The organism is Mucilaginibacter tolerans, from assembly GCF_030519375.1.
Taxonomy (GTDB): domain Bacteria; phylum Bacteroidota; class Bacteroidia; order Sphingobacteriales; family Sphingobacteriaceae; genus Mucilaginibacter.
The window spans coordinates 57,672-288,357 of record NZ_JAUMKB010000003.1 but is presented as its reverse complement, the minus strand read 5'-3'; the positions used below and the strand labels follow the sequence as shown (position 1 = coordinate 288,357).

Genomic DNA, 230,686 nt, shown 5'->3' with positions numbered 1-230,686 from the left:
TACCGGAGGTTCGGCATCCAGTTGGTCCATAAGTTCACCACTGCCTTCAGGACTATCTTTTAATACCAGCACAGGGGCTATATCTGGTACGCCAACAGCTGCATCAACATCAAAAACATATACTATTACCGCAACCAACGTTTCGGGCAGTGCAACTACGACAGTTACTATAACTGTTAACAGCCTTGCACCGTCAATCACTTATTCGCCATCGACAGTTACTTATTCTGTTGGTTCAACAATCACTCCTGCGACACCTACTAATATCGGCGGTGCGGCATCAAGTTTTTCAATAACCAGCGGTACTCTACCTACGGGTTTATCATTTGATACCAGTACAGGAACAATTTCCGGTACGCCAACAGTAACTTTCGCAACCACTACATTTACCATAAAAGCTACGAATGCACAAGGATCGTCAAGCACATCCCTGATTATCACCGTTAGCCCGCATGCACCTGTGATTAGCTACAGCCCATCAACAAATGCATATCCGTTGAACCAGACTATCACGTCGTTAACACCAAATAATACCGGCGGTGCAGTTACTGGGTATTCTTATTCATCAACAGGCACCTCATTAACCGGCGCTACATTAAGTGGCCCAAGTTTGATGGCAATCGATGCATCGGGGAATATTTATGTGTGTAACTATAATAACGGTACGATCAGCGAATATAACTCCAGTGGTACATACATTGGCAAATTTGCATCGGGCTTTGGTTTTAATAACCCCTGCGGTATTGTATTCGATTCATCGGGAAACGCTTACGTGATGGATACCGGTAACGGGGCAATATACAAATTTAGTTCAAGTGGCACTTCCCTGGGTACTATTGCTTCCGGCCTTGGTCACCCGCTTGGCATTGCTATCGACGCATCTAACAATATTTATATAGCTACATATAATACCGGCACAAACGTAAGTTCAGTTACGAAATACAGTTCCAGCGGGTCCCTCTTGCTTACTTTGCCCACTACCGGCATGAACCAAGCTGATGGTGTAGCCATTGACGCATCGGGAAACATTTATGTTTTGAATCGTGCTACCAATTTTTCCACACCAAATAGTTTGGGTAACGTAACTGAGTATAGCCCGACAGGTTCTTATATTGGTGTATTTAGTAGTGGATACAATGATCCGCTGGCCATCTCAATTGATGGATCGGGTAACGTGTTTGTGGCCGATTCACACAATAATCAAGTTAGAATATATAGTTCAGGAGGTGTTTTGTTGAACACGATCACCGGGCTTACCGATGTGGAAGGTTTTGTGGCCGATGCGAATGGAAACCTGTTTATATCGGATTATACCAATAACACAGTTAAAAAATATGCAGCATCTGGCGGTTATCATATAAGCTCCCCATTACCCGCCGGCTTATCATTTAATATCAGTACAGGTGTCATATCAGGAACTCCAACCGTTACCTTTTCACCTACCACGTATACTATTACTGCTTACAACATTACGGGCAGCGGAAGTACTACCGTTACATTATCGTGCTATAGTTCATTCGACTGGCTTGGTACAACAAGCTCCAACTGGAATACCGGCTCCAACTGGTTGTCTGGTACAGTTCCTTCAAGTACTGACCAGGCGTTAATCGGTGTGAACAAATCATTTACTAATTTTCCAAATATATTAGCTTCGGCAGGCACAGTAAATGTGGGCTCTATACAGTTTGGTAATACCGGGGGACAGGCAGCAGGTGTAGTTGTAAATAGTGGAAGTATTTTAAACGTGTCAGGCGCGATAACTTATCAGAGCGACGCTAACTCGGGCTCAGCTTATACAACTACATTATCAGGCGCCGGTACCATAAATGCAGGCAGCATCAGCGTTATCTCTAATACTACACTGGCCAGTTCGTATACCAGCACTTTATCTTCATCAGTTACCAATTTAAATGTATCAGGAAATATTTCGTTGACCTCATCAAACTCGGGATCGGCTTTATTTAATTCAACATTTAAATTAACAGCAGGTACAGCCGCGGTTACAGGTGCTATTCAAACCACCAACACAGCAGGCACCACCTCAAGTTTCCTGGTTGTGCCTTCAACTACTGCTACTTTACAGCTTGCCAATACAACTGCCTTGTCGGGTCTCTCATCTACCGGTACAAATGTGGTTACATTTAATAATACGGGTACTACAATACAATATTCAGGGGCAGCGCAAACAGTTTATACCTCGGCAAGCATTACAGGATTATCTTCGGGTATAAGTTATCAGAATATCTCGTTTTCAGGAACAGGTATAAAGACTGCATTATCAGGTAACCTAAATATAGCCGGCGATTTTACCAATACAATGGCCAATGATGGCTCAAATTATTTATCCTTAAGCAGTCCGACTGTGAATTTTAATGGAACTACCCAAAGTTTAGCGGGAGGATCGGGTAATGGAACGACATTCTACTATGTCACATTTAGTGGCGCGGGAACCAAAACAATGACCAGCGGTGGCTTTAATGTTGCCAGTTCGGGTGTCCTAACTATGAGCGGAAGCAACGCAGCGACTATTTTGGCAGCAAACGGTAATCTGACAATAAACTCAGACGCTACTGGCTCAGGTTCTGTAGCCGCTATATCAGGTCCGAGCATTACTGGTAATGTTAACGTGCAACGTTATTTAACCGGGGGCTCGGGTTATCGCGGTTATCGTGTAGGTTCTTCACCAGTATATACAGCTACCGTTAGTTCGAATAATGTTTTCAGTTTAAACTATTTGCAAAACAGTATGTATCTGACAGGTGCTGCCGGCGGTGGCTTCGATAAAGTCGGGAACCCTACAATTTATTTGTTCCGGGAAGATATCACCCCGTCAAGAACCTCGTTTACCAGTGGAAACTTTTTGGGAATTAATGCTATAAATAACACGCCTTCTTACAATTATCTGCTGACTGGTTCAGTTGGTTCGGGAACATACTCAATACCTGTTGGTAATGGTTTTCTTTTCTTCTTTAGAGGTAACAGAGCATCGGCTTCAGTAGCTACTGAAACTGTGGCCAGTTATGTTCCTGTAACAGTTACCATGACTGCGACCGGAACATTAAATCAGGGGCAGGTCGTTGTACACGATTGGTATACGCCATCGTCGGCTTATTTAAACTATACGGGTTCCGGTACAGGAACGAACTACCTTGTTCGTGGTTTTACCTTGGTAGGTAATCCCTATGCAAGTTCAATTGATTGGGAGCAGTTTAACGCTTCTTCAACCACCAGCGGGATATATGGATATAATGTAGGTACAACGATATATGAGTTTAATCCGGCTACTCAAAATTATGATAGTTATCAGAAAGGCGGGGCTTATACAAATCACGGCCGCAGAACAATAGTTAGTGGTCAGGGCTTTTTTGTGGTGGCTAACAATTCCAGCAATCCACAGCTGATATTTAATGAATCAGCAAAAACGGTAAACCAAAGTACGGGTTTAAATCTGTTTATGGATACGCAGGCTGGTTTAAATGCAGCTCAAATTCCGGTGGACGAACACCTGCGTTTACAAATGGCCGTTGCACAGGATAGTATCAATACTGATGATATTTATGTCGGCTTCAGTGCCTCTTACAAACCTCAATTTATTGACAATGAAGACGCAGAATACAAAGCAGGTAACGGAAAAGTAAGTTTGGCCAGCTATACAAGCGATAGTGTGCGGGTAAGCATAAATAAAATGCCTTTGCCAGGATTAAACCAGAGGGTAATTCCATTGTACGCATCAGCGCGTACTGCGGGAAACTACACCTTGCAGCTAACTGAACTCGAAGGGGTGGCACCTGTTTATGAAATATGGTTGATTGATAAATATAATAAGGATTCTGTGGATATGCGGAAAACTCCGCTGTATTCTTTCGCTATTAGCTCAGATACCAATAGCTTTGGGAAAGACCGCTTCCAATTGTTGATCAGGCAAAATGATTCATTACAAGTTAAGTTGGCAAATTTTACAGGTAATAAATCGTCAAATGGATCACAGCTGCAATGGACTACAACAAACGAGCAAAACTATACCCATTTTACGCTGGAAAGAAGCACAGATGGTGGAGCAAATTATAGTATCATCTATAGTAATACCTCCAATGCACAAGGCAGCTATAGCTTCCTCGACAGGTCTTATTCAATTGGTGAAAATATATACCGCTTGAAGATCGAAGACCTGAACGGAAATATTAGCTATTCAAATGCAGTTGCATTGGTGTATACAGGCGGCCTGAATGGTAATCTGACCGTTTATCCCAACCCAACCAATGGCACGCTTAACCTGATCATTTCAAAGATTAAAAATACAAGTTCAGCAGGTAGCCAATTGATAAGTTCATCATTTACTACACCGCCAACAGTGACTAATAGTTATTCCGTTAAAATTGTGAGTACATCGGGTGTTGTGATAAAAACGTTGTCTACTACTAATCCAAACTGGCAAACAGATGTTAGCAGCCTGATGCCGGGTTCCTATATTGTTCAGGTGTTGAATCAGAGTGATAACAGCCTGGTTGGGCAAGCCACCTTCGTGAAACTTTAACAAAACTTTATATCGTCTCTACTTTGTTGCAAGAACCCTGGTGTAATCGCCGGGGTTTTATTGTAAAGGTCGACCGCTTATTGTATTTTGCCTTGATTAAGGCAGCCAATAAATAGTGATTAATCCGGTCAATAACACGCGTATTGCGCCCACACCCAGCGGATTTTTGCATATCGGCAATATCTTGTCGTTTGCTATTACTTCCGCTTTGGCAAGGAAAAACAAAGCCAAAGTATTGTTAAGGATAGACGATCTGGATCAGGCAAGAATTAATAACCGTTATCTAGAGGATATATTCGATACACTTAATTATTTAGAGATACCATGGGATAATGGCCCGCAAAATGTTCAGGAATTCCAGAATAGCTGGTCTCAAATGCATAGAATGAGGTTATACCATGCTGCTGTCGGCACATTATGCGAGAAGGGGATTGTATATGCCTGTACCTGCTCCCGGCAGCAAATGCGTACAGCGGCATCCTGTACCTGCCAGGCGAAACAGATTCCTTTAGACGCTGAAAATGCTAGTTTGCGGTTGATTACAACAGGCAGGGCGTTAGAAATCAGAACTTATAGCGGGGAAATAGTACGCGCCGAGTTACCTGCCGAAATGCACAACTTTATTATCCGAAGAAGAGATGGGATACCCTCATATCAGCTTGCTTCGGTAGTTGATGATCTTCATTACAATATTGATTTGATCGTCAGGGGGGAAGATTTGTGGCCGTCAACAATTGCGCAACATGAATTGGCTTTAGCATTGGGCGAAAACAAGTTTAACCAAATAAGATTTTATCATCATCAATTGCTGACGGAGGCTTCGGGCAAAAAACTTTCAAAATCAGCCGGCTCAACCTCAATTAAATATTTGCGCGAGAATGGTAAAAAACCATCAGACATTTACACTATGATTGGACGGATGCTTGGTGTTGACCGCCGTATTGATAGCTGGGAAGAGCTGGCAGGTGTCATAAGCTCAGACTTATAACTTTAACTTTATCATGAACAAAAAATAAGGCCCTCTCTCCAAAGGGCCATTGTTGTTAATAATAACCGAACTTGCTATAAAGAACTAATGAAGAATTCAGCCTATAACGTATTCAGAACCTGGTAGCTATTTCTTTTTGGTACCACCACCAAAGAACGCGCCTATTTTAAAAGCGAAATAATCGGCGCCTTTTCCCATGGCGTCATAATCAGCCGAAACGCGAAGATGCCCATATTCAAAACCAAGCTCGGGGAATGCACCAAAGCGGCCCCCTCCAGAAACCAGACCATTGTATCCGCTTCCCGCCTGTGCCGATTCCTGGTTAACCAGACCGCCGCCTGCACCTATGAATGGCCGGAAGCCACTGTGCACCAGGTAGTATTCTGCTGTGAAAAAATAAGAGGTAAGCAGGTAAACTTTCGTATCGGTACTCACCGTTTTGTTCACATAACCAATAGCCGCTGCCTCAAATCGCAGCCCAAGGGCAAAATCGTCGGTAACACGATAATGCGGCTGTATAGTAACAGTTGCTCCTGCTTTTGTGCCTCCGCTGCCACTGCTGCCACTTGGTATAGCATAGCCTACTTGTAAATCTACTTTAAACGCATGATAATCTGTCGATTGCGCATTTGCCATCAATGAGAAGGCAAATAACAGGGGTAGTAGTAATAATTTTTTCATTTTGAGTGGGTTTTATGATAATTTTCAGATGATTGTTCACCAAATAAAAATGCTGTAATTGCCGTGCCGGATTTTGTCCTGAAGCGCGACACCTTCAGCCTAAAAGATAATTTTAATCAGTATAATAAAGTGCTATAAGTAATTCATATCGAATTGCTTATATAAATATGAATGAAATATTAATGTGGAAATTTTAAACTATACAAGCGTGCTGGTTTACTATGCGACTGTACAGAAATACTACACCAATGGCTGTGGGAATAACTGCCGGAATTGTATACGTGAGATTGAATTTGCGGTAAAGTTCGTATTAGGCTTTGAAGAGACCTCTGGCATTTTTACTCCATCGCCCATCCCATCCCCTTGCCAGTCATATAAACAAACGCCTCTGCTGCTTTTACGCCTAGCTCCCTGCCGCGAAAATCTTCCATAGCCGTGTGCCCGCAGGCGTAAATGCCCGGCGGGTCCTGGCTTTTGTGGCAATAAACTGCCTGGCGTTTTTGCTCCTGGGTATCGGTGATATCTACGTAGTCCGTCGGGCGGAATATCATTGTTTGTTCGCCGGTGCAAACCTCAAAAAAATATAACGGGAACTTCTTACCTGAGCGGACCCATGTTTGAATCATCAGTAAACTGGCTATCTGGTGATCTTTATGACTATCTACAGGCCAGTGAGTAAATACCAGGTCGGGTTTTTCATCGGCGATGAGTTTCTGTACCTTCAGCAGCCATGTATTATCCAGTATAGTATCTCCATCAATCTGTCCTACAAACACATATTTTGTTTTTAATATTGCACAGGCATTAATGGCCTCTTGCTTACGGATGGCTGCCGCTTCACCGTGGTTTTTCCCCTCGATTCCGGCTTCGCCGGTGGTGAGGTAAATAATCGTCACATCGTGGCCTTTAGCAACCAATTTAGCCAGCGTACCACCGCAGCCGCTTTCCGGGTCGTCGGGATGCCCGCCAAAACAAACTACTTTCTTTTTTGAAGATGTTTCAGCCGGATTGGCATGTAATAGTTGCGGAAGGGTGAGTAATCCTAATCCGGCGGCTGTGGTTTTTACAAAATTGCGGCGGCTGTTTGATGTGCTTTCCATGAAATAATATTATAGATATTTAATGGAAATGCAAAGCGTGATTATACCTGAAACGAATAGCCCACCCAGTGATCGTGATGCGCTAAAGAAATGGGTACGAGAATTTCAATATCGTTTTTTAAGATAACCGGGCAAGAATGATTGTTTTTGTCGATTTGCAATTCGGAATCCGGGAAAAGAGTATTTAGCATAGCTAATGCAAAAGTCCGTACTGCTTTTGATTGATCATCAGCATCCGTTGAGCCGATTTTTTTAATCCCCCACATCACCTTTTCAAAATTATTAGTGTGGCTAACTACTGAAAAGATAAAATCATCCGTGATAATTGTCCGCGAATAAAAAGTATGGGGGCTGTAATCAATTATACCCTCATAAACGGTTTTTTTGTTAAAATCCCTGCCCTCAAAGTGAGATACCCTCTGAGAAGAAGGAGGTTCAAGTTTACTGATCTTAATTTTAGAGGGAGAAAAGATTAATTCAGGATTTAACCGTTGCAGGTATTTAAAAACAGATTCCTTTACTGACCATGCAAGCCAGACAAAATACTCAAAAGGAAGCCTTTCCGAAAACTGCCCTTCGTACAGGGCTTTTTCAGAGCCGGTAATGATCTTATTGTAAAACTTTTGCTGTTTAGTTCGGGCAACATTGATAGCCTTGAGCGCTACAATATCGTTGCCCGTGCTGATCATTTTATTTTTGATTGATTTTTTCTGTGATCACATCAAGACAGCTACCTACATTGGTCATCTTGTCTGCCGAATCGTAATCGATCTCGATATCGTATTTTGCTTCTGCGTCAATGATAATATCAACCAAATTGGCCGAATTAATTTTTAAATCTCTTATCAGGTCAGTCTGGTCATTAATGCCGGCCAGCATCTCCTTATTAACAGTATAAGGGGCAATTACCTTTTTAAGCTCATTTAAAGTCTCTTCTCTGGTCATTAGTTGTTAAATTTTGAAAAAATTAAGCAGGAATTAACGTCGCCAAAACCAAAATTCGCCTTCGCTACAATGTTAATCTCCTTTTTTATCATACTAGTCGGCAAGCTATCAACACTTACCATGTTTATTATCTCCTGATTTGGATCCTCTAAGTTAATATTTGGATGCACAAATTGATGAAATATTTGCAATACGCATGCCACAGATTCAATTGAACCCGCCGCACTAAGGCTGTGGCCGATCATGGATTTAATTGAATTAGTCAGTGGAAAATCCTTGCCACTCCGTCTCAATACCTGGCTCCAGTTCTGTATCTCCTGCCTGTCCGCCATTGTGGCCGTCAGGTGCCCGCTAATAAGGTCGATATCATTGGGATGAATGCCCGAATTGCTTATAGAATCCTCAATACACCGGATCACGCCGGTAGAATTAGCTGCCGTCATTGACCCCCCACCACGTTGACCACCAGAATTGGACGACCCGCCCAATACCTCGGCATATATTTTAGCACCACGCTCTAACGCAAAATCAAGGTCTTCCAGTATAAGTGCTGCTGCGCCCGATCCGGGAACAAACCCACCTGCAGTCGCACTCATTGGTCGTGACGCCCTTTCAGGCTGATCGTTAAACTTACGCGATAATACTCGCATAGAATCAAAGGTCCCGAAAACATAAGGGTCGATATGTTCGGCGCTGCCCACTACCATCCGTTTGGCATAGCCGTGCTTAATATATTCGTAGCCCATCAATACCGCCTGTGTCCCTGTTGCACATGCCGATGAGTTGGTCACAATTTTATTCCCCAAACCCAAACGGCCTGATATATAAGAAGTAACACCGCTATTCATGGTTTGTTCTACCACGCGGGAGCCTAATTTTTTAGACTCTTTATTATCGACGCGTGTAATGACGTTTTTCATGGCCTGGGTATCAGGTGTGCTGTTCCCAAAAACGCAACCTGTTTCCCACCTGGGCTCGTCGGTATCGAACACCATGCCCGAATCGGTCCAGGCATCAAGGGCAGCGGTAATACCATAGCCAATATTGGTGCCTTTCAGGCCATAAAAAGTAACTTCTGAAATGTAATTCCGCAGGCTTTCCCACTCAAAAGCAGGCTGCCCAGCCACCTGGCAGCTCATATGGAGCTCATGGTACAGCGGCACAAATTTTATCCCCGAAATTCCATGCTGTATAGCATTTAAAAAAGCTGGTATTCCTATTCCGTTAGGCGCCACAATGCCTAACCCGGTTACCACAACACGCCTGTTCATCTTTTAATATCCACCTTTTTTACAATGCCCGAAAACATTCCTTTAGCAATTAAATCATTAGAACTGTCCCACATCTCGACATAGCATTTTAACTTGCCGAAACGAAAATATTGTTTTTTTGAAACAACTGTCACTTTCTCACCCGGCAAAACCATTTTGTGGAATGAGATATCGGTTGAGGTGAACAACGGTAACGCTGTTTCACTACTGCCCGACACTATATCCTTTGATAACAAAAATATACCCAGTATCACCAACCCTATCTGTGCCATTATTTCAGTGATGATCACCCCCGGTGTAACCGGGTTGCCTACAAAATGATCCTCATAAAAAAAAGAATCAGGCCGCAATGTATAATCGCCTGTTACCCCGTCCTCATCCAGCGCAGTGATATGATCCACAAAGCGGAAGGATGATTTATAGGGTAGTTGGTCGAGTATATCTTTGTACATGTATATTAATATATAAATGTGCTTTTACAATGTGCAGATGTGCAAATATGCTGATGTGCAGATGAAAAATGCATGATAGTTAGATTATGAAACTTAAAAAAGTAAATTCCTTATATAAATAAATTTAATAAATCAATTTGCATATCGACTCCCTTTGCACTTGCTACCTGCAATGCTCACCTCCATCAACATGAATTAATGCACCGTTTATCCAGAGAGCCTCATTACTACATAATAGTGAGATCACTTTTGCTACATCTTCGGGTTGGGTCATTCGGCCCATCGGGTTACGGTTTGTGCCTATCTCCAGCAGCTTTTCACTGCCTGGTATCATTTTTAATGATGAGGTGGCGGTAATGCCTGCCTGTATCAAATTTGTTTTTAATCCGAAGGGGGCAAATTCCACAGCCATATATTTCGCCAGGCTCTCCAACGATGCTTTGGCGATGGAAACTGCCGCGTAGCCATCCCAATGTTTGTGGGCACCCTCACTGGTAAGACCTATAATGCGGGCATCCTGATGAAAAAGCTCCTCATCCAATATAGCACGGGTCCAGTCTAATAAGCTATTCGACATAGCGTAGCTGGTAAACTGAATGTCTTCGGTTGAAAGCTCGTCTGCTGAATCTTTAACACCTGCCAATGGCTTCAAATTTCCGCGGGCAATAGAATGCAGCAGGAGTTTTACCTTATGTTTTGAGACGCTACCCTCCGCTGTAAATCTTACAAGAAAGTTTTCACGGCCTTCTGTACTTAAAGCATTAATGTTATATGGCAGAATGGTGATATTATTTTCGGCCGCGATTTTTTCAAATTTTCCGAACAATGCTTTTTCAGTAACTGACGTCTCCCGGTAAAGTGCCGCAATGTTCATCCCGTTTTGCGCCAGTTTTTCGACAGCGGCGAAACCAAAGCCACTCGATCCTCCTAAAATTATAGCCCATAAACCGGACAACGGCGCGTTCTTACTCACTTCAGAATTTTTAAACTTTTATATGCTTAGCTTGTCTTAACAGGGGACTTAATCAGCTATAAACTTATTGCTTCTAAAAATGCAGCCTCAAAGTAAGCAAAAGTTAATTAGTTTTTAAGCATAATGTTGCAATATAAGGCACTTTTTGCGTTTAATATTGAATTTATAAGTGTTAGTATAACATCTAATAAGGTTGCCCCGCCATATATTATTTATTATGTTTGGTATTGCTTTATATGAAAATAAGATTGAAATCAGGTTTTATGATAATGCTTTTATTGTTGATCGTATCAGTAAAAGTAAATGCGCATCCGCAGAAATTTGAGAAAGCTGAGCTTTATGAAGTAATGAAATCAGGTTCGCTGGACGCAATAAATAATGAGCTGGAGATAGTAAGATCAGCACCTGAAAAAGAGCGCGATGGTTATGAGGGGGCATTACTGATGAGAAAGGCAGGCTTACTAAAAAAGCCCAAGGATAGATTAAGTACGTTTAAGCAGGGCCGGATTAAACTGGAGACAGCATTGCTGGCTGATCCGGAAAATGCCGAATTGCATTTTTTGAGGTTGATCATTGAGGAGCATGCACCAAAAATTGTAAAATATCATTCGGATATTGAAAAAGATAGGGCTCAAATCATAAAAGATTTTAAGAGTCTGTCTGCTGCGGTGCGTCATGCGATTTTGGATTACTGCGAAAAATCAAAAGTGTTGCATAAGGAAGATTTCTAACTTTGCCGCAAAATGGAAAAAAAAGTATTGGCTATTTATTATACGCAGTCGGGACAGATGGGCGATATCATCAGCTCATTCACAGCTCCGATAGCCGGGACCGGTGCAACAGTGGAGAAGGTACAAGTGAAGCCAGTTATTGAGTATAAGTTTCCATGGAAAGGCAATCACTTTTTTTCGGTAATGCCTGATTGTGTGCTGAGCGTAGCTACTGAACTGCAGCCATTCGAGTTGAAGGAGAATTCGTATGATTTGGTAATACTTGGTTATCAGCCATGGTTTTTATCACCAAGTATACCGTCAAATTCTATCATAAATAGCCCGGAATTTAAGAGCGTATCAAAAGATACCCCAATAATTACTATTAGTGCCGGGCGTAATATGTGGCTCAATGCTTATGACAGGATACGGAATTCGCTGAAGGATACCGGAGGTAAATTAGTAGGAAATATTGCCCTGGTTGATAAACATTCCAATCCGATAAGCTTTATCACCATTTTTTACTGGATGCTTACCGGCAAAAAAGAACGTTACCTGAATATTTTTCCAAAGCCGGGTGTATCTGATGAAGATATAAAAAACACATCCGTTTTTGGCGAGCTTGTCGCAAGGCACTTAGAGACAGGCGAATGGAGCAATCTGCAACAAGAACTATTGGTTGAAAAAGCTGTTGTAGTAAAATACCCGCTGATGTTTATTGAAGGGAAGGCAAAAATTATTTTTGCCGCCTGGGCCAAATTTATTGCGAAAAGGAAGAACAAAGCGCCATGGATATCGGCGTTTAAGTATTATCTTTTTGTTGCGCTGTTTTTAGGTGCGCCAGTTCTTCTTACATTAGATGCAATATTTATTAAACCATTTTCGGCTAAACGAATTAAAGCTAAAAAACAAAACTATTTACAAGTAATATAAAAATATGTCTAACCAGGTTTATATAAACGCTACTTCTGCATATTTCCCGAACGGGCCGGTGTCGAACGATGAGATGGAGGAATATCTGGGTTATATCGATGGCCGTCCATCCAAATCAAAAAAGATTGTATTGCGCAATAATGGTATTACCAACCGTTACTATGCGCTGGATAAGAGCGGCAAATCGACCCATACCAATGCGCAGATGACCGCCCTGGCTGTGAAAGAATTGTTTAAGGATAACCCTGAGAAAATAAAAGAAGTTGAACTGCTTTCGTGCGGTACCTCATCGCCCGACCAGGTAATGCCGAGTCACGGTGTAATGGCTCACGGCTGGCTGCCTGAAATGGAGTCGATCGAAGTGGTATCGCCGTCGGGCGTTTGCTGCGCCGGTATGCATGCCGTCAAATTTGCTTACCTGGCTATTAAATCAGGAGAGACTAAACTGGCTGTAGCAACAGGCTCTGAAAGGTTTTCAGGACTGTTGGTCTCCGATGTATTTGAAGAAGAAGCACAGAAGCTGAAAGAGATGGAGGAAAACCCTTTCATCGCTTTTCAGAAGGACTTTTTGCGCTGGATGCTTTCGGATGGTGCATCGGCATTTTTGATGTCGGATAAACCCAATGAAAACGGGTTAAGCCTGCGTGTCGACTGGATTGAAGGTGCATCATATGCCAACGAGATGGATACTTGTATGTATATGGGTGGCGAAAAGATGGAGGACGGTTCACTAAAGGGCTTTATGGATTATACACCTGAAGAGATCATGAACAAGTCTATCTTCAGTGTGAAACAGGATATTACTTTGCTCAGTGATAATATTGTTCACCTGGGCGGTAAGAAAATAAAAGAGATAATGGACAAAAGAGGCCTTGGAGCTGCCGATATAGATTACTTCCTGCCTCACATCTCCAGCGACTTCTTCAGAAGCAGGATATATGACATGGTGGAGATCTATGGAGGTGGCATTCCTTACGAAAAATGGTTCATCAATTTATATACGGTAGGCAATGTGGGAGCAGCATCAATCTTCCTGATGATTAATGAACTGTTTAACAGCGGTAAATTGAAGAAGGGAAACAGGTTATTGCTGTTAGTGCCGGAGAGCGCCCGCTTCTCGTATATGTATGCTATGCTTACTGTCGTATAGTTGATTGAGTTGAATGGGTTGATTAAGTTGAATTGGTTATCGGGATAATCCTTAAAATCACTCAATCGTGTCGTTTGTTATCTTTGTAAATCTATGAAATCATAGAATTGTATACCATGAAGAAGGAAAATGTGCCACAGGATATGGGTGCGCTTGGGAAGATCACCAAAGAGGTTTGTTATGCTACCGATAACACCGGCAAATACGTGACTGAACTGAGCAGCGGATGGGATGTAAAGTCAGGCGCATTGGATGTGGCCTGGAAAGATGTGGAAGAACGCGTTGCCAGAGCAAAACGAAGAGTATTGAACGGAGAAGTCAGCCCGCTGCTATTTTTTATGGAATACCGGTTGATGGATATTGAAATACTGGCAGGCTATTCCGGTTTCTGGAAATGGCAGGTAAAAAGACATTTAAAACCCGACGTGTTTAAAAAACTATCTGATAAAAAACTTCAAAAATATGCCGACGCCTTTAACGTTAAGGTGGAGGATCTAAAAACCATGACCGTGCATGAAGCTTGATTTTGAACACCACCAGTCGGCACATTGCGAGTCAGGGGTTACAAGCAGTTTATTACGCGAAAGCTCATCCAATAAGATAACCGAACCACTGGCCTTTGGCATCGGGGCAGGCTTGTTTTTCTGTTATATACCGTTGATCAAAATAAATAATGGTCCGGCGATAGCTTTCCGCACTTTTCCGGGACTGATATTTAAACGGACCTGCAATGCGTTGGGTATTCCGGTTATCCGCAAGAAATTCAGCTCGAAAGGGCAAGCGGAAAGCTATTTGATTGAACGATTGAAGGAGGGGCACCCTGTTGGCTGCCAGGTAGGGGTATACTACCTTTCCTATTTCCCTCGCGAATACCGTTTTCATTTCAACGCACATAACCTGATCGTTTTTGGTAAGGAGGATGATAACTACCTCATCAGCGACCCGGTGATGGAAACGCCGACCAAACTCACCAGTTATGAGTTGGAGCGCGTTCGTTTTGCGAAAGGGGCTTTAGCTCCTAAAGGGCAGTTATACTATCCTAAGAGCAAAGCAATAATTACCGATGAGCAGATCAGGAAAGCCATCATCAGCGGCATAAAAACAAATGTGAACCAAATGCTGCGCATTCCCGGAAACTTTGCCGGGGTAAGTGGAATTAAATACACAGGTAAAAAAATAAAAAACTGGCGCAATAAATTAGGCGTTGAAAAAGCCGGCTCGTACCTGGCGCAATTGGTGCGCATGCAAGAAGAGATAGGCACCGGCGGTGGTGGTTTCCGTTATATTTATGGAGCCTTTTTGCAGCAAGCACAGGCTTATACACATAACGACCAACTGTCCGAAATCTCAAAAATATTTACCCAGGCAGGCGACCTTTGGCGAACGGCAGCCGTACATGCAGCTGGGATATACAAGGGACGATTGGGCAGCCAGGAAGATTTTAACCAGATGGGCGATTACCTGATCGAGATAGCAGAACTGGAGAAGAATGCTTTTCTTGCTTTAAAGAATATTAAATGGTAGCAGACAGCGAACTGGCGGTAAATATCGAGAACCTGGGGTTTCACTATCCCGGCAACGATGGCGTGATCTTCTCCGGCCTGAATTTGAAGGTGCGGAAAGGGGAGCGCTTTGGCTTGTTCGGTCCCAATGGAGCTGGTAAGACTACGCTGCTAAGTTTGATAACCGGTTTGCTCTCCGCTGATTCAGGTACGATTACTTTACTGGGAAATGATGTTCGCAAGAAAAATAATGATGTCAACAAAATGATCGGTTTTGTGCCGCAGGATTTTTCTTATTATCAGGAATTGAGCCCAGTTGAGAACCTGGAGTTTTTTGGGGCATGGTCGGGGTTGAGCAAGCAGCAGATCAGAACAAGAACCGATGAATTGCTTGATATACTTGGCCTCCAAAACGTACGCAATAAGCAGGTAGATAAATTCTCAGGCGGGATGAAGCGCCGTGTAAACCTGGCTATCGGGGTGATTCATAATCCTGCTATCCTGATATTGGATGAGCCGACAGTAGGAGTGGATGTACAAACGCGCCACGCCATCATCAATTATTTGATGGAATTAAACAAAAACGGAACAACACTCATCTACACCTCGCACCAGTTAAGCGAGGCCGAGGGTTTGTGCGAGCAGGTCGCATTGATCGATGTCGGCAGAATTATCACACAAGACAGTCTGACCAATTTATTAAAAGAGCATAAACAGGAAAGCCTGGAGGAGCTCTTCCTCAACCTGACGGGAAAGGAGTATCGCAATGATATTTAAACTGTGGGCAACGATAAAGAAAGACTGTCGGGTGCTCATACGTGATGGCATAGGGCTTTCGCTCATGTTCATCATGCCCATTGTGCTGGTTGTTGTGGTAACGGATATCCAGAACAGCACTTTCCAGCTCATCAATAAAAATAAAATGGCCATCCTGGTTTGTAACCGGGATACCGGCGAATCAGGAAAACAGCTGATCGATGCGATCAATAAGATCGGTTTATTCAAGGTATATAATCTGCCTAAACGTCAGGATGTCAAGACCATCGTCGACTCAATGAAGGAGAAGGACGCTTTATTAAGTGTAATTATTCCCGGAGATTTTACCCGGAGGGTAAAAGCTAAAGCTAAAAGTGTTTCCAATAAAGCAATGGTCAGTTTTGGCTTGCAGGCTGACTCTGTCCAAAAATATGTGGGTGATGTGAGTCCGCTTACTTTATATTATAACCCGGTTATACAGCAACAATTGCGGTTTTCGGTAAAGGGCGGTTTGCAAAGTGCCTTGCAGATTGTGGAAAGCCGGGAGACCTTACGCACACTTTACTTTGCCATCAACGAGAAACCGTTGCCGGAAAAGCTGGAAAACGAAATGCTAAGTAATAAGGCGGCGATCAACGAAATTCCCGTGTCTAAAAATGGTACTTTACGCGCACCAAATGCTGCTCAGCATAATGTGCCGGCGTGGACTATCTTCGCCATGTTTTTTGTGATCATGTCATTAGGTGGAAGTGTGGTTCGTGAAAAAGTGAGCGGGAGTTTTGTGCGTCTTAAAACCCTGCCTACCAGTTATGCCGTAGGCTTATTATCCAAACAAATCACCTATGTAGCGGTTACTGTGATTCAGGCGGTTGTAATATTCGCTTTGGGTATCTGGGGTTTCCCGCTTATGGGTTTACCTGGATTAAATATTCCACTGGATGTATTCGGCCTGTTGGTCGTAACCGTGATCTGCGGATGGTGTGCAGTTAGTTATGCGATTTGCGTGGGCGTATTTGCCGAGTCGCACCAGCAAAGCAACGGTTTTGGGGCGATTTCCATAGTGATACTGGCGGCCATCGGCGGTTTAATGGTGCCGAGCTTCGCAATGGATACTTCTCTGAAAGCTGTAGCCAATCTTTCGCCAATGCATTGGTGCCTTCAGGCTTATTATGGACTATTTTTGGAAGGCAGCAAACTAACTGATGTGATGGAATACCTTATACCGTTGGTGTTAATCACCCTCGTGTTGCAACTGATAACCTTTTTAGGATTGAAACAAAAAAATTTAATATAATTACGGAATGGAACAGACTACAGAGCTGAAAGAAAAACTGAAAAGCCAGATCATATTATTTCTAAACTTAACTGACCTTACCCCCGCCGATATTAAGGACGATGAGCCTTTATTTGGCGACGGATTGGGTTTGGATTCTATAGATTCATTAGAACTGATCGTATTGTTGAAAAGAGAATACGGCATTAATATTCAGGACCCTAAAGTGGGACGCAAAGTGTTGGTAGACATTAATACGATGGCGGCTTATATTGAAGAGCACGGGAAGAAGTAAAATGCATAAACTTCAACCTTTATGGTCGCATCGAGACCATACATAATTTACAGTTTACCAAAAAGTAGGACCACACAGGCTTTGAAAGGTGGGAAAATTGAAAAAGTTTGGGATAATATAAAGCTATTCTTAATAAACTGCACAACAGCGGATATTCAGATTCCCAATAGTACCTATTTGCAAGGGTTCTCTGCTGATGAAGAACATGATGAATCTTCGATTTTAGCTGGTAAAGTTCTTCAAAATACCCAAGAAGTTTTCGGCATTGGAAGAATCTCTTCGGTGGCATATCATTACCCTAGTAATATCCCCACTAAACAAATAAAAATACAATGGGATTTAACGGCTAATGAATTATCAAAAGCCATAAATTATATGATAGAAGGGCAACCTTGGCCGAAATATAATCTTGGACCTGTTGAACTAATTTTGTCTTATGATTTCAAACTAATTGACCCAGCTACAAAAATTGAATTACCAAACCAACAGTTCACCTCAAGTATTTTGTTTTGGTTGACAAAAAGTAATTGCATATGTCCAAGTTTATGTTTTCCGTATGAAGAACCAAATGAAGAATTTTGGGAGTATATTGACAGCATAGAACCATTTTTACCATTCAAATTTGATCGCAAATATTTAAGCTTAGGCGTTCAAATAAAAAAGGCACTTCGAATACATTTTCTAGGCTTTAGAATATTTAAAGCGGTGTGATATTGTTTGCGGGGTTTAAGTAGCTGAAACAATCATTAACGAATGATACTTATACAAGTAATGATTATAGATCAGCACTTTCTTTAGCGGCCTGCTGTTAACCCGCGGTTCGGCAACTGTCTGCGGAATGATGCCTTTCTTAACGACATTCGCTGCCAGCCATAAAGCAAAAGACGATGAAGTAGCATACTCACCGCACAAATGTTTATAGTTTGCTATTCCGGCATTTTGGAAAATTGAAGACGCTAACTGCTTATAAATCGCATCATTCCGTACATCGCCGTTTTTCCCGGTAATTACCAGGTCAATATCTTCAGCTTTCAGCTCGTTTTCAGCAAGGAATTTAGTAATACCAGCTTCTACATCGCTGGTATTATAAAGTGTTTTAACCGATGAAAGTTCAGCCAGGTTATCGTCGGAAGCTTTGTCGGAAAGTAAGAAGAACGCCGCACCTTCTCCGCCCATTGTCCCTTTTGCCTCAGATGAAAGCAAGTGCAGGTTTGAGGTCGGCTGACGTCTGTATAATCCTAATCGTGTCAGCACTTTAAAGCTGGTATCTACCATTTCTTCCGTTCCGCCAACTAGTATGTTATGGGCTTCCTGTTCGCGCAAAAGCATGTTGGCATCTATCAGCGCACTTTCAAAAGAGATGCCCTTATGCACAAATGTGTTATTGTAGCCATGGCATTTGAGCATTAGGGCCACCTGCGCGGCAACGGTGTTATGCGTAGATTGTATAAAGGCAGTAGGAGGAAGCAGTTCTTCGTTTTGCTCCACCATGCGGGTCAAAAAGGTGACCGTGTCTTCCATACAGCCAAATGCGGTGCCTGTTATGATAGCCTCCGGCATTTCTATTCCGGCTTGATTAAGGCAATCCTTTGCTGTAGCTACGCCCATCTTGATGATATGGCTCATACGGCGTATCAGCTTTGGGTCGATAAACTCTTTATAATCAGGTTCAATGGTCCTGAGCCGTGTTCCGTTGTATTCAACAATGTTATCCAGAAAAACTTCACTTCTGAAGGTTTTTTGGGGCGATATGCAGGCGGCGGAACGAATGTAGGTTTTCATATCAGGCCCTCGAGAAGATTAAAGATGTACAATTACCACCAAAACCAAATGAATTTGACATTACATGATTCAGTTGTCGCCCTTTGATGAATTTTGTTTCCGGTTTAAAAGGCAATTCACTCATCTGCGTTTCAAATCTCAGGTTCGGGTATATGATGCCATTTTTGATCGCTAATACCGAAAATACTGCTTCGATACTACCACTCGCCCCCAAAGTATGCCCGGTATAGGATTTTGTTGAGCTCATCGGCGGATAATGCGGATCGAACAAGCGTTTTACGGCGGCGCCCTCTGCGCTGTCGTTATTCGGCGTACCGGTTCCGTGCAGATTGATGTAATCGATATCAGATGGTTTTAAACCGCTTTTGTCCAGCGCACCTTTCATAGCCAGATAAGAACCTGTACCATCCGGAGATGATGCAGTCTGATGATAGGCATCATTGCTATTGTTGTAGCCGCTTAGTTTGCAGTACACGGGTTTGCTTAAAGTTCGCGCCACTTTCTCAGATACCAACACCAAATATCCGGAGCCTTCACCCAGGTTAAGGCCTTCCCGGTGCTCATCAAAAGGTTTGCAGAATTCTTTATCCAGTATCATCAGTGTATTGAACCCATTCAGCGTGAATTTAGTTAGCGCATCAGTTCCACCGGCTATAACTACATCCAGCAGGTCGTTTTTGATCAGTCGTGCAGCATAGAAGATTGCATTGGCTGATGATGAGCAAGCGGTGCTGATCGTCGTCATGTAATCAGTAATGCCTAACTGGTCAGCTACGATCTCTGTTTTACTGCCGCACTCATGGTCGAACACATTCCTTAGCTTGCCTCTGTTATTGTTAGCCAGGAAATCGACAAAAAAGTCCTCGCTCTTATCCATGCCGCCTACGGTATTGGCGGAGACAAAACCTGTGCGTAATGACTCAAAATTAGGGATTGCGGCATCCTGTAATGCTTCCCGCGCAGCAACTAAACTTAATAACGCCGTGCGGCTGGTCTGCGGCGGCAGGCCAGTTATGGCAATTAATTCACCATTACTCAATTTTACCTCAGCTACCGGCAACTTACCCTTGTGAATAGTGTCCAGCAATGTAATCTCACCCATGCCGGCCTTCCCATTCTCAAAGGAACTAAGGTGCTCCGTTACATTTTTACCGATGGCTGAGATCACGCCAACACCTGCTATATGCACTGATGAACTCATATTATTGCGCTATGCAATTTTAATTTGTTTCGAATATATTATTGATATTTTTTGCTGAAAATGGCACAGAGCTGTCCGTTTGCCTCTTTTCCACCAAAAATAATGCTGCTTTGTAATACTGGTCCAATACATCCACCCAGCCGCAAATACAAGCTTTCAGGATATTGTTATCTAAAAGATAGTTTACTTGTACTATAACAAAATCAGCGTCAAATGTTTCCTGTATATAAAAACCATGTTCGCCTTTAAAGTTATTTCTGATACAGATTTCACCGATAACAATATTTGGCAGGGTATAAACAAACAACGAAGGACTGGCAATTTCTTTAGCCGATTCAAAATATTTAATATCATTATCTAAGCTTGAATTCCGGTTAGCTAAAACTATCCCAACTTCCTCGGGTTGATATTGGTCTTTTTGATAATTATCCATCAGCAATACCTCCGACGCCAGCCAACCCAGCTTACTCAGATTATCCATTTTATAATATTTAGGATAATTCAGCTGAAAATGCTGATATATTGATAAAAGGAAACCTGTAAGGTCAGCACTTTTATTCTGAAATAGCAGCCTCCCATTTTTGAAGACATCGCCCCCCTCAATTACGCAACTGCTTATGATATGATTTTCTGCCAGCAATGTTTATCCTTACCTTATTCTTCCAAAACTACCCATTATTTGCCAAAAATAACGGCGGCATTGCAACCACCAAATCCTGATGCAGTTTTTAAAAAACGCTTTGCTTTTACGGACAGAGGTTCAGCAATCACATTAACGGGCTTAGTCACTCCCATTTTCTTAAAACCTGGAGTGGGTAAAACTAAGTCTTGTTGTAACGATTGAATAGATATGATCGATTCAATCAATCCAGCCGCGCCAAGTGTATGCCCGTAATAACCTTTCAGACTGTTTAATGGCGCCGATTGCAGCCCCGATAAATTGATAGCATTCGCTTCCATTTCATCATTATACGGGGTGGCTGTGCCATGAGCTGAAATGAAATCAATTTCATTGGGCGATAATCCGGCTTCCTTTAAAGATTGATCGATAGCAAAGCTCAACTCTTTCCCCGTGCGTGATGGCCCGGAGATATGATTGGCATCATTGCTTACAGCGCCTCCCAGTACTTTTATATTTCCCGTATATTTTTTATTGGCTGATAAAATGATCGTACCTGCACCTTCTCCCAAATTTAAACCATCCCGTGATTTATCAAATGGACGGCATACCTGAGGACTTAATGCCTGGAAGGATTCGAATCCTGATAAGATAAAAGATGAAATCACATCGGCACCTGCAATTATTGCATTTTCATATTGACCGGTTTGCAACAATCGCGCTCCGGTAATGATACCCATCACGCCCGATATACAAGCATTAGAAATGATAATAGGCGTATTGCTGAAACCAAAATGATGGGCCACCAGCTTAGCCGAAGTCGATAAAGCTATCCGTTTTTGTAATTCAGGAGTATTTTTTTCTGTTTCCAGCAGACTGATATTTCCCTTGGTAGAGGATATGATCAGTATTGTTTTTTTATCCGTTACAGCTATGCCGGTGTTCTTTAAAGCGTCGGTAATAGAAGCGATCAATAGTTGCTCGAATTTGGTAAAGCCGGTTTGGTTGCCTTCTATAAAAGCTTCACTTTTATCAAATATCGATGCATAAAAGGGCCTGGATGAGATGGCCGGATCATCATGTTCCATAACACCGGAAACATTACCACTAAGACGGTCAAAATTCTCGGCTGTGGTTTTACCGATGGGCGACAATATATTATCAGCAACTACAAATACATCCTGTTCCATTGTTCAATTATGCTGATAGATAACCTTTTATCTCATGGCATTTCTTAAAAAGCAGATATGTGATCCGAAGCCACCAGGAAGTCTTTCACACGTGCCATTTCTTTATAACGTGGCTGGTCCTCAATAAATTTCGGGGAAATAGCGCGCACCTTATCATACAACGACATGGATGCGGATGATAACCTGTCGTGACATTCCAGGTAGTCTATAGCCTGCAGTATGGTAATTAAATGAATGGCCAGTACCTCGAACGAATTGTCAATCACCCTTTTGGTCATCAATGCTGCGTTGCAGCCCATGCTTACAATGTCCTGGTTATCATTATTATTAGGGATGCTGTGTACATACATCGGGAACGACAGTGTTTGATTTTCCGCTACTGTTGATGTAGCCGTAAACTGCATGCCCTGTATACCGAAGTTTAGTCCTAAAACACCCAGATTAACAAAAGGCGGGAATTTCTGGTTCAGTTTGTTGTTCAGCAAGTAATTCAATTGGCGTTCAGCAAGCATGGAGAGCTTAGTAATGGCGATCTTCAGCTTATCCATCTCCAGGGAGACGTAATCGCCGTGGAAATTGCCGCCATGAAAAATGTTGTGGTTTTCATGATCGATCACCGGGTTGTCGTTAACCGAGTTGATCTCATTCACCACAACATTCTCAGCCTGGTTGATGGTATCATAAATAGGCCCCAAAACCTGGGTGACACAACGTAACGAGTAATATTCCTGTACTTTATCTTCAAATACTTCCTGATCAAGATTGTCTGGATTGTATAAATGCTCCGAACGGTCGCGGATCATTTTGCTGTCTTTCAGAATATCGCGCATCAATGAAGCAATTTTGTTTTGCCCTTTGTGATGTTTTACAATATTCAGTTCATAGGAATAATGATCATCAAAGGCCTCAACGATCTCATTAATCATTGCAGAAAACAATACCGACCAGCTTAGCAGCTTTCGCGCATAAAGGATATTTATCATCCCAATGCCCGTCATTGCCGAAGTACCGTTTAAAATAGCCAAGCCTTCGCGTATGTGAATGGAGAGTGGCTTGATATTGAATTTATTAAATATCTCAATAGTCGGATGAACTGCATCTTCAAAAATCACTTCGCCTTCACCTATCAGAACTAATCCCAGATGGGCCAATTGTACCAGGTCGCCGCTTGCGCCAACGCCACCATGTTCATATATGCACGGACAAATGTCGTTGTTGATCATTTCTTTTAACAGCTCGACCACTTCAGTATGCACACCCGAATAAGCCTGCATAAAGCTATTTAACCGCGCTATCATCAACGCTTTTGACAATTGGGCCGGAATCAGTTTACCGCTGCCGGACGAGTGGCTGCGGATAAGGTTATATTGAAGTTGTAAAATATTTTCTTCGCTTACCTTGTATTGCGCCATCGGCCCAAAACCGGTATTGATGCCATAGATCAGTTTGTGCGAGGAGAACTTTTTAAGGAATTCAAAATTGGTGTTTACCTTGTTTAAGGCTGCTGTATCCAAAGCCACTTCTTCGTTTTTAAATATCAGCTCAGCAAAATCATCTAAAGAAAGTGTGCTTTGTCCAATATGTATCATGGGCAAAATGTATGTTTTTCGGGTTTTTAAATTAATTGGCTAAGGTATGAATAAAGTCCGTAAGTCGGCAAGTCAGAAAGTTGGCAAGATGTTTCTTTTATGATGTTTTCCAGACTTCCCAACTGATACGGACTTCCGGACTACAATCTTCTGTCAATAAATTTGACTGGCTTCCGGTTAGCCTCATTAAACTGCATTTTTTGGATCTCTTCTGCAGTGATGTATTTAATATGAGGACTCACCCTTAGCCTGGCCTGCAAATAAGAACGGATGCGGTGGTCGCATTCTTCGCTATCGTCTGCGGGGACGACATAAAGTGTTACCTGGTCAAGGTCAATATCGTTTGACGATACCTCCACTACATAATCCAGTATTTCTTCGCGTTCGTTAAGCAGATCAAACAACGCAGGTGGATATAGGGTCGTCCCTTTGAATTTGATCATCTGTTTTTTTCGGCCAAGGATGGGCGAAAGGCGTAAGCTTGTTCTGCCGCAAGCGCAGGGTTCGTCAAAATACATGCAGATGTCGCCGGTTTTATAGCGCAGCAATGGCATCCCTTCTACGCCTAAAGTTGTAATGGTCACTTCTCCGGGAGCATAAGGTTCTACTGGTTGATTATTGTCGTCTAATAATTCTACGATCACCAATTCGGGTTGATAGTGTCCACCTTTGCCTTCGCCACATTCCGTAAAGGCCGTTTGCATTTCGGTGGAGGCATAAGTTGAATATAGTTTGATGTTCCAGGCTTCGGTAATCTTTTTGCCAAGCATATTCAGCGAGAAATCTGTATTGCGGATGTTTTCTCCTATGCAGATCGCTTTTTTAACTGATGTGTTATTGATATCAATTCCGGCTTCTTTGGCAAAATTGATCAGCTTTAATATAAATGATGGTACCGCAACGATAGCAGTTGGTTTCAATCTCTGGATGGTTTCCCATTGTAATGCGGGCACGCCCGGGCCAAGCCTGATGATGCCCGCCCCTAATTTGCGGATGCCTGAATAATAAGCGATACCTGCCATAAACTGGCGGTCGAGTGTCAGCATCAGCTGGTAAATATCTTCCTTTGAGCCATCAGCGCATGAGAATGAGTTATACTCGTTGTAAGCTAGGCGGTTCAGGTCATTTTCTGTTAGGGCAATGGTAACCGGCCCGCCTAACGTGCCTGAGGTTGAAGTATATTCTATCACCTGTTGGGCAGGTACACAAAGAAAGTCGTTGTTGCGCTGTTGTAAGTCTTCCTTATAAGTTGGTGGTATTTGTGCCAGGTCAGCGATTGTTTTGACCGTGTTAATATCGATTTGATGCTTTGCAAATAGTTCCTTATAAAATGGCGAATATTGTGAAACATATTGCAAAAGTTGCTGCAATTTTTGTTCCTGCATCTTTGTTTCTTCTCCTGCCAATTGTTTATCCCGTTCCTCTAAAATCGACATTAGTTTCCAGTTTTTACTTCCCCCAAATGTAATAAAAATGCCTAAAGTGAGTTCTTTTGAAGCATAGTAATAAACATTATTACTATATTTAGGTTATCCGTTTAATTTTAACATTAACCAATTTACATGAAGTACAGTAGATTTTTGATCATTACGATTGTAACAGTTTTTAGCTTTGGTTTTGCAAAAGAAACAAAAGCAGAGCCATTGGCTGGTCCGGTTACTTTATTACAGCGAAGACCGCCTCCGCCACCACCGCCGCCCGGTGCTCCAAGGTTACACAGGCGTCACAGGCATTACCGGCATCATCGCGGAAGCCTGAATATCAGATTGCCAAAACCACCGCCGCATCCAAATGGCCCACTGCCTCCACCGCCGCCGCGTCCGCCACGCCCATAGAATAAAAATGCCTCTCAGATTCGGAGAGGCATTTTTTACATATATAAACATGTAGAGACGCTAGGCATTGCGTCTCTACAAAGGCGTAAATTTATTTGCTCAGATACATCACATTATAATATTCATCAGCCATACGTCCGGAATCAAATGCTGGTGAAACATCGGCAGCTGCTTTTCTGATCATAGATACCCATTTTTTCTGATCTTTATAATACATCGGACGGATCGTATTATTCAAAATATCCATCAGGCTTTTCGCTTCCAGCATATCCCTGTCGTGCTGGGGTAAACTGTCATCACCGGGGGGAATAACAAAGCAATTCTCTTTATCCTTTGCAAATTCGGGTACCCAGCCATCAGGAAGCGAGAAGTTGACGCTGCCATTCATCGCTGCCGTCATTCCGCTGGTGCCGGATGCTTCGCGGTACATTTTTGGGTTATTCAACCAAACGTCTGATCCTTTTTTGAGTAATGCAGACAGCCCGAGCTCGTATCCAGTAAGTACCGCACAGTTGGCAAAAGGCCACATTTTATGGATGATCTGGTTAAACTGGTCTATCGCGCCATAATCTTCAGGATACGGTTTTCCGGCCCAAATTAATTGTACAGGCATTTCGCTGCTGTATATCAATTTTATAAAGCGCTCCCAGTCGTAAGTCATCAGGTCGGCGCGTTTATAACCGGCGAAACGGCGGGCCCATACAACTGTCAGTACATTTTCGTCAAATATCTTACCGCATTGATCGGCCACTACTTTAAACAAATGCCTTTTCATTTCTTTTTTGCGACTAATGATCGCTTCATCACTCTTTCCGGCTAAAGCATTTTCAAACTGATCGTCTTTCCAATAGGTTTTGTTTTGTGCATTGGTAATGGAAGTGATCTCGCAAATACCAGGATTGTGATCCCACATTTCGCGGGAAACTTCACCATGGAGCTTGGATACACCATTGGCTTTTTTAGCGAATTTAAGGGCGGCCAATGTATAATTCAAACCATAATGGTCGATATCGAGCAGCTTTTTTACCTCTTCGATTTGCAAGCCATAAAAGAATGACATCTTTTTGAGCAGATCATAACTGTGCTCTTCATTACCGGCAGCCTCGGGGGTATGAGTTGTAAATACTACTCTCTTTTTTACCTCTTTTAAGCTCTGGTATTTAGAATACAGGTAAAAATTAAGCGGTAACGAGTGTCCCTCGTTCATATGATAAATGTCGATATTCAAACCAAGTTTATCGATCAGCATCGCGCCACCAATACCCAGTATGATAGATTGTGCAATGCGGGTTGCCTCGTTTGAATCGTAAAGCTTATAACTGATGGAGCGCGATTGCTCGTCATTCTCATTCAGATTAGTTGTTAGTAAAAAAATCGGGGCAGAGCCAAATGTTTGCGGCTTAAGTAGGAAAGCCCTTACATATACTGGGGTATCATGTACGGGCACAGTAAACATAATGCCGGTATCATGAATAAAAGAATAGCCCTTTTCAACAAACATCGGCTTCATGCTAGCATTGATTTCACGCTGCTGGTCATAATACCCGTATTTCCAGAGCATGCCGATGCCTATTACATTTTGCTTCAATTCATAAGCGCTGCGCATATGCGAGCCGGCAAGAAAGCCTAAGCCACCGCTATAAATTTTTAATGCCTGGTCGATGGCAAACTCCATCGAGAAGTAGGCAACTGCCTTTTTATATTTAGGATCGGGTTGATAACCGAATATTTCGTCTCTTGATAACATAGTTAATTGTGAAATTTATTGTCGGCAATAATAAAAAACATCACCCTATTTTGAGCAGTAGTTTTTATCCACAAAAGGTAACTTCAACCCTGTATTAAGCAGTCATGGCTTTAACGCTGCCCAGAATATGGCGTTGGTAAATAGCTTTTTATAAGCGTCGTTGTCGAACAAGTTGGGGGAGTGGCCCATAAAAATATAGACATTGCGCGCTTTCACATGCTCATTGCTCCATATTACGGGATGATCGCCCATTATGACTTCAGATTTGGGGATATAAGAATTTTCATCAACGCTGGCTATCACGTGGACATTCGGGCGCGGACTTTTATCATAGGTATAGAACTCTTCCGTTTTTATCCAGAACGATGACGGAACACCCTTCATCACCGGGTGTTGCTGATCTTCTACATTTACCTTACCCTGCACAAAAGTGGCAATATAATTTTTCCAGCGAATGCCACCCATAAAGGTGGAGAACCATTGCCACATCGGGTAACCATCAAATTCACCCAAAAGCGTGGCATGGTGAAAGCCGATCCATCCGCCGCGCCCTTCTTCAATATATTTTTCGAACGCTTTAACAGCATCAGGTTTCCAGGCGTAAGGGGCATAATCCAATTGGATGAAGAGTTGGTAATGGCTCAAAAATTCTTCATTTATTTTATCTGTGTTCTGGATATAATCAATACTGAAATTACTATCGGTTGCCAGTTTATCGAGCCATATCCTGGCCGCTTTGGAGTATTCTACATGGTGCCCGCCATTTTCGTAAAGAGCGATAACTCTGAAGCGAGGAGCTGTCTGTTGCGCAAATGACTGAGAAAAAGTGAAGAAAAAGATAAAGAGTACCAGTAAATTCTTTCTCATCAGGGTAGATTTTATCCAAATATAGAATACTTAGCGAGTGTCACTGGCAAATCCCGCTAAAAACAATATTTTTATCAGCTAACATGTCCTCGTCACCCGCCATAAAAAAGATTCGCCCGCTGCAGTTGGTTGCCGTGATCTTTTTTACCGTTTCCGGCGGCCCTTACGGGCTTGAACCGCTTTTGTCCTACGCGGGTGAACATGGCGCTTTGTTGTTGTTAATGCTCACGCCAATCGTTTGGGATGTACCCGCCATTTTCACTGTACTGGAGTTAAACAGCATGATGCCTATTGAAGGCGGTTATTACCGCTGGGTGAAATATGCGTTAGGAACGCGCTGGGGATTTTATGAAGGTTGGTGGACATGGCTATACACTTTCGTCGACCTGGCTATTTACCCGGTGCTGTTTGTGCAGTATGCATCTTTTTTTTACCCTGAACTTGCTGCTTACAAAATACCGGTATGCCTATGCATCATCTGGGCCTCTGCCGGGTTAAACATTTTAGGGATTGTGCCGGTAGGACGTGTGTCTCTGATATTAGGCGTAGGTGTGCTGACACCGTTTTTAGTACTGATCCTGGCCTTCTTTTATCATCACACGGGCGGATTAAATATCCCTTCGCCTTCGTTGAAAGGCATTACTTACCCTTCTATGGGGATGGCTTTGTACACTGTGATGTGGAACTGCCTGGGATGGGATAACGTGACCACTTATGCCGAGGAAGTGGAGAAGCCTGTGCGGTCATATCTTGTTTCGGTTTTTACGGCATTTATACTGGTGCTGGTTGTTTATTTCTTCGCTATCCTCGTAGCCCAGCAATCGCATATTGGTTTTATTACTTTAACCGATAGGGGCTTCCCTGAATTAGGGGTATTAATTAGCGGCAGATGGCTTGGCATAATGATCGCAGCCGGAGGTATGGCCAGCACGTTAGGGATCTATGCAGCAGTATTACTCTCCGTATCACGTGTGCCAAAAGTAATGGCCGATGATGGCCTGCTGCCCAAATGGCTGAACAAACTGCACTCCAAATTCGGCACCCCATACGTGTCTATTATCATCTGTTCTCTAGTAGTAAGCCTCATGGTGCTCTGGACCTTCGCCGATCTGCTCATTATAGATGTTACGGTTTACGGCGCAGGATTATTTTTAGAATATATCTCATTAATCCGTCTTCGCCTAAGCGAACCTGATAGGCCCCGACCCTTTAAAATACCGCTCAATATCGCCGGGCTTTGCCTGATGGCTTTGTTGCCGCTGGTAGTGTATGCTGTGGCTCTGTCAGGCGCTTTAGTATCAACCGGGAAGGGTATTATCCCTGCTGTTTTTGCTGTTTGCGCCCTGCTTACCGCTGAGTTAGTTTGGTGGATAATCAAATGGACGAAATTGCCGCAGGTGTAGGGACCTGACGTACCGGTCTTTGGGAAAAACGTCAATCTGCAAAACCTAAGCCGTTTATTTGTAGTTATATTAGTGTAAAACAATTGGCTATGAGATCGATATGGAAAGGTTCGATAGGCTTCGGACTGGTTAATATTCCCATCAAATTGTATTCGGCGGTGCAAAGCAGTTCTCTTGATCTGGATATGCTCGACAGCCGTGATCACTCACGCATCAGGTATCAACGTGTTAATGAGCATACGCATAAAGAGGTGCCGTACGATAAGATTGTAAAAGGGTATAAGCTTAATGATGATTATGTAATACTGGAAGACCACGATTTTGAAGATGCGGCGCCTGAAAAAAGCAAAGTGATCGAAATAGAAAGCTTTGTGGATATATCGGAGGTTAATCCGATGTACTATGAAACCTCCTACTATACCGAACCGGATACTAAGAACAATAAGGCCTATGCACTGCTGATAGAGGCATTGAAAAAGACAGGCAAAGCCGGACTAGCACGATTTGTTTTAAGAAGCACCGAAAGTTTGTGCATTGTTCACCCGGTTGAGCATGTGCTGGTGGTTACACGCATCCGTTTTGCACAGGAAATTCGTAGTACAGAAGATCTGAATATTGATGATGATGTGGCGGTCGGCAAGAAAGAATTGGATGTAGGTATTGCTTTGATCAAACAATACGAAGAAAAATTCGATGTGTCGAAATTTAAGGATGATTATCACCAGGAATTGCTGAAGATAATCGAAGCGAAGGCAAAAGGGAAACGTCCTACCATCAAGAAACTAAAACCACATAAGACTACCAATAATGATCTTTATGATCAACTGATGCAGAGTTTGAACGCAAGAAAAGGAGCATAATATGGGGCTGGCGGAGTACATAAAAAAGCGTGTCTTCAATAAGACTACCGAGCCGAAGGGGGGCAAGAGCGATAACAAACATCTGGCTTTTGTTGTTCAGCGGCACCATGCGTCGCACCTGCATTATGATTTCAGGCTCGAGCTCGATGGTGTGCTAAAAAGCTGGGCAGTACCCAAAGGGCCATCGATGAACCCGGGTGACAAACGCCTGGCTATGATGGTAGAAGATCATCCTTTTGATTACCGCAAATTTGAGGGGATCATTCCGCAAGGAAACTATGGCGCGGGAGTAGTGATGATATGGGATAAAGGCACCTATACCTCGTTGTCCGAAAAGCGGGCGGATGATGTAAAAAATTTACGGGCCGGTTTAAAAGCTGGTAATTTGAAATTCAAACTCAATGGTGAAAAATTAAAGGGTGAGTTTGCCCTTGTAAAACTGCACAGCGGCGAAGATAATTCATGGCTGCTGATTAAGCATAAAGATCAGTTTGCGGTCACAAAAAAATATGACAGCGAAAGCCTTGTTCCGGCTGACGTGAAAAAGCTCGGCAATAATAAGAACGGTAATGTTGAAGCTTTATCGAATCGTAGAAAGACTCAGCCCGAAGAAACTAAAGAAGAGGCGGATGACGAGCCTGCAGGTGAGAAAGCTTACACACCTATGATGGCCAAATTAGAGGCCAAAGTATTTGATGATTCTGACTGGATCTACGAGAAAAAACTGGACGGCTACCGGGCAATCGGCTATACGGGTAAAAAGGCAAAACTGATTTCGCGAAATAACATCGATTTTAGCAAGGATTATAAACCGATTATTGATGAACTCAAGGTTATCGGACAGGATGCTATTCTGGACGGTGAATTGGTAATTGAAGATAAAGAGGGTAAAAGCAAGTTTCAGCATATCCAGAACTATAAAAATGATACGACTGCCGGAACGCTGAAGTATTACGTGTTCGATTTGTTAAAACTAAACGGTCACGACCTGCGGGGGATGGAACTAATCAAGCGCAAGGAACTGCTCAAAACGCTGGTCAAATCCCTGAAAAGCACGCGAATCATATATAACGACCATATAACGGGCAAAGGAACCGAGCTATTCGCGAAAGCAAAAAAAGAAGGCTGGGAGGGCATTATCGGCAAAGACATGCACAGCATTTATGCAAGCAGCAAGCGGTCGGACCGGTGGCAAAAGTTTAAGCTCCAAAATTCGCAGGAAGCCATTATTTGCGGGTATACTGCTCCGACGGGATCGAGGAAACATTTTGGTGCATTGGTGCTGGGCATCAACGAGGGAAAGAAGATTAGGTATATCGGCAATTGCGGGACAGGCTTCAATGAAACCTCGATCCGCGAGCTTTATGAGAAAATGCAACCTTTGGAAACTGACAAAAAGCCTTTTGAACAGAAAGTGCACCAACGCACAAAAGTCACCTGGACAAAACCGAAATTAGTATGTGAGGTTTGGTACGCCGAATGGACGGCAGACGGACATTTACGGCAACCGGTTTATAAGGGGCTACGCATAGATAAAAACGAAGAAAACGTTGTAATGGAAACACCCAACAAGCAAGTGGCCGACGAGGAAGTATTCACCTTTGGCCGCGACCAGGTTAAAGGAACACATCTGAGTAAGGTTTTTTGGAAAGACGAAGGAATTACCAAAGGCGAGCTGATCCATTACTATAAGGATATGGCCGACTATATTATTCCTTACCTGAAGGACAAGCCCATCTCCATGCGCCGGCAGCCCAACGGCATTGTAGACGAGGGCTTTTTTCAGAAAGATGTGGATGCCAGTCACCTGCCATCCTATATAAAAACGGAGCCTGTTTACTCCGAAAGCAACGATAAAAATATCAATTACATTATTGGCAAGGATGCCGCGACTTTACTTTATATGGTGAACTTGGGCTGTATAGAGATAAACCCCTGGCTCAGTTCCTACAAAAAGCCGGAGAACCCCGATTTTGTGGTGATCGATATTGATCCGCACGATGTGCCATTTACCGAAGCTGTAGAAGTGGCTCTGAAAACCAAAGAGGTCTTCGACCGCATGAAATTGGACGTGTTTGTAAAAACGTCAGGCTCCAAAGGGCTGCATATTTACTGCTACCTGGGCGCCAAATATGATTACGATTTCACTAAAATGTTTGCCGAATATACCGCTAATATAATTCATGATGAGTTGCCCGATATCACCAGTGTGGAACGCAATCCTGCAAAGCGGAGAAATAAAACTTATATCGATTTCCTGCAAAACCGGAGGGGGCAAACTATAGCGTGCCCTTATTCCGTGAGGCCAAAACCCGGCGCAACGGTTTCTGCTCCGTTGCATTGGAATGAAGTTGATAATCATCTGAAGCTATCCGATTACACAATTAACACGATGCGTGAGCGTGTAAAAAATACCGACGATCCCTGGAAAGATCTGACCAAAAGCAAAGCTGATCTAAAAAGTGCACTCGAATTGCTAAAATCGTAATAATTAATCAATGTATATTTTTAATTAATATTATTTCAAAATAATAAAACTTAAGTGATTGCCATATGTAGTTTAAATACAAACAATTAAAAAGGATCTACATTATGTCGACTATCAAAACAACAGCGAACCACGCAGAAATGGCCTCGGGCGTGAACGAATCAGCATTGAATGAATTATTCATTGATGAGTTAAAAGATATTTATTGGGCTGAAAAACATTTAACAACGGCTTTACCAAAAATGGCCAAAGCAGCTACCAGTGAGCAACTGCGTTCTGCAATTCAAAATCATTTGGCTGAAACGGAAAATCATGTAAGTCGTTTAGAACGAGCTTTTGAATCAATAGGCGAAAAAGTTGTCGCTAAAAAATGTGAAGCAATGGCAGGCCTGATAAAAGAAGGCGATGAAATTGTTGCCGACACTAAAACAGGAAGCATTACACGCGATGCAGGAATTATTTCAGCGGGACAGAAAATAGAACATTATGAAATTGCTTCTTACGGCACTTTAAAAACACTGGCAGGCGTTTTAGGGTACGATGAAGCAGCAGAGTTACTTGAAGCAACCTTGCAGGAGGAAAAAAATGCCGATATCAAACTTACGGAGGTAGCCGAAAACAGCATAAATCAATCGGCAAGTAAAGAAAAGAAATGATGTTATTGAAAATGAATTAAAAGGCTGCCATTGGCGGCCTTTTTTATGGATAAATTCTTAACTTTAATAGCGATCTTCATCCAATGGAGTTTTATCCCAAAGTATACCTGTACCGGCGCATAGTTAAAGCCAAATTGTTTATTGACGATAACTACGCCAATGCGATTGAGCTTGACCATATTGCCGATGAGGCTTTCTTCTCCAAATTTCATTTCATCCGCCTTTTCAAAAAAACTTACGGCAAAACGCCCCACCAGTACCTGACTTATGTTCGGATAGAAAACTCGAAATTGTTTTTGAAAAAGCAAATGCCGGTTTCTGAAGTATGTTATTCAGTGGGGTTTGACAGCGTCAGCTCGTTTACAGGTTTATTTAAGCGCATGGTTGGACAAACACCTTCCGCGTATCTGCAAGAATATATCGGCAAGCAGCTAGAGATAAAAACCATCCCTCTCAAACATGTTCCCAATTGCTTTGCCGAAATGAACGGCTGGACCCAAAAGAGCAATTTTCAAGAAGTCTAAATGTGCTGTATCATAGATATTTGAGTAAATCAATTACTTAAAATTATGATCACCCGATTAAATCATGTGAGCATTTTTGTGCTCAACCAGGACAGCGCATACGATTTTTATGTGAATAAACTGGGTTTTAAAGTACATACCGATGCGCCTATGGGGCCGGGCGCCCGCTGGCTCACGGTTAACCCGCCAGAACAGACTGACCTTGAAATCGCCCTGATGGCGATAAGCGAAGGGATGATGTTCACCAGGGAATCAGCAGAAGCTATGCGCAAACTGGTAGCAGGCGGAACATTTGGGTTCGGTGTATTTCAATGCAATGACTTATTAGCAACTTATGAAGAATTGAAGGCCAAGGGCGTGGAGTTTACCAAAGCACCGACGCAGGAGTTTTATGGTTTCGAAGCATTGTTTAAAGACGATTCGGGAAATTGGTTCTCACTTGGTCAGAAGTAAATAAAAAAAGCCGTGTTAGCGGCCTTTTTTTTACGTTTCATATTATTTATATAGTCGTTGGTCGTCGCAGCAATCCTAAAATGATGGCGATGATCGCAATAACCAATAGTACGTGTATCAGCCCTGCGGCTGAATAAACAAATACGCCCAGTGCCCATCCTATGATGAGTATAACGGCGATGATATACAATAATGAATTCATGGTAGATAGTTTTAGTTAGATGATGTTTTTCATTAATATAAGTCTCCCGGAGCTAAAATGTTTTGATAAAACAACAAAGCTGCCCATACTATTTATATAGACAGCTTCGTAATAAGCTAATGATTAGATGAAATCTGAGGCAGTTAGGCAGTTACCTGAAGTCGTTCAGCAAATTCTTTTGCAAACTCTTCCAGCTTTATTTTACCTGAAATCACGCCGCCACTGGCGTCAAAATCTTTCCATAAAATGGCGCTTCGTATGGCGGTCCCCATTTCTGTAAAATTTCGGGCAATTTCCGGGGGCAAACCGCCTTGAAGCATTCCCTCGTAGGCTTGCTCATCGGTAAATTCAATCCATTTCAAATCAGGTTTATCGATAGCTGCTCCTAAAATTTTCGCTGCCTCACCCAAAGTGCGTTCGTCGCTCACCGCATAACGTACGCTCTTGCCTGTGAAAGTATTTTGCAATTCTTCCGCCACAATATTGGCAATATCCAATGGGTGGGTCATAACCAGGCGTGTTTGTGCACTATAGTTTGATCCAAGGAAGCCCTGATTAATCATCGGGATATTGTTATAAAAATTGGTGTAAAAGAAACCAGCGCGAACGTGTTTAATGGCAACGCCCTCCAATTTGTTTAACCCGGTCTCGGCATCATGTACACCTGATATCGGACCTGTGCCGCCGTCAATGTCAGCACCGATACTGCTCAAGTTTACGATTCTTTTAATACCCGCTTTTTTGACAGCCTCTGCATAGGTTTTGCCTGAGTCGCCAACATATTTACGGTAATTGGCTGCTGCGAAGTTTGGCGGTATCATGGTATACACTACGTCTGCACCAGTGAATGTTTGAGCCAGGAAGTCGACATCGGCGATTGAACCTATGGCTGCTTTAGCACCCAAAGCTTCGATGTCATTTACTTTGTTTGTATCCGAGCTAATGACGTTCACATCGTGACCGTTTGCTACCAGTTGTTTGGCGAGAGGTTTACTAATGTTCCCCAATGAGCCTGTTACTATAATTTTCATGATCTTTTTAATTTGATTTTGTTGGGAACAAAGTTATTTTTGTACTTACTTTTTTACAAGTACTTACCCTAAAGTATGTATCATGACACTGGTAAAAGAAAGCTCAACCATACAGGAAAATAAGAAGTTCGCACTTAGTGAATGCCCGGTAACTTATGTTATGGAAAAGATAGGTGGTTACTGGAAGCCGATTATTTTATATCACTTGCTCACAGGAGATAAGCGTTACAGCGAACTGCGTAAAGCTATTCCGGCTATTACCGAAAAAATGCTGATTCAGAACCTGAAACAACTGGAAGTTGATAACCTGGTGATCAGGGAGTCAAAACCCGTAGTGCCGCCTTACGTAATTTACAGCCTGACCTCTGCGGGTAAGAAATTACACCCCGTACTGTTTGCAATGGCTAACTGGGCTATAGAAGATACCGGGCTACAGGAAACCTATGCCAATAAAGCCATGGAAAGCTTCCCGCAGCAAAGCTAATTTAAAGAGACTACAGCCTTAGCCACTTTTTACGCACTTCCAGTTGCTGCGCGCTTGGCGAATCGACACTGACGATACTGTACTTTACCTGCGTCCTTTTAAGCAGAGTAACAGGAAGGGTTACAGGTAAACCATCTCTCAATACCGATACACTGATCTTATCTCCTGGTTTTTTACCATTTAAGGCAGTGCTCATATCCGTGATTTTATTGCCATCAATATCAGTTATTTCGTCTCCCACATTAATGCCGTCAATCCAGGCAGCCGAATTGCGGACAACATTGGTTACAGTGATTTTGTTATTAGCCGATGCTGTGACAACACCTAGTGAAGGGTCATTATTCCCACCAAGCTCGTCTTTTAACTGGTAACCCGCGTAAGCCAGGTATTTCCCATAATCGATATCATCCAACCCGTTGATGTATTTTTTATAAAACTCATCCAGATTTTTACCACTAAATTTTTCCAGTGCGGCTTTAAACTCGATATCGGTGTAGCCACGCTTGTGGGTTTTATAATAAGTATCGTACATGTATTTCATCACATCATCCAAGCAAGATTTGCCATGCGTAACGTTGATGATCTCCAGGTCGAAGATCAGCGCTATAATGGAGCCTTTGTTGTAGTAAGAAATATTAGTGTTCAAAGAGTTCTCATTCGGGCGGTAATACTTTACCCATGCGTCATAACTAGACTCTGAAAGGGTCTGCACTTTATTGCCCTCCTGGTTCTCTACATAATTAATATCTCCAGCCAAAGCTGCCAGGTATGTTTCAGGTGGATAAATATTGGTACGACGTACGATGATGTTCTGGTAATAAGTAGTAAAGCCTTCAGCTATCCACAGATCCGTTGTGTAGTTTTCATTGTCATAATCGAATGGCCCCAGCGCAATTGGCCTAAGGCGCTTCACGTTCCATAGGTGGAAATGCTCATGGGCCACCAGGGTCAAAAAGCCGCGGTAACCGGCATCGGTAGCATAATTATCACGCGACATGCCCAATACGGTCGAACTTAAATGCTCCAATCCGCCGCCGCCTTTTGAGGTATTGTGTACGATAAATACATAACGTTTATTAGGGTCCTCACCAAAAACCGCAGCTTCCTGCTCAATGATCTTTGACATGTCTTTCTTCAGCTTCTCCTTATCGTAATTACCGCCGCCACACATAGCAACCTCATATTTTACGCCCGCTACGTCAAAACTAAATACGTCCTGCGTGCCTACTTCAATCGGCGAATCAAATAAAATATCGTAGTCTGGCGAATGCAGGGTAAAAGGATCATTACTTACCATATCCAGGCTGGTTGAAACAGTTGTCCAGCCTTTATGAGGCACGATATGAATAGTCGAGGGGTGATGCAGCATCCCGTCAGGATACATGAACACTCCGCTGGTTGCCAGGAACGCATGAGAAACATCGATCAAACTGGTACGTACCGATAATTCGAACGCATACAGCTTATATTTTACTTTAACAGCAGATACATTAGCCGTCTGGATTTGCCAGATATTCTTGCGGATCTTTTTTGAATCTATTGATTTGCCATTGGCTTCGGCGCTGAATGATTCTACATTTTTGGAGAACTCGCGAACAAGGTATGAGCCAGGCGTCCATACTGGCATTTTCAGGTCGAGGGTGTTTTGTTTCAGGCCCGAAATGTTCATTTCTATTTCGGCATAATGAGCCTGCGCTTCAGGAAAAGTAACGGTATAAGATATCTGGACGTTGTCGGCGGCTTTGCTGGTAGAATGGTTCATGGCAAGCAATATTAACGAAAAAAGGGCTGTTAAATGTGATAATTTCATCCGGGCAAGATATAAAAAAACCCGGTAATGAATTGTAATATCTCTATTAAGGTGTTGATAAACAGGACGGATGTTTGGGAAAATAAAAAATCAAACACATTCTTTTTTATTTTTATAAAAGCTATTTTTGGAGTGGATGTCAAATTATAAAACCTGTTTACTGATAGACGACAATTACATTGATAATTTTGTCACGCGCAAAATATTAGAAAGCGGCGAGTTTGCCGAGAAGGTGATCGTCAGCCAATCGGCCAGCGATGCGATTGATTCTTTGCGCTCCGGGGCAATAAAACCCGATGTGATTTTTTTGGATATCCGTATGCCGATGATGGGTGGCTTTGAGTTTTTGCAGGAGTATGATAAGCTGGATATTGCAAACAAGCAGACGATAAAGATATTCATGTTATCTTCCTCGCTCGATCCAACCGATTTGAAAAAATCGACTAACAATAAATATATCACATCATTTATTCATAAACCACTCACCCAAAAATCACTCGACGATATTTGTAAATGATCCTTGTTGCTGATAGCGGTTCATCAAAAACAGACTGGTTGCTTGCTGTACCCGAAAAGGAACCATTAGAGTTTAAAACCGGGGGACTAAATCCATATTTTCTTACCGAAAGAGAAATGGTGAAGATACTGCAGGATCAGGGTGCTGGTATGGTAGCTTATGCTGCCGACGTTACAGAAATCTATTTTTTTGGTGCAGGCTGCTCAAGCCCTGACAGGCACGAGATTGTTACCAATGCATTAAGTCAGTTATTCCCCAAAGCTTACATCAGTGCAGATAGCGATCTGTTAGGTAGTGCCTATGCCACTTGCGGTCACGAGAAAGGGCTTTGCTGTGTATTGGGAACGGGGTCTAACATTTCTTTTTTTGATGGAGAAGAAGTACACTCAGGAAAACATGGTTTAGGTTATGCTTTGGGCGATGAGGGGTCGGGCACATGGTTTGGTAAAGCTTTAATCACCGATTTTTTATATGGGAATATGCCTGCGGACATACACGCTCAGTTTGATGAGCAATATCACCTCACCAAAGAAAGTGTGATACGGGATGTGTATCAGAAACCGGCAGCTAATACTTTTCTGGCTTCATTCTCAAGATTTTTAAACACCATCCGCCAAACTGATTATTGCCAGGCGTTACTTGCCAGAGGTTTCCAGGAGTTTATCGATTCCGATATTAAATCGTTCCCACAATATCATCGTTATAAATGCCATTTTGTTGGATCAATCGCTTTTGTTTTTGCTGACGAACTTAAGGCTCTTTGCGAGAAGAACGAGATTCATCTGGGTAAGGTTATCCGCCAACCTATTTTCGACCTGATGCAGTTTATTGTAAGCCGGGAGGGGTAGTTCCGATGAGGGTGTCATGCTGAGGCGCTCGAATTAGGGTGCGTAAAGGCCTGCCCGCATAGTCTTTGACGGACTCAGATTGACAGCGCTCGTTTCTTTCTCCTATCTTTTACCGTTCCGACGAGAATCCATATAATTCCAGCGATTGCAATCATACTTCCTGTTTTTGGGATGTAATCGCCATATAAAGTATAAAAGGTCAGATCGGAATTGAGGTTGATATCCTGTTTAATGGCCGTGCGTGTCCACCATTTGGTTTGCTGAACAACATCACCACGCTGATTAATAAAGGCTGAAATACCCGTATTGGCCGACCTGCATACCCAGCGACGGGTCTCGATAGCACGTAGTTTGGCATAATCCAGGTGCTGGTCTTTTCCCGATGTGTTTTCCCACCAGCCATCGTTAGTGATGATAGCTATAAATTGTGCACCCTTATGAACGGATTGCGCTATCCATTCGCCATAGATGGATTCGTAACAGATTGCAGGAGTAACACCTATCCCGCTTTGTGAATAAAATACACCCGGTTCTTCCTGTCCGGCTACACTACCCGTTGCGCCGCCTAAGTGCTCAAATACAGGCTTCAGGAATGACAGGGTATTTCCAAAAGGTAGTGACTCTACACCAGGTACTAGTTTAGATTTATGATAAAACTGCACCTCGGGTGAGTTCTCAATATTCAAAGCAGCATTAAACTCATCATAAAACTCGTTGCCCTGGGGATCGAATGGAGTGGCCGTTGCTGTTTTTCTTGAGTTGTAGAATTTGATATCTTCTGAACCGGTAAGCACGTTGCCATTTCCATATTTATGCAGAAAATGCTGTATTTGCTCAAAGTATGGGCTACTGCGAACAAGGTCCTCATTTAGTCCACGCGGATCATAGATGGCAGTTTCGGGCCAAATAAAAAACTCTGTATTTTTTTGAGCGATCGAATCAGAAAGATGAGTCAAAATAGTAATCTGCTGAGTTGCCGGTATACTTTCTATCTTTTCGTATGGATCAATATTTGGCTGGGCAACTACAATATTTGATGGATTGGTTTGTTCATGATAATTATTGTACCGATACAATGACCACGCGATCGGCAATGAGATCACCAGACCAAACGCAAGGATCAAAGTAGTCTTCTTTTTAATACGATCTGATTGCTTAAGAATTTGATAAACGAGAAAACTCAATATATTGGCTAGCCAAATCCATATCGTGCCACCATAAACACCTGTATATTCGTACCATTGAATCCATTTTTGGCTTACTGCAAAACCGTTTCCCAGGGTCATCCAGGGGAAATTAAGCTCCCAGGTTTGGTGCAGGTATTCGTAAGCTATCCAGAAAAAAATCAATCCGATCAGGCCTATCTCTTGTTTGGTTACACGCCTTAGACGATAATAAAGCCAGCATGCAGAAGCCATTAATAATGGTCCAAGCGAATAGGGAATAAGCGAAATTGGCACGGCAATAACCGCCCCGATAGTTTTGATCGAGTTATATACCCAGTAAATGGATAGGGTGTTCCAGATAAAGAAGCCGAGAAAGCTTGCCCAGAATATCTTTTTGCCCTTTTTGGTGAAGTTGCTGTTAATGATATTTTCGATAGCGATGAGCACCGGCACAAAACCGATGAAAAGAAAGAAAGAGGTGTACGGCGTAGGCGGCCAGGCGATCCAAAGCAATAAGCCTGAAAGAACGGATAGGAGGATGTTTTTTTTCATTTAAGCTAATAATACATTATCACCCGTCATTGCGAGGAACGAAGCAATCTCTACATAGGACATTCAATGGAACGTGATTTTTTTAGTTAACGTTCTTTGACAAACTCTTCCTCCTTGATTTGCATAGTATAGAGATTGCTTCGTTCCTCAATGACGAGTTTATATTTTCTTTTTTAACCCTTTCCCGCCACACATATTACAAATTCTCCCTTTGCCGGATGTGTCTCAAAATATTCCTTCACTTCACTAATAGCTCCACGAACAGTCTCCTCGAACATTTTAGTCAGCTCGCGGGATACCGATATCTGCCTATCACCACCAAAATAAGTTGCCATCTCATCCAAAGTCTTTAAAAAACGGTGGGGTGATTCATACAGAATAATGGTACGCTCCTCTTCAGCTAATTGCTTATACCGCGTTTGACGCCCTTTTTTCAAGGGCAAAAACCCTTCATAACAAAAGCGGTCGGTTGGGAATCCGGAGTTAACCAAAGCGGGCACAAAAGCTGTTGCTCCCGGAAGGCACTCTACCTCGATATCGTTTTTTAATGCTTCTCGAACCAGGTAAAAACCGGGATCCGATATGGCAGGTGTGCCGGCATCGGATATTAGGGCGATGTTTTTTCCCTCCTTCAAAAACTTTACGATCTCGCCGGAAGACTGGTGTTCATTATGCTGATGATGTGCATAAACCTTCTTCTGAATATCAAAATGTTTTAACAACGGTGCCGATGTGCGGGTGTCCTCAGCCAAAATCAGGTCAACCTCTTTTAAAATGCGTATGGCCCTGAAGGTCATATCTTCCAGGTTTCCTATCGGGGTGGGGACTAAGTAGAGTTTACCGGGCATTTTTCAGTTTGCAGTTAATAGTTGGCAGTGGGCATGAAACTGTATTTTGATTATTATGCAAACAAAAACCTACAAACTGCACACTGCAAACTGCCAACTGATTATATTTGCCAAAAAATAAAATAATGCTGCAAGTTAGTTATATCCGCGATAACAGAGAAAAAGTTTTGGAACGTTTGGCTGTGAAAAATTTCAAACAGCCCGAACTGGTTGATGAGATTATTCAGATGGATAATGATCGCCGTCAGACCCAGAACCGTTTGGACAATATCTCGGCCGAAGCTAATTCGGCAGCAAAGCAAATCGGTGAGCTGATGCGCAAAGGCAAAAAAGATGAAGCCGAAGCCATTAAAGCAAAAACAGGTGCCTGGAAAGAAGAAATAAAAACTTTGGGAGATGCGCTCAATACTTTGGAAAATAATTTGAACCAAAAGGTGGTATTGCTGCCTAATTTACCACACGCATCTGTGCCAAAAGGGTTAACACCAGAGGACAATGAAGTAGTATTAGAAAATGGAGTAAAGCCCAATCTGCCTGCTGATGCTATTCCGCATTGGGAACTGGCCGCAAAATATAATCTGATCGATTTTGAACTGGGTGTAAAAATAACTGGTGCAGGTTTCCCCGTTTATAAAAATAAAGGAGCCAAACTGCAACGGGCGCTGATCAATTACTTTATTGATGAAGCGGAGAAAGCAGGGTACAAAGAAGTGAGCGTACCACTAATGGTGAATGAGGCATCTGGTTTTGGTACATCACAATTGCCAGACAAGGAAGGCCAGATGTATTTCGTAGGATTGGATAATTTATATCTTATTCCTACTGCGGAAGTGCCCATTACCAACTTATACCGCGATGTAATTCTGAAAGCGGATGAACTGCCAATAAGAAATTGCGGCCATACACCTTGTTTTCGTCGTGAAGCTGGTTCTTACGGGGCGCACGTGCGCGGGCTTAACCGTCTCCACCAGTTTGATAAGGTAGAGATCGTAACCATAGCTCACCCCGATGAATCTTACGATATACTTGAAAAGATGAGTGCACACGTGCAAGGCTTGTTGCAAAAATTAGGTTTGCCTTATCGCGTATTACGTTTGTGTGGCGGCGACATGGGTTTTGGCTCTGCTTTAACTTATGATATGGAAACCTGGAGCGCTGCCCAGCAACGCTGGCTGGAAGTTTCTTCAGTATCTAACTTTGAAACTTTCCAAAGCAACCGTTTAAAACTCCGTTTCCGTAATGCTGAAGGGAAAACGCAATTGGCGCATACACTAAACGGAAGTGCATTAGCTTTACCACGTATTGTAGCAACTTTGCTGGAAAATAATCAGACTGAAAGAGGTATCAAAATTCCAGAGGTGCTGGTGCCATACACCAAATTTGAGTGGATTGATTAAGTAAAAGCTGGGCAGTTTATTTATGCTCGCTCACGTATTTATCAAATTGCTCCTTCAGTAAGGAGATTTCTTGCGCCAACTTTTTATTGTTATTGTGGAGTTTTGACGCGACCACACTTAAATGCAGCAGGTAAATCAATATAGCGAAGATAAAGCCAGTGAAAACCATGTTGGAGGCGAGTACAACACCTGTTAGACGGCTTAAAAGTTCGAGGCCTTCGGTCCAGAATGAAAATATCACCAGAAATACCGTACAAATAACCCACACAATAGCATACTCCTCGCGCAGTTTGCCTTTTATAATAAGCCGCGCAATGTACAGGAGGAACAAAATGTTCACGATAATGGCAATGATCTGTATCCTTTGCATAATGATCAGGGTTTACGAATGAATGAAAAAAACATGGCCAGGCTTACTTTGATACAATAGTATAGCGATCCGAAGCTACGAATAGACGATTGTCCGCCGCGCCGCGCGCTCATAATCACCGGCACCTCTGCGATTTTTAAGCCTGCTTTGGAGAATAGTACCAGCGATTCGGGCTCAGGATATTCATCAGGGTAATTTGCTGCCGCGATCTCAATTGCCGCCCTGTCAAACAGTCTGAAGCCAGAGGTGCTGTCATAAATATGCTTGCCGGTCATTACCCGGTTTACCCAATGGAAATAACTGATTCCTAAGCGGCGGAGAAATGAGGACTGAAAACCTTCTTTCTCCAAAAAACGTGAACCGATGACAACATTAGCGCCCGACTCTATATGATGACCAACCAGCTTATCCAATTCTTTTGGCGGGTGCTGACCGTCGCCGTCCAGCTGTATAGCGATGTCGAAATCATTATCGCGGGCATATCGGATACCGGTTTGCACTGCACCGCCAATGCCTAAATTTACGGGCAGATCGAGCACGGTGGCTTTATGTTTCCGGGCCACAGCAACAGTATTGTCTTTGGAGCAATCGTTGATCACCACTACCTCCATCTGGTAGCCGCCGGGTAAGGTTGTTTGATGAAGCTCGTCCAGAACTGAGGGCAGCGAGGCCTCTTCATTATAGCATGGGATTACAATTAGAACTTTACCGGGCATTAACGGGTATTGTATAGTTTAAATGTGCTAATTTTTAGTGGTGAAATTAAAGGTTTTTTGGAAAATACTGCAATAAATCAACTCAACACCTCTTCCAATATTTCATGCGAATGTATATTGCCAAAACCCTCGATATGCAGGGCATAATATTCCAGTAACTTTTGCACCAGGTAGCGGCGTTCATCATTGCTAAACTTCAGCTGATCGATATGCTCAAAACTGCATTGCAGCAGGCTGTAAAAATTCTGTGTATGTGGTGGCGACAAATAAGAAAATCCTTCAGGTTTGTATTTGCTGAACACACCATTTTTCATATCGAAATAATCTGCGTTAATGGCCTGATCGGGGTGAAAACCGAGATAACGGGTCAATCTTGACAAAAAAAGGAGATGAAAATTGGTTACGCCTTCGGTTTGGTTATCCAGCCATTCTATCGCATTAAAAACAAAATCAAACAGGTTTTCATCCGCCGACTGTTGCCTTACTGCCTTATACAAAACCTCATTCAGAAATAAAACAATACTGCTTTTTATGACATCATAGGGAATGCTTTGCAAAACAGGTGAGTTCCGCAACTCTGAAATACGCTGAACCTGTCCGGTATTTTTGTGATAAACCACTAAATCGAGCAGATGCAATGGCTGCAGCATGTTCCGGCTGAGCTTCGCTCGCGGCTTTTTTACGCCATTAATGATGTAAGATTGCAAGCCGAATTTCTCTGTAAATATTTGCACAATAACGCTGCTCTCGCCATAGTCGGTAGTCTTGAAAACGATGCCCCGGGTTTTATGCAGCATGATGGATAAGCACTAATACTTTAGGTATAAAGATCACCAGGCCGATGGTTAATGCAGCTATTGCAGTGATCAATACGGCTCCGGCAGCCATATCTTTAACCAATCCGGCTTTTTTATTATACTCAGGTGAAACCAGGTCGGTGAGAAACTCGATGGCCGTATTGAACAACTCGGCAACCAATACCATGCCGATACAAAAGATGATCCACAGCCATTCGCCGCTTGAAATATGCAAAGCATAGCCTGCGTATACAGCAAGTAACGTCGATACCAAATGCACCCTGAAATTCAGCTGTGTAACGGCAGCGTGCCAAATGCCATTGATTGCATAACCAAAGCCGCGGAAAAATTTGTTCATCGATTCAAAAATAGTTTAAATACTTGCATAGTTATATTGCTTGCCGTAAGTTTAGGCTGCACATGACCTTTATGATCAAAAAATTGATCCTGTTTATTCCGTTTTTATTTATTTCCGCGGCATATTCCTATGCACAGGGAATAAACCGGGTAAGCATTCCACTGGTGAAGGAAAATGCGAAGATCGACGCCCTGCTGGATAAATATGTAAAACTAGGTGATCCGGCAAGATCTTGCTTTGTGTTGTATGCCGATCCGATCGGCGGGCTCTATGGCTTGACTGTAAAGGGGATAAAAACAGATACCTCGGTATTGAACGTCAATGTCTTTAAATATAAAGCACCTTTCGGATATTTCAAGTACAGGAAATTTTTGGTTTTTGTAGTGAACACTTATGACCTGTTCAACTTTTTTGAGCCAACAACTCATAGCAAAACATTCAAGTACAGGCTGAATGCTATAGGAGGCGATAAATACTTCTGTTCGGCTGATTATAACTATCCTATCGGGCAGTTTGATAAGATGCCTTTCAGCGACCCAATCCCCGCGGCAACAATAAGGGCGATCCTCATTACGGAAGATAAAAAGATCGACTCGCTGCTGGATAAATACATAGGTTTGAACCATCCGGGAAAATCATGCTTTTTGATCAGCTCGTACCTGGTAAACAAGGAATATTCTATATCTCTTAACGGACTGCGAACTGATACCAACACACTGAACATGAATGTATTTTCGCAGAAGACCAGTCTTGGTTACTTCAGATACAAGGGTTACTTAGTAATCGTCAAACTCTATGCTGATCCTTATCATTTCTTTAACATGCAAGGCTCCTCAAAAATATTCCGGTTTGAGTGGAATGAACGCAAATCGGAGGACAAAGAGTTAAACCCGTTGGGGCAATCTTTTTGTTACAACAATTATTACAGGGATAAAAACGGTAATTTTAACTCATCAGTAATATTTGACATGGTTCCGCTAAAGGATCATTAAAGCATAGTTCTACCCATCATGGATCTCAAAATAAAAGATAAAATAGCTATTGTTTTAGCTGCAAGCAAGGGGCTGGGAAAGGCATCAGCTTTAGCCTTATCTGCCGAAGGCGCAAAGTTGGTAATCAGCTCACGCAATGCGGATGAACTGAATAGAACTGCCGAAGAAATCCGTCAACAGACAGGGAACGAGGTGATTGCCATTGCTGCAGATGTATCTGACGCAGGGCAAATGAAAGCGCTAATAAAAAAAACAGGCGATGCTTTTGGCAGTATAGATATTTTAGTGAACAACGGCGGTGGCCCCCCATTCGATAAGTTCGAAACCTTTGATGATGAAACCTGGCAAAAAGCGTTCGAACTAACTATCCTTTCCTTTGCACGTAACAGTCGCGAAGTGCTCCCTTATATGAAGAAAGCCGGCAGCGGCCGTATCATCAATATCATCAGCGGATCGGTAAAATCGGTACTGAACAATGCTGTACTGTCCACCTCCATGCGCATGGGCGTAGTGGGTATGGCAAAACTGATGGCCGATGAGTTTGGGCCTTATCATATCACCGTTAACAACATTGCTCCGGGACTAATCCTCACCGAACGCATTAAAGAAACATTCCCTAAAGGCATGGATACCGAACAGGCGCAACTAGAAAAAACAAAAACTATCCCCGCAGGTCGTATCGGTAAGCCAGAAGAATTGGGCGCATTAGTAGCTTTCCTCGCGTCAGAACAGGCGGCATATATCAGCGGAACGACGATTCAGATTGATGGCGGGGGGAATCGGGGGATATTTTAATTATGGTTTCTTGCTTGGCCGAACCAGTAGTATGATCAGCCAAACTATTGAAATAGCCTGCACCATAAACATACTCCCGGTGATGAGCCAACCGCCGGGCCAATGCAAAACTTTAAACATCAGACCAATAGCCAGCACCGCAAAGCTTGTCAAAAGCAATACAACCGGGTAACAAAAATTGGCCATAACTAAGTCCTGGCTGTTTCTTTCTGCTCCTTTTTGTAGAGGTTATAGAAATGTATAGTAGCAATCAATGTACCGGTGCCTACACCGCCTGAGAAGCCCTGAAGAAAATTGCCGAATTTATATTCTCTTAACCATGGGATAAAAGTGGTGGCTAAAAACACGACCAAAGCCAGTAAAGTTGCTAATAATGCACGTATAAACTTTATTTTCATGACGGCAATTTAACTTTTTAATAGTAAAATTCCGTATTTTTGCAACCTCTAAAAATTGACGTGGAACATATTGATGTACAAGGAATATAAGCAGTTAAATTTATCATTGATCGGTAAAGATGTTTTAGACTTCTGGAAGCAGAACAACATCTTCGAAAAAAGCATTACCAGTCGGCCGGAAAACAATCCCTACACCTTTTATGAGGGACCGCCGTCGGCAAATGGTATGCCGGGTATCCACCACGTAATGGCCCGTTCTATTAAAGATATTTTTTGTCGCTATAAAACTTTAAAAGGCTACCAGGTAAAACGTAAAGGCGGCTGGGATACACACGGCCTTCCAATTGAATTGGGCGTTGAAAAAACTTTGGGCATTACCAAAGAAGACATCGGCAAAAAGATCTCTATTGAAGCTTACAATGCCGCCTGCCGCAAAGAGGTGATGAAATATACTGATGTTTGGAACGACCTGACTGAGAAGATGGGTTATTGGGTTGACCTGAATGATCCATACATCACTTATAAAAATGAGTACATCGAAACCCTTTGGTGGATACTAAAGGAGCTTTATAGCAAAGGTATGCTGTATAAAGGTTATACCGTACAGCCTTATTCACCAAAGTCGGGTACCGGTTTAAGTTCGCATGAGTTGAACCAACCAGGTACTTATAAAATGGTGAAGGACACTACCGTTGTTGCACAGTTCCACTTAAAGAAAGATCAAAAGCATCCGTTTATCAAAACGTTGTTTGAAAGCGCTGACGAGGATACTGTAATACTGGCCTGGACGACTACTCCATGGACCTTGCCATCAAACTGTGCCCTGGCGGTTGGAGAGAATATCGATTACGTTAAAGTTAGCACATTCAATCCATACACTTATCAGCCGGTAAGCGTTGTTTTGGCGAAGGACCTGGTAAGCAAATATTTTAAATCTGAAGGCGAAAACGCTTCGTTCGAAGATTATAAGGACGGCGATAAAGTGATTCCATGGAAAATCAAAACTCAATTCAAAGGTTCTGATCTGGTTGATATCCGTTATCATCAACTAATGCCTTATGTAACCAATGCTGATTTAGAAAAAAATGCTTTCCGTGTAATACCTGCTGATTTTGTGACCACTGAAGATGGTACCGGTATCGTACACACCGCTTCTGTGTTTGGCGCGGACGACTTTCGGGCTTGTAAAGAGAATGGCGTTCCATCGGTATTGGTGCTGGATGAAACAGGCAAGGAAGTACCATTGGTTGACAAACAGGGCCGCTTTGTAAAGGAAGTGACCGATTATGCCGGTCTGTACGTTAAGGAAGAATACTATACCAAAGAAGAACGCGAAGCACCCGGCTTTAAGGCGACCGACGTAATGATCGCCATCAAGCTGAAGGAAGACAATAAAGCTTTTGACGTTCGCAAATATGAGCACAGCTACCCGCATTCGTGGCGTACTGATGAGCCGATTTTATATTATCCATTGGATAGCTGGTTCATCCGCACCACAGCGGTAAAAGATAAATTGGTTGAATTGAATAAGACCATCAACTGGAAACCGGAATCGACCGGTACGGGCCGCTTTGGCAACTGGCTGGAGAACCTGGTAGACTGGAACCTGTCGCGCTCACGTTACTGGGGAACTCCGTTGCCCATTTGGCGCGAAGAGAATGGTTCTGAAGAAAAGTGTATCGGTTCTATCGCCGAGATGGAGCAGGAAATAGAAAAATCTATCGCAGCGGGGTTTATGCCGAAAGGCTTTAAGTTGACTGATATGCACCGTCCTTTTGTTGATGACGTGATACTAACTTCGTCAGCAGGCAAAAGAATGGTGCGTGAGGCTGATCTGATCGACGTGTGGTTCGACTCAGGCGCGATGCCTTATGCGCAATGGCATTTCCCGTTCGAGAATAAAGACCAATTTAAAAAAGCTTACCCGGCTGATTTTATCGCCGAAGGTGTTGACCAAACCCGCGGATGGTTCTTTACCTTGCATGCAATCGCTGTCATGCTGAGTGAATGCAGCGACGAGATCAAAGCCGTTAACAAAGAGGTTGGTAATAAAGGCATCTCGTTTAAAAATGTCGTATCCAACGGATTGGTGCTGGACAAAAACGGTAACAAGATGTCCAAACGTTTGGGCAACGCCGTTGATCCGTTCTCGACTATCGAGCAATATGGCGCCGATACTGCCCGCTGGTACATGATCAGCAATGCATCGCCATGGGATAACCTGAAATTTAATATGGAAGGGCTGGACGAAGTTCGCAGGAAATTCTTCGGCACACTTTATAATACTTATAACTTCTTTGCGCTGTATGCCAATATCGATGGTTTCAAATACAGCGAATCAGAGATTGAACTAAGCAAACGCCCTGAAATCGACCAGTGGATCATTTCGCTGCTGAATACACTAAGCAAAGAGGTGGATGCATTTTATGCAGATTTTGAGCCTACCAAATCCGCTCGTGCCATCCAGGATTTTGTGGACGAACACCTGAGCAACTGGTACGTTCGCCTAAGCCGCCGCCGTTTCTGGAAATCAGACGACTCAGAAGATAAACTATCGGCTTATCAAACTTTATATACCTGTTTGGCGACGATCGCCAAACTGATGTCACCTATTGCGCCATTTTTCGCAGACAGATTATATACCGACCTGAATAAGGTTACCAAAAAAGAAAAGTTTGAGTCGGTACATTTAGCTGATTTTCCGGTATATCATAAAGAACTGGTGAATAAGGCTCTTGAAGAAAGAATGCAACTGGCCCAGGATATATCTTCGTTGACGTTGTCGCTGCGCAAAAAAGTAGGCATCAACGTACGTCAGCCTTTAGGCAGAACGTTATTGCCTATTCTGAATAAAAATTTCAGGCACCAGGTGGAATTGGTAAGGGATCTAATCCTTTCTGAAACCAACATCAAGGATATTGAGTACATTACCGACGCATCCGGTTTTATAAAGAAGAAAGTAAAACCAAACTTTAAGGCATTAGGCCCGAAAGTCGGCAAGGATATGAAAGCCGTAGCAGAGGCTATAACCAATATGAGCCAGGATGCGTTAAACAAGTTTGAAGAGTCGGGCAGCACAAAATTCGAAATTGGAAATTCGACATTCGAAATTGCCTTGAGCGATGTGGAGATCATTGCGGAAGATGTTCCGGGATGGCAGGTTGCAAATTTGGGAAAACTAACCGTCGCTTTAGATGTTAACATCACCAACGAGTTAAAACAGGAAGGAATTTCCCGTGAATTCATCAATCGTGTACAGAACCTGCGAAAGGAGAAAGGATTTGAAGTTACCGACAAGATAAACGTTCGCTACCATACTGATTCACTTTTAATTAGCGAAGCTGTACAAAATAATTTATCCTATATTTGCGCCGAAATTTTAGCAGACGCTGTGAACCCCGACAGTCAGCTAAGTGATGGCGATACTGTATTAATTGACGACAACGAAGTATTGATCTTTATAACAAGAATATAAATGAAACCAGAAACAGAAAAAACCAGGTACTCTGATGCAGAGCTGCAGGAATTTAAGGAATTGATATTGGACAAGCTGAGAATTGCAAAAGAGGAATTAAACTCACTGGCGTCTTCACTAAGTACCCCAAACGCAAATGGTACTGATGACACGGCCGGTACTTATAAAACACTGGAAGACGGATCGGCTACGCTTGAAAAAGAGTCTATCAACCAATTGGCTGCCCGTCAGAAAAAGTTTATAGAGCAATTGGAAGCTGCCCTGGTACGTATTGAGAACAAAACCTACGGCGTTTGCCGCGAAACAGGTAAATTGATACAAAAGGAACGCTTGCGCGCTGTGCCTCATACTACATTGAGCATGGAAGCCAAACTGAAGCAATATTAATGAAGGCTGCTTATACAAAACCCTTTCTTGTTGCTTTTCTTATTATTATTGCCGACCAGATTATCAAAATATGGGTGCGGCAGCATATGTATTTAGGTGAAGAGATTCACTTCCTCGGCAGCCGGGGCATGCTCCACTATACCGAAAATAATGGCATGGCTTTCGGGATGGAATTTGGTGGCGAAATGGGTAAGCTAGCGTTAACTTTATTTCGTATCGGAGCTGTAGTAGGTATCGGCTGGGGACTGATCTACTTGATCAAACATAAATACCACCGCGGACTGATCCTGAATGTGGCATTGATATTTGCGGGTGCGCTGGGTAATATTATCGACTCAACATTTTATGGCATCATTTACCATTATGCATCACTTTTTCACGGTCGCGTGGTAGATATGTTCTATTTCCCGCTGATCTCGGGCAATTTTCCATCATGGTTACCGGTGTGGGGGGGGCAGGATTTTATATTTTTCCGCCCTGTATTTAACCTTGCCGATGCGTCTATTTCGGTTGGTGTCATTCTGATACTTATTTACCAGAAACATTACTTTAAGCACCAAACGCCCGAGATAAGCACCCCCAACAGTGAAGTTGTTGAAGAATAAAAATTAAATTTATACAAAATAATTTTGGAGCCGCTTTGATAGCGGCTCTTTTTGTGAACTAACTTTTTTGGCCCCCCTAATTGCTGCCCGGGGAACCCTCAAAAACCTGCTATGAAAATTATTTTTAACTATTGATTAAAAATGAAAATTAAAAAGTGCTCTGACGCCATCAAAAACGTTATTTGGTTTTTTTCGTGGATCTTAAAATACCGTGAAAACACGGGTTGCGGTTGAGGAGTTTAATGCGGTACTTTGTGATGCTTAGTCCTTATTACTACCCCTTAAAAAGGACAACTGTATAAATTGCGGTTGTCCTTTGATTTTTTATGCATATTGCCTCAAAACAAACCATCCATTCGTCATTTTTAAAATTGAGTGTTGCGAATTAACCTTTAACTTCGTCTATAGTCAATATCTTAAATATTATAATAACTATGAAAAAACTATTGATCATTGTGGCGCTTGGCTTATGCAGCTATGGTGCTTTTGCACAGAATGTGGACCTGAGAAGAAAGATTGAAGTAACCGGAATCGCAGAAAAAGAGGTAACTCCAGACATTATAAATGTAACTATTTCGTTACAGGAATATCTTGACGGGAAGAAGAAGACCACTATTAACCAACTGGAAAATCAGCTTGAAAGTGCTGTAAAATCAGCAGGTATAGCGAAAGAAGATTTCACAATAAGCAATGTTTCGGCATGGAATAATACGCTGCAGAAAAAGAAGAATCCCGACTTCCTGGCAAGCAAACAATACAGCATTCGGTTCCATGATCTGAATAAATTTAATGCAATACTTAGCCAGGTTGACCCTAAAGGGATACAATCCACATACGTGGAAAGTTACGACTACTCTAAGATGCCTCAGTTAAAGCAAGAGCTTAAAATACAGGCACTTCTCGCTGCAAAAGAGAAGGCAACTTATCTGCTCAACAGTATCAATGAAAAGGTTGGCAGACCTATAGATATTACTGAAAATGACAACAGCAGCTTCCCATCCCCTCGTCCGATGTATATGGCTAAAGCAGTCAATTTGAACGCCGCTCCGGATGACTCCGACATTGATATTAAGCCTATAAAATTGAGCTTCCAGGTGCAGGCAATATTCGAAATTGCACAATAAAATATTCTAAAATAATATTGTAACATTTGCATGGCCCTTCCGTAAAAAGATTCGGAAGGGCCTGCTTTTTTAACGACCCATCAGCCAATTTGCTTCTTACTGATTGACAGATACTTGACAATATAGAAACTAGGTATTAACTTTAAATATCCGTAAAAAATTGAGCATGATACATTTTAGGACTGAAAGAGTCCTGCTAGTCGCCCCTAACATTTTTTCTGTACAGCTTTTAGCTAATAATAAGCAAATAAAGCATGTCACAGAAGTTGATCGTGTTTTCCCAGCAATTTATGAGCTTGCCCCTCATTTAATCATATTTGATTACGATTATATGGATAAGGATATGGAAAAAATATTGCGCCGTATCCGCACCAACGCCTATTATAATAAGATCAAGATATGTTGCTTTAAAAGTACCGCGAACCGCAAAATAGACTCATTTTTGAAGGTTCTCGGTGTAAATCATGTGATCTACAAAAATGAATTGTATAGCACTGCCAAGGAATCCGTAAATCATGTGAAGTCAATACTTGATCCGGCTGTAACCAGTTTGTTGGTTAGTGCTTCTTTCTGATACTCTTTTTGCTTCGCCGATTCGTGCGCGATAGTCTATTTTTGCATTAGACCCAGAGACTTATACCCATGTTCTCGCCGGGAATATATTTAACTATTTCTTAAAACTCGCTTACCAATTGCTTTCAATAACCGCTGTTCAAGCGCACCACACCTAAACATGATTTTATAAGCTTTTACGCTTGTTTCAGCACAGTTTTTTTTCCAGCGAAACAGAAACATTACTTAATATCTATTAGTTATTAGTTAAATAATTCTAGTTACTATGAAAAAGATAATTTTACTAATACTGGCAGGGATAGGTGTGTTTGCCAGCTGTAAAAAAGAACATTCAGTAAACATCAACCCAACGGGAAATCGTAAGCTTGATACGCTGCAGGGTTCAATCACTAAAGACATGACGCTCGACCCCTCTAAAAATTATTTGCTTAAGGGACAGGTGTATGTAAAGAATAATGCGACGCTTACCATTCCGGCAGGAGTGACAATTTATGCACAGGCAAATGCAGAGCGATCGGCTAAGAGCCTGCTGGTGATCACTCAGAATTCTAAATTAAATATTAATGGCACAATCGATAAACCCGTTGTCTTTACCTCGGCGGCAACAACAAAAGCGCCGGGCGACTGGGGAGCGATCATTTTATTGGGCAATGCCCCGGCAAATGTAGGTGTAGGGCATGTGGCTGGTTTACCTGTTACCGCTGATACCCAGTATGGCGGTCAGGCTGCGAACGACAACTCCGGGACAGTTACTTATCTCAGGCTCGAGTATACAGGTGGGATTAATCCACCGGCCGAAGATGAATGGGCAGTAGATAAAGCAAGCGGCCTTGTTTTAGCAGGTGTAGGCTCAGGTACTCATATTGATAATGTGATGGTGAAATATTCAAATGACGACAGTTTTCAGTTTGTGGGTGGTACAGTAAATGCTGCCCACCTGATCAGTTATAATTGCGGTGATGATGACTTTGATTTTGACCTGGGGTATGAAGGCAAACTGCAATTCTTGATCGGATACCGGACACATGCTTCGTCGCAGGCATTAAGGGCTAATGGGTTCGAAAGTTATAACGACTCTGTTCCTACCAGCAATACACCCTACACCCGGCCCGTTGTTTCAAATATGACCATTATAGGTCCGCAGGGGATCGACGCCACAAAAACAAATATCAATCAGGGCGTATACATGCGCAAGGGGACACGGTTGGCTGTAAGGAATTCCATTGTGGCTGAATACTCAGAAGGCGCATTTATGGTTTGCCCACGAACCCGGCCTCTTATCCTGAACGATGATAATGCCGAATTCAGAAGCAACCTGGTGGAGGCTGACACACTTGCCCGGACATTTTGCTGGGATCAGGACATAAAAGGTGTATTTGCCGACCCTGTATTGACGGTATTTGAAACCAACGCTGTCAATAAAAATGTGGTTATTGCAACATCTGCTGATATGAAACTGATGATGATGTATAACACTATGGGAGCGCCCGACCTGCGCCCTGCAAGCAACTCGCCGGCTTTAACAGGAGCTGATTTTTCTGGGACATATTTTTCGGATGCATTTTTCACTCAGGTAAGTTACCGCGGCGCGCTGAGCGACAATTGGGCAGCGCAAAGTAGTTGGGCCGATTGGCGATGAGGTCTCGTGTTAATTATGCGATTTAGGTTGTAAGGCGAATAAAACAAAAAAAGCCACCGATATGGTGGCTTTTGTGGGAGTTTGTGTCGTCAGAGGCAGCATATTCCCGGAAGTATCTGTTAAAAAAGGGGTATGATGTGCTTGTTGAAATGGAAATGAAACCAGGTGCATTGGAAGCCATTGAAGAGAACGCCGTTTATCATAGAACAATCGAGGCCGCGAAAGGCTGGGCGTCACGCGGGAAATTTATGTGGAAATACGAAGACCCGGCATGGAATTTGGGAACCCAACAAAATGTCGATATGTTTAATCCCTGGATAAAAAGTGTAAAAATAATACCATGATGTTTGACATCGATAAATATTATAAGGGATTGTTAGAAACGATTGACGATGCCAGAAATTTTAAAGATCTTAATCTTTACATCGCACAATTTCCGAAAGGTGTGCCCAAAAAATATACGCCCAATATCCTTCATTAATTGGAAGAATACATAAAGAACAAGGACAAAAAGGGTTGCAGAGTACTCTAACCCTTATAACACTAGATGGCGCAGATAAAGACTACGCTGATATACTATTGCCGTTGCTGGATGAAAAATGGCATATCTCGGACGAAAATATTGTAAGTATGTTAGAGGAGATTCCGCGTCCTGAATATGTTGATAAGCTATACAAAACAGCCATCAATGTCCCCGACGATGACGAGACGCGGGCTCTGGCCAAAAAATGTACGTGGGTACTAAGCGCAATCGGTACTCCAGAAGCGATTGAAAAATTGATTTTGCTAAAGAACTCCGATGATGAAATAATAAGTGAAAATGCCGCTTTTCATCTATCGAATATAGCTAACGAGCGCTAATTTTTGCGGCTAATTTTTCAGGCAGGGGATAAGGCTTTTCACATGGCAATAAATCCCTTGCCTTGTCTACTTCATCGTTGGCGACCATCTGAGAAATTTTTTTGCATGATCAGTTACATCGACTATTTCGATAATCCAGTCATTTAAATAGTGGCTCACTGCAACCCAGGATAATCCGACTTGAATAGAGCGATAAGACAGCTGGCGCAGAAAAATATCTCTTTCCGGGTCCCCTTGAATTCTTACCGGCGATTCAATTAGCAGATTTTTCCATGCTTCATAAGTACGAAATTAAGCAGGATGTATTTATGGCAAAGTATTTTGACGCTGAAGGCTTAATTAGGAATTTGCACCTGTTAAATTTTCAATGGATAATCGAAAAAAAATCGTTTATGTATCTAAAATATTGCATTCTATAATTAGTATGTAAATTAATGGATAGATAATCGGAATATTTCCGATTATCGCATTAAAATATTACATTTGAATATGGACTTAAATCAAACGATCCAAACTTATTCATCACAGCCATTAACGCATCAATTATTGATGTCTTTTCTAAAGGACTATAAACGTCCAAACGATAAGTTAAAAGCACTTAAAGCTGAAGGCGTAATTGAGTCAATTAAAAAGGGATTATATATCACAGGTCCCAAAATTAGTTCATCAAAACCGGAAAGCGTTGTATTGGCAAATCAGATATATGGCCCAAGCTATGTGTCGCTTGAAACGGCGTTATCTTACCATGGCCTGATTCCTGAGCGGGTATATGAAACAGCTTCGATGACTACGAAGGCCAGTAAAGAATTTAATACGCCTGTCGGTTTATTTACTTATACGCATCTTCCCTTACCCTATTATGCATTCGGATTAAACCTGGTAAAGCTTTCATCTGATCAGTGCGCAATCATTGCATCACCCGAAAAGGCATTATGTGACAAGATCGTCGGTACGTCAGGTATATTGTTAAGAAGTACAACCCAGGCAAAAGACTTCTTATTGGAAAACCTGAGGATCGAGGAATCGTCTCTCAAAAAGTTGGATCTTAAAAATATTCTAAGCTGGCTTACTGATGCCCCGAAAAAGGACAGCCTGGGAACGCTAATCAAAACCATCGAAAGCCTATGATAAAGGAATGGATTGAAGAATATAAGCCGGTCAACCAGCAGGAAGCAAAAGACGCTCTTAGAGAAGTGATGCAGGAAATTGCACTGGCGGGACTATCCCGTGCCGGCTTTTTTGAAAAGGCTGCATTTTATGGCGGCACCGCATTAAGAATATTTTACGGCCTTGACCGGTTCTCAGAAGACCTCGATTTTTCGCTCTTAGCGGTCGAGCCTGAATTTTCATTAAACAAATATCAGGATGCGATTATAAATGAGTTCAGTTCTTTAGGAATGCAGGTAGTTGTCAAAGAAAAACAGAAATCGAAGCATAGCAATATAGATTCTGCCTTTTTGAAGTCAGAAACGATTTGGAAGGAACTGGTATTGGAAAGTATTATTCCCCAAAGCGGCCTGAATCAGGTAGCCAATATCACGATCAAAATTGAAGTAGACCGAGAACCGCCCCTGGCATTTGATACGGAAGAAAAACTATTATTGAAACCGGTATCTTTTTATGTCAAGTGCCTTACACTTCCTAATCTTTTTGCAGGTAAGATGCATGCTTTATTATTTCGTAAGTGGGGTACAAATGTAAAGGGCAGAGACTGGTATGATATGGAATGGTACATCAGAAAAGGCATACCACTAAATTTAGCGCACTTTGTTATCCGGGCAAAAGATAGCGGAGACTGGAATAAAGAAGAAATTACTGAATCGAAATTTCGAGAGTTATTGAAACAGAAGATAGATACTGTAAAAATGGACTATGTAATAAACGACATCAGGCGTTTTATTAAAGACCCTAAAGCGCTGGATATTTGGTCGCCCCAGTATTTCCACGACCTTGTGGCTAAATTGAAAATTATTACGTAGCGTATTTTTGCCAGTAGCTAACGGAAGTAAATTTGAATTGTAAATGCAGTGCGTTCACAATTCAAAAAGATTAAGCAGGCATAGCTAAACAATATGTTAGAAGAAAAAGACTATTTCAAAATATTATATAATTACGGATTATTTTCCGAAGTTAATAAATCGATTGATGGTAGTTCTATATACTATGGCGTTGCCTGCTTGGTTTATCGACAACATATCTGTAACTAGCTGATCTGCGAATAATTTGAAAATATATGATTTGATTGTTGTTGGTTTAGACCGCTGACCGTTAAGGATTTCTTTAAGGTTTTCGAAACGAAAATCATTCTCGGATTCTAGTCCTATTACAGCCTTCTGAACCTTTAAGTAGCACTCCGTTATAGTTTTATTCAACAATGCTGCATTTGGATGATTTGTACCGACTAGACTCCTTTCTGAAATCCAAAGTTCTTCTTTTACAAAAACCCCTGAATTGAAGGTAGTTGATCTTCGGTCATAAGTGATTCGGATTGTGACTGCGTAAGTTCCGTCTGATTTGGGACGACGAGTATCTAGTAAAATCTTATAGGTAACCATAAATAAGTTTGTTATGGTCATCTGTTTGTGCAAACTATGTGCAAACAATAGATACGAAATAGGGCTCTTTACCTAGCCTTCGGAAAGCTTTAGGCAATAAAAAAACCCGACATTCCTGTCGGGTTTGTGGGAGTTACTGGGTTCGAACCAGTGACCCTCTGCTTGTAAGGCAGATGCTCTGAACCAGCTGAGCTAAACTCCCTTTGTTTTGGGACTGCAAATATAGGATGTGTGATCAATTAGTCAAAAAATAATTTACATTTTTTTAAAATGCGCTGATTGTGAGCCTGATTGGTTTAAAATAAGCGTCCCACGCAGCGTTTAAATACATATTTTACAATGTAACAACACACGGCATTAAACTTTTGGGGTAATATATTCGTTTAAGTATATATTATATGGAATATCATGAGATCGATTACTGTGCTGCAGAAGCGGGCTAACAGGCTTCAAGAAGATATAAAATCTTTACTAATGGACAATTATCGCTACGACGAGGAATTAACCACCCGTCTGAATATTATATCAAAAGTTTCCACCCTGCGTGCTGAACTGGCAACCGTTCAGCGTGAAATAAGAGAAAGACAGGCGGCCTGAACGAAATGAGCCGTTAAATACTTATTATTCTTTTCTATTTCTCCCCATCTCTGGTGGAGATAGCTAATATACTTTATAAACTTTTCCTGCGTTTTATTGTATTAGTTTAACTACTTATTGCTGAAGCTGTATGAAATCGTTGATAGAGCTTTACAAGGAGTCGACCGACACAAAACTGGAGATCAATATTCTGATAGCAGAAACCAACAACCCTGCTAATGCACTTGAACTGCGCCTTTCGATCTTAAATCAAATTACACAGCTTCACCAAAAATTAAACCATATTATGCACGAAATAAAGGAGAGAAGGGCAGGAAAGCTTGTTTAACATAGATTTTTATTATTGCAGATTATAACTTGTATCAATCTGCGTGCCTCCGGTAATAGTTTGATATACTACGCAGTATCTCTCTGTAAGTTTAGCCAGGCTCGCCATTTGCTCCTCGCTCGCATCTGTGTCCAGATAAAACCCAAGCCGAATCTGCTTAAAGCCTACCGAAGCTTCTTTTGATACACCCAGTGTTCCGCGAAAATCCAGGTCGCCCTCTGCTTTTACCGTACCGCTTTTTATGTCGACGCCTATGGCAGTAGCCACAGCGCTTAATGTAACGCCGGCACATGCCACCAACGCTTCCAGCAGCATATCACCTGAGCAGGCCAGCATACCATCGCCACCAGTGGCCGGGTGGAGGCCGGCTTCAACCAATGCCTTGCCGGTTTCTATCTTACACGATATGCCTTCTCCCAGATGGCCCTCGGCCCTTAATGTAATTAACGCGGCTTCGGGTTGCACTTTATATTTTTCTTTTAGGGGGCTCTGCAAATTCTTTAAGTCGGTAGCGTCCATACAATTGGATTTATATCTCAAATGTACCTTACCTGAATCAAAAGTATAGTATACGGAAAGTAAAAGTATTGTTATTCAGTAGTTACCGCTCAACTGTCAACCGCAGGTCACCGGTTAACCAATCACTCACTCCTCAAACTTTTTATCGGGTTAACCAATGCTGCTTTCGCCGATTGGATACTGACTGTTGCCAGGGCGATCAATATGATAATACTGCCAGCCAGGGCAAATGTCCACCAGTGCATCGGTTCGTGATAAGCAAAGTTTCGCAGCCAAATATCCATCGCATACCATGCCACTGGTGTTGCAATTACTAAGGCAATAATAACTAATACCAGAAACTCTGATGACAGTAAAGCAAACAGTGAACCTACGCTTGCACCCAATACCTTGCGGATCCCAATTTCCTTGAGACGTTGTTCAGCAGTAAACATCGCCAACCCCAACAACCCAAGGCAGGAAATAAATATCGCCAGGAAGGCAAAGCCGTCGGATAGCTTGCTTACGATCTGTTCATTGTTATACAACTTTCTGTAGGCATCATCTGAAAAGGTATAGGTGAACTGGAAATCGGGGTTCAATTGTTTAGTTATAGTCTCCAGGCTGGCTATTGCTTCTTTTGTTTTGCCAGGCATGGTCCTTATCACCGCAAAACCGTAATCTGCATTTTCGCCATAACGAATGATCAGCGGTTTGATCTGGTCATGCAGCGAGCTGAAATGAAAATCCTTTACTACACCGATGATTTTGCCCTTTACGCCCCACATGGTTATTGATTTTCCGATTGGATCAGCATAACCAAATCTTTTCACCGCAGTCTCGTTAACAATATAGGCGCTGGTATCTGTAGCAAAGCCCTTTTCAAAATCGCGCCCTTCTTTCATTTTTAGCTTTATTGTTTTAATAAAATCATACCCGACAGCGATATTGGTAAATGATATGCTCGTATTAGGGGTTTTGCCGTCCCAGTCGACACCTATTGTTGAAGATGCTATTTGCGTAGGCTGACTGGTGCTTTGCGTCACAGACTGTATGCCCGGCATCCTTAAAGCTTCATCTTTTAATACTTCATATTTCTTAATCAGATTACCTTCAAGTGGTACATAAATCATGTTTTCCCTATCGAACCCAAGATTGATAGACTGGATGTAGGATACCTGCCGTGAAATAATGAGGGTTCCGATGATCAATACAACGGAAAGAACAAATTGAAATACGACCAGCCCCTTGCGGAATAATGTGGTACCAGAATCAAGTTTTAAAGTCCCTTTTAGTACTTTAACAGGGTTAAATGAGGAAAGGAATAAAGCAGGGTAACTGCCCGAAACTACGCCTGTAACAAATGTGATTAATAATAATTCGGCCCAGAACTTCACATCCTGAAAAGGCAGCTCAATTTGTTTCTGGGTAATCTGGTTGAACAATGGCAGACCAGCAGCTACAATAACCAGAGAAAACCATACTGCGATAGCAGTAAGCAGCAATGATTCGCTGATAAATTGTTTAATCAGAACACTTCTTATAGCACCAACGGCTTTTCTTACGCCAATTTCTTTAGCCCGTTTTACTGAACGTGCTGTGGTCAGGTTCATAAAATTAATACAGGCTATCAGCAAAATAAATATTGCCACAATGCCGAACAGATGCACATATTCTATCCGGCCGCCATCAATTTTCCCTTCCTTGAAATTGCTGTGCAGATAAACCTGGTCAAACCGCTGCAATGCAAGTTCCTGGGTAAAGGTGCCTGGTTTTTCATCCTTATCCAATTTTTCTAAAATATGCCTGATCTTTTGATCCACCAAACTGGGGTTAGCATCCGGGCGTAATTGAATATAAGTGTAAGGTGTATTATTACCCCATTCTTTGGCCCACGGATTATCTTCCAAAAATGATGTCCAATTAATCAGATAATCAAATTTTAAAGATGAATTTGCGCCGACGTTTTCAAATACCGAGGTAACAAGAAAACTCTTGCGGTTATCGATGCGTACGGTTTTACCCATTGCCGCCTTAGCACTTCCAAAGAATTCCTCAGCCATTTTTTGGGATATGGAGATGTCAGATACTGTAAGTAAAGAATTCTTAACGTTACCCTGTAATAGCGGGTAGCTGAACATCTGAAAGAAATCAGCATCAGCCGAACCGCCCGTTAGTTTGATGATCTTATCACCAACCTTGAAATTGTGCTCATCATAAAAAACTGCATTTGCAGCATATTGCACTTCAGGAATTACGCGCTTCAATTCGGCAGCGAGAACGCCGGGTGTATAATATTGCCCGTTTACCTTATTGTCATAATGTTGCTGCTCATAAACCTGGTACAAATACTTCCCGTTCTTATGAAAAGCATCCATATCGGCCTCATTCTGTACCCATAACAGGATCAGCAGACTGCAAGCCAGCCCAACGGATAGCCCGGCCATATTGATGAATGTATGAGTCCTGTTCTTTACCAGGTTGCGCCAGGCAACTTTTAAATAGTTCTTTATCATGATTGTAAAATTCTAAATCCTTATTTCTAAATTCTAATAATTCACTAATGACCAATGACTAGTGACTGCTCACTCGGAACGCAGGCTCTTTACCGGGTTCATCATTGCTGCTTTAATACTTTGGAAGCTCACCGTTATTAGCGTGATCAGAATGGCTGCTACTGCTGTTGCTGCAAAAACCCACCAGGATAGTTGCGTATGATATTCATACCCCTGCAGCCAGTGGTGCATGAAATAATATGCCGCCGGAATAGCTACCAGTAACGAGACGAATACCAAAGCCACAAAATCTTTCGACATTAATTGCCAAAGGCTGAATACCGATGCACCCAATACCTTACGCACACCTATCTCCTTTGTGCGTTGTTCTGCAACGTATGCGGCTAAACCAAACAAACCTAAGCACGAAATAAAAATGGCCAGCGTTGCAAAAATGCCCGATAGTTTTCCGACCAGCTCTTCCAGTTGAAATTTTTTGTTGTAATCCTCATCCGCAAACCGGTAAGAGTAAGGGAACGAAGGCGCATATTTATTAAATATTTTGGTGAGCTTTTCTATAGCCGTATGCGTCTCCACATTAGGTGACAGGCGATAGATGAGGTAGGTCCACCACCGTGGCTCATAATAATACAGGGTTGGATTGACTGAGGAAAAAGCTGAACCCATTAACGAATTCTTTACGACTGCCTTAACACGGATGCGCTGCTTATCAAAAGTGAAAACCTGATTCAAGGGGCCCTTCAAATGCAGGCGTTTAACGGCAGCTTCATTCAATATCATGGCTGCAGAATCAGCCGCCTTGTCAAACTCCATTCCTTCATTAATTCCAATGCCAAGTGTATGGAAATAATTTTCAGAAATGCCAATATAGGCTACCTGGGCCGTTTCGCCGGGTTGTTTACCGGGCCAGTTGTCGAGCGTGCCCGTTCCATAGTGTTCGGTTGCCCGGCTATTTGAGGTGGTAACACTTTGAACAAGTCCGCTTTGCAGCAATTCGTTTCTTAGGGCTACATAGTTGGTATGCAGGTCGGTATTAAAATCAGTAAGCAACAAACGATCGATGTCATACCCTTTCGGCCTGTTTTTGGCGAATTGTATCTGTTTGTAAATTACTACCGTACTGATGATAAGTGCGATAGAGCATCCAAACTGCGTTACCACCAATATCTTCCGCGACCATTCCGACGAACGATTAACTGACACTTTGCCTTTCAAAACCTCAACCGGGTTGAAAGACGAAAGATAAAATGCCGGTCTGCTGCCTGCAAGTATTGCGGTAAAGAAGACACAACCAATTGCAATCAGCCAGAATTTAACGCTGAAAAAAGGTATGGCAATAGTAGTACCCGTAAGCGCATTAAAAGGCGACAGGGCCAACTGTACAAAACAAAGACATAATGCAAAAGCGATCACTGTAAATAGAAAAGATTCCGTTAAAAATTGCAGAACCAGTTGATGCCTTTGCGAACCGATAGCTTTTCGTACACCAACCTCGCGGGCGCGTTTTTGCGAGCGGGCTGTAGAAAGGTTTACGAAATTGATGCAGGCAATTACCAGTACCAATACGCCAATAATACTAAACAATCGCACATACTCTATAAAGCCCCCTGCTTCCTTTCCGTTCTTATAATCTGAATACAGATGCGCGCGTGATATGGGCTGCATAAGTACCTGCGCATATTTTTTATTCGGATTCTCCTTTTGAATATCTCTGATCTTGGGTTCAACCTGCTCATAGGTAACACCCGGACTAAGCTTAACCACCAACAAAAAATTATTGCCGTCAAAACCCGCCTTTCTGCCTTCCAGGATCCAGCCTTCGGTAATGTCGGTATAACTGGTGGGAATCAGGAAGTTAAATTTCAATGACGAGTTTTCAGGCACATCCTTTACTATCCCCGTAACTTTTACATTATTCCGGTTATCCAGGTTTACCACTTTACCTATTGGATCATCATTACCAAATAAGGCCTTTGCAGTTGATTGGTCTAATACGACGGAATACGGATCCTTAAAAATGGTATTTACATCACCCTTTACCAGCTGATAATTCAGTGTTTTTAAAAAATCGTTATCAACAATTGCACCCTGCATGAATACTTTTCTGTCGCCGTTCCTCAATCCATGCTTATCAAAGTGTGCCACACCTACTTGCTTGATCTCAGGTATACGGTCCCGTAACACCTGTGCCAGTTTTAGTGAGGCGTCATTATCGGTAAGAATTTCCGTCCCGGTATTATAGTTTAATCTTACTTGATACACCTGCTGATAATCGGGCAAAAACCTGTCAAACGAATATTGATAGCTTACCCACAGCCCTATTAGCAGGGCAACAGCCATTCCGGCTGCAAGGCCAAAAACGTTAATGCCACTATAAACCAAATTATTCAGTGCATTTCTCCAGGCAATTTTCAAGAATGTTATTACCATACTGCTGCGGTTAGTTAAATAAGTGACCAGGCTGCCTTTTTGCTTTTTTTCAGACTCAGAGCGTAATTCTTTATTGTTTTCTACAGATACATGATTAGCATTAATCCGTTCCATAATCTTTTGAAAACGGAAATAGCCATTAGCTTCAATATTTTGCGCATTATCGCTTTGCCACCACTCCGTCATCAACTTTATCTTATCATGAATATCCGGGTGTTGCCGTAATAACTCATCTAACTCATATAACTCTTGCTCTGAGGCAGCATTTGCAAGCTTTTTTGTTACCAGGGCTAAAATATGATCTTCAATGTTCATGTTCTCAATGGTCTAGATGTTTCATTCAAATAGCATTACAAGGCTTTAATTAGCAAATAAATCACGTGCCATAAATTCAATTAACTTATTATCAGTACTTTAAAACAAATAACAAGGGTGGCGACTGTTCGAATATGAACGATGTGTTCGTTTTTAAGCGGACAGTCCACTTTTTTAATCAAAATTTACCGCGTATAAAAAAGGTGATTGTAACATATTTTGCCCGAACGGCGTCATGGTCTTTTAAATAAAAACTTTATAATTTAGCATAAACGTTAACTGGTTAACTCATGCGTAACTTTTCCCTTCTTGTTCTTTTGCTTGTGGCTTCATCTGCCTTTGCTCAAAAAACCTATATACAATGTGGCAAACTAATCGACGGGATATCTGGCAAGGCACAATCAGAAATGACGATCGTAGTTAATGGGAAAACGATAACTGATATTCAAAAAGGCTACATGACGGGTGGAGCAGGGGATAAAGTCATTGACCTGAAAAACAAAACCGTAATGCCCGGGCTGATTGATTGCCATGTTCATTTAGAGGAACAGCATAGCAAAACCAGCATGCTCAACGCATTTACGCTTACCGATGCTGATATAGCATACCACGCGCAGGTATACGCTAAACGTACTTTAATGGCGGGCTTTACCACTGTTCGCGATTTAGGAGGTTCGGGGGTAAATATCAGTTTGCGTAAAGCTGTTGCTCAGGGCCTGGTTGATGGCCCGCGGATTATTACTGCCGGCAGGTCAATTTCAGCAAGCGGTGGCCATATGGATAACTCGGTTGGTTTCAGGGATGATGTGTTTGACCATAAAATGGGGCCGGATGACGGTGTAGCCGATGGGAGGGAGGAATTGATAAAAGCCGTCCGTTTGCAAATAAAAAGAGGCTCGGATGTAATTAAAATAGCCTCAACCGGCGGTGTGCTTGATCTGAGTGAAAATTCTTCAGGGGCCGAATTCAGCATAGATGAGATAAAAGCTGTTGTTGAGACAGCGAAAGATTACGGTTTGCGTGTTGCTTGCCATGCACATGGGGCAGAGGGTATCAAACGAGCCATATTAGGCGGGGTTAACTCAATTGAGCATGGTACTTTTATGAATGATCAGGACAGGGAACTGGCAAAAAAATACGGCACTTACCTGGTGCCAACGATCATAGCAGGGAAATCGGTATCAGACTCGGCAAAAGTTCCGGGATATTTCCCTCCTGTAATTGCGCGCAAAGCAGTTGAGGTGGGTACCCAGATACAGGATAACTTCGGCAAATCCTACAAAGCAGGTGTAAAAATAGCTTTTGGTACCGACGCCGGTGTTTACCCGCATGGTAAAAACTATATGGAGTTTCAATATATGGTTGAGGTGGGCATGCCACCGATGGAAGCCATTAAAGCAGCGACAGTAAATGCTGCGGACCTGCTGGGCATTAGCGATAAAACAGGTAGTATAGTTAAAGGAAAATTCGCCGATATTGTGGCCGTTGACGGTGATCCGCTGGCCGATATTAAAACAATGAAAAATATGGCCTTCGTGATGAAAGAAGGTAAAATTTATACAAATCAATAATTAAAACTGAATATGATGAATCTGAAGACGCTTTCTGCTATAGCTCTTTCCGGAGTTTTGGCTGCAAGCCTGAACAACTCCTTTGCGCAGCAAGCTACTGCAAAAGCCGATGACCCGGCGATGAAAATCTACCGGGAAACCCCGCCAAAAATAAACGACCTGATACACACCAAGCTGGATGTGCGGTTCGATTATAAAAAACGCTATATGTATGGCAAAGAATGGGTAACGCTCCACCCGCATTTCTATCCAACCGATACTTTGAGACTGGATGCTAAGGGAATGGACATCAAAAATATCTCTATCGTTAAAAATGGTAAAAATATCCCGCTGAAATATAAATATGACGACAGCCTGAGTCTTGCCATCAATCTGGACAAGGTGTATCACAACAACGAATCATATACCATTTATATTGATTATACATCAAAACCAAACCAACTAAAGGCAAAAGGCAGCGCTGCTATTAATGACGCAAAAGGCTTGTACTTCATCAATCCGGATGGTACTGAAAAAGATAAGCCAACGCAGATATGGACACAGGGAGAAACCGAAAGTTCATCAGCCTGGTTTCCGACAATAGACAAGTCTGAACAGAAGACTACGGACGAGATCAGTATGACGGTCCCTGCCAAATACGTCACACTGTCGAATGGTCGTCTGGCTTCACAAAAAAATAATGGTGACGGTACCCGCACCGACACATGGAAAATGGAACTGCCGCACTCACCATACCTGTTTATGATGGCTGTTGGCGATTTTAAGATTTATCACGATAAATGGCGCAACAAAGAGGTAAACTATTACCTGGAGCCAAAGTATGCGCCATATGCTAAAGAGATTTTCGGCATGACACCTGAATTGATTGAGTTTTACTCTAAGACTTTAGGGGTAGACTATCCATGGAACAAATACTCACAAATAGTAGTACGCGATTATGTGAGCGGTGCAATGGAGAATACTACGGCTACCTTGCATGGTGAATATGTTCAGGGTACACATCGTGAGCTGATCGACCGTTATTATGATGCAGGACGCAGCACCATCGCTCACGAATTGTTCCACCAGTGGTTTGGCGATTATGTAACCTGCGAAAGCTGGAGCAACCTGACCGTGAACGAATCTTTCGCTGATTTTAGCGAAACCATTTGGGCCGAACATAAATATGGTAAGGATGCAGCAGATGAGCACAATTATGAGGCAATGCAAAACTACCTGGAAAATCCGGAGGCTTCTGCTAAAAACCTGGTACGTTTCCATTACGATGACAAGGAAGATGTATTTGATGTGGTGACTTATCAAAAAGGTGGTCGTATTTTAAATATGCTCCGCAATTACCTGGGTGATGCGGCTTTCTTTAAAGGGCTTGGCATCTATCTGAAAACAAACGCCTTTAAAAATGGTGAAGCACAGCAACTACGCCTGGCTTTGGAAGAAGCAAGCGGCCGCGACCTGAACTGGTATTTTAATCAATGGTATTATGGTGCGGGTCACCCGGTATTAGATATCAGTTATAAATGGGATGATGCCACAAAAACTGAGACCGTTTACCTTGCACAAAAACAGGACGGACAGACTTTCAAACTGCCGTTTGCTGTAGATATTTATGCAGGCGGTAAAAAAGCGCGTCACAAGGTTTGGATGAACGACAAAATGGATACACTGACTTTCCACTCAGACGTAAAACCCGAACTGGTAAATGTGGACGGTGACAAGATATTGCTGGCCTTGAAAACCGATAATAAAACTTTGGGCGAATATGCCTTCCAGTATTTCAATGCCCCTTTATACCTTGACCGTTACGAGGCTATTGAGGCTGCCCAAAACAAACAGACAGAAAAAGATGCCCAGAAGATCATCATTGCGGCTTTGAAGGATAAATATTATGGTTTGCGTATAAAAGCCATTCGCGCTTTGAATATGAAGAACGATGATATTCATAATACTGCTTTGCCGGTATTGACGTCATTAGCACAAAGCGATGAAAATACACTGGTTCGCGCAGCAGCTATGAATGTACTGGCTAAACTGAAATTAAAGGATAACATGGCCATGTTTAAACAGGGACTAAAAAGCGAATCGTATGCTGTACAAGGAGCTGCTTTAAATGGTATTGATCAGCTCGATCCGGCGCAGGCGTTAGAGCTGGCTAAGAGCTTCGAGAAAGATAACCGTGGCGCCTTAACCCAGGCTATCGTAGGTGTTTATGCTGAAAGCGGTAAATCAGCTCAATGGCCTTTTGTTTATAAGCAATTTACTGATGGCGATATAAATGGCAAGTTTATGCTTGTACGAAAATTTGCACAGATGACGGGAAGTGTTGACAGCCCGGCTGATGCGCAACAAGGGATAACCGCCATAAAAGAAATGGGGATTAAATACAAGATATATAATGGTGTAGCTCCATTTATTGCAGGTTTGCTGAATAACATCAAGGATCAACGTACCAAACTGAAGGATGATGCTTCTGCAAAAGCAGCTGAAGAGGCTGCGAAAGCGGTTAATGACGCAAAAGGGAAAGAGTAAATCCAACAATTTGATATAAGAAAGGCTGCCTGGCAGCCTTTCTTATTTTTTGACTATCATTTTTTCATTGGGACAAAAATGCAATGATTTTATCTCTTTCCTTAGCGGTAAGCTGAGCCCTTGTCTGCATATGCAAGCCGATGGTCACCCATTGTTCATGAGAGAATGATGCCGGAGAAGGTGTGTTATGACAACGTTGACAGTTCTCGGCCCAAAGTTGCGCTCCACCTTTAGAGGCAACTTTCTGACTTTCAACACAACCAGTTATTACAATTGCAATAAATGTGCTGAATATGGCTATGATAGCCCAGGTTTTGTTATGTATTTTGATCTTTTTCATGGCTATCTTTTTTAAAATTCAATTGAAAATTGCAAATAAATACTGTTTACATTGGTAGTGCCGCCTACACCTCCTGCTGGAATGTTTGCGGTGCTCAAAGCATGAGAGTGTGCATAGGTGAATTTCAGAACAGTTCTCCAGGTGATCCAGTAATCAAGCCCGAAATCGTGTTCATAAGAATTCTGTCCCCAGGTGGAACTGTTGGGAGTTGTATAATTTGAGTACCGGTATGCCAGTTCAAAATTCTTAAGAATTTTGTTGTCGACACCAACCGGCCTTATTGAAAATTGCGCAAATGAGGCTGATGTTTTATTATCGAATGAATAAGTTAATGTGGTATCAGCCTGACTGACATAATTCTGTTTGTTAACCACAATGCGGTTATACTGGCCTTTAATATTGATCAAAAATGGATTGAAAGTTTTTACAAAGTTGATATCGGCACCATACATTTTAACATTGGCGGTGGTGAAGTTAGATCCGACATCACCAGCGCTGCTATATAGCCCGGATACGCCGATTTCAAGGCAAGAGTTTGAGAGTGGAAGCAGTGAGAACCTGCCGCTTACCATTTTTCCTTTATTGTTGTCTACAATTCCGGCGTTTTGTAATTCCCCGTCGGGTAAAAGTTGCAGTCCATTAGTGAGACTCACGTCATAACCCCATTTCATGTCGCCTAATGGAAAGCCCCCGCTAAGCCCTATGCCAAAATCGGTTCCTGGCATGTCAAGTCCGTTAGGGTCGCCGGCGAGTTTGTCTATCCACCCTGCTGCAAGCTTCTTGTTATAAATACCAAACGGCACTACAAAATAACCTGCATGGATAATCAGCCCCGGAGCGGCGAAGTAAGATATATTTGCCCAGTTTACGCCTATAGAGCTCCCATCAAAAGATGGCTCAAATTCAACCAGGAAATTGTTGCTATGCCTCCAGATCAGCATCGGACTCAACTCATAATGATCGGCATCGCCAAAACTATTAGTCTTTACAGAAACGCCCGGCCCGCCTGGGGACAGAAAAGTTGTTTTGCTTTTAACAAAGCCAAATGTGGCTAAACCAGCCACCATAAAATGACTTTCGCCAGGTTTTTGATCTGCCACTTGTTGCTCTAGGGCGCTTATCCTGTCCAGCAGGGCGGAGTCAACCGTAGTTTTCTGCGCCCATGCAACATTTATAGTTAACGGCACTACCAATGCGAGTACCAGTACCTTTAAAATTTTATTTGTGATTGTCATAAGATTAAGTTTTAAATCAAGTGATACTATTTTTTAGATGTTTTTGAAAGCGTGCGGATATAGTTGATCAACTCCCACCTTTGTTGTTCTGTCAGTATTTTTCCATAAGCAGGCATTGGGTTTCTCCCTTCTGAAAGCTTCCAGAATAACGCACCGTCTGTTTCGTTTTGAATAGCTGCAGAAGAATGATCTGCCGGTTTTGGATTTAGAGCCTGTGCTGCCGGCCCATCACCACGGCCTTTATCGCCATGGCATGGGGCACAATTGGTTACATACAATTTTTTACCTTCGGCCAAAGCAGCGGCATTGCCTGCAAGAGGGTTTTTTATTATCTGTGCTTCTTTTGGGGTGGCCCATGGTTTTTGTTGGGCAAATGTCTTTGTAAAAACCGCATTGAATATTATCACGAATACAGCGGTTAAAATGATGGTCCTATTCCATTTAGGGAAAGAGCAACCGGGGTTTATTACACTTTTCATCTTATTCATGGTTTAATTTGTAGTATAAAGCTATGGCTAATTAAGCCCAGGATAAGTGATTGTGGTATCGGCCAAATGTGATATTCATCACATTTTCAATTAATTACGGGTGGGGTGAAGGCTGAATGGAGACTTTAACAGTTACGTTTCAAAAAATAACACTATTTAACAGTTCGTTTATTTATATTAGAAGGACATAAGCCAGCCATGAAAAAATTATTGTTAATACTGATTGTTATTGCAGGCGCCACCCAATTAAAGGCGCAGCAGTCTGCCACAAAACCTTTTGATCAAAATTTGTTTAAGACACCTAAGGATCAGAACCTGCTTCAGTTTAAGCCGGACGATAGTACACTGTTTAAGAATTTTTCGACTATACCTAACAAGCAATTATTGGCGTTATCACCAAATAAATTGTCGGAAAATCTATCCTTGCAAAATCCGTCTGTGAATATTGACCGTATGCCGATAGCAAAAATGAACGGCAATATCGACCATATGCCGATTGCAAAACCAAGCGGTAATATGGAAAAGATGCCGGTGACGAAGGTAGCGCCGTTGGGTTTGCCGAAACCGGTTACCCCTTGATCTTTTCTAACGCAGTATCATGGAATAATTTACCTTGCTCCCGTTTTTCAATCACCTCATCAAACGACTTTTCATATTCAGGGTGATTGGTTTTCATCAGCCTGTCCCAGATATTAAAGTAAAGCCCATAATTGCATCTGGTCAGTCTGTGATGCATGTTATGGTGGGTAGAAGTATTGTGCCACTTAAACAGCCGATGACTGGCAAATCCTTTCGGGAAGATCTCAAAACCAAGATGCCCAATTACGTTTAGCAAAAGAGAATATATGGTAAATATCATCAGCGCAATAGGATGATATGGCATCACCAACGCAATAAGCGGAATAATCCCGACTTCGATAACGGCCTCTATCGGGTGAAAAGCATAAGCCGCAAAAGGAGTGGGGTTGATGGAAAGATGGTGTGTTTTGTGCGCTATTCTGAACAAGGGCTTCCAGTGCATTAAACGGTGCGTCCAGTAGAAATAGGTATCGTGCAGAAAGATCATCACAATAATGCTAAAAAAGAAATAGAAATAGCCGTACAGTCCGATGTCCTTATAAACCCTTGTATAACCCTTTTGTCCTGCAACGATGGTAAGAATAATGATTACCCCGAAGATCAATACACTCAGCATGGAATAGCCGATCTCTCTTAGAATATGTTTATTTTCAGGATACCGCTGCTGAATTTTGGCGTACCAGAATTTGTGGTTCTTCCAGATATAAAAGATGAAGTAAAATACACCGGCGAGCAAAAAATACCGCACTACTATACTGAACAGCACACGTGCTATTTCACCTGCTTTGGCCAATGTTATTTCGGCGATCATATTGGTATGACGATCAAACCCTTAAAACATTTTAATATGTTGATAATTAATTTATTGATCAAAAATCCTTGTTTAGCAATTTTTCCAGTTCAGCAAAGCTGATGTTCATTTTTACCCGACCCTGTTTGGCATAAGATATTTCGCCGGTCTCTTCGGATACGATGATTGCTGTTGCCTCGTTGGTTTCAGTTACCCCGATACCTGCCCGGTGACGCAAGCCAAATTGTAAAGGCAGGTCGGTTTTGTCGGTCAAGGGAAGGATACAGCTGGCGGCTTTGATCTTATTCTCCGATATCACCACGGCACCGTCATGCAGGGGGCTGCTTTTTTGAAATATACTCTCCAGTAAGCGTTTGGAAATTTTTGAGTCAAGCACCTCGCAGCTGTTCTGATAGAACTGTTCGTCATAGAATTTGGCGAATACAATAAGCGCGCCAGTGCGGCTTTGCTTCATGCTTTTGCAGGCGTCTACGATTGGTTTAATACGGGCGTAGTTGTTCTTTTCGTCTTCACGTTTGCCAAAGAAATAGGCCCACCAGGCTTTGTTTCGCTGCAAGGAGGCGTTTTTGCCTACCAGCAGCAGAAATCGCCGTATCTCCTGCTGAAAGACGACAATGACTGCTATAATACCGACATTGACAAAGTTTTGCAGTATGGCTGTAAGCAAACTCATATGCAAGGCCCGCACCACGAAGAACAGCACATAGATAAGTGCGAGCCCGATAAAAATATTTGCTGCTATAGTACCCCTGATCAGGCTGTAGAGCTGATAAATGATAAAAGCCACCAGCAAAATATCCAGTATATCAAAAAAGGTTACCTTCAGATGGCTCAGATCAAATAAATGCATATGGCTAAGTTAGTATTTTCCCTTATTAGATGTGAGAAGTGAGATATGAGATTTGAGATAAATGTTCAAAGTGGTAGAATCAAATGACTTTAAATAGCGAAATATTCACCTGCTTCGCATCGCATATTTCACTTTTCAAATCTATCCTGAATATGGCCCTCCGGGAACGCCCCAACCCCAAACGGGCATAGGTACATCAGGGCTTTCGGTAATTTCGTCAGCATTAGAATTAATTACGGCTATGCGGGTACCCCACTCGAGGTAAGCCATAAATGCAGAACGGAATTCAGGATCATCTGGTAGCTTTAATTCATCGGCAGTCTGAAGCAGGAGATCGATCCAACGTTTGCGTTGTTCGTTAGTGAGGTGCTTCGACAAATGTTTTTGGATCATCTTAAAATGACTGCCTTCTGATTCACTGTAAAGGTTTGGTCCGCCAAATACTTCAGCAACAAAATGCGCTACAAGCAGGCGGTGTTCGGGCGACATATGATTAAAAATCGGGAGCAAAAGCTCATCAGTTAAAACCTTATCGTAGAATTTTTGAAAAAGAGCTTCGAATGCAGACATGCCGCCAGCCCATTCATAAAGCGTCGGTACGGGTTTGCCGTTGTTTTCCATAAGATGATCGTGGTAAGATAAATACGATCAGGACCGGTCAATTAGTGTGCCGCTTCTTTTTTAGGGAATATAAGCGAAGCCACGATACTTATTGTCAGTATGCCGAGGATAATAAGCAGCGAATTACCAGTTGTTAAACCAATCTCGTCTGCATAATTGGCAGCCAGCATTTTCAGACCGATGAATGAAAGTAATATGGATAAGCCAACTTTCAGATAATGGAACTTCTCGATAATGTTCACCAGCAGGAAAAACATCGACCGTAAGCCCATGATGGCAAAAATGTTCGAGAAAAATACGATATACGGGTCTTTGGTAATGGAAAATATGGCAGGGATAGAATCGACCGCAAAGATCAGGTCTGTCACCTCAATAATCATCAGCACCAGGAACAGCGGGGTGATCAGCTTTTTGCGGTCGATCCTTATAAAGAATTTTCCGCCTTCAAATTTGGGATGAACGGCAAAGTATTTGGATGCGAATTTTACCACCCTATGATTCTCCGGGTCAATTTCATCTTCCTGATTACGGTTGATGAACATCATTACCCCTGTATACACCAGGAATGCACCGAACAGGTATAATATCCAGTGAAACTGGCTGATCAGGGTTGCACCCACAAAAATGAACAGGAACCGCATTACAATAGCACCGATAATACCCCATAGCAATACCTTATGATAATACTTCGGGTTGACGGAGAACGCAGTAAAGATGAGCACCATCACAAAGATGTTATCCACCGACAGTGCATATTCCACCACGTAACCTGTGATAAACTCAAGCGACAGGTTCTTCCGGTATAAACTCAAACTCTCCTGGAAATCATTCGGGTTCAGTTTAAGATTGTGAAAATTTTTGATATTGATATTCTGCAGTGCTGCAAAGTTGTCGATATGATGCAGCAAGTCACCGTAACGGGCGATCAGCACATAAAAGATCAGCGCCAGCGATACCCAAACGCCACTCATAATGCCGGCTTGTTTCAGACTTACGGGCTTGTCGCTTTTTCCAAACAATCCCAGGTCGATGGACATCATCAGGAAAATGAATAGGATGAAGCCACCTATAAATATCAGTTCGCTCGGCATTATTTATTCCTTTCGGTGGTAAACCGCACTAATTGTTCCAAACTCTCCCGCGAGTCGCTCTTCGGGAATGTATTTAATATTTCAAATGCCTCTTCCTGGTATTTTTTCATTTGTGTTTCGGCGTATTGTAAGCCCCCGGTTTCTTTAACAAAACGGATGATCTGTTCGATCTTCTTCGGATCGTCGTTGTGATTTTTGACCAGGTTGATGATCCGCTTCCTTTCGGATGAAGCGGTATTATTTAATGAGTAGATCAGCGGCAACGTCACTTTTTTTTCTTTAATGTCGATGCCCAATGGCTTGCCTACATCGTCGGTCCCGAAATCGAACATATCGTCTTTGATCTGGAACGCTATGCCGATCTTCTCGCCAAATAACCGCATTTTTTCAATCGTCGCCTCATCGGCTCCCGCAGAGGCCGCCCCGCAGGCACAGCACGACGCAATAAGGGAAGCTGTTTTCTGGCGGATCACCTCGTAATAAATAGGCTCATCCACATCCATGCGGCGCACTTTTTCGACCTGTAAAAGCTCGCCCTCGCTCATTTGCTTTACTGCTTCGGATACGATCTGCAATAATTTAAAATCATGGTTTTCTATCGATAGCAGCAACCCTTTAGATAAAAGGAAATCGCCCACTAAAACAGCAATTTTATTTTTCCAGAGAGCATTGATCGAGAAGAAGCCACGGCGCTGGTAAGAGTTATCGACAACATCGTCGTGAACAAGGGTAGCAGTATGCAGCAGCTCCACCAAAGCCGCCCCGCGATGAGTGGCATCGGTAATACCGCCGCAAATGCTGGCCGAAAAGAATACGAACATCGGCCTGATCTGTTTACCTTTTCGCTTAACGATGTAATGGGTAATACGGTCGAGCAGGGGAACGGAGCTTTGCATCGAGGACTTAAACCTTTCCTCAAAAGCATCTATATCGGCGGCAATAGGTTTTTTGATCTCGTCGATGCTCAACATGGGCAATTACACAAGCGTTTATTTCTGTTACTGCGGGTTTTGCAATATGCAGCAAACATAAGATTTTTTAGTTGATTAAGTGGATAGTTGATCAAGTTGGGTTAAGTAAGTGATTGATTGAGCTATACAGGAAAAATTTCTGCGGCTGTCAAACTCAATCAACTATTTCACAAACCAATTAAACCTATTCACGGAAATACAATCTATTATTAAAACAGCGAATGATCGTGTGAGTGGATAAATTTGATAAGTAGTGATTGATTGTGGCGTCCCGGAGTGTGACCGGGGCGCTTTTTTGTGTTAATATTGAACACCGAATATCGAATGAAGCATGATAAAGTTCGAGGTAATGGTTTTTCTGCGAGAGCCTGAAGATCTTAAATATTCGACGCAGCGGCCATTTTAGGGATATTTGCTCCTTTAAAAAGTAACCAAAAGCCGAGCGCGATCTCATCAATAACTATAGGCCCAAAACAGGCAGGTATGATTGTTTTCTCGACATCGGGATAAATGATGATAGCGAATTGGCTTAGAAGCAATACCAATGAAGCAAATATACCCCACAAGGCCAGCCACCGCGGAATATATCCTGATTTGAAAAACAGGTAGTTAAAGATTGTTGATCCCGACCCTAAAAATATGGCTACAACATTAAAGGTTAAAGCATAGTTATAGTGCATAACCGACAAGGCCTGTAACTGTCCCTGATTGAATACCTGTAGATGATCGGCGTCAGTAACAAACTGCATGGCAACATAGTAATTAACAATGGCCACACAAGCCATCGTCGTTTCTACCAGCCGGAAGAACACCGCAAGCAAGGCCAGACTACGATTTACTGTCCGCAACAATACATAGAGCGCCCAAATCAATACTACATCGATAGCAAACGTGATAATATTATTGGCTATGCCGATACGATACAGCCGCTCATTAGCCAAAATATTGCTTGCTGTTTTTGCTGCCTCACCTCTTACGATAAGGCCCGATGGAAAGTGCACATAAAATTCAGCGAAAAGCCCTGTTGCCATGGCAACCAGGAACAGCAGACCTGCAAGTCTTGCAGCTTTGGATAGAGACACTGAATAGATCTGATTTTCCATGGTTTCAATCATAACCAGGTTTAATTTTGCAAGCGGCCGGCTATCAATCAGTTAGACCGACTTTACATCCATTAGTTACACGGTTAACAGAGAATAGAGAATAGTTAAGTGGTTAGGTAGTTGAACAGACTATTTGATACTCATTCATTCAACATAATCAACCGTTCAACGGCTAGACACAATCGACCTGTTTTGATTAACATTGAGCACGCTTGAACAGGCTGGTGCCAGATAGCGAAGAAAATCAAAACAAAACCTTCTCAAATAAACTTTACTAGTTACTATAATGCCGTAAAATAATAATTTACTGATTATAAGAAATTTGTTAGTATATTTAATCATTCTGTTTATACTTTCCTTTTAACGCTATTCTTTTTCTAAAGAATTTACATCCTACCTCAGATCTTTATTCTATATCATGCTTACAATAGAACCCCATCATATTATTGCCATTGGCGCATCTGCTGGCGGAATGGAAGAGATCAATTCGTTTTTTGACCATACACCATTAGACGGTGTTTCTTACATTATCATTCAGCACTTATCCTCTGATTTTAAAAGCCGGATGGTTGAGTTGCTGGCCAGACATAGTAAGCTTACGGTTAAAGAAGCTGAAAATGAGATGGTTGTTAAATGCAATGAGGTGTACCTTATCCCCCACGATAAATTCATGAGCATAGCTGACGGTACCCTGTATTTAGCTGATAAGGAAAATGTCAAAGCGCCTCATTTAACGATCAACACATTTTTTAATTCACTTGCGGCAGACTATGGGAGGAAGGCAATTGGGATCATCCTTTCCGGTTTAGGCAGCGACGGTACTGAAGGGATCAGGGCCATCAAAAAAGCCGGTGGTATGGTGATCGTAAGGGATCCCGCAACAACAGCATTTCCGGGTATGCCTTTAAGCGCTGTTGCTACAGGCCTTGTGGACTTTATTTTAGAACCCGCATTGATGCCTGGCACCATTGAAGATTATGTAAAAAACGAGGGTGCGTTGGTAACTGATGACCAGAATGACGAAAAGAACCTTACGATGATCATTGATCTGATCAAAGAAAACTCGCCCCTCGATTTTTCAGATTATAAACAAACTACCATATTAAGAAGAACCAAAAGAAGGGCGTCCTATGGAAACTTCACTTCGTTAACCAATTATTTAAACTTTCTCAGAGTGACCCCGGAAGAGGTTGATGCCCTTGCAAAGGAATTCCTTATTAGTGTGACTTCTTTTTTCAGGGACAATGAAGCTTTTGAATTTATACGGTACCGGGTATTGCCCGAAATTTTTAAAAGCCTAGCCCCGGGTGAGGAACTAAAGTTATGGGTGGCCGGTTGCGCAACAGGAGAAGAAGTTTATTCAATGGCTATACTGATAGCTGAACAACTGACGGGTGACTTTGAAGATACTGTAGTTAAAATTTTCGCTACTGATATTGACAATGCTGCTTTAGCTCATGCGGGTAAGGGCTTTTATAATGAACGGATCACAAAAGATGTTTCTCCTGAAAGGTTAGAGAAATATTTTTTAAAAGAGAATGATGGTTACCGTGTTAACGCTGTTATCCGCAAGATGGTCATTTTTGCGCAGCACGACCTTGTTAAGAACCCGCCCTACTGCAATATGCATTTTATCAGCTGTCGTAACCTGTTGATTTACATGACATCTGTTCTGCAAAAGAAAATATTTAGCATGCTGCTCTTCGGGCTTAAAAAGGATGGGTATTTGTTTTTAGGATCCAGTGAAAACCCCATGCCCATCATTAAGAGCCTGGAAGTGGTCAATAAAAAATGGAAGATCTATAAAAACCTTGAGACCAAACGGGGGGTAAACTTTGATGCATTCTCATTGCCAGACCTATTGGATATAAAACATACTACTTCACGGTTTGCTGCAGACGATACCTCCAAAAGCGCCAGTTCTGCTTTGGCCGAAGCGATGAGTTTAAGTTTGGCCAATGAAATGGATTATCTGATTGTTTGCATTAATGAAAATAACCGGGTTATAAAATCTTACGGAGATACTACAAAGTATTTACTCCAAAAACACTTTACCTCAGATCTTGCTGAGCTATTACCCAAGCCGCTTGCCATAGCATTAAATACGCTAAGTAAGAGTGCTTTGAAAAACAATCAAAAAGTTATAGTGCGCGGTGTAAAAGTCAAGTGGGGGCAAGATATTGTCAAAGTTAATTTATCGGTTAGCCCATTGAAAGTTAAGGGGGAACAAAATCTATTGATGGTGACTTTTAGTCAGGACAATACTATTACCCCCGTATCCCAGGATATCATATTCGATGAAAGTGTATATCTGAACCAGTATACAAAAAACCTGGAAGATGATATAAGAGAATTAAAGGAGAAGCTTCATTCCTCTTATGAAAGACTTGATGCTTCCAATGAAAATATGCAATCGTTTAATGAGGAGCTGATCTCGGCCAATGAAGAAATGCAAAGTACCAACGAGGAAATGCAATCTGTAAACGAAGAGTTGCATACCATTAATGCTGACTACCAGTTGAAAAACAAAGAGCTACTGGAAATCAATGATGACCTGAATAATTATTTCAGAAGCAATGTTAACGGGCAGCTTTTTATTGATAACGATTTGAAATTAATGAAGTTTTCGCCCGCTGCCGTCAACCAGATAAACCTTTTGGAAACCGATATCGGCAGGCCACTCAGTAACATCTCCACCAATATCAAATTTGAAACCATCACCGAGGATGCCAAACGGGTGCTCCTGGAGGGGGGCGTTATCAGCAGAGAAATCGAAACAAACAACGGGAAATGGTACCAGATGATGATCATGCCCTACGTTCAGCAGATAGATAACCAAAACAATGGCGCAATCATCACTTTTAATGATATTACCGAATTGAAAAGATCACAGTTCGAGATCGAAAAAAAGAATAAAACGCTGCAGCGTATCAATGCAGACCTTGACCATTTTGTTCATGCAGCATCACACGACCTGTTAGCACCGCTCGCTAATATTGAGACGAGTATTGATATAATGAACAAGATAGCATTGTCGCAGGAAAAATTGAATGATTTTCTGAATATTATCAACTCTTCAATAAAAAAATTTCGTGTACTTATTACCGACATTTCAACAATAGCCAAAATAGAAAATGATATGGTTACAATGGAAATGGTTGCAATAGATGAGATCATTAACAATGTAGAATGGAGCCTGGAAAATAAGATTCAGGATTCAGGTGCAATTATTAAAAGGAAACTTGAAGTAAAACAGGTACTCTTTTCAAAAAAGAATCTCAGGAGTATTGTATATAACCTGATCTCAAATGCAATAAAATTTAAACGGGATGAAAGTCCTGTCATTATTATTCATACCCGCAAAGAAGGGGAAAATGTAGTCTTATCAGTTCAGGATAACGGAAAGGGCATACCTGAAGAGGGCATAGACCTTATTTTTAACATGTATGGCAGGTTACACCAGGACGTTGAAGGGCATGGTATAGGTTTGTACCTGGCAAAAAAAATAGTGAATGCGGCCGGTGGAAATATTGTTGTAGAGAGCGAGTTGGGTAAAGGAACTACATTTAAGGTCTATCTGAAAATTGAAGCGGAACATCCTGTTGTTTCTGAATTTTTAAATTAATATGAGTTAATTTATACGTGTTTGTGCAGGCCTCTCGAAGAACGCTCGGTTAACCCACCGACAGTATAAAGCGATAACTTTTGTACGAATGTACGGCGGTGGTACAACCGCTTATGTGCATGATCATTATCGAGTAGTGTAGTTTATTAAAGGTTAATTTTGTTAACTATTATGGGTGTTACCTGTTACATGTAACACCCTGACTCGTTGTCCCGCCCTGGAAAAAGTTCTGTCTCGGCAGCACATCTTGCAATTTTTTCTACGCCTGCTGATAAGCTGCCTCGATATCCTTAATAATGATCTTTTTCATTTTCATCATAGTCTGCATCACTGCCGACGATTTTTTAGGATCAGGATCATTAATATACCGTATCAATACTTCGGGTGCCACCTGCCATGATACGCCGTATTTATCTTTCAGCCAACCGCATGGACCTTCCTCACCACCGGCAGTCAGGGAGTTCCAAAAATGGTCGACCTCCTCCTGGGTTTCCGGTTCAATCGCAAAGGAGATAGATTCAGTATATTTGGCTTCCTGACCCCAGTTTAAGGCGGTCATCGTCATCCCTAGAATTTCAAAGGTGGCTGTCAGCACAGCACCTGGCATCGGACTGTTCTCCGGGTAACGTTGTACATGCAATAGCTTTCCGTTAAATACGGATGCATAAAAACGGGCTGCTGCTTCAGCTTCAGTATTGAACAGCAGGAAAGGAGTGATTTTTGCTTTCATAAGTTCTTCAATTTGTGTGCAACCAAGTTTTAAGCTCCCATAACACCTGTCTCGACTTCTCCGGCCCGTTTGTAATTGGCCAAAATAACTCCTTTTGGCGTAGTAGTACTTTCCACTAATGTAAATGATCTTGGCATCGCGTCATCGCCGAATAGTTTTTTGCCTTTGCCCAGAATCACCGGATGAATGTTAAGCCAAAACTCGTCCACCAGGTCATGCTTCAGTAACAGTTGAACAAGCTTGCTGCTACCCCAAATTTTAAGATCAGGGCCTTCGGAGTTTTTGAGCTTTTTGATTTCTTCCACGCTTTTGATAATAACGGAGTTTTTCCACCTGGTAACTATCGGGTCAGAATCTGTTAACGTATTGGACAAGGCATATTTGGCGACATCGATAACACCCGGCCAATAGTCTGCATGCTCGGGCCAGTAATTGGCAAAGATCTCAAATGTTTTCCTGCCCAGCAGAAGATCGGCTGGTTCCATTTGCTTTTGCATCACCTTACCGGCAGCTTCGTCATCAAAAGGGGCACTCCAGCCACCATATTTGAAATCCTCCGAAGGGTCCTCTTCCGGTCCGCCCGGTGCCTGCATTACTCCGTCTAGTGTAATGAATGATAGAACAATTATTTTTCTCATGATGATTTGTCCTCCTTAATTGGTTTTTGTTATAATACAAATCTCGTGAACAATTTGATACCGTTGGGTATTGTGAATACGGCAAAACGAAGGGCTGAATGCGACAGAATTGATAGGGTACAGATGAGTTCGATGTGCTAATTCAGAATTGATGATTCGATATTCAATCAATTATTTACCTTTGCAATCCATTTCCCGGAGAGATGTCTGAGTGGTCGAAAGAGCACGCCTGGAAAGTGTGTATACCTCAAAAGGGTATCGAGGGTTCGAATCCCTCTCTCTCCGCCAAAAAAGTCAATGCCTCGCTGTCGCGGGGTATTTTTGTTTCAACAGATAAATAGAACCGTAAACTATTACGCTGTTTTTATAACAGTCAGATCGCCGTCATCAAAATTGGCAGTTACCACGCGGCCGGCAAAAAGTAAGCGCCCCGGCTCGTCTTTGGCTAATTGCTTGAGTGTGTCAATTACCAGCTCCAGCACTTTCGCACGTTTTAATCCAGTGGTTGCGTCAGGCGGGAGGGTCAGGTATTTGTTTGCCCTGATGGGTTGATAATCTATTTCGCCGGCCCAGTCATCGTCATCCGCATCATAAATTTCAGCGCCGGTTATATAAACCATATAATTTTTACCCGACTGGAGCATACCGAAATTAATGGCGACAATATCCTGAGCGGGAGGGTTTTCTTTTTCAACCTTTTTTATCCAATCTGAAAAAAGTTCTGTAAGGTTCATATGTTATAAGCTGTGTGATAAGAGATCAGCTTTATAAATATACAAAATCGCAGGTGTTATTACGATAATAAAAGAATTCAAACGGGCTATTTTATTTACTGTTGAAAGACGCCTGCCGGAGAAATGAAATATTTTTCCCAAACAAAAATGGCGTGCATTGTGTTATTGCAGCACATTCTCTTCCGTATTACAGGCCTTCTGCGCAGGACCTTTTCTAATTAGTTAACAGATTTTTGGAAAGCATAACCTTCTGTATAAAAGGGCTTTGTTTTATCCATTTTATTTATAACTTTTATAAAATTTTTATTTATGAAAACGACCATTATCACCTACTGTATAATTGCTTTCCTTTTCCTTATATCTTGTCAGAAATCAGCTGTCAACCCGGTATCAGAAAAACCGACTCCTGTATTAACATCGAGGAGTTTAGCCTCTTTTAATACGGCTGCGCCTTATAACGTCCAACAGGACTTTGATGTTTCTACGCTGGGCATACAGGCTACCAGCTGTAGCGGCGAGCCACTGCAGGCAGTAAGCGGAATTTATCATCTCGACCTGCATGGCGTGATCAACGGCAATAATTTGACAGCAATAGAGCATGTAAATGCGCAAGCTTTTAAGCTCGTTGGCATGGCGACAGGTACAACTTATACAGGCTCGGTTACTTATAAACAATCCTTCAACGTTTCATCTACCGACGGAAAATTTGTAACAAAAGAAACCCAATCGATCCTGTTGACGACGGCTGGCGGCAAAAACAATTTGATGGTAAAGATAGATGTTCATGTAACTATCAACTCCCAGGGCCAGCTGACCGCTTATCTTGACAATTTCCGGACTGACGATTGCAAGTGAACCTGGTCTTCTGCTTTTCCCGCTGATGTCTAAAGACAATCCATGTCGGACTTGTTAATGGTGTCTGGATATATTTGGATTATGTAACTATCTTAAGATGGCCTTATAGATGCAACAAACCGCCTTTCATCGGCCGTTATGAGAATCAAATTAAAATTTGTTTCTTTATCCTACCAATTAACCTTTTTTCACAGTTATGCATTTCAAAAATCTCCTCAAACTAAGCTGTCTGATCACCTTATGTTTATTCGTTATGCCGGCCATGGCACAAAATGTAATTGTTACAGGTAGAGTAGCAGACTCACATGACGGCACACCACTTCGGGGCGTTTGCGTCTTAGCCAAAGGCACATCGGCAAATACTGTTACCGACAATAACGGGGCCTTTAAATTATCGGTGCCGTCTTCGGTAACCACCCTTGTAATCGGCAATATTGATTACATTCAAAAAGAAATAGCAATCACCGGTTCACCACTAAGCGTTTCGCTTGAGTCTTCGAGCGCCTGGCCCACCAGGGCAGCAGGCATAAGTTTTGGTTACGGGTTACAGCGTAAAAGGGATGTTTCAAGTGCAACGGCTGCTTTAACAACCGAAAACTTTAACCAGGGTGCTATTTTTAACCCTGTAGATCAATTGGCTGGTAAAATTTCGGGTTTAACAATAACTGAACCTGGTGGCGACCCTAACCAAACCGCAGAGGTACACTTACGCGGTCAGTCAGTTCTTATGGGCAGTTTATCCCCCCTTTTTGTAGTGGACGGGGTAATCTTAGACGACGCGGCTCAATTTCAAAGTATTCCGCCGGATGATATTGATTCTTATGAAGTTTTAAAAGATGCTTCGGCAACAGCTATTTATGGTGTGCGTGGCGCAAACGGCGTAATTATTGTCACCACGAAAAAAGGAGTGGCTGGGCGTACTGCAATATCTTATAATGGTTTGCTAGGCGCAAGTGTTCAGAGCAAATATTATGACCTGCTGACGCCAAATGAATACCGTGCAGCAATCGCCTCTTTAAATCCAGCTACCTACGACAAGGGTGGTAATACTGACTGGCAAAAGGCAGTCAGCCGGACTGCATATCAACAAAGGCACTATGTTTCGATTTCTCAGGGTACCAGTACGTTTAACTACCTCGCCTCGGCAGATTATCAAAATCAACAGGGTATTATTCTGAATAGCGGTAAGGAACAAATGGGATTGCATTTAAATGCTGAGCTGAAAACATTAGCTAATAAGCTGGATATAAAGGCTGGTATACACAATATAACCACTACACGAAAGTTTACAGATTATTCTGTCTTTAGTTTTATCCCTAATTCTCCTCCAACATACCCTGTTAAAAACTCTGATGGGTCATACTTTACCTACACCGATTTTGATGAGGCCAATCCCGTTGAACATTTTACCCAGGAGGTTCTTGGCGATAAAGAATACCTTACGCTGATCAACGCTTCGGCCGATTATTCAATCATTAAGGACTTAAAGATCGGTATACTAGGTTCATTTGATCGGAATAAAATAGAATCTTCCGGATTTATTCCCACTTTCCCGCTTGAAGGAAATACAAACCAGACGGCAAATGGAGAAGGAAATACGCATTCTTACAGAGGGAATATTCACATTGCGTACCATAAAATTTTCGGAAAGAGTGTATTGGATTTACTGGGTGCTTATGAATATTACGACTATTCTAACAATATTGGCTATACAAGCACATCTTCCAATTACTCTTCTAAAGAAAAGTATAAATTAAAATCATTTATTGCACGCGCGGCTTACAGTTATGACGAACGTTTTTATGCAACAGCTTCTTTGCGCAAAGAAAACCAGATTATAATCGTGGGGAACAACAATCCCAATGAGTATTTTCCTGCATTTAGCTTAGCCTATAGATTTAAGGAAGACCTGCTGGCAAATGTTGATTGGATATCCGACATGAAGCTAAAAGGAGGATACGGTATTACAGCGACCGCTACTAGTCAATTTGTTCTTCCATTTATCGAATCTGGAGAGAAGCAAGGACGTAATGTAGGGCTGGATTTTGCATTATTCAACGGCCGTTTATCAGGTGATTTGAACTACTTCAACGACGAGACGAAAAATCTATTATTTAATTATCCGGTACCCACGCCACCGTTTATCACGCCAGATATGCTGATTAACTCAGGCACGATGACGAATAAAGGATTTGAAGTGCACCTGTCCGGGAAGATCATTTCAGGTCATAAATTAAATTGGACAGCTAATGGTCAAATCACATTTATAACAACAAGAATTAATGATCTGACCGCTCAATTTACTGCCAACGGGCAAACTTACACATTGCACCCACCACAAGTTCCGCTAGGCTATGCACAAGGACGTGGTTTAAGCTCTAACCCAATTGAGTTTGTGAAAGAAGGTTTCAGCCCTTATGTATTTTACCTGCCACATTATACAGGTGTTGATGCTAGTGGTAACCAAACTTTTGATGGTCAAACCATCGCTCAAAATCCAAACCCTGCTGGACACTATATTGATCCGGCTCCGAAATTTAACTATGGTTTCTCCAATAGCTTCGATTATGGCAACTGGAACCTGAACTTTACTTTAAGAGGTGTCGATGGACAAAAAGTCTTTAATAATACATTACTAGATCTACAAACAGTTACCCGCTTGCCAGGAAATAATGTAACTAAGGAGGCTTTGACAGATGGAGTTAAAGATTTTCCAGTAGCGTCTGATAGGTGGCTTGAAGGAGCGTCTTTCTTACGTATGGATAATATAACTTTGGCGTACTCATTCAGGAATGTCAGTTTTGCTAATGCGTTGCGTGTATTTGTTTCGGGGAATAACTTATTTGTAATAACCGGGTATAAAGGTCTTGACCCTGAAGTGAAAACAGAAAATGCATCTGGCGGAAATATATTGTTTGGCGGCAACCTGAATGGTTCAACTAACCAGGCATATATTGATAATAATTATGGGGGCCAGGCTTACTACCCCAGAGTCAGAACACTTTCATTGGGCGTAAATGTCACATTGAAATAATAGTTTAGAGCCCGGAGTGTAACTTTGGTGCCATTGCCCCCATTCCGGCGGAGTCCCTTGCGGGGACCCATTCTCGCATGATAGAGAATATCCTTTGAAACTTTATCACGATCAAAACCTCTTGATATCCATGGAATTAATGGGTGTGACCAGGAAGTATCCTACCTTCCGGCAGAACTCATATTTTTTACAACAATACCGAACGTTACCTGTTAACTGATTATCGATGAATAAAACCGAGAACTACCCTGTGGCAACTGCCAACTTGCTTATCGCACAAAAGAATGCGATTCTGGCGTCGATCATCGCGAACTCAGATGATACGATCATCAGCAAAACACTAAATGGGATCATCACGAGCTGGAACCCGGCTGCGGAAAGGATGTTTGGTTACTGCGAAGCCGAAGCTTTGGGTCGGCATATTTCCCTGATCATCCCCGAGGAACGGCTGGACGAAGAAGTTTTTATCATTAGCCAGATCAGGCAGGGCAAAAAGGTTGATCATTTTGAAACGGTGCGGAAAGCCAAAGACGGGAGGCTGGTTCCGATATCACTTTCGGTATCGCCGATTACCAACCGTGATGGGATTATCGTCGGTGCCTCTAAGATCGCCCGGGATATCAGCGAACGGAAACGTGCAGACGAGAAACAGGCTGTACTGGCGGCTATTGTCGCCACCTCTGACGATGCCATTATCAGTAAAACACTGAAAGGGATTATCACCAGTTGGAATAAAGCGGCAACGCAAATGTTCGGTTATACCGAAGCAGAGGCTTTGGGTCGGCATATTTCCCTGATCATACCGCATGACCGTTTGCCTGAAGAAGACCATATTATCAGTGCGATTGTCAAAGGCAACAAGATTAACCATTTTCATACATTTCGCCAGGCTAAGGACGGCCACCTTGTCCCGCTCTCTTTATCTATATCCCCTATAATAGACACCGAGGGTAAGGTCGTAGGTGCTTCCAAGATCGCTCGGGATATTAGTGAACAACAATTGTTGCAGGCAGAAAAGGCACGCCTTTATGAACAGGTGAGGATATTAAATGATAAAAAAGATGAATTCATAGGGCTGGCCAGTCATGAACTAAGAACGCCGCTTACCAGTATAAGCGGTTACCTGCAGATACTCGGCCGGATGATCAGCAACGAAAAGGGGCAACAATTCCTGGCGAAGACGAGACTGCAGGTCAAAAAGCTTGGTGCACTTGTTGACGACCTGCTGGATGTTTCCAAGATTGAAGCGGGTAAGCTGCCGCTATCAACGGAAGCTTTCGATATCCGAAAGGTGGTTGATGATACCCTTGAATTGCTGAGTTATTCGAATACGCAATTTAAGTTTACGCTTCATACAACGATCAGCGAACTGATCATCAGCGGCGACTCCCACCGTATCGAACAGGTGATAATTAACTTACTGAGTAATGCGATTCGTTACGCACCAGGGACCGACCGCGTTGAGCTATTCCTGGCCCACGACGCAGAAAATATGACCATTGGCATAAAAGACTTTGGCGTGGGCATTGCAGCAGATAAGCTCAAAGACATTTTCTCGCGTTTTTACAGGATAGACGATGTCAACCCGGTTACTTCCGGTTTGGGGATCGGTCTTTATCTCTCGCATGAGATCATTAGCCGGCATGGGGGCAAGATATGGGTAGAAAGCGAACTGGGCAAGGGAAGTACCTTTTGGTTCAGTTTGCCTCTGCATCCGGCTCATCCTTTGCAAATATCCAACTAAGATCAGGATAAAAAGGAACAGGCACTTCTGCACCGATGAAGATCATAGTCTCGATTAGTGTAACTTTATCGTAATTGTTCCGGCTTGATACAATTTTTGGTCAAAATGTTTTGGAACTTAGCCCGGAAGAACGCACTGCCAAAATGGAACAAAAAACAGCTCTTTTAGTAATGGACATGCAGTCCGGAATTTTGTCGCACCTGCCGGATGCAACCACTGTGCTGAGTAAGGCAACTAAGGCTATTGCTGTGGCACGGCAGAAGGAGATTCCGATCATATACGTTGTTGTCGGTTTCAGAAAGGGAGCGCCAGAGATCAATCTTAATAACAAGATCTTCGCAGAAGCAAAAAATCGGTTCTCCACTGTTAATATGCAGGAATATATGGCCATTCATCCTGATCTTGCACCACAAGCCGGAGAGATAATAGTTGTCAAACGTCGCATAAGCGCCTTTGCTGGTAGTGACCTGGAAGTGTTGTTGCGATCGTTAGGCATCAGTCACATGGTATTAACTGGCATAGCCACCAGCGGGGTAGTGTTATCAACCTTGCGTGAAGCGGCAGATAAAGATTATCAATTGACAGTTTTAGCCGATGCCTGTGGCGATGCCGATGAAGAAGTGCACCGCGTGCTGACTACCAAAGTTTTCCCGCGTCAGGCTGATGTGCTGACAGTTGATGAGTGGAAGGATAAAGACTAATCAAAAAGCGATATCAATCACAGTTTTTCCTTTGACTTTATTGTTTTCGATATCGTTATAAGCATCTTCAATAGTAGCGGGCGTGTAATGTTCCGAATTGAGGAATGGAACAAGCTTGCCCGTTTCTGAAAGTATTGTGGCCTCCCGCATGATTTCGCCATGATGCTTCCGCCCTTTTCCTGAAATCAACGGATACAAAGTAAAAACCCCTGAATAAGTTGCTCCTTTGAAAGATAATGTTGCAAGGCTGTGAGCGCCCCAACCCAATATGCTGATCACATGGCCCGTATATTGTTTAACGGATTTAAATGAGCCATCCAGCGTAGTTCCGCCTAAGGTATCCAATACGATATCAAAGCCTTCGCCATTAGTATATTTCAAAACGTATTCTTCAGCTGTCAAACTGGTATAGTCAATTGGTGTTGCGCCGTAACTTTCCATAAGTTTATTTTTAGCCGGATCAACTGTGCTAAAAACCGTCGCTCCTTTGGCTTTGGCTATTTGAATAGCGATATGCCCCACACCTCCGGCGCCTCCATGTACCAGCACTGTTTTCCCTGCCGAAACATTTGCCCGGTCAACCAAGCCCTCCCAGGCAGTGATAAATATTAAAGGAATTGCCGCGGCTTCACGCATACTTAGATTTTTGGGTTTAATAGCAAGCAAATTGGCGTCAACAGCGGCATATTCAGCTAATGAACCAGCCACTCCCCCCACACCACCAGTCATGCCATATACTTCGTCTCCGGGTTTAAATGTGGTTAGATCCTCGCCAACGCCTTCCACTACTCCGGCCATATCGATTCCTAGTATAGCGGGCAATGTGACTTTTGCGTGTGCTGCCTGACCCTTTTTGATCTTCATATCGAGCGGATTGACGCCGCTGGCTTTAATTTTTACCAACACCTGGCCTCTTCCTGCTACTGGTTTATCAATTTCTCTTATTTGATAAGGAGTATTGAAGCTTTCTAATACGAGCGCTTTCATTTTTGCAATTTTTTTAAGGTGATCAGCAATATCCCGTGCGGTGGAATTTTACAGGGCAGGCTTTTCAATTGTTTGCCTAAATTCTTTTTATACCAAAGATCGCGTGCATAGTAACTGGAATCTGCACCGATAGACGAAAATTGGAAATCGAAGTTTTGTGCTGTGTCGGTTGCGTTGAGCAGCCCTATAGCTATCCGCCCATCATATAACTCTTTGGTCCAGACTTCCACTTTATTATCCAGCGTAAGCTTAAGATTAGCCGCCTTGCCTAAGGCATCCTGGTCAACGGCGATGACCTCGTTATTGGTTAGGAGCGATAAAGTAAACGGATCAATATGCTCCACATTAGCTCCAATAAATAATGGTGCACTCAGCAGGCACCACATGCTCATTACTGTACGTTGCTCCTCTTTGGTGAGGTGATTGCTGTTGCCTTCCCGGCTTTCAGCGCCTACAGCGCCTATTTGTAAGATATCGGGGTCGTTCCATCTGCCCGGCTGCACATATTCTGATTTGTCAGCCAGTTTCTTAAATGCTGCGTATACTGATGCCCAGTTATCCCGTACGTCATCACCCGTGCGCCATAGCTGACCGCCGGTTTTATGACCCCATTTCCAAACATCACCCATGCCATATTGGCAAAGCGAAAAGATGATATCTCTCGGCTGTTCCTTTAATGCATTGCCCATGAGCAGGTAGGGCTTCATTAGCTCTTCTTCAGAATTATCTTTGGCATATACACCGTAGCTGCACCAGTCGTATTTCAGGTAATCAAAGCCCACTTTGGCAAAATATTGAGCATCCTGCAATTCATGGCCATAGCTTCCGGCAACTCCACCACAGGTAAGCGGCCCCGGCGAACTGTAAATACCCACCTTAAAACCGAGCTCATGTATTTGTTTTACGGTCTGCTCAATGTTTTTATAATGCTGATTGGGCAGCAATTCCCCATTGCCATCACGCAAAATTCCTTTCCGGTCAGGTAGATTATTTGGTCCTTCGTGATATTGATAAACATCCTTGTTTAATTTGTTATTCAACTGCTTCCAAACCGGGTCTTTATCGTCAGGCTGGTTAGTCCATGGATCATCAATTTCCAGTATGCTCCAACCGTATTGATCAAGCCCATACTTCTTCATTAATTGAGCAGTCTTTAAAATATCGGCTTCTTTTGCCTTTCGGCCATAGCTGTACCAACTGCTCCAACCCATAGGTGGTGTCAGGGCCAATTGGTCGCCTGCCGCGATTGTAAAATATTTCTTTGCTAAACCGTTTTTATTTGAAGCGGTTATTTCAATCCTGTATTTGCCTTTCTCTGCAATGCTACCTGAAATAATTCCTTTCTTTTTATCATAGTTTACACCCTTAGGTAGGTTTTTTGCTTCTATCGCCATTGGTCTCGATCCGTTTATGGGGATGGCATAGAAGAAATGCTTCCCTGTCCGCACACCAAAAAACTCCGGGCTGTTAATCTGCGGTTTTTGCTGGGCAATGGTGAGCGTATGGGTAAGAATCATGCATAGCATGAGTACAAAAGGTTTTATTGGGCGAAATGTTGACATAGACGGGTTGAAAGAGAGAAATGCTCAATTCAAATCTAATTTATTTATTGCAGGATGCATCAATCACACCAATAAGTTAGGCACAAAAAAAGCTGCTCATTTTTCATGGGCAGCTTAGAACTCTTTTCTTTCTCAGACGAACATGCCACCCATTAGCGGATCGGTATAACTGCTTTGCCCTGTTTCCACATGGCCGGCATAACGTTTTTCGAATCCGTTGTGACCGTTTATTTTCACGCTGAAATCATACCAGTGATGGCTTTTATCCAGGTTTAAAATGATCAAAGCCTTGCCTGATACAGGTACCACTACGCGCTGATGATTGTTTAGATTATAAGCGTTATCCTTAACCTCAATAGTTTGTGGTTTGTCAGTTTGATTGCTGATCTCAACAATCACATTGCCGGTCAATTTTTTACCATCGAGTTGTGCATGTTGATAACTAAAACCGATGTGTACAGATGGATCTCCGGCATTACCTTTAAACTCGCGGTAGAAGCCATTTGGACCGTATACTCTTAAATGATAATTCTTGTCCTCAAAATCTTCTATTGGCCAGCTGTCGGCTAAAGTATCGCCTGCGGTTAAGCCATAAGCCCAGGTGCGCAGGTTTTCGAATTTACCATTAGTTTGTTTGTAGCTTCCGGGAGCGTATACATTAAAAGGGGCACCCACGGCTTTCTCGCCCCAGATTTTGTTGGCAGCAGTAAATTCAATATCAAATGATTTTTTGTCAGCACTTAACTTGCCATCCACATGCAACTCATACGGGATGGCACATGCCGGACGTGTGCCTTTTTCCTGTTTCGGCAAATAAGGCGAATTATGCGGTGCATGGTTAGCCTGTGCAATTTCCTCTTTGGTTAAAAGCTTGTAATCGTTTGGCAGTTTTTTGAATTGTGCTTTGTGAATGCCTTCAACAAATGGGTCTCGCTTTACAAATTCGGGGTTTTTAATCACATCACTATGATAAGGCCGGAAAACAGAGGTTAGGTCGCCGCAAACAGTTCTGCGCCAATCGCTGATGTTGGTTTCCGTTATTTTCTTGCCTGTTTTTTTGGATAAGAAATGCTCCAAAAATTGCAGAGTAGAAGTATGATCGAACACCTCCGAGTTCACATACCCACCTTTGCTCCAAGGGGATGCAATTACCAGCGGCACGCGGAACCCAAGACCGATAGAGCATTCGCGGTCAAATGGCTCAGGAAACCCCTTGCGCTCTTTTTCCTGTTCAAGTGTTACATATTCAACTCTGGTATCCAAACCTTTTGAAACCTTGCCCGTTTCAGGTCTTCGGGAGTGCGGAGCAGTAAACGGCGGCACATGATCGAAATAACCATCATTTTCATCGTAGGCCAGGATGAAGATGGTCTTCTTCCATACTTCGGGGTTTTGTGTCAGGATGTCCAATACTTCCGATACGTACCAGGCACCATACCATGCCGAGCTAGGGTGGTCGCTGAAACGTTCAGGCGCAGTAACCCATGCCACCGTTGGCAATTTGCCATTTTTGACATCATCCCTGAATTGGTACAACACGTCGCCTTTTGGAACCTGCATTTCACGTTCGGTGCCGTTGTCGTTATATTTTAAAGTGATCAGCTCGCGATGATCAGGATCATTAGCGTTAGTAGCAAAGGCTTTTTTATGTAAAGCTTTTTTATGATCTGATAAAGCCTCAAACTGACCCGCTTTGTATAATTCTTTTTCTCTGGTTACGCTGGTCAGATAGTTCTGCAGATCTTTCAGCTCATGTTTCAGGTGATCGATGTGGGCATCACCTGCAGGCAGCGAAGCGATCTTTTTCTGAAGCTCGTCGATTTTTTGCGGTAACCGGGCCGATCTTTTTTCCAGCGCTTCAATGTGCTTCCGATGCAGATGGATATTATATTGTCCGAAAAACTCTAGTGGGTTATCCTGAAAATTCGATAACCACGGGTCTTCATCGCCTTCAAAACCGGTATCGATGGCTACTTCATTCTGGTAGCATTTCCACGAGATGCCATTCTCTTCCAGGCGTTCAGGAAAAGTCTTCCATCTTAAAGTGCCGTAATCCATATCATCGTTCCATACATGCGCCCTTGAGTTTTCGTGCTGTTCAGGGCGTATGGTACCGGTCCAAAAATAAAGCCTGTTGGGGTTTGTACCTGTTAGTGATGAACAAAAATTCTGGTCGCAAACAGTAAACGCATCGGCCAGTGCATAATAAAATGGGATATCTTCACGGTTGTGGAAGCCCATTGTGAGTGGTATGTGACTGTATTCCTTAATGCCGTTCTTTTTCACATTCAGCCATTGGTCATATCTGCCATCATTGCGGGCGTTTACCTGGTTGGCCCAAGAGTGCGGCAGCGAGCTCATCCAGGTAGCTTTTGTATTTTTTATATCCAGGTGAAAAGGTGCATAGGTTTCACCTTCGGCGTTCGATTGTAACCATACTTTGTTTTTGTTAGGCAAATCAATAGCACGTGGGTCATTATAGCCACGGACACCCTGCAGTGTACCATAAGTATGATCGAAAGAGCGGTTTTCCTGCATCAGTATCACGATATGTTCGGCGTCCATATAAGTGCTTCCTTCGGGAGCATTGATGGCCATTGCTTTTTGAATGGAAACGGGGATGATATTAGCCAATCCGGTTGCCCCAGCTAGTAAAGCTGCTTTTTTTAGAAAATCTCTTCTTGAGTCGCTCATTTCCTATGTTTGTTTTAAAGGTTGTAGATGCTGTATTGGTTATAAACGTTGTAGAAACGAGGTTATAATTTACAAGATTATTTCAAATGCTTTACATTTACAACCTTTTTAACTCTTACAACTTTTGCAACTAACGAGAAGCAAAAAACTGCTCGCAAAGCCCGAAGGATAAGGTCATGCCGTTACCCCCTAGCCCGTTGATCACGGTCACCCCCGGTTCTGTTTCAACGATCAGCTCGGTTTGGCCATTCATCATTTTGGGATAAATGCCATGCCACGACTGCATCAGTTGCCAGTCCTTAAAATTGGCGAATGTATGTAAGTAATCGGTTATCAGGTTATTAATAAATGTTTTATCGAATGGATCGTGCACCAGGCCATATTCATGCGAATCGCCGATAGTAAGTTCGCCACCGCCATTTTGAGAAACCATTACGTGGATGCCCCATTTCAGATATTCGCCATATTGCTCTTCGTATCTTTTGCGTAGCGCCGGCAGTGACGGTGCGATCTGGAAACCAGGATAGTGGATCATGGATAAACCACCACATAACGACGGGCCAATACGCCAGCCGTCGGGTTGAGCTACCAAACGCATCATTTGCAGTTTGCATTTGGTAATCTTTGTCTCCAAAAACAAGGCCGGGTATAAAGACTCAAAATCCGCGCCGCTGCAAACGAATATTTCATCTGCCCGCCAGCTGCGTTCGCCCGAAAATACTGAAGGGTATTCTATTTTATTGATAGCTGTGTTCCAGTGAAAATCTACGCCATGTTTTTCGGCCAAATAAGCTGCAATTTGTCCAACCGCAACCCTCGACTCGATGATCATTTCTTCGCCGCTCCATAAAGCGCCTTTTAAACCATCAGGGTTAACGGCAGGCGATTTGTCCAAAGCCTGCTTGGGTGTGAGTAAAGCGCAATCGCGGTATTGCTTATTCGCCTCAACATATTCGGCTATTACCTGTAGCTCGTCGTTGTGATAAGCCAAGTGTAACGAACCTACCTCATTGTGCCAGATGTTAGCTTCAGTACATATTGCTTTATAAATGCTTCGCGTCAGCATAGCTCGCTCAAACATCGGACCTGTTTGCTGACCGATGGGCCACACCATCCCAAAGTTGCGGATAGATGCGCCAACAGCACGTTCGTTGCGTTCAAAAACGGTGACACGGTAGCCTCTTATAGCTAATGCGCGGGCAGTAGCGAGGCCCACGATTCCGGCGCCAATAACTATGGCCGAAGAGTTTTTCATCGGAATGATTTGTTTTTTTAATGGTGATGAAAGCGATCAGGAGCCGTTTTGTTGTTCACTTCGTGCGGGGCGGCTCATGATGGTCCTCATACAGGTAAAATATTCAGTTGTCCTTGCTGATCCAGTTTATCTTTCCGGGCGCTTCGCATAAAGTATAATAACGATAATGTTGCGCATATACCGCCTATAACCGCTACCGCCAGCACGCTGTCTTTAAAAAATACGCCCCAGCTTACACTTGGTTGCCCCAGCTCTTTTACTAAAAGCACGCTCACGCTGCCCAAATATCCCATGGAATCAGCTACATAAATTAAAAAGCCCACATTGCCTTTGTAATGGAAGGATGCCAATAAGCGTTCGAAGAAGACGGCGTTATAGGGCACATATCCCATGTAAAGCCCCAGCCCTGCAAGAGTCATCCAAACCATAGGACTGATCAGGTTAAAAGTAAACAAGACGGTCCCTATACCAATAAGCACACAGCCGGAAATGATCATGATGTGGATCAAACTGAATGCTTTCAGGTTTCTCTTAATCAAAATGAGTAAGCTCATCGCGATCAGTACAATTACTGATATGATGGTATCAATTTTGGTATAGATCGTGTTGTCCTTTATGCCCATGCTGTTCCATATTTCGACTTCAAAACTGTCGCGAACATCGCGCATGATAGTGAGCAGCACATAAATGATAAGCGTAAGGATAATGCCCGGCAAAAATCTCTGCAAAAAGCTTTTACGTTCGGCTGCATCCATCGGCAAGCGTTTGGTGCGCAGGCGGATATCCTCTGGCGTTGGAGGGGGCATCAATTCAAGCATGAAAACAAACAGCAGCAAGGGGATTACGAATAAAGCTCCTGTAATGAAGGGCATGCTGTATTCGCTGATGTGAAATGAACTTATCAGCATCCGGGCAACGGTCTTCACAAAACCTGAGGCAAATATTAAACTGATAGATAAAACTGCTGCCATAAACTCAGTTGATTTACGCCCTTCCAGGTAGCCGAATACCAATCCCCATATCAATCCAAGCGGAAACCCATTAATAAATAGACAAATTATATTATATGGTGCTGGAACTATAGAGAAAAACAATAAGGCTGCCCAGGCTATGCCGATCAGCATCAAAATGTATTTTGCTCTTTGTCCCGGTTTTAATTCGGAAATGAATTTGACGCCGTAGAATTTACTTAAGGTGTAGCCAATAACCTGAGTGATCACCAGCCATACTTTATAATCGATATGAAGATATTGAAGACCGCTGAACGTGCCGGCGGCAAATGCCTTACGGAAAGCATACATACAAGTATATGCTCCGAAAGACGAGATAGCAGCCATTACCGACAACAGCCCATAAGGCCATTTGGCTACTTTTTGTCTGCACTGATCAATCAATTTCATGCTTATTGTTTGATGATATCCAGTACTTCAGCGATGTTGTCGATAATATGAGTTGGGTGGTATCCTGCCAGTTCTTCTCTTGTAAATATACCGGTTGTAACGCCGATAACATATTTGCAACCCACACTTTGGCCTTCACGAACATCAACTTCGGTATCGCCGACCTTTGCCACTTCAAGCGGATCAGTAATGGCACTTTCTTGCATTATTTTCTGTATCATGAACGGATGAGGGCGGCCAAGCGCTACTTCATCAGAACCGATTAGGTAATCGATCAGGCCTTTCTCGCGCCATTGCAGGCGATTCACTACCGTTTCGGCAATGTCTTTTGAGAAGCCCGTATTTATACCTACCAGAACACCGGCGTCATGCAAAGCAGCAAAGGTTTCTTCAACATTTGGGAGTGGCTCAATACCCGGCTCAAATTTGTAAAAGTGGATCATTTGCTTTACAAACTCGCGGTGTATTTCATTGACCAATTCGGGAGTGATCTTTGATGTGTCCGGCTCATGCAAATGAAGCATTTGGGTAATAGCCAGATTTTTCTCATACCCCATTAGCGGGTTGATCAATTCCAGCGGAACATCATAGTTATATTTTGCCAGCGCAGCTTTAAAGGCCTTGCTTACATTGTGATCATCCTTAACAGTAGTGCCGGCTATATCAAAAACAACTAATTTAATGGACATATAGTAGGATATAAAAGTTCAGCAATACTAAACTTAGTTTATTAATATCGAACTAATTTAGTGTTAAGGTTTGATTAATTGTCTTTTTAAAGATTAAAGATTAGTTGACTAGAGATTGGGAAAAATCGCCGCGTGGTTACTGATCTCTAATCTTTAACCTCTAATCTCTAACCTACTTCTCCTCAAAAAAATAGACAACCAGCATACTGGCTGTTTCATCGCTCATGTTGACTGGGGTATGGGGTATGCGCCCGTCGAACAGTAAAGAATCACCTGGGCCTAAAAGTATTCTATCTCCGTTTATCTGGTATTCTATCTGGCCGGATATGATGTACTTGTATTCGAAAGCATCAGTTTCAACCAGCGGCCGTGTTGCGTTTGGCGCCAGCTCAAGGATCACAATATCTACAGTAGAATGATCAATGAACCTGGTGAATATCCGTTTGTAATGAAATCCAATGGCATACTCTTTTTCAAAATGGTCATACTCGTCCTTCCGTTTTATCAACACAGGCGATGCATTGGTTTTTGTCCGCATATCTTTAAAGAACTCATTCAGGTCAATATTCAGCGCCCTGATTATATCGATCAGCACCATCAAAGATGGTATGGTGCGGCTATTTTCAATCTGGGAAATTAGGCCCTTACTTACATTTGCCTGGCTGGCCAGCTCTTGTACAGTAATATTTTGTTCGCGCCTGCGCTCCTTTATCCGGTTACTAATTTGGATCAGTATATCATCTTCCATAGAAACAAGTAAACGTTGGTATATTTATAATGGTATTCCAAAATAGAACTTTAAAAATTGGTTTGCAATAAAAGGCAATTTAATCGGGATAGGTGAATCAATCATGAAAATTTAATAATTTAATAATATCTGATACTTTTATTTGTGTCATAACCTATATGTCTATGAACCGCGCCGCAACTACACCTGAAGATATTGTTGAAGAAGTGTTCGCTCTGTATGAAAAGCATGGCGACGAAGATTATATAGGCGAACCGGTGTCCCAATTAGAGCACATGTCGCAAGCGGCTGTATTGGCTGAGGAAGAAGGTTTTGATGACGAAGTTATTTTAGCCGCATTTTTTCATGACATCGGCCATTTATGTGCCGAACAGGCCGAAGCCGAGAGCATGGATGGTTTTGGAAATGTTGACCATGAGAAATTAGGCGCTGACTATTTGCGGGAGCGAGGCTTCTCTGAACGGCTTGCCACTTTGGTCGAAAGCCATGTTATCGCCAAAAGATACCTTACTTATAAATACCCTGAATATTATAATAAATTGTCCGATGCCAGTAAGGCTACCCTTGAATTCCAGGGAGGACGCATGACTGATGAGGAAGCGATCGAATTTGAAAATCACCCTGATGCTGAGTTGTTTATCAAGCTACGTTATTGGGACGATCAGGCTAAAGAAATGAATGTTCCAGTTCAGGATCTGGAACATCTGAAATCGTTGGCGTTAAACCATCTTTATGATAATAACTAATTCGGTGCCTCTGCCGAATATTAAATAATTGTAAGTCGATTGTAACTCAGCTGTTACATAAACTACCCTCCTTAACGTGTTTAAGACATAATCTTAAGCTTTCCTTAATATTAACTTAGTTTACAAATAATAAACTAAGTTTAGTATTGCTGCATGAAAAATATCCTTCTCACCTAATTAATTCACAGATGAAGCAGCTTTACATTCACTTAAGGACAATGATAACGATGACGTTATTATTCCTTGCCCCGGTACTCTCATTCGGGCAAACCAAAATCGCCGGTGTGGTAACCGATGAAAACCAGCAGCCTATGATGGGAGTCAGTGTCCTTGTCAAAGGTACCGCAGTCGGCGCCGTTACAGATGTCAATGGGCATTATTCTATTAATGCCAGTAAAGGGCAAGTCCTTATTTTTAAATATGTAGGTTATTCACAACAGGTAGTAACTGTAGGTGATGAAACCACATACAATGTCAACTTCAAAGCCGAAAGCAAAGTGCTTAACGAGGTTGTTGTAACCGCGCTTGGTATCAAAAAAGAAACTAAACGGCTTGGATATTCTGTACAGGAGATCAAAGGTGCAGAACTCATCAAGGCGCGTGAAGCAGATCCGATTAACGGTCTAACCGGTAAAATTGCCGGCTTAAACGTAGGCATAAACCAGGAATTGCTCGCGTCTCCGGTTGTGCTATTGCGCGGTTCTCCAATTAACTTTTATGTCGTTGATGGTATTCCTATTAATTCTGATACGCACAATATTAATCCCGATGATATCGATAGCTATACCATACTAAAGGGGCCTACAGCAGCAGCCCTATATGGCAGTAGAGGTATTAATGGAGCTATATTGATTACAACAAAAAGAGGTAAAGCCGAAAAAAGGGGATTTACCGTTGAATTAAACTCCAGCACACAGTTCAACAAAGGGTTTATTGCCATACCTAAAGTACAAAATAATTATGGCGGTGGTGATAATGACAAATACGCTTTTGGGGACGGAGCAGGTGGTGGCGTAAATGATGGCGACTATGATGTTTGGGGCCCACGTTTAAACGCAGGTTTGTTACTTCCGCAATATGACGGCGTGAATGATCCTACTAAAACCTATACCACTACATTTTTGGATGGATCAACATTTACAGGACATATAAAACCTACGCCATGGGTTGCGCGTGGTGTAAATAACCTGGAAGGCTTTTTACAAACAGGTGTATTAACCAGCAATAACATAGCCATTTCGTCTACATCAGAAAAGTCAAATGTTCGTATGTCGGTTACACACGGTTATCAGCGCGGTATTACGCCTAATACAGGGGTAAATACTGTTAACTTTAATATTCTGGCAGGATATAATTTTAGTAAAAAGTTTAAAGTTGAGGGTAACCTTAACTATAACCGCCAATTCACTGACAATATTCCTGACGTAACTTATGGGCCCAACAGTATAATCTACAACGTTGACATTTGGACAGGTGCTGACTGGAATATAAACCAGGTGCGCAATTACTGGCAGCCAGGAAAAGAAGGTATCCAATCATTATTTGTGGAATACAAACGTTATCATAACCCTTGGTTCCAGAGCTATGAATGGTTACATGGCCACTACAAAAATGATATTTATGGTTGGGGTGCATTTACCTACAGCCCTAATAAAGACTTTGATATTACATTGCGCTCAAACATTACTACTTATGATGTTTTAAGGACGGAAAAAGAGCCATTCTCAGCGCACCCTTATGGCGACGAACACAACCATGGTAATTATCGTGAAGACAGAAGGGACCTGTTTGAAAATAATACCGACCTGTTGTTAAAGTATAATTTTAATAACATAGTGAACAGTGGGGTTACTATTAACGCCCTTGCCGGCGGTACTTTGCGCACTCTGAAATATACATCAAGCTTTGTATCGACAGATGAGTTATTGATCCATGATGTTTACACTTTCCAAAACACAATTAATCCGCTAAGAGCCTATAATTTTGATTCAGACCTGATAACGACCAGTGTTTACGGATCAGCGGACATTTCTTATAAAAACTATTTTACAATCGCGGCAACGGCGCGTTCAGAGAAATCTTCGGCTCTGCAAAACCAGTCGTTTTTTTATCCGTCAGTAAGTATCAGTACCCCAATCTCTGATTATATCAAGCTTCCCGACGCAATATCGTTCTTTAAATTGAGAGCGAGTTATGCAAATGTTAAAGATGGGGGGACCTCTCCATACATAGGTCCTGCAGGTTATCCAGTTGGCTATGGTACTCCTTATCAAACCACTTATGGTGGGCCTAACTATACAACTTCGCAGCCAGCTTATGTGTTAGGGAAATCTTATGGGAACATTACTGCAGCATCAGCCCCTACCAACTCTGTAGATCCAAAGTTAAAACCTAGCACACGTAGTAACTACGAAGGTGGTTTTGAGATGAGGTTTTTAAGGGACAGATTAGGTTTGAGCGGTACCTATTTTGTTTACAAGGATGGTCCTCAGATTTTCTCTCAACAATTATCAGAGACCAATGGCAGTGACCAGTCATTTTTAACGAACGGGTTCGCGACAAAAAGAACCGGTTATGAAATCTCTATTAATGGCACTCCAATAACATCTCAGGACTTTAAATGGGATGTTTTACTAAATGTGAGCACTTACAAAGAGGTGTATGACGCTTTCCCTCCGGGATTAACTGTATACAATCAATTTTTCCATATTGGCGACCGTGTTGATAAACTCTATGGCGCCATGGAAGCCCAAACACCTGATGGTAAAGTCATACATGATGCATCAGGCCTGCCGAGGTACCTCCCAGTTGCGCAATATTTAGGTAATGCTGACCCTGATTTTAGCTGGGCAATTAACAACAAGTTCAGGTACAAAAGCTTTACACTGTCTTTCCAATTTGACGGTATGGTGGGTGGCAAAATCCAGGATCGTGTGTACCGGAAGCTTGTTGAAGGCGGCCGCGGACAGGTAACTGATGAAGGTGTGATAGGAGCAGCCCGTTTGTATGAATCACAACATTGGGGTGATCCAGGATTCAAAGGAGCGGTCTATTCTGACGGAACGCCGATGTTGGGGCATGATGGTGTGACGGTTGCTGCGGGAAGTCCGGATATACAATTCGATCCCATCACTGGCGTGATTACTAATTACAGCCAGGTAAAATTTTCGCCAAATGTTACCCCGGTAAAATATGTGCAGGATTATGTAAATAATTTTTATAACGACCCGCAGCATACGGTGATCAGCAAAACCTATGCAAAACTCAGAGAAGTGGTGATTGGTTATGCCCTTCCAAAGGAATTTGTAAATAAATTATCATTACAAAAAGTTGAATTTTCTGTGGTGGGACGCAACTTGTTATACTTCTTTAAAAAGGGGTATAAAGATATTGATGTTGATCAGTATCCTGGCCGTGATATTAATGGAAATGCAAACAGGGAATATAATCTGCAGACACCCACTACCAGAAGTTATGGGATTAACTTAAATGTTGTTTTCTAAGCGAAAATATTTAGTAACGACTATTAAAAAATTGAAAATGAAATCATTAAAATTAAAGATACTGGCTTCCTTAGCTATCCTGATCACGGCATCAGGTTGTAAAAAGGAATTTGACGAAGCGGTCAAAAATAAGAACTTGCCAATAACAGGCCTTTCTCCGGCGCTATTGCTGCCTAATATTGAAACTGATATGTATAGTGCTCCTTTCAGCCAGGTTGAAAGGCAAAATCAGTTTACAGCTTGTAATTACACTTATTACGACAACAACAGGTATTGGACCGGTAGCGCTAGCTTAGACTACAACACCCTTAACAATGTTGTGGCAATGGAGGCTGAATCAAATAAACTAAGCCCAACTTTAGCAAAACCTTATCTGGCTTTGGCGAAGTTTTTCAGGGCTTACTTTTTTGTGGATATGACACTGAAGGTTGGGGATGTGCCCATGACGCAGGCATTACAGGGATTGAAGAATCCAACTCCTGCTTATGACACCCAAAAACAAATATTCATAAACTGTTTGGCTTTGCTTGAAGATGCGAATAAAGACCTGGGTGAAATGAATGCGGTAAATAAAATCACCCAAGGAACGTATGTGGTTGACAGCAAATATGATTTCTATTTTAACGGCGACCTTACCAAATGGCAAAAGGTTGTTAATGCTTTTCATTTACGGGTACTTATCGTTTTGAGCAAAAAAACTGCAGATGCTGATTTGAATGTTGCAGGACAGTTTTCAGCAATTATGGCCGATCCGGTTAAATATCCTCTATTAACTTCAATGAGCGACAATTTACAATATGTGTATGATGGGGTGTTCAGTATTTATCCAAATAGCCCGCGTAATTTTGGTAATGACGCGACCCGTTATAATACAGCGGCAACTTATATTAATACCTTGTCATCATTAAATGATTTGCGCGTAATGATGGTTGCTGAACCGGCGCGTGGGTTGGGGTTTGCGGATACTTCTTACAAATCATTTGTGGGGGGGCTGTCAGGCCAGGACCAAAGTACTATGACTAACCTGATACAAGCGGGTAAGTTGTCGCTTATCGGCCGCCACCGTTATTACGAAACGCTTACAGGCGAAAACACATTTATTATTGGCTACCCCGAAATGTGTTTTAATATTGCAGAAGCAATTAACCTTGGTTGGGTAGGCGGTAACGCTGAAACCTGGTATCAAAACGGAATATATACTGATTTGGGCTTTTACGGTGTTAACGATGGTGCAAATACAGTAACGTTCCAAAAAAGCGGTGGCTTATTAGGTGACGATATCTCATACCAGGTTAATTTTAGCTATAGTAGCTACTATAACCAGGCAGCTGTTAAATACGCGGGTAATAACGCAAGTGGTCGCAATCAAATTTTGACTCAAAAATATTTGGCTTTCGCCCGTAATTCCGGACTGGAAGCCTATTACCAGTGGCGCCGTACTGGCGTGCCTGCATTCAGTGCCGGCCCGGGTAATACTAATGATGCACAATTTACTATTCCCCTTAGATATCAATATCCTGTGAATGAGCGGAGCGCAAATAAGGCAAATTATGACGCAGCAGTTCAAAGCCAATTTGGCGGCAAGGATGATATCTATCAAGTGATGTGGATCCTAAAATAACCGTGGGTAATAATTATTAACAACTGATAAATTACCAACAACTATTAAATTAAATTTCAATAAAGGTGGGCTTAATATCCCGCCTTTATTTTTGCAGCATTAATAGGGTTTATTACTTTTTTTTGTTCTTACCTGCTAAAAAACAATTGTTTATGAAGAAGCTTGGTTTGGTGTTCATAGCTCTTTTAATTGTTCCGGAACTTTTTGCACAGAACCACCGGACACAGAATATAGTGGTAGTTACGTTAGATGGGTTTCGCTGGCAGGAGTTGTATCGTGGTGCCGACTCTGCCCTCACCAACTCAAAATATACGGATACAAAAGCTGATATACGCAAAAAATTCTGGGCCGAAACACCTGAAGAACGTCGCAAACTATTAATGCCTTTCATGTGGTCGACAATGGCAAACGAAGGACAGTTATACGGCGATCGTGACCTGGGAAATTGCGATGAAGTAGCCAATCAGTATCATTTCTCGTATCCGGGCTATAACGAAATATTTACCGGTTTTCCTGACGTCAGAGTGAACAGTAATAATCCGGTACCAAACCCTAATACAAGCATTTTTGAATACCTTGATAAGCAAAAAGGATTTGAAAGTAAAGTGGCGGTTTTTGCTTCGTGGGAGGCATTCCCAGCAATATTTAATGTGAACCGTTCGGGGTTGAAGGTTAATGCAGGCTATACAAATTTCGAGGATGCAAAAGCAGACGACCGATTAAAATATCTGAACGAAATGCAGCATAAAGCGCCACATTATTTAGGTGACACGCGAATAGACTTTATGACCTACGAGTTTGGTAAAGAATACCTTAAGGAATATAAACCACGTGTGCTTTACCTGGCTTTTGATGAAACTGATGACATGGCACATGCCGGTAATTATAAAATGTACCTCACTCAGGCTCATCAGGAAGATGCTTATCTGAAGGAATTGTGGGAATACATACAATCTGATCCAACTTATAAAAACAAAACTACATTGATCATTACTTGTGATCATGGCCGGGGAGATACAAATATCGATGCATGGAGAAATCATGGTGCAGGAGTAAAAAACTCGGAACAAACATGGTTTGCAGTGATCGGTCCGGATACGCCGCATGATGGTATCATAAAAACGCAGACTATCACTTACCATAAACAATTGGCCCAAACAATTGCACAGTTGCTGGGTTACGATTTTAAGGGCTCAGCAAACCATGAAGTAGGCGACGCCATTTCGTCTGTGATGATCAAAGACAAACCTGTTTTGGGTAAATAATTAAATGAGAAGATTTTTAATATTGTTAATCGCCTGCCTTGCCTGGGTCGATTCAAATGCGCAACCTAATCCTGCACCAAAAGCCCGCCATAAATTTATAGTGATCTGCCATCGGGGAGATCATGTAATATATCCTGAAAATACATTAGCTGCTTATGCCGAGGCAATAAAAAACGGTGCGGATTATGTGGAGATTGATCTTCGCACCACAAAAGATAGCGCTTTGGTAAGTATGCATGACGGCACCGTTAACCGGATGACGAGCACCAAAGGTGTTATTAAGGATATGACTTTATCTGAGATTGAACAGCTACAGGTTAAAAACCGCGACAGTCTAGATAAGACCGTTTATCGTGTGCCCACTTTTGAAGAAATCCTGAAACTTTGTAAGGATAAGATCTACATCTACATCGATTTCAAAAACGCGTCGGTATCGGCTACTTATGCTATGCTTAAAAAGTATGGTATGGAAAAGCAGGTGTTGGTTTATATCAACGGCATCCAGCAGTTTATAGATTGGAGACACCTTGCCCCTGATATGCCCTTAATGTTCAGCATGCCAAATAGCGTAAAAGACGTGGAAGGGATGAAAACCTTCATCAACCAGGTAAAACCCGATATTTTGGATGGAGGTTGGAAGGAATATACCAAAGAGATGCTACAATATGCCATAGATCAGAATATACCCGTATGGCCGGATATCCAAAGTAAAGATGAAGACAAGAATTGGGATACGGCTATTGCGTTAGGTTTTAAGGGCCTGCAAACAGATCATCCGGCTGCTTTGATCAAATATCTGGAAGGGAAAGGGCTGAGATAAGAGTGCCGCTTTCATCAAGCGGCACTTTTCCTATATCAGGATAATGTTAGAATATTATCTTCCCGGCTGAGGTTACCAATGATGCTATTCTCACCGCATCAAAAATACGTTCTTCGGTGGTCCCCATTTTTATTAATGAGTCTTCGTGAGCATTCACACACATTTCGCAGCCGTTGATGGCAGAAATGGCCAGGCTCATCAGTTCAAAAAACTCCTTTCCGGTTACCGGCTTCATCATAATCTGCATGCGGATACGTGCCGGTATCTGGCTGTATTTTTCCTTTTGCGTAAAGTGACGGAAACGATAAAATATATTATTTGATGCCAATAATGATGCACACCCCGTTGCTTCAGCGGTTTCGGCAGTGGTAGCGCCCTGCTCTTCAGCATAGCGGGTAAAGAATTGTGTTAATACTTTGTTGTTATTGTTTATGGCAGATGAGAGGCCGATCAAAGCGCATTCTTTTGTACTCAAGTGCTCCGAAGTAAGTGTGCTGGTTAAGTTCAGTTTCAGGTCACGCAAATAACGTGATTCTCCTTTTTCAAGTAATTCAAGACTTTCGGTACGGTAATCGTTATCGATACCTAAGGCTTCTAATATTTCGTTGGTTATTTCTGTTGTTTCGCTCATGATTTTGAGAATAGAAGGAATAAAAAATCCCCGCAAAAAGTGATGCGGGGACTCATTAGTTAAATTAATTAGACAGATAAAGTCTCTTCGCCTTTAACCCAGTTGCAAGGGCAAAGCTCGTCTGTTTGTAAAGCATCCAGTACGCGTATAACTTCTTTCACATTGCGGCCTACGCTCAGATCATTTACTGATACCCAACGGATAATACCAGTAGGGTCAATAATGAAAGTAGCGCGGTAAGCAATTTTTTCGTTTGGTTCCAGGATACCCAATTCTTCGGCCAATGATTTTGAAGTATCAGCTAGCATCGGGAATTTCAGGTCGCGCAAGTCGTCATGGTTTCTTCTCCACGCAGCATGAACAAATTCAGTATCAGTTGAAGCGCCGATCAAGCGGGTGTCACGGTCGCGGAACTCGCTGTAATTGTTATTGAATTCAGCTATCTCTGTAGGGCATACAAAGGTGAAATCTTTTGGCCACCAGAACATTACTGTCCACACGTTATCTTCATTTGCAAGATATTCTGAGGTGATTGTTTCGAACTCTTTGCCTTTTTCAATGCTTACAACTGCTGTTTTAGAAAATTCAGGAAATTTTTGACCTATAGTTATCATATTATTATTTAAGAAGTTTATTGTCGCAAATATACCTGTTTTTGACTGCCCATTTTATAAAAATAATTTATGATATATAGATGTTATCTATATTAATGCGTTAATGGAATTGATTTTAATGATATTTTAAATTGCGGTCTATTGCATACACCATAATTGTAATAATTTGAAAGATGTGGGGTTATTTTTTCTAAAATAGAAATCAGGATGTTAATTCCTGGCAGTATTCGTCATATTGCCATAAACTAAGTACTCCGAGGAGTTTAATGTATAATCTTTGCTGGGGTTCAGTACTTTAACGTTTACTGAGTGCTTTTTATTGGCCAATCGGTATTTCCAGCATATTTCCTGCCGGCGGGTAGTATAATTGGTAGGCAGTTTTGCAGTCTCGGCTTTTTCGCCATCAATCATTACTTCTACCTCGAAAGTGTAGTCTGGTGAATCTCCGTTTTTCTTCTCAGTTTCGCCTTTCAATACAAAGCCAGTCCCGGTAAAATCAAAGCTTAGTTCGCCGGCATTGATATCATGAGAAAGTTCGGTCTTTTCCAATGGCTTCATCTTGGTGAATCCCTGTTCAAATTTTACAGTCTTTGACTTCTGAACGGTTATAGTAATCTTATCGCCGTCAACCTTACCGCTATTCCGTTTGATATTTTCAAGGGCGTGTTTGTAGCCTATTTCGTAAACTTTGTTCAATGACATGGTGGTATATTTGAAGTCGATAGATTCAGCTTCTTTTAATCCCATTTTCCAATAAACAGGAATCTTTTCATAACCAAGCATCGCACCCAGAATACCGCCCACTGTAGATGGGTTACAATCTGCATCCTGCCCGCAGCGTGTCGCTATCTTCAATGTTTTGGTATAGTCGCCATTTCCGTAAAGGAGAGCCAGCACCACGTAAGCTGAGTTCAATTTGGCATCAATATCAAATGCCTTGAATACTCCATCTGGACAACTATTCTCTGATGACCATTTCTTTTGTAACTCGAACCAGGTTTGATGCCAGTCGCTGGGATATTGTTTGTGCCAGTTGATCACATCATGGATGCATTGGTAGTAAGTGCTTTTTGCGGGTATAGTCTTTAAGGCTTCATTCACAATATGTTGAATGTCATTCGAAATAAATGCCTGTGTATACATCGCCCCTACAAATACACCACCATACCAGCCATCGCCATAGTTCATAATATGGCCGACCTTGTCACTTATTCTGGAAGCAGTATTAGGCATTCCAGGACTCATCAGTCCTGCAAAATCTGATTCGATCTGGTAATCGATATCATCTGCATGCGGGTTGTTGATCCAATAACCGGATTGAGGCGCCTTGATGCCGTTCAGTAAATTGTATCGGGCTGCCTGGTTGGCGTGCCATAACATATAGCCCGCATGGGCAAAGGCATTGGCGAAAGAATCTACGGGTGCATCGAGGCCATATTTTTCAAATACATCTACAAAAGTCAGGTCCATATACAGATCATCATATAGGCCCGGGTTTTCAATCATTGTTTTCTTCAGATACCCATCGTACCAAACCAGGGGCTGGTAATCCTGTATAAATGTCCCGTTGAAACGAAACTCGTATGGCCCGCCAAAAGTAACCGCAATGGTTTGCCCGGCCCATCCGCCCATGATCTTATCCTTTAACTGTTCCTTCGTAAAAGTGATCTGTTGAGGAGTTTGCGCAGACGCTGATAGAATTATAAAAAACAGCGGGACAAATATTAATTTCTTCATCTTTAGTTAGAATGATATCAATAATAGCATAATAAAGAAGGCAGGATGCCTGCCTTTTATTAAAGATAAAAAGAAATCGAAAATAATCTGATTAGGCTATAAACAATTTAAGTATTGATCTGACTGCCTGCAGTCTTGCCCACTAATCGTTTATCCAAGGCTAATTGTTTTTTCCGCGCAAGCTCTGGAAGATAATATAGTTCGTTAAATTGTTTTTTATTATCCTTATAGCTTTTTACTGCGCCTAAGCGGTTCATTAGCCGGATATATTGCCAGGCCAGGTCAAGTTGCATCGGTTTAAAGCCGCTTCTAGCGCTTTTTGGGAAAAGGTGGTGATTATTATGCCATTCACCGGCCACAAAACCCGGCCATAGCTGATTAACAGATTTATCTTTATCGTTAAAATCTATCCCTTCGCGCTGTACCCCAGAACCTTTTCCATGGCCCTCGTAGTTAAATGTCCGCACACCAACACCCCAAAAACCGGCGGCACCAAACAACGTACAAGCCAACGCGTGGCCGCCAATAAGAAAGAAAATGATATACCAGAATGACCAGTTTAAAAGCCACGACATCACAGCCCGGCCCGGGTTTACATACGATCCCCACTTTTGATACTGGGCATAGGTATTGGCCTTAACCCCGGTATGCTGCATCAGTAATTTTACCCGGCTGTAATCCGCCTCGCTCAGATTCTTTGCAATAGGCTGATGATTCACGTCGGCCAGGAAACAATATAAAAATCCGCCGTATGCATTGTACGGGTCACCCGGCTGATCGGATTTGGAATGATGAACATGATGCGAGATCACATATATTTCTTCGGGGATGACACTTATAGTCAGATTTTGTGTGAAAAAGCGCCAGAATGCATTTCTGAACTTATAGGCCCCGTGTGTGCAATACCGGTGATGCCACACAGTGCCATGGGTCCCCATAATAATCATGCTGTAGAGGAACGCCGCCACGAGCAGGTACCATGTAAAAAAATGGAAAATGAACAACAGGAGAAACGGCGTCAGACACAAAATTTTGAACCAGCCAAAAAAGGGCAGCCAGTTTTTGCGGTTTTTAAAGATGTTTAGCCTTGCGAAAAATTCTTTAAAGATTTGCCCGGATGTGGGTTTAATGAGGTCTCCGTTTGTATCCTTCCAGCCGTAAGCGGGAACTTGCAATACATGGTCTAAAAATGCCATTACTTAAATTTTAGTATAAAAGAAATTATAGAACGGGCATAAAAAAATACCCGAATTATTTGAATTTGTGCAGTTAAAATAAGGGAAGGAATAACGGGCATTTGCTTTTGATATATCTGATTCAGTATAAGCTTAAATATTACCCGGATCAGATGGCAATGCCTAAGTTTGAAATTGTTATTAGGTTCGTCTTGCTAAAGATATGTAATTTAAATGTAAAAAATACACTAACCGTAAACAATTAATCTTTTTATCTATAACGTTCAAAAGAACAATAAGTTGCACTTATTGTAAAATAAAGACTGGTTTGAATGGCCATCTTTCTACCGTAAGTGAAATATCAATTACTTAATTCAAATGATTTCTGCAAACGGATATCGTCAGATGCACTGCCGATCATGATCTGGAAGGTACCTGGTTGAGTAACACGTTCCAGTTTATCATTATAAAATGCCAGCTCGTCGCGCTTGATGGTGAAAGTCACGCGCCTGATCTCGCCGGGTTGAAGCATGATCTTTTTAAAGTCTTTCAGCTCTTTTATTGGCCGAACCGGTTGCGAAACCATTTCGCGGATATATAACTGTACCACTTCTTCGCCAGCGCGTTTGCCGATATTCTTGACCATAAATGAAACCTGTATGGGCTTAAGGCCTTTTACGGTCGGTTTAAATTTGCCCATCTCCATATTTTGGTACTCAAATGTTGTGTAGCTCAAACCATGACCAAATGCATATTGCGGAGAGTTGCGCAGATCGTTATAAGCTGAAACATAAAACAAGTCGGTATCACTTTTCGCAGGGCGTCCCGTATTATAGTGGTTGTAATAAATAGGAATTTGTCCCTCAGAGCGCGGAAAGGTGATCGGTAATTTGCCCGATGGGTTGTAATCTCCGTACAATACATCTGCCATGGCATTACCGCCCTGTGTACCTAACCACCAGGCATATACAATGGATGCTACATTATCAGCCGTCCAGTTAAATACCATGGGCCGACCGGCCATTAATAGCACTACGACTGGTTTCCCTGTCGCTATTACCGCTTTTATCAAATCTTCCTGCACACCGGGCAGGTGAATGTTCGACCGGCTTTTTGCTTCGCCGGTCATATCCGGAGCTTCGCCCATTGCCATTATCACCACATTTGCTTTTTTAGCTGCGGCTACTGCATCGGCAAAACCATCATGTGATGTGCCGGTAATGCTGCAGCCTTCCGCATAAACAAATTTGGTATCCGGAGCATGGTTTTTCATTCCCTCCATTAGCGAAATGATGCCTTTATTTTGGTCAACATCCAGCGACCAGAAGCCTTTTAACTCTTTCTCAGCTTTTACAAGCGGACCGATCAGCGCAACCGTTTTTAAGTTTTTTGATATAGGCAGCAGATTATTGTCATTCTTAAGCAGAACCATACTTTTTCGTGCCATATCTCTCGCTGCCTCCAGGTTTTCAGGCCGGTTTAATGCAATTTTTTCCTTGTCAGGATTGATGAATTTGTAAGGATCATCAAACAAGCCCAGCTCGAACTTTTTTCTTAAAATACGGCGTACAGCATCATCGATCAGACCTACAGACACTTTTTTATCAGCTACCAATTTTGCCAGGTTGTTGATGTAACTGCGGCTTTCCATATCCATGTCGCTTCCTGCCGTGATGGCTTCTTCAGCGGCTTCGTAATTATCTTTTGCATAACCATGATTGATCATCTCGCCGATTGACCCCCAGTCGCTCACTACAAAACCCTTGAATTTCCACGCACTTTTCAGAATATCACGCTGCAGATAGCTATTTCCGGTTGCCGGTGTGCCATTCAGGTCGTTAAATGAGTTCATGAAGGTTGCTACCCCCGCATCTTTTGCTGCTTTAAAGGGGGTAAGATAAATTTCCCAAAGCGTGCGCAAGCTCATGTCCACACTGTTGTAATCGCGTCCGCCGATAGCAGCACCATAAGCTGCAAAGTGCTTGGCACAGGCCATTACGGCATCCGGGCTGCCGATCCCATTTCCCTGGAACCCTTTTACTCGTGCTGTTGCAATCTGCGCACCAAGGTATGGGTCCTCTCCGGCACCCTCCATTACTCGGCCCCATCTCGGGTCGCGGGCAATATCTACCATCGGCGCAAATGTCCAGTTAATACCCGATGCAGAAGCTTCGACAGCCGCTATGCGTTCGGCCTTTTCAATGGCGGCCATATCCCAACTTGCTGCCTCAGCCAATGGGATAGGAAAAGTAATACTGTAACCATGTATCACATCCTGCCCAAAAAGCAGCGGAATTTTTAGTCTCGATTTCATCGCAGCATCCTGGAAGGTTTTGCAATGATCGGTACCCATAATATTCAGCACAGCGCCAACGCGACCTCGCTTTATCTCGTCCAGCTTATTGCCTACATCTTTAGTAACCGGTCCGGTTGCTTCCCAATCGCCATTATATTGGTTTAGCTGACCGATTTTTTCATCCAACGTCATTTTAGCGAGTAAGGCTTCCACTTTTTGATCAATGGTTTCTTTTTGCGCGAATGAGTGGTTGGCTATAAAACACAGCACGAGCAGTAGACAGATTAGTTTCAGGCTGATCTTCATTGTTTAAATCGGATTGATTTAGCAGGGTATTTAAATATAGTTATAAATTCCCTTTTTTGATCTCGTCAGCAGCATAATTTGCCGCGCGTGCAGTTAAGGCCATGTATAAGATGGACGGGCTCTGATTCCCGGTGCTGGTCATGCAGGCACCATCGGTCACAAATACATTCTTACACAGATGCAATTGATTCCACTTGTTCAGTAAGGATGTTCTTGGATCCTTACCCATGCGGCAGCCCCCCATTTCGTGGATATCCAAACCGGGCGCTTGCCTGTTTTGGTGTGTTTGCACGTTTTTGCAACCTGCTTTTTCCAGCATCTCTTTGGTTTCCTTCAGGAAATCATCGATCATACGCTGGTCATTATCGTCATATTCTACCGATGTGACCAATAACGGTATTCCCCATTGATCCTTGTGTTCCCTACTTAAACGCACATGGTTGGTTATTTTGGGAACCGTTTCGCCCTGCAAGTACATATATACTTTCCACGGCCCCGGTTCGGTAAGTGAATCTTTATACTCGGCACCGACCTTACCTTGTTCCGTAGCTGGCCTTGACTCCCTGAATGCACCCATGAAAGTGGTGTATCCGCCGTGATAATCCGTTTCCTGCTTATGCAGATTTTTATAATTCGCCAGGATCAGTTCTGTTGGGTTTCGCCCGAAATAATATTTATCGAGGAAGCCGTCCATATCAGCAGTCACCGATGCCCGGTAATTTTGAAAAGCGATGTATTTACCCAGCAAACCATTATCATTTCCCAAACCATTAGGGAAACGTTTGGAGGTTGAGTTCAATAGCACCAGATTAGTATTCAAGGCGGAAGCATTCATGAATATCACCTTCGCTTTAAACTGCATCAGTTCTTTAGTATTGGTGTCGATCACTCTTACGCCCGACGCCTTGCCCAATTTTTCATCATAAATGATAGAATGAACTACGGAGAACGGCCTAATGGTTAAGTTCCCTGTTTTTTTTGCCCAGGGGAGGGTAGAGCTGTTCGAACTGAAATACCCACCAAAAGGACAACCACGCATACACATATTACGAGCCTGGCATTTCACTCGGCCCTGATCGATATGAATCTGATTCGGCTTGGTCAGATGCGCCCATCGCGCATGTACCAGGTGGCGGTCTTTATAATTCTCGCTGATCTTTTTGCTGATTACTTCCTGAACGCAATTCATCTCGAATGGCGGTAAAAATTCACCATCGGGCATCGATTCCAAACCATCCTTATTACCGCATACGCCAATGAACGTTTCTACATGGGAGTACCACGGAGCTACATCATCATAACCGATGGGCCATGCAATACCATAACCGAATTTTTCAGGATTCTCAAATTCATACTTACTCCAGCGTTGGCAGGCTCGTCCCCAGGTAAGCGATTTGCCCCCAACCTGGTAGCCACGTATCCAGTCGAACGGTTTTTCCTGTATGTAAGGGTGATCTTTATCCTTTACAAAAAAGTGCGCATTATCCTCGCCATAGCCCGCCGCTTTGCTGATCAGTGGGTTTTCTTTCAGGAACTCGGTGGTCATTCTGAGCCGGTGCTTAAATTGCCACGGCGGTGTTGTTGCTGTCGGATAATCTTTGATATGTTCCACATTCCGGCCGCGTTCCAGAACCAAAGTTTTCAATCCCCTTTCGCACAATTCTTTCGCCGCCCATCCGCCGCTGATACCTGAGCCGATCACAATCGCATCATAGGTGGTCTGAATTTCCGGGGCCTTGGTATTTGTCGAATCCATCGGTATTATAATTGGTTTTGCCGAAAAAAGCAGGCGCTTTTTGGGCTTTTAAAGTTAATGTTTTCTGAATAAAGCAGCTATAATTTTATCGTTTGCGATGATGGGAAACTTCTTTCTATATTTAGTCGTCTAATAAGCAAACCCTATATGAGCAAAGCCTTATTGTGTCTCTTACTCGCTGTTGCAATAACGCAAACAGCCTGTGGCCAGCAAATCCATTATGGCAATAACCCGGCCGCCGGGAAATATTATGATGTACGCGGTATAAAATTATATGCCGAGACTTATGGCCAGGGTAAGCCTTTGTTACTGATACATGGCAATGGAGGTAGTATCAACGCATTTAAGCAAACCATTCCATACTTTTCAAAGAAGTATAAGGTAATCGCGGTTGATAGCCGGGCGCATGGGAAGTCCGTCGATAAAAAGGACTCCCTCAGTTTCGAAATGATGGCCGACGATTTTGCCGCACTGCTGGATAAAATGCACATCGATTCAGCATATGTGATCGGATGGAGCGATGGCGGTATCAACGCAATCCTCATGGCAATGCGTCATTCGGATAAGGTGATCAAGTTTGCCGCTACAGGAGCCAACCTGACACCGGATTCGTTGGGACTTACCCAATCAACATGGGATGATATGGTAAAACAATACCGGCGTGATAAAGATAAACCCCGCGTTACGGACAAAGAAAAAAATGACTGGAAGATATTTATGCTGGATTATGTGCAGCCGAATATTCCGTTTTCCGCATTAAAGGTGATCAAATGCCCTTCGTTGATCATTTGCGGCGACCATGATGTGATACCGATTGAACATACGACCAAAATTTATCAGGCCATTCCAAAGGCTTATCTATGGGTGGTGCCCAATTCTGGTCACCCTACATTAATTGAGCATCGCGATGAATTCAATATGGTAGTAAACGACTTTTTTGAGAAACCCTACCATAAGTTTTAAACCAGTTGCAGACGCTTTAAATATTCGATATTCACTTTAGCACTTTGCAGTGGCGTTTCATGATAAAAGCGGCTTTGCTCAACAAAGAAGTATTTCATGCCATCATTGAGTGCCGTCGACAGCAGGTGAGGATAATTAATAATCCCCTGACCAAGATCGCATGCTGATTCTTCGTCGCTGCTTTTTGGTAAACGCTGTTTTAATACATCACGCATGTGGCAAAGCTTAAAACGGTGAGGATGCTTTTTGATGTACCTTTCCGGATTTTGGCCTTCAGTGACCGTGTAGTAATAGTCCATCTGGAAGTCGACTAATTCTTTATCCGTATTGGCCAACAATACGTCGATGGGTAATTGTCCATCTACCTTTTTATAAGGATAATCATGCGGATGATAACCAAAGCGCATCCCATGCTTTTTGCAAATATCGCCATTGCGATTAAACTCGTCGGCAAAGCGTTTAAAATTATCGATCGATTTCTGCGGCCCTTTCCACGGACAGATCAGATATTTCATGCCAATTTCCGCAGCAAGTTCTACCTGTTTCTCAAAGCCCACGGGATCGTCGTCGTAATGACTGGATATTAACGTCAGACCGTAACCGCCTGCAATCTTTTTGAACTCCCGGTTACTACATCCCCAAAATATACCACCGGGTCCAGCGTAGCTCTCAATCTGGGTATACCCCATATTACCCAGTTTTTTTAAAGTACCTTTTGGATCTTTCTGCATATTCTCCTTTACCATATATAATTGGATACCCAATGCCGGGAGCTTCTGAGGCGAAGCAAAAAGGTCATTCTTAAACAAAGGAAGGCTCAAAGCCAAAAGGCTGGTATTCTTTATAAAATTTCTTCTGTTAGGCATGTTAATCATTTAAAAAGGTGTCATGCTGAGGCACTCGAAGCATAGTGGGCGAAGGCCTTTAAGCACTACACTTCGAGTGCCTCAGTGTGACACCCTGCCCGTTAAATATTTCCTCGTTTCATCTCCTCCACAGCGTGATTTGCAGCCCTTGCTGCAAACGCCATGTATAAAATCGACGGACTCTGGTTCCCTGTACTGGTCATACAGGCGCCATCGGTGACGTAGACATTATTACACTGATGCATCTGGTTCCATTTGTTAAGGAGTGATGTTTTTGGATCATGGCCCATGCGGCATCCGCCCATTTCGTGAATATCCAGTCCCGGAGCCTGGTGGGTATCATACTTGGTGATATCTTTCACACCGGCTATCTCCAGCATTTCGGCGCTTTGTTCAAGGAAATCTTTGATCAGCTTCTCATCATTATCATCATAACCGACCGAGGTGATCAGTTGAGGAATACCCCAGGGGTCCTTTTGATCTTTGCTTAGCCGGACATGATTGGCTTCTTTCGGTATTGTTTCTCCCTGAATATACATGCCCGCATGCCAAGGCCCAGGTTCTGATACTGCATTTTTAAGATCGGCGCCAATGCCCTCATCCCAACGATTTCTGCCGCGATTAGAGTAGACAAAAGTCATAAAGCCACCTATATAATCAGTGTCCTGTTTGTGCAAATTGCGATAATTGGGAATCATTGGGTTAGTCGGGTTTCGGCCAAAATAATAATGATCCTCAAAGCCTTCATAACGACCGTGCACACTTGCCCGGTAATTCTGGAAAGCCATGAATTTGCCCAATAACCCACTGTCGTTTCCCAACCCATTTGGAAAGCGTGAAGAAGTTGAGTTAAGCAATATCAGATTGGTATTCAGGCAGGCTGCATTCATAAAGATCACTTTTGCATAAAACTCAGTCTCTGCTTTGGTATTAGTATCGATTACCCGCACTCCGGTAGCCTTACCTTTTTTCTCGTCATAAATAATGGAATGCACTACAGAGAATGGCCTGATGGTTAAGTTGCCCGTCTTTTTAGCCCAAGGCAGGGTAGACGAAACAGAGCTGAAATATCCGCCAAACGGACAACCCCTGGTACATAGATCACGTGCCTGGCATTGGCCGCGACCCTGTTGTACATGGATTGGTTCGGGTTTTGTAAGGTGTGCCCAGCGTGTTTTGATCATCCGGCGGTCTTCGTAATGCGCATTTATCTGTTTGGCCATTGCATCCTCCACGCAACTCATCTCGAACGGCGGCAGGTAATCGCCATCGGGCATTGATTCCATACCATCCTTATCACCGCAAATGCCCGAAAAGCGTTCTACATGCGAGTACCAGGGCGCTATATCTTCATAACGTATAGGCCAGTCCACTGCATACCCATAGCGCATCGGCGCTGAAAACTCAAAGTTGCTCCAACGCTGGCAGGCTCGCCCCCACATAATGGATTTGCCGCCTACCTGGTAGCCGCGTATCCAGTCAAAAGGCTTTTCCTGTATGTAAGGATGTTCCTTATCCTTCACAAAGAAGTGATGTGTGTCCTCGCCATAAGCATAACATTTGCTGATCACCGGGTTATCTTTTTTAACCTGCAAGGGCTCCTCCATGCGATGCGGAAACTCCCATGGGCCTTTGGTCGCGGTAGGATAATCCTTAATATGCTCGATGTTGCGACCGCGCTCTAATACCAGTGTTTTTACGCCAAGATCACACAACTCTTTGGCGGCCCATCCGCCGCTGATGCCTGATCCTACTACAATCGCGTCATACGTATGCTGTTCGGTTCCTTTACTCATAGTTCACCGTCATTATTTAAGTTCGAATAAAACCAGGTTGATCTCTTTTTTACTCGTTGTGGTCAGGTAAAAAGAAGTACCCGGCTCTATATAGGTCTCTTTGCCTGGCTTTATATTGATGGATCTGTGATTTTTTGTGTCGTGAAGAATGACGTCATCTCCTGCCACCAGCCCGGCAATCATCGGCCCGCGGTTACTGATCGTTTGTTTATTTATCGATGAATCAGTTACGCGATAGGCAAATGCCCTATCGCTGTCAAATAAAACCGTAAATGGCAATGGTTTGCGGCTGGAGTTTGGCTCATATGTCGAAAGAAGCTCAATATCTGTAACATGATAAGGTGCCGTGTCCCAATTGCTCACTTTATGGATCACCGTGTCTTTTGCAAAATCGCGGTAAAAGGCACTTCCTGCTACACTTTGGCTTTTCACCCAAGCCTGTCCTTTCAGTTGCTGGGCTGTGACGGTATTAGTAAATAGCAAAATAACCGAAGGGGTGGAATGAATATGTTGCAGGGTGGTGTCGTGCGGCGGAATATTCACATCCAGTACCCTGAAGTATTTGTTTTCAAAAACGTTTTTATGTCTTGGTTCGTTGCGTACCTGCACCTGGGCCTGAGCTCCGAAAGCGGCCATTAACAAGATTGAAAGAAAAGACAATCTGTAGCTCATCTTCTTGATTTTCAATTATCATTATCACAATAAAAACATTGGGCATTAGCGTGCAGCCACAGGAAAGAAGCCGGTAACTGCGTGCTTATTTTTCGCTCCATCAGCTTTTGCATAATGGCATTTTTGTGTGAGCCATTTACCAGCAGAATTATTTTCTTAGATTGTAAAATATCCGTCATACCCAGCGTCATACCATATTTAATCGGTTCACCGGTGCTTTTTATCATCGTGTGTTCCAATGATGTTGAACTCAGCGGCGATAAATGAGCACGCGGCTGCAGGATGTCCGCAGGTTCATTAAAAGCGATATGACCGTTTTTACCCAGCCCTAAAATGCATAGGTCGATCGGGCCATGTTCATCCAGGTAATTGTCAACATTCTGAAGTTCTTTCTCTGGGCGGGTTGTTTTACCATTAAATGCTATGTATTGACTGTTGGAAATGCCAAGAGGGTTAAATAAATGTTCATGTAAATATTTCTCGCATGAACCCTCATCATTAATACCTAAGCCGTACCACTCATCTAATTTAATGAACCGGAGGCCAGATGTATTAATGTTTTCCTTCTTTTCGGTCAGCTTTTTATATACGCCCGTAGGTGAATTGCCCGTAGCTGCACAAACTAACGATTTCGGATTGTGCTGAAGCTCATGAATTATTGTTTCGGAAGCCAGTTCGTTCAGTTCAGAAAGTGTATTGCAGCGGGTGATCAGCATAAAAAAGGAAGTTTTATAATAGGTTGTTTCTTACCAAATATAAAACTTCCCGGGGCAAACAATCGTGCTATTATTGGTCTAAAAATGGCTTGAATTAATCAAACTGGTCATTTGGTAAACCTTGCAATCAGATCGGGTGCGTTAGCCGGCATCTTTATTTTGTACCGGTACATACCATTAAACGAATCCTCTTCTTTCAGAAACTCATGATTCTTTTTGCTAATCCAGTAGGTTTCGGAATAATGGGTGCCTTTGTAGTCGCCTTCGGTAGCTAATTTCCAGCAATCTGCTTTTTCGTTGCTGATAGTTTGAATTACCTCGCTGCCAATTACTTTATAATTCACATAGGCAGGTGGATCGAGCCCGGCGTCATAAAAATTAATAGCGAATGTTTTACCCTCGGCCAACGGCAGCATCTCAAATGTTTCAATATCCAGGTTCCAATTGAAGTTAGGCAGTTTGAAATTAAGCGAGAAATCTTTTTGCATATTTTGCGCAACGCTGTCGGCCCCGGTTATTTTATCAGTCCCCCAATTGTATGCTTTCGTTTTTGTGCCGATCGTTTCCGAATGATAAATGGGTGCAAAGTCAGATGCCTTATTAATAGAATAGATATAACGATAGCTTGTTGAATCGCTACCAAACCAATGCTGGGCAATAGTGAATATCTTCTGGCCATTACGATCCTGTAATTGGATATCCCTGAGCCAAAGAGAAAACCGCAACGTTGTTTTCTTTTTGGGATCCTGGAAGTAGACGAGGTATTGGTTCAGACCCGGTTTTAAAACCGAAGTATTAATGCGTTTATCCTTTAACCGTATAGTATCAACCTGGGCATTCGCCGAAATACTGATAACACAGCAGAGCAGGATTATAAAAGATGAATATTTAAACATTTTCATTGGTAATGTAAACAGGTGTTAGTGAATTCTTTTTGCTGGTTTGCCTTTCATAATAATAGATCAGTAACAGCAGCGAAAGGTTGATGAGCTGAATAATGGCCTCATACGAATCAGAAAATGGATCATGATTATGCAAATGAGTGTAAACTGCACCGAGCATGACAACAATAAGCCCTAAAGTAGCCAACGGACCTGTCTTCAGTTTAGAATGAAAGAGTATGCCAATGGCGCCTAATGGCTCGGCGCCCATAACAAAATACAGGAACCACACCGCATAACAGGACTGTCTGAAAAACGCCAGCATATATGGCATATTGAGTGATTTGCCCAGTGTTACCACCATAAATGTGTTGGCAATTGCGATGGAAACAGCACGTAATGTTTTGCGGATAATTTTTTGCAAAGCTGCATCCTGGGACTGTTCAGTCAGCTCCTGGAAATTTAAGGCAATGTAGGCCGCCAGGTACCCAAGCGTGCCATACATGATTAAACTAATAATCTGTAAAAATACACTGAGTACCTTCTGCAGGTCGGCGTCGTTAATTCCGATAAACAGGTGTATCCAGGTATAAATAATGGATACCCATGCAATAAAAATGTAGATACCCGAAACACGTATCACTGTTTTGGTATCAACCTCTTTTAGGAAGTTGATCAGGCCGCCCAATAGCAGCACTCCTGTGAAGATCATGATATCCATACTCAAAATTTTTTATGAAGCAGGTATATTAACCGGGATCATCAAAATACCCGGGGCTTTGTCCTGCGAGTAATAAAGCATTTTACCGTCAGGCGACACATAAGGATCGAAGTTGCCTTTACCGTTGTTTACTTCCGGCCCAAGTTTTTCTCCTTGTGTCCAATTATTGCCTTTTCGATAACTAATGTAGAGTTCGCCGTTACTTACAAATATGATGTAGCGTTCATCAGTGGCAATAAACGGGTCGTATATTTCGCTGTCGCCGTTCAAAGCAAGCAGTTCTGGTTTTTGGTAGTGACCATTAACAAGGCGGGCAGCATAACCACCCATGCCTTTGTGCCCCTCGCGGTTGCGTGAGCAGAAACAAACAGTGCCTTTGCTGCTGATAGAAGGACCGTAGTCGTTAAAACCGTACATATTGATAGGCGCATCGAAGTGTTTTGGCTCTGTCCACTTATCTCCCGAAATGCGGTCGACATACCAGAGCTGGTTGTTCTTTTGAGGTTTGGTTTGATCAGCCGCTGTATCAACAGGGCGGTTCGAGACAAATATCAGGCGTTTGCCATCAGGCCTCAATGCAGGATCCCAATCTTTCCAATGCCCAGAGAATGGTGCGAGCACAGGCTTCGTCCATTTGCCATTCACTTTTTTTGTAAAATAAATGGTCGTCCCGTCAGCCAGGTAAGCAGTTTTGCCATCAGGCATCAGGGCAGCTACAGATTGGTTATTGGTTGAATCGACACCTTGCTGGGTAAACACTTCAGGCTTTGCACCAGCAGGAACAATGTTTTGGCCAAATGCAGTCGGTCTCAACCCTAATACAATCAGCGAACAGACGGTGATTTTTTTTAACAAGGTATACATAAGTAAATTGATAGGTAAATGATTGGCCGGTCGCCCGGGAAAGAGCGCCGGCCTAATCGGAAATTTAGTTTATATCTTGCCCATCTTGCAGCTTCTTGACCATCGTATTCAGGATATTCTTGTTGGGCTGGTCAGGTGCCTGTGCCTGCGCCTTCAGCGCAAATGTTAACGCTTTCTTATAGTCGCCAACTGCCGAATACCCCCTTGCCATACCTGCATTAGTCAAAAACTCATTAGGGTGTTTATCATAATTTATTTTGAACACTTCAAATGCCTGCTGACCTTTTTTCTGACGTGTCAGGTTGCGGCCATAGATGTATAACTCATTCAAGCTGCCATAAGGGTAGGCTTTTTTCATCACATCTGCGGCCTCTGGTGTTTTACCCATTGCGTCCAGCACCATTGCCTTTGTGCTCCGGGCAGTAAAGCTCCTATCGCCACCAAAATTGACACTGGTGGCAGTATCAGCCCACATCAATGCCTCATCCAAATTGGTTTTATTTTGGGCGCAGTATTGAGCGGCCTGGTTCCATGATTCCCAATTGAACCCTTTTTCACTTCTTAATTCCCTGCGGAAGGATGCCAGCTGTGTACCCACTACATCCACATCAATTTTAAAAGGGATCACCATTTTTTCCCATTGCAATGCTACTACGGCGCTGGTCGGTGTCTGGTCGGTAAACTCATATTTTAGCCATTCAACGCTTTTATCTGCAGGCACAGGTTTTATTTTTACTTTCAATACATCTTCATCAGGCTTGTAAAAGAAACTGCCCCAAGAGGAGTTGTTTTTGGAGAAGATCAGCGTGCATTCGTTTGGATCGTAAGCAATAAAGAACCCGTATTTACCTGCTGCCAGCGCCTGACCTTCAATTTTTACGTCCGTAGAAAATTCAATAGTAGTATTTTCATTAGCTCCGGCGCGCCAGGGGGCTGATTTTGAAGTCCCAAATCCCTGGTCCACATAGCCTGCTGGGATCAATTCTCCCCAAATGTGTCCTTCTCTTTTCTTCACAGCAGGGCGGTTGTAATTGATCGTAATATTAGTAATGCCTATCCCTTCGCTAACAGTGGCTCTTCTGTTGCCACCATCTGGTAATGAGGTAAGCTGGGCATGCGCAAACGGTATAAAAACGATGTGGATAATAGCCAGTAGTAAACCGGCGCTGAATAATTTTTTCATGGGAGTTTTTTTAATTAATGATCGGGTTAACGTAATATCTCTTATTTCCAGACAGCAACTACACCTGGCAAATCAATAGTCTGCATTTGTTTTACCACATTCTTTGAATGCGACAGCAGTAATAAAATTGCCGCTATTATCGGCGCCAGTTTTTCTGCTATGGGATGTAGTTTCATGTCCAGTAAAGAAGGTTTATAATTGATTTTACATCATAAAGCTCATCTTTATCTTCCAATCTGAAAAGTATATTCAACCTCAACTTGTTAATTTTTAATTGTTTAGCCGAAATCCTCAATCGAGGGGAATATTGAGACAATTTGGGTATTGAGCGGTACCTGTTGAGATTAGAGCGGGAATGATTGAGTAACTCTGCCTATTTATTGAAAACGGCAGTACATAACCGAAAACCTTTGTATTTTTAAAAATGAATCTTTTGAAAGGGAAGGCAACAATTGCCCAGCTTCAGTGGCTGGTGTGGGTGGCAGTTTATTTAATTATTTTTTTTTCGTTCCTGCCCGAGGATGGCCCGTACCAGGCGGGCATATTCAGTGGAATCAATGTTATTTTTTATGTGTCAGTAATCTACGGAAACATCAGGTTTTTGTATCCTAAGCTTTATCAAAAAGGGCATGTGGCGTTGTATGTGATACTGGTAGTGATATTATTGCCGGCAGCAGGTCTGGGCAGGGGCTTTCTGGTTATGTTTATATACAATAAATACTTTGCGGAACATGCCGAAAAAATGTCGGTGGGCAGTATTGCGCAGTTTTTAGTTGCGGGCCTGCTTACTTATATGCTGAGCTTTATCTTTCGCATCGCGATAGCGTATTTCAAACTAAAACAGCAGGCAGAGGAAATCATGCTGCAAAAAAGCCAGGCTGAATTAAATCTGCTCAAATCACAGGTGCAGCCGCATTTTTTGTTCAATACGCTGAATAATATTTACTACGAGGCCTACCGCGAGGCGCCGCGTACGGCGGGACTGATAGAACGTCTTTCGGATATTATGCGCTATTTTGTAGATGAAAGTCCGAAAGATGAGGTGTCGTTACAGACCGAAGTGCAGTTTATCGAGAACTATATTGCATTAGAAAAGATCCGCATTCGTCACGATACGGAGATAAATTTCGTCAAAGAGTATAACCCGGATGCTCGCATACCGCCCATGCTGCTGATGACTTTTGTAGAGAACATTTTTAAGCACGGCGTGGATAAATCGAGCAGGAAGAATAAAATCGACCTGTCGCTTATTCACCAGGAGGGTTATTTGCTGTTTCAGACGTCAAACAAAAAAATACCACAGTCGCAGGGGACATCGCATGGTTTTGGGATTGAGAATCTGAGAAAGCGTCTTGGCTTGTTATATGGAACCGCCTTTGAGTTGAATGTAGATTGCTCGGGCGATCAGTTTACTGCCTTTTTAAAAGTGCCGCTATCATGAATTTGAGCTGTATTATTATCGATGATGAACCCAACGCCGTAAATCTGCTGGAGATACTGATCCACCAGACGACACAATGGGACTTAAAGGCCAAATGCTATGATGCATTGGAGGCGATGGCATTTTTGAAAAAGAACAAGGTCGATTTTCTCTTTTTAGACATCAATATGCCGCAGCTAACCGGAATGGAGCTTGCTGCTATCCTACCCAAAGAAACCAAGATCGTTTTCACTACAGCTTATTCCGAATATGCTGCCGAGAGCTATACTTTTCAGACCATTGATTACCTGCTGAAGCCAATCACACTAAAACGTTTCATTTCATCCACACAAAAAATCGAAGCTTACTTTGGCAACAAGGAAGTAACCGAAAAGCCGGTTCATTTACCTGAAAAGGAATATTTCTTTGTGAAGTCAGGTAAGACATTAAGCAAGATCAGATTGGAGGATATACTCTATTTTGAAGGTGAAAAGGAGTACGTGCGCCTGGTTACCAATACCGGGCAATTACTAATTTATCGTCGTTTGAAAGAGATTGAAGAGCAATTACCGCTGCCTTTTGTGCGGGTACATAATTCCTATATCGTAAATACCAAGCAACTGGAAAAATTCCAGGATAACCACATCTACATCGCCGGCAAGCAAATACCAGTAAGCGAAAAATTCAAGGGCGATTTTATGGCAGTGATACAGCAGAGGATATTTTAGCCTTGCTTCGCAAACAACTGCCCTATATCCTTAAAAGCCTTAAATTCTAATGCGTTCCCGGAAGGATCAAGGAAAAACATAGTAGCCTGTTCACCTGGCAAGCCCTTAAACCGGATGTATGGTTCAATAACGAATTTTACACCACGTGCATTTAACCGCCCCGCGAGCTTTTCAAATTCGTCCCATTCCAATACGACGCCATAATGTGGCACTGGTACATCGTGCCCGTCAACAGGATTAGTATGATGCGCCTCTATATTTTTAGGTCTGGGTTTATAATGAATAACAAACTGGTGACCATATAAATTAAAGTCTGTCCAAAGTTCATCGGTGCGGCCTTCACTGCAGCCTAAAACTTCCCGGTAAAATTTACGAGCTTCCTCTAGGTCGTATACCGGCACTGCAACGTGGAAGGGTGTTATTTTATCCATAAATCCGTATCTTCATTAGAATACAATTATAATCATCAATTGTAAATTGGCGTTCATAAATTATTCAGCTTAATATTGTCATATTTGTCGGTTATGAATCGCATCTGTTTAATTGAAGACGAGCAAAAAGTAGCTGCCTTTATCACCAAGGGCTTAGAAGAACAGGGATATAGCGTGAAAACTGCGGGCGATGGAGCAAGTGCCAACAAGTTGCTGCAGCAGGAACAATTCGATCTTTTGATAATGGATGTGATGCTGCCCGATACCAATGGCATCGACCTATGTCGTAGTGTCCGCCAGAAGGATACTAATACACCCATACTCATGCTTACGGCACTGAACCAGGTTCATGATAAAGTATCAGGGTTAAAAGCGGGTGCGGATGATTACCTGGTAAAGCCTTTCCACTTCAGTGAATTACTGGCACGTATGGAGGCCCTGATGCGACGGAACAAAAGTGCAGAAGAAAATCATGTGCTCACTTTTGATGACCTGACGCTGGATACCTGGAGTAAAACGGCTGAACGCGCTGGTAAAAAGATTACTCTGACAGCGAAGGAGTATACCTTGCTGGAATTGTTTATGCAGAATCCCAATAAGATATTATCGCGCGAGTACATAGCAGAAAAAGTTTGGGAAATAGGCTTTGATACCGGGACCAATTTTATTGATGTGTATGTAAACTATCTGCGCAAAAAAATAGAAAGAGATTTCAAAAACAAGCTGATACACACGGTGATAGGGATGGGGTATATCTTGAAACAATCGGGTAAATAATGAAGATCAGGAATCGCCTCGCCTTATATTTTACAATCATCAGCGCGGTGATCCTGCTTATAGCTCTCACTGTCATTTTCATTACCTTTAATTCATTTGCTAAAGCCGATTTTTATAGCCGTTTGGTCGATCGGGCCAAGGTAGCAGCTCAATTATATTTGGAAGCAGACGAGATATCTCCGGATTCATTAAACCGTGTCCGCGAGCGCTATTTGAAGCAACTTCCAGGTGAAGTGACCCGCATTTATAATGATAAGAATGCCGCTTCATTTATCAGGGATAAACAGCAGTACTGGCCGAGTAATGTGATTGACCAGGTGAGAAGGCGACAGGATATAGAATTTACCGAAGGAACCAGGCAAACTGTTGGCATTTACTACAATGATAACCAGGGAAACTTTGTGATCCTAACATCGGCGGTAGACATACAGGGGCATCGCCGTATCGACGACCTTATCGAGATTATGGCGGCAATGTTTGTCTTGGTAATTACCGGGTTGTTTTTTATAGGTCGCTGGTTCGCCAAAAAGGCTCTTGAACCACTGGATGATGTGGTAGGACAGATGCAATTGGTACACGCAGGGAATCTCAGTTTCAGGGTAGACGAGGGTAACGGAAGGGATGAGATAAGCGTACTCGCCCAAAACTTTAACCGGCTCTTGAAACATCTCGAAAACGCCTTTGAAATGCAGCAAACCTATGTTACTAATGCATCGCACGAATTAAAGACTCCCGTAACCAGCATCATAGGCGAAATAGAGGTAGCACTCCATAAGGCGCGTTCTAATGAAGAGTATGAACGGGTTTTAAGATCAGTATTGATCGATGCCGAGGATCTGAATGAAACCATTTCCGGGTTAATGGAACTGGCACAGGTGGATATGGGTTATACCCAGGCTGCCCTCGACCCGGTTGCTATTGATGAACTGATATGGGAATTGGCTGATTATTGGACAAATAAGCTGGGCAAGGGTCTTTTTGCCGTGAGTGTCAAACATTTACCTGCCGATCCCGAACGATTGCAAATTCCTGCTAATAAAGCGCTGCTTACAATTGCTTTCAATAATATCATAGGGAATGCTTATAAGTTTTCTGATAACCAACGGGTTCAATGCGATTTGTATGCCGATAGCAGTCAGATAACTGTCACAGTCATCGACTCCGGCATCGGCATTCCGGCTGAGGAACTGGAGCGGATATTTGAATCTTTTTACAGGGGAACCAATGTTAAAGATCACCCCGGTAGCGGGATAGGGTTATATATTACAGGAAAGATTATCCAGTTATACAACGGCCATATCAGTATTAAATCGGAATCAGGAAAAGGAACTATAGTTGCCATTACATTTGAAACAGGTAATGGAATCGGGGAGGTAATTTAGATTTACGATTTTAGATTTACGATTTTATAACATCTACAATCGTAAATCTGCTTGTGAATCATAACCAAATCTGAAATAATAACCCCAAACCTAAAATCAGCTTATGCATTACGATACTTCTAAAATCGTAATTCCCACTATTGCGGCGGATTTAAATTCTAATCCCATTCTAATGTGGCTTTAATTGTCCTCTAACACCTCCCGGATATTTTTGCACAAATAATAATTTATGCTTTTAAAATATATCCGGACTATCGTATTGCTGCAAATAGCATGTGTTGCTGCCGGGGTCCCTGTGTTTGCGTTTGCACAAACCCCGGCTAGCGATACCTTAAAGCTAACAGTACGGCAGGTCGAGGATCAATTCATAAAAAATAACCTGAGCCTGATCATTTCGCGATACAATATCGACAATGCCAGTGCACAGGTCATGACCGCCCGCCTGTTTCAAAATCCCGATTTCAGTTTTGCTAATGGTATTCATGCCACAGGTGTGCCTAATGCTTTCAGCGAGCAATCAATGAGCGTCTCGCAGCTTTTCTATACCGCCGGAAAAAGGAACAAAAATATCCAATTAGCCAAAATCGGTGTTGAGCAAGCCAAATATCAGTTTTTTGACCTGCTGCGTACGTTGAAGTTCACGCTCCGGAATGATTTCTACACCATTTATTATAACGAACAATCGGCTAAAGTTTATAATGAGGAGATCGCTTCTTTATCAAAAACGCTGACTGTTTTTAAAGAGCAGTATACCAAGGGTAACATTGCTCAAAAGGAGGTGCTGCGTATTCAATCGCAGCTTTATTCACTTCAAACGGAATACAATGGTCTGCTGGCCGGTATTGATACTACCGAAAGTGAGTTGAAATTGTTGATCAAAGTATCATCCAAAACTTATGTAGAGCCAATAGTAACGGCGGATAACAAAGAGATGGTGTCGCGAGTGCCTTATCAGCAATTGCTGGATTCGGCTTACGTCAATCGCTACGACTTAAGATACAGCAAAGCCGCAGTTGATTACAGCAACATGAACCTGAAACTGCAAAAAGCAACCGCTGTTCCGGACGTTTCGCTATCCTTTAATTATGATAAACTGGGTTCGTATGGGAACAACTTTATGAGTGCGGGCATAGCTTTCAGTCTGCCGTTTTTTAACCGTAACCAGGGAGCCATCAAACAGGCTCATATCGCAGTCGATCAAAGCAAAGTGCAGTTGCAAAGTCAGCAAGACCAGGTAGAAAGTGACGTGGCAACTAATTACAAAGGAGCTTTGCGATTGGAGCAACTGTACAACGGCTTCGACCCCCAGTTTAAAGATGATTTTACCCACCTGATTCAGGAGGTATTTAAGAATTACGAGAAACGAAATATCAGCATGCTGGAATTCCTGGACTTTTATGATTCCTACAAAACCAACACGCTGCAAATGAATGGCCTTCAGCTTAATCGGGTGCTCTCCATGGAGCAGTTGAATTATGCGACAGGCACATCATTTTTTAATAAATAGATGCATACCCCTGCTATTAAAATAACAATGACAGAAATGTTCGAAAGAAACGGATTGATTGCCCTGGCAGACCACTGCCAGGCAATCGGACTGTTTCCCGATGAGCAGGCGATGAGGACACCAACTTTCAAAATACCCCTACTAATGATACTTAATACCCCTAGATGTATTAAGGTTGCCAAAGGCAGTGCAGCAATTTGCTGCACTTGCCGTGGCAATAATTCATATAAAAGATAAAATATATTTTATAAAAGAGCCACGCGATATGTTTAAACCGCAATACTACATTATGGCTGCTGTCCTAGCAGTGTCAGCAGTGGTAACACTGCAAAGTTGTCATCGCTCTGAAGCCTCCGGGGGCGAAAAAGACGAAAAATTCCAGGTAACGGATACGCTCCTGAGGAGCCTGCTGATAGATACTGTGAAGGAGGCTAGTGCGCTGTCTGAGATCAGGCTGACCGGCAGTGTCGCTCCCGATGAAAATAAGACTGTCAAAATTTACCCTCTGGTAAGCGGCGTAGCTAAAGACGTGAATGTGCAATTGGGGGATGTAGTGAGCAGGGGACAAACTTTGGCCATTATGAAAAGCGCTGAGATGGCCGCCTTTACTAAAGATTATATTTCTGCCGAAGCGGACCTGCGAAGTGCCAAACGGACTTTGGAATCTACCCAGGATTTATACAAAAGTGGGTTGGCTTCTCAAAAGGATTTTGAGCAGGCTCAGTCTGACTATCAAAAAGCTGTAGCTGAAAATAAGCGTGCCGCCGAGGTGGTAGGCATTAACAAGAGTAATGCGCAAGGATATCTTGTAAAAGCGCCAATCTCCGGCTATGTGATCGAGAAAAACCTGACCGATAACACGCAGGTGAGAGCGGATAACGGCACCAACCTGTTTACAATTGCTGATCTGTCGGATGTGTATGTACTCATCAATATTTATGAGTCTGATATTGCCAACATACAAACCGGCGACCCCGTAAAGATCACTACTCTGTCTTACCCTGATAAGGTTTTTGATGGTAAAATCGATAAGATATATGATATGCTAGACCCCGATGATAAAGTGATCAAAGCCAGAGTGAAAATCAACAACCCGGGGAATAAATTAAAGCCGGGCATGTTTGCCAGCGTGATTATCAAAGCTAAATCAGGTGAAAAACTGCCGGTGATCAATACCCGTGCTTTGATTTTTGATAATGATAAAAACTATGTAGTAGTAGTTGACGGGAAGGCTCACGCACGCATTCAGCAGGTGGATATTGCCAAAAAAGTAGAAGACCGTGCCTACATCCGTGCAGGTTTAAAACCTGGCGACCGCTTAGTGGCATCCAGACAAGTATATCTTTTTGAATCGCTTAAAGACTGACAGGTGCAGGACGGTTGGCGTTGAATAAAATTGAAATAAAACACAAAAAATAAATCCGAAATCGTACATCCGAATTTCGAAATCACGACATGAATCGATTCATAAAAAGGGTTTTATCATTCGCATTAAAAAACAAGTATTTTATATTCTTCGTAACTGCGTTGCTTGCAGCCGGGGGGTATATCAGCTTTAAAAATATCAGTATCGATGCCTTCCCGGATGTGACCAATACCTCGGTTACTATTATTTCACAATGGCCGGGACGGAGCGCCGAGGAGGTTGAAAAATTTGTAACCCGTCCGCTGGAAATTGCTATGAACCCGGCAGAGAAGAAAACCAGTATCAGGTCGTCTTCCTTGTTTGGCCTTTCGGTAGTCAAAGTGACTTTTGATGATGATGTAGATTATGCTTTTGCGCGTCTACAGATCAATAACCATATCGGCGACGCTAATCTGCCCGATGGCGTAAATCCATCTATCGAGCCACCTTACGGTCCGACAGGCGAGATATATCGTTTTACATTGACAAGCAATAAGCGATCTGTTCGTGAACTGAAAACGATTGAGGACTGGGTGGTCGACCGCGAGATACGCGCCGTACCCGGGGTGGCTGATGTAAACAGTTTTGGCGGTGAAGTGAAAACTTACCAGATCACCGTCGATCCGCAAAAAGCCTTACAATATGGCGTATCGGCACTGGAGCTTTATGAAGCTGTATCAAAAAGTAACGTAAATGTGGGTGGAGATGTGATCGAACAGAGCGGCCAGGCTTACGTGGTGCGTGGTATTGGTTTGCTGAACAATATCGACGAGATCAAGAATGTAGTCATCAACAATGTAAAGGGTACACCAATTTACGTGAAGACCATTGGCGAAGTAACCGAATCAGCATTGCCAAGATTAGGCCAGGTTGGTCGTGATCGCGACCCGGATGTGGTAGAAGGTATCGTGGTGATGCGCAAAGGCGAAAACCCAAGCCTGGTGATTGCCGCGCTGAAACAGAAAATACACGACCTGAATTATAATATTTTACCCTCAGATGTAAAGATCAAAACCTTTTACGACCGTGAGGACCTGGTAAATTTTGCCACGCATACAGTGCTCCATAATATGTTTGAAGGGATCATATTTGTAACTGTGATCGTGTTCCTCTTCATGGCCGACTGGCGCACCACGCTCATCGTATCGCTTATTATTCCGCTGGCTTTATTGTTTGCCTTTATCTGTCTCAAGCTAAAAGGCATGTCGGCCAATCTGCTTTCGATGGGTGCAATCGACTTTGGTATTATCATAGACGGTGCTGTAGTGATGGTGGAAGGGATATTTGTTGTGCTCGATCATCGTGCCAGGGAAGTGGGTATGGAGAAATATAACAGGCTGAGTAAATTGGGTATGATCAAGGAGGCTTGTCTGGTAAACGGTAAAGGTATATTCTTTGCCAAGCTGATCATTATCACCGGTTTGCTGCCCATTTTCAGTTTCCAAAAGGTGGAAGGTAAAATGTTCTCTCCTCTGGCCTGGACGCTGGGTTTTGCCCTGCTCGGAGCTTTGATCATGACCTTCACTTTTGTGCCTGCTTTTGCAAGCGTGCTGCTCAATAAAAATGTAAAGGAAAAGCATAATGTGTTTGTTGAGTTTGTGACGGGTTTCTGCATGCGTATCTATACATGGTGCTTCAAATTCAGAAAGGTAATGCTGCCATTTACCATCGGTACTTTAGTTATTTGCCTGGCTTGTTTTGAGTTATTGGGAACAGAGTTCCTCCCAGAGTTGAACGAGGGCTCGATATATGTCAGGGCCACGGGTCCGCTAAGCACCTCGCTTGGTGAATCGGTAAAACTGGCGAATGAGATGCGCAAAATATTTCTGAGTTTTTCAGAAGTAAAGCAGGTGCTTTCACAAACCGGTCGCCCGAATGATGGTACGGATGCAACGGGCTTTTATAACATCGAGTTCCACGTTGATATATATCCGCAGGACAAGTGGGCGAGGGGCGAAACTAAAGAAGAATTGATCCAACGCATGCAGGAAAAACTGAAGTTTTTTCCGGGGATCGATTTAAACTTCTCGCAGCCAATTTCTGATAACGTAGAGGAAGCGGTATCAGGGGTAAAAGGTTCCATCGTCGTAAAAATGTTTGGAGATGATTATAAATTCATCGAAAGCAGGGAGGACAGTATTTATAATATTCTGAAAAATGTAAAGGGCATAGAGGACCTGGGTATCCTGCGTGATATGGGTCAACCTGAGTTGCAGATCAATCTGAATCAGGTAAAAATGGCTCAATACGGCGTTACTGCTGCGGATGCCAATGCCGTGATCGAAACGGCAATCGGTGGCAAGGCCGCTACACAGATATATGAGGGCGAACGCAAGTTCGATTTGCGTATACGTTATCCTGAGGATTTCCGTAATAACACCCAGTCTATCGGCGACCTGCGGGTGCCATCTACCAGTGGTAAGAAAGTTCCTCTCCGTGAAATAGCAGATATCACTAAAATTACCGGTATCAGTATGATCTACCGTGACGCGCATAAACGTTACGGAGCTATAAAATTTTCAATCCGTGGCAGGGACATGGGTAGTACCATTAAAGAAGCACAGGATAAAGTAAATGCCAAAATCAAACTACCGAAAGGTTATTTCCTTGAATGGGCGGGCGATTTCGAAAACCAGCAGCGCGCTTCGAAGCGATTGGCCCAGGTAGTGCCGATCAGCTTGCTGATCATTTTCTTCATCCTGTTTATCCTGTTCGGGAATGTAAAGGATTCGTTATTGGTACTGAATAACGTTCCGTTCGCAATAGCAGGAGGGATCCTGGCCTTATTGATAACAGGTGTCAATTTTAATATTTCAGCTGGTATCGGCTTTATCGCCCTGTTTGGTATATGTGTGCAGAATGGGGTGATCCTGATCACCAAGTTCAAGACAAATATCAAGGAGTTAAGATTTCATTCGGCACGCCGATTCTCTGATGCGCTAAAGCTGGGCGTTGCCGAACGTCTGCGGGCGGTAGTAATGACGGCGTTAATGGCTGCCATCGGTTTATTGCCCGCGGCCATGTCAAATGGTATTGGTTCTGAAGCCTCAAAACCTTTGGCCATTGTAGTGATAGGCGGGTTAATCACCAATACAACATTTAACCTGTTCATCTTCCCGATCATATTCTACGGCGCATACAAAAAACGTGTGGAGCAAGGGAATATTGGGCGGATGTAAAAGAGACTAATACCCCCGAGTATCGGTATTGCGGACGGCGGTGCAGGGTGAGAGCTGTACCTGCCGGCGCAATTAAGGTACTGTAGTTAAGCAGCGGGTTGTATACCTGCCGCTTTTGTTTTGATTAAATCTAAAGTTTCCTTATGAAATCGTTAGCTCACCACGCAGATCCGTCTCCAGCAATTCTTTAATAACAGCAGGCTCTTTATATTGTCCCAGCAGGTACATCATTTTGGTGATGGCGGCTTCGTAGGTCATGTCGTAACCGTTGGCTACCCCCATGTCTTTCAGTTCCTTGCTGGTTTCATATCGGCCTAATTCTACCGTTCCTACTTTACATTGCGAAATATCCAGTATCACTTTGCCGCTGTTGATCGCATTTTTAAGCAGGTCTATAAACCATTGATCGGTGGTGGTGTTGCCTGCTCCGAATGTTTCCATTACAATACCCCGTACATCGGCAGAAAGGATGTTTTCAACCACTTTCGGACTAATACCCGGATAAAGTTTAAGTACCGCCACATCATTTGCCAGGTCGCTGTGGACAATAAAATGATCTTCTGTTGGTTGCCTTATATCGTTAAGGCTAAATTTAAGGTGCACACCTGATTCAGCCAATATTGGGTAGTTTGGTGATCTGAATGCCTCAAACTTGGACGAATTATACTTAAATGCCCTGTTGCCTCTGAATAATTTGTAATCAAAGTAGATACATACTTCAGGTACGCGGGCCCGATCATGTTTCTTTGCTTTGGCGATCTCGATGGCAGTCATCAAATTTTCTTTCGCATCTGTACGGATAGCGCTAATAGGTAACTGCGAGCCTGTGAAAATAACCGGCTTAGCCAGATTCTCGAGCATAAAGCTGAGCGCTGATGCCGTAAAGGCCATGGTATCCGAACCATGCAATATCACGAAGCCATCTACATTATCGTAATTATCTCTGATTAGGTGGGCCAGTTCGCACCAGATCTCTGGGTTCATATTGGATGAATCAATGATCTGTTCAAAGGAATGAACCAATATTTTGCAGTTTAACTTCTCCAGTTCAGGAACATTTTCCATGATCTGTTCGAAGTTAATTGGCTTAAGTGCCTTGGTTTTGGGGTCGGTCATCATACCGATTGTCCCTCCGGTATAGATGATCAGTATCTGGTTCATGAATCGGGCTAATCAAATAAAATGTAAATATAAAAACGTTCACACACCAAACACAATTTTTGAATTTTCGGTGGTCACTCTGGCAACTTCTTCAACGCTCATTTGATGCAAATCGGCTACCTTTTCAGCTACATATAGCAAGTATGAACTCTCGTTGCGCTTCCCGCGGTGCGGAACGGGCGTAAGATAGGGAGAATCTGTTTCTAAAACGATATGTTTTAAGTCAATTTCCTGTACTACTTTATCTAATCCTGAGTTTTTGTAGGTGACTACGCCACCAATGCCAAGGTAGAAGTCCAAGTCGATCAGTTTGTTAGCTTGCTCAAGGCTGCCGGTAAAGCAGTGAAGAATTCCTCTCAGGTCATCATCTTTCTCTTCTTCCAAAACAGCGAACACCTCATCAAATGAGTCGCGGCAGTGGATAACGATAGGCAGTTTTAATTCCTTTGCCCAATTGATCTGTGTTTTGAAAGCTTCTATCTGGTTATTTAGGGTGCTTTTATCCCAATACAAATCAATTCCTATTTCACCTATGGCATATATTTTATGCTGAGGGATAGCATTATAAATAGTATCCAGTTCCTGCTGCCAGTGCTCTTTCACGTCGCAGGGGTGCAAACCGAGCATAGCAAAGCAATTCTCCGGAAATGCGGCTACCTGGCTCATTACCAGATCAATGGACGCTGAATCAACGTTAGGCAGGAACAAACGGCTGATACCGTTATCCAGGCAGCGCTGCATCAGTTCCTGCCTTTTCACAGGGTCAGTCTCGTAATATTGATGGGTGTGTGTATCGGTCAATATCATGCTGCAAAAATAAAAAGCCCCGGCGAACCGAGGCTAAATATTAGCTTTTCTTTTTTGCGACAGTATGTTTTTTTGTCGCTGTCGTTGTCTTCTTAGCAGCGGGCTTTGGTGCCATCGCATGTTTTATCGGCTTGATCTTTACCAATTCCACATCAAACACTAACGTACTATATGGAGCAATTGCATCACCTGCGCCTTCTGGGCCATAACCTAAATTAGACGGTATGATCAGTTTTGCTTTTGAGCCTTCGTTTAATAATAAAAGCCCCTCGTCCCATCCTTTTATTACACTACCCGTGCCTACAACTACCGGCAGCGGCTCATAGTTACGGCCGGGCTGATTTAAACCTGCCTTTTGCGCTTCGGCCTGTATGCTTGAATCGAAAACTTTGTCGCCGGTTGTACGGCCAATATAGTTAACCAGCACAGTATCACCTGCCAATGGTTTAGGTTTCAACGAAGGTTGCGTGATAACATATTTCAATCCTGATGGCGTTGTTTTTACAATCAGGTTGTGCGATGCAATATATTTATCGCGGTCCGCAGTTTCTTCCGTTTTCATTTTCTCACCAACAGCATTTTTCTCATCAATAGCTTGCTGTAAGGACTGTATTTTATCAATCTTCACATTGAATACCAACCAACTTCCTTTTTTCAGAAACGCAGGGCGTTGTTCCTCATGATCCTTAAAAACTGAATCAGTAGGGACTTTTATACAAGCGCTGTCTTTCGCGGCCAGCAACGGCAACGCATCCATCAGGTCACCAACATTTTGGCAAGGCTGCACCTGTATCTTTAATGGATGGCCCAGCATATAGCTGCTGAAAAGAACAGAATCTTTCTCGGTCTTTTGTACAACATCAAAGGTGATTACATCATTAGGTTTAATCTTATCACCCGGATTGCTTGTTACTACTTTTACAACAGCACCTTTAGGAGTTTTCACTGAATTATCCTGGGCGTTTGCACAAATACCGGCAGTCAGAGATAATAAAGTTATTAAAGCAATTTTTTTCATCATGGTATTAAAATAAAAGCCCTCCGGTTTACGCAGAGGGCTATATATTGGTTGTTATTAGTCGTTATTTTTTAGCCGGCGCTTGTTGTTGTTTTGCCTGCTGTTGCAACTGCTGCAGAGTTAATGGAGCAGGGGCGGCAGGTTTTTTAGCGTTTGGATCAGGGTGGATAATATCAACTACTTCTATGTCAAATACCAGTGGTGTAAACGGCTGGATAACCTGGTTACCTTGTTCACCATAAGCTAAATTAGAAGGGATAATAAGAGTTGCCTTTGAACCTTTGTTTAAAAGCTGTAAAGCTTCGTCCCAACCAGGTATAACCGCTTTGACACCAACTACTACAGGTATTGGCTTATATTGCATCATCGGGTTGAATGTTTTCTCTTTTTGAGCAACTTCCTTAAGATTTGTTTCGAATAGTTTGCCATTCACAAATTTGCCTACGTAGTTTACCTCTACAGTATCTCCTGCGGCCGGCTTGTCGCCTGTCCCTTGTTTTGTTATTATGTAGTTCAAACCAGATGCAGTCGTAGTAACAGTCAGTTTATTATCGGCAATATATTTTTTGATTTTTGCTGGTTCAGCTTTTTTCATGACTTCAGCCTGAGCTTTTAAATAAGTAGTAATAGCGCTGTTAAATGCGGTGTCACTCATCTTACCTTTCGGTATTACCTTATCCACCTTCACTTCATAAACGATATACTTGCCTTTTAAAGGAGGCCTACGCATACCTTTTTTCATGATTGAATCGATATTTGTTTTGATAGTTGCGCTATCACCCTCGCCCAATAATTTAACGCCGGCAAAAATATCACCTGAAGCTTGTGCTTTTTGCAGAAGTGTAATGATAGGACGACCTTGCTCGTAAGTGCTCATCAAAACGGAGTCGCCATCTGTTTTCGCGATTAGCTGAAGACTAATAAAGTCGCCCTCTTTTACTCTTGGGGCGCCTTTGTCAACGTGTATATCATATAGCATACCGCCGTTACCTTTTTTAAATCCGCCATTACAGCTTGCTAATCCGATTGCCGCAAGAGCTAAAAACATTAAGTTTTTTTTCATCATTTATTGTATTAATAGTTTTTTATATTCTGGTAAAATTTGTTTGAACTGATTGATCACCCCGTCAAGGCTGTCTGTTGATGTGCCGCCGGCTGCATTGCGATGCCCGCCACCATTAAAATATTTTTTACAAATCTCGTTCGCAGGAAACTCTCCCCTTGACCTTAACGAAAGTTTTACCTTATCCGTACGTTCTACTATAAAAGCCGCCAGTTTTATACCTGTAATTGATAAAGCATAATTCACAATTCCCTCTGTATCACCTGTTATCACATCATACTCTTCCAATTCCTTCTTGTTAACGGAGATTAACGCAGTATTGTATTCATATAGTACTTCCAGCTTATCTTTCAGGCAATGTCCAAGAAAATTCAAACGGCCTTCTGATGAATTACTATAAACTAATTCGTGTATATGCCAGTTTACTGCGCCTGCTTCAATCAGGTCGGCAGCAATGCGGTGCACCGCCGGAGTTGTATTAGGTAAACGGAACGATGCAGAGTCGGTCATGATGCCTGTATACAGGCAGGTAGCCACATCTTTATTAACCAATTCTTTATGCTGCAATTGATTTACAATAAAATCATAAACCAGTTGAGCGCTTGCGCAAGCGTTGATATCCCAATGGCGGTAATCATCAAAATCTTCCGGTTCCAGGTGATGGTCAATCATCACTTTAACAGCGCTGCTTGCGCGAACCAGTTCCCCCAGTTCATTTATACGGCTCAGTGCGTTAAAATCGAGGCAGAATATGATCTCCGCCTCTGCAACCAGCGCCGCTGATTTGTCCAGGTGCTCAGTAAATATGATAACATTCTCGTTCCCGGGCATCCAGGCAAGGAAATCGGGATAATCTGTCGGAGTGATCACGTTTGCATGATGCCCCTGCTGTATTAAATAATTATATAAACCCAGCGACGACCCCATTGCATCACCATCAGGTTTGTGATGTGTGGTGATAACAATTTTGCGCGGTTGGCTTAATAGGTTTTTAAGTGCAGCTAAATCCAGCATCAATTTTCAAAATAGCTGCAAAGCTAAAGAAATAAATCAAATACGAAGTATCTAATTATAAAGCAAAAAGCGTTTATTTTATAAAGTTTAAAACACTACTTTTGCGGCAATTTTGATAAACACAATGGAAAATAATAAAACATTCACTATGATTAAGCCCGACGCGGTGGCCAATGGCCATATCGGTGCTATTTTAGATCATATTATAAAAGGTGGTTTTAAAATCACTGCTATGAAATACCTGTGGTTGACCCCTGAGAAAGCCGGCGAATTTTATGCAGTGCACAAAGCGCGTCCTTTCTACAACGACCTGGTGAGCTTCATGTCTTCAGGACCGATTGTCGCTGCTATTCTTGAAAAAGAAAATGCAGTTGAGGATTTCCGTAAGCTGATCGGCGCTACCGACCCAGCTAAAGCTGAGCCTGGAACTATCCGTAACCTGTTTGCAAAATCTATTGATGCAAATGCTGTTCATGGTTCAGATTCTGACGAAAACGCTAAGATCGAGGGCAATTTCTATTTCTCAGCTTTCGAGAAATTCTAAATTATTTTAATCAGGTGTAGTAGAGGGTGGGTTGCATAGTCGGCTCACCCGGTCTTTGCTGCGCCCGACCACCCTCTCTACGGCAAGCCGTAAAGAGGGTTTGTTGTTTTTCTCACCCTCTTTTCGCATAGCGAAGAGAGGGTCGACAAGCGAAGCTATGTCGGGGTGAGTTGATACGGCATATGTGTATCCGTAACCATATCCGGGATATATTTCCCTTTTTTATTTGCTTTTTTGCACTTAAAGTAATAGTTTTACTGTGCTGTAAATGTTGTAGTTATGATGGTGTTAAACTAAATGGCATGATTGTTGGAACAATAGCAGCAAAAACATAAGCCATGAAACTACTAATTAAGTGTTTAGTGTATGCGCTGGTGATAACAGCAATTATTGTTGTTAACTCCCTGTTTTTTCTGCATCACCCACCTGAAGTACAGCTCGTATTCATTACTCCCGGAGTTATGATATTGGGCTATTCTATCATCAGCGACGATTTCAGAAAAAAAGCACTGGCCAGATCAAGGTGGTCTAGAGGAAGATAATATCTTCTACCAGTACGCTATTTGTCTCGTTATTGATCTTCTCAATTATTTGAGAACGCATAAGTATCAGCTCATTTTTGATGACCGACGATTCTATGCGCAGGAATAATTTCTTATCGTGGATGTAGATCTCTTTGGTACGGTTAGCTACCGACTTACCCACCAACTGTGGCCATGAAGCTTTAATGCCGGTTTCGTCATACTTCCGCTTGATCTTGTATACCTGCAGCATCTGTTCGATGGCTTCCTTCAGGCTTTTGTCGTTAGTTCTGCCCATCAATTTCGCCTCCTGCTATTTTAAATATTTTTAAGCCTACATTGATTTTATCAAAGATCCCTTCCACTTTGGCAGCGCTGGTATCGGTAATAAATACCTGCCCAAAGTCGTGGTTGGATACCATCTGCATCAGTTTGGTTACCCGGTTATCATCCAGTTTGTCAAATATGTCATCCAGCAAAAGCAAAGGTTTAAACCCTTTTTGCTGATACAAGTAGGTATACTGCGCAAGCTTTAATGCTATTAAAAACGACTTCTGTTGTCCCTGCGAACCAAACTTTTTCATTGGCATACCATGAATTGCAAATTGCAATTCATCCTTATGAATGCCCACAGTAGTTCGCTCTAATATACGATCCTTTTCAGTGCTTTTTTTCAGCAGATCGGTAAAATCGCCCTGTAATAATTGCGACTCGTACACGAGGTCAACCTGTTCAGCGTCACCGCTCAAAAATTGGTAATGTTTATTGAAAACAGGTGTGATGGCTTCCATAAAGGCTTTTCGCTTTTCAAATATCAGGTTACCTGAGGCGATTAATTGTTCATCGAAGACACTCAGCAACTCAGGATCATATCTGCCTGTATCGGCAATTCGTTTTAATAAAGCGTTCCGGTTGGTCAATACCTTGTTATAAGTGATTAACTCGTCGAGGTATTTATTGTCGGTTTGCGAAATGACGTTATCAATAAATTTCCGCCGCTCCTCGCTGCCTTCTATAATAATGCTGATGTCATAAGGCGATATCATCACCAACGGGAACAAACCGATGTGATCAGCCAGGCGTTGGTAATCCTTTTTATTCCGTTTGAATTGCTTTTTCTGGTTGCGTTTTAATCCGCATGCAATGGTTTCCTTATGGCCATCTTTGTTAAAAACGCCGTTGATTACAAACAGGTCGGTACCCGTTTTTATCTGCTGACTATCTATGGGGTTAAAATAACTTTTGCAGAGTGACAGGTAATGTATCGCATCCAGTAAATTGGTTTTACCTGCGCCGTTATTGCCCGTAAAAGCATTCACACCCTCGCTGAAAATCAGCTCAGCCTCGCTGTAATTTTTAAAATTGATAACGGATAATTGCTGCAGATACATAAGGGTTGTCAAAGGTAGTGATTTTGTGGGGCAGTTAATCGGGGGTTAGTTAACCAGTCAATCAGGGATTAGTAACGCTCACAAGAAAATATTTTATCCCGCCCGGTAACTGGCCACTGGGTTTAACTGATTAACTGATAACCAGTCCCCGACAATTATTTACACCAACCTATTGCTTACAAAGTTGAAAACTGTATTTTTGCAAACTTAATTTTAGAATAGAAATGTCAAAAACCCAGGCGAATAATACTCAGGTCATTGCGAAAGACAGCGATTTTGGACAGACCGGTAAGTTTGTGCGCGAAAACCAAAAAAGCTTAATTTTTATTGCAGGAGCCATCATTGCAATGGTGATCATTTATTTTGGATACCAGAAGATGTACCTCGCGCCGCGTGAGGAAAAGGCAGCCAGCCAGATGTATGTAGCGCAGGATGCCTGGCAGAAAAAAGACTGGGATAAGGCCCTGAAAGGTGATGCCGGTTATCCGGGTTTTGAGAAAATCATCAATGATTATAGTAATACTAAAGCAGCTAACCTGGCTTATTTTTATGCAGGGATTGCTTACCTTAATAAGGGTGATTACAAAAAAGCCATTGATGACCTGACTAACTATCGTGGTAGCGACGTTATGGTTGCAGCTGAAGCGTTGGGTGGAACAGGTGATGCATACGTTGAGCTGAAGGACTATGATAAGGCATCCACATTCTTTAAGAAAGCCGCGGATAAAGCAAGCAACAAATTCCTGTCACCCTTCTATCTAAAGAAATTAGGATTGGTATATGAGGAGCAGAAAGATTACAAATCTGCTGACGAAACCTATAAGAAAATAAAATCAGATTATCCGGAGAGCAGCGAAGCACAAAGCATGGACGCGTATATCGCACGTGTGGAAGCAAAACTGTAATTCGGGAATTATATTCCACAATTTAACTGAATCCTAAAGGACAATATATTTATACGATATAAACCTTTGGGATTTTTTATTTATACTCAAAAATCTGCTTAAACGTTAAAAAAATGGCTACTCAGCTAAAAAATTTGTCCGATTTTTCTTCTACAGAAATACCTTCGGCCTTAAATTATCGCTTTGGTATAGTTGTTGCCGAATGGAATACGGAGATAACCAATGCGTTATACGAAGGGGCCTATCAAAGCCTTATTAACAATGGCGCATTACCGGATAATATCTTCAGTTACTCAGTTCCGGGTAGTTTTGAACTGACCTCAGGTGCAGATATCTTATTAAAGAATCTTCACGTAGATGCGGTGATATGCCTGGGATGTGTGATACAAGGTGAAACAAGGCATTTCGATTTTATTTGTGATGCCGTAGCTAACGGGATAAGTAACGTAGCTATAAAATATTCAAAGCCGGTTATTTTTGGTGTATTGACCACTGATAACCAGCAACAGGCCATCGACAGAGCAGGCGGCAAGCACGGAAACAAAGGTGACGAAGCAGCTGTAACTGCAATTAAAATGGCTAATTTGGCTGAAACTTTAAATTCATAAATTTCGTTTAACAGACATATTAAGACCATGAAAAAATTAATTTACTTCATCATCATCGTAGTACTTGCAGGTAGCATCGCATCATGCTCAAACAAACTGTGTCCGGCCTATTCTTCTTATCCAAAACACAGCAGATAACATCAAAAAGTCATTTTTCTCCCTGGTTAAGACTAATTGGGTTACGAACCGTATTTTTGTCGGTTAGTATATTTTAACTTTTTATGAATTGGATATCGTTGGAGTCAGCAGAACAGCTGAACGGGATTAAACACCACCAGGGCTATTGTATTATATATAAGCACAGCACGCGCTGTTCTATCAGTTTAATGGCAAAACGACGCATCGAAATGGATGCCTCCGAATTGCCAGATAATCTTCCGGTATACTTCCTCGACCTTATTAAACACCGCGATATATCCAACCAGATAGTACACGATTTCCACGTGCACCACGAATCGCCCCAGTTATTGCTCATAAAAGACGGAGAATGCATTCTCGACCAGTCGCACAGTGCGATTTCAATCGAAGAGGCGCTCGGCGAGCTCAACTGATCTATCAGCTCACCATCAACTCACTGTAATATTCCAAATGCCCGTTTAGGGTGTTAGGCTGTTTTTGTTTACCTTTGTTTTTATGATTGAATTGCCGGTAGTCCCTGCTAACCAAATGCAACGCAAGCCAGATTGGCTGAGGGTGAAACTTCCTGTGGGAAAAGAGTATGCGCATGTGCGTAATTTGGTGGATACCCATAAGCTGCATACCATTTGCGAGAGCGGCAATTGCCCTAATATGGGCGAGTGCTGGGGCGCAGGTACCGCAACTTTCATGATATTGGGTAATATCTGCACACGATCATGCTCATTTTGTGCCGTTGCCACAGGCAGGCCGTTAGCCGTTGATTTGGATGAGCCAAATCGCGTAGCCAGTTCAGTAAAACTGATGCAGGTAAAACATTGCGTGATCACTTCGGTTGATCGCGATGATTTGAAAGACGGCGGCTCTATTATCTGGGCAGAAACCATTAATGCTATTCGCAGGGAAAGCCCTGAAACGACCTTAGAGACTTTATTGCCTGATTTTAGAGGCATCTGGGAAAACCTGGAACGCGTACTAGCTGTTCGTCCGGAAGTGGTGTCACATAATCTGGAGACAGTTCGCCGTTTAACCAAAGAGGTTCGCATACAGGCTAAATATGACCGTAGCCTGGAGTGCTTAAGGCATATCTCCAAAGCAGGCTTGCGGACCAAATCAGGTATTATGCTTGGCTTGGGCGAGACTGAAGAAGATGTAATAGAAGCCATGCACGATCTTTTTGATGCCGGCGTACACATTCTTACATTAGGTCAATATCTACAACCAACACGCAGTCACCACCCGGTTATCGACTGGATACACCCTGATCAGTTTGCCCGTTACAAGGAAATTGGCCTGGAGATGGGTTTCAAATATGTGGAAAGCGGACCGCTCGTGCGTTCATCCTACCATGCAGAAAAACATCTGTTTGAAATCTAAATATTACTTTTTATCTTCACTCATCCTTGAGTAAGAAGCGAAAAATATCCATTTCCGAAGAAGAACTTGTACTTGCTTTGCGGCAACGTGAAAAAATTGCTGTTGAGGCATTATACGATATGTATTCGGCGTCGCTTTTGGGTGTGATCGTACGCATTGTTAACGACGAAGCCATTGCTGAAGATATTTTACAGGACACTTTTGTGAAAATCTGGAATTCCTTCTCAAGCTATAGTACTGAAAAAGGCCGCCTGTTTACCTGGATGGTGAATATCGCACGCAATCTGGCTATAGACAAAATACGCTCAAAGGATTTCAAGAATCAGACTAAAAACCAGGAACTTGAAAATAACGTAACTTTTATTGACGAACAGAGAAATACGGTTTATAAGCCAGAACTCCTTGGCGTTAAGGATTTAGTGGAACAGTTAAAGCCTGAACAAAAATCCATACTTGACCTCGTTTACTTTAAGGGTTACACCCATGTGGAGGCTGCCGATGAACTTGGCGTGCCTTTGGGTACTATAAAAACGAGGCTAAGAATGGCTATAACTCAGTTAAGGAAATATTTTAATTAGAAATTGGAAGATATTAAGGCATATATCGAATCAGGAATACTCGAACTCTATGTTTTGGGTGATGTGACGCCGGAAGAGTGTGCCCAGGTGGAAGCCATGGCCCAAAAGCATCCGGCCATCAAAGCTGAGCTTGACGAGATAGAGCGTTCATTGCAGTTATATGCTGAAGAAAATGCCATTGAGCCATCTGAAAACCTGCGCGGCCGGGTACTAAATAGCCTGGTTGTCAATTTGGGGGATGACCGCACTTTTGGACCGGGAAGAACGGCCGCCGAGGAAGAAGATGATGATATTATCCCTATCTCGCGTGCACGTTCAAACACCTTCTTTAAATATGCATTTGCAGCTTGCCTTGCGTTATTGATTATTAGCATAGTTGCTTTAATAAGCGTTTATAATAAACTGCAGGACTCTAACAACCTTGTAGCCTCGCTGCAATCTCAAAATCAGCGTTTTGCCAGTCAGGCCAACCTGATGGATAAGGAACTAACTGTATTCCGCGATCCTTCTTTCAAAATGCTCAAATTACAAGGGACATCTAAATCACCTTCATCGATGTTGATGGTTGCCTGGAGCCCGGCTAAGAAAAAGGTGATGATTGATATGGTACATGGCAATATGCCCGCTAATGATAAAGACCATCAGTATCAGTTATGGGCATTGGTAGGGAATAAGCCCGTCGACCTTGGAGTATTTGATGCTGATTCAACATCCAAAGGCATGAAACAAATGAAATCCATTGCCTCTGCCGATGCTTTTGCCGTAACACTTGAACCACGTGGCGGTAGCGCGAGTCCTACCATGGATCAAATGATGGTGATCGGTAAATTCTGATATTCTCTCTTCGTAACAAACCTGTTTTATTCTAACGAATCGGTATATAATATGCCATGGAAATGTTAATTATTGTTAAAAAACAAAAATTAGCTATACGATCTTGTAACAAAACGCGTATTACATGTGTCTTTTAGATAAAATAAATAAGAGTATTCGTTCTTTATAAGATCAGTTAATATATTAATTAAAAATGCGACTGGACAATACTACGGTCGCTTTTTTTATGCCATTAACTTTGCAGTAGTAACTGGCAGTTGGGTAATCAACCGGCTTGGGAGTACAACATGCATGCGGTTTGGTAAAGCTAGTTCGTCGCCCGCTTTTCCGTGAATATAGTTGCCTATAATGCAAGCATCTTCGGGAGAGTATTTTTGTGCCAGTAATGCCGCAATAACCCCGGTTAAAACATCGCCCATACCACCGCTTGCCATGGCTGCATTGCTTGTTGAGTTAAAGAAGAGTTTTCCGTCAGGAGTAATAGTAATGGTATAATCATTTTTCAAAACGATATAAATGCCATGTTCCTGCGCCATATCGATACCCGTTTGCAGGCGCTGCCACCAATTGGTATGCTCACCAAACAAACGGTCGAATTCCTTCATATGAGGCGTTATGATACTTCCCCTAGGGATATATCGCCATAAACCGAAATGCACCGAAAGCAGGTTAAGTGCATCTGCATCCATTACAACAGGTTTGTTGTAGCTTTGTAGTAGTTTAACTAGTAAACTTAAAGTATCCTTATCTTTTCCAATACCTGGCCCGATAGCAACAGTGCTGAATTTTTCCCATTCAACTTCCGGCTCCTCGTCTTTAATTCTAACAACGGCCATTATTTCGGGGTGATAACTGTTCAATGCGATCAATCCACTTTGCGGTATACAGGCGGTAGTTAACCCTGAACCGGCATAAGCGCAGGCGGATGCGCATAATAAAGCCGCTCCCATCGTTTCCGCCGAGCCGGCAATGATAAGTGAATGCCCGTAAGTGCCTTTATTGCTAAAACGATGGCGTGGTTTTAGTCTCTTGCGGATGTCCTTTTCCTCTACCAATTGATATGGCGAGTCCAATGACCGGATAAAATGCTCGCTGATACCGATGTTAACAGCTTCCCAGCAATGAATATATGGGCCGGATTCGGGCAACAAAAAGTTGATCTTGGGCTGCTGAAAGGTGATGACCAAATCGGCTCTTAAAACAGTTGCTTCGGGATCGGTTAGTCCTTCGCTGAATAATCCTGTAGGTACGTCTACTGCTACGACGGTTTTATTTAGATTGTTCAGATAGTTCACCAGTCGTTTATAATCGCCCTCAAGAGGCTTATTCAGCCCGGTACCTAATAAAGCATCGACAATGATGCCACTATTTTCCTCGGGCAGATCTTTACCAGGTTTGATCTCGAAAATATTGATACCAGAAGGGATCAGCCGGTGTAGGTTAGTATTAAAATCATCAGACACCCGCGAAGAGAATAAGGCTATCTTAACATCAACCTTTTGATAGCTATGATCCTTTAACATGCGCGCGACAGCCAGTCCATCGCCGCCGTTGTTACCCGTTCCGCAATACACTGCAATGCTTTGAAACTTATCCGGAAAATGATTGACAAACCAACCTACGAAAGTTTTGGCGGCACGCTCCATCAGATCGATAGAAGCGATGGGTTCGTGCTCAATAGTATAGGCGTCCGCTTCGCGGATCTGAGAGGAAATAAGCAAAGGAAGCATAATAAATAAAGGTAGCGTTTATGCTTTTTGTTTCCGAATACTATTACTTTATTCCCATTTCCTTCTTCAAAAACTGCCCTGTAAAGCTTTCTTTTACCTTGCACAAACCTTCAGGTGTGCCGCTGAATAATATTTTACCGCCACCAGAGCCACCTTCAGGACCGAGGTCGATCACGTGATCGACTACCTTGATCACATCCAGGTTGTGCTCTATTACCAATACGGTATTGCCTTTGTCAACCAATTGATTTAATACGCCCAATAGCACGTTAATATCCTCGAAATGCAGACCGGTAGTTGGTTCATCTAGTATATAAAAGGTATTGCCTGTATCTTTTTTAGAAAGCTCGGTTGCCAGTTTTACACGTTGTGCTTCGCCACCGGATAGGGTAGTAGACGCCTGTCCCAGCGTAATATATCCTAAACCCACATCATGCAGGGTCTTTATTTTCCGGTAGATCGACGGGATATGTTCAAAAAACTCACAAGCAGTTTCGATGCTCATATCCAGTACATCGCTGATGGATTTTCCGCGATAACGAACTTCCAATGTTTCGCGATTATATCTTCGGCCGCCGCATTCCTCACAAGGCACCTGTACATCAGGTAGAAAGTTCATTTCAATTACTTTCATACCTGCGCCCTGGCAGGTTTCGCAGCGACCGCCTTTTACGTTGAACGAGAAGCGCCCTGGTTTATATCCGCGGATCTTAGACTCAGGCAGTTGCACATATAAGTTTCGGATATCAGAGAATACACCAGTATAAGTAGCCGGGTTAGAGCGCGGTGTACGGCCAATCGGTGTTTGATCGATCTCAATTACTTTATCAACATTGTCCAAGCCTTCAATGGCTTCATAAGGCAATGGTTGTTTCTTCGCCCTGAAAAAATGGTGATTCAGAATAGGGTAAAGGGTTTCCGTAATCAAACTTGATTTACCGCTGCCCGATACGCCGGTAATACCGATCAATTTTCCTAACGGGAACTCAACCGACACCTTTTTCAAATTATGCCCTGTAGCTTTTTTAAGTGATAATATCTTACCATTTCCCGCACGTCTCTTTTTCGGTATTTCAATCTGTTTTTCACCATTCAGGTACGAGGTGGTCAGAGTATGCTTTGCCATTAGTTGCTGAGGTGTGCCTTGAGCAACGATCTCGCCGCCATGTACGCCTGCTGCAGGCCCCATATCAATCACATGATCGGCTTCAAGGATCATATCTTTATCATGCTCCACTACAAGAACGGTATTACCCAAATCGCGCAGGTTTTTTAATGCATTGATCAGCCGCTCATTATCCCGCTGGTGTAAACCAATGCTCGGTTCGTCCAGGATGTACATCACATTCATTAGCTGCGAACCGATCTGAGTTGCCAAGCGGATGCGTTGCGCCTCTCCGCCAGAGAGTGTTCTTGCCGTGCGATCAAGCGTTAGATAACTCAGGCCCACATCGAGTAAGAAAACAATGCGTGCGCGTATTTCTTTCAATATTTCTTTAGCGATCGTATTCTGGCGTTCGTTTAGCCGGTCCTCCAAATTGGTGAACCACTCATCCAGTGAGCGGATGTCCATACAGGCCAGCTCGAAAATATTCTTATGGTCGATCTTGAAGTGCAGCGACTCTTTTTTCAATCGTGCACCTTCACAAACGGGACAGGTTTTCAGCACGCGATAGTTTTCCATATCGTCCAGGTCTTCCTCGCCACGGCGTTCCTGCTGCTCTTCCAACATGCGAACAATGCCGTCAAAGCTGATCTGGTAGTTTTGTACGTTCCACTTGTTGTATTCTACTGCTACAGTGATCATTTCCTCCGAACCATTCAGGATAACATCCAGCGTTTCTTTTGGCAACTTTTCCATTGGGGTAGACAAGTTGAAGTCATATTTCTTAGCCAAGGCTTTCAGTACCTGGAATATCCAGGTCTCGCGGTATTCTCCCAATGGGGCTAAACCGCCGTTCATAATGCTCAGTTTTGGATTAGGGATAACCGACTTTTCATCTACCTCGAAAATATAGCCTAAGCCGTCACATTTTTCGCAAGCACCATAAGGTGAGTTGAATGAAAAAGTATTTGGCTGGGGTTCATCATAAGATATCCCCGAAACCGGGTCCATTAGGTATTTGCTGTAATAAAATACGTTGTTATCCTTGTCGGCAATACGGATAATGCCTTTCGCGATCTTTAATGCCGACTGTATAGAAGTATGCAGGCGCTTGTAATCTTTATCGCTGATTACCAAACGATCGACCACAATATCGATATCGTGAATCTTATAGCGGTCTACCTGCATTTTGGGCTCCACATCAGCGATGGCGCCATCGATCCAAACTTTTAGGTAGCCTTGTTTGCGTATTTGCTCAAATAACTCGCGGTAATGCCCTTTACGGCCCTTTACTACAGGAGCAAGAATATTTACAGGTTGTCCGTCGAACTTTTCGGAAATGGTCTTCAATATCTGATCTTCCGACATACGCTCCATTTTCTCGCCTGTCACATACGAATAAGCCTCGCCTGCACGTGCATATAGCAAACGCATAAAATCGTATATCTCAGTAATGGTACCTACAGTCGATCGTGGATTTTTGCTGGTGGTTTTTTGCTCAATGGCAATCACAGGGCTCAATCCCGATACTTTGTCGACATCCGGGCGTTCCATGCCACCCATAAACTGGCGTGAGTAGGCCGAAAATGTCTCCATATAGCGGCGCTGACCCTCTGCATAGATAGTATCAAATGCCAACGAGGATTTGCCACTACCACTCAGCCCGGTAATTACTACCAGTTTGTTGCGCGGAAAAGAGACATCAATATTTTTTAAATTATGTACCCGGGCGCCGTACACCTCCACTTCACTTTGCTCGCCCAGATCGACAGGTTTTGTAATCATATATGAATTATATTGACCAAACAGGTGGCCTGCTAAGTTAATGATTTTACTAAATTAATTAGTATTTGTGATAGGGTAAGGCGTAAAATTCAATAATGACACTGGTATGTCAGCGGGTCATTTTTCGTTGGTGCAAAGGTACATAAAAAAAGCCGGTCTGCTCTAAGCAAACCGGCCTTTATAGTGCTCCGTAAATAATTACGACTTAGTTATCAAATGCCATTAAATCTGAAGGTTCCAGGTTTGCGATCAATGATTGTTTATTGATCTTGTAACCGTACAGTTCGGGTTGTTCTATCACCTGTTTCATGGCGATGATCCGGTACATGTATGCGCCCGTTTCAGGGTTAAAATGCATGCGGAAATAGTTGGCCCTTGCCTGCCTTTGTTCCTTGAGGGCCTTTTCCATTTTTATCTCGCCGACATTGTAGGCTGCCGCAGCCAGTGTCCAACTATGAAATTCGGCGTACAGTTCCTTAATGTATTTGCAAGCTGCAACGGTAGATTTTCGCACACTGTATCTTTCATCCTTTCCGTCACCCACTTTCAGGCCATAGGTACGGGCTGTGCCGGGCATAAACTGCCACCAGCCTGCTGCGCCCGCTTTAGAAACGCCTGATTTAAGGCCCGCTTCAACCAATGGGAGGTATTTAAAATCTTCAGGAATACCGTATGACTGCAGAATAGGGACAATGACAGGAAATATCTTTGCCGCCTCTTCCTGTAAAACATACGACTGTACTGTGGTGTAGCTGGTTTTGACTAATGAATGTCTCATCTTCCGATTAACGCGCATGTCGTTTACTGGAACATATTCTTCAGCAAAACTAAAATCGCTACTGCGATAGTTTTTAGGGTAAATAAACTTGTATTCAGTGTTACGTTTAACCACCTTTTTGGTGTCTTTATTCACCTTTTTGGTGTCGGTTTTACCGTAAACAGATAGCACGGAAATGACAACAGTAACCCATATTACGGAGCACGTAATTAAGCCTTTTTTAATCATTTCTTTTTTGGGTTAATAAATAATTTCATCCAGTGAATGTTGTGCAAAAGTAAGGCCAATAAGCCAGATTATCAAATACTTGTATTTCCACACATGTGTGAAAAGCTTGTAAACAACCCCTAAAAGGAGCCTTTAAACGATTTAAACCAACTTTTTGAACTGTTCAAAAAAATTGCGTAATCGGGCAAAAAAACGTACTTTTGACCCTCTTATAGAGCTAGCGTAAAGCAAAAAATTATGGTATTTAAAAGACCAGGGAACAGTCGCGACGACAGATCCAACGGATCACCCGGCAGGCGAAAAACAAGTGACAATAAGCCTTCAAAAACGGGGTCTTCCCGCCCCAGCAAATCATCAAATTCCCGTTTCGACAAAACAGGTGCCAGACCTGGTAAAAATGACCACGGAAATGAAACGCGGGATCCGCAAAAAAGTTTTTCATCGCCGAGAAGAAAACCTTATTCGGGCAGACCGGAAAGCGGCGATGCTCCGGCGCGTCGCTCATCAGGTAGCGGTTCGTTTTCGCGCGGAAGTTCAGAAGGCAAACCGAAAAGAGCTTTTGGTGATGACCAAACAGGCGAAAAGAAAAGTTACTCTTCAAGGGGGAAGGCTCCTTACTCAGGAAGGCCATCATCTGAAGACAGACCGAAAAGAAGTTTTGGCGGTGAGCAGACCGGGGAAAAGAAAAGCTATTCGTCAAGAGGAAAAACACCTTACTCTGGCAAGCCATCATCTGATGACAGACCGAAAAGGAGCTTTGCTGGTGAATCTTCTGAAAGAAAGTCTTTCAGTAAACCAGGTTTCAAAAGCAGCGAAAGGTCCTCGGATAAGAAATTCAGCAGTCGTTCCTCAGAAGATACGGGATATAAACCATTTCGTAAGTCGGCTAACTCATCTTACAATAAACCAGCATTCAAAACGGAACGTAGCCCAGAAGATAAACCGTTACGGGCAAGGAAGAAGTCGGCAGAAGAATCTGGTCTGATCCGTCTGAATCGTTATATATCAAACGCCGGCATATGCTCACGCCGTAAGGCTGATGAACTGATCAGTGCGGGAGTAATATCTGTTAATGGGGAAGTAGTATCCGAATTGGGTTATAAGATTGACCCAAATAAAGATGCAGTACGCTATAATGGCGAATTACTGAAACGCGAGAAAATGGTGTATGTACTTTTGAATAAACCCAAAGATTACATCACTACTACGGATGATCCGCAGGAACGCCGCACCGTAATGCAACTGGTTGAGAAGGCAAGCAGGGAGCGTATTTATCCTGTTGGCCGCCTTGATCGCAACACCACAGGCTTGCTGTTAATGACCAATGATGGTGACCTTGCCGATAAACTATCGCATCCTAAAAACAATATTGTAAAGCTATATCATGCTGAACTGAACAAAAGCCTTACCCAGGGTGACCTGAACAAAATTGCTTTTGGCGTGGAACTGGAAGATGGCTTTATCAAACCCGATGCAATTTCTTATGTTCAGGGCGCTACCAAACGCGAAGTAGGCATACAGATACACAGCGGTAAAAACCGCATTGTGCGCCGTATTTTCGAGCATTTGGGCTATGAAGTAGTAAAATTGGATAGGGCAGTTTATGCCAACCTGACCAAGAAGGATCTTCCCCGCGGCCGCTGGCGCTATTTGGATGAAAAGGAAATAATACAATTAAAGCATTTGATATAAGCGAAAGCTGAAAGTCCAAAGCAAAAAGCTCTGGATTTTTTTATTTCCGGTTGGTTTATACATAAAGCTTTGGACTTTTCGCCCTAAGCTTTTAGCTTTACAAAATAACCATCCTAAAAATGAAAAAACTTCTTTTAATTCTCGTCTTGTTATTTCCGGTGCTTACTTATGCACAAAAGAAGGACAAAACGCCATCCACATATGACCTTTTAATAGGCACTTATACCAAAGGCAAAAGCAAAGGCATAATGGTTTATCGTTTTTATGTTGAATCGGGCAGGCTGGCTTACCTGAACCAGATAGAAGGCGTAAGCAATCCAAGTTATCTCTGTGTTTCAAAAGATAATCATTTTGTATATGCTGTAAATGAAGACGGTAAGGACGGGGGAGTGAGCTCATTTACATTTGAACCGAATTTGGGAAAACTGACGCTTTTAAATAAGCAATCGTCTCAAGGTATTGACCCATGCTATATTTCAGTTGATGAGGACCGAAAGAATGTATTTGTAGCTAATTATAACAGCGGCAACCTAACCGTGCTGCCTGTAAATAAAGACGGCTCGCTAAAACCTGTTTCGCAAAATATAAAGGATGAAGGCAAGGGGCCCGATGCCAGCCGCCAGGAAGGCCCGCATGTACACATGGCTTATTTTTCGCCAAACGAAAAATATATGTTGTTTACCGATCTGGGTACAGATAAGCTGAACATATATCGTTATCATTCCTCGGATGAAAAGCCATTGTCGCCTGCTAACCCATCGTCTATTAGCGTAAAACCGGGTAAAGGGCCGCGCCATTTGGTGTTCTCTCCTGATAAAAAATACCTGTATCTATTGCAGGAAATGGGAAGTGCTATCAATGTATACAAATTCAACGGGGGAGATCCTAAAGAAATACAAAGTGTAGATATGCTCCCTGCTGGATTTAAAGGAACAAATGGTGCGGCTGCTATTCATATCTCGCCTGACGGCCGTTTCCTGTACGCATCAGACCGCCTAGACGCAAGCGCATTAATGGTTTATGCTATCAATAAAGAAACAGGTGAACTTACTTTTGTTCAGCGTCAACTGACGTACGGCAAAAATCCCCGTGACTTTGCTATCGATCCAACGGGAAAATACCTATTGGTAGCTAATCAGGACAGTGACAGTATTATAGTTTTCAGAATAGACCAGGCAACAGGAGTATTAAGTCTAACGCGCAACCGCCTGGAAAATATTGGGAATCCTGTTTGTCTGAAATTTACTTCAGCTGAATAGGTTAAAACGAAAAGGTGAAAGATAAAAAGTTTTCTGCGACCTTTTGCCTTTCACCTTTTACCTCCTATAAAATTTGTGCCCGGCTTTTCTCTATTACCTCTGCATAATAGTTTTCGTAAACAGGCAATATGATCGATAGATCGAATTCTTTGGCACGTTTGAGCGAGTTTTCTTTAAAAGTTTTCAGGCGATCCTCGTCTTCTAAAATATAGATCGAGCTTTCTGCCATACCGTCAATGTCACCCACTTCTTTCAGGAAGCCGGTTACACCGTCGACATTCAGTTCAGGCAAGCCACCTGCATTGGAGCTTACCACAGGCACCTTGCAGGCCATGGCCTCTAAGGCTGCCAAACCAAAGCTTTCAGACTGTGACGGCATCAGGAATAAATCAGATACCGATAGGATTTCTTCAATCGCATCCTGCTTGCCCAGGAAGCGTACATTATCGCTTACACCAAGGTCGCGGGCTAACTGCTCGCATTCTGTACGTTCACCTCCGTCACCTACCATTAATAGTTTTGATGGTATGCGTTCGATTATTTTGGCGAAGATCCTGATCACATCCGTTGTGCGTTTCACCTTGCGGAAGTTGGAGGTATGGATCAATATTTTTTCACCCGCAGGGGCAATTGCTTTCTTAAAATGATCTTTCGCTTTAAGGCTAAAGCGTTTCATGTCGATAAAGTTGGGTATTACCCTGATCTCATTCTCGATCTCAAAAAATTCAAAAGTATCCTTTCTTAAGTGCTCAGATACTGCTGTAACACCGTCGGATTTGTTGATGGAAAAGGTAACAACTGGCTGGTAAGTCCTGTCCTTCCCAACAAGGGTGATATCAGTACCGTGCAATGTGGTTACTACCGGGATGTAAATGCCATAAGTCATTAATATCTGCTTAGCCATAAACGCAGCCGAAGCATGTGGTATGGCATAATGCACGTGCAGGATATCTAACTTTTCGAATCGTACTACATCAACCAGCCGGCTTGCTAAAGCCAGTTCGTATGGCGGATATTCAAAAAGTGGGTATTTGGATACGGCAACCTCGTGATAAAAAAGGTTCTCTGAAAAGAAATCGAGTCGTGCAGGCTGGTTGTAAGTGACAAAGTGCACCTGGTGACCATGATCTGCAAGGGCCTTGCCCAGTTCGGTTGCAACAACCCCGCTACCGCCAAAAGTGGGGTAGCATACTATTCCGATTTTCATTGATTTGGTTTCTCTCTTGCTATATAGTGATGAAACTATCGCACGTTGCCCGCCTTAAGCTTCGCTGGTATACGTGCAATAGTTTCATTGATGCAAGTTTAACAGCTATTTATGGCAATAATGTTATAACTGTGTAAAATCATTTGAAGATGTCACCTGTCGGATGTCGATGCAAGTTCCGGCAGAATCAATTCATCATCGGGCAATTGCACCCCTTCTGAATCGCCTGGTAAACCACATCCTGTATCCTTGGCCTGATGTTCAGGCTGGAAAGCTTATCAGTCACCTTCGGATTCACCCTGTTGGATAAAAAGATATAAACCAGGTTATAGGCTGGATCCACCCACACACCAATGCCGGTATACCCTGTATGTCCAAATGTTCTTGGCGATGCCAGCTTGGATGGATAATGACGGTCGGCAATGGGATCCCATCGGTCGAATCCCAAACCACGACGACTTACATCCGACTGCTTGGCGGTGTATAAATCAACAGTTTCAGGTTTAAAATACTGATCGCCGCCATAGGTGCCCCGGTTTAAAAGCATCTGATATAAGATGGCTAAATCATTGGCTGTTCCGAATAAGCCTGCATTGCCAGACACTCCGCCTAATAAGGCTGCCGTGGGGTCATGCACATAGCCGTCTAATAAACTATGGCGGAATACCTCATCATCCTCCGTAGGAATTATACGACTTATAGGGAAACGTTTATACGGCAAAAATCCGGTAAACTGCATACCGAGCGGATCGTAAAAGTTGTCCTGTACATACTCATTGAGCGGTGCAGCTGTCACAGACTCGTCTATTTCCTTCATAAAACACATACTCAGGTCGCTGTACACGTATTGCCCGCGGGTGTTTAAAGGCGAATTCAGCATATCGGCCCACATTACGTCGCGGAAGTAGTTTTTGCGCAGGTAAAAATGCAAGGCCACTTTGGTAGAATAGACTGCCGAGGAATCGGTACTGATATCGGTTGGTTTCAGTTTCTCGTAGGTCTGTATATCGGGGATCAGACCGGCCTGATGCTCCATCAGTTCACGTATCTTGATATTGTTCTTATTGGTTTTGCGTGCCATGGGAATATAAGTGCCAATAGTTGAATCCAGGTTCAACCGGCCTTCCTCTGTCAGCCGCATAGTCGCAATAGTAGTGGCAGATATTTTAGTTACCGAAGCCAGGTCGAAAATATCCGTGAGCTTATCCGGGACGGTTTTATCATAGGTATGATAACCATATGCTTTGTTAAATATCACCTTCCCATCCTTTGCCACTAAAACCACGCAGCCCGGCGTAGCCTGGTTGGCTATGGCCTCGTAGGCAATCTTATCAATATCCGTCAGGTTGTCGGCATTGATACCCACTTCTTCCGGAACAGTGTATTGTAGCCGGGTTTTGGTTGTAATGAAGCCCGTGCCTGTACGGTATTTCTGCGAGTAGGTTTTATCCAGATTTTGTGTCACGGCCAGACCTCCAAAAATGGCCTGAGCACTAAACATCGCCGAAACGGGAGAAGATTTGCTTGAGAAAACTATCGGTGAATTGATATTATCCAACTTGCTTAACGAACTGCCGTCGCCAAAGTAAGCTATCACCAGATTTTTTGATGGCCTGTTCTCAGTTATAAAACTCACGACCTGCGGATTGGCCATATCGGCATCCGTAAGTTGTACGATCAGGGTATTATAGAGCTTGGTGTCAAAATCAAGCACACCCTGGCCAGGCAGTCCTACATACTCCATCCCGTTAAACGATTGTATCTGACTGTATTTATTCAGAAGACTGTCAAAGGCAGCGGTATAGGGGTATGAGAAATGGATACTGGCAATAGTAAGCTGACCCAGTTCCTTCAACGGGATCTGGTTTTGAGCGTTATTCAGCAAGATGGTTGATTTTTCGGCGGCTTTTTCTTCGTTAACGTATGCTTGACCGGTTAAAGGGGGATTTTGTGCACAAGCTGAATGAACTAATATAAATCCTGCAAGTGCCAGGAGACAAAATCTCCATTTATTTTTTCTCATATACATTCTCTCCGTTCACGTAGGTTTTTAATACTTTAACATTTGGCAGGTCTGAACCTTTAATCTTCATGATGTCATTATCCAATATCACAAAGTCGGCAAATTTGCCCGGTTCGATGCTGCCCTTTTCTTTTTCTTCAAATTGTGCCTTTGCGGCCCATATGGTCATCCCCTTTAACGCTTCAATCCTGCTTATCGCATTTTCAGGCTGAAATCCTCCTTCGGGATAACCTTTCAGGTCTTTACGCTCCACGGCGGCATAAAAAGTGTAAATAGGACTGATGTTTTCCACAGGGAAATCGGTACCGAGCGGAATCCAGCCGTTTTGATCAAGCAGTTGTTTATAGGCATAGGCTGTTTTTAAGCGCCTTTTGCCCAACCGTGCTCCTGCCCAACGCATATCTGATGTAGCATGAGTGGGTTGTACTGACGGGATGATATTATAATCACCAAAATAATGAATATCATCCGGTGATACCACTTGTGCATGTTCTATTCTCCAGCGATGATCGTTTTTGCCTTTAAGCACGCTCGCATAAATTTTCAGAATGGTGCGATTGGCTGAATCACCAATGCAATGTGTGCACATTTGGAAACCTTTGGCAACAATCTTTTCCGCTACTTCTTGAAAATGTTTTTGATCGCTCAGTAGAAAACCCTTCCAGTTTTTCTGATCATCGTAAGCCTGCAATAAACATGCCCCCCGTGAGCCCAGCGCGCCATCGGCATATACTTTAAAACCGCGCACATCTAAACCTGGCGTTTTAAATACCCCGCGTTTAAACAGGTAATCATAATTTTCCTGGCGGTCTGAAAGCAGAACGTACATGCGCATCTTTAGCGCGCCTTTATGTTGTAATTGTGCGATGGTGCCCACCATGGTATAAGGCAGACCGCAGTCTGAAACGGTTGTCAGTCCGTCGGCAAAACAATTTCTTTGGGCAAACAAAAAAGCGTCTTCTATTTGCTGGTCTGTAGGTTGTGGGATCTTGCGGGTCACAATACCTACGGCATTGTCTACCAAAATACCCGTGAGTTTTCCTTTTACTGTTTCAATCTCGCCACCTGTAATGGCTTGTCCGGGTTTTACGCCTGCAAGGGTTAAGGCGGCCTGGTTAGCAATAACGGCATGGCCATCCACCCGGGTAAGCAGAACCGGCCTTACTGGGAACAGCTTATCCAATTTTTCTTTATTGGGGAACTGTCTAATCTTCCATTTATTTTGATCCCATCCGCGGCCGATTACCCATCCATCAGGGTTACGTTTTGCTCCGGCTGATACCGAATCTACAATTTCGTCCCAACTTTTGGTGGCATCCAGGTTTACTTCCTGTAAGCCTAAGCCATATTCATAGAAATGCGAGTGTGCATCAATAAAGCCAGGATAAACTGGTTTGCCTCCTGCATCTATGACATGATGGGCCTTGTAAACGGATTCGAGTGAATCGTCTTTGCCTACTGCGATGATCTTTCCGCCCTTTACAACAAATGCATCCGCGACAGAAAAATTGGAGTCCACTGTATAGACCACGGCATTTTTTACCAGCAGGTCGGCGTTGAAATCCTGTTGTTTGGCACAGGCGGCAAATAAAAACAACAGCGGCAGATGCAAAAGTTTTTTCATTGGCAAGCGTAGGATTTACTATATACAATTATCTGCATATTATGTTGTAGCAGCAAGTTCAATTTGTCATTAGTCATTTGTCATTAGTGTGGTTTGGTGGATATAGCAATGACTAGTGACCAATGACCAATCAACCAAAAATGTCACACAAGTATAATAATGAACGACTTATTGCCATATCGCATATATACCACAGCCGAAACATAAAGTTATGCGCTCAAATATTTAATTTAGCATCAGAAATGACCCGCCTTAAGCGGGCAGAGAAGGGAATTGATTAAATGCCAGATATAATTCAGCTTTTACCGGATTCGGTAGCCAACCAGATTGCAGCAGGAGAGGTAGTGCAAAGGCCCGCGTCGGCAGTAAAGGAGCTGATCGAGAATGCGATTGACGCCGGGGCGGATAAAATACAACTGATACTGAAGGATGCAGGGAAATCACTGATACAAGTGATTGATAACGGCTGCGGAATGAGCCTGACCGATGCGCGGATGTGTTTTGAGCGTCATGCTACCTCCAAAATACGCAAAGCCGAAGACCTGTTCGCTATACGTACAATGGGTTTCCGTGGTGAGGCGATGGCTTCTATCGCTGCGATTGCACAGGTGGAGTTAAAGACGCGTCGGCATGAGGATGAGCTGGGTACCTGTATCCTGATAGAAGGCTCGGATGTAGTGAGCCAGCAGGCTTGCTCGGCTAATGCAGGTACATCCATATCTGTAAAGAATCTTTTTTATAATACACCTGCACGCCGTAATTTCTTAAAAAGCGATCCCGTTGAGATGCGCCATATTGTGGATGAGTTTCAGCGTGTGGTGCTGGCCAATCCCAATATATTTTTCACGATGCATCATAATGGGCAGGAAGTTTTTCACTTGCCGGCCACGTCGTTAAAGCAACGCATCGTGCACCTGTTCGGGAATAGTTATAACCAGCGGTTGGTTCCGGTTGAAGAGGATACATCTATTATCAAATTACATGGCTTTGTAGGGAAACCTGAGTTTGCTAAAAAGACACGCGGTGAGCAGTTCTTTTTTGTGAATAACCGTTTTATCAAAGATGCTTACCTGAATCACGCTGTGCTAACGGCTTTTGAAGAACTGCTGCCCGACGAAAGTTACCCGCTGTATGTGTTGTTTATCGATATTGATCCTTCAAAAATTGATATCAACGTACACCCAACCAAGACGGAGATAAAATACCAGGATGAGAAGTCGATCTATGCGATTATCCGCTCGGCAGTAAAGCGCTCTTTAGGGAAATATAACATTACCCCGACGTTGGACTTTGACCAGGAAAATAGCATTGGGCACCTGATAACGGAAAAACCGATGGAACAGATCGTTCAGCCGACGATCAGCTTCAATCCTGATTTTAATCCGTTTGCCAATGAGCCGCAGGCACCAAAGACTGAGCGCTCATCGTCACCTTCTTATACACGCGAGGTAGGCGATCATCGCCGCACTCCTGTCCCTCAAAATTGGGAAACACTGTATGAGATAGCCAGCCGTGAAGAATCGGTTCAGCAGGAAATGCACCCTGAGGTAACTATACCTGTGCAAGAGCAGGAGGTAAGCAAATCGAGCGAACGGCAGTTATTTCAGATACATAACAGGTATATCCTGTCGCAAATCAAATCAGGATTTATGCTGATCAATCAGCAGGCCGCGCATGAACGCGTACTATATGAACGTTTTTTGCAGCAACTGGATAACCATTCGGGAAGCAGTCAGCAAAGTTTGTTCCCGCAAACAGTAACGCTGAACGGCAGCGATTTTGAACTGCTGAAGGAACTTTTGCCGGATATCCGTGGACTGGGCTTTGATATACGCGAGTTTGGTAAAAATACCGTGGTAGTGGAAGGAATCCCTGCCGATTTGAGCAATGTAGCTGAGCATGCCCTGCTTGAACATTTACTGGAGGGCTTTAAAAATAACCTCGCCATTTTAAAGTTAGATAAGCGTGATAACCTGGCACGGTCACTTGCCCGTAACGGAGCGATTAAAGGCGGAACAAAGTTATCGCTCGAAGAAATGAATTTACTGATAGATCAGCTGTTTGCCTGCCAGATGCCTAACCTGGCATTGAACGGTAAGCCTGTTATCAGTACATTTACCATGAATGAATTAGCCGAAAGGTTTGAAAAATAAAACGAATAAAATTTACCTATGAGCGCATACAGGCAATCGCCCTTTTCTAATTTAACACCGGTTGTAAAAAACCTGCTGATTATCAATATAATATTCTTTGTCGCTTCTTATCTGCTTCGGAATACCTTCGACATGGATAGATGGTTGGCGATCTATTATTTTAGCTCACCGAATTTCAGGCTGTGGCAGATCATTTCCTACATGTTCATGCATGGCAGTATTTTGCATATTCTTTTCAATATGCTGGCCCTGTTTATGTTCGGCCCGATATTGGAGCATAGCGTGGGCCCCAAGCGCTTTCTGAATTTATATTTTATTTGCGGTATTGGGGCAATTATTCTGCAATGGGTAGTACAGGCCATACAAATTCATAGTATTACAGGTGGGTTTATTATATCCCATCCTGACCTGGATTCAAGCTATATGGCATTTGGTCCGGTAGCGCAGAAATTATATGTTATATATAATTCTCCTATGGTCGGGGCGTCCGGGGCCATCTGTGGGGTGCTGGTAGCGTTTGCCATGCTTTACCCAAATATGGAAATAATAATGCTCTATTTTCCGGTACCAATTAAAGCAAAATACATCATACCGGCTTATTTGTTGCTGGAGTTATGGCTTGGAGTCAAACAAAGTGGCGGGGATAATGTGGCGCATTTTGCGCATTTGGGTGGAGCGTTGCTTGGTTTCCTGGTTGTAAAATTTTGGCGATTAAACCGTCCAAACAACTATTTTTAATTCTGGTGCGTTTATTGATATAAATTAAATATGAATACCTGGCAAAATATTCAATATAAAATGCTCAGATCGGGCAGCAGGGTAAACTTGCTGATCGGTATTAATGTGTTTGTTTTTTTACTGGTGAATATTGCTGGTGTAATTGACAGGTTGATTTTTCAGAGCAATTTTATCGATTATTATTCCGGAGAACTGCTTTTGCTGCCTTCATTCTTACCCCGTTTAGCGAGCCATTTCTGGACACCTTTTACTTATATGTTTATGCATGCGGGTATTTTTCATATTCTGTTCAATATGCTTTGGCTTTATTGGTTTGGACAAATATTTGAAGAGTACCTGGGCAATAAACGAACTATTGGGCTGTACCTGTTAGGCGGATTGACAGGCGCTATTTTTTTCATAGCAGCTTATAACATTTTCCCTTTCTTTGCCGCCGCTCTTGCGGGAAGTACGGTTGTCGGCGCTTCGGCCAGCGTCATGGCAATTATTGTAGCTACTGCGACGTTGTTGCCTGATTACAGCCTGAACCTGATCCTTTTAGGCCCGGTAAAGCTGAAATGGATCGCGCTGTTTTATGTAGTCATCGATTTTTTAAGCATAGCTGGCCCTAATGCCGGTGGAGAGTTTGCGCATCTGGGTGGGGCACTGTTCGGGTTTGTTTATATCAAACAGTTAAAACGCGGCAACGACTGGATTGCCGCCATCGCCGGAATCTTCAAATCCAAGTCAAAAATGAGGGTTGTTTCTAAAAACTCCGATAGAAATGATAGTGGAAAGCCTCGCCAGGACGAAATAGACCGTATATTAGATAAAATTACAGAATCAGGCTATGGAAGCCTGAGCAAACAGGAAAGAGAAATTTTATCCAGGGCCAGCAAGGACAATGAAGTCTAAAAAAGGACTAAATTTTATCGACAAACTATTCCTTTGGATCAATGTGGGCTGTTGCGCCTGCCTGTTGGTAAGTTACCTTGCACCCGTTGTCAATCCCGAAAAATTTTGGCCGGTAGCTTTTTTCGGTTTAGCCTACCCGTTTTTATTGTTGGCTAATATCATCCTTATTATTTATTGGTTAGTGCGTAAAAGTAAATGGGCGTTTCTGTCAATCATTGCCATTGTTTTAGGATGGGGCATTTTGAAAAAGAATATTGGTCTGCGCTTTCCTTCCGCATACGGCATAAAAAAGGCAGAAGCTATACGGATGATGACCTACAACGTGCATAATTTTAAACGTTACGGGTCAAAAAATGATATATCTACCAAACACGAAATACTATCCATTATAGCAGATCAGCAGCCTGATATTATCGGTTTCCAGGAATTTTATACTCGTAATAAAGGGCAGTACAACATGCTCGACTCTATTCAAAAGATATTAAAGTGCAATAATTATTTTTTTGAGGCAGTGGTCGAAAACAGGACCGAAGCAATCGGGATGGCATTATTTTCAAAGCTGCCGATAGTTTCTCACGGATACATCCAGCTAACAGAGAAACGCAGCGAGAATCAGTGTATATACATCGATGTAAAAAAAGGGGAAAAAATACTCCGCGTATACAGCGTTCATTTGCAATCCATCCGTTTTGACCCGGATGACTACAGGTATTTGAATAACATATCACAGCAGGGCAAACCCGAAGGGAGTTCGGCTAAGCGTTTGGGGTATAAACTAAAAGTTGCTTTCCAGAAACGAAGTGAACAAGTATTCAAGATTAAGCGGCATGCAGATTCCTGCTCTTATCCGTACATCATTTCCGGTGATTTTAATGATACGCCAACTTCATTTGCCGTTAACGAGATGAACAAGGGTCTGAAAAATGCCTTTCGCGAAAAAGGCTCGGGAATGGGGCGCACTTACAACGGCAGTTTCCCAAACTACCAGATAGACTATATTATGGCGGGTAAACAGTTTGATGTGCTGAATTATGCCATTATCGAAAAGAAACTATCCGACCATTATCCGGTGTGCAGCGATCTGGTGCTTAAATAATTCGTCAACCAACTGTAAAAACCCGCGATACCAATAGCACTTTGGTGATTTAGTACAGCACATATCAGCTTCAAATCGAAAAAATCGTAAGTTTGCCGACATGGATCAAAGCCTGTTTATTTACAATACTTTAACCCGTAAAAAAGAGAAATTCGAAGCCCTTAATCCGCCTCACGTAGGCATGTATGTTTGCGGTCCCACTGTTTACAGCGATGTGCACCTGGGCAATTGCCGCACCTTTATGTCATTCGACCTGGTTTTCAGATATCTTACGCATTTGGGATACAAGGTGCGTTACGTGCGTAACGTAACCGACGCGGGCCACCTGGAAGGCGACGCAGGCGATCAGGGCGAGGACAAGATTTCGAAAAAGGCTAAACTTGCCCAGCTTGAACCGATGGAGATCGTGCAAAAGTATACGGTTGGCTTCCATGATATTATGCAGGTATTTAATGTGTTGCCGCCAAGCATTGAGCCTACAGCCACGGGACATATTATTGAGCAGATTGAACTCGTAAAAGTTATCCTTGAGCATGGTTATGCTTATGAAGTAGACGGCTCCATTTATTTTGACGTAGAAAAATATAATCAGAATCATAATTACAGCATATTGAACAGGCGAAACCTGGAAGATATGATCAATAATACCCGCGACCTGGGTGGACAGGATGAGAAACGCGGGGCATTGGATTTCGCTTTATGGATAAAAGCTAAGCCGGAACATCTGATGAAGTGGCCCTCTCCATGGAGCATTGGTTTTCCGGCATGGCATTTGGAATGCTCGGCAATGAGCGCCAAATATCTGGGCCACCAGTTTGATATACATGGCGGCGGTATCGATCTGATGCCAACCCACCATACCAACGAGATCGCTCAAAATATGGCGGCCTGTGATAAAATGCCGGCCAATTATTGGGTGCATACCAATATGTTGACGGTGAACGGCCAGAAGATGTCAAAGTCATTAGGCAATAGTTTTTTGCCTCAGGAACTTTTTGAAGGCAATCACACTCTGCTGAATAAAGGCTACAGCCCAATGACGGTACGGTTCTTTATGCTGCAGGCACACTACCGCAGCACGCTTGATTTTAGCAATGAAGCGATGGAGGCGTCAGAAAAAGGCTTTAAACGCCTGATGAATTCATTTACACTACTCGATAACCTGAATGCGTCAAGTACCACAGAAGTAGAAATAGCGCTATTGCAACAACGTTGCTATGACGCAATGAATGATGATTTCAACAGCCCGGTTTTGATAGCTGAACTGTTCGAAGCGTCACGTATCATCAATTCGGTTTATGATAACAAGTTGAAGATCGACGCAAAAAACCTGGAAATGTTAAAGAACCTGATGAATGATTTTATCATCGATGTTTTGGGATTAAAAAATGAACAAGCAGCAAACGATGATCTGCCAAAAGTATTGGATATGATAGTGGGGTTGCGTAACGGGGCAAAAATGAATAAGGACTATGCCACATCTGACAGGATAAGAGATGGGTTGCAGCAAATTGGTTTCCAGTTGAAAGATGGCAAAGAAGGTACTACATGGAGCAAAATGTAATGCCTATAAATAATGATTATAAATATTAAACTATTGTAATTTTAACCGGTCGAAACCGTTTATAATTTCGATAATAAAAAACTTATGCCCCAAACGCGGGTTAATACACCGATACAGCAGTTTGACTTTTATTAGTAAATTGCCAAATCTTTTTTAGCCAATGAAACGATTTATTTTAGTTGCCCTATTATTTATTACCCCCTTATTAATTTTTGCACAACAAAAACCTGCGCAGGTAGGCACTGTGATAGATGCCGAGCATTCCTTTAAAAAACTTGTTGAGCGTAAAGGCATAAAGGAGGCGTTTTTATCCGTAGCCGATCCTGAAGGCATTGTATTTAAACCTGAGGTAATTAAAATAACCGAGTTTTATAACTCCATCGACAAGCAGCCGGGTACATTAACCTGGGAGCCCAAATTTGCACGGATTTCAGCTAATGGCGATTTGGCTTTCACCGCTGGCCCTTATGTCTATCAAAATGGAAAGACAGAAGATGATAAGGTGTATGGCGATTACGTATCGATCTGGCGCACTGATGTTGATAATAAAATGAAGCTGCTGGTCGACCTCGGTATACAGCACCCCGAAAGCGAAACCCAGGAGCTAACAGATTTTAAAGAACCGGACACTGCTAAACGTACTGCACCGAGCAAAGATCCGTTTAATGGCAGAAGTGTGATAATAGGTACCGATAAGGTATTTAACCATGCCTTGACACTTTCTGCACTAGCCACTTATAAAGAATTTTTGAGCCCCGAGGCCCGGTTTTACTTTCCCGGCTTTGAACCTATCACGGGTCAGGACAAGGTCATGAAGTTCCTGGATAATGAGGCTATCAGTATTACCGCAGAAACCATTAACGTAGGACGCGCAACCAGTAACGACCTGGCGTATAGCTATGGACGTGCCCGCATCAAAAAAGGCGAGATTGTTAGCAATTACAACTATGTTCGTGTGTGGGAGATCGACAAGGATCACAAATGGGATGTGATATTGGAGATATTCTCGGCAGTGGAGCAGTAGGGTTGTTATTGGTTAATCAATTAACCGGTGATTGGTTATCAGGTTAAAAACTGATAACTGGTTAACCAGGCACTGGTCACCGATCACAGCAATCTTTCAATAATATCATCAGCTGTTAAACCCTCTGCTTCTGCATGGTAGCTGCGGATAATGCGGTGTCTTAAAACAGGCTTGGCGACAGCTTTCACATCTTCGATATCAGGAGAGTATTTGCCCTGTAAAACTGCGTGACACTTAGCGCCCAATATCAGGAATTGGGATGCGCGCGGACCTGCACCCCAGTTAAGTAGCCTTTTCACTTCGGGTGAAGCAAGGTCGCTTGTAGGGCGTGTTTTTGTAACCAGTTTCACGGCGTATTCCAGCACATTGTCTGTTACCGGTATATTTCTCACCAGATGCTGGAAATAGATGATCTGCTCGGCGTTCAATACCTTTTTTACGTCAGGCGTGACCGAACTAGTCGTGTTTTTAACGATCAGCAGCTCCTGTTCTAATGTCGGGTAATCCAGCGATACATTAAACATGAAGCGGTCCAGCTGTGCTTCCGGCAATGGATAGGTGCCCTCCTGTTCGATAGGGTTTTGGGTCGCCAGTACAAAGAACGGCTGCGAAAGTTTATGTGTTGCCCCGGCGACAGTAACCGCTTTCTCCTGCATAGCTTCAAGTAATGCAGCTTGTGTTTTAGGCGGCGTACGGTTTATCTCATCGGCAAGGACGATGTTTGAGAAAACCGGGCCGGCAATAAATTTAAAGTTGCGGTCTTCACCTAATATTTCCGATCCGATGATATCAGAAGGCATCAGGTCGGGAGTAAACTGAATACGGTTAAAGTCAAGATCAAGTACCTGGGCCACGGTCTGCACCAATAAGGTTTTTGCCAGTCCCGGTACACCAACAAGCAAGCAATGCCCGTTGCTGAAGATCGAGATTAGCACCGACTTTACTACTTCATCCTGCCCGACGATCACTTTACGTATTTCGGAAAGAATATGCTTGTAAGTATCCCTCAAAGCATCTGCTGCTTCAACGTCGGTGCGGTGCTGCATATCGTATTATTGTTTTATTTGTGCTGCCAGCGGGGTGTTTGCCCATCCTTTAAGTACCGGGCAACCCTGGTATTCCGGATCGATCTTGATGAAGTTTTCTTTCCTTCTTTTTTCAAACCACTGGCTCACAGTTCTGTTGATCTTATCTGATAAAGCTACTTCTTTTATTTTGGGGAAATCCTGTTTCAGATTAGCCTTATGCGCATCTGTGACAGATTTCAGGTAAAGTATCTTATAGCTCTTTTTACCGGTTTGGTCTGTAAAAAGTTGTGGTTTGGATATACTACCCACTTTCATGGTGTCTACAGTCAATGCAATCTGCGGATCAATTTTGTCAGTAGGAATATAAGTGGTACGGGTCTCCACATTTTCAGCATTCAACATCATCCCACCATTGTATTTGGTGTCTTTATCGTCTGAATAAAAGGACGCAGCTGCTGCGAAAGTGATATTTTTATTTTTCAACAGGTCGTTATAAACGCTATCAGCTTTCAATTTTGCACGGTCAACAGCGGCCTGAGTAACCGTGGGCATGATCAGAATATGTCGTACATGCACCTGCTCACCACGACGTTCAATTACCTGTAAAAAATGGAATCCATAGTCAGTTTCAAATACAGGGGAAATCTCCCCGGCTTTCAGCTTAAATGCCCATCCGGCAAACTCCTTCACGAAAGTAGTCCGGTCAGCAAAACCCAGGTCGCCGCCATCAGGTGCCGAACCTGTATCTTGTGAATACAATCGGGCAAGTACGCCAAAATCTTCACCCTTTTTTACGCGGTCTAAAAGCTCTTGTGTCTTTTGTTTATAAGCTTCTTTTTCCTCTTTCGTTAGCTTCGGGTTAAGTTGTATCACTCCTACCTCAACCTCTTTATTGTAAGTTGGCAAACTGTCTTTTGGTATGGAGTTGAAATATTTTTCAACGTCGTACGGAGTAACACTGATCTTATCGGTAATTTTATTACGCATCTTGCTCGCGATCATGTTCTCTTTAATGTCCGGACGCAGTTCATCTTTGTATTGTATGGTTGAACGGCCCAGGAACTGCTCCAGTCTTTCCTGGCCACCTGCACGGGCAACCATGCCGCGCATACGGCGGTCGAGCTCGTTATCAACCTCGTCATCTTTCACAGTAACGCTATCGATAACAGCTTGTTGCGCAAGTAACTTCTGTGTCATCTGGTTACGCAGGATAACACATTTGATTGATGGGTCGGGCGGGTTACCGCTGGCCAGGTAGTTGGCATATTGCAGTTCTATATCCGATTGCAAAATAATGCTGCTGCCCACAACGGCAGCTATTTTGTCCAGCACTTTTCTTGGCCCTGCAGGTGCTTCTGGTTTGGCAGCAGTTGCCTTTTTGGAAGTATCGGCTGGTGTTTGCGCCAAGGAAATAGAAATTGTTAAAATAGTAAGTAAAATGGCTGTCCCGAACTTTCTCATTTATATTTTATCTGTCTGCGAAATATGCAAAGGTGCAAATCTAACAATAATCTGTTTATTAATAATTTGTGCGAATATGCTTATAAACGCTCAAACAATTATCTATTTTTGGTTAAAAATTGTTAAAAGTGAAAGTTGAAGACAGTCAGGCACTACGTTTTATACTTCAGGATGAAATTTACCTGCTTAATGAAGATAAGTTAAACTATGCTAAACCTGATAATCAGCAGACTCCGGCCTCTCAGCCTCAACCTGAAACAATAACGCTAAAGCCCATTTTTAATTATCTCGGGGCCAATAAAAAGCATTTCCTGGTATTAACCAATTACCCTAATAACGATTTTATTGCTGATGATCATCTTGCAGCACTTGAAAGTGTGCTTGGCCGTAAGAATCACGGCCGCGAAGACGTTGCAATATTGAACGCAGCCAAAAACAATTCTGAATACTCAGAACTGCTCTCTCATTTTAAACCGCAAACTATACTGATCCTTGGTGAACAGGCTATTCCCTCAGGAATCGATCAACCTAAATTTAACCAGGTTGAAAAACGCGATGGCATCAACCTGCTATATACCTTCGCCTTTGATACGATGATGAGCAACGTGGACAATAAAAAAGCCTTCTGGGAGCAGGTGAAAAGTTTATAATTTATGCCTTTAAAGCTAGTTTTCGCCACTAATAACCGCCACAAGCTGGAAGAAGTATCCCATAAGATCGGTGATCATTTTGAACTATTGACGTTGAATGATATCGGTTGTATGGAGGATATTGAAGAACCCGGATCAACCTTTGAAGAGAACGCTGCCATAAAGAGCAAATACATATATGATAAATACCATTTGAATTGTTTTGGTGATGACAGCGGCTTGGTGGTAGATGCTTTGAATGGCGAGCCTGGTGTTTACTCAGCACGCTATGCCGGCGAACATGGTAACCATGCAGCCAATATCAAAAAGGTATTGACCAGGCTGGAAGGAGTTGAAAACAGGAAGGCAAGGTTTGTCACCGTGATTTCGTTGATGTGGGAAGGCAAAGAACATGTTTTTAAAGGCGTTGTTGAGGGTACTATCCGTCATAAAATTTCCGGTATAGGAGGTTTTGGTTATGATCCAATCTTTCAGCCTGATGGATATGACATTACCTTTGCTGAAATGAGCATGGATGAAAAAAACAAGATCAGTCACAGGGCACGTGCCCTGGAAAAACTGATCTCGTTTTTGAAAAATATCAAATAGACTACTGGCCTTTTGGCTTACTAATGGTGCTATCCTTCTTTACTTCCGGTTCTTTCTTTGCAGGCGATTTCAGCGCAGTATCAGTTTTTAGCTTCACAGCACTGGTGTCCTTCTGCAACTTCACAGCACTGGTATCTTTCCCCGCATTTATTTCCGGTAGCTTATCCAACGGTTGTTTATTGGCGCTTGTATCTTTAGCAGCTTTGCCACCTGGTGGTTTATTTAAAGGTGGTTTACCATTAGCTGGAGCTTTGGTCTTGTCGGCAAGCTTTTTCGCGGGCTCTATTTTCTTCTTTGCTATGATCTCTTCTTTGGATGCCGGACGCTCTTTGGGTTTCCACAAAAAACCTTTTAGTATCTTATCATCTTCGGTAAACTTTTCTAATGGCCCATAACGATGCTCCGGTTTGGCCAGGAAGGTAATATCCGTCAGTTTGCTATCCTTGAAATTGATGCGGATACGGCTGCTCAACGATCGCTGCATACCGCTCACTTTTCCGCTGTCGCGCGAGAAATAAATGGTTTCGGCGTTGCCGTCAATAAACAATCGCTCAAGTTTGCTATTGTTAAAGAATCCACGCATCTTTTTCCCCGCTGACTGATTAAAATGCGTCGAATCAGTCTTCTCGATATTGACGACAAAAGCATTCGGGAATAGTTCAACATTATCAAACTTCTTATTTTTAAGCTGCAGGTTGACCGTATCTCCCGAGAGTTGGGAACCTTGTGTCCAGATGATTGGCTTTACATATAAACGTATCACCGAGTCGCTGGTACTGTAAAATGCCGAATCGGACTTCCCCTGCAGATCGGACTTAAACAACTTAACATGGTGGAACGCGCTGAGTATCCTTATCCGGGTGGTGTCGCTTAAATTAATTTTCCGCGTAACATACACCGAATCGGCTCCTTTTTTTATTTTCTCAAGGCTGTCCTTTTTCGCTTGTTTTAAACTATCCTGTTTGGTAAGCTTCTTTTGGGGTAGTGGTTGTGGTGCATTCTTGTCCAGGCTTCCGGGCATAACAGGTGCAGGCGGCTGAGCACCAGGCCTGGTTGTTGGATTATTTTTGTTTTTCTTCTCCTTTTTGCCTCCTTTAGTCAGAAACTCAACTTTGGTAGAGTCTCTTCCTTTTATTCCTGCCAACACGCCGGGTTTGAGCTGGTCCAACAAATTACGGTGTAATGCAGCAGTGTCAGGATGAAATATTGGCGGCGATAGTTCGATGTATTTTACCGGCTTGGTATAAACAATTGATGGGGCCTTTTTGGTAGTATCAATGATATGCGATAGCCTGATCTTTTCCTGCATATCCTTATAATCCTTGTAAGTAATTATCCGTGTTTCAATGGTATCAGCCCTCATATAAACAGAATCATGCTTGATCCTCGCCGTGTCTTTTTTCGAAAGAAGGCTATCCGGAAGCTTACTTTTCAGGTCTGGCTTTTTCCCTTTCTTATTGGAAATGCTATCAGGTTTACCTTTGGGGATTTCCTTTAAAGGCATTGTATTTGCAGGCACACCTGTTTTGGTGCCCGGCTTGATAACCTGCTTTGATTTATCAGGAGTTATAACCGTTTTCTCCGGCTGAGGCTTATTTTTCGCCGTATCAGCTTTCGCCTTTTTATCTGTTTTAACAGTCGCCTTTGGTGGAACAGAATCCCTCTTCGAGGTGTCTTTTTCCTCCGTAACAATGATACCGTACGCATTTTCGGTAACTACCGTCCGTTCGTCTGATTTATAATAGGTACCCAGATCGCCCTTCAGAGTCATCTTTTGCTCATTGTCATTAAAAGTGATGTTTTTTACCACACGACCGTAGCCTTTTTTGCGGTCGTAGAACATGCTATCTCCTTTCAGTGTTTTAGCGCCCTGACTATATAGATTTTTCTTACCGAAAAATGCCTGCTCTGTTACAGTATTGTAATAACCATTTTCAGTATAAAGTGTGTCATTATCTTTTGGGCTGGCTTTGGTCTTATCGCTGTCTTTTTTCTTGCCGTAAATGTGGGTGGGGCCATAGAAATAAGCAATCTTCGATCCCGTGTTGTATCGTAGTGTGTCCGTCTTAGTGAGCGCGTCAGGGCTTAGCAATATCACATCATACCTGAAATACGAATCTCTTGAATTGGCGAAATAATAGCCGTTCTTGCTAGTCAGGGTATTATCCTTGTTCACCAGCTTGCCACCGCCGGTATAGGTGCCGAATTTGGTTGCTGTATTGTAGGTTAGATAATTAGTGGTCAGGGTAGCATCCTTGTCCACCATACGCACATTATCTGTAAGGATGGCGATCTTGGTGTTACCATTATAGTTTAGCTTGTCCGAATAAATATTCAGCGTATCACCCTGGCTGATTATCACATGCCCGAAGGCGTCAAAAGTATTTTCAGCCTGATGAAAATAGGCGCTGTCTGAAGTCAACGTAGAATTGTCCTGCTGAAAGGTGCCGCCATACACCTTCAACGGGGCACCCTTACCGTTACCGCCTTGCACGCTCTTGGATTTGATGAGGTTGATGACCGACTTTTTCTGGGCCATCACCGCAGTTACCAACGTTAGTAATATTAAGGTGAACAAGTATTTCCTCACGGGCGCAAAATTAGTTTTTTGGATGGGGTTATTAAATTAATAATTTTGGTGATGCTGCCGGTTAAAAATTTCATTGATTTTATTGAAAAAAATGCTTTGTTTAATCGCGACAGCAACATTTTGGCGGCTGTCAGTGGTGGTATGGACTCGGTTGTTATGGTTCATCTTCTAAAAGCAGTAGGTTATAATTTCGGCATAGCCCACTGCAATTTCCAGCTCAGGGGCGATGAAGCTTTGTCCGATCAGCAGTTTGTAAAGGATATTGCGGGCAAACTTGGCGTACCATTTTATACCATAAACTTTGATACCAAAAAATATGCCGCCGAAAAAAAAATCTCGATACAAATGGCTGCCCGTGAACTGCGATATCAATGGTTTGCAGAGGTGTCGCAACAATCGGGTTACGACGTAATTGCCCTGGCGCATCATCAGAATGATACCATCGAAACTATATTGCTAAACCTTACACGGGGGACAGGCATTGCCGGTCTGCACGGGATATTACCTAAAAATGGGTCGATAGTGCGTCCTTTAATGTTCCTAAAACGTGATGATATACAGGATATTGTAAAGGCTGAGAATTTGCAGTATGTAGAGGATAGCTCCAACAGTTCGGCTAAATATGCCCGCAATAAAATAAGGTTAGAGGTGATCCCCAAACTAAAAGAGCTTAACCCGGCGTTGGAAGATACCTTTGAGCATAACCTGAAACATTTCCGCGGTCTCGAAGTCCTATTAGAGCAAAGGTTGGGCGAACTGAAAAAATCCATATTCATTTTTCATGGCGGAGATATTCATATTAGTATAGATGAGGTGAAAAAGCTCCATCCGCAGTTTCTGCTGTTTTATGGTTTGCTACAAGGATATGGCTTCAACGAAAGTACGGTTGAGGATATAATTTCTTCGCTGGATAAACATTCAGGGAGGGTGTTTGGATCACCCGCTTTTATGCTGTTGCTCGACCGTGATAAGCTGATCCTGGCGAAAAGACAGGCCCTATCAAATCAATCTGTTTCAATAAATAAAGATCAGCATGAAGTAAAATTCAACAATTACCGGTTGAATATCCTGCATGATGATTCGCCGCTAATCATTAAAGATAATCCCATGTCTGTATCAATCGATACAGATTTGCTGATCTACCCCTTAACCGTTCGTTATTGGCGCGAAGGCGATCATTTTCACCCGCTTGGCATGAAAACAAGGCAGAAATTAAGTGATTTTTTTGTACATCAGAAAGTGCCGTTGCATGAGAAATCGCAGATTCCGCTTTTGGTGAATGGCAATGAAGAAATTATCTGGGTAGGGGGCTACCGGCCTGATGAGAGGTATAAAGTGACAGCGAAAACTAAAAAAGTTACTATCTTCGGACTGTTTAAATTATGACAGCAGAAAAACCAGTTTTTGTTGAGAAGCAATACCTCGGCCGCGAGTGGATACCTGTTACCATCCGCCTGGTGCTGGCTATATTCTGTTTTGCAGCATATACCTTCGACTTTTTCTCGGATGAGCAGAATAAATCAGAGGTTTTGGCGGTGGTGGGATTTGGTATCATTATCATATCCATCATCATGGGTTTTTTGCTGCATTTCCGCACACGGGTATATAATCAAAGTATATTGATAGACGGTTTATGGACTACCCGCCTGGTAAAGATCGACCTGAACAGTATTGTTAAAGTAGAAAAAGGTAAATACAGCCGTTATTTTCTGAATAACCCGGTTTACAACCTGCACCAAAAAGGTACCATCCGTTTTTATACCTCCGGAAGCGAGGCTATACACCTTACCGATCGGGGTGGTCTGGTATATATTATCGGCTCACGTCATGCTGATGAGTTCCTGAGAGCTATCAATGAGGAAATGAAGAAGTAGTCAGCTCGCAGCTGGCATAATATTTTATCTGCCAACTGCCCGCCGCAAACTGTCAACTTATTTTTTCAACCCAATCTCTCTTAATCTTTCATCCAAATACTCCCCCGCAGTCATATCGTTGTACAACTTTGGATGCGCTGTATCGATGCACGATTCCAAACAGGTAAGGTCCATATCTGATTTTGGGTGAAGGAAGAAAGGAACGGAGTAACGCGAATTCTTCATCTGCTCGGGCGGTGGATTTACTACGCGATGTGTGGTAGATCTCAGTTTGTTGTTGGTTAGGCGCTGCAGCATATCGCCCACATTTACCACTACATCTTCGCCATGTGCTTTAACCGGGAACCATTCATTTTCACGGGTAAGCAGTTCAAGGCCATCGGCACTGGCGCCAATCAATAAAGTGATCAGGTTGATGTCTTCATGAGCCCCGGCCCTCACCGCATCAGGCGGCAATGCATCCGGGTCTTCGATAGGGAAGTAGTGCAGCGTGCGCAGGATTGAATTGCCATTATGCACTTTATCGTCAAAATAATTTTCGGGCAGATCCAAATAAACTGCAATAGCACGCAACAAATGTTTACCCGCACCCTCCAGTTTTTGATACACCTCGCGGGTAGTGGAGTTAAATTCAGGGAGTTCGGCTACGGTCAGGTTCTCAGGATATTCATTTTTAACCGGATCATGATCAGTTACAGTCTGACCGATCTGCCAAAACTCTTTCAGATCGGGCACTTTAAAACCTTTAGCGGTTTCTTTGCCTTTGCTGGTATATCCACGTTGACCAGCCAGTTCAGGCTTTTCGTATTTTAATTTAATGTCTTCAGGTAGTTTAAATAGATCTGTCACTTGCTGGTATAGCTTGTCTATCAGCTCTTTACTTAAGCCATGATTGGTGATAGTAACAAATCCGGTATCATTAAAAGCTTTGCCGATATCATCTGAGAAGCGCTTCTTTTGTTCAGGGGTACCGTTAATATAGGTATTCAGGTCTAGTCGTGGAATATGGACTGTGTTCATAGTAATGATGTATTGAGAGGCACAAAAATATTAATTAATGCTCCACATCAAGCTCTTGTGAAAAAATAATGGTCACACCAATGTAACGGAAGGGCATATATTTTGTTAAAACAATTATATGGTTAAACGTTTTATAGTTTATCAAATCAAAAAGGATATAATAATATGAAATATGAAGCTATCGGTATTGGAATAAGATAGCTTCGCGAGTTTAAAAAGTTACTATCTAATGAAAAGTTTAAATAAATTATGGGGAGTTGGTTTACTGGTGATGCTGTTATCACTGGTAGTCCCCGGCAAAAGTATGGCCCAGGGGGGCTATATTTCTGATCAGGAATTCTACGACGAACTGCAGCCTTACGGTACATGGGTGAGTGACCCGGAATATGGCGAAGTTTGGGTGCCGGACGTAGGCGGCGACTTTAGGCCGTATGCAACACGCGGGCACTGGGTAATAACCGATTATGGCAATACCTGGGTATCCGATTACGAATGGGGCTGGGCGCCATTCCACTATGGCCGCTGGCGTTATGATGATTATTATGGTTGGGAATGGATACCGGGCCACGAATGGGCACCAGCATGGGTGTGCTGGCGTCATGGAGGTGGCTATTATGGATGGGCGCCTTTAAGGCCAGGTATTAGTATCAGCATATCTATCGGCGGTGGTTATGACGCGCCGGATTATTACTGGACATGCGCGCCACAGGCTTACATCACCAGCCCGGCCATATATAACTATTATGTGCCACGTGAACGTTCGGTAACAATTATTCATAACACTACAGTAATTAATAATACTTATGTTAAAAATAATGTCACCTATATAAGTGGTCCGCGTGTGCAGGAGATCAGGCAAGTTACCCGCAATAATAATGTGAGGGTATACAATATTAATAATGCCAGCAGGCCGGGTGTTGCAAGTGTGTCGCGTAATACGGTAAATATCTATCGCCCTGCTGTACAAAGAACCCAGGATGCACGCCCTGCACGGGTAGTGGATGCCAATGCTTACAGGAATCAGCATCCTAATGAGCGAATTGCTAATGGCGGGGGCTTTAATCATGTTGCTGCTGCGCGCCTCGCTACCGTAGCCCGCAGTAATACACCCGATAATAAGGTGGTGCGTGTAAACAGCAACAGGCCGGCTCCTAATCAGCCAGCTAATCGCCCCGAGCCAAATCGCCCGAACGGTGCTCAGCCCAGCCAGGCGCAACCTAATAGCCGCCCCGAAGCTTACAGGCCTAATCAACCCAATGTGAATCGCGGCCAACAGCAACAAGCAGAGCAGCAACGCGCGCAGCAACAACGTCAACAACCAGTTGATCAGCAGCGCCGGCAGCAACAAAGACAACAACCGACTGGCCAGCAGCAACAGGCTGACCAGCAGCAAGCGCCGCAACAGCGCCAGCAACAAGCCGATCAACAGCGCCAGCAACAACAAAGGCAGCAACAGACTGACCAACAGCGAGTACAGCAACAGCGTCAACAGCAGGCTGATCAACAGCGCCAGCAACAGCAAAGACAGCAACAGGCTGATCAACAGCGGGTGCAGCAACAGCGTCAACAGCAGGCTGATCAACAGCGCCAGCAACAACAAAGGCAGCAACAGGCTGACCAACAACGTCAGCAACAGCAGCAAGCAGATCAGCAACGCGTGCAGCAACAAGCTCAACAGCGTCAACAGCAAGTTGATCAACAGCGTCAACAACAGGCGCAGCAGCAGGCTCAGCAACGTCAGCAGCAAATGCAACAGCAGGCACAGCAGCAAGCTCAACAACGCCAGCAGCAGATGCAACAACAGCGTCAACAGCAACAGGCGCAACAAGCTCAGCAGCGCCAGCAACAAATGCAGCAGCAACGCCAACAGCAGCAGGCTCAGCAAGCTCAACAACGCCAACAGCAAATGCAGCAACAGCGTCAGCAACAGGCTGAACAACAACGCCAACAACAGCAACGCCAGCAGCCCCCACAACGCGAACGACGGCCAGATGAACAGCATCGATAATATTTAAAGAACAAATAGCACATATACACGTAAAAGTATATGTGCTATTTTTATGCACTTAATGGAAGATGAAGTATAGAAAACTACTCCTGGGAATTACTGCCTTTTTGTTAATGATGATTTCTCACACTGTTGCAAAGGCGCAAGATCAAAATATAGATAGCTCACAGATTGTTTTTATTGAAGACAATTGGCAGGAAGCTCTGAAACAAGCTGCGGCGCAACATAAATACATATTTGTAGATGCTTATGCTACCTGGTGTGGCCCGTGTAAGATGCTTAAAGCCACTACTTTTAAAAACAAAAAAGCAGCTGAGTTCTATAATAAGAATTTCATCAATATTGCTATTGATATGGAAAAAGGTGTAGGCCCGAAGCTTGCTTCACAGTGGGGTATGCAGGCATATCCGACACTCATCATTTTTAATTCAAAAGGCGACGCTGTTTTGGGTACAGTAGGCTATATCAAAGCGCCTGATCTGATCCGCTTTGGCGAAGCTGCATTAAAAAAATAAGCGGAATCCTTGGTTTTTTTGAATTACAAAGATTTATCAAAATTTCAATATCCTCGCGTTGCTTTTTTGCAATTGATATTTTTAGCCTTTATCATGCCATTGTAATTATTTAATTAATAATTTATCGGCTGTTTTTTTGACATAAATCCGGAGATTTATACGACTATTTTAGAAAATCGCAATAATTAACTTGCTTGTAATAAGTATATTAAATACATTTGCGCGCTTTTAATGCCCCATTAGTTTTATATGAATCCCCATCTTAAAAAAGTTTCGGCAGCAGGGCTGCTAATCACCCTCGGAATCATCTTCGGAGATATTGGAACGTCCCCCCTTTACACATTTCAGACACTGTTGCAGGAAGGCGGCACGTCATCGAAGGATTTTGTTTTTGGGTGTCTTTCATGCGTTTTTTGGACGCTTACGCTCCAAACTACTTTCAAATATATTGTAATCACCCTGCAGGCAGATAACCACGGTGAAGGCGGCATATTTTCGCTCTACGCTTTAGTGCGCCGCTATGGAAAATGGCTGGCTATACCCGCTATAATTGGTGCCGGTACTTTGCTTGCTGATGGTATTATTACACCGCCCATCTCTGTGGCATCAGCTATTGAAGGTCTAGGTCAGGTTCCAAAATTGGCCAATATCATGGTGCCCGGCAGCTGGCTAATTATAGGTATTGTTATTGGTATTATACTCCTGTTGTTCTTTTTTCAGCAGTTTGGTACAAAGGTGGTAGGTGCAGCGTTTGGCCCTGTTATGCTTATTTGGTTTTTGATGATCGGGACACTTGGCGGTATACAGATATCGCATAACCTGGGTATACTGCAAGCGTTAAGCCCGTACTACGGCATCCGGATGTTGATTACCCACCCGAACGGTTTCTGGCTTTTGGGCGCTGTTTTTTTATGTACAACAGGTGCCGAAGCACTGTACTCAGATTTAGGTCACTGCGGGCGCAAAAATATCCAGATGGCATGGATATTTGTGAAAATCAGCCTGCTGCTAAATTATTTTGGCCAGGGTGCATGGGTGCTTTCACAGACAATACGTCCGAACTTTGCATTGGTCAACCCATTCTATGCTATTGTGCCGCATACATTTTTAATACCGAGTGTAATCATAGCAACCTTTGCCACCATCATCGCCAGCCAGGCATTGATAAGCGGCTCTTTTACCTTGATAAGTGAAGCAATAAGCATGAATTTCTGGCCGCGTATTACGGTTAAATACCCATCGAATATTCGCGGACAAATTTACATTCCTGCTATTAACTGGGTTTTGTGTTTTGGTTGTGTGGCGGTGATTTTATACTTCCAGACATCCTCGGCTATGACTGCAGCTTATGGTTTTTCTATCACCATCGCCATGCTGATGACCACTATCCTGATGTATTATTATATGCGTTTTAAAAGACACTGGCCTATCTGGATAGTGACTATCATACTTTGTGTATTCGTTACCGTAGAGTTCTCTTTCTTCCTGGCAAACTCGGTTAAAATCCTCAAGAGGTTATTCTTCCTGGTATTTGAGTTTGGTTTGATATTTACTATGTATGTATGGTACAGAGCACGTAAAATAAATAACCGCTTCCTGCACTTTATCGATTTGAAGGATCAGATTCCATTGCTGAAAGCATTGAGCGGGGACGAAGGAGTGTCAAAATATGCAACGCATCTGATCTACCTGACTAAGGCAAACAACAGCAAACAGATAGAGCAAAAAGTAATGTATTCGATCTTTAGCCGCAAGCCGAAGCGTGCGGATATTTACTGGTTCCTGCATATCGAGCGTATGGATGACCCGTATACTATGGAGTATAGTGTAGAGGAAATTGAAGAGGGTAAAGTGATTAGAGTGGAATTTCGTTTAGGGTTTAGGATACAGCCGCGTGTGAATGTATTGTTCAGGAAGGTAGTTGAGGATATGGTATCGCGCAATGAGCTGGACATTCTTAGCCGCTATGAGTCGTTGAAAAAATTCCATATGGCTGCCGACTTCCAGTTTGTGATCATCGAGAAATTCCTTTCTTATAATAATGAGTTTAGCGTTGCTGAAGGATTTATCCTGAACAGTTATTTTGCAATAAAAAAACTGGCTCAAAGCGAGGCAAAAGCCTTTGGTTTAGATACCAGCGAAACGCGCGTAGAAAAGATACCCCTTATTGTTAAGCCGGTTAGCAATATTGTTTTAAAACGGGTCGACCCGGTATCGCACTACAGAGGCGAATCATATTAAAAATATTTTCTAATAATAGTTATCCCGAAATCATACATAATTATTTTGGGTATAATAATTTACAAGCATCATATGCAGCCCCGACGGCCTAAAACAAACTGCCGGGGCTGTTTTTATTTAAATGCTGATTCGTTTTTTTGAGCGTGTTCTATATATTTTTGCTTATGTAATAAATATTATGCTATTGCTTTAATTACTTAGTGAAAAACCAAATCCTCACAAAACTGTTTACCTAAACATGGCTCAGAATGTATATTTATTGGCTACTGATCCCAGCAATTCCTGCCGGGACGTGATCCATTCAAGAGATACTGATTTAAAAGTCAGGGTGTTTTGCCTTGGTAAAGAGGAATTTCATCATGATGCAGGCGAAATACAGTTATACGGACAATGCAATGATGGGCTATATGCCTTTGAAACAATAGGTATCGCTTCTGATGATGCAGTAGATATTGTGGAAGCTATACAATGGTATGCCGATTACATTCATTGCCCCGAGATGGAGATATTACCCGAGGATCCCCGCCAGGGTAAAGATATAGCCATGTAATTTCTGTTTAATTATTTACGTTTACCACCAATTATGACCAACCTAAAAAAGGACTTGTATACGCTTTGCGTCAATTATGCAAAGATGCGTATTGAAACTGCGAAACAGGCAATTGATGATGCGCAGCAGTCAGCTAATGAAGAAACAAAGAGCAGCGCTGGCGACAAGTATGAAACCGGGCGGGAAATGATGCAGCAGGAGACCGACCGGAACCAGGCTCAGTTAAACGAAGCAAATAAGTTGCTGATAGCCCTAAATCAGATTAATGTTGACTCGGTTTCTTCCTCTGCAACGCCGGGTAGCCTGGTGATAACCGATAACGGGAAATTTTATTTAGCTATCAGTGCTGGTGCTCTTACCTTAAATGGGGAAGGCTATTTTGCGGTATCACCAGCATCGCCGATAGGGAGTAAGTTGCTGGGCCGCACAATAGGTGATGAATTTAGCCTGAACGGCAAAAATTATAAGGTGAAGGAAGTAATTTAATGGATGGTAATATGCTTTCTCAGCTCCCCGGCAATGTTTTTGGCTTTATCTATTAACTCCTTGTCGCCAATGCAATTATCTACATTAAAAACTTTGCCCAATAAATTCTTCTTATATGCCTCTTTGAACGCATCGTAGTGTAATTTAAAGTGCCACTTTTTGGTTTAAATAAGAGAACACTTTTTTGTCGCTTTTCTCAAGTGGTGAATAATTAATACTATATGGGATAGAATAAGCTTTTGTATCGATTGTTTTACGTGAGCTGTGTAGCACACCCGTGTTAATACGCGGCAAATACCGTGAAAACACTAGGATCACTTTATCCCATCAGCCGCTTGATTTAAGTCTTGCTTAAAGGTTTATTTATCAAACAAAAGTTAGGCTAATTAATTTATAGGAAAATGCCTTAGCTGGCTCATTATCAACCAATAATAGTTAACAATTAACATGGGAATGTTGATAAAATATTATTAAGACGAGGATTCCATTCGTTATTTTTATGGTATGAAGCAGTTGGTAGTAATCCTTATCATTTCGACCCTCCTATATTTGGATGGGTCTATCAAAATGGGCAGATTGCGGGAAGAGTGATTTTTAATCCTAAATAATTTAAACAAATACCCCTGCTTGAATTATGATACTCCCGCTAATGCACTTTCGGGAATAAGAAAATTGGAAATTTCCCAGCTTTCTTATTCCTGAAGCACAATTATATCCTGTCGTCAGATTAGCAATATTGTTCAAACGCGCCAATCAGGTTGTCGGCGATCATTTGTGCCGGACGGCCTTCAATTTGGTGACGCTCGATCATGTGAACCAGCTTGCCATTTTTAAACAAGGCCATTGCAGGCGAAGACGGTGGGTAAGGCAACATATAGTTACGTGCGGTATCAACAGCATCTTTCTCCATCCCGGCAAAAACGGTTACCAGTTTATCAGGGTGTTTTGCATTTTGTGATGCTATTCTTGCAGCCGGGCGTGCATTGGCAGCAGCACAACCGCAAACCGAATTTACCATCACAAACACAGTGCCTTCACTCTCAATAGCATTTTTTACAGCAGCAGCATCTTTTAATTCCTCAAAACCTACTCTTGTCAGTTCCTCCCTCATCGGGGCAACCAGATATTCCGGATACATCATCGCTTTTAAAAATTAATTTTGGCAAAAGTACTAAATGATTTAAAAGTAAAATATTTCTGCACACAATAATAACATTTGGCTGACTAAACCCGTATAAAGAGCTAATACTGATTTTTGTTGTGAGGGAGACTATTTTTTGCGCACGGAAGTCAAAATAAATTGGTTTTTTGTGCGTCTATTGTCTTATATTCATACCCTATTTAACCCCCTAACTAAGATATGAACCTGAAACTTACAAACTTCAGCACCATCATCATTGTCAACAAAAATCAGGAGCAAACCCAGGCCATCCGGGTAAAAACCAAGCACCTGAAAAGAATTAAACATTACATTGCTTCAGTAGTATTGGTTATCATCGCACTTGTCGGAACCGTTGCCTATCTGAACTCAAAAGACAATGAAAGCGAACAGGAAAAACAGAAACTTTTGACCCAAATTGCCCAACTAAGGGGCAAAGTATCAACCGCAACAGCATTGACTGATGCGGCTACCGCATCAACCCATTCGGCTAGTGGTTATATCCAATCTATACAAAGTAAACTTGAAAAAATAAACGATTACTTGAGAAAAAGAGGATTGAAAGGTTTTTCTACCAACTCAATTGGCGGTGACAAAAACATTGCCTCCAACACTATGAGCGATAATGAAAAATACTCACTATATGACGAATATATGAGCCGTTTGCTTAACAGCGTGGCATTTACACCAATGGGTTATCCCCGTTTAAGCTCTATTACCTCGGCTTTTGGTTACCGCAGTGATCCGTTCGATGGAGAAAGTGCAGAATTACACCCCGGTGTTGATTTTCGTGGCGCTACGGGCGACCCGGTACACGTAACAGCTGACGGTAATGTGGTTTTTACCGGCAGAAAAGGTGGTTATGGTAACTGCATCATTGTTCAGCATAAAAATGATTTTCAGACACTTTACGGGCACTTATCACATATCGATGTGAGAGAAGGGCAATCAGTAAGAACCGGCGATGTGATAGGCAAAGTTGGTTCAACCGGGCGCTCAACAGGTAGCCATTTACATTATGAAGTAAGAAAAAGTGGAAAACCCATTAACCCTGTGAAGTTTTTAACGTTAAACAATTAAATCCTTAGTGAAATGCTGATTGGTAGGTTTCAGTCGGCAGTAACTAAATAAAACTACGGTTATGTTTTTTAGAAAAAAAAATAAAGTAGATCTGAGTCAGCAGGTAATATCTACCCTGATCAGCGAGGGTTGTGTTTTTGAGGGAAATCTGAGAGCACCTGCCAATGTGCGGATAGAAGGACAGATAATCGGCGATGTAACCATCGACGAAGGACTGATACTAGGCGAAAAAGGTGTGATAAAGGGAAGCGTTATCACTAAGGAATTGATCATTTACGGCGTTGTTCAGGGGCATGTGAATACCCATTTATTAGAGATAAAGGGCTCGGGCCGCATTACCGGTGATATAAAAACACAGGTGCTGCAGGTTGAACCAGGAGGTTCGCATAATGGTAAGCTTTCAATGTCGCCAACGCATGACAATACGGCTATCAGGGGTATGAAGCCTGAGAATGTTGTGGCTGCCAAAGATGCTAAATCCGAAAACGGTGCAGCTCATAAAAATGGTAAATCTGAAAATGGTGCCAAGGTTATGAAACCGGAGGCTGCCAATGGTTCAAAAGAGGCAAAGTCCGAAAATGGAGCTATCACAAGGAGTATTAAGCCTGAAAACGGTATTGTAAATAAAGAGGCGGTAAAAGCAGAAGCAACTGCCTGATTTCATTAAGATATTTCTATTGCTTAACTTTGCAATTCAAAAATCTTAAATGATATGTCGTCATCTGTTGAAACTACTTACACCAAATACAAAGTAAAAGATTTATCGTTGGCCGAGTGGGGTCGCAAAGAAATTGGCCTTGCCGAGGCAGAAATGCCGGGTTTAATGGCGTTGCGTTCCGAGTATGGCCCGTCGCAGCCTTTAAAAGGTGCCCGTATCGCAGGTTGTCTGCATATGACCATCCAGACCGCAGTTTTGATTGAAACTCTGCAGGCTCTAGGCGCGGAAGTTACCTGGTCATCATGCAATATTTTCTCAACTCAGGATCATGCCGCTGCTGCAATTGCTGCTGCCGGTACTTCAGTTTATGCCTGGAAAGGTATGAATGCCGAAGAGTTTGACTGGTGCATTGAGCAAACCCTGTATTTTGGTGAAGACCGTCAGCCATTAAATATGATATTGGATGATGGAGGTGACCTGACTAACATGGTATTGGATAAATATCCTGAACTGATCGCAGGCATCAAAGGCTTGTCAGAAGAAACTACTACCGGTGTGCATCGCTTATATGATCGTGTAAAGGCGGGTACTTTACCAATGCCTGCCATCAATGTAAACGACTCGGTTACTAAATCAAAATTTGATAATAAATATGGCTGCCGCGAATCTTTAGTAGACGCCATCCGCCGTGCAACCGATGTGATGCTGGCAGGTAAAGTAGCCGTAGTTTGCGGTTATGGTGACGTAGGAAAGGGTTCAGCAGAATCACTGAGCAGCGCAGGCGTTCGCGTTATCGTAACTGAAATTGACCCGATCTGTGCATTACAGGCGGCTATGGAAGGCTACGAAGTGAAGAAACTTTCAAATGCAATCCCTGAAGCGGACATCGTGGTAACTGCAACAGGTAACTGCGATATCGTTCGCGAGAAGCATTTCCGTGCATTAAAAGATAAAGCCATTGTATGTAACATCGGCCACTTCGATAACGAGATCGACATGGCATGGTTAAATACTAATTATGGACATAGCAAAATAGAGATCAAACCACAGGTGGATAAATACACTATTGATGGTAAAGACCTGATTGTATTGGCTGAAGGTCGTCTGGTAAACTTAGGTTGCGCAACCGGACACCCAAGCTTTGTGATGAGTAACTCATTCACTAACCAGACCCTGGCTCAATTAGAGCTTTGGGCAAACAGTGATCAATACGAAAACAAAGTATATACCTTGCCAAAACATCTGGACGAAAAAGTTGCCCGTTTGCACCTGGCTAAGATTGGCGTGGAACTGGAAGAACTGGATCAGCACCAGGCTGATTACATTGGTGTAGCGGTAAATGGTCCGTTTAAACCAGAGTACTACCGTTATTAAGTCGTGAGTCTTAAGTCCTGAGTTTTAAGGCAGGATAAAAAACATAAAGGCATGGTTTTAGGACCGTGCCTTTTTTGTATGTTATTCCTGTTTCACAAACTCCCCATAACACTTCTTAATATAGATCATCATCTCGTAATCATTCATTCTATGAGCAACTGCTGACGAAGGGCGGTATTTGTCCATGAAATTTTGCAAAGAATCGCCTTTCAGACGGGTTAGCTCAACTACTTTTGGCCTGGAAAAGACCTGTTCGACATAATTGTTTTGTTCATCTTTAAGCAGTGTTTGCTGTAATTTTGATGTTGTCGTTTTGTTCTTACCAAGCCAGTCGATAACCTGGAGCAGGTTAACACTCAGCAGCGTCGCGGTACTATGAGTTGATGTGATAAAGTCGTTATAAGGTTTAATATAACTCGAATTGGGCATAAAAACATCCTTAAAGGCGGTACCCTTGTAAGCGAATACCGGTGCAAATTCTTTTCTTAGTTTGACCGAATCGGTATTGGAAGGGCGTTTGCCAATGATAACGACACTTTTTAGTGACGTTGCCGTTTGATCTAAATAAATAGGAATGGTATCTGTTACTTTCTGCGAGTAAATCAGGAAATGCGGTTTATATCCTACAAAAGTGATTTTGATGGTGTCCCCACGGCGAAGTCCATAAACGGTAAATATCCCTTTTTCCGAAGTAAAAGTCGTCTGTTTCTGAGTAATTATGGTCGCATGCGGAATAGACTGCAGGGTATAGCGATCCAGTACGCGACCGCTTAATTGCTGGGCATAAAGTGTTGGGCAAGATGCCATCAGCAAGAGTACTATAGAACGCTTTAAACTCTTCATTGCAACGGGCAGATCAGGTTTAGTATAAAAATAACGGTTATTTTAGTTGATGGCTAATTTTTAACAAAACTTAACACAATGCTTTCATACACAGATTATAATAGGTCATATGACTGTTTAATGAGGGCAAATACCCGTGGAGTAAGTTTGTCTAAAGAAGTCAGCCGGATATGGTTTTCATACTTCTTCGAATAGAAAGTGCTTTTAGTAACGATGGGGTCTCCGGGTAATTTTTCCGAATAAAATTTAAGATCCAACAAACCTTTCATTGGTTTGATTAGAAAGAATGTCTGATTGCGGACAAACACAATATAGTTCTTTGAGCAGCTTATGGTTACACCATCCCAGTCGGCAATTTCTGCGAGCAGTTTATCTACTGCCAGAACAAGCTCGTCGCTCTGGCCTTTTAACAGATCATCCAGGCTAACCTTAATGCAATAATGCATTTGATTGGGCCCTTTTAGCTCGCGTTCGCATTTTGGACATATCCAGCTCATGCAAACAAAGATCGAAATCTTAATGTAAAGAAGGCTTGGTATCCAGCATGTTGTCTACCATAAAAGGTTTGATCTGCGCAGGGTCAGACACCTTGACAATTGGTTTACCATCATGGTCTTTTGTAATAACGCCGGTCACACAAATTTCTTTTCCCTTATAGGGGGCATTAAAATGCTTTGATTTGTTTTTACCGGCGGCTCTGCAGACGACAGTTAGTAATTGGTTGGAGCGGTCGCCGCCGAGATATAGAACAATCACAAATGGTTTCAGACTTTCATCAAATACTTTATCGCAGATGGTTACTTTTTCGCCCATATGCTTTAATGCATCTTTTGCCGGGACGATAGTTTGAGCCTGTCCACCAAAAGAAAACAGTGTCAGGATTAATGTAATAAGGATAGCGCATTTCATCCTTAAAGCTAAGTAATTAAATTACAGCTACATGTTAAATCTTGTTAAGGTTTATGCCGATCAGTTATCCTGCGGCGGGTTTTTGCCGACTGTTCTGAAGTTTACATAAAAAGGATCGGCATCGGAGCCATTCGCTTCAGATATTTTGATATTGAAATTGGTAGCTCCGGTATCCATATCGGTGCTACCTTTAACTGGTATCTTAACCGTTGTCTGCCCGCCTGCAGCCAAATGTGAAATGGTAAACTTAGAACTATATTCCACGCCCTTGATATCGTTGACATCCTTAACCAGGATCACCATATTATAGGCATCACCTTGTCCCTGATTGGATAAAATAAACCTAATCTCGCCACTTTCATTAATATTGAGCACATTGTCTTTATTCCCGTCATTGTCCACAAATTGCGCGTTGGCAATCTCTAGTACAGCAGGCGATTTTGGTTTCGGAACATTTTGAATTTCTCCCTGTTTGGGTTCATTTACAGGTGTATTGTGTTTTTTGGTTGGGGTACTACTATTTGTGATTGTATTGTTAGCGGCATTAACCGGTTTTTCCTTGGGTGGTGTATTTACGACAGTCGGTTTCTCCTGTACCGGAGTTGCGACAACAGCTGGCTTTTCTTTAGGCTGATTTTTATCTTTAACAGTTGCTTCTTTTTCCTTAGTCGTAGCGCCTTCTCTTACCAATACACCATCTCGCCATTCGCCCGAGCTTCTTTTCCCACTAGGGTAGGTCATGGTGCCAATGCCATTTACCTGGTTGTCGCTCCACTCCCCGTTATACACCTGTTTGTTGCTGTAGTAGAATGTGCCCTGGCCGTCCTGCTTATCATCTTTCCATTCGCCATCATATTTTTCGCCCGATGGCCATATCATCTGCCCCTTGCCATTTCTCATGCCATCCTTAAACTTGCCCAGGAATTTCTGTCCCGATGGCCAGGTCATTAAGCCTTCTCCGTCCTGTTTGTCGTTCTTCCAATCGCCGATGTATTTACGGCCAATTGCCGAAATATAGGTTCCGCGCCCTGCTTTAACACCATCTTTCCATTCACCCTGGTACCTGCTTTCGTCGGCGCCTATTTCCATGCCCTCCCCATTTTGCAGACCATTTCTCCACTCCCCGTCATATTTTCTGCCGTCGGGCCATATCATGGTCCCTTTGCCGTCCATTTGTCCGTTCCTCCAGCCCCCTGTATACTTTCTGCCATCCTCAAACACCATTGAGCCTTTACCGTCAGCGCAATCGCCCAGGATACAGCCTGTTTTTTCGTCACCGGATATCGTACGAGGTTTAATAAATTCCCGTGTTCTGAAAGCAAGATAAAACGGCCCGGCATCATAGCCGCTGCCTTCGTGAACCTGTATCCTGAAATTTGCTTCGCCTGAAGGCAGATCTACCTTGCTTGTCAGCGGTACTTCAATAATTTTTTCAGCACCGGCGGCTAAGGACGGGATTGTTTCCCGGGAAGTATAAGTTATACCCTTGGTGAAATTCAGATCCTGTATTTCTATGATCAGGTTGTTGGCCGTGGCTTTACCAGTGTTGGCCAGTGTGAACCTGATCTCAGCCCGTTCATTGGCATCCAGTACTTTATTTTTATTACCAATGCTGTCGTTAAACGTTAAGCCGGTCACATGCAGATCGGCGGCTGCTGAGGAAGGCTTAGTTGAAGCCTCGACACGGGTCGCAACTTGTGTAACTGCTTTCGATTCATCAAACACGTCATCCTTCCAGATGCCGGTATGCTTGGTGCCATTGGCAAAAGTCATCGTCCCGGTGCCGCTTTTCCTATTGTCTTTCCACTCACCTTCATACCGGCTGCCGTCAGCATAGGTGGCTATTCCCTGCCCGTTTTGTTTGTCGTCCTTCCATTGGCCTTCATATTTGCTGCCATCGGCGTAATTTTGTGTGCCTCGTCCTTCGCGTTGGTTGTCAACCCAATCGCCAACGTACTTTTCGCCGTTTTTCCAGGTCTGCACGCCATTGCCGTTTTTCATGTCCTTATCCCATTCACCCACATATTTCTTGCCGTCGGTCCAGGTATAAGTTCCACTTCCGTGCTTTTGATTGGCTTGCCATTGGCCGTCGTAACGGTTGCCATTAGCATAATCATTGGCGCCCTGCCCATCGCGCATGTCGTTGCTCCAGCCACCAACGTACTTTTCACCCGTAGGCCAGGTCTCTAGTCCCTGCCCGGTTTGCGTATCATTTGCCCACTCACCCACATATCTTCTGCCATCAGGGAAATTCATGGTGCCCTGGCCGCTTCTCTTTCCTAATTTAAACCCACCAACATAGTATTTTTTCTGGGTCCAAAATTCTGTTCCCTGTCCGTCTTTCAGGCCATATTTCCACTCACCCTGGTAGTAATGTCCGTCGGGCCAGGTAAAAGTGCCATTACCTGAATACCGGTCATCTTTCCAGCTACCCACGTATTTCTTTTTGTCCGGCCAGGTCATGGTGCCCTCACCGTTCATCTTGCCGTTCTGAAATGCACCCCCATATTTTCGCCCGTCGGGGAAAACAATTGCCCCGATACCGACCTGGCAGTTACCCAAAATGCAGCCTGCCCTTTTTTGCTGGGCATGGCCATGGAACGACCAAAGCAGCAGAAACAGAAGTGCGCCTTTTACTTTATTCATTATTATTCAGATAGTTAGTTTGATGATGCCTGAAATAGCGGGCCATCAAACAGAACATCAATTAGGTACTTGTCTAAAACCCTAAAGATAGGAGTTTTTGTTTTTATACTTGAGTTTAAGTTAACAAACTAATTGATAGCGTAGTTAATACGGAATTTTATCACGATTTATTTTGAACTTTCTGCTGCATCATCCACACTTTCACTGAGATCATATAGCAGCCATTGCTTTTTAGCTATTTGCTTGGTTTTTGACCGGAGTAGTTTGATAAAATCCTCAACGCCAACAGGCTCATTGCCATTACCATGTATCAGTACAATGCTACCTGCGTTTGGCTGCTGTCCCTTCGCCAGCCAGGCATCAGAGCCGATAGGGATCAAACCAAAATCAGTGATCTTGTATACCAATTGCTGATCCGAAATAAGTCCTGGAAAACGGAAAAATGCTGATGGCACCAGGCCATTTTTCAGCATTAATTGCTCTGTAGCTAAAACTTCATAGCTAATATCTGTACCGGGTTCCAGCAAAAAGTTCTCTTTAAGCGGAGCAGTTTTGCTTACGCGATGATTGTAGGAATGATCTATCCAGGTAATCCGTATTTCGCCCTCGTTGCTTAAATGTTTTAGCCATTCAAGATCTTCCTTGTGGTTCAGCATCCACAAACCACTAACGGATAAGGCAATGGGCGCCGGTTTTTCCACCTTCTTAAATTCAGTGAATATTGTGGTGAAAATCCTGCGGTCGAGTGGCTTGTGCGACGGACATAGGTCAGCAGTAAGACTAATGCCAGCTTCAGTAGGAATGCCCCGTTCTATCCCTGCATCTTGTATACTTGTCGATTGCTTTTCAGCTTTCCTGATGGCCTTTTCGTAAGGCGTGTTTTTAAAGGCGGTACGCGCCTCAGCCAATGTCATAGGTTTCACCTGATAAAAGCTGCTTTCGTTAACCTTGGTTTGCAGAGTTTGTGGGTTTACCAGTAGATAGTATTCTTTGTTGTGGTTTTCAAATCGGCGGAGTACCATCCAGTCCTGCGGATAATTATGTGCCCATCCGTAGTATACCCCGTATTTGGTTATGTCAAGGAAGTTTTGCTGAGCGCGAACTAAAGTCGGTATAGGTAAAATGGATAAAAAGAATAAAAATCTGGTCAGGGGTTTCATAATAAAGTCACAAATAAACGAATCCAAAAATTGTTTCAGCTATTAGTTAAGTAATAAGGATATTTGCTGCTGTAAAAATATTGGATTAAATGACCCGCCTATCTGTCAATATCAACAAAATTGCGACGCTGCGTAACTCCCGTGGCGGCAATAACCCCGACCTGGTACAAGTTGCCAAAGATTGCGAGCGTTTTGGTGCACAAGGTATCACCGTTCACCCGCGCCCCGATGAACGACATATTCGTTATCATGATGTTTTTGAACTGAAGAAGATAGTTACCACCGAGTTCAATATTGAAGGCAATTGCCAGGAGCAAAAGTTTATCGACCTGGTGCTGGCCAATAGACCCGAGCAAGTAACTTTAGTGCCTGATGCTTTAGGACAGATCACCTCTAATCACGGTTGGGATACGATAACCAACCAGGAGTATTTGAAAGAGATGATCAAAGTGTTTAAAGATGCTGGTATCCGCGTATCCATATTTGTCGACCCGGTGATGGAAATGGTGGGGGCAGCTGCTACAACGGGAACGGATCGTATTGAATTATACACTGAAGCTTACGCCCATCAATATCATCAAAATAAAGAACAGGCTATTGCACCTTATGTTAAGGCTGCCCAAGCCGCGCATAGAGCGGGCTTGGGCATTAATGCCGGACATGATCTTGATCTGCACAATCTGAAGTATTTTGCCGAAAATATACCTTATTTGGATGAAGTAAGTATTGGTCACGCGCTAATTTCTGATGCACTTTATTATGGATTGGAAAATACTATACAAATGTATTTAAGGCAATTAAATATTGCCTGAGCTTGAATTTTCAGAATTTAAAAATTTGTGGAATTTGACGATTGATAGTTTATTCTGTTGAATCAATAATTCGATGAATTCAGGTTCAAATCATCTGTAAAATCACTGTCACTATAAGGTTACCCGATTGTTACTCAATTTCTAAAATTGTACCTTTGCAGCAAAATTTAAGGGGACATCGAATTTCATGAAGTTGAACACAGATTATCAGGAGAAATTTCAAAACAGACACATTGCTCCGAATGCCGCTGATACGGCTCAAATGTTAAAAACGATTGGTGCAGGGTCACTTGATGAATTAATTGCACAAACAATTCCATCCAACATCAGGCTAAAAAAACCGCTCAACTTGCCACCTGCAAAAAGTGAGTTCGATTACCTGAACACGCTCCGTCAAACAGCATCAAAAAACAAAGTATTCAAGTCATTCATCGGCCAGGGATACTATGATGTGATCGTGCCGGGTGTAATTCAGCGCAATATTTTAGAGAACCCCGGATGGTATACCCAGTATACACCATACCAGGCCGAAATTGCGCAAGGGCGTTTGCAGGCGTTGCTGAATTTCCAAACCATGGTAATAGACCTGACCGGGATGGAAATTGCCAACGCATCGCTATTGGACGAAGGCACAGCCGCTGCTGAGGCGATGTTTATGCAATACAGCTTGCGCAAAAACCAGGACGCAAAGATCTTCTTTGTGTCTGACGAAGTGTTCCCGCAAACTATTGATATTTTAAAAACACGTTCTGAACCTTATGGTATCCAGATCCAAATCGGCGACCACCGCGAGGTTGAACTGAACAATAATATATTCGGAGCAATTGTACAATATCCTGCCGGTCATGGTGCGGTATACGATTACTCCGGCTTTGCTGCAAAAGCACATGAAAAGGGCATCAAACTTACCGTAGTTGCTGATATTATGAGCTTAGCCTTATTGACCCCTCCAGGCGAATGGGGCGCCGATGTGGTGGTTGGTTCAACCCAGCGTTTTGGCGTACCAATGGGCTTTGGCGGTCCGCATGCCGCTTTCTTTGCAACTAAAGAAGAATACAAACGCTCTATTCCAGGCCGTATTATCGGTGTTACTATTGACAGCGCGGGCAATTACGCTTTGCGTATGGCCTTGCAAACCCGTGAACAGCATATCCGCCGTGATAAAGCGACTTCAAACATTTGTACCGCACAGGCTTTGCTGGCTATTATGGCAGGATGCTATGCCGTGTACCATGGCCCGCAAGGTATAAAGCTGATCGCTGAGCGTATTCATGGCTTATCAGTATTGCTGGCTCAATCATTAGAGAAACTGGGCTATAAACAACTGAACCAGTCTTATTTCGATACCTTGAAATTTGATCTGGGTGAACTGGTTGGACCGCTCCATGCGGAAGCGCTGAATAACGAAATGAACCTGAACTATGAAGGTTCGGTAGTGACTATTTCAATCGACGAGACTACTTCATCAGAAGATATCAAAACCATGGTTCGCTTTTTCGCCAAAGTAAAAGGCAAAACCTTGAGTGATGTCAATTTTGATGAACTGAAAGCAAATGTAGAAACGGTCATTCCCGCCGCTTTACAACGCAAATCGGATTTTCTGACTCACGCCATATTCAATTCACATCATTCAGAGCACGAGATGCTGCGCTATATCAAATCATTGGAAACCAAAGACCTTTCTTTGTGTCATTCGATGATCGCGCTGGGCTCATGTACCATGAAGCTGAATGCAACAACCGAAATGGTACCGGTCACCTGGCCTGAATTCAGCAAGATGCACCCGTTTGCACCAGCCGATCAGGTTGGCGGTTATATGCAGCTTTTTGATGAACTGAACAACTGGTTATCAGAGATCACCGGCTTTGCAGCCATGAGTTTGCAGCCAAATGCCGGTGCCCAAGGTGAATATGCCGGTTTGATGGTGATCCGCGCTTATCATTATGACAGGGGCGAAGGTCACCGTAATATTGCTTTGATCCCTTCTTCAGCGCACGGTACCAACCCCGCTTCAGCAGCGATGGCCGGAATGAAGATATTGGTGGTGAAATGCGATGAGAACGGAAATATAGATGTTAATGATCTAAGAGAAAAAGCTGAACAGCATAAAGATGATCTTTCATGCCTTATGGTAACTTATCCATCCACGCATGGGGTGTTTGAGGAAGCTATTATTGAAGTGTGTCAGATCATTCACGAGAATGGCGGCCAGGTTTATATGGACGGTGCCAATATGAACGCGCAGGTAGGTTTAACCAGTCCCGCGAACATCGGTGCTGACGTTTGCCACCTGAACCTTCACAAAACATTCTGTATCCCACATGGCGGCGGCGGTCCGGGTATGGGGCCTATCGGTGTGGCTAAGCACCTGGTACCTTATCTGCCGGGTCATGCTGTGGTTGATATCGATCGTGGCAAATCTATCCACGCTGTTTCAGCCGCTCCATGGGGTTCCGCATCTATCCTGATCATATCCCATGCTTATATTGCTATGATGGGCGCTGAAGGCCTGACTGATGCTACCCGTTATGCTATCCTGAATGCCAACTATATCAAGAGTCGCTTAAAACATCATTACCCTGTATTATATACCGGTGCTAACGGTCGTTGTGCTCACGAAATGATCCTGGATTGTCGCTCATTTAAAGGTGCAGGCATCGAGGTGATCGATATTGCTAAACGTTTGATGGATTATGGTTTTCACGCACCAACAGTTTCGTTCCCTGTTGCTGGCACCGTAATGATTGAGCCAACTGAATCGGAACCCAAACATGAACTTGATCGTTTCTGCGATGCGATGATCGCTATCCGTCATGAAATTGATGATATTGAAAAAGGTTTGTTCGACAAAGCGAACAACCCGCTAAAGAATGCGCCTCACACTGCGGCTGTAGTTACCGGTAACGATTGGGAACATCCATACACCCGTCAAAAGGCTGCCTTCCCATTACCATATGTGGCAACTTATAAGTTCTGGCCTTCTGTTGGTCGCGTAAACGATACTTACGGCGACCGGACGCTGATCTGTTCATGCCCTCCACTTGAGGATTATGAGTTTGAGGAAAGTGTCATTGAATAATATATAGATAAGAAAATATATAAATGTGCAGATGGGACTAATTCATCTGCGCATTTCTTTATCCCTGATTCTCATCTGTTTTGGTTATGAGTTATTGTAAAAAGGCGATAAATCACACATTTTTACTTGCTTAATGATTATAATTTTACTTAACTTGTAGTAATTATTTTTAATCACGATTTTTTTTCGCTGAATTATATACTTACATAACCTTTTAGATTTTGCCCCCGTATAAAGTTACATATGATTAATACTAACGGTTCTGTAAGCATTTTGCTGGTTGATGATGATGAAATAAACAATTTCATCTCGATCAAATTGATAAAAAAGGCCCTGTTAAATACCGACATTATGGCCTGCCTGCATGGTAAATATGCAATTGATCTTTTGCTGGATATCCAGAGAAACGATCCTTCTAAATTGCCAGACTATATTTTATTGGATATCAATATGCCCATCATGAATGGATGGGAGTTTCTGGATGAGTACACTCGCTTAAATATCGATCCGTTAGGTAAATGCAAAGTGTATATTATCTCGTCATCTGTATTCAGCAATGATATTAATAAAGCCCGCTCATACCCGGTTGTGAAAGATTTTATCTCGAAACCACTCAACGTTGAGAAGATAAAAGAGCTTTTCGAAGTAGCTAACCACGTTTAGGGAGTTGCTAGGTTGTAAAGTTTAAAAGTTGGAAGGTCGACTTTTAATTTACTAACCCTTCGCCCAAACAGACACCGAAAAATCATTTCAAATTTATCCTCTTATAATACTCTGGTGACTGTAAAATGGTCATCTTCAAAACTTACATTGCCTACAGTGTTCGATTTAGCGTGGTAGAATAAGCAGGTATAATTTTCTTCAGCCGCCTTCTTTCCATATTCTTCTCGCAACTGCATAGCTTTACGGCCGTCATAATCATATTTCGCTATAAATTTTCTTAGTAACTGTTCTGGTTCCGGCAGTTCGTCACCGCCATAAAAACACTTCTGACCATTATCATTTAGCCAGAATACCTGGTGAAAGGGGCAATGCCCGCCGGATAGTTCATATTGTATGCCTGGCTTCAGTTCTCCTGAACCTTCCAGGAATTGAATCTTAACTGAGTCTTTCAACGCCTCAAATATATCCTTGTGATAGGATGACGATTTCCCCGCTAAAGCAATCTCCCATTCCCCTTTTTGAATGACGTGTGTGGCATGCGGAAAGCTGGGCTCAAGTTTCCCGCTACGCTCACCCACCAGTCCGCCAGAATGATCATAATGCAGATGCGACATGAGTACAAGTGTCACATCATCCGGATCGAAACCATAGTTGCGGATATGCTGGTGAATAAGCATTTCATCTCGGGTATCTTTGAAGCCTAACCCGGCATCAAACAGGATCAGGTCGTCAGATGTTTCGACCAAAAATGGATTGACATGGATAAATAAAGAGCCGGGACGGTCTTTAGTATTATCGGTCTGCGGATCGAAGGGTATAAATTTTTTGGAAGAATCAACAGAATAAGATCCTTCGTTTAAGGCAAAAATCTCCATATGTTTTGATGTGCGGATATTGGCACATTTCCTATCTTTACTTTTTAAAGTGCAAAGATATGGATAAACGGTGGGCGGTTCGAGAAAAGCCTGATAATGCAGATGTCATAAAATTGGCTAAAGAGCTGGGCATCGACACCGTTTTGAGTAGTTTGCTGATCCACAGGGGTATTAAGACTTATGAGGATGCCCGATATTTCTTTCGCCCTGACCTGAGGCACCTGCACGATCCCTTCCTGATGGCCGATATGGAAAAAGCCATTGAAAGGATCGAAGCAGCTATATCAAACGAAGAAAGAATACTGGTTTACGGCGATTATGACGTAGATGGCACCACAGCTGTATCATTGGTGTATAGTTTTTTTGCAAAGCTGTACGATAAGATCGAATACTATATTCCCGATCGCTACCTGGAAGGTTACGGTATATCCACCCAGGGCATCGACTATGCCGCTGACAATGGTTTCAGCCTGATCATTGCCCTGGATTGCGGCATCAAATCGGTAGATAAAATTGCTTATGCGAATAATAAGGGTGTAGATTTTGTAATATGTGATCACCACTTGCCGGGTAAAGACTTGCCTGAAGCAGTGGCCGTGCTCGATCCTAAACGTGCCGACTGTGAATATCCTTATAAAGAATTATCGGGCTGTGGAATAGGTTTTAAGCTGATACAGGCCTATGCTGAAAAGAATAGTATATCTTTTGAGGAAGTAGCTTGTTACCTCGATTTAGTAGCCATAAGTATAGCTTGCGATATCGTACACATTACCGGTGAGAACCGGGTGTTAGCTTATTTCGGTTTGCAGAAACTAAATACTGAACCTTGCATTGGTGTAAGAACCCTGATGCAGGTTGCCGGGCGTACTGGCAACTATGCGATATCGGATGTTGTGTTTGCACTTGGACCGCGCATTAATGCGGCCGGACGAATTGACGACGCCAAACATGCTGTTGAACTGTTGATTGCCTGTGATGAAAATTCAGCACTTGAAAAAGGTATGTTGATCAATGGGAAGAACGCCGAACGTAAGGAACACGATCTGTCTATCACCGATGAAGCGCTGAATATGATTGCAAATGACCAGGTGATGATTGGCAGAAAATCAACTGTTGTGTTCAATGAAAAATGGCACAAAGGAGTGATTGGTATAGTAGCATCACGACTCACAGAAAAATATTATCGCCCAACCATCGTTCTAACTCGGTCAAATGGACACGTGGCTGGTTCGGCAAGGTCGGTTTTCGGGTATGATCTGTACGAAGCATTGTGCGAGTGTAAGGATCTGCTGATCCAGTTTGGCGGGCATAAATACGCTGCAGGATTGACTTTGCATCCTGAAAATGTAGAGGCTTTTATCGCTCGTTTCGAAGAAGTAGTTTGCGCTACCATTACCGATGAACAATTGGTGCAGGAAATAAAAATAGATGGTGAATTGGAACTGAAACAGATTGATTCCAAGTTTTTCAGGATACTAAACCAGTTTGCGCCGTATGGTCCGGAGAATATGTCGCCAGTGTTTTTGAGCAGGAATGTGTATGTTAGCGGCTACGCCGGATTGGTGGGAGAGAATCACCTGAAAATGTCGGTGATACAGGAAGGGTCGCCGGCATTTGATTGTATCGCATTCGGGCAAGGCAGTTTTTTAGACGAAATAAAAAGTGGCAAGCCGTTTGATATTTGCTACCATATTGAAGAAAATATCTGGCGCGACAAGCGTTCGATACAGTTGAATGTGAAAGGCATTCGTTTGGGAAACTCTAATGCCTAAATTCTAAACTCTAAGTTTTGGAGTAGGTAATTAGAATTTAGTATTTAGATTTTAGAATTTAAACAAGAAATGATTTTAAGAGCAGAAGACCTTGTAAAAAAATATAAGCAGCGTTCGGTTGTAAATCATGTTTCATTTAATGTTTCGCAGGGCGAGATCGTAGGGCTATTAGGTCCTAATGGTGCCGGCAAAACGACCTCGTTCTACATGATTGTGGGCTTGATTAAGCCTAATGAAGGCAGAATATTCCTGGAAGACGAAGATATTACCGGCGACCCGATGTACCGCCGTGCGCAAAAGGGGATAGGCTATTTGGCGCAGGAAGCATCTGTTTTTCGTAAGCTGTCAGTTGAAGACAATATCAAGGCTGTGCTGGAAATGGGCAAAATGACTAAGGAACAGCAAAAACATAAACTCGAAGAACTGATAGATGAATTCAGTTTGCACAAGGTGCGCAAAAATCGTGGCGACCTGTTATCAGGCGGTGAACGCAGGCGTACCGAAATTGCCCGCGCACTGGCTGCCGAACCCAACTTTATATTATTAGATGAACCCTTTGCCGGTGTAGACCCTATCGCGGTTGAAGAAATACAGGCAATGGTGGCAAAACTGAGACACCGGAATATCGGTATCCTAATAACCGATCACAATGTACAGGAGACCTTGTCGATAACCGATCGCGCGTACCTGCTTTTTGAGGGCAAGATATTAGAGTCCGGCGTGCCCGAGGTGCTGGCTGAGAACGAAATGGTGAGAAAAGTGTACCTGGGAGCCAATTTCGTGTTGAAAAGGAAAACCTTCGCGTAATTATTTGTCATTAGTCATTTCGCTGCGCTGTCATTAGTCGTTGCTATGATGTATTAAAATACAGGCAAATTGCCTATATTTAAGCCAGTGACTAATAGCTAGTGACTAATGACCAATTAACCAACTTCCTATGACGCTTATTAACTCAGTGTTTACATGGTTTATAAAAAAGCGTATCCATCAGATAGAGCTTTTTATGAAGTACCCCAACGAGGTGCAGGAGGAATGGTTCGAGCAGTTGGTAGCAGGCGCTGAGAATACCGAATGGGGGCGTAAATATCATTATAAAAGCATCGAAAACCTGAACGAGTTTAAGGAGCGGGTGCCGATACAGAATTATGATACGCTGAAGCCCTACATTGAACGGATGCTGAAAGGAGAGCAGAATGTACTTTGGCCATCCGGCATCAGGTGGTTCGCCAAATCATCGGGTACGACAAGCGATCGCAGCAAATTTATACCCGTAAGCGAGGAATCATTAGAAGAGTGCCACTTTAAGGGCGGTAAGGACATGCTGACCCTTTACTTTAACAATCGCCCTAACTCCCGAATATTTACAGGTAAAACGTTGACTTTAGGGGGCAGTCACCAGGTGAGCCAGTTGAATGCCGATACTTTTTTCGGCGATCTCTCTGCGGTTTTGATGAAGAACCTGCCGCTGTGGGCCGAGTTTTTACGCACCCCGCACCTGGACATAGCTCTGCTGGAGAATTTCGAGGAGAAGATTGAAAAAATGGCATATGCTACCAAAGATGTAAATGTAACCAGCATTAGCGGCGTACCAACCTGGAATTTATTGTTATTCAAACGAATACTGGAGATCACCGGGAAAAATAACCTGTTGGAAGTATGGCCCAACCTGGAGCTATATTATCACGGCGCGGTTAGCTTTACTCCATACCGCGAACAATTCAGAAAGCTTATCCCTAAGGATGACATGCATTACCTGGAAACCTATAATGCATCAGAGGGGTTTTTCGGCATACAAGACCAGGAAGAACATGGTGATTTGCTGCTGATGCTCGATTATGGCATTTTCTATGAATTTTTGCCGCTGGAGCATCTACATGAAGAGAATCCCAAAACATTAACGCTGGATGAGGTTGAACTAAATAAAAACTATGCACTCATTATCAGTACCAATGCAGGACTTTGGCGGTATATGATAGGCGATACCGTTCGCTTCACATCGCTGGCGCCTTTCCGCATACAGATCACCGGTCGAACCAAGCATTTCATTAATGCTTTTGGCGAGGAAGTGATCATCGACAATGCAGAACGCGCTTTAGAAGAAGCCTGCGCACAGACCGGGGCCATTATCAGGGATTATACTGCCGCGCCAGTCTATTTCAACGGTGATAAAAGCGGCGCGCACGAATGGATCATCGAATTTGAAAAAAGCCCGGCTGAATTTGAACGCTTTGTAGACCTGCTGGATGGAACCCTCCGTAAGATCAACTCCGATTATGATGCTAAGCGTTTTAAAGATATGGCACTTCGCCGCCCGATAGTTCACCGTGCACAGCAGGGGACTTTCTTTAACTGGATGAAAGAAAAAGGCAAGTTAGGCGGTCAGCATAAAGTGCCACGCTTGGCAAATGACAGGGAATATATTGATTCGATATTGTTGATGATGGAGCTGGTGTAAATTGCAAAAACAATAACCCAAAACTAAATCATTCAAGCAACTCGCTTGAACAGGCGCCCAGGCTTTAATAATCCTTCTTCACCACGCCAACTTCTCCGTTGGTTTCCATGTAAATTTCTTCGGCTTCGGCAAGCCGCCCGATATTGGCTTTGAGGCGCATATCTTCTATTAACTCATCTTCGGTGATCAGGCTGGTGGCCATATTTTCTTTATTGAGTTTTCCGTCCCTGTATAGTGGGATGCTTGCCCCTTGTAAAAAATGCTTCACTATTCTACTGTGAAGACTTGCCCAGGCCAAAAGACGATGAAGCAGCACTAATGCTAAGCCACAGGCCACCGTCGGCATAAAGGCAGATGCGCCCACCACCGCCCGGCTTAGTATTGCGCCTAAAATGATGGCTATGGTGTTATCGAAAGCAGTTTTTTTGCCAAATGTACGCCTGCCACTGATCCGTAACATAAGGAGTGCGATAAAATAAATCACAACGGCGCGGTCGCACATTTGCAGTGCAGAAAGATCCTTCCCCTCGCCAAATAGTTGCTGTAATAGTTTCATAAACATTAAAACAATTTGTAGCGAATTGGTTTTGACCGGAAGTTAAAAGTAGGTTATTACAACTCCTTCCTCATACAAATACTGGTTTCCAAGTCCGAATATTGTCCATAGTTGGAAGTAATAACATAACCAAGTTTTTGATAAAGAGCGATAGCTTCGTGTTGTTTATCGCCTGTCTCTAATATAGTGTCTTTAAACCCACTTTCTTTTGCCCAACGTTCCAGTTCTGATAATATTTTATAGGCAATGCCCTGTCCGCGTTCAGTGTTCTTCACAAACATCCTTTTTATTTCTGCTGAGGTGTCATCAAATTGTTTGAAACAACCGCATCCAGCGGGGAGACCATTACTGTAGGCTATCAGTACAGTATCAATATCAATAATATGATTGTACCGATCGTAGGTAGATTGCATCAATTCGCCATACCGCTTATTTAGTTCCTTGTCCAGTAGCGTTATTAGCAAATGAAAGTCCGGGTCGGTACTGTTTGTTCTTTTCAGCAGGATATTTTGGGCAGCCATATATATTTATATCAGCCCAAAAATAAAATAAGATTAAAAAAATGCAGCAAGATCTTTATTATCTTCAGCTGAAATTTCGGTAGTGAAATTTCGGCTTAACCAATTTTTAATGCGGGTCCACACATTTGGACGTTGTATGGAGGCAGCGGATGTCGGGTTTTGATTTACAGGATCATTTGTCTGATTGTCAGCCTCACCATCTTCCTCTCCAAAATTTTCACGGATTACCAGGTCGCGGATATCTGGTACGCGGTTCACAATTTCGTCTAATTCGGTTAGTTCACTAAATGTTGCTGTACCCTCTTTCTGGCGTTTGATGAGGATATAATACCGGTCTTGTGAGAAGGTACGACGTTCCAGCTTTTTGCGGAAGTAGGACATATTCAAGTGCTTGAATATTGCACATCAAATGCAGTGCCGATATTGTAATTTGTTAATTTGCAGGTATTTAAGCCTACAATTGAATGATTTTTGTGAATCGTTTTGGTACATTTACTGTCCGCTTCCGTACGGTTCTTGAAATAAAATCAGCCGTGCTGTTGCATTCTGAGAATGCGTGTCGTAATTGATAAAAAAGAAATTTATGAGAACATATCTTTTACTAACCCTAATTGTTGTTGGTGCTTTAGCCTGTAAAAAGACCGAACCAGTGCGGCCAGGTTTGTTTGGTAAGTGGGAGATACATAGGCGCTACGGCAGTTTACTTGGATTTGATTCAACTTATACAGCCGGGAATGGCACCATTTACCAGTTTAATAGTGATAGCACCTATAAGTATTACATAAAATATAAATTGGCTTCTACCGGGACATTTCATGTCAGGCCATTAAATGCTCCGGGAATAAATCTTTCTTTAAAGCTCTATTTTGATAACGACACTTATGGTGAGCTATTTTCTTATAGCGGTACTACAATGACCATCGGAACGGCAGCTGGCGATGGCATTGCATCAGATTATATAAAGGTAGGAAACTAACGAATGATGAAAATATTTCTATTAGTTTTAGCAGTTGCGTGTTGCCTGGCTGTATGCAAAAAAGGCAGTCAATATCCCCATCTTTATTTGGCAAATGGGAGCTGCGACATAGTTACGTCACGGTGGTTTTGTTTTATATGATTCTGTTTATAAAACAGGAAATGACAACATTCTCCAGTTCGATAAGGACAGCACCTATAAGCGTTTCGAAACAAATAAATTAGTTTCGCAAGGGGTATTTCATAAACATTACAATACAGGAGATTATGGAATATTTTTTTGATAACATTACCTATGGCGACGCCTTTAGCATGAAAGGTACTACTATGTCAGTCGGTACTACAGTTGCTGATGGTGTTGTTTCAGATTGTCAAAAAAATTTCAAATTAGGCTTATTTTGATTTTAGGTATATCCGAATAGCTTCAACGCCTTCTTTTACATCATGTACCCGTAAAATGTTGGCGCCTTTAGTGAGTGCTATGGTATTCAATGCTGTAGTGCCATTCAGCGCCTCATCTGGCGTGCCCCCGGTTACATGATACACCATTCGTTTACGAGATACGCCGACAAGAATTGGCAGGCCCAATACATTAAACTCATTCAACCGGTTCATTAACGAATAATTATGGTCGGCATTTTTTGCGAAACCAAAACCAGGATCGATAATAACGTCATGGGCGCCTAACTGTTTCAATTGGTGATAGCGTATCGCAAAATAGTCCAGCACTTCAGTAAATACGTCTTTGTAGGATGCGCGCTGGTTCATATTCTGCGGGTTGCCTTTCATGTGCATTAAAATATAAGGCACTTTTAATTTGGCAACAGTGGCGAACATATTTTCATCTAATTGTCCGCCTGAGATATCATTGATGATATGTGCACCTGCTTTTACAGCAACTTCGGCAACATAGGAACGAAAGGTATCTATTGAAATAAAAGCATCCGGGTGATTAGCTGTAATTAATTCTACAACCGGCAGTAAACGGTCGATTTCCTCCTGCTCCGAAATATCTTCAGCACCCGGGCGGGATGAATAAGACCCAATGTCCAGGAAATCCGCACCATCGGCGAGCATTTTATTGGCCTGAAGCAAAGCGTCATTCAACAAGGGCTTGCGACTACCTGCATAGAACGAATCGGGCGTAATATTGATAATACCCATCACCTTCGGCACGCTTAGGTCGATCAGTTTGCCACCTGTATTTATGGTTACCTTTTTCTTAAAAAGTGTATCTTTAGCCATTATTCAGGTTAAAACGTTTAAATTGTTGAAAAGGTTAGAGTTAAATAGCCTTTGCTCATATTAATATACGAACAATTATAATTATAAAATCTACCTTGGCCAATACAGCAGCAGAATACGACGCAGTAATTGAAATTTGTAAAGGGCTTTTCATGAAGAAAACCCGTGATTACGGCACAGCATGGCGCATCCTGCGGATCGAATCCATCACCGATCAGATTTTTATCAAAGCCCAGCGCATCCGTACACTCGAAGAAAAGAAAATATCAAAAGTTGACGAGGATATCAGCAGCGAGTACATGGGTATTGTTAACTATTGTTTGATTGCCATGATGCAACTCGACTGTGGCCCCGGAACACCAACCGAACTTTCAGTAGAGCATGTGAGCGCTATGTTCGACGAAAAAGCGAATGCTACCAAGGAATTGATGTTCGCCAAAAATCATGATTACGGCGAGGCCTGGCGGGATATGCGTATCAGTTCATTAACCGACCTGATATTGATGAAGTTGCTTCGCGTGAAACAGATAGAGGACAATAAAGGGCAAACATTGGCTTCGGAAGGCGTGGTGGCCAATTACCAGGATATGCTGAACTACGCTGTTTTTGCCTTGATTAAATTGGGTGTAAAATGAAGAAACTGGTTTGGTTTTGCCGGATATTTGTCGGACTGCTGTTCATCTTCTCCGGTCTGATCAAGATCAATGACCCTCTTGGATTTTCGTATAAACTTGAAGAATATTTTGATGTTTTCCATCTCAGCTTTTTGAGCAGTTTTGCCTTGAGCATGGCCATTATTTTATGCTCGCTGGAAATCATTCTGGGTTTTGCTTTGCTGATCGGCGTCCGTGCAAAATCTGTTGCATTGGGATTGTTGCTGCTCATTATCTTTTTTGCATTTCTAACATTTTACTCGGCATATTTTAAGGTAGTGCAAACCTGCGGTTGTTTTGGTGATGCTATTCCGCTTACGCCATGGCAGTCGTTTAGTAAGGATCTTGTTCTGCTTATGCTGATCATTGTCATATTCATTAATCGTAAAACAATAGAGCCTGTATTTGACAAGAAAACAGGAGATAATTTGCTTGTAGGCTCAGCTGTTGTAGCGTTGGGAATAGGATTGTACACTTATAACTTTATGCCGGTGATCGATTTCCTGCCTTATAAAGTAGGAGCTAACATTCCAGACGAAATGAAAATCCCGCCGGGTGCGAAACCGGATGAATATCAGATTACTTACAATCTGAAAAATAAGAAAACCGGGGACACTAAGGTGATGACCGACAAAGAGTACCTGGCAAGTAATATCTGGAAGGATAACAACTGGTCGGTTGTAGGCACACCTGAAAATAAACTGATAAAAAAAGGTTATGAGCCGCCAATAAAAGATCTTTCAATACAGGATGCTCAAGGAAATAACTACACCAATGAGTTATTATCAAATCCATATAATAGTTTCATTGTTGTTGCATACGACCTGAATCATACCAATGTTGAGGCGATTGGCAAGTTAAATGCAATGGCTGCAAACTTGATTCGTGACTTTAATACGCGCACGATAATGTTGACCTCAAATTCAGCAAAAGATGCGGAAGCATTTGCAAAAAAGAATCATCTTGTGATGGAAATATTTTACGCCGATGAGGTTCCACTGAAATCGGTGGTGCGTGCCAATCCGGGCGTGTTGCTAATGAAGAATGGTGTGATCTTAAATAAATGGCATTATCATTCGGTGCCGAAATATGAAGATTTGGTAAAGCAGTATTTTCAGAAGTAAAAATGCTATGATCGGCTACATTCTCCGCAAGTTGAGTTATGGGCTGGCAGTGATGCTGGGGATAGTAGTTGTGGTATTTTTTCTGTTCAATGTTTTGCCTGTCGATCCAGCCAGGATGACCCAGGGGCAGCGCGCCGATGTACAGTCGCTGCAAGCAGTGCGTAAAGAGTTTGGTCTCGATAAACCTGTCCCGGTGCAATTTATTTATTACCTGAATGATCTTTCACCTGTTGCCGTTCATGCACGAAACGAGGAGGAACGCCAACGTTACCATTACGTTTCCCTGATACCTATTTCGAAAGAAAAAACTATCGCACTCAAATGGCCTTATTTGCGACGGTCGTATCAAACCCGTAAAGATGTGGCCTCTCTACTATTGGGCGTAATTCCCAACACACTGATTCTGGCTACAACTGCCATGCTTTTTGCCATTGTAATTGGTGTTTTTCTGGGGATATTGAGTGCAGTGCATCAGAATACATGGATTGACAGAGCAGCATTAACTTTCTCCACCCTGGGTATATCAGCACCTTCATTTTTTGCAGGAATTATTATCGCATGGATATTTGGCTTTGTCCTCAATAAATACACAGGGCTAAACATGTCAGGAAGCTTATATAGCTACGACCCGTTCAGAGGGGAGATCGTTACCTGGCGTAACCTGGTGTTGCCGATGATCACTCTTGGACTTCGTCCATTAGCAATTATTGTACAATTGACCCGCAGCGCCATGCTGGATGTATTAGGGCAGGACTATATTCGTACAGCAAGAGCTAAAGGCTTAGGCGAACACACCATCATTTATCGCCATGCACTGAAAAATGCGCTTAACCCGGTTATTACTGCTATTGCCAACTGGTTTGCTTCGCTGCTGGCAGGCTCGTTCTTTGTAGAATATGTATTTGGTTACAATGGATTAGGGAAAGCAACGGTGGATGCACTGGAAATGTCGGACTTTCCGGTGGTGATGGGCTCCATTTTATTTATTGCTTTTATATTTGTCGTGATCAATATCCTGGTGGACGTGCTGTACGTTTGGATAGATCCACGGGTTAAGTTGACTTAATTTTTATGAAGATATTTTTGATTGGGTTTATGGGCAGCGGCAAAACTACATTGGGCCGCAAACTGGCGAGCAGGTTGGGATATGAATTTATCGACCTTGACCATAAACTGGAGCAGCAGGTAGAATTAAGTATAGCCGAATATTTCCAGATCTTCGGCGAGGATGCGTTCCGTAAACTGGAATCGGAAGTGTTGAAGAAGACACTATATCCGGATAACGCAATAATCTCGACAGGAGGCGGCTTGCCTTGTTATTTTGACAATATGGACTGGATGAAAGCCAATGGCAAATCCGTTTATATTAAGTTGAGTCCAAAAACTTTAGCCGACCGCCTTGAAACAGGGAAAGAAGAACGGCCATTATTGCAGGACAAACATGGCGACGCGCTGGTGGATTTTATAGAGCAAAAGCTGGGTGAGCGTGAAAAGTTTTATTCGCAGGCCAATATTATTGTCGACGGTTTGAGTTTGACTGCGGAGAAATTGGAACAAGTGATAGCAGTAAGTTGATACTTATCTCAGATAAACCGCGTCCTCTTTTCCATCTTCGTTTAGGATCACATCCACATGCTCTTTTAATACTGTTGAAAGCGCTATACCAGCATAATCGGTGGTTACCGGGAAGCTTTTGTGATTACGGTCGACCAGCACCACTGTTCTCAATTTCTTCAACGGAACATCAAGGAAAACGCCGAAACCGTAAGCTAAGGTCTTTCCGCTGTTCAGTACGTCATCAACAATAATGACCACTTTATTGTGGCATACCTGGATATCAGTATCAGTTTTGGCCCTCAGGCTGCTGCTTTGCTTTTCCAGCTCAATGGTTATCAGCGTACTTTTGAACGGCGCAATTTTGTCCAGAATTTGCTTCAACCGCTCGGCTAAATAATTGCCACGGGGTAATATACCTGCAATGACAATCTCTTCTTCGTCAAAATTATCTTCCAGCAATTGATAGGCAATCCGGTCAATCTTTTGCTCTATCTGGTGCTGGTTTAATATGAGGATTTTCTTTTCCATGTTAATGTGGTAATGTTGTAAAGTTGGAATGTTAATCTGCCTTTAAACACATTGTAAAGATAAACTCAACTTTACAACATTCAAACTTTACAACTTTAAAACAGTGTTAACCTTTTTTATAAGGATAATATACAAAGTTAGCACCTTCGGGTACGATCACGAACAGGCACATAAAATCGTGCGGGTTTTTATATGATTTGGTAAAGCGCTCCTTCAGCTCCTTTTTAATGATACCCTTTTCAATAAACTCCTCAAGGGTGGATGCATTGATGCTCCATTCCATATTCAAATCGTCGCGGTCGAGGATAAGTTCACCCAGTTTCACGATATGCTGATAGGCAATAAAGATAGGGTAGCCGGACAGGCCCTCTACCATGATCTCGATAGCTACTTCATGTATCGACTCGCTGTAAATTTTAAGGTCTCTTTCTAAACTTAACAGCGGACTTTCTTTTTTCTTTTCCTCGTTGCTATTTTCGTTAAGCAGTTCTTCCGGATCCATTATTTGAAAACGCTAATCTCTAAATACTAAACTCTAAACTCTAAACTCTAATGGCTGATTAACTGATCACTTACTTTTCAGTCTTAATAATACCACATTCTCCACATGCTGCGTGTGGGGGAACATATCAACCGGCTGTATTTTTTCTATGTCGTACTTTTCTTTTAATACCAGCAAATCGCGGGCCTGTGTGGAGGGGTTGCAGCTTACGTAGACGATCTTCTCAGCTTCAATTTCCATTAGTCGTGCGACAACATCGGCGTGCATACCCGCGCGGGGGGGATCGGTAATGATCACATCGGGCTTGCCATGCTCGGCTACGAAGTCTGCATTCAATACATCTTTCATGTCGCCCGCATAAAATTTGGTATTGGTAATATTGTTAATAGCCGAATTGATCTTGGCATCTTCAATAGCCGTCGGCACATACTCTACCCCAACTACTTCTTTAACATTACCTGCTACAAAATTGGCAATTGTTCCAGCGCCTGTATATAGATCATAAACCAATTCGTCGCCCTTAAATCCGGCAAATTCGCGGGTTATCTGGTATAATTTATAAGCTTGCACAGAATTGGTTTGATAAAACGATTTTGGACCGATACGGAAGCGAATGCCTTCCATTTCCTCGTAAATATATTCCGTTCCGCGTTTTACCAATATCTCCTGGTCAAAAATGGTATCGTTTTTTTTCTGGTTGATGATATATAATAACGATGTGATCTGAGGGAACTCATAATCGATCAAATTCATCAGTGAATTGATCTCGTCGTCACTTGCATAAGCAAAAACCACGATCACCATTAATTCACTTGTGGACGAAGTGCGGATGATCAGATTTCGTAAAGCTCCTGCATGCTGTTTCAGATCATAAAAACTGATATTGTGTTTCTTGGCAAATTCACGAACCTTGTTGCGGATATCGTTCGATGGATCAGCCTGCAGATAGCAGTGATGTACATCCAGAATTTTATCAAAACGACCCGGAATGTGAAAGCCTAGTGCGTCCATATCTACAGGTTCATCTGTACGGTTTTCACCATCGTTCAACCAGCGTTTATTGGAAAAAGTAAATTCCAGTTTATTACGATAGTATTTATCCTCAGGTGATGGTACTATAGGCAGCATATCGCTAACATCGATTTTTGCCAGGTGGCTTAAGGCACTGGCTACAGTTTTTTGTTTAAACTGTAATTGCGCATCATAAGTCATATGCTGCCATTTGCAGCCTCCACAGGTGCCAAAATGCTCGCAGAACGCTTCCGTACGATAGCCTGACGCTTGTTTAAGCTGGATGATCTTTCCTTCGCCAAAGTTTTTCTTTTTGCGGTATACTTGCACGTCCGCTATATCCCCTGGCACAGCCTTGTCGACAAAAAGCACAAAATCATTGGTTTTCCCTACACCCTTGCCTTCCTCAGCAATATCGATAATAGAAACATCCTCAAAAACAAGATTATTAGCAGTTTTATTCATCAGGCTGCAAAGGTACGGTTTTATCGTTGAAAGGTTGGAATGTTGTAAAGTTCGAGGGGCGTAAAAAGCTTATTTAGTTAAGGATAGAGGCAACGAAGACCTTCACAAAGTGCACAGAGTTCTTTGGGCAAATGAATGCCCTTCATCCTTAGAAAATGATAAAACACAGTAGCAACAGATCAAATAAACAAGTTCGCAATAGCTTCCCAAAAATCGTCGCTTTCTACGCTTTCCATATCGGCTATATCGAACTGTTCATCTATCTGCTCAGAAAAATTGATTAATTCCTCGCTCATGGTAAATAGCTGTTAATTCTGCTAATATAAATTATTTGTACCAAAAACCAAAATGGTATTTTGATTATTTTTTGGGTAATAATTCATTTACCCAAATAGGGAATCTGACCATTACAGAAAGAATTAATAAAATAGGCAACGAGAAAGAAAACCAGTAACCCAAAGCAAATAGTCGCTCTCTAAAAATTTGACTATTGCTGGTATTAAAACCAATATCAATTATCCATGCCAATGTGTACAAGAGATTGGCAACTCCCATCATAATTAAATAACCGAATCCTTGAAACGCTATCTCAAAAATCGTTTCCTAAAACTCCTCATGAGGCCCAATTAGGAAAGGGCCAAGACTACAATAAAGAATAAATGCAATGAATCCGGCGATAACTAATCCCTTATTATATTGACATCTTTTGGACCACCACCATTGTTTAGACGTCATTTTAAACTAATTGAACTTGTACTGAATTTGTTATCTTTCTCAATGTCCTTAGGTATTTGTGCTCCATCTTCCTTGAATACAAATCAAAACTATTGCCCCCGGCTTTAAATAATTTCCGGTGCGCAATCCATACCAATGTAGCGGTCATATAAAAGAAGTTTTTATACACAACCCGTCGCCAGGCTTTTGAGAAATTGCTTTTGCCTTCGTAAATAATTGCTAGTCGTTCGGTTTGAAAGGTGATATGATAAGCTTCGTCAATCAGGATATCATTGCATATTTGTTTTAGCAGTTCGCAATGGGTAGCATCCTTTAGTGCCTGATAAAATATCTGCGCTGTACTTTCAACTACGATCACAGCCAATGTCCATATCTCCATATTAGTATTGAAATACCTTACTCGCCGGAACAAACTGTCGCCCCAGTTTTTAGTTACCCGTGGCTGACCGATCCGATCGAGATATAGTCCCAGGTTATTGCCATGCTTCTGCTCTTCTTTTATAAAGAGTTTCACTGCTTCGATATAGGGCAGGTCGCCTATTGCATGTGCATATTTAGTCGACGCCGCTATCAGGTGTTTGCCTTCGGATGTTTCGCCTAATTGCCATGCTTGCAACGATGGCAGGATGGTGCATATCTCTTCCGGGGTAATATGGGGTTTCAAAGCCCAGTTAACTCTTTTTTCGAGTGCATTTGCCTTGAAATGCCCTATCCAGCAATTGCTGTTTTTCATGATTTTATTGAAGGTAAAAGGGATTGGCAACTTTTAAAGGCTGCCAATCCCGTATTTGGTTAGTTATTGCCAGTTGATCTTTCTTGAGAAATACATCAGGGTTGCCACCACAAGGAATAGCGCGACACTGCCAACCAGCAGCGCAAGGTCTTCCAACTGGATGATGACATATATAAATGCATAAAACAAGCTGAGGATCAAGCCGAACAGGCCGGTGGTTTTCATGCTCTTAATGAGCGATTTTAAAAAGGCAGCAACCAAAATTACGGTTGCTGCCGAAGCGATAAGGTAGGCGAAAGTGAATCCTACTTGCTCCGAAAACGAGAGTAGCAGGGTATAATAAACGATCATGGCGGCGCCGATGAGCACGTAGTTAAATACATGGATACGGTGTTTGCTGATCATCTCGGTCAGGAACAATGAGATAAAGGTGAGCATGATAATCAGGATAGCGTATTTGCTGCTGCGGGTGGTTTTTTGGTACTGGTCAACTGGCAGGCGCAGTTTTACGCCGAAGGTTGCATCATCGGCCTTTTTAGTCTTTAACACATTCAGGTCATCCACCCATTGCTGCGGAAATGGGCGGTTATAATACAGCATGCGCCATTTTGCATCGAATGTATTAGCCTTGGTGTCGATCTTGCGCGTATCGGGCAAATACCGGCCGTCAAAGCTCGGACTGCCCCAGTTGCCTTTCACCGTCACATCGGTGGTTTTTCCCAAATGCAAAAAGCTAAGCTCATTACTCCCCTTCAGGTCAAGATCAAATTCAAAGGAAATAGTTTTATCCATCATCCCAGCTAAGTTGACCGCCACCTGCAGACCATTGCTGAATACGGTATCGCCGAAAGCTGGTTCGGCAGTAGCAGTTTGTCCCGCTATCTTTAACTGAGGATTGGTTTTCAAGCCTTTCAGGTCACTGATACTGAACATTAATTTGGCTTTTTCCGGCATCAGTTGGTCCGTTGTTATCGAAAGTGCACTGAGATCGACTTTTGTAAAGTTTCCCGATACCTTAATAGTGCCATTGTAGACCACTACCTCGAATATGCCCCGATGTAAGATGTCGGGACTAACGTTTGCATTGTAATCGAGCTCGTTGGGCAGCAGGAACAGGTTATTGGTGACTTCTTTAGTCACTTCTCTTCCTGAATTATCGGTTTCTTTTATTTGCTTTTTATAAGGGATAACTAGCACCGGACCCTGTACCAGTTGTTCGCCTGAGTATTGATCGGATACCTGTTTCTCGGTCTCGTCCTGACGAAGTGATCGTTCCTGTATCAGGTTCTGTACCAATGTTGAGGGGATAAGTAATAAAATAACAAGCAGGCCAATGAAAGCCAGCTTAACAGTTACCGACTCCTTGAGCCAGTACAGAAATCCTTGTGGTTGTGGTTGTTCGGTCATCATTTTATTTTAATGAAAGTACTTTGTATTTCAAAGTTTGTGGGTAAAAAAATTTAAGTAAGCTTTTGTTGTTTTATCAGTTGTTCTAATGTATTTAAATGATCTTTAAATGCCTGTTTGCCTTTGGCTGTGGCTTCGTAATTGGTGTTTGGTTTACGCCCCAGGAAACTTTTGTGTACCACTATGTATTCTTCTTTTTCCAATGCTTTCAAATGCGAGGCCAGGTTACCGTCGGTAATGTTCAGTAAATCTTTGAGCGAGTTAAAATCGTAGCGGTCATTAGCCGCCAGCACGCTCATGATCTGTAACCTTACACGGTTCTCAAATGCTTTATCAAGTTTGTCAAAGGCTATCTTCACTTATCGTATTTTAAGTACATCATGCTGCCGTAGACGATATGCAGCACTCCAAAACCAATGGCCCAAAATAGTAATCCGTATCCGGGTAAACAAGCAGCAATGAGTCCGAGTATAATTTCCAATATGCCCAGGTATTTTACGTCGCTAAAAGTAAAGTTGCTGGCGCTGATCAATGACAAGCCGTAAAAGATCAGTGTGGATGGTGTAACGATGCCATAATAACCACGGCTAAGCAGGATCAGGATTAATAAACCACCCGTCACCAATGGCGTAGCCATATGAAATAGCAGCGTCTGGCTAATCTTACCCCAGATAGCCTGCCCTTTACGTTTAGCCTGGCGGCTGCTTAAAATAAAACCGGTAATTAACGAGGCCACCAAAACAGCAACCGCTATGATAAGCAGGTAGGTGATGGTTTCGGGATAGGTGCCAACCGATAAGGAGTCATAAATTCTTATAGGGCCTTTATAGATCAGTCGGTATGCCAGGTAGGCGCCAATCAAGGCATAAATACCTGCCAGTATGCCCGACAAGCCGCTTAGAGAAATAAATTTGGAGGAGCGTTCCATGATGTTGCGTATGGACGCCAGCTCGTTTCGTATGTCTTTTTCTTCCATTGAAAAGCACTTTGTAATTCAAAGTAAATAAAAGAATTTTATATATGCAAATTGAGAGGTCAATATAAATTCGAAATTTTAAATCCGATATTCGAAATCTATACGGTCAACGCCGCTTTTACCAAATAAGGCAATATCTCTTTCTGAAAGGAAACAAAGTTTTTGCGAACGTCGGAGTCGCTTACGGAAGTAAAAGCAAAGCTAAAGACAATATTCTTACTGCATTTGATGAGGAAGCGGATGCGCTGCATGGAGTTTTCCTGTTTGCGAATCCCGCTTATTTGCATAAAAGAACTGACCAGCATTTCTTCCAGTTCGTTTGAAAGATTTTTCAGAAAATCCTGTGAGTTGGCTGATTCGCGGATAAAATCCCAGCCAATAAATTCGTTGCAAACAGTATAGGAGAGGCGACAGGTTTTCATGATGAGATTGCTCAGGTGTGTTTCCTCATCAATTTCAGGGGTATTGCTATTGATCAGTTCGTCAACACTGGATTTGATATAATCCATCAGCAACACATGCAAAACCGCCTCTTTACTATCAAAGTACTTATAAATAGTGGCTTTGGCAATCTTGGCCTTTTTGGCTATCTCGTTAACACTGGTTTTATGATAACCGAATTTACGGAATAACTCCTGTGCCGCTCTTTTTATACTTTCTTTTATTTTATCAGCTTCCATGTATCAATTAGATACAAATATCTCAAAATTACTCACATTTACGTTATAGGCGCGTAATGCTCTTGTGGCTGGCGCTTTTACAGGCGTGCCATCGGCCAGGGAGAATTTTGATCCGCTGCAGGGATCAGTGCAGGTAAGTGAGTTGCCGTCCAACGTAACAGCGCATCTTTTCCCGGGCTGATAGCTGCTACAGGCATCGTAAGCAGCGTAAGTTAGATCGGGCTCACGGTAAATGATCAGTCCGGCTACGCCATAGCCTTGTATGATTATTGCGCCCCCCGGACTTTTTAATGCCGCTAAACGTGGGTCATCCACAGCAGCCTGAAAATTTACTGCTACGCTCGGGATCGCATCACCGCTCTTGCCACATGAAAGGAAGCTCAGAGAGATGACAGCCAGCAGGAAAATTTTTCGGATCATATGATCTCTGTTTGGAATTGTTTGAGAAAGCGAACGTCGTTTTCAGAGAATAAACGTAAATCGCGTATCACATATTTTAAATTAGTGATCCTTTCTATCCCCATTCCAAAGGCAAAGCCGGTATATTTTTTACTGTCAATGTTGCAATTCTCCAAAACGTTCGGGTCAACCAAGCCGCAGCCTAATATTTCTACCCAGCCGGTGTATTTGCACATATTACAGCCAGAACCGCCACAGATGGTGCAACTAATGTCCATTTCCGCAGACGGCTCAGTGAATGGGAAATATGACGGCCTGAAACGCACTTTGGTGCCTTCTCCATATAACTCCTGTACGAAGTGATATAAGGTCTGCTTCAGATCAGCAAAAGATACATTCTCATCGATATATAAGCCCTCTACCTGGTGGAAGAAGCAATGAGCACGTGCAGATATGGCCTCGTTTCGATAAACACGTCCTGGCATAATGGCGCGGAAAGGCGGTTTGCCATTCTCCATCATGCGCACCTGAACGGATGAGGTATGCGTACGTAGTGCAATATCATCCTTGCCATTGTTCTTTTTGATAAAGAAGGTATCCTGCATATCGCGTGCGGGGTGTTCTTCAGGAAAGTTCAAAGCAGAGAAATTATGCCAGTCGTCTTCAATCTCAGGTCCTTCAGCAACCACAAAACCAAGGCGTTTGAAAATATCGATAATCTCCATCCTTGTTAATGATAGCGGGTGACGCGAGCCAACCTCGAAACCTTCGCCTGGTAAAGTAAGGTCGAGTTCTGAATCCTGGGGCTTAAGTCCTGAGTCGAAAGTCTCTTTTAGTTCAGCATATTTTGTTTCAGCCAGTTGTTTGAATTGGTTCAGCACCTTGCCATAAGTACGCTTTTCTTCTGGTCCGACACTCTTGAACTGATCGAACAGGTCCTTTATAATACCCTTGGTTCCTAAAAATTTAATACGGAAGGTTTCCAAATCCGCTGCACTAGCCGGTGAAAAAGCGTTGATCTCGCCTGTATATTGATCTATTTGTTCCTGCATTATAATGTGCTGTTCTTTCGATGCCAATTTTTGGCATTTTGCAAATTTACTTAATTACTCCCAGTTCTTTACCCACTTTGGTAAATGCTGCGATTGCTTTGTCCAGATGCTCTTGTTCATGAGCCGCAGATATCTGCACCCTGATGCGTGCCTTGCCTTGTGGAACCACCGGATAGTAGAACCCGATCACATAAATACCTTCCTCCAGCATTTTTGCTGCAAAATCCTGTGATAGTTTGGCGTCGTACAGCATAACAGGTACGATAGGGTGCACACCCGGTCTGATATCGAAGCCTGCTTCAGTCATTTTGCTACGGAAGTATTGGGTGTTCCGTTCCAGTTTATCACGAAGCTCAGTGGTTTCACTCAATAAGTTTAATACCGCGATAGATGCCCCGGTAATCGATGGCGCCAATGTATTCGAGAACAAGTATGGCCTTGAGCGCTGTCTTAGCATTTCAATAATCTCTTTACGCCCCGAAGTAAACCCACCAGACGCGCCACCCAGCGCTTTACCCAAAGTGCCGGTGATGATATCGATCTTACCCATCACATTATGATGCTCATGCGTACCACGGCCAGTTTTTCCCATGAAACCCGAACAGTGGCTTTCATCAATCATCACCAATGAATTATATTTTTCAGCCAGTTCGCATATTTTATCCAGTTGTGCTATCGTACCATCCATACTGAATGCCCCATCGGTTACAATAATACGGTGACGACAGCTTTGCGTTGCCTTTAGCTTTTCTTCCAGGTCGGCCATATCATCATGTTTGTAGCGCTGGCGCTGTGCCTTGCATAAACGCACGCCGTCGATGATTGAAGCGTGGTTCAACTCATCCGAAATAATCGCATCCTGTTCATTAAACAATGGCTCGAACACCCCGCCGTTGGCATCAAAAGCGGCTGCATAAAGAATGGTATCTTCGGTGCCCAGAAATTCGGCTACTTTGGCTTCCAGTTGTTTGTGTATATCCTGTGTGCCGCAGATAAACCGCACCGACGACATGCCGTAACCATGTGTATCCAACGTTTCCTTCGCCGCCTGTATCACTTTAGGGTGACTGGATAATCCCAGATAGTTGTTAGCACAAAAATTGATTACTTTCTTGCCACCCTGTACCGTAATATCGGCACCCTGGGGAGATGTAATGATGCGTTCTCTCTTATATAATCCGGCTTCTTCAATTGCCGCGAGTTCCTGCTCCAACACAGGCTTCAGGGTAGTATACATAGTATGTAATTATTGAGGCGGTAAAATTAAGCATTAACCTGCAAATTATTCAGAACAATGCAAACGGTTGCGTATTCGGTGTTCACATGCACATATAAATGTGCCGGGAACACATGGTTCCGTTCTGGCGAAGGCAACTAGCTTAAACTGACTGATTTAAATTTAGCAAGGTAATCAACGCTTTGTTTTAAAGCATCGAATATATCAATGGCTGATTTATCCAGCTCGATCACCATCCATTGAACATTGTCTGAACAGGCATTCACAATAGCTGGTATATCTAATGTTCCTTGCCCAACCGGAGTCATTGGGTCGGGATTGTCACTGATCAGTTTTTCACTGAACACGGCCGGACCGTCCTTCATGTGGATCAACCGTATCCGGTTTTTAAGTTTTTTAAGAATAGTAGCTGGATCTTGCCCGGCCACTTTCACCCAATAAATATCCGTTTCAAAAAAAATATCCTCATCCAATTCCTCATTCAATATTTCATAAACCAGTTTGCCGCCCACATCGTTCCTGTATTCCCACCAATGATTATGCAAGCCAAAGCGCAGGCCATTCTCTTTGGCCAATTTGTTGCTTTCCTTATAAATTTTAACCAGTTTCCTGGTGCCCTCCAGCGAACTGTACCGTTTATCCTCTGGCCAGCCATGCCAAATGATGTTTTTGCAATTATAGGCCCTTGCCGTATTAACCAGGCTTGTTATATTTTCTTTCGTCGGGATATCGATATGACAGGATGATACCTTAAGACCATACTCTTTTAATGCCGCCGCGGCGGTTTCAACACTGACATCCTTCGGCCAAAAAGCAGTTTCAATAGTCCTGAAACCAATATCGGCCAAGCGCTTCAAGCTTCCTTTAAGGTCTCTGCTTATCGCATCGCGGATGGAGTAAAGCTGTACAGCCAAATGATGCTCCGCTGGCTTAGCTGCTGATTTCAAAAAGTCAGGTGCCGCGATGGCCATTAGCCCCATACCTGATAGCTGAATAAATTCTCTTCGGTTGGTCATTCTGTCAACTTGTTTTAAATGGTTCCTTTTTTTAGTTCTTCCACGGCATGGTTCACTGCCCTTGCTGTAATTGCCATAAATGTGATCGAAGGATTTTGCACGCCGGTCGACGTCATGCAGGCACCGTCTGTTACAAATACATTTTGGCAATGGTGTAATGCGTTCCACTTATTCAGAAGGGATGTTTTTGGGTCGTTGCCCATTCTTACGCCCCCTATTTCATGTATATCGAGTCCGGGTGCCTGTTTGGTGTCGACGGTTTGAATATTTTTGCACCCTGCTGCTTCCAGCATCTCGGTTCCGGTCTGAAAAAAGTCTTTTAACAGCTTTTCGTCATTGTCGTCGTAACCCACAGAGGTAACCAGCAGCGGGATTCCCCATTTATCCTTTTTGTCTGTACTCAACCTTACATGGTTGGTTTCTTTAGGGATGGTTTCACCCTGCATAGACATATTCACATGCCATCCACCCGGTTCACCGAGCGCTTCTTTAAAATCTGCACCGATACCGTCGGCGCTTGTCCGCGGGCGCGATGCATCAAAGAACACCATATACCCCCGCAGAAAATCGGTTTCCTGTTTTTTAATGTTCCTGAAATTCGGGATCATTGGCTGTGTGGGCCGGCGACCGTAATGGTATTTATCTATCGGGCCATCAAAATCGGCAAATATATTCCCCCTGTAATTTTGAAATGCAACGTATTTGCCAAGCAGCCCATTGTCATTCCCTAGCCCGGTCGGAAACCTGGAGGATATAGAATTTAACAAAATCAAATTAGTATTTAAACAAGCTGCGTTGATGAAAATTATATCCGCATAAAACTCATGCTCCTGCATAGTTTCTGCGTCGATAACCCGGACGCCTTTAGCTTTCCCCATTTTGTCATCATAAATCACAGAGTGCACTACCGAGTGGGGCCTTAGTGTAAGGTTGCCTGTTCTCATTGCCCAGGGAATGGTGGCTGAATTTGAACTGAAATACCCGCCAAATGGACATCCCCTTTCACACTGGTTACGTGCCTGGCATTGTCCGCGGCCTTGTGCCAGGTGAATAGGTTCTGGCTTGGTTAAATGAGCGCACCTACCTTGTATTACATGCCGGTCAGGGAATTTAGCCATAATGCGGGCGGCAATATCTTTTTCGGCACAAGTCATTTCCCAGGGAGGAAGAAATTCTCCGTCAGGAAGTATATCCAGGCCGTCCCTGTTGCCGCTGATGCCGACAAATTTCTCTACGTGCGAATACCAGGGAGCAAGATCATTATACCTGATGGGCCAATCCACGGCATAGCCGTCCCTTGCAGGGCCTTCAAAGTCGTGTGCACTCCAGCGTTGTGTTTGCCGCCACCACAGCAGCGATTTGCCGCCAACCTGGTAGCCGCGTATCCAGTCGAACGGCTTTTCCTGTATGTAAGGGTGCTCGGTGTCCTTCACAAAAAAATGCTGTGTCGATTCATCAAACGCATAGCAACGGGAAACAACCGGGTTATCTTTAGTGACCGACAAAGGCATTTTTAAATGGTGAGGGAACTCCCATGGACCCTTTAGTGCTGTTGGGTAGTCCTTCAGGTGTACAACATTGCGCCCTCTTTCCAGCACCAATGTTTTCAAGCCCTTTTCGCAAAGCTCCTTAGCTGCCCAGCCACCGCTTATCCCCGAGCCGACTACAATAGCATCATAGGTATTTTCCCCCTTTGCCTTTTTATTGATGTTAGGGGCACCTGATAAATCCGTTGTCATAAAGAAATATAATTGGTAATCAAATATATCATATTTTACCAATTGTGGGTGGTTATCAGGGGTAGTGTCTCAGTTTGGATTTGTTTTAATTCGGTAGTTGTATCTACATCTGACCACTTAAATATCCATATAAGAAAATAGTGAATAAAAAATATCCCAACATAGATATTGTAACAAACCCACTGTGGTTAAATCGTCCCAAAGGATATCTGTCAATGAACAAAAGATATCTATTCCGCCAAAATATCAAAACATAATTTATACTATAAATTAATAGGAATACTACGACCATCTCTAAAAGGATGGGTATTTTTTCGCCAAAAGTTGTAAAAATTCCAAATGCACCAAATTTACTTTGATAAACATGAAAATATTTTAGCCAAAGCATTGTGCTAAGCACAGCCAGTGTAAATATCCAAGAAGTTAGAAATAAGGGTTTCGTTACTTTTTCCTTAGGATGATGCTTAATAAAACGTTGTACAGCATCGCTCCAAAATAAATAATAATAGTTTTTCATCAATTTATAAGCCATAAAAAAGGCTACTGTTTAAGTAGCCTTAAGTTAGGATTAATCTGCCAGTCTCACAATATCTTCTATTTCCATAGGCTTATCAGGATAGAGGCCAGAAGTTGTTATTGTTCAAGAGTGGGCGCCAAATAAACTATGGGGTATATACATAATGGACCTGCTTGAAAAATCCGTTGGTAATCAGGTTGTTTTGCACTACAGTAACATTGCCGATTGCATCGTAGGCAGTATCCGCCTGTGGAAATGAAAATGTACCAGAGATAAGCCGGTTAGCCGTGTCAATGGAAGTTATCACCAGGCTGGTACCGGCGACGGTGCCAGCAGTGGGATTTTGTTCAGTAAGGGCGCGGTGTATTGGCATTATGTAATAACCGAAACTATCAAAGTTTTTGTTTGCAGGGCCGACCGGAAAATTGTTACCGGCGGCAACATTGTTTTGGATGGCTGTAAGTTGTATGATTTTGTCGCCTGTCGTCCCTCTCAAAGTAAATATCTTACCTGTGCTGGCGTCATACTCCAGCAATGCCGTTATGGTTACTGCTGTCCAGGCAGTGTCGTTGATCAGGGCGTACATGCCTTGTTTTGGCGGAGCAGCAGGGGTATTAATGGCCTCCTTTTTGCAATTTTGTAAAAGCGCTACAGTGAATAACAAAGCTGCCTTAAGTAAATGTTTTAATGTATTCATGGTATTATGTTTTTCAGCATTCACTCAAATTACAGTAGTACGTAACATATACGATAATTTTATGGTGAATGGTTGCCAGTGGTCTTAAGAATTGTAGTAATCAGTTAACGCTGCCGCTCTCCTGAACGCCATTAAAAAACAATCGCTAGCGAAAAATCATGGCTCAGGCAACTCTGCAAACTATGCCTGCTATTTCACAATTATAATCACCCTTTGGTATGCTGTAAGTGATGGCGAGCCATTGTCTGTAGCCTCCAAAATAACATGAATGGTTTGCCCCGACACGGCATCTTTCGGGATAAGGAACTTTAGTTGCTGGCTATCGGAATTTGAGATCGTGATCTTACCAGGATACGTCCCAACCTGGAACTGCCACCATTTAACAACCACTTTATCTTTATCGGGGTCAGAAACCGCCCCGTTTAATTTTATAGTTTCTCCCGGAGATGCTAAAATGTTTAAAGGGCCTTCGATCTTTACAACAGGCGGGTGATTAGCACCGGAGAAAGCCGGCGTAACCGACCATTTAAGACGGACCGCAAAATCACGCTGTGCCGCAGGGAAGAAATCCGGATACCCATTTGCACTTTTATTCAGCTGCTCAGTCATTGAACTTAATGTAGCGGCCATAGCTTGCTGAGATGTGTCAGTTGCAGGAGTAGAAAATGGGTTATACTTAGGGTCATTAATCGCACGGCCGCCCCACCCGCCATAGGACCCGTTTTCATAAGCACGCAGCCCGTTTCCCAACATATTCATAAAGGTAAAGTCATCACCCTCGCCAAGCCAAGCCCCTTTTGGCTGAACGGGCATCCACACCGCATATCCCATCTTTCTTAATTGCTCATTGGTATAACCCGTCAATCCGAAATAGTCCATTCGGTCGCCTTTTACCATTTGTTTTCCATCACCCCATACCCGGTATAAGGCGCCTAATGGCCCACGGTCGGTTACATTTTGCTTCATCCATGTAGGCGTCATATAAACCGAATCGTCTGGTTTTGCACGTAATTGAGCCCCGTAACCATAGTTTGGCCCTCCGGTGAATTGGCGGTACTCAATATCGGGCCAGTTAGGCTTGATATATTTAGCATACGTATCATCCTGATCGCCGGATGGCAGCAGCACAACTTTTCGGGATATCTTCTTTTTAACTGCTTCCCATTGCGTTGTGCTCTCGTATTCCTCCTGTATTGATTTAAGTGCGCGGGCAATGGTGCTCTGCCCTCCCCAGGCGGTTATGTACAATCTCCCCGGCTTATCATCCAGCATCAGGGATTTGATGAGGTCGGACCCCGGTGAATTTTTTGAAATATCCCCGTCAAACTCAATATTTCCGTACCGGATCTTCGACTTCAGTAAAGCAGGCAGGGGATAATTGGGATCGTGCACTTTCAGGTTGGGGTACACTTTTTCATAAGCTTCGACAGCATCGTCAATAAAGCGTTCATTCTTTGCCCAGCGCCACGATGCACATGGACAGGTATCCAAACCGAACCGTGCATATTCCCGCCCCGGAACATACCATTTGGTCCCTTTGCCGTCTCCTTTCCAATGGTAACCGCTGCTGGCATAAATAAGTCCCTCCACATCTAAATCAGAGCTATGCAGCAAAAAACGGATGAGCGAGTTATTATCGTCGAGCTCCGGGTCGGCAGTAATAACAATGCGTGGTCGTATTTCCTTATTCGGGGATTGTGCTTTTACGGCGTTTGCCCAAAGGCATACAACCAATATGCTAAACGTGTAAATACTTACATATAACCTTTGTGAATTTGATCTCATTGATGTGGTGTTTTAGATTTATTGGTTATGCTAAATATCAGAATTTTTTTTCCGTTTTTCCTGTCGTCAGGTCACTGCTTCGGGATAATACCGGCGCTGCAAAACAATTCAAGTTAAAAAACGCTCCGTGGGGATCGCTCTATAAGTGTGATTTTTACTTTTATTGTGTATTATTGAACTTTTAGAGATTTAAGCCCCTAACTATTATAACTATTACGATGTCCGATAGAAAACAACATTGGGAAAATGTGTATCACACCAAACAGTTAACCGAGGTGAGTTGGTATGAACCTATCCCCGAAACTTCCTTAAATATTATAAAACTCTTTAAGCTGCCAAAGGATGCAGCCATCATTGATATAGGCGGCGGAGATAGTCTGCTGGTGGATTATTTATTAATGCTGGGCTATACAAACATTACGGTGCTGGATATTTCGATAAAAGCTATCGAGCGGGCGAAAGAAAGATTGGCTGAGAAAGCTTCGCAAGTGAAATGGATAGTGAAGGATATTATTGAATTTAATCCTGATCAGAAATATGACCTATGGCATGACCGTGCTACATTTCATTTTCTGATTAATAAAGAAGAGAAGGATAAATACCTGGAGACAGTGCATAAATACCTAACCCCGGATGGTTATATGATCTTGAGCACTTTTAGCGAAGAAGGGCCTGAAAAATGTAGCGGCCTACCTGTTCAGCAATATTCAGAAAACAGTTTGCCGGAATTATTTGCGAGGTATTTTGAGAAAATAAGGTGCTTTACAAAAATGCATATTACGCCTTTTCACACCATTCAGAGTTTTGTGTTTTGCAGCTTCAGGAACAAAACTTTTATTGAACCCGGTTTTTGATCGCGCGGTGTATTTAGAATTGGTATTGCTCCGGATTAATTAGCCGAATACCATGCTGAAGAAAAGTCCTTGTTTTCGTACATCAATTTGGCCGAAACAATTCCGTGTTCTCCTTTATATACCGCCTTGTAATCGATAAAATAAAAGTATTCAAACAGAGGATTTTTTGATTTTGGGAATATCACACACCACAAAAACTTATCAGTAAAAGGCTTCTGTGTGTAATTTTCAATATGCTCGATCAAATAGGATGAGCTTCTAACCTCCAGGGAGTTTACGTCAACTGCAGGGGGCAATTCTGCGGGATGACCTTTAAAATAATTTGCTAGTTCTGAGCTCATATTGATGAGCAGTCCGCCTTCCATTTTCATAAGTGGTTAAACGCAAATAATTTTCAATAGGTTATAAAGAAGGTATGCTTTTGAATAAATAATTATTAACAGTTTGGTAATAAAAAAAAGCCTCGACTTTTTTAGGGCCCTGGGCTAATAAGAAGTAAAGCCATAACAAAGTTATTTTTCTATCGATTAAACATTTTGCATTTCCTGCAGTCTTAGTTAGTAATTTTACGTATATTTATTATTACTTATAAAAGGGTAATGAGGGCGGGGAATTCCATCGTGAAAAAATGCCTTGTTGTATTTTCGGCAGCAATCTATCTTTTTATTGCAGTTACTTATCTTATTTATTCGCCCAGGTTTAGCCCGTTAAAAACAACAAATACAGGTAATTATCCCCAAGTGAAATCTCAACCTGTTATAAAATCGGTAAGGCATATTAGAAATGAAGGGACCAATCTTTTGGTTTTAGTTCATCGTGCATACAAATCAGCTATAGAAAATAAGCACGAAATGTTTAGCAGGCTGTTACAAATCAATCTTGCGTTCGTATTTATAATTGCAGGGAATGCAGTGTTGCTAAAACTGATGACTATCGTTGCAAGGGCTATAAAATCGCAGCGGTCGCAGCAATATGCTTATCTTAGCTATTGCACACTACGTATTTGATGAGTTGGCTTTCGAGGTTTTTCTAACGCCTCGGAGATTTTTATCGCCCTATTGATACTATTGAAAAACTTATACGTTATATTGCAAATACCTAAAAAATTATCATATCAAAATATAAGATCATGAAAAGGATATTCAAATATTTGACACTTACCGGCTTGAGCGCAGTAATGTGTTTGTTTATGGCTGTAACAGCCACTGCTCAGCATAGAGGCGGCGGCGGAGGTGGCGGCGGTTTCTCTGGCGGGGGTGGTGGCCATGTAAGCAGCGGCGGCTTTTCAGGCGCACGTTCATCTGTGGGTATTTCCGCTCCACGAAGCGGTAGTTTTGCACCCCGTAGCGGTAGCGTGGCTGCAACCCGCGGTGGCAGTGTGATCGCTTCAAGGGGAAGTTACGGGGTACGTAGCGGCGCCATAAGGAATGGCGCTGTTGTAGGTGTGGGCGCTCATCGCGGGTATGTACCAGGTTCAGTGGGTGGCGGCGTATACGGACATGGGGGCTATTATGGCCACGGCTATGGATGGGGATACAATAGCGGCTACTTTTACTATGGCGGTTTTTACGGAAGCCTGTATTACCCATGGTTAGGTTTAAGCTTTGGTTTCCTTCCTTATGGCTATTATCCATTTTATTGGGGGGGATATCCATACTTTTATAGCGACGGGTTTTTCTACACCTACAATGATAATCAATACACTGTAGTCGAACCTCCGATAGGCGCAGCTATCAATGCCCTGCCAAATGGCGCGCAATCTATTGTGATAGATGGTCAGCAGTATTATGAAAAGAATGGTGTATATTATCAGGCCGTTACAAAAGATGACGGAACAGTGGTTTACCAGGTAATGGGTAAAGACGGCCATCTGAATACGGGCGCATCCGGCGTGAACTCTGTTATGCCAAGGGTAGGAGATATTGTCAGCCAGTTACCTCGTGATTGCCGCAAGGTAAAACTATCCGGCACCACTTATTATGTATCAGAAGATGGCATCTATTACCAGGAGATCAGGGACGAGAACGGTAAAAAAGCTTATAAAATTGTAAGCATTGATGGTGCGGGTTCTTCTGATAACCAGGATAACAACAACAACGAACAGCGATCCGAAATTCAACAATAAGGATTTAAAGGTCTTTTCCATACCTGGAAGAGGTTAAATTAAATTTCAGGGGATATCCGACGGGATATCCCTTTTTTATTTCACTATATTTTTAGTGCATATTTGTAAAATGTTGATAATGAGGCATAAAAAATATGTTATATAAAGTATTTTCAGGTAACCTTTTGCCTGCACATTGCGTAAAAGCAGTCATATTTGTTATTTCATTAACAGCAATTATCTGACTAAGATCTCTTGACGTGGGGGCGGCAAGAGATTTTTTCTTTTATACCCTTTCTGATCTTTTCATAAATTATTGCAGGGTTTTTCAACTTGGTTGTGGATGATTTTGTATACAAAATCAGACACCTTGTATATCCGGACATACTTTGGAGAAAGCCAATGATCATCAAAAACTGGATTTTTCAAACGATTTGCTATTTTTTGAAGCTTGGCATAAAATTGGTAATCACTATAAAACAAACATCTACCTATGAAGAACTTAAATAAAAGCACCGTAATAATAAAAGCGCTTGATATGGAATTAAAAGCGTTATTGTTGGCAGATCTTGGGAATTTTAAGACTGTACGCTCAAATCAAAAACAACACCAGGCTAAACAAGCTGCCTGATCTGCATAATTATCATCTACCTATGAAAGAAAAAGAGTTCCATTTGTGAACTCTTTTTTTATGTGCAATGGAATATCGCTTAAATACTTATTTTGACAAACATTTTGCAAGCCCGGTGCTCAATATGGGTTTTATAAAATAATGAGAAGATACCTACTGCTTATTTCTGCCATCATTATTAGTTTAACTACTAACGCTCAAACCTATTTGTTGAACGGCAGGGTTACCGATCAGACCACCAAGCCAATAGCCTATGCTGCTGTTTACATCAAGAATTCAACTTATGGTACAGTAGCCAGCGAAGAAGGGAAATATCAACTCAAGCTTGCTCCCGGCACATACAATGTGGTTTACCGTTTTGTGGGTTATAGAGAAGTTACAGAGAAAATAACCATCACTGATCAGAATATGTACCATAACGTGCAATTGATCGATGAAAACTATGTGCTCAAAAAATTCAGCGGCGACTCAGCTATGGATATTATGCAGCATGTGCTTGCAAAGCGGAAATATTTCCTGAACCAGGTAAAGAAATACTCGTGTGTGGTGTATGTAAAGGGCGTTCAGAAACTCGATCGGGCACCAAAGTCACTGATGAACCAGAATGTTGCCGATGCGCTGAGTGTAGACAGTACAGGTAAAGGAATATTGTATCAATCCGAATCCTTAACCAACTACAATTTTCAGTTGCCCGATAAAGTGAAAGAAGAGATGATTGCATCTAAATCATTTGGTCAGAATACGGCCTTTAGTTACAACAAGGCGTCAGATCTGGCCGTGAATTTCTATAAAGACCTTTTCTTCGTTCAGGGATTAAGTAGCCATGGCTTTATATCGCCTTTGGCTTCCAATGCTCCCCATTATTATAAGTATGATTTGATCGGTACAAAAATAGAGGATGGAGTTGCGGTGCATAAAATTAAAGTGGTACCCAAACATACCTACGATCCCGTTTTTGCCGGGTTTATTTATATCGTAGATGGCGACTGGCGCTTGTACAGCGCTGACCTGATGCTCACTAAAAAGGATAACGGCATTAACCTGGTAGATACTATACGTGTAAGCCAGGAATATGTACCTATAACTGATAGTATATGGATGCCATTGGCTGCCCAATATAGTTTTAAAGGAAATGTACTAGGTTTTCAGTTTGAAGGATATTATCTCAATATTTATAATCACTATAATCTGAATCCTAATTTCCCGGAACATTATTTTAACGGTGAGCGAATGCGCATGGACACCGTTGAAAATAGTCGTGATACTGCATATTGGAACAGTGCCCGCCCGGTACCATTAACACTTCAGGAGGAAAGGGATTATACCAAAAAGGAATTTAGAGCCGAACTGGAGAAGGCGATACAAAAGTACGCTCCTGATCAGCAAAGTAAAAATGCTTTCCTGCCATTACCTTACATTCCTTTTGGGTATAAGGCGACCTATAACAATAATAAAGACTCGATCTATGTTGACCCTTTTATCCAGACCGTATTTTATAACACCGTAGAAGGTGCAGGGATTAACCTGAGAGGTACCTATGTCCATTATCTTGATTTGCAACGATCGTACCGCCTTACACCTGATCTACGGTATGGCTATTCGAGCAAGCAATTTAACGCCGAACTAAAGGGGGAATATGATTTTGATCCTAATAACCGTGGGAAGATTACTCTTGGGGGCGGGACCGCCATACTTGATCTGAGCAATGTGGGCACGCGTTCGCTTTATTTTAATACGCTGAGTACTTTATTAAGCGAGCAAAACTTTGTAAAGTTTTACCGCTCAGAATATGGCGAAATAGGATACCAGCGCGATATTGCCAATGGCGTATTGTTTAAAGCGGATTTATCCTACGCAAACCGCACGCAGTTGTATAACAATTCCTACTATGCTATAACTTCATATAAGGGCAGACGCTTTACATCCAATAATCCCCTGGCGCCGGATAGTGCGGCAACGGATCGCTCTGTGCTCTTTCCGCAAAATCAGGCGTTGACATTGTCCACATCTGTCACTTTCACCTTTGATCAGCAGTATGACACAAGACCAACGGGCAGGGTTTATGAACCATCGCCATACCCACAGGTTAGAGTGAATTATCGCAAAGGAATAAAAGGTATTTTAAGTTCAG

General features: G+C 42.7%; 210 protein-coding genes, 2 tRNA genes and 1 pseudogene (2 of these 213 only partly in view). 101 read left to right on the top strand and 112 right to left on the bottom strand.

All coding sequences use genetic code 11. From position 1 onward, the window contains the following. Nucleotides 1–4,534, top strand: partial view of a putative Ig domain-containing protein gene (locus Q3A68_RS06000; RefSeq protein ID WP_302900151.1) — the 3' portion only. Its footprint begins 2,549 nt before the window's first position; only the last 4,534 of its 7,083 coding nucleotides appear in the window; the start codon falls outside the window, past its left edge; the stop codon is at nt 4,532–4,534. Between the two features lie 115 nt (nt 4,535–4,649). Next, on the top strand, nt 4,650–5,522 hold the full coding sequence (locus tag Q3A68_RS05995) for a glutamate--tRNA ligase family protein (protein ID WP_302900150.1): 873 nt from the start codon (nt 4,650–4,652) through the stop codon (nt 5,520–5,522). Nucleotides 5,523–5,648: 126 nt separating this feature from the next. On the opposite strand, the gene Q3A68_RS05990 is transcribed toward Q3A68_RS05995, so the two are convergent. The 7 genes from Q3A68_RS05990 to Q3A68_RS05960 form a co-directional block, all read right to left on the bottom strand. Further along, on the bottom strand, nt 5,649–6,203 hold the full coding sequence (locus tag Q3A68_RS05990; protein ID WP_302900149.1) for an outer membrane beta-barrel protein: 555 nt from the start codon (nt 6,201–6,203) through the stop codon (nt 5,649–5,651). A gap of 338 nt (nt 6,204–6,541) precedes the next feature. After that, complete coding sequence (locus Q3A68_RS05985) at nt 6,542–7,303, bottom strand: PIG-L deacetylase family protein (protein WP_302900148.1); 762 nt, start codon at nt 7,301–7,303, stop codon at nt 6,542–6,544. A gap of 41 nt (nt 7,304–7,344) precedes the next feature. Further along, nucleotides 7,345–7,992: a 4'-phosphopantetheinyl transferase family protein gene (locus tag Q3A68_RS05980; RefSeq protein WP_302900147.1), complete on the bottom strand. Its 648-nt coding sequence runs from the start codon at nt 7,990–7,992 to the stop codon at nt 7,345–7,347. A gap of 1 nt (nt 7,993) precedes the next feature. Then, a complete protein-coding gene (locus Q3A68_RS05975) occupies nt 7,994–8,248 on the bottom strand; it encodes an acyl carrier protein (protein ID WP_302900146.1) in 255 nt (84 codons plus the stop codon). After that, nucleotides 8,248–9,519 (bottom strand): beta-ketoacyl-[acyl-carrier-protein] synthase family protein, encoded by a 1,272-nt coding sequence (locus Q3A68_RS05970; RefSeq protein WP_302900145.1) that lies wholly within the window; start codon nt 9,517–9,519, stop codon nt 8,248–8,250. Before Q3A68_RS05970 ends, Q3A68_RS05975 begins: the two co-directional genes overlap by 1 nt. Then, a complete protein-coding gene (locus tag Q3A68_RS05965) occupies nt 9,516–9,971 on the bottom strand; it encodes a 3-hydroxyacyl-ACP dehydratase FabZ family protein (protein ID WP_302900144.1) in 456 nt (151 codons plus the stop codon). The genes Q3A68_RS05970 and Q3A68_RS05965 overlap by 4 nt, the downstream gene beginning before the upstream one ends. Nucleotides 9,972–10,134: 163 nt before the next feature. Then, nucleotides 10,135–10,944, bottom strand: coding sequence for an SDR family oxidoreductase (locus Q3A68_RS05960; protein ID WP_302900143.1), 810 nt, complete (start codon nt 10,942–10,944; stop codon nt 10,135–10,137). A 236-nt stretch (nt 10,945–11,180) separates the two neighbouring features. On the opposite strand from Q3A68_RS05960, the gene Q3A68_RS05955 reads away from it, so the two are divergent. From Q3A68_RS05955 to Q3A68_RS05915, 9 genes are all read left to right on the top strand, one after another. After that, on the top strand, nt 11,181–11,675 hold the full coding sequence (locus tag Q3A68_RS05955; protein WP_302900142.1) for a hypothetical protein: 495 nt from the start codon (nt 11,181–11,183) through the stop codon (nt 11,673–11,675). A gap of 12 nt (nt 11,676–11,687) precedes the next feature. Next, nucleotides 11,688–12,587 (top strand): hypothetical protein, encoded by a 900-nt coding sequence (locus tag Q3A68_RS05950; RefSeq protein WP_302900141.1) that lies wholly within the window; start codon nt 11,688–11,690, stop codon nt 12,585–12,587. A gap of 4 nt (nt 12,588–12,591) precedes the next feature. Then, a complete protein-coding gene (darB, locus tag Q3A68_RS05945) occupies nt 12,592–13,737 on the top strand; it encodes a dialkylresorcinol biosynthesis protein DarB (protein WP_302900140.1) in 1,146 nt (381 codons plus the stop codon). Between the two features lie 116 nt (nt 13,738–13,853). Continuing rightward, nucleotides 13,854–14,261, top strand: a complete 408-nt coding sequence (gene DarG, locus Q3A68_RS05940; protein ID WP_302900139.1) for a flexirubin biosynthesis protein DarG — start codon at nt 13,854–13,856, stop codon at nt 14,259–14,261. After that, a complete protein-coding gene (gene darH, locus Q3A68_RS05935; RefSeq protein WP_302900138.1) occupies nt 14,251–15,261 on the top strand; it encodes a BtrH-related acyltransferase DarH in 1,011 nt (336 codons plus the stop codon). The genes DarG and darH overlap by 11 nt, the downstream gene beginning before the upstream one ends. Beyond that, nucleotides 15,255–16,016: an ABC transporter ATP-binding protein gene (locus tag Q3A68_RS05930; protein ID WP_302900137.1), complete on the top strand. Its 762-nt coding sequence runs from the start codon at nt 15,255–15,257 to the stop codon at nt 16,014–16,016. The genes darH and Q3A68_RS05930 overlap by 7 nt, the downstream gene beginning before the upstream one ends. Beyond that, nucleotides 16,006–17,289: an ABC transporter permease gene (locus Q3A68_RS05925; RefSeq protein WP_302900136.1), complete on the top strand. Its 1,284-nt coding sequence runs from the start codon at nt 16,006–16,008 to the stop codon at nt 17,287–17,289. The genes Q3A68_RS05930 and Q3A68_RS05925 overlap by 11 nt, the downstream gene beginning before the upstream one ends. 7 nt (nt 17,290–17,296) lie before the next feature. After that, nucleotides 17,297–17,563 (top strand): phosphopantetheine-binding protein, encoded by a 267-nt coding sequence (locus Q3A68_RS05920; protein ID WP_302900135.1) that lies wholly within the window; start codon nt 17,297–17,299, stop codon nt 17,561–17,563. 21 nt (nt 17,564–17,584) lie between these two features. Next, a complete protein-coding gene (locus tag Q3A68_RS05915) occupies nt 17,585–18,274 on the top strand; it encodes a hypothetical protein (RefSeq protein ID WP_302900134.1) in 690 nt (229 codons plus the stop codon). A gap of 15 nt (nt 18,275–18,289) precedes the next feature. Here the strand turns inward: Q3A68_RS05915 and Q3A68_RS05910 are convergent, their stop codons facing one another. From Q3A68_RS05910 to flxY, 6 genes are all read right to left on the bottom strand, one after another. Then, entirely contained in the window at nt 18,290–19,345 is a 1,056-nt protein-coding gene (locus Q3A68_RS05910) for a beta-ketoacyl synthase N-terminal-like domain-containing protein (protein WP_302900133.1), read from the bottom strand. A 1-nt stretch (nt 19,346) separates the two neighbouring features. After that, nucleotides 19,347–20,546, bottom strand: a complete 1,200-nt coding sequence (locus tag Q3A68_RS05905) for a beta-ketoacyl-[acyl-carrier-protein] synthase family protein (protein ID WP_302900132.1) — start codon at nt 20,544–20,546, stop codon at nt 19,347–19,349. A gap of 19 nt (nt 20,547–20,565) precedes the next feature. Beyond that, the gene (locus tag Q3A68_RS05900) at nt 20,566–21,027 is read right to left on the bottom strand and encodes a hypothetical protein (protein WP_302900131.1); all 462 of its coding nucleotides are present in this window, start codon (nt 21,025–21,027) and stop codon (nt 20,566–20,568) included. A 194-nt stretch (nt 21,028–21,221) separates the two neighbouring features. Further along, a complete protein-coding gene (locus Q3A68_RS05895; RefSeq protein WP_302900130.1) occupies nt 21,222–22,355 on the bottom strand; it encodes a beta-ketoacyl synthase N-terminal-like domain-containing protein in 1,134 nt (377 codons plus the stop codon). A gap of 44 nt (nt 22,356–22,399) precedes the next feature. Continuing rightward, nucleotides 22,400–23,944, bottom strand: coding sequence for a flexirubin biosynthesis tyrosine ammonia-lyase FlxA (gene flxA / locus Q3A68_RS05890; protein WP_302900129.1), 1,545 nt, complete (start codon nt 23,942–23,944; stop codon nt 22,400–22,402). A 140-nt stretch (nt 23,945–24,084) separates the two neighbouring features. Next, nucleotides 24,085–25,380: a flexirubin biosynthesis putative acyl-CoA ligase FlxY gene (flxY, locus tag Q3A68_RS05885; protein WP_302900128.1), complete on the bottom strand. Its 1,296-nt coding sequence runs from the start codon at nt 25,378–25,380 to the stop codon at nt 24,085–24,087. Nucleotides 25,381–25,506: 126 nt separating this feature from the next. Here flxY and Q3A68_RS05880 point away from each other — a divergent pair, with 126 nt between their 5' ends. After that, nucleotides 25,507–25,779, top strand: coding sequence for a hypothetical protein (locus tag Q3A68_RS05880; protein WP_302900127.1), 273 nt, complete (start codon nt 25,507–25,509; stop codon nt 25,777–25,779). Nucleotides 25,780–25,870: 91 nt separating this feature from the next. Here the strand turns inward: Q3A68_RS05880 and glgP are convergent, their stop codons facing one another. Then, nucleotides 25,871–27,526: an alpha-glucan family phosphorylase gene (glgP, locus tag Q3A68_RS05875; protein ID WP_302900126.1), complete on the bottom strand. Its 1,656-nt coding sequence runs from the start codon at nt 27,524–27,526 to the stop codon at nt 25,871–25,873. A gap of 102 nt (nt 27,527–27,628) precedes the next feature. Beyond that, a complete protein-coding gene (locus Q3A68_RS05870) occupies nt 27,629–28,393 on the bottom strand; it encodes a ThuA domain-containing protein (RefSeq protein WP_302900125.1) in 765 nt (254 codons plus the stop codon). An 83-nt stretch (nt 28,394–28,476) separates the two neighbouring features. Between Q3A68_RS05870 and Q3A68_RS05865 the strand changes: the two genes are divergently transcribed. The 6 genes from Q3A68_RS05865 to Q3A68_RS05840 all read left to right on the top strand — a co-directional run bounded on the left by Q3A68_RS05865 (nt 28,477) and on the right by Q3A68_RS05840 (nt 34,777). Then, nucleotides 28,477–29,796: an APC family permease gene (locus tag Q3A68_RS05865; RefSeq protein ID WP_302900124.1), complete on the top strand. Its 1,320-nt coding sequence runs from the start codon at nt 28,477–28,479 to the stop codon at nt 29,794–29,796. Nucleotides 29,797–29,885: 89 nt separating this feature from the next. After that, a complete protein-coding gene (ku, locus tag Q3A68_RS05860) occupies nt 29,886–30,656 on the top strand; it encodes a non-homologous end joining protein Ku (protein ID WP_302900123.1) in 771 nt (256 codons plus the stop codon). A gap of 1 nt (nt 30,657) precedes the next feature. Continuing rightward, nucleotides 30,658–33,144, top strand: a complete 2,487-nt coding sequence (gene ligD / locus Q3A68_RS05855) for a DNA ligase D (protein ID WP_302900122.1) — start codon at nt 30,658–30,660, stop codon at nt 33,142–33,144. A 104-nt stretch (nt 33,145–33,248) separates the two neighbouring features. Further along, nucleotides 33,249–33,800 carry a YciE/YciF ferroxidase family protein gene (locus Q3A68_RS05850; RefSeq protein WP_302900121.1) on the top strand — a complete coding sequence of 184 codons (552 nt, stop codon included), beginning with the start codon at nt 33,249–33,251 and terminating at the stop codon, nt 33,798–33,800. Between the two features lie 83 nt (nt 33,801–33,883). Then, nucleotides 33,884–34,324, top strand: a complete 441-nt coding sequence (locus Q3A68_RS05845) for a helix-turn-helix domain-containing protein (RefSeq protein WP_302900120.1) — start codon at nt 33,884–33,886, stop codon at nt 34,322–34,324. A gap of 45 nt (nt 34,325–34,369) precedes the next feature. Beyond that, a complete protein-coding gene (locus Q3A68_RS05840) occupies nt 34,370–34,777 on the top strand; it encodes a VOC family protein (RefSeq protein ID WP_302900119.1) in 408 nt (135 codons plus the stop codon). Between the two features lie 46 nt (nt 34,778–34,823). On the opposite strand, the gene Q3A68_RS05835 is transcribed toward Q3A68_RS05840, so the two are convergent. Beyond that, nucleotides 34,824–34,979: a lmo0937 family membrane protein gene (locus Q3A68_RS05835; protein WP_302900118.1), complete on the bottom strand. Its 156-nt coding sequence runs from the start codon at nt 34,977–34,979 to the stop codon at nt 34,824–34,826. A gap of 143 nt (nt 34,980–35,122) precedes the next feature. Beyond that, nucleotides 35,123–36,010 carry an NmrA family NAD(P)-binding protein gene (locus tag Q3A68_RS05830; protein WP_302900117.1) on the bottom strand — a complete coding sequence of 296 codons (888 nt, stop codon included), beginning with the start codon at nt 36,008–36,010 and terminating at the stop codon, nt 35,123–35,125. Nucleotides 36,011–36,092: 82 nt separating this feature from the next. On the opposite strand from Q3A68_RS05830, the gene Q3A68_RS05825 reads away from it, so the two are divergent. Beyond that, a complete protein-coding gene (locus Q3A68_RS05825) occupies nt 36,093–36,494 on the top strand; it encodes a winged helix-turn-helix transcriptional regulator (protein ID WP_302900116.1) in 402 nt (133 codons plus the stop codon). A 10-nt stretch (nt 36,495–36,504) separates the two neighbouring features. On the opposite strand, the gene Q3A68_RS05820 is transcribed toward Q3A68_RS05825, so the two are convergent. Then, nucleotides 36,505–38,256 carry a M61 family metallopeptidase gene (locus Q3A68_RS05820; protein ID WP_302900115.1) on the bottom strand — a complete coding sequence of 584 codons (1,752 nt, stop codon included), beginning with the start codon at nt 38,254–38,256 and terminating at the stop codon, nt 36,505–36,507. A gap of 184 nt (nt 38,257–38,440) precedes the next feature. Here Q3A68_RS05820 and Q3A68_RS05815 point away from each other — a divergent pair, with 184 nt between their 5' ends. Then, a complete protein-coding gene (locus tag Q3A68_RS05815; RefSeq protein WP_302900114.1) occupies nt 38,441–38,821 on the top strand; it encodes a response regulator in 381 nt (126 codons plus the stop codon). Beyond that, entirely contained in the window at nt 38,818–39,669 is an 852-nt protein-coding gene (locus Q3A68_RS05810; RefSeq protein ID WP_302900113.1) for an N-acetylglucosamine kinase, read from the top strand. Before Q3A68_RS05815 ends, Q3A68_RS05810 begins: the two co-directional genes overlap by 4 nt. 74 nt (nt 39,670–39,743) lie before the next feature. Here the strand turns inward: Q3A68_RS05810 and lnt are convergent, their stop codons facing one another. Together lnt and rsmI are read right to left on the bottom strand one after the other, a co-directional pair. Further along, on the bottom strand, nt 39,744–41,387 hold the full coding sequence (gene lnt / locus Q3A68_RS05805; RefSeq protein ID WP_302900112.1) for an apolipoprotein N-acyltransferase: 1,644 nt from the start codon (nt 41,385–41,387) through the stop codon (nt 39,744–39,746). A gap of 173 nt (nt 41,388–41,560) precedes the next feature. Continuing rightward, on the bottom strand, nt 41,561–42,235 hold the full coding sequence (gene rsmI / locus Q3A68_RS05800; RefSeq protein WP_302900111.1) for a 16S rRNA (cytidine(1402)-2'-O)-methyltransferase: 675 nt from the start codon (nt 42,233–42,235) through the stop codon (nt 41,561–41,563). 125 nt (nt 42,236–42,360) lie between these two features. Between rsmI and serS the strand changes: the two genes are divergently transcribed. Further along, nucleotides 42,361–43,632, top strand: coding sequence for a serine--tRNA ligase (gene serS / locus Q3A68_RS05795; RefSeq protein WP_302900110.1), 1,272 nt, complete (start codon nt 42,361–42,363; stop codon nt 43,630–43,632). 16 nt (nt 43,633–43,648) lie between these two features. On the opposite strand, the gene Q3A68_RS05790 is transcribed toward serS, so the two are convergent. From Q3A68_RS05790 to Q3A68_RS05775, 4 genes are all read right to left on the bottom strand, one after another. Then, nucleotides 43,649–44,002, bottom strand: a complete 354-nt coding sequence (locus tag Q3A68_RS05790) for a DUF2304 domain-containing protein (protein WP_302900109.1) — start codon at nt 44,000–44,002, stop codon at nt 43,649–43,651. A 5-nt stretch (nt 44,003–44,007) separates the two neighbouring features. Beyond that, on the bottom strand, nt 44,008–44,718 hold the full coding sequence (locus Q3A68_RS05785) for a glycosyltransferase family 2 protein (protein ID WP_302900108.1): 711 nt from the start codon (nt 44,716–44,718) through the stop codon (nt 44,008–44,010). Between the two features lie 77 nt (nt 44,719–44,795). Continuing rightward, the gene (gene recO / locus Q3A68_RS05780) at nt 44,796–45,515 is read right to left on the bottom strand and encodes a DNA repair protein RecO (RefSeq protein ID WP_302900107.1); all 720 of its coding nucleotides are present in this window, start codon (nt 45,513–45,515) and stop codon (nt 44,796–44,798) included. Beyond that, a complete protein-coding gene (locus tag Q3A68_RS05775) occupies nt 45,505–45,873 on the bottom strand; it encodes a diacylglycerol kinase family protein (protein ID WP_302900106.1) in 369 nt (122 codons plus the stop codon). The genes recO and Q3A68_RS05775 overlap by 11 nt, the downstream gene beginning before the upstream one ends. A gap of 71 nt (nt 45,874–45,944) precedes the next feature. Between Q3A68_RS05775 and Q3A68_RS05770 the strand changes: the two genes are divergently transcribed. Beyond that, nucleotides 45,945–46,865 (top strand): hypothetical protein, encoded by a 921-nt coding sequence (locus tag Q3A68_RS05770; RefSeq protein WP_302900105.1) that lies wholly within the window; start codon nt 45,945–45,947, stop codon nt 46,863–46,865. An 18-nt stretch (nt 46,866–46,883) separates the two neighbouring features. Beyond that, nucleotides 46,884–47,660: an SDR family oxidoreductase gene (locus Q3A68_RS05765; RefSeq protein WP_302900104.1), complete on the top strand. Its 777-nt coding sequence runs from the start codon at nt 46,884–46,886 to the stop codon at nt 47,658–47,660. On the opposite strand, the gene Q3A68_RS05760 is transcribed toward Q3A68_RS05765, so the two are convergent. Then, complete coding sequence (locus tag Q3A68_RS05760) at nt 47,661–47,846, bottom strand: hypothetical protein (RefSeq protein WP_302900103.1); 186 nt, start codon at nt 47,844–47,846, stop codon at nt 47,661–47,663. A gap of 2 nt (nt 47,847–47,848) precedes the next feature. Beyond that, entirely contained in the window at nt 47,849–48,058 is a 210-nt protein-coding gene (locus Q3A68_RS05755) for a hypothetical protein (RefSeq protein ID WP_302900102.1), read from the bottom strand. Nucleotides 48,059–48,131: 73 nt separating this feature from the next. Between Q3A68_RS05755 and ileS the strand changes: the two genes are divergently transcribed. The 8 genes from ileS to Q3A68_RS05715 all read left to right on the top strand — a co-directional run bounded on the left by ileS (nt 48,132) and on the right by Q3A68_RS05715 (nt 56,722). Further along, nucleotides 48,132–51,533, top strand: coding sequence for an isoleucine--tRNA ligase (ileS, locus tag Q3A68_RS05750; protein WP_302900272.1), 3,402 nt, complete (start codon nt 48,132–48,134; stop codon nt 51,531–51,533). Next, a complete protein-coding gene (locus Q3A68_RS05745; RefSeq protein WP_302900101.1) occupies nt 51,534–51,920 on the top strand; it encodes a TraR/DksA family transcriptional regulator in 387 nt (128 codons plus the stop codon). Continuing rightward, nucleotides 51,920–52,525 carry a lipoprotein signal peptidase gene (locus tag Q3A68_RS05740; protein WP_302900100.1) on the top strand — a complete coding sequence of 202 codons (606 nt, stop codon included), beginning with the start codon at nt 51,920–51,922 and terminating at the stop codon, nt 52,523–52,525. Before Q3A68_RS05745 ends, Q3A68_RS05740 begins: the two co-directional genes overlap by 1 nt. 434 nt (nt 52,526–52,959) lie before the next feature. Next, the gene (locus Q3A68_RS05735) at nt 52,960–53,649 is read left to right on the top strand and encodes an SIMPL domain-containing protein (RefSeq protein WP_302900099.1); all 690 of its coding nucleotides are present in this window, start codon (nt 52,960–52,962) and stop codon (nt 53,647–53,649) included. A gap of 166 nt (nt 53,650–53,815) precedes the next feature. Continuing rightward, nucleotides 53,816–54,223 carry a hypothetical protein gene (locus tag Q3A68_RS05730; RefSeq protein ID WP_302900098.1) on the top strand — a complete coding sequence of 136 codons (408 nt, stop codon included), beginning with the start codon at nt 53,816–53,818 and terminating at the stop codon, nt 54,221–54,223. 264 nt (nt 54,224–54,487) lie between these two features. Continuing rightward, nucleotides 54,488–55,861: a hypothetical protein gene (locus Q3A68_RS05725; protein WP_302900097.1), complete on the top strand. Its 1,374-nt coding sequence runs from the start codon at nt 54,488–54,490 to the stop codon at nt 55,859–55,861. 83 nt (nt 55,862–55,944) lie between these two features. After that, the gene (locus Q3A68_RS05720) at nt 55,945–56,205 is read left to right on the top strand and encodes a hypothetical protein (protein WP_302900096.1); all 261 of its coding nucleotides are present in this window, start codon (nt 55,945–55,947) and stop codon (nt 56,203–56,205) included. A gap of 172 nt (nt 56,206–56,377) precedes the next feature. Continuing rightward, a complete protein-coding gene (locus Q3A68_RS05715; protein ID WP_302900095.1) occupies nt 56,378–56,722 on the top strand; it encodes a HEAT repeat domain-containing protein in 345 nt (114 codons plus the stop codon). A gap of 66 nt (nt 56,723–56,788) precedes the next feature. Here the strand turns inward: Q3A68_RS05715 and Q3A68_RS23135 are convergent. Continuing rightward, nucleotides 56,789–56,992 (bottom strand): annotated as a pseudogene (locus Q3A68_RS23135) (DUF4291 family protein); the annotation flags it as partial. 219 nt (nt 56,993–57,211) lie between these two features. Between Q3A68_RS23135 and Q3A68_RS05710 the strand changes: the two are divergent. Both Q3A68_RS05710 and Q3A68_RS05705 read left to right on the top strand, forming a co-directional pair. Continuing rightward, on the top strand, nt 57,212–57,850 hold the full coding sequence (locus Q3A68_RS05710) for a type IV toxin-antitoxin system AbiEi family antitoxin domain-containing protein (RefSeq protein WP_302900094.1): 639 nt from the start codon (nt 57,212–57,214) through the stop codon (nt 57,848–57,850). Beyond that, on the top strand, nt 57,847–58,701 hold the full coding sequence (locus Q3A68_RS05705; protein ID WP_302900093.1) for a nucleotidyl transferase AbiEii/AbiGii toxin family protein: 855 nt from the start codon (nt 57,847–57,849) through the stop codon (nt 58,699–58,701). Before Q3A68_RS05710 ends, Q3A68_RS05705 begins: the two co-directional genes overlap by 4 nt. A gap of 138 nt (nt 58,702–58,839) precedes the next feature. On the opposite strand, the gene Q3A68_RS23130 is transcribed toward Q3A68_RS05705, so the two are convergent. Together Q3A68_RS23130 and Q3A68_RS05700 are read right to left on the bottom strand one after the other, a co-directional pair. Continuing rightward, nucleotides 58,840–59,277, bottom strand: coding sequence for an Arm DNA-binding domain-containing protein (locus Q3A68_RS23130; protein WP_368045654.1), 438 nt, complete (start codon nt 59,275–59,277; stop codon nt 58,840–58,842). A gap of 127 nt (nt 59,278–59,404) precedes the next feature. Next, nucleotides 59,405–59,479: transfer RNA gene (locus Q3A68_RS05700), tRNA-Val, on the bottom strand. A gap of 206 nt (nt 59,480–59,685) precedes the next feature. On the opposite strand from Q3A68_RS05700, the gene Q3A68_RS05695 reads away from it, so the two are divergent. Both Q3A68_RS05695 and Q3A68_RS05690 read left to right on the top strand, forming a co-directional pair. After that, the gene (locus Q3A68_RS05695) at nt 59,686–59,874 is read left to right on the top strand and encodes a hypothetical protein (RefSeq protein ID WP_302900092.1); all 189 of its coding nucleotides are present in this window, start codon (nt 59,686–59,688) and stop codon (nt 59,872–59,874) included. A 130-nt stretch (nt 59,875–60,004) separates the two neighbouring features. Next, entirely contained in the window at nt 60,005–60,202 is a 198-nt protein-coding gene (locus Q3A68_RS05690; RefSeq protein ID WP_302900091.1) for a hypothetical protein, read from the top strand. A 12-nt stretch (nt 60,203–60,214) separates the two neighbouring features. On the opposite strand, the gene Q3A68_RS05685 is transcribed toward Q3A68_RS05690, so the two are convergent. From Q3A68_RS05685 to Q3A68_RS05675, 3 genes are all read right to left on the bottom strand, one after another. Further along, a complete protein-coding gene (locus Q3A68_RS05685; protein ID WP_302900090.1) occupies nt 60,215–60,721 on the bottom strand; it encodes an OsmC family protein in 507 nt (168 codons plus the stop codon). A gap of 122 nt (nt 60,722–60,843) precedes the next feature. After that, nucleotides 60,844–63,216 (bottom strand): ABC transporter permease, encoded by a 2,373-nt coding sequence (locus tag Q3A68_RS05680; protein ID WP_302900089.1) that lies wholly within the window; start codon nt 63,214–63,216, stop codon nt 60,844–60,846. Nucleotides 63,217–63,285: 69 nt separating this feature from the next. Continuing rightward, complete coding sequence (locus Q3A68_RS05675) at nt 63,286–65,961, bottom strand: ABC transporter permease (protein WP_302900088.1); 2,676 nt, start codon at nt 65,959–65,961, stop codon at nt 63,286–63,288. Between the two features lie 290 nt (nt 65,962–66,251). Between Q3A68_RS05675 and Q3A68_RS05670 the strand changes: the two genes are divergently transcribed. Both Q3A68_RS05670 and Q3A68_RS05665 read left to right on the top strand, forming a co-directional pair. Next, nucleotides 66,252–67,532: a metal-dependent hydrolase family protein gene (locus Q3A68_RS05670; RefSeq protein WP_302900087.1), complete on the top strand. Its 1,281-nt coding sequence runs from the start codon at nt 66,252–66,254 to the stop codon at nt 67,530–67,532. 12 nt (nt 67,533–67,544) lie between these two features. Beyond that, entirely contained in the window at nt 67,545–70,058 is a 2,514-nt protein-coding gene (locus tag Q3A68_RS05665) for a M1 family metallopeptidase (protein ID WP_302900086.1), read from the top strand. A gap of 64 nt (nt 70,059–70,122) precedes the next feature. Here Q3A68_RS05665 and Q3A68_RS05660 read toward each other — a convergent pair whose 3' ends face one another. Genes Q3A68_RS05660 through Q3A68_RS05650 form a run of 3 tightly spaced genes read right to left on the bottom strand, consistent with a single transcriptional unit; the run spans nt 70,123 to nt 72,112 of the window. Next, nucleotides 70,123–70,398 (bottom strand): c-type cytochrome, encoded by a 276-nt coding sequence (locus Q3A68_RS05660; RefSeq protein ID WP_302900085.1) that lies wholly within the window; start codon nt 70,396–70,398, stop codon nt 70,123–70,125. Between the two features lie 11 nt (nt 70,399–70,409). Further along, nucleotides 70,410–71,633 carry a hypothetical protein gene (locus Q3A68_RS05655; RefSeq protein WP_302900084.1) on the bottom strand — a complete coding sequence of 408 codons (1,224 nt, stop codon included), beginning with the start codon at nt 71,631–71,633 and terminating at the stop codon, nt 70,410–70,412. Between the two features lie 26 nt (nt 71,634–71,659). Then, entirely contained in the window at nt 71,660–72,112 is a 453-nt protein-coding gene (locus tag Q3A68_RS05650; RefSeq protein WP_302900083.1) for a c-type cytochrome, read from the bottom strand. A 207-nt stretch (nt 72,113–72,319) separates the two neighbouring features. Here Q3A68_RS05650 and Q3A68_RS05645 point away from each other — a divergent pair, with 207 nt between their 5' ends. Next, nucleotides 72,320–72,700, top strand: a complete 381-nt coding sequence (locus tag Q3A68_RS05645) for a hypothetical protein (RefSeq protein WP_302900082.1) — start codon at nt 72,320–72,322, stop codon at nt 72,698–72,700. Here Q3A68_RS05645 and Q3A68_RS05640 read toward each other — a convergent pair. The 6 genes from Q3A68_RS05640 to Q3A68_RS05615 form a co-directional block, all read right to left on the bottom strand. Further along, a complete protein-coding gene (locus tag Q3A68_RS05640) occupies nt 72,690–73,511 on the bottom strand; it encodes a sterol desaturase family protein (protein WP_302900081.1) in 822 nt (273 codons plus the stop codon). The genes Q3A68_RS05645 and Q3A68_RS05640 overlap by 11 nt on opposite strands. A gap of 58 nt (nt 73,512–73,569) precedes the next feature. Then, nucleotides 73,570–74,361, bottom strand: coding sequence for a diadenylate cyclase CdaA (gene cdaA, locus Q3A68_RS05635; protein ID WP_302900080.1), 792 nt, complete (start codon nt 74,359–74,361; stop codon nt 73,570–73,572). Nucleotides 74,362–74,502: 141 nt separating this feature from the next. After that, nucleotides 74,503–74,982: a group II truncated hemoglobin gene (locus Q3A68_RS05630; protein WP_302900079.1), complete on the bottom strand. Its 480-nt coding sequence runs from the start codon at nt 74,980–74,982 to the stop codon at nt 74,503–74,505. 41 nt (nt 74,983–75,023) lie between these two features. Next, nucleotides 75,024–76,073, bottom strand: a complete 1,050-nt coding sequence (locus Q3A68_RS05625) for a TerC/Alx family metal homeostasis membrane protein (RefSeq protein ID WP_302900078.1) — start codon at nt 76,071–76,073, stop codon at nt 75,024–75,026. Further along, nucleotides 76,073–77,044, bottom strand: coding sequence for a polyprenyl synthetase family protein (locus Q3A68_RS05620; protein ID WP_302900077.1), 972 nt, complete (start codon nt 77,042–77,044; stop codon nt 76,073–76,075). Before Q3A68_RS05620 ends, Q3A68_RS05625 begins: the two co-directional genes overlap by 1 nt. Before the next feature lie 377 nt (nt 77,045–77,421). Beyond that, nucleotides 77,422–78,147, bottom strand: a complete 726-nt coding sequence (locus Q3A68_RS05615; RefSeq protein ID WP_302900076.1) for a DUF4386 domain-containing protein — start codon at nt 78,145–78,147, stop codon at nt 77,422–77,424. Between the two features lie 418 nt (nt 78,148–78,565). Between Q3A68_RS05615 and Q3A68_RS05610 the strand changes: the two genes are divergently transcribed. Next, nucleotides 78,566–81,772, top strand: coding sequence for a chemotaxis protein CheB (locus tag Q3A68_RS05610; protein ID WP_302900075.1), 3,207 nt, complete (start codon nt 78,566–78,568; stop codon nt 81,770–81,772). Nucleotides 81,773–82,031: 259 nt separating this feature from the next. Here the strand turns inward: Q3A68_RS05610 and Q3A68_RS05605 are convergent, their stop codons facing one another. Beyond that, complete coding sequence (locus Q3A68_RS05605; protein ID WP_302900074.1) at nt 82,032–82,502, bottom strand: VOC family protein; 471 nt, start codon at nt 82,500–82,502, stop codon at nt 82,032–82,034. A gap of 29 nt (nt 82,503–82,531) precedes the next feature. After that, entirely contained in the window at nt 82,532–83,140 is a 609-nt protein-coding gene (locus Q3A68_RS05600; RefSeq protein WP_302900073.1) for a dihydrofolate reductase family protein, read from the bottom strand. Between the two features lie 197 nt (nt 83,141–83,337). On the opposite strand from Q3A68_RS05600, the gene Q3A68_RS05595 reads away from it, so the two are divergent. Then, nucleotides 83,338–83,428 (top strand) — tRNA-Ser (locus Q3A68_RS05595). Between the two features lie 65 nt (nt 83,429–83,493). On the opposite strand, the gene Q3A68_RS05590 is transcribed toward Q3A68_RS05595, so the two are convergent. Further along, nucleotides 83,494–83,874 (bottom strand): hypothetical protein, encoded by a 381-nt coding sequence (locus Q3A68_RS05590; protein ID WP_302900072.1) that lies wholly within the window; start codon nt 83,872–83,874, stop codon nt 83,494–83,496. 309 nt (nt 83,875–84,183) lie between these two features. Between Q3A68_RS05590 and Q3A68_RS05585 the strand changes: the two genes are divergently transcribed. The 4 genes from Q3A68_RS05585 (at nt 84,184) to Q3A68_RS05570 (ending at nt 90,208) form a co-directional block, all read left to right on the top strand. After that, nucleotides 84,184–84,729, top strand: a complete 546-nt coding sequence (locus Q3A68_RS05585; protein ID WP_302900071.1) for a hypothetical protein — start codon at nt 84,184–84,186, stop codon at nt 84,727–84,729. A gap of 262 nt (nt 84,730–84,991) precedes the next feature. Next, complete coding sequence (locus Q3A68_RS05580) at nt 84,992–87,763, top strand: TonB-dependent receptor domain-containing protein (protein ID WP_302900070.1); 2,772 nt, start codon at nt 84,992–84,994, stop codon at nt 87,761–87,763. Between the two features lie 226 nt (nt 87,764–87,989). Further along, the gene (locus Q3A68_RS05575; RefSeq protein WP_302900069.1) at nt 87,990–89,507 is read left to right on the top strand and encodes a PAS domain-containing sensor histidine kinase; all 1,518 of its coding nucleotides are present in this window, start codon (nt 87,990–87,992) and stop codon (nt 89,505–89,507) included. Between the two features lie 110 nt (nt 89,508–89,617). Further along, nucleotides 89,618–90,208 carry a cysteine hydrolase family protein gene (locus Q3A68_RS05570; protein WP_302900068.1) on the top strand — a complete coding sequence of 197 codons (591 nt, stop codon included), beginning with the start codon at nt 89,618–89,620 and terminating at the stop codon, nt 90,206–90,208. On the opposite strand, the gene Q3A68_RS05565 is transcribed toward Q3A68_RS05570, so the two are convergent. From Q3A68_RS05565 to Q3A68_RS05535, 7 genes are all read right to left on the bottom strand, one after another. Continuing rightward, nucleotides 90,209–91,195, bottom strand: coding sequence for a zinc-dependent alcohol dehydrogenase family protein (locus Q3A68_RS05565; RefSeq protein ID WP_302900067.1), 987 nt, complete (start codon nt 91,193–91,195; stop codon nt 90,209–90,211). It lies immediately after the preceding gene. Next, a complete protein-coding gene (locus Q3A68_RS05560; protein ID WP_302900066.1) occupies nt 91,192–92,721 on the bottom strand; it encodes a glycoside hydrolase family 27 protein in 1,530 nt (509 codons plus the stop codon). Before Q3A68_RS05560 ends, Q3A68_RS05565 begins: the two co-directional genes overlap by 4 nt. 168 nt (nt 92,722–92,889) lie before the next feature. Continuing rightward, nucleotides 92,890–95,451 (bottom strand): phosphocholine-specific phospholipase C, encoded by a 2,562-nt coding sequence (locus Q3A68_RS05555; protein ID WP_302900065.1) that lies wholly within the window; start codon nt 95,449–95,451, stop codon nt 92,890–92,892. Nucleotides 95,452–95,581: 130 nt separating this feature from the next. Further along, on the bottom strand, nt 95,582–96,706 hold the full coding sequence (locus Q3A68_RS05550; RefSeq protein WP_302900064.1) for a TIGR03364 family FAD-dependent oxidoreductase: 1,125 nt from the start codon (nt 96,704–96,706) through the stop codon (nt 95,582–95,584). A gap of 86 nt (nt 96,707–96,792) precedes the next feature. Further along, the gene (locus tag Q3A68_RS05545) at nt 96,793–98,106 is read right to left on the bottom strand and encodes a DUF5690 family protein (protein ID WP_302900063.1); all 1,314 of its coding nucleotides are present in this window, start codon (nt 98,104–98,106) and stop codon (nt 96,793–96,795) included. A gap of 2 nt (nt 98,107–98,108) precedes the next feature. After that, a complete protein-coding gene (locus tag Q3A68_RS05540) occupies nt 98,109–98,795 on the bottom strand; it encodes an HAD hydrolase-like protein (RefSeq protein ID WP_302900062.1) in 687 nt (228 codons plus the stop codon). A gap of 172 nt (nt 98,796–98,967) precedes the next feature. Continuing rightward, complete coding sequence (locus tag Q3A68_RS05535) at nt 98,968–99,543, bottom strand: helix-turn-helix domain-containing protein (RefSeq protein WP_302900061.1); 576 nt, start codon at nt 99,541–99,543, stop codon at nt 98,968–98,970. 164 nt (nt 99,544–99,707) lie between these two features. On the opposite strand from Q3A68_RS05535, the gene Q3A68_RS05530 reads away from it, so the two are divergent. From Q3A68_RS05530 to Q3A68_RS05510, 5 genes are all read left to right on the top strand, one after another. Beyond that, nucleotides 99,708–100,289 carry a phosphonate degradation HD-domain oxygenase gene (locus Q3A68_RS05530; protein ID WP_302900060.1) on the top strand — a complete coding sequence of 194 codons (582 nt, stop codon included), beginning with the start codon at nt 99,708–99,710 and terminating at the stop codon, nt 100,287–100,289. Nucleotides 100,290–100,516: 227 nt separating this feature from the next. After that, on the top strand, nt 100,517–103,792 hold the full coding sequence (locus Q3A68_RS05525; RefSeq protein ID WP_302900059.1) for a SusC/RagA family TonB-linked outer membrane protein: 3,276 nt from the start codon (nt 100,517–100,519) through the stop codon (nt 103,790–103,792). Nucleotides 103,793–103,829: 37 nt separating this feature from the next. After that, complete coding sequence (locus Q3A68_RS05520; protein WP_302900058.1) at nt 103,830–105,413, top strand: SusD/RagB family nutrient-binding outer membrane lipoprotein; 1,584 nt, start codon at nt 103,830–103,832, stop codon at nt 105,411–105,413. Nucleotides 105,414–105,565: 152 nt separating this feature from the next. Further along, nucleotides 105,566–106,678, top strand: coding sequence for an alkaline phosphatase family protein (locus Q3A68_RS05515; protein WP_302900057.1), 1,113 nt, complete (start codon nt 105,566–105,568; stop codon nt 106,676–106,678). A gap of 4 nt (nt 106,679–106,682) precedes the next feature. Beyond that, nucleotides 106,683–107,498 carry a glycerophosphodiester phosphodiesterase family protein gene (locus tag Q3A68_RS05510; protein ID WP_302900056.1) on the top strand — a complete coding sequence of 272 codons (816 nt, stop codon included), beginning with the start codon at nt 106,683–106,685 and terminating at the stop codon, nt 107,496–107,498. A 46-nt stretch (nt 107,499–107,544) separates the two neighbouring features. Here the strand turns inward: Q3A68_RS05510 and Q3A68_RS05505 are convergent, their stop codons facing one another. From Q3A68_RS05505 to Q3A68_RS05480, 6 genes are all read right to left on the bottom strand, one after another. Beyond that, entirely contained in the window at nt 107,545–108,129 is a 585-nt protein-coding gene (locus tag Q3A68_RS05505) for a carboxymuconolactone decarboxylase family protein (protein ID WP_302900055.1), read from the bottom strand. Between the two features lie 68 nt (nt 108,130–108,197). Next, nucleotides 108,198–108,743, bottom strand: a complete 546-nt coding sequence (locus Q3A68_RS05500) for a peroxiredoxin (protein WP_302900054.1) — start codon at nt 108,741–108,743, stop codon at nt 108,198–108,200. A 210-nt stretch (nt 108,744–108,953) separates the two neighbouring features. Beyond that, nucleotides 108,954–110,480 carry an ADP-ribosylglycohydrolase family protein gene (locus Q3A68_RS05495; protein ID WP_302900053.1) on the bottom strand — a complete coding sequence of 509 codons (1,527 nt, stop codon included), beginning with the start codon at nt 110,478–110,480 and terminating at the stop codon, nt 108,954–108,956. A gap of 107 nt (nt 110,481–110,587) precedes the next feature. Next, nucleotides 110,588–111,676, bottom strand: a complete 1,089-nt coding sequence (locus tag Q3A68_RS05490; protein ID WP_302900052.1) for a fatty acid desaturase — start codon at nt 111,674–111,676, stop codon at nt 110,588–110,590. A 340-nt stretch (nt 111,677–112,016) separates the two neighbouring features. After that, complete coding sequence (bglX, locus tag Q3A68_RS05485) at nt 112,017–114,257, bottom strand: beta-glucosidase BglX (protein ID WP_302900051.1); 2,241 nt, start codon at nt 114,255–114,257, stop codon at nt 112,017–112,019. A gap of 40 nt (nt 114,258–114,297) precedes the next feature. Continuing rightward, entirely contained in the window at nt 114,298–116,013 is a 1,716-nt protein-coding gene (locus Q3A68_RS05480) for a GMC oxidoreductase (RefSeq protein ID WP_302900050.1), read from the bottom strand. 147 nt (nt 116,014–116,160) lie between these two features. On the opposite strand from Q3A68_RS05480, the gene Q3A68_RS05475 reads away from it, so the two are divergent. After that, nucleotides 116,161–116,976: an alpha/beta fold hydrolase gene (locus Q3A68_RS05475; RefSeq protein ID WP_302900049.1), complete on the top strand. Its 816-nt coding sequence runs from the start codon at nt 116,161–116,163 to the stop codon at nt 116,974–116,976. Here Q3A68_RS05475 and Q3A68_RS05470 read toward each other — a convergent pair. From Q3A68_RS05470 to Q3A68_RS05430, 9 genes are all read right to left on the bottom strand, one after another. Next, on the bottom strand, nt 116,973–117,842 hold the full coding sequence (locus Q3A68_RS05470; RefSeq protein WP_302900048.1) for a sugar phosphate isomerase/epimerase family protein: 870 nt from the start codon (nt 117,840–117,842) through the stop codon (nt 116,973–116,975). The genes Q3A68_RS05475 and Q3A68_RS05470 overlap by 4 nt on opposite strands. A gap of 101 nt (nt 117,843–117,943) precedes the next feature. Further along, nucleotides 117,944–119,638, bottom strand: coding sequence for a GMC oxidoreductase (locus Q3A68_RS05465; RefSeq protein WP_302900047.1), 1,695 nt, complete (start codon nt 119,636–119,638; stop codon nt 117,944–117,946). A gap of 12 nt (nt 119,639–119,650) precedes the next feature. Beyond that, on the bottom strand, nt 119,651–120,310 hold the full coding sequence (locus tag Q3A68_RS05460; protein ID WP_302900046.1) for a hypothetical protein: 660 nt from the start codon (nt 120,308–120,310) through the stop codon (nt 119,651–119,653). A gap of 11 nt (nt 120,311–120,321) precedes the next feature. Next, nucleotides 120,322–121,026: a galactosamine-6-phosphate isomerase gene (locus tag Q3A68_RS05455; protein WP_302900045.1), complete on the bottom strand. Its 705-nt coding sequence runs from the start codon at nt 121,024–121,026 to the stop codon at nt 120,322–120,324. Nucleotides 121,027–121,133: 107 nt separating this feature from the next. Next, nucleotides 121,134–121,928 carry a DUF3108 domain-containing protein gene (locus tag Q3A68_RS05450; RefSeq protein ID WP_302900044.1) on the bottom strand — a complete coding sequence of 265 codons (795 nt, stop codon included), beginning with the start codon at nt 121,926–121,928 and terminating at the stop codon, nt 121,134–121,136. Continuing rightward, a complete protein-coding gene (locus Q3A68_RS05445) occupies nt 121,915–122,628 on the bottom strand; it encodes a DoxX family protein (RefSeq protein WP_302900043.1) in 714 nt (237 codons plus the stop codon). Before Q3A68_RS05445 ends, Q3A68_RS05450 begins: the two co-directional genes overlap by 14 nt. 12 nt (nt 122,629–122,640) lie before the next feature. Further along, on the bottom strand, nt 122,641–123,492 hold the full coding sequence (locus Q3A68_RS05440; RefSeq protein ID WP_302900042.1) for a TolB-like translocation protein: 852 nt from the start codon (nt 123,490–123,492) through the stop codon (nt 122,641–122,643). A 64-nt stretch (nt 123,493–123,556) separates the two neighbouring features. Continuing rightward, entirely contained in the window at nt 123,557–124,675 is a 1,119-nt protein-coding gene (locus Q3A68_RS05435) for a DUF2911 domain-containing protein (RefSeq protein WP_302900041.1), read from the bottom strand. 41 nt (nt 124,676–124,716) lie between these two features. Next, on the bottom strand, nt 124,717–124,851 hold the full coding sequence (locus tag Q3A68_RS05430) for a hypothetical protein (RefSeq protein ID WP_302900040.1): 135 nt from the start codon (nt 124,849–124,851) through the stop codon (nt 124,717–124,719). 248 nt (nt 124,852–125,099) lie between these two features. On the opposite strand from Q3A68_RS05430, the gene Q3A68_RS05425 reads away from it, so the two are divergent. Beyond that, nucleotides 125,100–126,116 (top strand): sensor histidine kinase, encoded by a 1,017-nt coding sequence (locus Q3A68_RS05425; RefSeq protein WP_302900039.1) that lies wholly within the window; start codon nt 125,100–125,102, stop codon nt 126,114–126,116. Further along, complete coding sequence (locus Q3A68_RS05420; RefSeq protein ID WP_302900038.1) at nt 126,113–126,823, top strand: LytR/AlgR family response regulator transcription factor; 711 nt, start codon at nt 126,113–126,115, stop codon at nt 126,821–126,823. Before Q3A68_RS05425 ends, Q3A68_RS05420 begins: the two co-directional genes overlap by 4 nt. On the opposite strand, the gene Q3A68_RS05415 is transcribed toward Q3A68_RS05420, so the two are convergent. Beyond that, nucleotides 126,820–127,254, bottom strand: coding sequence for a VOC family protein (locus Q3A68_RS05415; RefSeq protein WP_302900037.1), 435 nt, complete (start codon nt 127,252–127,254; stop codon nt 126,820–126,822). The two genes, Q3A68_RS05420 and Q3A68_RS05415, sit on opposite strands and share 4 nt — an antisense overlap. Before the next feature lie 93 nt (nt 127,255–127,347). Between Q3A68_RS05415 and Q3A68_RS05410 the strand changes: the two genes are divergently transcribed. From Q3A68_RS05410 to Q3A68_RS05390, 5 genes are all read left to right on the top strand, one after another. After that, nucleotides 127,348–128,031: a response regulator transcription factor gene (locus Q3A68_RS05410; protein WP_302900036.1), complete on the top strand. Its 684-nt coding sequence runs from the start codon at nt 127,348–127,350 to the stop codon at nt 128,029–128,031. Continuing rightward, nucleotides 128,031–129,413, top strand: coding sequence for a HAMP domain-containing sensor histidine kinase (locus tag Q3A68_RS05405; RefSeq protein ID WP_302900035.1), 1,383 nt, complete (start codon nt 128,031–128,033; stop codon nt 129,411–129,413). The genes Q3A68_RS05410 and Q3A68_RS05405 overlap by 1 nt, the downstream gene beginning before the upstream one ends. 229 nt (nt 129,414–129,642) lie before the next feature. Further along, complete coding sequence (locus Q3A68_RS05400; RefSeq protein WP_302900034.1) at nt 129,643–130,920, top strand: TolC family protein; 1,278 nt, start codon at nt 129,643–129,645, stop codon at nt 130,918–130,920. Between the two features lie 289 nt (nt 130,921–131,209). Continuing rightward, a complete protein-coding gene (locus Q3A68_RS05395) occupies nt 131,210–132,286 on the top strand; it encodes an efflux RND transporter periplasmic adaptor subunit (RefSeq protein ID WP_302900033.1) in 1,077 nt (358 codons plus the stop codon). Between the two features lie 89 nt (nt 132,287–132,375). After that, complete coding sequence (locus tag Q3A68_RS05390) at nt 132,376–135,504, top strand: efflux RND transporter permease subunit (RefSeq protein ID WP_302900032.1); 3,129 nt, start codon at nt 132,376–132,378, stop codon at nt 135,502–135,504. Between the two features lie 141 nt (nt 135,505–135,645). Here Q3A68_RS05390 and Q3A68_RS05385 read toward each other — a convergent pair whose 3' ends face one another. The 5 genes from Q3A68_RS05385 to Q3A68_RS05365 all read right to left on the bottom strand — a co-directional run bounded on the left by Q3A68_RS05385 (nt 135,646) and on the right by Q3A68_RS05365 (nt 140,567). Beyond that, nucleotides 135,646–136,665, bottom strand: coding sequence for an asparaginase (locus tag Q3A68_RS05385; RefSeq protein WP_302900031.1), 1,020 nt, complete (start codon nt 136,663–136,665; stop codon nt 135,646–135,648). Between the two features lie 39 nt (nt 136,666–136,704). Next, nucleotides 136,705–137,472 carry a TatD family hydrolase gene (locus Q3A68_RS05380; RefSeq protein ID WP_302900030.1) on the bottom strand — a complete coding sequence of 256 codons (768 nt, stop codon included), beginning with the start codon at nt 137,470–137,472 and terminating at the stop codon, nt 136,705–136,707. Nucleotides 137,473–137,512: 40 nt separating this feature from the next. Beyond that, complete coding sequence (locus tag Q3A68_RS05375) at nt 137,513–138,493, bottom strand: FKBP-type peptidyl-prolyl cis-trans isomerase (protein ID WP_302900029.1); 981 nt, start codon at nt 138,491–138,493, stop codon at nt 137,513–137,515. Between the two features lie 61 nt (nt 138,494–138,554). Next, nucleotides 138,555–139,556: an FKBP-type peptidyl-prolyl cis-trans isomerase gene (locus Q3A68_RS05370; RefSeq protein WP_302900028.1), complete on the bottom strand. Its 1,002-nt coding sequence runs from the start codon at nt 139,554–139,556 to the stop codon at nt 138,555–138,557. Further along, on the bottom strand, nt 139,557–140,567 hold the full coding sequence (locus tag Q3A68_RS05365; protein WP_302900027.1) for a DHH family phosphoesterase: 1,011 nt from the start codon (nt 140,565–140,567) through the stop codon (nt 139,557–139,559). 124 nt (nt 140,568–140,691) lie between these two features. Between Q3A68_RS05365 and Q3A68_RS05360 the strand changes: the two genes are divergently transcribed. Together Q3A68_RS05360 and Q3A68_RS05355 are read left to right on the top strand one after the other, a co-directional pair. Beyond that, nucleotides 140,692–141,111, top strand: coding sequence for a nucleoside-diphosphate kinase (locus tag Q3A68_RS05360; protein WP_302900026.1), 420 nt, complete (start codon nt 140,692–140,694; stop codon nt 141,109–141,111). 338 nt (nt 141,112–141,449) lie between these two features. Continuing rightward, nucleotides 141,450–141,653: a hypothetical protein gene (locus Q3A68_RS05355; protein WP_302900025.1), complete on the top strand. Its 204-nt coding sequence runs from the start codon at nt 141,450–141,452 to the stop codon at nt 141,651–141,653. On the opposite strand, the gene Q3A68_RS05350 is transcribed toward Q3A68_RS05355, so the two are convergent. Together Q3A68_RS05350 and recF are read right to left on the bottom strand one after the other, a co-directional pair. Next, nucleotides 141,640–141,930: a DciA family protein gene (locus Q3A68_RS05350; RefSeq protein WP_302900024.1), complete on the bottom strand. Its 291-nt coding sequence runs from the start codon at nt 141,928–141,930 to the stop codon at nt 141,640–141,642. The two genes, Q3A68_RS05355 and Q3A68_RS05350, sit on opposite strands and share 14 nt — an antisense overlap. Further along, complete coding sequence (gene recF, locus Q3A68_RS05345; RefSeq protein WP_302900023.1) at nt 141,917–143,023, bottom strand: DNA replication/repair protein RecF; 1,107 nt, start codon at nt 143,021–143,023, stop codon at nt 141,917–141,919. The genes Q3A68_RS05350 and recF overlap by 14 nt, the downstream gene beginning before the upstream one ends. A 224-nt stretch (nt 143,024–143,247) precedes the next feature. Between recF and Q3A68_RS05340 the strand changes: the two genes are divergently transcribed. The 6 genes from Q3A68_RS05340 (at nt 143,248) to Q3A68_RS05315 (ending at nt 147,460) form a co-directional block, all read left to right on the top strand. Continuing rightward, the gene (locus Q3A68_RS05340) at nt 143,248–143,928 is read left to right on the top strand and encodes a tetratricopeptide repeat protein (protein WP_302900022.1); all 681 of its coding nucleotides are present in this window, start codon (nt 143,248–143,250) and stop codon (nt 143,926–143,928) included. A gap of 113 nt (nt 143,929–144,041) precedes the next feature. Continuing rightward, the gene (ribH, locus tag Q3A68_RS05335) at nt 144,042–144,536 is read left to right on the top strand and encodes a 6,7-dimethyl-8-ribityllumazine synthase (protein ID WP_302900021.1); all 495 of its coding nucleotides are present in this window, start codon (nt 144,042–144,044) and stop codon (nt 144,534–144,536) included. Between the two features lie 221 nt (nt 144,537–144,757). Beyond that, entirely contained in the window at nt 144,758–145,087 is a 330-nt protein-coding gene (gene ytxJ, locus Q3A68_RS05330) for a bacillithiol system redox-active protein YtxJ (protein WP_302900020.1), read from the top strand. An 82-nt stretch (nt 145,088–145,169) separates the two neighbouring features. Beyond that, entirely contained in the window at nt 145,170–146,048 is an 879-nt protein-coding gene (gene lipA / locus Q3A68_RS05325) for a lipoyl synthase (RefSeq protein WP_302900019.1), read from the top strand. 26 nt (nt 146,049–146,074) lie between these two features. Next, on the top strand, nt 146,075–146,626 hold the full coding sequence (locus Q3A68_RS05320) for an RNA polymerase sigma factor (protein WP_302900018.1): 552 nt from the start codon (nt 146,075–146,077) through the stop codon (nt 146,624–146,626). Nucleotides 146,627–146,629: 3 nt separating this feature from the next. Then, a complete protein-coding gene (locus Q3A68_RS05315; protein ID WP_302900017.1) occupies nt 146,630–147,460 on the top strand; it encodes an anti-sigma factor in 831 nt (276 codons plus the stop codon). Between the two features lie 224 nt (nt 147,461–147,684). On the opposite strand, the gene Q3A68_RS05310 is transcribed toward Q3A68_RS05315, so the two are convergent. The 3 genes from Q3A68_RS05310 to Q3A68_RS05300 form a co-directional block, all read right to left on the bottom strand. Continuing rightward, on the bottom strand, nt 147,685–149,190 hold the full coding sequence (locus Q3A68_RS05310; protein ID WP_302900016.1) for an NAD(P)H-hydrate dehydratase: 1,506 nt from the start codon (nt 149,188–149,190) through the stop codon (nt 147,685–147,687). Nucleotides 149,191–149,233: 43 nt separating this feature from the next. Continuing rightward, nucleotides 149,234–152,080, bottom strand: a complete 2,847-nt coding sequence (uvrA, locus tag Q3A68_RS05305; protein ID WP_302900015.1) for an excinuclease ABC subunit UvrA — start codon at nt 152,078–152,080, stop codon at nt 149,234–149,236. Nucleotides 152,081–152,285: 205 nt separating this feature from the next. After that, nucleotides 152,286–153,086 carry a lytic transglycosylase domain-containing protein gene (locus Q3A68_RS05300; protein ID WP_302900014.1) on the bottom strand — a complete coding sequence of 267 codons (801 nt, stop codon included), beginning with the start codon at nt 153,084–153,086 and terminating at the stop codon, nt 152,286–152,288. A gap of 237 nt (nt 153,087–153,323) precedes the next feature. Here Q3A68_RS05300 and Q3A68_RS05295 point away from each other — a divergent pair, with 237 nt between their 5' ends. Together Q3A68_RS05295 and Q3A68_RS05290 are read left to right on the top strand one after the other, a co-directional pair. Beyond that, complete coding sequence (locus Q3A68_RS05295) at nt 153,324–154,778, top strand: pseudouridine synthase (RefSeq protein ID WP_302900013.1); 1,455 nt, start codon at nt 153,324–153,326, stop codon at nt 154,776–154,778. Between the two features lie 119 nt (nt 154,779–154,897). Next, on the top strand, nt 154,898–156,037 hold the full coding sequence (locus Q3A68_RS05290) for a lactonase family protein (protein WP_302900012.1): 1,140 nt from the start codon (nt 154,898–154,900) through the stop codon (nt 156,035–156,037). Nucleotides 156,038–156,101: 64 nt separating this feature from the next. Here the strand turns inward: Q3A68_RS05290 and bshA are convergent, their stop codons facing one another. From bshA to Q3A68_RS05275, 3 genes are all read right to left on the bottom strand, one after another. Beyond that, nucleotides 156,102–157,244, bottom strand: coding sequence for an N-acetyl-alpha-D-glucosaminyl L-malate synthase BshA (bshA, locus tag Q3A68_RS05285; protein WP_302900011.1), 1,143 nt, complete (start codon nt 157,242–157,244; stop codon nt 156,102–156,104). 187 nt (nt 157,245–157,431) lie between these two features. Then, a complete protein-coding gene (locus Q3A68_RS05280) occupies nt 157,432–159,267 on the bottom strand; it encodes a serine hydrolase domain-containing protein (protein ID WP_302900010.1) in 1,836 nt (611 codons plus the stop codon). Beyond that, complete coding sequence (locus Q3A68_RS05275) at nt 159,254–160,891, bottom strand: amidohydrolase (RefSeq protein ID WP_302900009.1); 1,638 nt, start codon at nt 160,889–160,891, stop codon at nt 159,254–159,256. Before Q3A68_RS05275 ends, Q3A68_RS05280 begins: the two co-directional genes overlap by 14 nt. 281 nt (nt 160,892–161,172) lie before the next feature. Between Q3A68_RS05275 and mutL the strand changes: the two genes are divergently transcribed. The 6 genes from mutL to Q3A68_RS05245 all read left to right on the top strand — a co-directional run bounded on the left by mutL (nt 161,173) and on the right by Q3A68_RS05245 (nt 168,360). Then, nucleotides 161,173–163,044 carry a DNA mismatch repair endonuclease MutL gene (mutL, locus tag Q3A68_RS05270; protein WP_302900008.1) on the top strand — a complete coding sequence of 624 codons (1,872 nt, stop codon included), beginning with the start codon at nt 161,173–161,175 and terminating at the stop codon, nt 163,042–163,044. A gap of 18 nt (nt 163,045–163,062) precedes the next feature. Next, nucleotides 163,063–163,782, top strand: coding sequence for a rhomboid family intramembrane serine protease (locus Q3A68_RS05265; protein ID WP_302900007.1), 720 nt, complete (start codon nt 163,063–163,065; stop codon nt 163,780–163,782). Nucleotides 163,783–163,812: 30 nt separating this feature from the next. Then, complete coding sequence (locus Q3A68_RS05260; protein WP_302900006.1) at nt 163,813–164,676, top strand: rhomboid family intramembrane serine protease; 864 nt, start codon at nt 163,813–163,815, stop codon at nt 164,674–164,676. After that, nucleotides 164,666–165,772 (top strand): endonuclease/exonuclease/phosphatase family protein, encoded by a 1,107-nt coding sequence (locus Q3A68_RS05255; RefSeq protein WP_302900005.1) that lies wholly within the window; start codon nt 164,666–164,668, stop codon nt 165,770–165,772. The genes Q3A68_RS05260 and Q3A68_RS05255 overlap by 11 nt, the downstream gene beginning before the upstream one ends. 100 nt (nt 165,773–165,872) lie before the next feature. Beyond that, the gene (gene cysS / locus Q3A68_RS05250; RefSeq protein WP_302900004.1) at nt 165,873–167,336 is read left to right on the top strand and encodes a cysteine--tRNA ligase; all 1,464 of its coding nucleotides are present in this window, start codon (nt 165,873–165,875) and stop codon (nt 167,334–167,336) included. Between the two features lie 160 nt (nt 167,337–167,496). Beyond that, nucleotides 167,497–168,360 (top strand): DUF4440 domain-containing protein, encoded by an 864-nt coding sequence (locus Q3A68_RS05245; RefSeq protein ID WP_302900003.1) that lies wholly within the window; start codon nt 167,497–167,499, stop codon nt 168,358–168,360. Between the two features lie 83 nt (nt 168,361–168,443). On the opposite strand, the gene Q3A68_RS05240 is transcribed toward Q3A68_RS05245, so the two are convergent. Next, a complete protein-coding gene (locus tag Q3A68_RS05240) occupies nt 168,444–169,406 on the bottom strand; it encodes an AAA family ATPase (RefSeq protein ID WP_302900002.1) in 963 nt (320 codons plus the stop codon). A 6-nt stretch (nt 169,407–169,412) separates the two neighbouring features. Beyond that, complete coding sequence (locus Q3A68_RS05235) at nt 169,413–170,849, bottom strand: peptidylprolyl isomerase (RefSeq protein WP_302900001.1); 1,437 nt, start codon at nt 170,847–170,849, stop codon at nt 169,413–169,415. 128 nt (nt 170,850–170,977) lie between these two features. Between Q3A68_RS05235 and Q3A68_RS05230 the strand changes: the two genes are divergently transcribed. Both Q3A68_RS05230 and Q3A68_RS05225 read left to right on the top strand, forming a co-directional pair. Beyond that, nucleotides 170,978–171,499, top strand: coding sequence for a hypothetical protein (locus tag Q3A68_RS05230; RefSeq protein ID WP_302900000.1), 522 nt, complete (start codon nt 170,978–170,980; stop codon nt 171,497–171,499). A gap of 3 nt (nt 171,500–171,502) precedes the next feature. Next, complete coding sequence (locus tag Q3A68_RS05225; protein WP_302899999.1) at nt 171,503–172,087, top strand: non-canonical purine NTP diphosphatase; 585 nt, start codon at nt 171,503–171,505, stop codon at nt 172,085–172,087. 1 nt (nt 172,088) lies between these two features. Here Q3A68_RS05225 and Q3A68_RS05220 read toward each other — a convergent pair whose 3' ends face one another. Continuing rightward, complete coding sequence (locus Q3A68_RS05220) at nt 172,089–174,677, bottom strand: OstA-like protein (protein WP_302899998.1); 2,589 nt, start codon at nt 174,675–174,677, stop codon at nt 172,089–172,091. Between the two features lie 51 nt (nt 174,678–174,728). Here Q3A68_RS05220 and tilS point away from each other — a divergent pair, with 51 nt between their 5' ends. Further along, complete coding sequence (tilS, locus tag Q3A68_RS05215) at nt 174,729–176,063, top strand: tRNA lysidine(34) synthetase TilS (protein ID WP_302899997.1); 1,335 nt, start codon at nt 174,729–174,731, stop codon at nt 176,061–176,063. Beyond that, the gene (locus tag Q3A68_RS05210; RefSeq protein ID WP_302899996.1) at nt 176,060–176,551 is read left to right on the top strand and encodes a hypothetical protein; all 492 of its coding nucleotides are present in this window, start codon (nt 176,060–176,062) and stop codon (nt 176,549–176,551) included. Before tilS ends, Q3A68_RS05210 begins: the two co-directional genes overlap by 4 nt. 57 nt (nt 176,552–176,608) lie before the next feature. Here Q3A68_RS05210 and Q3A68_RS05205 read toward each other — a convergent pair whose 3' ends face one another. Beyond that, nucleotides 176,609–177,571: an isopenicillin N synthase family dioxygenase gene (locus Q3A68_RS05205; protein WP_302899995.1), complete on the bottom strand. Its 963-nt coding sequence runs from the start codon at nt 177,569–177,571 to the stop codon at nt 176,609–176,611. A gap of 229 nt (nt 177,572–177,800) precedes the next feature. Between Q3A68_RS05205 and Q3A68_RS05200 the strand changes: the two genes are divergently transcribed. From Q3A68_RS05200 to Q3A68_RS05180, 5 genes are all read left to right on the top strand, one after another. Next, nucleotides 177,801–179,579 (top strand): DUF6600 domain-containing protein, encoded by a 1,779-nt coding sequence (locus Q3A68_RS05200; RefSeq protein ID WP_302899994.1) that lies wholly within the window; start codon nt 177,801–177,803, stop codon nt 179,577–179,579. Nucleotides 179,580–179,647: 68 nt separating this feature from the next. Then, the gene (locus Q3A68_RS05195; RefSeq protein ID WP_302899993.1) at nt 179,648–180,094 is read left to right on the top strand and encodes a thioredoxin family protein; all 447 of its coding nucleotides are present in this window, start codon (nt 179,648–179,650) and stop codon (nt 180,092–180,094) included. 249 nt (nt 180,095–180,343) lie between these two features. Then, entirely contained in the window at nt 180,344–182,335 is a 1,992-nt protein-coding gene (locus Q3A68_RS05190) for a KUP/HAK/KT family potassium transporter (protein ID WP_302899992.1), read from the top strand. A gap of 238 nt (nt 182,336–182,573) precedes the next feature. Then, nucleotides 182,574–182,885 carry a hypothetical protein gene (locus Q3A68_RS05185; RefSeq protein WP_302899991.1) on the top strand — a complete coding sequence of 104 codons (312 nt, stop codon included), beginning with the start codon at nt 182,574–182,576 and terminating at the stop codon, nt 182,883–182,885. Nucleotides 182,886–182,918: 33 nt separating this feature from the next. Next, nucleotides 182,919–183,371, top strand: coding sequence for a 3-oxoacyl-ACP synthase (locus Q3A68_RS05180; RefSeq protein ID WP_302899990.1), 453 nt, complete (start codon nt 182,919–182,921; stop codon nt 183,369–183,371). 727 nt (nt 183,372–184,098) lie between these two features. Here the strand turns inward: Q3A68_RS05180 and Q3A68_RS05175 are convergent. Then, a complete protein-coding gene (locus Q3A68_RS05175) occupies nt 184,099–184,509 on the bottom strand; it encodes a BrxA/BrxB family bacilliredoxin (protein WP_302900271.1) in 411 nt (136 codons plus the stop codon). Nucleotides 184,510–184,731: 222 nt separating this feature from the next. Between Q3A68_RS05175 and Q3A68_RS05170 the strand changes: the two genes are divergently transcribed. The 3 genes from Q3A68_RS05170 to ahcY all read left to right on the top strand — a co-directional run bounded on the left by Q3A68_RS05170 (nt 184,732) and on the right by ahcY (nt 187,642). Next, nucleotides 184,732–185,610, top strand: a complete 879-nt coding sequence (locus tag Q3A68_RS05170; RefSeq protein ID WP_302899989.1) for a M23 family metallopeptidase — start codon at nt 184,732–184,734, stop codon at nt 185,608–185,610. A gap of 61 nt (nt 185,611–185,671) precedes the next feature. Beyond that, entirely contained in the window at nt 185,672–186,268 is a 597-nt protein-coding gene (locus Q3A68_RS05165) for a bactofilin family protein (RefSeq protein WP_302899988.1), read from the top strand. Nucleotides 186,269–186,322: 54 nt separating this feature from the next. Then, the gene (gene ahcY / locus Q3A68_RS05160) at nt 186,323–187,642 is read left to right on the top strand and encodes an adenosylhomocysteinase (protein ID WP_302899987.1); all 1,320 of its coding nucleotides are present in this window, start codon (nt 186,323–186,325) and stop codon (nt 187,640–187,642) included. An 81-nt stretch (nt 187,643–187,723) separates the two neighbouring features. Here ahcY and Q3A68_RS05155 read toward each other — a convergent pair whose 3' ends face one another. From Q3A68_RS05155 to Q3A68_RS05135, 5 genes are all read right to left on the bottom strand, one after another. Continuing rightward, entirely contained in the window at nt 187,724–188,485 is a 762-nt protein-coding gene (locus Q3A68_RS05155; RefSeq protein WP_302899986.1) for a carboxypeptidase-like regulatory domain-containing protein, read from the bottom strand. A 95-nt stretch (nt 188,486–188,580) separates the two neighbouring features. Then, entirely contained in the window at nt 188,581–188,982 is a 402-nt protein-coding gene (locus Q3A68_RS05150; protein WP_302899985.1) for a DUF5655 domain-containing protein, read from the bottom strand. Between the two features lie 19 nt (nt 188,983–189,001). Next, complete coding sequence (locus tag Q3A68_RS05145) at nt 189,002–189,394, bottom strand: hypothetical protein (RefSeq protein ID WP_302899984.1); 393 nt, start codon at nt 189,392–189,394, stop codon at nt 189,002–189,004. Nucleotides 189,395–189,454: 60 nt separating this feature from the next. Further along, nucleotides 189,455–192,040, bottom strand: a complete 2,586-nt coding sequence (locus Q3A68_RS05140; protein ID WP_302899983.1) for a hypothetical protein — start codon at nt 192,038–192,040, stop codon at nt 189,455–189,457. 167 nt (nt 192,041–192,207) lie between these two features. Continuing rightward, complete coding sequence (locus tag Q3A68_RS05135) at nt 192,208–193,200, bottom strand: polysaccharide deacetylase family protein (RefSeq protein ID WP_302899982.1); 993 nt, start codon at nt 193,198–193,200, stop codon at nt 192,208–192,210. Between the two features lie 89 nt (nt 193,201–193,289). On the opposite strand from Q3A68_RS05135, the gene Q3A68_RS05130 reads away from it, so the two are divergent. The 3 genes from Q3A68_RS05130 (at nt 193,290) to Q3A68_RS05120 (ending at nt 197,754) form a co-directional block, all read left to right on the top strand. Then, complete coding sequence (locus Q3A68_RS05130) at nt 193,290–194,012, top strand: pyridoxine 5'-phosphate synthase (protein ID WP_302899981.1); 723 nt, start codon at nt 193,290–193,292, stop codon at nt 194,010–194,012. A gap of 187 nt (nt 194,013–194,199) precedes the next feature. Then, nucleotides 194,200–197,091, top strand: a complete 2,892-nt coding sequence (gene gcvP / locus Q3A68_RS05125; RefSeq protein ID WP_302899980.1) for an aminomethyl-transferring glycine dehydrogenase — start codon at nt 194,200–194,202, stop codon at nt 197,089–197,091. Nucleotides 197,092–197,334: 243 nt separating this feature from the next. Then, nucleotides 197,335–197,754 (top strand): response regulator, encoded by a 420-nt coding sequence (locus tag Q3A68_RS05120; RefSeq protein WP_302899979.1) that lies wholly within the window; start codon nt 197,335–197,337, stop codon nt 197,752–197,754. Between the two features lie 101 nt (nt 197,755–197,855). On the opposite strand, the gene Q3A68_RS05115 is transcribed toward Q3A68_RS05120, so the two are convergent. Further along, nucleotides 197,856–198,629, bottom strand: a complete 774-nt coding sequence (locus Q3A68_RS05115; RefSeq protein WP_302899978.1) for an MBL fold metallo-hydrolase — start codon at nt 198,627–198,629, stop codon at nt 197,856–197,858. 59 nt (nt 198,630–198,688) lie between these two features. Between Q3A68_RS05115 and recJ the strand changes: the two genes are divergently transcribed. From recJ to Q3A68_RS05100, 3 genes are all read left to right on the top strand, one after another. Then, nucleotides 198,689–200,401 carry a single-stranded-DNA-specific exonuclease RecJ gene (gene recJ / locus Q3A68_RS05110; RefSeq protein ID WP_302899977.1) on the top strand — a complete coding sequence of 571 codons (1,713 nt, stop codon included), beginning with the start codon at nt 198,689–198,691 and terminating at the stop codon, nt 200,399–200,401. 69 nt (nt 200,402–200,470) lie between these two features. Next, nucleotides 200,471–201,208, top strand: a complete 738-nt coding sequence (gene lptB, locus Q3A68_RS05105) for an LPS export ABC transporter ATP-binding protein (protein ID WP_302899976.1) — start codon at nt 200,471–200,473, stop codon at nt 201,206–201,208. A gap of 130 nt (nt 201,209–201,338) precedes the next feature. After that, complete coding sequence (locus Q3A68_RS05100) at nt 201,339–202,856, top strand: GH3 auxin-responsive promoter family protein (RefSeq protein WP_302899975.1); 1,518 nt, start codon at nt 201,339–201,341, stop codon at nt 202,854–202,856. Between the two features lie 64 nt (nt 202,857–202,920). Here the strand turns inward: Q3A68_RS05100 and Q3A68_RS05095 are convergent, their stop codons facing one another. The 3 genes from Q3A68_RS05095 to Q3A68_RS05085 are packed head-to-tail and all read right to left on the bottom strand — an operon-like array spanning nt 202,921 to nt 204,314. Next, nucleotides 202,921–203,412, bottom strand: a complete 492-nt coding sequence (locus Q3A68_RS05095; RefSeq protein ID WP_302899974.1) for a DUF421 domain-containing protein — start codon at nt 203,410–203,412, stop codon at nt 202,921–202,923. Between the two features lie 56 nt (nt 203,413–203,468). Beyond that, on the bottom strand, nt 203,469–203,933 hold the full coding sequence (locus Q3A68_RS05090) for a GNAT family N-acetyltransferase (protein WP_302899973.1): 465 nt from the start codon (nt 203,931–203,933) through the stop codon (nt 203,469–203,471). Between the two features lie 33 nt (nt 203,934–203,966). Next, complete coding sequence (locus Q3A68_RS05085) at nt 203,967–204,314, bottom strand: hypothetical protein (protein ID WP_302899972.1); 348 nt, start codon at nt 204,312–204,314, stop codon at nt 203,967–203,969. 202 nt (nt 204,315–204,516) lie between these two features. On the opposite strand from Q3A68_RS05085, the gene Q3A68_RS05080 reads away from it, so the two are divergent. Continuing rightward, complete coding sequence (locus tag Q3A68_RS05080) at nt 204,517–204,909, top strand: hypothetical protein (protein ID WP_302899971.1); 393 nt, start codon at nt 204,517–204,519, stop codon at nt 204,907–204,909. A 392-nt stretch (nt 204,910–205,301) separates the two neighbouring features. Here Q3A68_RS05080 and folP read toward each other — a convergent pair whose 3' ends face one another. Continuing rightward, nucleotides 205,302–206,153, bottom strand: coding sequence for a dihydropteroate synthase (folP, locus tag Q3A68_RS05075; RefSeq protein ID WP_302899970.1), 852 nt, complete (start codon nt 206,151–206,153; stop codon nt 205,302–205,304). 152 nt (nt 206,154–206,305) lie between these two features. Between folP and Q3A68_RS05070 the strand changes: the two genes are divergently transcribed. From Q3A68_RS05070 to Q3A68_RS05055, 4 genes are read left to right on the top strand one after another with little or no spacing between them, the layout of a single operon-like run. Beyond that, nucleotides 206,306–206,788, top strand: a complete 483-nt coding sequence (locus Q3A68_RS05070) for a DUF1599 domain-containing protein (RefSeq protein WP_302899969.1) — start codon at nt 206,306–206,308, stop codon at nt 206,786–206,788. Next, nucleotides 206,785–207,930, top strand: a complete 1,146-nt coding sequence (locus tag Q3A68_RS05065; RefSeq protein WP_302899968.1) for a BT_3928 family protein — start codon at nt 206,785–206,787, stop codon at nt 207,928–207,930. The genes Q3A68_RS05070 and Q3A68_RS05065 overlap by 4 nt, the downstream gene beginning before the upstream one ends. Nucleotides 207,931–207,937: 7 nt before the next feature. Beyond that, complete coding sequence (locus tag Q3A68_RS05060) at nt 207,938–208,996, top strand: ABC transporter permease (RefSeq protein ID WP_302899967.1); 1,059 nt, start codon at nt 207,938–207,940, stop codon at nt 208,994–208,996. Nucleotides 208,997–209,001: 5 nt separating this feature from the next. After that, nucleotides 209,002–209,505, top strand: a complete 504-nt coding sequence (locus Q3A68_RS05055) for a shikimate kinase (RefSeq protein WP_302899966.1) — start codon at nt 209,002–209,004, stop codon at nt 209,503–209,505. 3 nt (nt 209,506–209,508) lie between these two features. Here Q3A68_RS05055 and Q3A68_RS05050 read toward each other — a convergent pair whose 3' ends face one another. The 16 genes from Q3A68_RS05050 to Q3A68_RS04975 form a co-directional block, all read right to left on the bottom strand. Next, nucleotides 209,509–210,015: a phosphoribosyltransferase family protein gene (locus Q3A68_RS05050; RefSeq protein ID WP_302899965.1), complete on the bottom strand. Its 507-nt coding sequence runs from the start codon at nt 210,013–210,015 to the stop codon at nt 209,509–209,511. 106 nt (nt 210,016–210,121) lie between these two features. Continuing rightward, nucleotides 210,122–210,517, bottom strand: a complete 396-nt coding sequence (locus tag Q3A68_RS05045; RefSeq protein WP_302899964.1) for a hypothetical protein — start codon at nt 210,515–210,517, stop codon at nt 210,122–210,124. A gap of 66 nt (nt 210,518–210,583) precedes the next feature. Then, a complete protein-coding gene (gene rlmD, locus Q3A68_RS05040; RefSeq protein WP_302899963.1) occupies nt 210,584–211,993 on the bottom strand; it encodes a 23S rRNA (uracil(1939)-C(5))-methyltransferase RlmD in 1,410 nt (469 codons plus the stop codon). Between the two features lie 736 nt (nt 211,994–212,729). After that, complete coding sequence (locus tag Q3A68_RS05035; RefSeq protein ID WP_302899962.1) at nt 212,730–213,461, bottom strand: ferritin-like domain-containing protein; 732 nt, start codon at nt 213,459–213,461, stop codon at nt 212,730–212,732. Between the two features lie 63 nt (nt 213,462–213,524). After that, nucleotides 213,525–214,871, bottom strand: a complete 1,347-nt coding sequence (gene creD / locus Q3A68_RS05030; protein ID WP_302899961.1) for a cell envelope integrity protein CreD — start codon at nt 214,869–214,871, stop codon at nt 213,525–213,527. A gap of 50 nt (nt 214,872–214,921) precedes the next feature. After that, a complete protein-coding gene (locus Q3A68_RS05025) occupies nt 214,922–215,227 on the bottom strand; it encodes a winged helix-turn-helix domain-containing protein (RefSeq protein ID WP_302899960.1) in 306 nt (101 codons plus the stop codon). Continuing rightward, nucleotides 215,224–215,844 carry a hypothetical protein gene (locus Q3A68_RS05020; RefSeq protein ID WP_302899959.1) on the bottom strand — a complete coding sequence of 207 codons (621 nt, stop codon included), beginning with the start codon at nt 215,842–215,844 and terminating at the stop codon, nt 215,224–215,226. The genes Q3A68_RS05025 and Q3A68_RS05020 overlap by 4 nt, the downstream gene beginning before the upstream one ends. A gap of 98 nt (nt 215,845–215,942) precedes the next feature. Continuing rightward, on the bottom strand, nt 215,943–216,524 hold the full coding sequence (locus Q3A68_RS05015; protein ID WP_302899958.1) for a TetR/AcrR family transcriptional regulator: 582 nt from the start codon (nt 216,522–216,524) through the stop codon (nt 215,943–215,945). A gap of 3 nt (nt 216,525–216,527) precedes the next feature. Then, complete coding sequence (locus Q3A68_RS05010) at nt 216,528–216,944, bottom strand: Rieske (2Fe-2S) protein (RefSeq protein WP_302899957.1); 417 nt, start codon at nt 216,942–216,944, stop codon at nt 216,528–216,530. After that, a complete protein-coding gene (gene pheS / locus Q3A68_RS05005; protein ID WP_302900270.1) occupies nt 216,941–217,975 on the bottom strand; it encodes a phenylalanine--tRNA ligase subunit alpha in 1,035 nt (344 codons plus the stop codon). Before pheS ends, Q3A68_RS05010 begins: the two co-directional genes overlap by 4 nt. Nucleotides 217,976–218,021: 46 nt before the next feature. Continuing rightward, on the bottom strand, nt 218,022–219,212 hold the full coding sequence (gene kbl, locus Q3A68_RS05000; protein WP_302899956.1) for a glycine C-acetyltransferase: 1,191 nt from the start codon (nt 219,210–219,212) through the stop codon (nt 218,022–218,024). Nucleotides 219,213–219,349: 137 nt separating this feature from the next. Then, nucleotides 219,350–220,228, bottom strand: a complete 879-nt coding sequence (locus Q3A68_RS04995) for a sugar phosphate isomerase/epimerase family protein (RefSeq protein WP_302899955.1) — start codon at nt 220,226–220,228, stop codon at nt 219,350–219,352. 14 nt (nt 220,229–220,242) lie between these two features. Beyond that, nucleotides 220,243–221,967, bottom strand: coding sequence for a GMC oxidoreductase (locus Q3A68_RS04990; protein WP_302899954.1), 1,725 nt, complete (start codon nt 221,965–221,967; stop codon nt 220,243–220,245). Nucleotides 221,968–222,070: 103 nt separating this feature from the next. Then, a complete protein-coding gene (locus Q3A68_RS04985) occupies nt 222,071–222,499 on the bottom strand; it encodes a hypothetical protein (RefSeq protein WP_302899953.1) in 429 nt (142 codons plus the stop codon). Between the two features lie 130 nt (nt 222,500–222,629). Next, nucleotides 222,630–223,181, bottom strand: a complete 552-nt coding sequence (locus Q3A68_RS04980; protein ID WP_302899952.1) for a DUF6252 family protein — start codon at nt 223,179–223,181, stop codon at nt 222,630–222,632. A gap of 189 nt (nt 223,182–223,370) precedes the next feature. Continuing rightward, nucleotides 223,371–224,966, bottom strand: coding sequence for a DUF1593 domain-containing protein (locus Q3A68_RS04975; RefSeq protein ID WP_302899951.1), 1,596 nt, complete (start codon nt 224,964–224,966; stop codon nt 223,371–223,373). Between the two features lie 218 nt (nt 224,967–225,184). Here Q3A68_RS04975 and Q3A68_RS04970 point away from each other — a divergent pair, with 218 nt between their 5' ends. Then, nucleotides 225,185–225,820: a class I SAM-dependent methyltransferase gene (locus tag Q3A68_RS04970; protein ID WP_302899950.1), complete on the top strand. Its 636-nt coding sequence runs from the start codon at nt 225,185–225,187 to the stop codon at nt 225,818–225,820. Nucleotides 225,821–225,855: 35 nt separating this feature from the next. On the opposite strand, the gene Q3A68_RS04965 is transcribed toward Q3A68_RS04970, so the two are convergent. Continuing rightward, a complete protein-coding gene (locus Q3A68_RS04965) occupies nt 225,856–226,185 on the bottom strand; it encodes a hypothetical protein (protein ID WP_302899949.1) in 330 nt (109 codons plus the stop codon). A 764-nt stretch (nt 226,186–226,949) separates the two neighbouring features. On the opposite strand from Q3A68_RS04965, the gene Q3A68_RS04960 reads away from it, so the two are divergent. The 3 genes from Q3A68_RS04960 to Q3A68_RS04950 form a co-directional block, all read left to right on the top strand. Beyond that, nucleotides 226,950–227,945 carry a DUF6515 family protein gene (locus Q3A68_RS04960; protein ID WP_302899948.1) on the top strand — a complete coding sequence of 332 codons (996 nt, stop codon included), beginning with the start codon at nt 226,950–226,952 and terminating at the stop codon, nt 227,943–227,945. Nucleotides 227,946–228,417: 472 nt separating this feature from the next. Next, a complete protein-coding gene (locus Q3A68_RS04955; RefSeq protein WP_302899947.1) occupies nt 228,418–228,555 on the top strand; it encodes a hypothetical protein in 138 nt (45 codons plus the stop codon). A gap of 141 nt (nt 228,556–228,696) precedes the next feature. Further along, nucleotides 228,697–230,686, top strand: partial view of a DUF5686 and carboxypeptidase regulatory-like domain-containing protein gene (locus Q3A68_RS04950; protein WP_302899946.1) — the 5' portion only. Its footprint extends 467 nt past the window's final position; only the first 1,990 of its 2,457 coding nucleotides appear in the window; it begins with the start codon at nt 228,697–228,699; the stop codon falls past the right edge of the window.

Coding starts and splice junctions, on each gene's coding strand:
- Q3A68_RS04960 (WP_302899948.1), top strand. CDS start 226,950: ATGAAAAGGATATTCAAATATTTGACACTTACCGGCTTGAGCGCAGTA.
- ahcY (WP_302899987.1), top strand. CDS start 186,323: ATGTCGTCATCTGTTGAAACTACTTACACCAAATACAAAGTAAAAGAT.
- Q3A68_RS05225 (WP_302899999.1), top strand. CDS start 171,503: ATGCCTTTAAAGCTAGTTTTCGCCACTAATAACCGCCACAAGCTGGAA.
- Q3A68_RS05685 (WP_302900090.1), bottom strand. CDS start 60,721: ATGGACGCTACCGACTTAAAGAATTTGCAGAGCCCCCTAAAAGAAAAA.
- Q3A68_RS05735 (WP_302900099.1), top strand. CDS start 52,960: ATGAAAAAACTATTGATCATTGTGGCGCTTGGCTTATGCAGCTATGGT.
- kbl (WP_302899956.1), bottom strand. CDS start 219,212: ATGTATACTACCCTGAAGCCTGTGTTGGAGCAGGAACTCGCGGCAATT.
- Q3A68_RS05395 (WP_302900033.1), top strand. CDS start 131,210: ATGGCTGCTGTCCTAGCAGTGTCAGCAGTGGTAACACTGCAAAGTTGT.
- Q3A68_RS05065 (WP_302899968.1), top strand. CDS start 206,785: ATGAAGAAACTGGTTTGGTTTTGCCGGATATTTGTCGGACTGCTGTTC.
- Q3A68_RS05245 (WP_302900003.1), top strand. CDS start 167,497: ATGAAACGATTTATTTTAGTTGCCCTATTATTTATTACCCCCTTATTA.
- Q3A68_RS23130 (WP_368045654.1), bottom strand. CDS start 59,277: ATGGTTACCTATAAGATTTTACTAGATACTCGTCGTCCCAAATCAGAC.
- Q3A68_RS05115 (WP_302899978.1), bottom strand. CDS start 198,629: ATGGAGATTTTTGCCTTAAACGAAGGATCTTATTCTGTTGATTCTTCC.
- Q3A68_RS05530 (WP_302900060.1), top strand. CDS start 99,708: ATGAACCGCGCCGCAACTACACCTGAAGATATTGTTGAAGAAGTGTTC.
- Q3A68_RS05145 (WP_302899984.1), bottom strand. CDS start 189,394: ATGAAATGCGCTATCCTTATTACATTAATCCTGACACTGTTTTCTTTT.
- Q3A68_RS05310 (WP_302900016.1), bottom strand. CDS start 149,190: ATGCTTCCTTTGCTTATTTCCTCTCAGATCCGCGAAGCGGACGCCTAT.
- Q3A68_RS05665 (WP_302900086.1), top strand. CDS start 67,545: ATGATGAATCTGAAGACGCTTTCTGCTATAGCTCTTTCCGGAGTTTTG.
- Q3A68_RS05445 (WP_302900043.1), bottom strand. CDS start 122,628: ATGGATATCATGATCTTCACAGGAGTGCTGCTATTGGGCGGCCTGATC.
- Q3A68_RS05870 (WP_302900125.1), bottom strand. CDS start 28,393: ATGAGAAAGAATTTACTGGTACTCTTTATCTTTTTCTTCACTTTTTCT.
- cdaA (WP_302900080.1), bottom strand. CDS start 74,361: ATGCATTTATTTGATCTGAGCCATCTGAAGGTAACCTTTTTTGATATA.
- Q3A68_RS05755 (WP_302900102.1), bottom strand. CDS start 48,058: ATGAAAATAAAGTTTATACGTGCATTATTAGCAACTTTACTGGCTTTG.
- Q3A68_RS05070 (WP_302899969.1), top strand. CDS start 206,306: ATGAAGAAAACCCGTGATTACGGCACAGCATGGCGCATCCTGCGGATC.
- Q3A68_RS05275 (WP_302900009.1), bottom strand. CDS start 160,891: ATGAAAAAACTTTTGCATCTGCCGCTGTTGTTTTTATTTGCCGCCTGT.
- Q3A68_RS05495 (WP_302900053.1), bottom strand. CDS start 110,480: ATGAAGAAATTAATATTTGTCCCGCTGTTTTTTATAATTCTATCAGCG.
- Q3A68_RS05915 (WP_302900134.1), top strand. CDS start 17,585: ATGGTCGCATCGAGACCATACATAATTTACAGTTTACCAAAAAGTAGG.
- Q3A68_RS05165 (WP_302899988.1), top strand. CDS start 185,672: ATGTTTTTTAGAAAAAAAAATAAAGTAGATCTGAGTCAGCAGGTAATA.
- Q3A68_RS05955 (WP_302900142.1), top strand. CDS start 11,181: ATGAAAATAAGATTGAAATCAGGTTTTATGATAATGCTTTTATTGTTG.
- Q3A68_RS05180 (WP_302899990.1), top strand. CDS start 182,919: ATGACCAACCTAAAAAAGGACTTGTATACGCTTTGCGTCAATTATGCA.
- Q3A68_RS05045 (WP_302899964.1), bottom strand. CDS start 210,517: ATGGATCCGGAAGAACTGCTTAACGAAAATAGCAACGAGGAAAAGAAA.
- Q3A68_RS05370 (WP_302900028.1), bottom strand. CDS start 139,556: ATGATGAAAAAAAACTTAATGTTTTTAGCTCTTGCGGCAATCGGATTA.
- Q3A68_RS04955 (WP_302899947.1), top strand. CDS start 228,418: ATGAAGAACTTAAATAAAAGCACCGTAATAATAAAAGCGCTTGATATG.
- Q3A68_RS05895 (WP_302900130.1), bottom strand. CDS start 22,355: ATGGAACAGGATGTATTTGTAGTTGCTGATAATATATTGTCGCCCATC.
- Q3A68_RS05615 (WP_302900076.1), bottom strand. CDS start 78,147: ATGGAAAATCAGATCTATTCAGTGTCTCTATCCAAAGCTGCAAGACTT.
- Q3A68_RS05905 (WP_302900132.1), bottom strand. CDS start 20,546: ATGAGTTCATCAGTGCATATAGCAGGTGTTGGCGTGATCTCAGCCATC.
- Q3A68_RS05185 (WP_302899991.1), top strand. CDS start 182,574: ATGGCTCAGAATGTATATTTATTGGCTACTGATCCCAGCAATTCCTGC.
- Q3A68_RS05600 (WP_302900073.1), bottom strand. CDS start 83,140: ATGAGAAAAATAATTGTTCTATCATTCATTACACTAGACGGAGTAATG.
- Q3A68_RS05435 (WP_302900041.1), bottom strand. CDS start 124,675: ATGAAAAAATTATTCAGCGCCGGTTTACTACTGGCTATTATCCACATC.
- Q3A68_RS05195 (WP_302899993.1), top strand. CDS start 179,648: ATGAAGTATAGAAAACTACTCCTGGGAATTACTGCCTTTTTGTTAATG.
- DarG (WP_302900139.1), top strand. CDS start 13,854: ATGAAGAAGGAAAATGTGCCACAGGATATGGGTGCGCTTGGGAAGATC.
- recF (WP_302900023.1), bottom strand. CDS start 143,023: ATGTATCTGCAGCAATTATCCGTTATCAATTTTAAAAATTACAGCGAG.
- Q3A68_RS05765 (WP_302900104.1), top strand. CDS start 46,884: ATGGATCTCAAAATAAAAGATAAAATAGCTATTGTTTTAGCTGCAAGC.
- Q3A68_RS05580 (WP_302900070.1), top strand. CDS start 84,992: ATGGCACAAAATGTAATTGTTACAGGTAGAGTAGCAGACTCACATGAC.
- Q3A68_RS05425 (WP_302900039.1), top strand. CDS start 125,100: ATGAATCTTTTGAAAGGGAAGGCAACAATTGCCCAGCTTCAGTGGCTG.
- Q3A68_RS05515 (WP_302900057.1), top strand. CDS start 105,566: ATGAAGAAGCTTGGTTTGGTGTTCATAGCTCTTTTAATTGTTCCGGAA.
- Q3A68_RS05650 (WP_302900083.1), bottom strand. CDS start 72,112: ATGAAAAGTGTAATAAACCCCGGTTGCTCTTTCCCTAAATGGAATAGG.
- glgP (WP_302900126.1), bottom strand. CDS start 27,526: ATGTTATCAAGAGACGAAATATTCGGTTATCAACCCGATCCTAAATAT.
- serS (WP_302900110.1), top strand. CDS start 42,361: ATGCTGCAAGTTAGTTATATCCGCGATAACAGAGAAAAAGTTTTGGAA.
- Q3A68_RS05525 (WP_302900059.1), top strand. CDS start 100,517: ATGACGTTATTATTCCTTGCCCCGGTACTCTCATTCGGGCAAACCAAA.
- Q3A68_RS05630 (WP_302900079.1), bottom strand. CDS start 74,982: ATGGAAAACAACGGCAAACCCGTACCGACGCTTTATGAATGGGCTGGC.
- Q3A68_RS05190 (WP_302899992.1), top strand. CDS start 180,344: ATGAATCCCCATCTTAAAAAAGTTTCGGCAGCAGGGCTGCTAATCACC.
- Q3A68_RS05520 (WP_302900058.1), top strand. CDS start 103,830: ATGAAATCATTAAAATTAAAGATACTGGCTTCCTTAGCTATCCTGATC.
- Q3A68_RS05850 (WP_302900121.1), top strand. CDS start 33,249: ATGTCGACTATCAAAACAACAGCGAACCACGCAGAAATGGCCTCGGGC.
- Q3A68_RS05240 (WP_302900002.1), bottom strand. CDS start 169,406: ATGCAGCACCGCACCGACGTTGAAGCAGCAGATGCTTTGAGGGATACT.
- Q3A68_RS05725 (WP_302900097.1), top strand. CDS start 54,488: ATGAAAAAGATAATTTTACTAATACTGGCAGGGATAGGTGTGTTTGCC.
- Q3A68_RS05140 (WP_302899983.1), bottom strand. CDS start 192,040: ATGAATAAAGTAAAAGGCGCACTTCTGTTTCTGCTGCTTTGGTCGTTC.
- Q3A68_RS05545 (WP_302900063.1), bottom strand. CDS start 98,106: ATGAAATTGATTGATCAGTGCAGACAAAAAGTAGCCAAATGGCCTTAT.
- ribH (WP_302900021.1), top strand. CDS start 144,042: ATGGCTACTCAGCTAAAAAATTTGTCCGATTTTTCTTCTACAGAAATA.
- Q3A68_RS04985 (WP_302899953.1), bottom strand. CDS start 222,499: ATGGCTTATAAATTGATGAAAAACTATTATTATTTATTTTGGAGCGAT.
- uvrA (WP_302900015.1), bottom strand. CDS start 152,080: ATGATTACAAAACCTGTCGATCTGGGCGAGCAAAGTGAAGTGGAGGTG.
- recJ (WP_302899977.1), top strand. CDS start 198,689: ATGGATAAACGGTGGGCGGTTCGAGAAAAGCCTGATAATGCAGATGTC.
- Q3A68_RS05740 (WP_302900100.1), top strand. CDS start 51,920: ATGAAGGCTGCTTATACAAAACCCTTTCTTGTTGCTTTTCTTATTATT.
- Q3A68_RS05505 (WP_302900055.1), bottom strand. CDS start 108,129: ATGAGCGAAACAACAGAAATAACCAACGAAATATTAGAAGCCTTAGGT.
- Q3A68_RS05540 (WP_302900062.1), bottom strand. CDS start 98,795: ATGTCCATTAAATTAGTTGTTTTTGATATAGCCGGCACTACTGTTAAG.
- bshA (WP_302900011.1), bottom strand. CDS start 157,244: ATGAAAATCGGAATAGTATGCTACCCCACTTTTGGCGGTAGCGGGGTT.
- Q3A68_RS05990 (WP_302900149.1), bottom strand. CDS start 6,203: ATGAAAAAATTATTACTACTACCCCTGTTATTTGCCTTCTCATTGATG.
- Q3A68_RS05175 (WP_302900271.1), bottom strand. CDS start 184,509: ATGTATCCGGAATATCTGGTTGCCCCGATGAGGGAGGAACTGACAAGA.
- Q3A68_RS05815 (WP_302900114.1), top strand. CDS start 38,441: ATGTCAAATTATAAAACCTGTTTACTGATAGACGACAATTACATTGAT.
- Q3A68_RS05590 (WP_302900072.1), bottom strand. CDS start 83,874: ATGAACCTTACAGAACTTTTTTCAGATTGGATAAAAAAGGTTGAAAAA.
- Q3A68_RS05365 (WP_302900027.1), bottom strand. CDS start 140,567: ATGCTGGATTTAGCTGCACTTAAAAACCTATTAAGCCAACCGCGCAAA.
- Q3A68_RS05510 (WP_302900056.1), top strand. CDS start 106,683: ATGAGAAGATTTTTAATATTGTTAATCGCCTGCCTTGCCTGGGTCGAT.
- Q3A68_RS05080 (WP_302899971.1), top strand. CDS start 204,517: ATGAGAACATATCTTTTACTAACCCTAATTGTTGTTGGTGCTTTAGCC.
- Q3A68_RS05035 (WP_302899962.1), bottom strand. CDS start 213,461: ATGAAAAACAGCAATTGCTGGATAGGGCATTTCAAGGCAAATGCACTC.
- Q3A68_RS04980 (WP_302899952.1), bottom strand. CDS start 223,181: ATGAATACATTAAAACATTTACTTAAGGCAGCTTTGTTATTCACTGTA.
- ligD (WP_302900122.1), top strand. CDS start 30,658: ATGGGGCTGGCGGAGTACATAAAAAAGCGTGTCTTCAATAAGACTACC.
- Q3A68_RS05950 (WP_302900141.1), top strand. CDS start 11,688: ATGGAAAAAAAAGTATTGGCTATTTATTATACGCAGTCGGGACAGATG.
- darH (WP_302900138.1), top strand. CDS start 14,251: ATGAAGCTTGATTTTGAACACCACCAGTCGGCACATTGCGAGTCAGGG.
- Q3A68_RS05055 (WP_302899966.1), top strand. CDS start 209,002: ATGAAGATATTTTTGATTGGGTTTATGGGCAGCGGCAAAACTACATTG.
- Q3A68_RS05560 (WP_302900066.1), bottom strand. CDS start 92,721: ATGCTATGCATGATTCTTACCCATACGCTCACCATTGCCCAGCAAAAA.
- Q3A68_RS05610 (WP_302900075.1), top strand. CDS start 78,566: ATGCTTACAATAGAACCCCATCATATTATTGCCATTGGCGCATCTGCT.
- Q3A68_RS05620 (WP_302900077.1), bottom strand. CDS start 77,044: ATGTTGAGCATCGACGAGATCAAAAAACCTATTGCCGCCGATATAGAT.
- Q3A68_RS05790 (WP_302900109.1), bottom strand. CDS start 44,002: ATGCAAAGGATACAGATCATTGCCATTATCGTGAACATTTTGTTCCTC.
- Q3A68_RS05420 (WP_302900038.1), top strand. CDS start 126,113: ATGAATTTGAGCTGTATTATTATCGATGATGAACCCAACGCCGTAAAT.
- Q3A68_RS05490 (WP_302900052.1), bottom strand. CDS start 111,676: ATGGCATTTTTAGACCATGTATTGCAAGTTCCCGCTTACGGCTGGAAG.
- Q3A68_RS05980 (WP_302900147.1), bottom strand. CDS start 7,992: ATGATCAGCACGGGCAACGATATTGTAGCGCTCAAGGCTATCAATGTT.
- Q3A68_RS05465 (WP_302900047.1), bottom strand. CDS start 119,638: ATGAGTAAAGGAACCGAACAGCATACGTATGACGCGATTGTAGTAGGA.
- Q3A68_RS05880 (WP_302900127.1), top strand. CDS start 25,507: ATGAAGTACAGTAGATTTTTGATCATTACGATTGTAACAGTTTTTAGC.
- Q3A68_RS05585 (WP_302900071.1), top strand. CDS start 84,184: ATGAAAACGACCATTATCACCTACTGTATAATTGCTTTCCTTTTCCTT.
- Q3A68_RS05535 (WP_302900061.1), bottom strand. CDS start 99,543: ATGGAAGATGATATACTGATCCAAATTAGTAACCGGATAAAGGAGCGC.
- Q3A68_RS05975 (WP_302900146.1), bottom strand. CDS start 8,248: ATGACCAGAGAAGAGACTTTAAATGAGCTTAAAAAGGTAATTGCCCCT.
- Q3A68_RS05970 (WP_302900145.1), bottom strand. CDS start 9,519: ATGAACAGGCGTGTTGTGGTAACCGGGTTAGGCATTGTGGCGCCTAAC.
- Q3A68_RS05985 (WP_302900148.1), bottom strand. CDS start 7,303: ATGGAAAGCACATCAAACAGCCGCCGCAATTTTGTAAAAACCACAGCC.
- Q3A68_RS05020 (WP_302899959.1), bottom strand. CDS start 215,844: ATGGAAGAAAAAGACATACGAAACGAGCTGGCGTCCATACGCAACATC.
- Q3A68_RS05200 (WP_302899994.1), top strand. CDS start 177,801: ATGAAAAGTTTAAATAAATTATGGGGAGTTGGTTTACTGGTGATGCTG.
- ku (WP_302900123.1), top strand. CDS start 29,886: ATGAGATCGATATGGAAAGGTTCGATAGGCTTCGGACTGGTTAATATT.
- Q3A68_RS05730 (WP_302900098.1), top strand. CDS start 53,816: ATGATACATTTTAGGACTGAAAGAGTCCTGCTAGTCGCCCCTAACATT.
- Q3A68_RS05565 (WP_302900067.1), bottom strand. CDS start 91,195: ATGAAAGCGCTCGTATTAGAAAGCTTCAATACTCCTTATCAAATAAGA.
- Q3A68_RS05695 (WP_302900092.1), top strand. CDS start 59,686: ATGAGATCGATTACTGTGCTGCAGAAGCGGGCTAACAGGCTTCAAGAA.
- Q3A68_RS05770 (WP_302900105.1), top strand. CDS start 45,945: ATGATCAAAAAATTGATCCTGTTTATTCCGTTTTTATTTATTTCCGCG.
- Q3A68_RS05645 (WP_302900082.1), top strand. CDS start 72,320: ATGAAAAAATTATTGTTAATACTGATTGTTATTGCAGGCGCCACCCAA.
- gcvP (WP_302899980.1), top strand. CDS start 194,200: ATGAAGTTGAACACAGATTATCAGGAGAAATTTCAAAACAGACACATT.
- Q3A68_RS05670 (WP_302900087.1), top strand. CDS start 66,252: ATGCGTAACTTTTCCCTTCTTGTTCTTTTGCTTGTGGCTTCATCTGCC.
- pheS (WP_302900270.1), bottom strand. CDS start 217,975: ATGCAGGAACAAATAGATCAATATACAGGCGAGATCAACGCTTTTTCA.
- Q3A68_RS05460 (WP_302900046.1), bottom strand. CDS start 120,310: ATGAGCTACAGATTGTCTTTTCTTTCAATCTTGTTAATGGCCGCTTTC.
- Q3A68_RS05405 (WP_302900035.1), top strand. CDS start 128,031: ATGAAGATCAGGAATCGCCTCGCCTTATATTTTACAATCATCAGCGCG.
- cysS (WP_302900004.1), top strand. CDS start 165,873: ATGGATCAAAGCCTGTTTATTTACAATACTTTAACCCGTAAAAAAGAG.
- lipA (WP_302900019.1), top strand. CDS start 145,170: ATGATTGAATTGCCGGTAGTCCCTGCTAACCAAATGCAACGCAAGCCA.
- Q3A68_RS05410 (WP_302900036.1), top strand. CDS start 127,348: ATGAATCGCATCTGTTTAATTGAAGACGAGCAAAAAGTAGCTGCCTTT.
- Q3A68_RS05155 (WP_302899986.1), bottom strand. CDS start 188,485: ATGAAGAGTTTAAAGCGTTCTATAGTACTCTTGCTGATGGCATCTTGC.
- Q3A68_RS05475 (WP_302900049.1), top strand. CDS start 116,161: ATGAGCAAAGCCTTATTGTGTCTCTTACTCGCTGTTGCAATAACGCAA.
- Q3A68_RS05010 (WP_302899957.1), bottom strand. CDS start 216,944: ATGATCCGAAAAATTTTCCTGCTGGCTGTCATCTCTCTGAGCTTCCTT.
- Q3A68_RS04990 (WP_302899954.1), bottom strand. CDS start 221,967: ATGACAACGGATTTATCAGGTGCCCCTAACATCAATAAAAAGGCAAAG.
- Q3A68_RS05830 (WP_302900117.1), bottom strand. CDS start 36,010: ATGAAAATTATAGTAACAGGCTCATTGGGGAACATTAGTAAACCTCTC.
- Q3A68_RS05900 (WP_302900131.1), bottom strand. CDS start 21,027: ATGGATAATCTGAGTAAGCTGGGTTGGCTGGCGTCGGAGGTATTGCTG.
- Q3A68_RS05810 (WP_302900113.1), top strand. CDS start 38,818: ATGATCCTTGTTGCTGATAGCGGTTCATCAAAAACAGACTGGTTGCTT.
- flxA (WP_302900129.1), bottom strand. CDS start 23,944: ATGATACATATTGGACAAAGCACACTTTCTTTAGATGATTTTGCTGAG.
- Q3A68_RS05710 (WP_302900094.1), top strand. CDS start 57,212: ATGGACTTAAATCAAACGATCCAAACTTATTCATCACAGCCATTAACG.
- Q3A68_RS05400 (WP_302900034.1), top strand. CDS start 129,643: ATGCTTTTAAAATATATCCGGACTATCGTATTGCTGCAAATAGCATGT.
- Q3A68_RS05205 (WP_302899995.1), bottom strand. CDS start 177,571: ATGAACACAGTCCATATTCCACGACTAGACCTGAATACCTATATTAAC.
- Q3A68_RS05375 (WP_302900029.1), bottom strand. CDS start 138,493: ATGATGAAAAAAATTGCTTTAATAACTTTATTATCTCTGACTGCCGGT.
- Q3A68_RS05910 (WP_302900133.1), bottom strand. CDS start 19,345: ATGAAAACCTACATTCGTTCCGCCGCCTGCATATCGCCCCAAAAAACC.
- Q3A68_RS05555 (WP_302900065.1), bottom strand. CDS start 95,451: ATGAGCGACTCAAGAAGAGATTTTCTAAAAAAAGCAGCTTTACTAGCT.
- creD (WP_302899961.1), bottom strand. CDS start 214,871: ATGATGACCGAACAACCACAACCACAAGGATTTCTGTACTGGCTCAAG.
- Q3A68_RS05060 (WP_302899967.1), top strand. CDS start 207,938: ATGATCGGCTACATTCTCCGCAAGTTGAGTTATGGGCTGGCAGTGATG.
- Q3A68_RS05550 (WP_302900064.1), bottom strand. CDS start 96,706: ATGAAAAACTCTTCGGCCATAGTTATTGGCGCCGGAATCGTGGGCCTC.
- Q3A68_RS05415 (WP_302900037.1), bottom strand. CDS start 127,254: ATGGATAAAATAACACCCTTCCACGTTGCAGTGCCGGTATACGACCTA.
- rsmI (WP_302900111.1), bottom strand. CDS start 42,235: ATGCCCGGTAAACTCTACTTAGTCCCCACCCCGATAGGAAACCTGGAA.
- Q3A68_RS05100 (WP_302899975.1), top strand. CDS start 201,339: ATGACGCTTATTAACTCAGTGTTTACATGGTTTATAAAAAAGCGTATC.
- Q3A68_RS05675 (WP_302900088.1), bottom strand. CDS start 65,961: ATGAACATTGAAGATCATATTTTAGCCCTGGTAACAAAAAAGCTTGCA.
- Q3A68_RS05760 (WP_302900103.1), bottom strand. CDS start 47,846: ATGGCCAATTTTTGTTACCCGGTTGTATTGCTTTTGACAAGCTTTGCG.
- Q3A68_RS05640 (WP_302900081.1), bottom strand. CDS start 73,511: ATGATCGCCGAAATAACATTGGCCAAAGCAGGTGAAATAGCACGTGTG.
- Q3A68_RS05265 (WP_302900007.1), top strand. CDS start 163,063: ATGAGCGCATACAGGCAATCGCCCTTTTCTAATTTAACACCGGTTGTA.
- Q3A68_RS05500 (WP_302900054.1), bottom strand. CDS start 108,743: ATGATAACTATAGGTCAAAAATTTCCTGAATTTTCTAAAACAGCAGTT.
- Q3A68_RS05930 (WP_302900137.1), top strand. CDS start 15,255: ATGGTAGCAGACAGCGAACTGGCGGTAAATATCGAGAACCTGGGGTTT.
- Q3A68_RS05170 (WP_302899989.1), top strand. CDS start 184,732: ATGAACCTGAAACTTACAAACTTCAGCACCATCATCATTGTCAACAAA.
- folP (WP_302899970.1), bottom strand. CDS start 206,153: ATGGCTAAAGATACACTTTTTAAGAAAAAGGTAACCATAAATACAGGT.
- Q3A68_RS05360 (WP_302900026.1), top strand. CDS start 140,692: ATGGAAAATAATAAAACATTCACTATGATTAAGCCCGACGCGGTGGCC.
- Q3A68_RS05235 (WP_302900001.1), bottom strand. CDS start 170,849: ATGAGAAAGTTCGGGACAGCCATTTTACTTACTATTTTAACAATTTCT.
- Q3A68_RS05255 (WP_302900005.1), top strand. CDS start 164,666: ATGAAGTCTAAAAAAGGACTAAATTTTATCGACAAACTATTCCTTTGG.
- Q3A68_RS04995 (WP_302899955.1), bottom strand. CDS start 220,228: ATGACCAACCGAAGAGAATTTATTCAGCTATCAGGTATGGGGCTAATG.
- Q3A68_RS05625 (WP_302900078.1), bottom strand. CDS start 76,073: ATGCCGAGCGAACTGATATTTATAGGTGGCTTCATCCTATTCATTTTC.
- Q3A68_RS05965 (WP_302900144.1), bottom strand. CDS start 9,971: ATGTACAAAGATATACTCGACCAACTACCCTATAAATCATCCTTCCGC.
- Q3A68_RS05380 (WP_302900030.1), bottom strand. CDS start 137,472: ATGATATTGACCGATACACACACCCATCAATATTACGAGACTGACCCT.
- Q3A68_RS05655 (WP_302900084.1), bottom strand. CDS start 71,633: ATGACAATCACAAATAAAATTTTAAAGGTACTGGTACTCGCATTGGTA.
- Q3A68_RS05660 (WP_302900085.1), bottom strand. CDS start 70,398: ATGAAAAAGATCAAAATACATAACAAAACCTGGGCTATCATAGCCATA.
- Q3A68_RS05150 (WP_302899985.1), bottom strand. CDS start 188,982: ATGAGCTGGATATGTCCAAAATGCGAACGCGAGCTAAAAGGGCCCAAT.
- Q3A68_RS05835 (WP_302900118.1), bottom strand. CDS start 34,979: ATGAATTCATTATTGTATATCATCGCCGTTATACTCATCATAGGATGG.
- Q3A68_RS05820 (WP_302900115.1), bottom strand. CDS start 38,256: ATGAACCATTCTACCAGCAAAGCCGCCGACAACGTCCAGATATCTTAT.
- Q3A68_RS05480 (WP_302900050.1), bottom strand. CDS start 116,013: ATGGATTCGACAAATACCAAGGCCCCGGAAATTCAGACCACCTATGAT.
- tilS (WP_302899997.1), top strand. CDS start 174,729: ATGCTGCCGGTTAAAAATTTCATTGATTTTATTGAAAAAAATGCTTTG.
- mutL (WP_302900008.1), top strand. CDS start 161,173: ATGCCAGATATAATTCAGCTTTTACCGGATTCGGTAGCCAACCAGATT.
- Q3A68_RS04975 (WP_302899951.1), bottom strand. CDS start 224,966: ATGAGATCAAATTCACAAAGGTTATATGTAAGTATTTACACGTTTAGC.
- Q3A68_RS05450 (WP_302900044.1), bottom strand. CDS start 121,928: ATGAAAATGTTTAAATATTCATCTTTTATAATCCTGCTCTGCTGTGTT.
- Q3A68_RS05350 (WP_302900024.1), bottom strand. CDS start 141,930: ATGGGCAGAACTAACGACAAAAGCCTGAAGGAAGCCATCGAACAGATG.
- Q3A68_RS05840 (WP_302900119.1), top strand. CDS start 34,370: ATGATCACCCGATTAAATCATGTGAGCATTTTTGTGCTCAACCAGGAC.
- Q3A68_RS05865 (WP_302900124.1), top strand. CDS start 28,477: ATGTCCTCGTCACCCGCCATAAAAAAGATTCGCCCGCTGCAGTTGGTT.
- Q3A68_RS05705 (WP_302900093.1), top strand. CDS start 57,847: ATGATAAAGGAATGGATTGAAGAATATAAGCCGGTCAACCAGCAGGAA.
- Q3A68_RS05385 (WP_302900031.1), bottom strand. CDS start 136,665: ATGAACCAGATACTGATCATCTATACCGGAGGGACAATCGGTATGATG.
- darB (WP_302900140.1), top strand. CDS start 12,592: ATGTCTAACCAGGTTTATATAAACGCTACTTCTGCATATTTCCCGAAC.
- recO (WP_302900107.1), bottom strand. CDS start 45,515: ATGCTGCATAAAACCCGGGGCATCGTTTTCAAGACTACCGACTATGGC.
- Q3A68_RS05280 (WP_302900010.1), bottom strand. CDS start 159,267: ATGAGAAAAAATAAATGGAGATTTTGTCTCCTGGCACTTGCAGGATTT.
- flxY (WP_302900128.1), bottom strand. CDS start 25,380: ATGTCGATTTTAGAGGAACGGGATAAACAATTGGCAGGAGAAGAAACA.
- Q3A68_RS05085 (WP_302899972.1), bottom strand. CDS start 204,314: ATGTCCTACTTCCGCAAAAAGCTGGAACGTCGTACCTTCTCACAAGAC.
- Q3A68_RS05430 (WP_302900040.1), bottom strand. CDS start 124,851: ATGAAACTACATCCCATAGCAGAAAAACTGGCGCCGATAATAGCGGCA.
- Q3A68_RS05775 (WP_302900106.1), bottom strand. CDS start 45,873: ATGAACAAATTTTTCCGCGGCTTTGGTTATGCAATCAATGGCATTTGG.
- Q3A68_RS05355 (WP_302900025.1), top strand. CDS start 141,450: ATGAAACTACTAATTAAGTGTTTAGTGTATGCGCTGGTGATAACAGCA.
- Q3A68_RS05290 (WP_302900012.1), top strand. CDS start 154,898: ATGAAAAAACTTCTTTTAATTCTCGTCTTGTTATTTCCGGTGCTTACT.
- Q3A68_RS05470 (WP_302900048.1), bottom strand. CDS start 117,842: ATGCCTAACAGAAGAAATTTTATAAAGAATACCAGCCTTTTGGCTTTG.
- Q3A68_RS05340 (WP_302900022.1), top strand. CDS start 143,248: ATGTCAAAAACCCAGGCGAATAATACTCAGGTCATTGCGAAAGACAGC.
- Q3A68_RS05390 (WP_302900032.1), top strand. CDS start 132,376: ATGAATCGATTCATAAAAAGGGTTTTATCATTCGCATTAAAAAACAAG.
- Q3A68_RS05440 (WP_302900042.1), bottom strand. CDS start 123,492: ATGTATACCTTGTTAAAAAAAATCACCGTCTGTTCGCTGATTGTATTA.
- Q3A68_RS05845 (WP_302900120.1), top strand. CDS start 33,884: ATGGAGTTTTATCCCAAAGTATACCTGTACCGGCGCATAGTTAAAGCC.
- Q3A68_RS05130 (WP_302899981.1), top strand. CDS start 193,290: ATGACCCGCCTATCTGTCAATATCAACAAAATTGCGACGCTGCGTAAC.
- ileS (WP_302900272.1), top strand. CDS start 48,132: ATGTACAAGGAATATAAGCAGTTAAATTTATCATTGATCGGTAAAGAT.
- Q3A68_RS05015 (WP_302899958.1), bottom strand. CDS start 216,524: ATGGAAGCTGATAAAATAAAAGAAAGTATAAAAAGAGCGGCACAGGAG.
- Q3A68_RS05295 (WP_302900013.1), top strand. CDS start 153,324: ATGGTATTTAAAAGACCAGGGAACAGTCGCGACGACAGATCCAACGGA.
- rlmD (WP_302899963.1), bottom strand. CDS start 211,993: ATGAATAAAACTGCTAATAATCTTGTTTTTGAGGATGTTTCTATTATC.
- Q3A68_RS05260 (WP_302900006.1), top strand. CDS start 163,813: ATGAATACCTGGCAAAATATTCAATATAAAATGCTCAGATCGGGCAGC.
- ytxJ (WP_302900020.1), top strand. CDS start 144,758: ATGAATTGGATATCGTTGGAGTCAGCAGAACAGCTGAACGGGATTAAA.
- Q3A68_RS05050 (WP_302899965.1), bottom strand. CDS start 210,015: ATGGAAAAGAAAATCCTCATATTAAACCAGCACCAGATAGAGCAAAAG.
- Q3A68_RS05690 (WP_302900091.1), top strand. CDS start 60,005: ATGAAATCGTTGATAGAGCTTTACAAGGAGTCGACCGACACAAAACTG.
- lptB (WP_302899976.1), top strand. CDS start 200,471: ATGATTTTAAGAGCAGAAGACCTTGTAAAAAAATATAAGCAGCGTTCG.
- Q3A68_RS05120 (WP_302899979.1), top strand. CDS start 197,335: ATGATTAATACTAACGGTTCTGTAAGCATTTTGCTGGTTGATGATGAT.
- Q3A68_RS05785 (WP_302900108.1), bottom strand. CDS start 44,718: ATGCCCGGTAAAGTTCTAATTGTAATCCCATGCTATAATGAAGAGGCC.
- Q3A68_RS05825 (WP_302900116.1), top strand. CDS start 36,093: ATGACACTGGTAAAAGAAAGCTCAACCATACAGGAAAATAAGAAGTTC.
- Q3A68_RS05095 (WP_302899974.1), bottom strand. CDS start 203,412: ATGAAACTATTACAGCAACTATTTGGCGAGGGGAAGGATCTTTCTGCA.
- Q3A68_RS05920 (WP_302900135.1), top strand. CDS start 17,297: ATGGAACAGACTACAGAGCTGAAAGAAAAACTGAAAAGCCAGATCATA.
- Q3A68_RS05455 (WP_302900045.1), bottom strand. CDS start 121,026: ATGCTGATCACCCGCTGCAATACACTTTCTGAACTGAACGAACTGGCT.
- bglX (WP_302900051.1), bottom strand. CDS start 114,257: ATGAAGATCAGCCTGAAACTAATCTGTCTACTGCTCGTGCTGTGTTTT.
- Q3A68_RS05925 (WP_302900136.1), top strand. CDS start 16,006: ATGATATTTAAACTGTGGGCAACGATAAAGAAAGACTGTCGGGTGCTC.
- Q3A68_RS05300 (WP_302900014.1), bottom strand. CDS start 153,086: ATGATTAAAAAAGGCTTAATTACGTGCTCCGTAATATGGGTTACTGTT.
- Q3A68_RS04970 (WP_302899950.1), top strand. CDS start 225,185: ATGTCCGATAGAAAACAACATTGGGAAAATGTGTATCACACCAAACAG.
- Q3A68_RS05090 (WP_302899973.1), bottom strand. CDS start 203,933: ATGGCTGCCCAAAATATCCTGCTGAAAAGAACAAACAGTACCGACCCG.
- Q3A68_RS05135 (WP_302899982.1), bottom strand. CDS start 193,200: ATGAAACCCCTGACCAGATTTTTATTCTTTTTATCCATTTTACCTATA.
- Q3A68_RS05605 (WP_302900074.1), bottom strand. CDS start 82,502: ATGAAAGCAAAAATCACTCCTTTCCTGCTGTTCAATACTGAAGCTGAA.
- lnt (WP_302900112.1), bottom strand. CDS start 41,387: ATGAAAAAAAACATCCTCCTATCCGTTCTTTCAGGCTTATTGCTTTGG.
- Q3A68_RS05680 (WP_302900089.1), bottom strand. CDS start 63,216: ATGATAAAGAACTATTTAAAAGTTGCCTGGCGCAACCTGGTAAAGAAC.
- Q3A68_RS05745 (WP_302900101.1), top strand. CDS start 51,534: ATGAAACCAGAAACAGAAAAAACCAGGTACTCTGATGCAGAGCTGCAG.
- Q3A68_RS05210 (WP_302899996.1), top strand. CDS start 176,060: ATGACAGCAGAAAAACCAGTTTTTGTTGAGAAGCAATACCTCGGCCGC.
- Q3A68_RS04965 (WP_302899949.1), bottom strand. CDS start 226,185: ATGGAAGGCGGACTGCTCATCAATATGAGCTCAGAACTAGCAAATTAT.
- Q3A68_RS05575 (WP_302900069.1), top strand. CDS start 87,990: ATGAATAAAACCGAGAACTACCCTGTGGCAACTGCCAACTTGCTTATC.